Raw genomic sequence first — 230,686 nt, 5'->3', positions numbered from 1 at the left:
GGGTCAGCTGGATCTTGGTTTCTTCCACTTCCATGGCCAGCCAGTGCCCGGCGCGCTGTTCGATCAGCTTGAACAGGCGGTCGATGCCGCCGGTGTCTTCGATGTCGTAGCGCATGCTGCCCAGGGCCAGCTGGGATTTTTGCGAGTACACCGAGTTGATGGTGTGCCAGGTGGCCAGGTTCATGTGGTGGCTGGTGGGCATGTAGGCGCCGCTTTTCATGCGGCTGCCGTAGCCGAACAGCGGCATCATGCCTTGCAGGCTAAGTTGTTTGTCGAAATCGGTGCCGCCGATGTGTACGCCGCCGGTGGCGAGAATGTCGCTCTGGCGGTTGTCGTTGTGACGACGGTCCGGCGACAGGCGCACCAGCGAGAAGTCAGACGTACCACCGCCGATGTCGACGATCAGCACCAGCTCTTCTTTCTCGATGGTGGACTCGTAGTCAAACGCGGCCGCGATCGGCTCGTACTGGAACGAGATGTCCTTGAAACCGATCTTGCGCGCCACATCCACCAGGGTGTTTTCGGCTTCCTGGTCGGCCATCGGGTCGTCATCGACGAAGAACACCGGGCGGCCCAGCACCACTTCTTCGAACTCGCGACCGGCGCTGGCTTCGGCGCGGCTCTTGAGCTGGCCGATAAACAGCGCCAGCAGGTCGGTGAACGGCATGGCCGTGCCCAGCACGCTGGTGTCGTGCTTGATCAGCTTGGAACCCAGCAGGCTCTTGAGCGAGCGCATCAGCCGGCCTTCGTAGTTTTCCAGGTATTCGTGCAGCGCCAGGCGACCGTACACCGGGCGGCGCTCCTCGAAGTTGAAGAACACCACCGACGGCAGGGTGATCTTGTCGTCCTCCAGCGCGATAAGCGTCTCCTCGCCGGGACGGATCCAGCCGACGGTGGAGTTGGACGTGCCGAAGTCGATGCCGCAGGCACGGGCTGGGGATGTGTTGTTCATGTCTTCCAGGTTCCGGTTAAAAAACGGCCGCGCAGTGTATGCCACTCGCGCCCAGATGCGTAGGCCGGTTATCTGTAATCCTCGGCGGCGTTCAGGTTCAAGGCCATACATAGCTACCCTTTAAAACCCATGGGGGTGGTTAGGCTGCGGTTTTACATCACTCATGGATGAACCGTCATGCCTACAGATTCCCCCTCGACCTCCGAGGCCACCTTCAATGTCGACCTTCGCGGCGTGCACTACGACTTCCTTAAGGAACGTGTACCACGTTGGTTCATGGAAGGCTCCACGCAACGCCAGGAAGAACTCGGCAAGCTGGAAATGGAAATGCCCGCCTGGTACCTGGCCGCCGCACCGCAGGCCAAGGCTGACATGGCCGCACGCCACGACCGCTTTCGCGAAACACTGAACACGATCGAGAACCGCCTCGGCAACATCGAGGATGTTTTGACCTTCGCCGAACAGCCGCTCAAAGACGCGATCAAGGCCCGGTTCAACCTCGAACTGGATGTGCGCAACGTGTTCTTTGCGCGCAAATATGCCCCTGCCGGCGGTCGCAGTGATTTCTATGGAGCGCTCGTCCTTGATACCACCAGCGACCTGACGCCGAGCCACCGCTACCGGGGGATTTCCCTGCTCGAAGCGGCGCTGGCCAATTTCGAGGCCGATGAAGAGCAGCCATCAGCCTGCGACACCTGCGAAATCATCACCACCTGGAACACCGATAACCCAGACGTCCTGCCGACATTTTCAGCCGTCAAGGCCCAGGCCGTGGCGATTACGCCCCCGGCGTTCGCCAAACTCTGCCGCAGCCTCGACCTGGGCAAGCGGTATCAGGCACATATCCAATCGGTGGTGACGCCGCAGGGGGATGACGAACGCGTGGCGTTAGCGCAGCAATTACAGGCGTTTCACCAGCAACAATTTGCACTGAGCGTCGAAATCGCCTGGATGCAGGCGCAGGGGCGTATCAGTGCGCAGGTGTACTCGTTGCTCAAACAGTTGGCGCTGGGCCAGGGCGAGAACCTGACCCTGGATGGCAAACCGGTGACCTGCGCGGCGCTGAATATCTTTGGCAGTTTGTTGGTCGGGCCGTTGTTGATCGGCCCTGACCGGCAAAGCTCGGAGCGCATTGAACGCGTGGTGGTTTACATCCCCAACGATCCGCAACAGCCGATCAAGGAATATGCCTCCAGCGCCGACTTTATGGCGGACATCCGGCAGCGCTTGCACAGCGCGTCCTATCGCCGATTTTTCAGTCGTTTTGTGCCGCAGCGTGAACAGGGCCGTTTTTTCAGCCAGTTCAATCAGCTGTTTCGTCCCGCCAACGGCTCGGCCAATGGTGGCGACTATCCCCTGCAACCTGGGCTGGCGCGGCTGCCGATCACCGACGTGGCCATTGCCGGCAACCTGTGGGAACGCCTGGTTCAGGCGCACACCCGCAAGATCCTCAGCGATGCCCGCGCCGTGGCGGTGCCCACCGAGGACGAAGACCGCAAAACCCGGATGGCGCGGCTGGAGAGCTTCTTTGAGGCGGCAGTGAGCGTGTTCAACCTGGCCGCGTTCGTGGTGCCGGGGCTGGGGCCGATCATGCTGGCGGTGGGGGCTTCGCAGATGTGCTACGAGGTTTACGAGGGTATTGAGGCTTACGAGCGCGGCGAGCTTAAACAAATGTGGGGGCACTTCGCCTCGGTGGCCCTGAACGTCGCGTTTATCGCCACCGGCGCCAAGGTCTTGCCGGCGATCAAATGGCAGAGCGCGGTGGATCATTTGAAACCCGTGACCCTGGAGTCGGGCAAGCAGGTGCTGTGGAAACCTGATCTTGGTGCCTATGAGTCGCCAGTCAAACCGGCACCGGCTGCCACGCCTGACGCGTTAGGCCTGTACGCCGAGGATGGCCAGCAGTGGGTGGAGATCGAGGGCAAGCATTACCGCGTCAAACAGGATGACGACACGGGCCAGTACCGCATCCAGCATCCGAGCCGGCCCGATGCCTATGCGCCAGAACTCGAACACAACCACAAGGGTGTCTGGACCCACGAGCTGGAAGAACCGCTGACCTGGGATGAAGCCACATTGCATAAGCGCCTGGGGCTTACCGAGCAAGCCGACCCGGTGCGTATCAGCGGGGTCGGGGCCGACACGCTGCGCCGCGTGGTGGTTGATAACGAGCCTCTGCCGCTGTTGCTGGATGACACGATTACGCGTTTCAAGCTGCATCAACAACTCAGTACGTTTGTTGAGCAATTGCGTAGCAGCGACCCATTGGTGCATATGAAGGCCGACCCGGCGCTGCAACTCGACACGTTGCAGCGGCGCGGCCTGTTGCCCGCGAACGCGCCCTTGAAAGTCATTGGGCCCCAGGGCGCGATACTCTGGGAAACGCCGAATGCGCCGCTCGCGTTGCGGCGGCGAGTGGTGGTCCTGACGGAGAGGGCCATGGCTGGCGGTCATTTTCTTCGCGAAGTGCTGTACACCCTGCAAGGCGTGGACCCACAGCTCAAGGAGTTCCCCGGCAGCGCCGAAGAGTCACTGGAGGTCAGGGCCGGCAAGTTGCGTCAGTACATCGCCGAGGCGGTTGATGGTCTTAAAGGCCCATTGCTCGAGGAGCGCTACCGAGCGCAGGCCCTGACGCCCACGGCGGATGTGCAACGGGTGCTGGACGCTTACCCGGCGTTGCCGACACCGGCTGCGGTGGCGTTGCTGCAAGGTGCCAATGTCGATGAGTTGCAAGCTTTTCGCAGCAGTGGCCGCCTGCCTGAGCGTTTGGCCGCGCAGGCCAAGTGGTGTGAGCAGGAAACCCGTGTGGCGCGGGCTTATGAGGCGCTGCACTTCGACACCCAGGGGCACCTGGACAGCCAGCGCCTGGCCCTGCGCACCCTGGAAACCTTGCCCGGCTGGCACCGTGGCGCGCGGGTGGAGCTGCGCCAGTACTCGGTTCAAGGCGAGCTGCTGGATGCCATCGGCACGCCGGACGCCACGTCCAAACGCAGCCTTGTGGTGATGGAAGGCGGCCAGTTCCAGGGCTCCCAGCCCGGGGATTTCTACACGGCGATCTGGGAGCAACTGGCGCTGGACGAACGCCAGCGCATGGGCCTGAACAGCGCCGCGCAACTGCAACAGGCGATTCAACGCGCCCCGTTGCCCCGTGACGCATTGCGCACAGTGCTGGAGGACAACCCCGTGCGTAAGCCCGCGTATGACCCGATGGTGCGCCTGATGGGCGGTGCCCCAGGGGTTGCCCAAATGCTGAAGAGCGCACGCAACAGGTTGCGCTCGCCCGAGGAGCGGGTTCACAAGTTGTTTACGTCGTTTGACGAGGAGCAGATCAAGGCGTTTATCCAAACCCTGGGCGAGGATGTTCAGCGCGGGCTGGCGGGTTGGGAGCGACAGCGCACGCAACTGAAGAAAGCTTTGAGGAAGTGGCAGCGCGGCAAAGGACGGGTTGGCATGGCGCTGGATGGCCCCTATGTGCGCATCGCCAACAAAATCATGCGGTGCTGGAGCCGTGAAACCGGTGCAACGTTAACGTTGTCGTCCAACGACAACGTGCATTTGGTAGACCTGCCGCCCATACAGGCAGATTTCAGCCATGTGGCCACGCTTGAGTTGTCCGGCATCACTTGGTCAGAGGGTACTGGTGCGGCGTTCCTCGAAAACTTCACCCATGTAAATAGTTTGAGTTTGATCAAAGTCGGGCTGACTGAGCTTCCCCCGGTGATCGGCGAAATGAACAAGCTCACCTCGCTGAACCTGCGCGCCAATACGCTGCGGCTGACCGCGCACAGCGCCGCAAAACTGAGCCAGCTCAGCGCGCTTGAGGCGCTTGACCTGTCGGAGAACCCGCTGGGTGAGGTGCCCGATTTCAGCGGCATGACGCAGCTCAGGGAACTGCGGCTGAATTGGACGCGGATCGAGCGCTGGCCCTCGGGGCTAAGAACGCAAACAGGCCTTAAGCGGGTCGACTTGCGTTACAACCGGCTGCGCCAGGTACCGGCAGAAAATCTGAGCCCGCCGGCTGATCAGTTTGAAACCGTTGCACGGATCAATAACGTCACCTTGCTTGAACACAATCTCTTTCCCGAGGGTTATTGGTCTACGTTCGATCGTTACTGGCAAGACTTGACCCTCACTCACCCCGACCTGTTGCAGCACGCCCTCCCCGAAGCCTTTGACAGTGGTAACCCTCGGGTGGCCGCCGTACGAAGAATGTACCCGCGTTACACCGTGCAAAAAGCCAGGGAGTTTGTGTGGGCGCTGGGCGAAGGCGCCGAGGCGGAACTGACCCGGCGCGAACAGGCGTTTAACGGGCTGCAACGTCAGTTGGACGGGTGGGTATTCTCAGGCGGCGGTGAGCGCCAGCCCTACGTGCTTACGACACAACGCGCCGTTCGCGCCGGATGGCGTGACCGTTTTATCGCCCAGCACCGTATTTTGAGCTGTTGGCGGCGCGAAACCCCGCCAATGCTGGCCGACGATGGCACCGCCATTGGCCTGGAGCTGGACCTCAGCGATCTGAACCTGCCGAGCCTGCCCGACCTGGATGCCGACTTCAGCCATGTCGGCTCACTCAAGTTGCGCAATATGAACCTGGACGCTTCGCCAGAGGGTTTTCTGGTCCGCCATCAAGGCGTGCGCTGGCTGGACCTGTCTCACAACCAATTGCGCGAGTTGCCGCCGGCATTGAGGCAAATGCACCGGTTGACGCGGTTGTCCCTGAACAACAACCGCATCCGCCTGACCGCCGAGTCGGCCGATAGCTTGTCTTCGCGAACGACCCTAAGAGGGCTGGTACTCAATAACAACCCCCTGGGCGTGACGCCAGACTTCAGCCAAATGACCGATCTACGCTCCCTGGGCCTGGAGTTCACCGGTATCGAGACGTGGCCCACCGGGCTGGGCGAACAACCGCACCTGGATTCGGTTTTCCTGCGAGGTAATCGAATTTCGACACTCCCCGATGCGCTTATCGCGCCGTCGGATGAGCAACTGGTGCAGACCCTGCGGGTCACCCGTGTGACCAACCTGGCCGGTAACCCACTGAGCCCCGAGACGCAACAACGCGTCAGGGCTTACGGCGCCCGGTTGCGCGAAGCGCGGCTGGCCAGCGCGGAGCATCCCAACCTATTGGTTTCCAGCGCCTTGGGCGAGGTCATCACGCCGGCGGCCCGCGAGCTTCAAGCCGCCTTCCAGCGCTGGGCCTCGGGGCTTTCAGCCGAGCAGGCGGCGCTCAGGTCAAGCCAGTGGGCCGCGCTGCGTGAGGTGTCGGGCTCGGACGGTTTTTTTGAGATGCTCAGGGACCTGGACCAGGCCGGTGCGGGCCATCAAGACCTGCAGCGCCGCGTCTGGGAGGTGATCGATGGCATCACGGCAAACAGCACCGAGTCGGAGCAGTTGCGCAAGGAGATGTTCGAGTGGGCCGGCCGGGCGGCCTGTTGCGATCGGGCGGCCTTGACCTTCAGTCACCTGGAAGTGCGCTTGCTGGTGTACAAGGCCAAGTCACTGGCGCTGGACGCCACACAGGGCCAGGCCTTGGTAAAACTGTCCAGGGCGCTGTTCCGGCTGGACGAGGTGGAGAAAATCGCGCTGACGGATATTGAGCAGCGCCGCACGGCCATCAATGCCCGCCAAGAGCTGACGGCCGAGCAGAAAGACGCCGCCCTTGAGGCGCTGGAAGAGGTCGAGATACGCCTGGCATACCGCGAAGGCCTCAAGGACCGGCTGGGTTTACCGGGGCAGGTTCAGGCGGCCAAATTCACCTTTCTGGGCAATGTCACCCAGGCGATGCTGGATGATGCGTATCGGCGTGTGATCCTTCTGGACAACTCTGCACAAGAGCTTGAATCGCTGCTGGCCAGGGATTTCTGGAGAGACTTTGTGGCGAATAAATACCGCTCGCGGTTCGAAGCCCAGAACGTGCCCCATCAGGAACGCATGGCGCAGATGCAGCGTGACTTCGAGTCGGGGGCGTTATCGCAAGCGGCCTACGACGCTCAGGTTGCCGATCTGCAAGCGCAGTTCGCGATCGAAGAGGCGCAGTTGATCCAGACCCTGACCCGTGCAGAAGTCGCCGAGGCGCTGATGCCTCGCAGCAGCCATGAAACCCTGGTTTATCCGCATGAGAGCCCGGCCGGGTTGCAACTGTCCCAGGCCAAGGAGGTGACGTTCAGCGGCAAACGCTACTTTGTCGCCAGCATGCCCGATGCGGGGGACGGCGAGCATTACCTGTTGTGGGCGCAGGCTCCGGATAATCCGCTGGTACTGGTGCGCAGCGGGATCATCGCCAAACCCAATATTGCCGGGGTGTGGAAACGCAGAGGCCTGGCCGGCGGGATGAGAACCGAAATCTCTGACGATGAGTTTGAAGATGCCCAGGAGTCCATGCCGGTGGCGCCCTACACGGCTGCCGAACTCAGTTTCATGCGCCGCGTCGCTCATTTCGTGACGCTCAGAAATGTCCCCGGCAGTTATAACCGCGCGAACAATGGCAAGTACCCACTGCGCGATTACCAGGGCCGGCCGATGCTGATTCGCACGATGGACGAGCGCGTCACGCTGGAGTCCGGCGCCCAATACACCTCGGAGCAGGTCAAGCCGTACGTGGAGTTTGAAGGGTATGAGCGAGTGGCTGCGCGTTATGAGCAGAAGCTGCAGTTGCGCAAGTTTACTGTCGATGATGTGAAGGTGCCTGGGGAGCAGGCGCTGGTCGGGCAGTCGATGGTGGTCGCCAATCGGCGTATCGCCAGCGGCGAAATAGTCGGCGTCTACGGTGGGACGGTATTACCCGAAGGCTTCTCCGCGCCCGGTGGGCAAACCTACGCCATGGTCGTGGGCAAGCGGCCTTACTTTGAAGGTGGAAAGCTCAAGGAGGAGGCGGTCCAGATGTCGGGAGACAACATTATCTCCAGGATCAACACCCACTTTGACTATGACGCGAATGGCAAACCGATACGCCAGGCAGCAACGGGGTACAACGTTGAAGCGGTGGCGTTCAACGTCGAAGCGGATATGTGGCTGGGTGTGGGAGAGGGGGCAACCACCAAGCGCAAGCCGTTCATTTTGACCGCGGTGTTTGCGACCGAGGCCATTGCGGCGGGCGTCGAGCTGCGGTTGGACTACCAGTACACCGAAAGCATGATTAAAAAGCAGTTCCCATAAGCCTTGTGGCGTCGCTTGGGCGCCTGTCATCGTAAATCCGGGCGCCCATCTTGAAAGGCCTGACGTATGCCCCAATCTTCCAGGCATACGTCAGGTGGGCGCACGCGAATCAAGGTTGTCGTGTGCGCCGCCGATCTCGATAAAGGATGGTGAAGCCCCGATGGATTTCAAAGACTATTACAAGATTCTTGGTGTCGAGCCTTCGGCCGACGACAAGGAGATCAAAGCCGCTTATCGCAAGCTGGCGCGTAAGTATCACCCGGACGTGAGCAAGGAAAAGGACGCCGAAGCCAAGTTCAAGGACGCCTCGGAAGCCTATGAAGCGCTCAAAAGCGCCGACAAGCGCGCCGAGTACGACGAGCTGCGCAAATACGGCCAGCATGGCCAACCGTTCCAGGGCCCTCCGGGCTGGCAGAGCCGTGGCGGTTTTGGCGGTGGCCAGGACGCGGGCGATTTCTCGGACTTCTTCAGCTCGATCTTCGGCGCGCGCGGCGATGCTTTTGGTGGCGGCCAGCGCCGTCCAACCGGGCGCAAGGGCCAGGACGTGGAGATGCAGCTGTCGGTGTCGCTTGAGGAAACGCTGTCCACCGAATCCAAGCAGATCAGCTTCCAGGTGCCGCAGTACGATGCCTCCGGCCGGCATGTCAGCAACACCGTCAAAAGCCTGAATGTGAAGATTCCGGCCGGTGTGGCCGATGGCGAGCGCATCCGCCTCAAGGGCCAGGGTGCACCGGGCGTCGGCGGCGGTGCCAATGGCGATCTGTACCTGATCATCAAGTTTGCGCCGCACCCCAAATTCGAAGTCGATGGCGAAAACCTGATCATTAACTTGCCGCTGGCGCCATGGGAATTGGCGTTGGGCGCCGAAGTTGCGGTGCCGACCCTCACCGGCAAGATCAACCTCAAAGTGCCTGCCGGCAGCCAGAACGGCCAGCGCATGCGCGCCAAAGGCCATGGCTTGCTGAACAAGGCCGGGCAGCGCGGTTATCTGTTCATCCAGCTCAAGGCCGTCATGCCCAAAGCGGCGGATGACGAGGTCAAGGCATTGTGGGAGGCCCTGGCGCAAAAGGCTGCGTTCAATCCGCGCGAGCAGTTCTGAACGGGTCATTGATTTAGTTAGCGCCAACCGCAAAATCGGCGTGCCTAGGATGACAACCTCTTCCAAGAAAAGGTTGTCATCCCATGCCGGACTTTCAGGTCACCGACCCCGCCACCCCGCTTTCTGGTGAGCAGGGCCAGCATTATGAACTGATCAAACAAGCGATCCCCGCTTGCCTGATCAACAGTTCGCCCTCGCGTCGCAAGGCCCTCAAAGACACGCCGCCAGCTATTCCCCGCTGGTATGACGCCGCTTCCCAGGCGCGCAAAGATCAGCTCAACGTGCTGCTGGACGCCCGTTGCGATTCGCTCAACGAACTGGAGAAAACCTTCAATTACATACGCTCGGAGCAAGCGTTTGCCCAACCCTTGTTGGAAGCCGGGCTAAAGGCTATCGGCCACGAGCTGGACGTCAATCAAACCTGGCTGCGCCTGTATGTACCGGTCGAAGATGCCTTTGGCGTCCAGACCGCAGGCTTCAAGGTCAAGACGTTCTCCCTGCTCCACGCTGCCCTTGGCAACTTTGAGCAACGAGAGACTCGAGAGGGCTATTTCAACAGCGCCTCAGGTTTCATTACCCAACCGGATGTGCGCGAGCATTTCGAGCGTCACACCACGACCCTGAAGATTCATGCGTTCACTCAACTGTGCCGAGACCTGGACCTGGGCAAGCAGTACCAGGCTCACCTGCGGGCGCAGTTGAAACCTGACGATGCCAAGTCCCAGGCCGAACTGCGTGAGCGTTATATCAGGCACCAGAAAGCCGCCTTCAAGGCGGCGGCGTACCTGGCGTTGCTCAAGGGCGACATTGGCGACAGCGACCACGCACTGCTGATGCGGGTGGCGGACGGGGAAAAACACATCCTCAACGACGGTAAGCCCATCGGGTATCGCAGCTTGAGCCTGATGAACCTGCATATGCACGATTGCCTGGTCATCGACACTTGCGCCAAGCCTGGCTACACCTGCCGGGTCATCGTCTATATTCCTGATGACCCCGACCATCCCATCAAACGTTATGAAAGCTTCAATGACTTTCGCGATGATTTGACCGAGCGCCTGAGCGCGAAAACCACCCAGCAAGCTGACCGATCCCAAGGCTGGAAGGCTACCCGGAACCAGCTTTTTTTTGCCCGGTTCGTTGCCGCCAAAGACCGCGCGTACTACTACAAACGACTGACCGAACTGGTGCTGGACGCACCTCCCCAGCCGTTTGGCGCACAGGCCATGCGATCGGAATGGGGGCGCTTGCTCGCTTCGCCGTCTTTTTCCACGCCTTCAACGCTGGGGGAGCCCCAACCTCAGGTGCGCGTCTCTGTCAGCGCCCCTGAGTTCAACATCCGCGCTCACACCCTCGTTGACCTTTGGCAAGTCCCGGACCTGTGGACTTATCGCCTGGGCAGCCTGCGTACCCGCCTGTTCGAGAATGCGCGGCATCGTGCGGTGAGCACCGCCGATGTCGATGAGGCCTCGCGCTCACTGCGCGCCGCGCATTACATGAGCATTGGCCTGTTCGGCCTGAACCTGGTAGCCATGGCGGTGCCGCCGCTGGGCGTGGTGATGGCCGTGGCGATGGCCGGGCAAATGCTTTACGAAGTCATCGACGGTGTTATCGAGCTGAGCGAAGGCGACCGTGAAGAGGGCTGGGCGCACATCACCGACGTGGTGGAAAACCTGGCGACGCTGGCGGTGCAGGCAGCCGTGGTGCACTTCACCGTGTCGCCGTTTATCGAGCAGCTCAGGGCCGTTACCCTGCCCAGTGGCAAGACCCGGCTGTGGAAACCCGACTTGTCGGCCTATGAGCACACCGCGTCCCTGCCTTCAGTGGCGGCGGATGAGCAAGGCCTGCACCGGTACAACGGCCAGACCGTGCTGCCGTTGGAGGGCAAACGCTATGCGGTGCAACAAGACCCGCTGACCGAGCAATACCGCATCCTGCACCCCACACGCGCCGAGGCCTATCAACCGTTATTGAAGAGCAACGGCACGGGCCTCTGGAATCATGAAGTGGAACGCCCGCATACCTGGGAAGGCCCCACGTTGATGCGACGCCTAGGCCCGGTGACGCAGGGGTTCAGCGATGCCGAGCTGGAGCAGGTGCGCGGTGTAGCGGATGTGAGTGAGGCGGTGCTGCGCCGCGTGCACGCGGAGGGCGAACCGGTACCGGCGATTTTGCTCGACACCCTGCGCCAGTTCAGGGCGTATTTCGATGCGGTGAACGTCGCCGAGGGCATTCGCCAGGGCTCGCTCAGCAGCGAACTGTGCAGTTATGCCGCCTCCCTGGCAGTGGAGTTGCCGGGGTGGCCGGCAAGCAAGGCGATCGAGGCGTTTGCCGGCACCGAGTTGAGCGGGCCGTCGATCAAGTACGGCTATAGCCAGGCAACGGCGGCGGACACCGTGCAAATCCACCGTGGCGAATTGATGGGCGGCCAGTTGCCCCGGCGCATTATCGAAGTGTTCAGCGAACCTCAGCGCGATGCTTTGGTGGGCAGTTACACCCCCCGTACACCCGAGGCGCGAGCCAAGGCCCTGCAATTGAAGCTGGAGCAGCGGGCCGTGGAGGTGCGTGAACGCTTGATGAAGAGTATTTACGTCGAGCAGCAACCACCGTCCGACACCGAGATCATGTTGATCCAGCGCGACTTCAGTGGTGTCCCGACGATCCTGGCGCGCGAAGTGCTGGCAGACGCGACACCGACCGAGCGCGACACCCTGAACAGCGCCAAGCGCATCCCGCTGCGCCTCGCTCAGAAGGCGCGCCGGGCGCAGCAGCAAATGCGCCTGACCCTCGCGTATGAGGGCTTGTATCTTGATGCGTTGGCCGGACCGGACACCGAAACCCTGGCCCTCCATACCCTGCCGGCGCTGCCCGGCTGGTCGGACAATCTGCGCCTGGAAGTTCGCGAAGGCCGGTTTGAAGGCACGCTGCGTGCCAGCTTTGGCCCCCAGGAGGCAAGCAGTCGCAAGGTGTTGGCACGCATGGAGGATGGGCGTTACCAAGCCTTCGATGAGCGCGGCCAGCACCTGCATGGGCTCAGTGGTTTCTATGGCGCCTTGCAGCACGCGTTGAGCGATGCCCATCGCAACGCGATTGGCCTGCCCCATGTCGGCCAGGGTGAGCAATTGAAGGGGTTGATCAAGCGGCATGCAATAGACCGAGCATCGTTGCGCAAAACCTTGGGCATGTCGCCGGAAAAACTGGCGTTTTTTCGACCGCCGAGCCAGTTGCCGGGCGAGCGTCGCGGCTATCCATTGAGCGGGCGGGGTGGTAGTGAGTGGGAAAAAATCACGCGCGAGCGGATCCGCAACCTGTACCCGGAAATCACCCGGGAGGAAATGCTCGCCCTGATCAATGAGCGCGGCGCGCTGGACCTGAGCTGGCTGCTTGCGTTGGAGCAAGAGTACAAGGCCCTGCAGTCCACCTTGCACACATGGTTGAGCACACCGCCCCAGGGCATGGAGGCGTTCGGTGACCAGCAACGCCAGGCGCTGAGGGCCAGGCGCAAGATTCATACGGCGCTGGATGACGCCTGGAGAAAGATAGGCCCACGGCACTACGATCGAAATGGGCGCCTTTTAGGGCAGAAAATCGAATGGCTGGAAGAGGACCTGGCGCAGCAGCTCCGAACCTTGCCCGCACTGACTGCAAACTTCGACCATGTCAGCTACTTGGGCATTGTGGGAACTGAAGGCTCGGAGCTGACGGATGCGGATGTGCGACCACTGCTCGCCAACTTTCGCGGTCTGCGTCGATTAGGGATCGAGGCCGCTCAACTGACAAGCGTGCCGTCAGCCATCGAACAGATGCCGCATTTGCAGCGGTTGCATTTGGGCGGCAACGATATTGTCCTGACGCCTGAAGACGTCCTGCGCTTGAAAGATCGGGTGTATCTCAAAGAGTTATTTTTGGACATGAACCCACTTGGCTTGCCACCCGATGTCGGTCGCATGCCGCACTTACAAACCTTGCTGCTCAATGACACAAGCCTGGAGGAGTGGCCTGTCAGTGTGTTCCGTGTGCCCAGGCCGGAAAATTTCATTCTGGATATGCGGCAGAACCCGATAGCACGGATTCCCGAGTTTGCGCCGGGCTCGGATAAGGCACTGATTGTGGCGAAAACGTTCCTCACCCGTGAAGAGCTGACGCCTGAACAGCTTGCTCAATTCAAGCGGTACATCGAGGCCGCCGGCCGGGATCCGGATCGCCAATTGCCGAAAAGGGGCGTGCTCGACAGCGAGCAGTGGAAAGCCGGTTATTCGTCGCAGGAATGGCCCACCAGGCAAGTGTTATGGGACATGCTTGAAGGCTCGTTTGGCTCTGAGGGCTTTTTCAATCTGCTTCGTGCCGTCAGACAATCCGGGGACTCGACAGCCAGGGGCGGCGTATGGTTGCCGGAATTGACCGCCAAGGTCTGGCGCATGCTTGAGGCGATGGGCGAAGACGCTGAATTGCGCGAGCAGTTGTTCCTGATGGCTCGGGATCCTGCGGCCTGCGTGGACGCCGGGGCGCAGTTGTTCAATTCGATGGGCGTTGCGGTGCTGCATTGGTCAGCCTACTTCAGCGAGGATGTCGGCACGGTGCGCAGGGCCGTGTTCAACCTGGCCAGGGGGAAATGGCGCCTCGATGAGCTGGGGCGCATTGCTCATGCTCGCGTCGCCGAGTTGCAGGAGCAGGGCGCCAGATTCCCCGAGTATGACGCCCAGGGCCTGCGCATTGAGCATTACGATGGCGCCGGTAATGTGATCGCCGATATCGACGAAGTCGAAATCTATCTGGCGTATACGGTGCCGCTGGCCACCCGTCTGGACTTGCCCTGGCAATCCAGAAGCATGATGTTCCGCGAGGACTATGTCACGGCGCCGATGGTGGAGGCGGCATTCCAGCGCGTACAGCTGCAGGATCAAGGCGCGCAGGTGCGTGACAACCTGCTGGAGCAGCCGATGTGGACTGACTTCCTGCAGCGTGCGCATCAAACCGATTACGCGCCGATTGCCGAAAAATTCGACGCCCTGATCGACTATCAGGCCGCGCAGGCACAATGGGCCGCGACTGCCAACCTCCCCGAGAGAGCGAGGCAGGCCCTGCGTCAAACCATCAGCCAAGCGGCCCAGCGCCTGGGCCGACCGGCTTCGGAAAGTGAACCGGGGCAACTGATGTCCGAGCAAGACTATGACGACACTTTTGGCCGCATCAATGCCGAACTGATCACCTTGAACCAGACACTGACCGAGCAAGCGATCACCGCCATTCTCTAGAACAGGAAGTACCGCTGGGCCATCGGCAACACCTCGGCCGGTTCGCACCACAGCAATACACCGTCAGCCTTGACCTGATAAGTCTGCGGGTCCACATCGATGTGCGGCAGGTAGTCGTTGTGGATCAGGTCGGTTTTCTGCACATCGCGGCAGCCCTTGACCACTGCAATCTGCTTCTTCAACCCCAAGGCTTCGGGCAAGCCTGCGTCCTGCGCCGCCTGACTGATAAAGGTCAGGCTGGTGGCGTGCAGCGAGCTGCCGAAGCTGGCGAACATGGGGCGGTAGTGCACCGGTTGTGGCGTGGGGATCGAGGCGTTGGCATCACCCATCAGGCTTGAGGCAATGGTGCCGCCCTTGAGGATCAAGGTTGGTTTGATGCCGAAGAACGCCGGGCGCCACAGCACCAGGTCGGCCCACTTGCCCACTTCAATCGAGCCGACGATATGGCTGACGCCGTGAGTGATCGCCGGGTTGATGGTGTACTTGGCGATATAGCGTTTGGCGCGGAAGTTGTCGTTGCCGGGGCCGTCGCCGGGCAAGGCGCCGCGCTGTTTTTTCATCTTGTCGGCGGTCTGCCAGGTGCGCGTGATCACTTCGCCGACACGGCCCATGGCCTGGCTGTCGGAGCTGATCATCGAGAAAGCGCCGAGGTCGTGCAGGATGTCTTCGGCGGCGATGGTCTCGCGGCGGATGCGGCTTTCGGCGAAGGCTACGTCTTCGGCAATGCTCGGGTCCAGGTGATGGCAGACCATCAGCATGTCCAGGTGCTCGTCGATGGTGTTGCGCGTGAACGGCCGCGTCGGGTTGGTCGAGCTGGGCAGCACGTTGGCGAAGCCGCAGGCCTTGATGATGTCCGGCGCATGGCCGCCACCGGCGCCTTCGGTGTGGTAGGTGTGAATGGTGCGGCCTTTGAGCGCGGCCAGGGTGGTTTCGACGAAGCCGGATTCGTTGAGCGTGTCACTGTGGATCGCCACCTGCACGTCGTACTGGTCGGCCACGTTCAGGCAGTTGTCGATGCTGGCGGGGGTGGTGCCCCAGTCTTCATGCAGCTTCAAACCGATGGCGCCGGCCTTGACCTGCTCGATCAGGGGCTCGGGCAAACTGGCGTTGCCCTTGCCGGTGAAACCGATGTTCATCGGGAACGAATCGCTGGCTTGCAGCATGCGCGCCAGATGCCACGGGCCGGAGGTGCAGGTGGTGGCGTTGGTGCCGGTGGCCGGGCCGGTGCCGCCGCCGATCATGGTGGTGACGCCGCTGGTCAGCGCCTCTTCGATCTGCTGCGGGCAAATGAAGTGCACGTGGCTGTCGATGCCGCCGGCGGTGAGGATCATGCCTTCACCGGCAATCACCTCGGTGCTGGCGCCGATGGCCATGGTCACGCCGGGCTGGATATCCGGGTTGCCGGCCTTGCCGATCGCATGAATGCGGCCATTTTTGAGGCCGACGTCGGCCTTGACGATGCCCCAATGGTCGATGATCAGCGCGTTGGTGATCAAGGTGTCGACCACTTCATGGGCGAGCAGTTGGCTTTGGCCCTGGCCGTCGCGGATGACTTTGCCGCCGCCGAACTTGACCTCTTCGCCGTAGACGGTGAAGTCCTGTTCGACTTCGACGAACAGGTCGGTGTCGGCCAGGCGGACCTTGTCACCGACGGTGGGGCCGTACATGTCGGCGTAGGCTTGGCGGCTGATCTTCATGTGTGTATGCCCTGAAAAATAGGTGTTGAATGTGATATCGCTATCGCAGGCAAGCCAGCTCCCACAGGTGGAATGCGTTCCCCTGTGGGAGCTGGCTTGCCGCGATGAGGCCCTAAAGTTCGCCCATGATCCGCCCGGCAAACCCGAACACCCGGCGCCCGCCGCTCAAATCCACCAACTCGATTTCGCGGCTCTGCCCCGGCTCAAAACGCACCGCCGTCCCGGCTGGAATATTCAGGCGCATGCCACGGCTCGCTGCGCGGTCAAAGGTCAGCGCGTCGTTGGTCTCGAAAAAATGGTAATGCGAGCCCACCTGGATCGGTCGGTCGCCGCTGTTGGCCACGCTGAGGGTGAGGGTGCGCCGGCCGACGTTAAGTTCGATGTCGCCAGGCTGGATCTGATATTCACCAGGAATCATGCAGGTTGCCCCAGGGTCTTGAAGTAGATGGCGGTCGGGGTGTAGCGCCCGTCCGGGCTTTGGCAATAGTCGGGCAGCTCCCCGATCTTGGTGTAGCGCAGCGACTGGTAAAAGGCTTCGGCGCCCGAGCCGGCCTCGGTGTCCAGGTACAGCAGGCCGCGCTTGTGCTGGCGTGCGGCGAGTTCCAGGGTGTTCATCAACTGTTGGCCCAGGCCATGGCGGCGGGCGCTGCTGTGTACCAGCAGCTTTTGCACTTCGGCACGGTTCAGGCCGTTGGCTTTCAGGCACAGCGCCAGTTGCACGCTGGCGATCACTTGCTCGTCGCGCACCACCACCCACAGCAGCAGGCTGCCCTCTTCGATACTCGCCTGCACGCCGCTCAAATAGGTGCGGGCCTGGGCTTCATCGACGTCAGCCATAAAACCGACAGAGGCGCCGTGCTTCACCGCGTCCAGCAACAGCTCAATCAAACCCAGGCGGTAGTGGGCAAAACTTTCAGCATTGACTCGACGCAGTTGCGTAGCGCTCATCGATCTCACTCCTTGGGCGGTTCGGCGCCCGGATTCAATGTTAGTTGCATAAAGGTCAGGTCCAGCCAGCGGCCGAACTTGATACCCACTTGGGGCATGTGCCCGGTGCTGATGAAACCCAGGCGCTCGTGCAGGCGAATAGACGCCTGGTTGCCGCTTTCAATGGCCGCGACCATCACGTGCTTGCCGCAGGTTGCGGCGCGTTCGATCAGGGCGTGCATCAGGCGCGGGCCGAGGCCTTTGCCGCGTTGGTCATTGCGCACGTACACCGAGTGCTCAACGCTGTAGCGAAAACCCTCGAAAGGGCGCCAGTCGCCGAATGAGGCGTAGCCGGTGACTTCATCGTTTTCCACCGCCACCAGAATCGGATACTGCTGTGCCTGGCGTGCCGCGAACCAGGCCTGACGGTTGGCCAGGTCCACCGGTTGTTCGTTCCAGATTGCCGTGGTGTTGAGTACCGCATCGTTGTAGATGTCGCGGATCGCCGGCAGGTCTTGCTCGGTAGCATCACGAATCATGGCCGGGCCTCACGCGATTGGCTGGTGGACGGTCACCAGTTTGGTGCCATCGGGGAAGGTAGCTTCCACCTGGATATCCGGGATCATTTCCGGGATGCCTTCCATCACTTGCTCGCGGCTGAGCAAGGTGGTGCCGTAATGCATCAGGTCGGCCACGGTGCGGCCATCGCGGGCGCCTTCCATCAGCGCGGCCGAGATATAGGCGATGGTTTCCGGGTAGTTGAGCTTCACGCCGCGCGCCAAGCGGCGCTCGGCCACCAGGCCGGCGGTGAAGATCAGCAGTTTGTCTTTTTCCCGTGGGGTCAAATCCATGGTTCAAGGTCCTTCAAACAGCATTCATAAAAACACCGCAGATCTCCTGTGAAAACAGGCTGGTGTGGGAGCTGGCTTGCCTGCGATAGCGGTGTATCAGGCACACCGCCATCGCAGGCAAGCCAGCTCCCACATAAACTCAGTTCCACTTGTTGATCTTCATGTGCTCCAGATTCGTGGTGCGACGGCTTCTCGCCCCAGCACTGCCGGGCGCAACAGTCGCCATAAATCAATCAACCAGCCCCGCGCCAGCAGCGCTTCACTGGCCAGGCAGCGGGCGACCAGCAAGCCGGGCAGTTGGGTCAGGTCGCCGCGCACGGCATGGGGCAGGGCGCGGCAGGTTTCCAATAATTGCGGGTCTATATCGCCGGTCAGCAGCAACGTCGCAAACACCGGCTGCCCATCCAGCCCGATGGGCGAGTCGAGCAAACCGTCGGCGCCTACAATGCGCTGGCGCTCATGCCAGAGCAACTGGCCGTCGCGGCGAATATCCAGGTGCGATTGAAAGTGGCCCAGGTCAAAACGTTCGCCACTGGCCGGGCGGCCGAGGGCCACCACGTCCCAGTAAAACAGCCGGGCATCGCCGTGTAGATCAATGCGCGTGCTGAGTTCGGCCTGGGCGGCGCTGAACACGATGGTTTCCTGGGGCAGCCATTCCAGGGTCGCGCCGGCCTCTACGGTCAATTCGAGCTGTTGAAACGCAGGGCCGCTGGCGCGATACCACTTGGCTGCGCCGGGGCTGGTCAGTTGCGCCCAGGCGCCATTGGCCACATGGGCGCGGATGTCCAGGCGGTCGCCACCGGCAATCCCGCCGGGCGGGTGCACGATGATGTGCTGGCACACCTCGGGGCCTTCGGCGTACAGGTGCTTTTGCACCCGCAGCGGGCCAAGGTGGCGGCGCATCACCGGGCGTGTGGTGTCGCCGAAACGCGCGTAGCCGAGTTCCAGCTCGGCATGCCAGCTGGGGGTGAACAGGGCAGGAGTAACGGGCAGGTTCATATTTTCGGGCTTATCGTCAGGACGCTACAGATTAAATCGTAACCAGCCCGCGTACACCCTCGCTTTCCATATTTTCACCTCGGCCCTGCTGCACGATTTCACCGCGTGACATCACCAGGTATTGGTCGGCCAGTTCGGCGGCGAAGTCGTAGAACTGCTCCACCAAAAGAATCGCCATATCACCGCGTGCCGCGAGCTTTTTGATCACCGCACCGATCTCCTTGATGACGGACGGCTGGATGCCCTCGGTAGGCTCGTCGAGAATCAACAGGCGCGGGCGGCTGGCCAGTGCGCGGCCAATTGCCAACTGCTGCTGTTGACCACCGGACAGGTCGCCACCGCGCCGATGTTTCATCTGCAGCAATACCGGGAACAGTTCATAGATAAACCCCGGGACTTCCTTGGCTTCGGAGCCTGGGAAGCGCGAGAGCCCCATCAACAGGTTTTCTTCCACCGTCAGCCGTCCGAAAATCTCCCGGCCTTGAGGCACGTAGGCGATGCCCGCGTGCACGCGCTGGTGCGGTTTGAACCCGGTAATGGGCTTGCCTTCCCAGTTCACCACGCCGTCTTTGGCCGGCAGCAAACCCATCAGGCATTTGAGCAAGGTGGTCTTGCCCACGCCGTTACGGCCGAGCAGGCAGGTGACTTCGCCAATCTTCACGTCGAATGAGAGCCCGCGCAGGATGTGGCTACCGCCGTAATACTGATGCAGCTTGTCGACTTGCAACATTCTCGAATACTCCTCAAATCCCCTGTGGGAGCGGGCTTGCTCGCGAATACGGTGTGTCAGTTAATGCATTTGTGACTGATCCACCGCATTCGCGAGCAAGCCCGCTCCCACATAAAGCAGCCCGTGTCCGGTTCAGCGACCGAGGTAAACCTCGATGACGCGCTCGTTTTCCTGTACCTGTGCAAGCGACCCTTCGGCCAGCACGCTGCCCTGGTGCAACACGGTCACGTGGTCGGCAATCGAACCGACGAAGCCCATGTCGTGCTCCACCACCATCAGCGAATGCTTGCCCGCCAAGCGCTTGAACAGCTCGGCGGTGAACTCGGTTTCGGCGTCTGTCATGCCCGCCACCGGTTCGTCCAGCAGCAACAATTGCGGGTCTTGCATCAGCAACATGCCGATTTCCAGGAACTGCTTCTGCCCGTGGGACAACAACCCCGCCGCGCGTTGTGCCGAGGTGGTCAGGCGGATGGTATCGAGCACTTCCTCAATGCGGTCTTTCTGCTCACCGCTCAGGCGCGCGCGCAGGCTGGCCCACACGGACTTGTCGGTCTTCTGCGCCAGCTCGAGGTTTTCAAACACGCTCAGGGCTTCGAATACCGTGGGCTTCTGGAACTTGCGGCCGATGCCGGCCTGGGCGATCTGCACTTCACTCATGCTGGTCAAGTCCAGGGTTTCACCAAACCAGGCCTTGCCATGGCTGGGGCGGGTTTTGCCGGTGATCACGTCCATCAGTGTGGTCTTGCCCGCGCCGTTGGGGCCGATGATGCAGCGCAATTCGCCGACGCCGATGTACAGGTTCAAGTCATTGAGTGCCTTGAAACCATCGAAGCTGACGCTGATGTCTTCCAGGGTCAGGATGGTGCCGTGGCGTGTGTTCAGCCCCTTGCCGGCGGCCTGACCAATGCCGATGGCATCGCGGCCGCTGCCTGCGTCGAAAATAGGTTCCAGCATGACGTTCCTCATTTCTTCAGCAGGCCGATGATGCCCTTGGGCAGGTACAGGGTGACGATGATGAACAGCGCCCCAAGGAAGAACAGCCAGTATTCCGGGAAGGCCACGGTGAACCAGCTCTTCATGCCATTGACCACGCCGGCGCCGAGCAATGGGCCGATCAAGGTGCCGCGCCCGCCCAGGGCCACCCATACGGCGGCTTCGATGGAGTTGGTCGGCGACATTTCGCTGGGGTTGATGATGCCCACTTGCGGCACATACAACGCGCCTGCCAACCCACACAGCACTGCACTCAACACCCACACAAACAGCTTGAAACCGCGCGGGTCGTAGCCGCAGAACATCAGGCGGTTTTCGGCGTCACGCAATGCGGTGAGCACGCGGCCGAACTTGCTCTGCGCCAGTCGCCAGCCGGTGTACACGCTGGCGACCAGCAGCAGTACGGTGGCCACAAACAGCACCGCCCGGGTGCCCGGCTCGGTGATGCCAAAGCCCAGAATGCTGCGAAAGTTTGTGAAGCCGTTATTGCCGCCAAACCCGGTTTCATTGCGAAAAAACAGCAGCATCCCGGCAAAGGTCAGCGCCTGGGTCATGATCGAAAAGTACACGCCCTTGATCCGCGAACGGAAGGCGAAGAACCCGAACACCAAGGCCAGCAAACCGGGCGCCAACACCACCACGCACATGGCCCACAGGAAGTGCTCGGTGCCGACCCAATACCACGGCAATTCGGTCCACGACAGAAAGGTCATGAACGCCGGCAACTCATCGCCGGAGGCCTGGCGCATCAGGTACATGCCCATCGCATAACCGCCGAGGGCGAAGAATAAACCATGGCCCAAGGACAACATCCCTGCGTAACCCCACACCAAGTCCAGCGCGAGGGCGACGATGGCGTAGCAGAGGATCTTGCCCACCAGCGTGAGGGTGTAGGCCGAGACGTGAAACGGATTTTCCGGCGCCAGCAGCGAGCACAACGGCAGCGCCAGCAGCAGGATCAAAATGACCGCGCCCACCGCTATCGTGACCTTGGGGCCGGCCTTTTGCGCGGCGGTAAGCATCAATGGCTGGTTCATCAGTCGATCACCCGTCCTTTCAGTGCAAAGAGTCCTTGCGGGCGTTTCTGGATAAACAGAATGATCAGCGCGAGGATCAGGATCTTGCCGAGCACGGCGCCGATCGCAGGTTCCAGAATCTTGTTGGCGATGCCCAGCCCGAAGGCGGCCATCACGCTACCGGCCAACTGGCCGACGCCGCCGAGCACCACCACCAGGAACGAGTCGATGATGTAGCTCTGGCCCAGGTCCGGGCCGACGTTGCCCACCTGGCTCAGCGCTACGCCGCCCAACCCGGCGATGCCGGAGCCAAGGCCAAAGGCGAGCATGTCCACACGCCCGGTGGGCACGCCGCAGCACGCGGCCATGTTGCGGTTCTGGGTGACGGCGCGCACGTTGAGGCCCAGGCGCGTCTTGTTCAGCAGCAGCCAGGTCAGCACCACCACGCACAACGCGAAGGCGATGATCACGATGCGGTTGTACGGCAGCACCAGGTTGGGCAGCACTTGAATGCCGCCGGACAGCCATTGCGGGTTGGACACTTCGACGTTCTGCGCACCGAACACCAGGCGCACCAGCTGGATCAGCATCAGGCTGATGCCCCAGGTGGCCAGCAGGGTTTCCAGTGGCCGCCCGTAGAGGTGGCGAATCACCGTGCGCTCCAGCGCCATGCCGATGGCCGCCGTGACAAAAAACGCCACCGGCAGCGCAACCAACGGGTAGAACTCGATGGCCGCCGGCACATAACGCTGCATCATCAGCTGCACGACGTAGGTGGAATAGGCGCCGAGCATCAGCATCTCGCCGTGGGCCATGTTGATCACGCCCAGCAGGCCGAAGGTGATCGCCAGGCCCAGGGCCGCGAGCAGCAGGATCGAACCCAAAGACATGCCACTGAAGGCCTGGCCGAGGATCTCGCCGAACATCAATTTGCGTTTGACCTGAGCCAGGCTGGTCTCGGCGGCCGTGTGCACGGCGGCGTCGGTTTCGACACCGGGCGCCAGCAGCGCCTCAAGGCGTGTGCGCGCCAGCGGGTCGCCGGTGCTGCCCAACAGGCGCACGGCGGCGAGACGAATGACCGGGTCGGGGGTCGACCAGTTGCAGGTTGGCCAGCGCCAGGCTCAACGCAGTGTGCACGGCCTCGTTGGTCTCGGCGGCGACTTGCAGGTCGAGGAATTTGAGCTGCGCAGGTTGTGCGGTTTTTTGCAGGGTTTGCGCAGCAGCCAGGCGCACCTTGGGGTCGGCGGCGAGCAGTTGCTGGCTGGCTTGCACGTTGTCGATCAGGCCGCGCAGACGGTTGTTCAGGCGTACGGTTTTGGTTTCACCGTTGACGTTCAGTTGGCCTTGTTGCAGCGCGTCCACCAGCTCGATGCGCGCCGGGTCGGGCTGGGCGGCCCAGTCCTGGAGCAGCTTGGCTTGTTGCATCGGGTTGGCATTGATGAAGTCTTCGGCGTCGCTGGCGTGTGCGGCGAAGGGCAGCAACAGCAGGGCGGCGAGGATGAAGCGGTAAAGGGCAGTGGGCATAGTCTTGGGCCTTGCTCGAACAAATGTGGGAGCTGGCTTGCCTGCGATGGCGGTGTATCAGATACACCGAGTTGTCTGCATCGCAGGCAAGCCAGCTCCCACAGGGTGTGTGTCAGTCTTAAGGGCCGACACCCCTCGGATCAGTTGCTCTTCACGGCATAGTCCGGCTTCTTGTCGTTACCCGGAATGAACGGGCTCCACGGCTGGGCGCGGATCGGCTTCTCGGTCTGCCACACCACCGAGAACTGCCCGTCGGCCTGGATCTCGCCGATCATCACCGGCTTGTGCAGGTGGTGGTTGGTCTTGTCCATGGTCAGGGTGAAGCCCGACGGCGCGGCGAAGGTCTGGCCGGCCATGGCTTCGCGCACTTTATCGACGTCGGTGGACTTGGCTTTCTCAACCGCTTGCGCCCACATATGGATGCCCACGTAAGTGGCTTCCATCGGGTCGTTGGTCACGGCTTTGTCCGCGCCTGGCAGGTTGTGCGCCTTGGCGTAGGCCTTCCAGTCGGCGACGAATTTCTTGTTCACCGGGTTCTCCACGGACTGGAAGTAGTTCCAGGCCGCGAGGTTGCCCACCAGCGGCTTGGTGTCGATGCCGCGCAGTTCTTCTTCACCCACGGAGAACGCCACTACCGGCACGTCGGTGGCCTTCAAGCCCTGGTTGGCCAGCTCTTTGTAAAACGGCACGTTGGAGTCGCCATTCACAGTGGAGATCACTGCGGTTTTGCCACCGGCCGAGAACTTCTTGATGTTGGCGACGATGGTCTGGTAGTCGCTGTGGCCGAACGGGGTGTAGACCTCTTCGATATCTTTATCGGCTACGCCTTTGGAGTGCAGGAACGCGCGCAGAATCTTGTTGGTGGTGCGTGGGTACACATAGTCGGTGCCGAGCAGGAAGAAGCGCTTGGCGCCGCCACCTTCTTCGCTCATCAGGTATTCCACGGCCGGGATCGCCTGCTGGTTCGGCGCCGCACCGGTATAGAACACGTTCGGCGACATCTCTTCACCTTCGTACTGCACCGGGTAGAACAGCAGGCCGTTGAGTTCTTCGAACACCGGCAATACCGATTTGCGCGACACCGACGTCCAGCAGCCGAACACCACGGCAACCTTGTCCTGGGTCAGCAACTGCCGACCTTTTTCAGCGAACAGCGGCCAGTTCGACGCCGGGTCCACGACCACCGGCTCCAGCATCTTGCCGTTCACACCGCCTTTGGCGTTGATCTCGTCGATGGTCATCAGCGCCATGTCTTTAAGCGAGGTTTCGGAGATCGCCATGGTCCCGGACAGCGAGTGCAGGATGCCGACCTTGATGGTCTCGGCGGCCTGGACGGTCCAGGTCAAACCCATGGCGGCAATGGATGCCGACAAAGTGAAAGCCTTGATCAAGCTACGACGCTTCATGGTGCGATCTCCGAAAACCGATAGTGTTGTGGGGCAGATACACAGGGCTTTGCAAAGGCTGTGCCTATGGCGTGCAGCGTCAATATCAACAAGGGCTGCCCGGCTAAGGTGGCTATGCAGCGCACCAACTTGGCGCTGCATAGCTCATCGAGTGCGCGCAGAGCCCTCAAAAAGGGCGCAGGCATAGATATGCAGCGCAAGCGTCACGCAGAAGCGTTCCAGGATGAGGCCAGCAGGCGCGCCTTTTGTGCCTTGAACTTTCTTGCCATCGAGAACCTTATGGACACGATCCCCGTCACCCCAAACCATTCTGTTGAGTTACCTCCCCTGAGCCCACCTTTTATCAGTGCCAACGACGCCGCTTATTGGGCGCACCGCCGTATTCGCCATACCGTGGAATGGGAGTACGGCGGGGTGATACTGCAGGACAAAGAAGGGCTTTTTTACGCGACCGAACCTCGCCACGGTGAGACGCCTCGGTTCTATTTTGAAACGGTGTTATCAGCAGATAAGTTTGGGCATCCGGTTGCACCCAAGGGGTTCAAGGTGGTTGCGATTTACCACTCACATCAGTCCATACATGAGCAGATGCGCAACACAGGCTTGTCGGAATCGCAGGTGCGATTACTCCTCGGTTCGTTCTCCTCTTCGGAAATGCTGTTTAACATCGCCATGGGGGAGTCGGTGCCGGTCCATTATCTGTCGGGGCCTGATAGGTCCTTGATCAAGTATGTTGCCAGCGGCAATGCCGTCGAACAGATCTTGCACGACCAGTTGGTACAAGAATGGAACGGTCAGGCGCCTCGGGACTACAAGTTTGTGCATTCGTTTATCCTTGAATGCGCCGCCACAGGTGGGCTGTGGGTGGTGGTGGCCAATGATGAGTGGGGCGGCGTACGGGGTAGGGTTCCCTCGACCTGGGAGCCTGGCACTGGCGTGACGTCAAAAGTTGAAGCATTACCTTTGTGTACTCGGGTGTATGCACAAGCCGAAAAGGCGGCCACGGTGGCCTTGGACGATAAGGCTTCAGCCGGGCCTGGGGTCAGTGGCTTTATTCTCAAGTGTACTCAAGGTTATGTCGCTACCTGGCCGGTACAGGCAGCGCAACCGTGGTTTCTTCTGAAGGCGTTGTTTCCAGCCCAGGCCAGTGGCGGGGTCAGCTTGCCTGAGCATTGCTCTGTGCAGGGTGCTTACGCCACTGTGCCGGCCGTTCAGGAGGTTGCGCCCGCCGTGCCGCAACCGTGGCTGTACAAAGTAATGTTTTCGGCGTCGCAGTTGGCGGCGGGGATTGGACAGCTTCGAGCCAATACCGGTGTGCGTAACGACGCTTACCCGACGAGCCTGTATTTTCAAACCAGTGACCATGCTTTGTTGCGGTACACCCTTGGCGGTTCGCAGCAGGAGACGACGTTGTTTGTTGAGGATCCTCAGGGCGTATTTAAAGACGATGGCAGCGAAGAACACATGCGTACCGGCGTATTGTCGGCGCACGACTATGTGTTGCGGGTTGCCGGGATTGGAGTGCTTGAGGTCCTGCGTACCAGTGAGGTCTGGAGTGAAAAGGTGATCTTGACGTCTGGCTGGAAGCCTTACTCCAACAGGCAGCCGCCGCTGAGCCCCGCCTTTGTGACGGCTGACGATGCGGCCAGGTATGCCCATGGGCAACTGGACTACCGTCGTCTGTTCAACTGCGCTGCGCTGATTCTCCAGCGCGATGATCAACGTTTTGTCGTCACTGAACCTGTCAGCACAAACCAGCCGCGTTTTGCACTGGATGCGGTCTACCCGTTGGACGCCCAGGGCGAGCCGATCATGTTGACGGCAGGCTGCCGACTGCACGCCTTGTTCTGCGCCAGAATACAGCCTGATTCTGCTCAGAGCCTGCGTGACAACGAGGCTCGGGTTGCAGCGCAAATGTTCATGGACACTGATATTTATACGCTGCTCTCAAATCACAAGGTGGTTGCGCGCGCCTACCTTTCAGGTTCGGTAAACAGTTTGCTGGCCTATACATCGCAAGCGCTTGAGTCGTATACCGAGCGCGAGTTGCTGGAGCGGGTAACGCCTTCGGCCGGTAGCAGCACCGTGGCGCGAGAGCTATCGCAAGGCACGCTTGTGCCCAGTGCCTTTGTGCGTGAGCAGGCTTACCCGGGACGGTTGCGCGTGGTACTTGCCAACCCACTCTGGGGCCCGGTAGGCGATTTGCCCGAAGACTGGGAGCCGGCGCTGGGCACTGACGCGTCGCACCTCCCTGAAACACCCCTGTTGGGCCCGGTGTTTGCTTCGGCAACGGAGGCGGTGCGGGACGCTCATGAACGCACCCTGGATCGCTATGGGCGCGGCCCTGTTGGCCTGGGTGTGGTGCTGCGGCATCGAACCCTGGCGCAGTACGCGGTAACGCAGAATGTGTCGGTCGAGTTACTTGACCAGTTGCTGCGTACCTGCCGTTTTGCCGAGCCGCTGCAGCAGGCGGGGTTTGAAGTCGACAGCTTTTACGCATCCACCGTGCGTTTACCGGAGGATGTGTCGGCCTCCGGGCGTTGGTTGGCCCGCCATTTCATCGCGCCTGACGATCTGCATGCAGCCCTTTACGATAACGTCGGTGTCCGACGGTTACCGCTGTCGCAGCGGCTGGTGGTGCATATCGCAACGCTGGAAGGGGCTATGCTGGCGTATGAAGCCGGTACCCGTGATGGGGTGTTTGGCACTGATACGAAGCAAGGCTTGTCGACTCTCAAGCGCGGGCTCGACAGCGCTGAGATATCCACCACCGATTTTGTCTCGCGCGTGGCCGGCAGCGGGCAGCTACACGTGATCCTGGGGAGTGAGTGCTGGAGCACACCAGGCAAGGTGGATACGCACTGGGTGCCGTTTTTGCGGGTGTTGCGTCGCCGTCTGAGCCCGGCCTTTTCCTGCGCCGACGATGCGGCACGTTATGCCTCGATGCGCCTGGGCGCGAGACGTGACAAGGTCTATGGCGGCTTGATCCTTAGATCAAGCGCAGGCCTGTTCGTCGCCACCGAGCCCTTGGTGGTACACGTCGAAAACTTCGATGTGCAGTGGGTTCGCTCAAACGAATTGGTGGCTAAGGGGTTGTTCCTGGGAGGCAGTACGGTGGTGGCTTTTTATCATAGCTGCAGTGCATACGAGCCGCAGTTTCCGACCACCGATACGCAATGGAACGTATACCGCAACATGTTCTCCACTGCGTTTGTGACGCAGGTGCTCAGGGAGCGGGCCCGGGATGCAACATCCAGCCCCCGTATCGACTACTTGCTGTGTAACGACGGTGCGCTGCTGCGTTACCGTTTCGATGGTGGAGCGAGGCAACTGGCATTGGCGGCCGAACTCAACCTGGCCTCTGCTCAAGCCCAATGGCATCGGTACAACCCGATTGAGGAACAGATTCGGGACTGCACCCTGCAACCCGAAGAGTGGGTCAATCGGTTGGCTTATGCGGGGGAACTGGCTGTACTGCAAGGCAGTGAACTATGGGGGCCGTCGCGCACCGTTACTGCCTTCAGGGCATACTCCCAGGCGCTGGATATAATCGCTGGTGTGCACGCGCAAGCGGATGCAGGGTTGAGCCCGCTGTTCACCCAGCCATTGGATGTCGCACGCTATCTGCATCGCCTTAGTCCAAAACGCGATCACTTGGCGTTCGGTTTTATTCTCAAGTCTTCGAATCAGGCGCATTTTGCCGGGACGCTGCCGTTGCCCCTGCGCGATGCCGAAGGCTTTAAGCTCAACCATGTATTTGTTGAGGGGAAGTTGCCTCAAGGGTTCACCGTCTATGGTGTCTACCTGCATGCCCGCGTGCTGCCACAGGCCGGAGATTCAAGCCCGGCCGCTCATTTTTTCTGGCCTCTGGACTTGTTACAAGGGTTGGCGGCGGCTGAGTACGGCCGTGTGCCTCTTTATCTTTCATGTGCCGATGGCGCGCTGCTGATGCTTGACACCACCCGGCCGGCTGCCGAGCTGGCCACCGTGGAGGCAGCATCCCGGTACGGCGGTGAACTGCACAGCGGAGCCGTGCCGCTGCTGCACTACATTCGCAAGGTCGCCGCAGGCAACAAGCTACGGGTGTTGCTGGGCAGCCCATTCTGGTTCGAAACCACCTGGGTCACCGCGCAATGGGTGCCGTACAAGGCAATGCCTGTGTCTCCCTACCATGACTATCGTTTAGCCTTGAGCCCGGTTTTCCTGCATTCGGACGATGCCGCGCGTTATACGCAACATCTGGTCGGACCCTACAAAGGGGACGAGTACCTGGGGGCGATTCTTGAAGATGTGCTAAGGCGTGCCTATGTCGCCGTCGAGCCTTTGGTAGACAACGACGCCAACGCCGTTCCCAGTGCCGAGGAGCGCCTTTTCTGGAAGCCCAGCAGAATCTCGACCAGCGACCACAATGTGCCGCTTCCCGAGTACCCGGACGGGCACCGTATTGCCATGACCCATCAGTTTTACAAATCCGACTTTGCCCAGAGCAAGAACGACCCTGCCACGTCACTGGGGGTCAACTTCATTTCCTGGAGTTATATCTGGCGATACAGCCGCGGCCTGAGAGGGTATTTCGACGTTCAGAATTACTACCTGTCGACACGCGACGGCGCATTGCTACGGTACACCCCGGATTTCAGCGTCGACTCGCGGGAGGAGACGATGGTCCATCAGTTCAAACACCTAGGCGCGTATGAGGCCCGCGAGATGCTGGAACTGATGACGCCTTACAGAACGTTGAACGTGGTACGTGCTGGCAGTTTCTGGACACAAAAAGGTTTGATTGAGGGGGCTCCCAGTGCCACGACTCTCCCGGAGCAGGCGACGCAAGACGATGGTTTTCATCGAGAGAAGGATGAGTTTTAACCTCGCGGTTCGGGGCTCGTGTCGGGCTGCCTCCGGCTGAGCCGCGAGGCTAAGGCTGTTTGTCGGCGGTGCTGGCTTCTGTCAATGCGATAACTATGTTGTGCCTACTGGGCCTTGCGAGGGTTGAAGATTTCCGGCTTCTTTCAATCGTTTCAGGGAGTTTCACAATGATGGATGACGCACACCCCTTGGGTCGCCTGCACCGCCGCTTCCACCCCTCAGCCCCGCATTTGTCAGTGCCGATGATGCCGCGTATTGGGCGCATGAGCGAATTGGCGACCGACGTGACAGAGAATATGGAGGGGCGATTCTCAAGCGTGGCAACCGTTACTTCGCGACCACCCCGATACCGCCGCGTTGGTGGCACAACAGCATTGGACCGCAACCTAGAATTTATTCTTGCCGCTTTACCTGTCGTGTGCCGACGGTGCCTTGCTCAAGTACCAGGCGTCGAGGTTGGACAGTGATTGGGGCGGCAGTCAGACCCAACGCAACGCTGCGGCCAACACGTTTCTGGTCACTGAACCGGTGGACGATAGCGGTCCGAGTGTGGCGGTGGGGCTACGTGCGGACACTGCGGCCTATAGCCGTCTGTTCGGCGGGGTCATGAACCAGGCGTCGACGCCAACCTCTCTCAAATACCCAGTGGGTTATCAGGTGATGGGGGTGCAACTGCTATACAAAGTGGATACCACCCGCACGCCACTGGCAAATCGTTATCAGGGGGCGCTGGACAGCAATTTTATTGCGCAGCCGGAGTTCAGGGCCGCGATCAGCATGTTGCATGGCGACAAGGTCACCAGCTCGCGCTACTACTTCACGCCGCGCAATGGTGCGCTGTTGGTCTACCGGCCCGGTTATAACCAAAGCAAACAGCAGATGCTGATCGCCCGCTGGATAGACCCGGACACCGGTGAAAGGGGGGCCACGCCGTCTGAAGTGATTACGACTTTGAGTCAATCCGGCAGGTTGTACATTTTGGAACCCGATACGCTCTGGCAGCCCGCAGTCAAGTTGCCTCGCGGTTGTTACTTGAGTTGCGCAAAACCAATCAGCCCTGAGGCAAGGCTTTTTCCTGTCAAGTCCATGGCTAACTATTCACCACTTGGGTAGTGGGTGACCTGTTGAGAATGACCTCAGAACCCTGTGCCCAAGAGTCCTTGGGCACTGAGGCGGTTCTCACTATTCAGGGACGTTGCCATGACCATCAATTTGTCGCGCGAGGAGCGCGCAGCCAGTTCAAACCGAGGGACTACCCGTTTACCCGCCGTCAGCCCAGGATTCATTAACGAAGCCGATGCCGCTTATTGGGCGCACAAAAAAATAGGTGCGCGCAGAGACAAGGAGTACGGCGGGGTTATTTTGAGGAAATATACGGGCAGGTATCATGCTACCGAGCCTGTGCCCGGCAAGGGGATGCAGTTTGATCTGCGCGAGGTACTGACGGTCAGCGCCGATGGCCAATTTGAGCAACCCAAGGGTTACACCTGTGTGGCCTCCTACCATTCGCATCCTGCGGACCATGCGCTGACTCAGAAGGCCAATCCGAACTTTGACAGTAAGACGGTCAAAGCTTTTTTGAGTTTTTTTTCCGATGGCGACTTTTGGCATGGGGTTAATAACCGCGATTTCTTCCCGGCCGCGTATTTGTCCGGCCCCGACGGCTCGCTGATCCGATACGCTTCGAGTGGCTCCGTTGAAGAGCGCAGCTTTGCGCTCTGGATAAAAGCAGGAAGGCCCCGCAATAACAAAGTTGCCCTGTTTGGTCCGTTCAGCACATTCGTCAAAAAACTCTCGACGCTGGGTACCTTGAGCTTGATTGTGCCCACGGCACTGTGGGGCGGATCGGCAGGCGACGTGCCGGCAGATTGGGTGGTGTTCCAACCCTTCAGCAGCGGTGCGCCAACCCCTCAGCCTTTGTTTACCGGGGTATTCACCGAAGTTCAGGCTGCGATTAACGTTTGTGAACCCGTTGCCGCGCCCGCACGCCAAATCGGCATCGTGATCAAGGCGCAAGGCGAAGGCCGGGCTGAGTATGCGGTGTCCCAGCCGGAGCCTGCGCAGATGCTGGGGTGGCTGGCCGCAGATACGTTGCCGCCACTGCCGCCCGGATGGGCGCTGCACGGCATGTACGTTGATTCAAGTCCTGTACCCGAGCCTTACCCGCTGATACAAGCCTGGCTGTACCAGCGTTTTATTAGCCCGCTGGATTTGGCAACGCACATTGTCGCCTACCGCAGGTTTGCCAAGGCGCTACCTGTTGCCTCTGCCGGCTCGCTGTACATCCGCACAAGTGACGCAGCCGTTTTACGCTATGGCTTTTCTGGCTCCGACGCCGAGTCTCGACTTTTCGCTCAGGCGGCGGACGGTAGCGTGACGGATAACGGCATACAGGCGCTGCTGCAGGCGGGAACACTGCTGCCACAGGCGTTCGTAAAACAGGTGGCCGAGGCGGGCCCATTGAGTGTGGAGCGCACCAGCGATATTTGGGACAAGAAAGGTGCAGTGGACAAAGTCTGGCGGCCTTTTTCCAAGATTCCCGAGCCGCAATTGAGCCCGGCCTTCATCACTGCCGATGACGCTGCCTGTTGGGCACATGAGGTGATCGGTGAACGACGCGACGTCGAATATGGAGGTGTGATTCTCAAGCGGGGTCATCGCTACTATGCCACTCATCCCATACCGGACCGCCGAGCGGTGTTCGAACATGGTCTCCTCTTGGCCAGGGACAGTGATGGCAACTTCATCGCCCCTGATGATTACAGCGCCGAGGCGTTTTATCACTCCCACCCCACGACTAATATCGCGCAAGCCAAAATCAACTACCCCGATAACAGCGATGATCAGTTGCTGCTACGTGCCAACTTCTATTCAAGGCCGGACCTGCGCTTCAGCTTCCGTAACCGAGCTTTCGCCAAGGTTCACTATCTTTCAGGGCCGGATGATGTGCTGCTCAAATATGTCAGCAATGGCTCGGCGCTTGAAAGAGCGTATGACCAAGAGCTGCGGGGCGTGGAGGACAAGACCGCCAGTGGTTTTGAGTCCAAGGTCATCTGGAAACTGGCCGAGGCCGGCGAGCTTTGGGTCGTGATGCCACACCCGGTTTGGGGCGGTGTTCGCGGACGTATCTCTAAAGGCTGGCGCATCAGGACCCCCGCGACGGCGCAGGCGCAGCTACCCTTTTTCACCGGGGCCTACTCAAAACCCGAGCATGCCGTGATGCGTGCGCTTTCACTCGCTGGCCCCGGCGATACTGGCGCAAAATTTGGATTTGTACTCAAGCATACGCGTGAAAATATCTACGCAGCGACGCTGGCGGTACCCAAGAGTGAACCGCTGTTTTCGCCTATTGATCTATTCCCCAAACGCCGTGATGGCGGGTTGCGACTGCCTTCCCAATACCGGTTGGAGGCTATCTACTTCAGCAGTTGGTACGAGACCCACGAAATTGCGGCCCGGGAAACCTGGTTGGCCAGCGCCTTCTTTACTCCATCGCAGGTGGTGGCCGCTGCCCGCCAGGCCCGGGCGACCCTGGCGATCCAGAACCCGGCCCGTGGCTTGACCCTGTACATGCAGGCCTCGGATTCAGCGTTGCTGGCATTAAAAGTGCCAGAGGCCACGGCCACCTCCGAGCTGGTGCAGGAATCCAGTGCCGGAGAGCTGCACGATAACGGTGCGCAAGCCGGCCTGCTCGATGGCACGTTAAGCCCACGCGCTTATGTACGTCGGGTCGTTAGCGCGACCGATCTGTCGGTGGTTCAGGCGGGCGGCTTGTGGCGGCAGGTGGGCCCAGTGGATAATCGCCTGTTGGTGTCGTACTACAAGGCAACGTTGAGCCGTTCGTTTCTCTCGGCGCGCGATGCCGCGGTGTATGCCCATGAGCAAATCGGCAACTGGCGTAGCGGCCATTACGGCGGTTATATACTCAAGGGCGAAGACGGCCGTTTTGTTATCACTGAGCCCGTGTCAAGTGCGGCCAACCCCTTTGCCTTCACGCTGTTTTTTCCACGCGACGGTAAAGGGCCGTTAATCCCGCCGGAACCCTATGTGTTGCATGCGCGCTATGGTTCCCACACGGCTCTGTCGATGGTGAGCCCGGCCTGGGTGGCGCAGCGTGGCTGGACGCATGACGAGGCGCAGATCAACCTGCAAGTGTTCTCCGATGATGAAATGTACTCGATCATTCCGGCCGGTCGCGTGGCGTACCTGTCGGGAGCCAGTGATTGCCTGTTGGAGTACACCCCCAATCATTCGCCGCAGGAACAGGTGTTGCTGGCCAATATCGGCCCGCAGGCTGGCGACAACAGCCTCGGCAAGCGCCTCGACAGCGGGCAGATCCGGCCTGCCGATTGGGTCCGGCGGCTGGCCGAGGCAGGGGACCTCAAGATCATTCAGGGCAACCCGTTATGGGGCCAGCGTTCGGTGGTCTACAACGACTGGACGCCTAACTATTCCTACGCGCCAAGATCGGGCCCACCCGACTACACCACCTACGGTGCCGTATTTGCCAGTGCCGATGAGGCGGCCGGTAACCTGCACGGACGTGTGCATGCGCGTAACTTCGCGCAGGCGGCCTGTTTTGCTTTCATCCTCAAACACAAGGACAAGGAGCAATACATTGCCAGCGAGGTAGTGGGCGTTGTCAGTGAGAACAAACTGTTCAATCTCAACAGCCTGTTTGAGCTCAAGCCCGAGGGAGGTTACCAGCTGCCCGATGGGTTCATATTGCATGGGCTGTTTCGCTCGCAGCAATGGTCACGTACCGGGCAAAATACGTCGAACGCCTGGTTGACGCTGTTTTTTGTCACGCCAACAGTATTGTTCTCTGCCCTGTATGCCGCTACTCGGCGTGGCCAGAGCAACCTGTCGGTTTACTTTTCAACCCTCGATGGCGCGCTGTTGCGGTATGAGCCGCCGCTCCTCGATGTCAAAAGTGGCGGCCCGGCGGATACATTGTTGACGCAGGCGCAGCAGGCATTGGACTCCGGCGAGCAGACACCCCAGAGCTTCCTGGGTGCGTGGGCGTTGAAGGGAATGCTTCATGTGGTACGTACCAGCCAGTTCTGGGACAAAAAAGGCCCGGTCACCCCTGCCTGGACCAGTTACGCAACCCTGATGCCGCGGCGTTTGAGCCCCAACTTCGCGAGTGCCGACGATGCCGCCCGCTACGCAGCCTCCAGGGTGAACAACGGATACCATCGGCGTTTTGCCGGGGTGGTGCTCAGGCTGGGAAATGGTCTGTTTGTCTCGACGGAACCACTGCCGCTACCACCCCAGGGGTTGGCACTACACTGGATATACCCGGATCGGGCTGCTGATTTAGCGCTTTACCCTGCGAACAGTACGATTGTTGCGCGCTATCGGTCTTTGATGGATCAAGAGGCGCCGTTGTTGCTGTCCGTCACTCAAAAAGCGATCTACCAAACCATGATACCGACGGCGGTATTGTCAAACCTGTTGCATCGTGAGGCCCACCTTAACCGTGAGTATGTGTTTGGCCCCAATGGCTCGATCCTCAGTTACCACTTGTCGGGCTCTGTCGAGGAGGAGCGGCTCAAGACGCGTCTGGCGCCACTGAACAAGGTCAAGGGTGATTACGCTGAAAACAGTATTGAACAGCAACTGCGCAGTGGCACGCTCTCGCCGCAGGACTTCATCACCGAGGTGGTGAACGCCGGCCACCTGAGTGTGATAAAAGGCGATCGGGTATGGGGCCCGCCCAGAAAGTTGGCCGGGGATTTTGTGGCGAATATACCGCCAACCCATCCTGGGGATATTCGCGCAGTGTTCATGGACGCGCCCTGCAGCCCGATTTTCACCCGGGCGGCCGATGCCGTTCGTTACGTTCAACGCCTATGGACGCCTCAAACCGAGGTGGCCTTCGGTTACGTACTCAAGTCGACTAACAAACCGTTCTATAAGGCAACCCTGGCGCTAGTCAGAGACGATTTTGCTGATTTCAAACAGGTCTTTATCGACGGCCAATTGCCGCAGGGCTATGTGTTTGATGGTTTGTATCTCTGTGCTTCGACCGAGGCCATCGCCGGTAGCAATGATGAAATGGCGCGCAGTTTTTTCCCGCCCCAATACATCGCCAAGGCACTCAACGTTGTCACCTATGCCCGTAACGGCAGTGTTCCGACGTTGTATCTGTTGTGCAGCGACGGTGCGATGCTCACGTATGCGTTTCCCAAAGCGGCGCCGTTGTACCCATGGACGAGCAAGGCACATATCGAACGCACACAATTGCTCGATGGCTCCCTTACGGTACGTGATTATGTGCGCCGCCTTGCGGGCGCGGGGACGTTGTACATCCGGGTGACCAGTGAGGTCTGGGGTAAGAAAGAGAGGGTCACTGAGCATTGGGTGCCGAATAAAGCACCGTTTGCTTTTGCCGACGATCCGCATTTTCATTCGTTCTGTGGCCCGCTGTTTACTTACTCCGATGATGCGGCCCGCTATGCCCAAGGCCTGGTTGCGCCGTTCAAGGGCAAGCAGTACCTGGGCGCTGTGCTGGTGCCGGGGCAAACGCCGGGGTACGTCGCGCTCGACCCGGTGGAAGATCAGAGTACGGGAAGTACCAGTACCCTGGAATTGTTGTTCTGGGCTGATCATGCCGGGTTTGATGTACCGCCTGAAAATATACTGAGCACCTACAAAATCGCCGCTGTGCAGGCGTTCTATAAAGCCATTGCATCGACATCCAGCTTTGAAACGATAGATAAAGAACTGTTGGGTAACTTCGTTTCCAAGGAAGATCTTTACGGCTACGTGTCGGTCGCCAGGGCGAATGCCCCTGACGCCAAGAGTTGTTATCTGTCCTGCCGCGGTGGTGCGCTGCTCAAGTATGTGCCGGCATTTACGGCATCTGAAGACCGGTTGCTTGCTCCGGGTATGGCACCGGTGCCCCGTGTGTTCGTCGCGCGATTGCGAACCTTGGGCAAATTGTCAGTGCTGGTCACCGATGCCTTCTGGAGAGTGGCTGGGCCATTGGGTGAGGAGTGGAGCGAGGCGGAACCGGAACCGGAACCGGAACCGTTCTGGTATGAACGGCAACGGGACGAACTCTGAGTTCAGCGCTTGCGCATCAACCCGATAAAAAACAGCCCGCCAATCGCCGCCGTGGCCACGCCAATGGGCAAGTCTTCGGGGGCGATCAGGGTGCGCGCCGCGACGTCCACCCACACCAGGAACAGGCTGCCCAGCAGCGCGCACACCGGCAATAAACGCCGGTGTTCGGCGCCCACAAGGCGCCGCGCAATATGCGGCACCATCAGCCCGACAAAGCCGATGGAGCCGCTGATGGACACCAGCACACCGGTCATCAACGACGCCACCAGAAACACCTTCAAGCGCACAGAACGTGCGTTCATGCCCAGGGTCACGGCGGTCTGTTCGCCAGCCATCAATGCGTTCAGCGGCCGCGCCATGCCCACCAGTATCAACAGCCCCAGCAGCACGGTCGCAGTCGGAATCGCCAGCAGTTCCCAGCGCGCCAGGCCCAGGCCGCCGAGCATCCAGAACATCACCGCCGAGGCGGCGCGATGGTCGCCCATGAACAGCAGCAGGTTGGCCACCGCCATCATCACGAATGACACGGCCACGCCGCACAGCAGCAGGCGATCACTCTCTAGGCGACCGTTACGGCTGGCCACGGCCAGCACCACCAGCATGCTCAGCAGCGCACCAATAAAGGCAGCGATCGGCAGGGTCAGCAAGCCGACGACTTCCCCCACGTGCAGCACCACGATCACCGCGCCCAGGGTGGCGCCGGAGGTCACGCCGAGCAGGTGCGGGTCGGCCAGCGGGTTGCGCGTCACCGCCTGCAACACGGCGCCGATCAATGCCAACCCGGCGCCGACCAGCGCACCGAGCAACATGCGCGGTACGCGAATCAGCCACACGATATGTTCATGGCCAGTGCTCCAGTTGACCTCGCCGAGGCCGAAGGCCTTGTTGAGCAAAATCCGCCATACCACGTCTACCGGCACCCGCGCCGAGCCAAACCCCAGCGAGATCACGCAAGAAACCAGCAGTAACGCGCCAAGCGCACTCAACAGCAGGGCATAGCGGCGGCTGATCATTCGCCGTGGAACCCTTTGGCCAGGGTTTCCACCGCCAGCACGTTGTCGATGCCCGGCGTGGCCTGCACATACGGGATCACGATAAAGCGCTGATTCCTGATGGCGTCCACCGACTGCAACGCCGGGTTATCCAACAGGAATTGTTCTTTCTGCGCGGCGGTGATTTCGCTGTAATCGACGATCACGATCACCTGCGGGTTGCGCTCCACCACGGTCTCCCAATTGACGCGGGTCCAGCTGGCGTCGATATCATCGAGGATATTGCGCCCGCCGGCAGCGGTGATCAGTGCTTGCGGCATGCCCAGGCGGCCGGAGGTCATGGCGCGGTCTTCACCGCTGTCATAGAGGAACACCCGAGGCTTGTCGGCGGGCAGGTGCTGTTGCACCTCGGCCACTTGCGCCTGCATCTGCGCGATCAAGGCCGTGGCACGGTCCTGAACGTTGAAGATCTTGCCCAGGTTGCGCAGGTCGTTATAGGTGTCGTCCAGGGTCGCCGCCGGGCGCTTCATTACGAAGGCGCAGGACTCGGTCAACTCGTAGACGTTGATGCCCAGTGGCTGCAAGGTTTGCGGCGTGAGATCACCACCCACGCGCATGCCGTAATCCCAACCGGCGAAGAAAAAATCCACATTGGCGTTGAGCAGGGTTTCCACCGACGGGTACTTGCTCGCCAGTTCCGGCAGGCCGTCGAGCATCCCCGCCATTTGCGGCGTCACCGACTTCCAGCCGGTGACGCCGCTGTAGCCGGCCATGTGATCCTTGAGGCCCAGGGCGAGCATCATCTGGGTCATGTTGATGTCGTGGCTGACTGCGTGTTTCGGCGCTTCCTGGAAGGTCACGTCGCGGTTGCAGCTTTTGACGGTCACCGGGTAATGGGTGGCTTCGGCAAACGCTTGGGCCGTGCCGAACAACAACGCGAGAGACAACAGGGAGCGCAGGATCATGGTTGGGTTATCCAGGTGACTCGGGGGTAGCCGGCCAAAGGGTGAGTGTCGATCAAGGCTTCGACGCCGAAGACATCACGCAACAACTCGGCGGTCAGCACTTCATGGGGCGTGCCGCTGGCGACAATGCGCCCGTGGTTGATCACGTACAAACGATCACAGTAAGCCGCGGCCAGGTTCAGGTCATGAATGCTGGCCAGGGTGCCGATGTTCAAGCGTTTGACCAGCCTGAGTAACTCAAGCTGATAGCGCGGGTCGAGGTGGTTGGTCGGCTCATCGAGGATCAACAATTGCGGCTGCTGCGCCAGGGCGCGGGCGAGGATCACGCGCTGTTTTTCGCCGCCCGAGAGCGTGGCGAACGCGTGGTCTTCAAAGCCGTGCATGCCGACCGATTCCAGCGCCTGCCGGATGAGATGCTGGTCGTGCAGTGTGTCGCCGTCGAACAAACCTTTGTGGGGCGTGCGGCCCATGGCGACCACTTCGTCCACGCGCAGGCCGAAGGTGTCGGGGAACTCCTGCAACACCACGGCGATGCGTTGTGCGCACCATTTGGCACTTTGCTTCCACACGTTCTGGTGTTCGAGCAGCACGTCACCGCGTTCGGGTTTGCTGAAGCGATAAGCGCAGCGCAACAGGCTGGTCTTGCCGCTGCCGTTGGGGCCGATCAGCCCGACAAACTCGCCCGCGCCAACCTGCAGGCCGGCATCCCGCAGCTGGAAGCGGTGGTTGCAGTGGTCGTGACCCGGTGGGGTCCAGCCAAGGTCGGTGAGGGTGAGTGAGGCCATCAATATTCTCAAATTCAACACAGTTAATGGTGGGAGCTGTGTATCGGTTAGAAGGTGTAGTCCGCCGTGACGAAGAACGAACGCGGCTCACCCAGTATCCACTGTTGGCCATTGTTGTACTGGCTGACGGCGTAGGTGCGGTTGAACAGGTTGTTCAGCTCAAGGCCCAGGGTGGTATTGCGCATCGCCTTCCACGATACGGTGGCGTCGGCCACGGTGTAGCTCGGCACTTCGCTGCTGTTGGCGGTGTCGGCATAACGGGCGCTGACGTAACGCACACCGGCACCGGCGCGAATATCATCGGTCACCGCCTTGCTCAACCACAGGTTGGCGGTGCGGTTGGGCACGTCAACCGGGCGATTGCCGTCACGGGAAATCGCCTGGCCGTTGACCACTTCGGAAAAGTCGTCGTACTGCGCCCGCACAATGGCCGCGTTGGCTTGCAACTGCCAGGCGTTGGGCAGTTGCAGGTCGAGGCTGGCTTCCAGGCCGTTGGAGGATTGCTGGCCGACTTGCTCCTTGAGCGTGGTACCGGGAATGCTCACCAACAGTTTCTTTTTGACGATGTGATAAGCCGCCAGGGTCCATTCGCCACGCGCGTCCCAGAACGCCTGCTTGAAGCCGATTTCGGCCTGTTTGGCGGTGGACAAACCAAACTGCTGCTGGCTCGGGCTCAGGCTGATCAGGCTGCCGACACCGTCGGTGCTGGTGGCGTACTGGCCGTAAACCGAGGTGTTCGGGGTGATTGCGTAGACCAGGCCGGCTTTCCAGTTGTTGCCGGTCAGGGTCTTGTCGGAGTCTTGGTTCGCGGCCGTCAGGTCATGGCTATCGATATGCAGGTAGTCGCGGCGCGCGCCAGTGATCAGCGAGAGTTTGTCGGTCAATTGCAGGCGGTTTTCGGCGAAGGCCGCGAGTTGCTTGGTGGTGGTGACCGCTTGGGGGATGAATGGGCTGCTGCTTTCAAACGGCTGCGGCACCGGGTGCTGAATGTCCACGGGTTGGCCGCCGCCCGGCACGTCATCGAACGGCGCGTTACTGGCCAGGCGAAAGCGAATACGGTTGTACTCGACGCCCGTCACCGTCTGGCTGTCGAGGCCCAACAGCGTGTGTTTGAAGGTGAACGTCTGGCGGTCACCGACCTGTTCCTGGTCGTGCTTGATGCCCAGGTAGTCCTGGCGCACCAGGCCGCCATTCACGTAGTTGTAGCTCTCGGCGTTCTGCCAGCGGCGCTGGTTTTTCAGGTACGACAGCTCGTTGGTGGCGCTGACGTTATCGTTGATCTGCCACTCGCTGGTCAGGCGCGTCCACTGGTCGTTGTAGTGCTGTTTGTCGTTGCTGACGTTGTAATTTTTGTCGCGCAGGCCTTTGTGCAGCTGGCCGTTGATCAGCGGCGTGCCGTAATAGTTCTGCGGGCTCTGGTCGCCGTAGTCGTGGGCCAGGGTAAAACTCAGGTTGTCGGCCGGCTGCCAGCGTAGCGCGCCGCTGACGAAATCGCTGGCGGAGTCGCCGCGTGCGATGAAGCCGTTGCTGCGCAGGCGGTTGACGTTCAGGCGGTAGCTCAGGGTGTCAGTCAGCGAGCCGCCGCTGTCCAGGGCTTGCTGCTGGCGGTCATCGGAGCCGTAGCCCAGGCGCACATGGTTTTCGATCTCGCCGCTGAACGGCTTCTTCGCAATGGTATTGATCACCGCACCGGTCGCGCCCTGGCCGTACATCACCGAGGCCGGACCGCGTAGCACATCCACGCGCTCAACCGACCAGGTGTCCACCGGGAAGGTGGACGTGCCTGCGCCATCGAACATGCGCTGCCCGTCGTACAGCTGCAATACCGAACTCTGCCCGGTAAAACCACGGGCCTGCAATGACGTGCCGCCGTCGCCCGGCGAGCCGGTGCGGCTGATGCCGGTGGCGCGGGAGATGGCGTCCTGCACACTGGCGTCGCCGCGTTCGCGGATCTTCTCGCCGGTCTGGCTCTCGACGCTGCCCGGGGTTTGCAAGGCGGTGAGGTTCAGGCGCGAACCGGCAGTGGTCGGCGTGTTCAGGTCGACACGTTCTTCATCCACGGCGGGCGCGGTCACGGGGCTGGCGGGCAGGGTCAACGCCTGGGCATTGTTGTGCAGGGCGAGCAGGCATACGCCGCACGCAAGGTACTTGTTCATCGGTCGATCAATCGCTTCTTGAAAGGGTGTGCTCGCCGCAGGGCGCGGCGAGCAACGATAACGCAGAAAGTGTTATAAGTTAACACTTATTGGCTGCGCGACAAAAGTCGCGCAAGCCTACAGAAAGCCTCTGGCGTGGGCATCTCGCCTGCCTCATGCAGAACCTGAGGCAGATTCACGTTGGTTGAAAAGGCGCGCCAGCACCAGGCGATCCAATGCCCACACCACGATCAACGAAGCGCCCACCAGCGGAAAAATAATCGCCAGTGCGAGCATGATTACCATCGCGGTTTTCCACTTGGGCAGGTCATGGCGCAAGGGCGGAACGCCCAGCCCACCGTGTGGCCGACGTTTCCACCAAATCACCACGCCACTCACCGCACTGAGCAGAATCATCAGGCAGATCACCAGCACGATCAGCTGATTGACCCAGCCGAACATCTTGCCTTCATGCAGCATCACGCCGGTTTCGGTGGCGCGTGCGACGAGGTTGTAGTGTTCCCAACGTACATCGGCCAGCACTTTGCCGGTGTATTGGTCCACATGCAGGGTCGCGTCATTGCGTGGGTCGTTGGCGAACACCGCGACGGTGAACACGCCTTCGGCGGTGGTGGGGAACGTGATGCTGTAGCCGGGTTCGACCTTGCGTGCGTTGGCCAGGTCGACCACTTGTTGCAGGCGCACAGTCGGCGCGGCAGGGCCTGAATGCATGGCGCCATGGTTCATATGTTCGGCATGCCCGCCGGACATCGGCATTGGCGTGTTCTCCATGGCCCACGGCACGGTCTGCTGGCTCGCCGTATTGAGGCTGCGCGCTTGCTGGTCGGACTGCGGCACGTTGTTCCACATTGCCGCCGGAAACTTATTCCACAGCTCGGCATATTGTTTGCCCCAGAAACCGGTCCAGGTCATGCCGCTGAGCAGCATCACCAGCAAAAATGCCGCGCCCCAGAAACCGGCGACCGCGTGCATATCGCGCCAGAACACTCGGCCACGGCTGTTGAGCCGTGGCCACAACACGCCCGCCGAAGACTTGCCGCGTGGCCACCACAGGTACACGCCGGACACCACCAGCATCACGCCCCAACCGGCGGCGAGTTCCACCAGGCGATCACCCACGGTGCCGATCATCAGTTCGCCATGCAGCGCGCGGGCGATGGCTTGCAGGTTGTATTTGGCATCCTGTTCACCAAGGACGGTGCCGCGATACGGGTCCACGAATACCGTCACTTCGCGGCCATCGTTGTGCATCACCAATTGCGCGCTGCTGGTGGCGTCTGCGGGTGGCAGGTATTTGCTGATTTTGCCTTGGGGAAAGGCTGCCTGGGCGCGTTGCAGTTGTTCGTCGGCGCTCAGGGCGTGCTCGGCGCTTTGCACGTTGAGCAGGTGGCCGTACATCAGCGGGTCGAGCTGGGGTTTGAACAGGTAGATGATGCCGGTGAGGGCCAGCAGTACCATGAAAGGGGCGACGAAGAGGCCGGCGTAGAAGTGCCAGCGCCAGGCCAGGTTGTAGAAGGAAATTTTTGGGGTGGTCATCAGGGGCTCCGCAAAGGCTTTAGATATTTTTTGTCTGTCAGGCCGCTATCGCAGGCAAGCCAGCTCCCACAGGGGAATGAATGCAATCCAAGTGTGGGAGGGGCTTGCCCGCGATGCTCTTAGAAGCTCATGTCCACCTTGGTCCAAAGCGTACGCCCTGGCTCCTTGATGGCTTGCGGGTCGTTGGCCGGGTAGCCGAAACCTGCGTTACCGGCCAGGTTCAAATGCTCGGCATAGGCTTTGCCGAACAGGTTGTCGACGCCGGTGCTGACCTTGAAGTTTTTATTGATGCGGTACGCCGCGTTCAGCGAGAACACGCCAAAACCGCTGCTTTTGTCGAAGTCCTTGCCGACCACGTTGCCCTTGTTCTGGTCGATGCGGTTTTGCGCTGCGACCACACGCCACAAGGCGCCGGCGCTCCAGTCGTCCTGGCTGTAGGTGAGGCCCAAACGTGCGTCCAGTGGCGGCATTTGCGGCAGCGCCTTGCCGTCGCTGGTGTTCTTGCCCCAGGCATAGGCGAGGCTGGCATCGGCCTTCCAGTGCTGGGTCAGCTTGTACGCCGCGCCCAATTCACCGCCCATGATGCGCGCGTCGACGTTGCGGGCCTGGGACGTGGTGCCCATCATGCCGGGCTTGTAGTCGAACAGGATAAAGTCCTGCACCCGGCCGATATAACCCGAGGCCCAGGCTTCCAGGTCGGCGGTTTTGTACTGCGCGCCGAAGTCGAGTTGGGTGGTTTTCTCCGGCTTCACGCCGTCAAAGGCATTCACCGAACCGACCGCGCCGGTGTTGGGCGAAAACAGCTCCCAGTAATCCGGGAAACGCTCCGAATGGCCGAGCCCTGCGTAGACAGTGGTGGGCGTGTCGGCCAGGTCATGCTCATAACGTACAAAGCCCGAGGGCAACGTGTCGACGCGGGTGTCGTTGGCGGTGGGGTTGGGGCGCGACATCATTCCTGAGCCCGTGCGCTGGCGCAAATCCTTGGCCGAGGCGCGGTCCAGGCGCGCGCCGGTGATCAACCGATCACGCTCGGCGGCGTACCAGGTCAGTTCGCTGAACACCCCGTAGTTGTGGAAGTTGGCGTCCTTGACCCGTGGCAGATCCTTGTAGGTGTCGATGCCCATGCTGCTGCGCTGGCGATGTTCATTGGTCTGCGCATCCAGGCCGCTGATCAGTTGCACATCGGCCCAGCGCCAGGTCGCCTTGATGCGTGCGCCGAGGGTGCGGCGGTCGACGTTGGAAGCCATCGGCCCGGCCATCATGCCGGTGCCCGACGGCGTACGCAGGCTGTAGTTGTCCATCACATGGTCGGCGTAGTTGTAGTAGACCTGCGCTTCGACCTTATCCAGTACCTCACCGATATTGGATTTTTCAAAGCGCAGCCCCAGGCTTTCGCGCAGAAACTGCGAACCATCCATGCCGCGCCCGGCGTAGCGCGCTTCGCCATCGCCACGGCCGGCGGTGAGCTCAAGCAGGGTGTCGGCGTCGGGCGTAAAACCGACGGCGACATCGCCATTCCACTTGTCGTAGCGCGAAGCGACGGTGTGGTTGTTGCCGTCCTTGTAGTCATCGGCGTGAGCCTGATTGCCGATCACCCGCACATAGCCCAACGGCCCACCGGCGGCGGCATCGATCACCTTGTCGAAGCGCCCGTTGGAGCCGGCCAGCACACTGGCATTGACCCGCGTACCCAGCTCGCCGAATTGCTCGGGCTCACGCTCGAACAGGATGGTGCCGGCGGACGCGCCAGGCCCCCAGAGCACGGTTTGCGGGCCTTTGATCACGGTGAGCTTGTCGTAGGTTTCCGGTGAGATATACGAGGTGGGCGCATCCATCCGCCCCGGGCAGGCGCCGAGCATCATGCCGCCATTGGTGAGGATATTCAGGCGCGAACCGAACATGCCGCGCAGCACTGGGTCGCCATTGGTGCCGCCGTTGCGCACCAGCGCGAAACCGGGGATGGTCTTGAGGTAGTCGCCGCCGTCGCTGGCGGGCACCGGTTGGCGTGGGTCTTTGGGGTTGGTGACAACGGTGAGCGGCGAGCTGGGGGCGATCGCGGTGATTACCGTGGGGCTCAGTTCGTGATCCTCAGCCTGCGCGTGTGATGCCAACAACGCGCCACACAGAACGGCGAGAACGGGGGTACATCCCAAACGGGAGTCAGCAGAAAACCTGGACATGACAAATTCCATCAATCAATCGTAAACAACACGGCCAGCAGCCTGCGGCTGTCTGTCTGAAGTCGGCCGGTGTGAAGTGATGCTGTGAAGTGCTTACGAATCGATGGGCGGGGCGCGGCTGCGGGCGCCGGGGAAGATGCTTTGCCGGGCGTGGCCCAGGCGGGTGGCGGGCGTCAGGGCATTCGCCGGTGGCGGGGTGCCGAGGCTGACATAGGAGACGCTGCCGGGCAGGGCCGGGCAACTGAACAGCAGGTCGCAATACCCGCACTTTGCCCAGAGGGCGTGGTGTTCGCTGGGGGCTTGCTGGTGTTCGCCATGGCTGCTCGACGGCATGTCCATGGACATTTCCATCGACATACCGGCGTGATGATCCATCGGCATCGCTTGGGAAATCAGCGGACCGATAAAGATCATCAGCATGGCGAACAGGCTGATCCAACTGCCGCGCGCCAGGCTCATGGGCCTGCGGCGGTGTGGCGACAACCTGGCGCGAGGGGCGCCCATTTACGTTGGCCTATTGGGCGTGCATGTGCTCGTGTGTCGCCATGGGCGGTGCTTTTTGTACCGAGACTTCGACTTGCACCGGGCCGGCTTTTTCGAAGTTCAGGGTCAGTGGGAAGTGTTGGCCGTCGCGCAATTTGCTGCGGTCTTTGAGGTCCAGCAGCATCACGTGGTACGCCATTGGTGCGAAGGTCAGGTCGCCCTTGGCCGGTATGGCAACGGTGTCCACCTTTTGCATCTTCATCAAGTCACCCTGCATCACATGCTCATGCAGCTGGGCTTCGGCAGCTACGGGCGTATCGACGCTAACCAGGCGATCCGCGCTGTCACCTTGGTTATGAATCACAAAATAGGCAGCGACAGTCGGCGCATTCGGCGGCAATTCCTGGGACCAGGGATCGCTGACCAGCAGGTCGCCGGCCTTGTAGTCATCGGCATTGGCAGCACTGAACACCGGCAGCAACAAGGCGGCCAGCAGCAGGGAAGATTTAAGCATGGCAGTTCTCCAGAACGGTTCTAAACGCAGTTCACTTGCGAAGAAATCAGGCCGTTGGAGAGGCGCGGGGGTTAAGGCTCGGCCATTGCTGGCGCGGCGTCGGGGCTTGCAGTGCCGGCGGCGGCAGGCCCGGCACCGCATCAAAACGCGTGACATACAGCTGCGGCACATGCCCCGGCAACGCCACTAACGGCGGTGAGCCCGAGCAGCACCAGCAATGCTGCATGGCGGAATGATCTTCCTGGGGCGGCGTTGGAATGTCCAACGTGCCCAAGGCAATGGTCTTGAGACTGGCGCCATTGGACGAACAGAAACTGCCCCACAGCAATTGCTGTGCGGGGTCCTGGGACTGTCGCATCGCGCTGGCCATCGGCATGGCAAAGGCGTTGAACAGCACTGCAAAGCAGGCGATCCACACAATTGCAAAGCGTTGACGGGCCATGGCGGACAATCCGTAGGGTTAAGCGATCAGGTGGGTATTTAGCCTGATCGGGGGGCATAAGTAAAAAGCGGTGGTGTGGTTTGGTGTCGCAGTGGTTGCCTTCATGATAGCCGGGAACCGCAGATTGCCAATTTTACCGACGGGGCGCGATCTCCAGCGTGACGCTGAACCCTGTGGGAGCTGGCTTGCCTGCGATGCGGGCAACTCGGTTTTCCAGCAGTACCGAAGTGATGCTATCGCAGGCAAGCCAGCTCCCACCGTTTGGTGTGTGTTTGGCTATGGTTTGGTGTTGAACTTGCGGGTTGCACGAGCAATGTCCTGCTGCGCGCTGCGTATCAAAGAGCCATCGCCAGGGTCCTCTTCAATACAGGCTTGCAGATAAACCTCCATATCCTCTTGTGTATGAAGATGGTCGACGATGTTGAAAGGGCTGAGCGTTGCCGTACGGTCGCAGGGGGGCTGGGTTTTTTTCAGCCTTTGGTTGAGGCGGTCAGCCACTTCAGGCGCGACTGAATCCATGGCGTTGGCTTCCAGGCCTAGTGCGTGCGCCAACTCGGGGTTGGTGCTGATGTGCTCGATAATCGTGAGTTCAACAGGTCGAGTCGAGCGTCGGGCGCGGGGGTTTTTAGCCATGTGATCAGCCTCATGCTTAACGTCGTTGGACGAAATGTTGAGGATCATCGCCAGGGGAGTACGTTTCCCGGTAGTCAGCTGCTTCCGGTGCTTATGTAGGCCGCTTCTTGTTGAGCCTCTGCACAACCTGAATGTGGAGGCCGTTCACGGAAACGTCCGACAGGGATTTAAGGTTGTCCCTAGGAAGGTCGATCTCTAGTCTGCGTACACCGCTGCAAACTCAGCGGTCGGGCGTCGCGGCCCGGATTTCTCCAGACGCAAAAGCGTCATCGTCTCCTTTCAGTTGGCGCTTTTTTATCGTCTACTGTGCGGCGCTATGGTGGCTGTGCGCGGGATGCCTTCGGGTATGCCGGTTGTTCTGGAGAATCGGTCCGCGAACCTGCGTACAGCTGCCACCCCCCATCGCGTCGCGGCGATCAGTGGCAGCTCCTTTTTACTTCTCCGGAGCTTCACAATGATTAAACCCACCCCCAATCCCCCCATTTGCCTATTCACCGTAACCGACGGAATCAGCACCGAAGATCTATTGGTCAACCTCAGCGAAACACTCGCCTCGGCCAATGCGCTGAGTTGCGACCTTGCGTTTGGCCTGGATGGCCCAAAGCCAGAGGAATTGCTGGGCGTTGCGCAGTTGATTGAGCTGGCGCAATTGCTGGCTGATCGCGTGCATAAGGGCATCGGGCAGTCGACTGCAGCAGCCTGATAGTGCATTCCAAATGTGGGAGCGGGCTTGCTCGCGAAAGCGCAGTGTCAGTCAATTCATATGGCGACTGACGCACCGCCTTCGCGAGCAAGCCCGCTCCCACATTGGATAGGTGATGTTTAGAGGGTGCCGACTGCCTGTAGCACCGCTGCCACGTCGGTGAACTCTCTATCCACCTGCGCCAACACCGGCCGCTTCAACACCAACACCGGCACGCCGCGCTCGCGTGCCACTTCCAGCTTCGGCTCGGTCGCCGCACTGCCGCTGTTCTTGCTGATCAACACATCAATCCCACGCCGCTCAAACAACGCGCGCTCGTCCTCAATCAGAAACGGCCCACGCGCGCCGATGACTTCACAGCGCTCATTGCCCGGATACACATCCAGCGCGCGCAGCGTCCAGAACTGGTCGGCGGGGATTTCGTCGAGGTGCTGCAAGGGCTCGCGCCCCAAGGTGAACAACGGACGTTTGAAGGGCTTCAAGGCTTCGATCAGTTCAGCCCAATCCCCCACCTCGCGCCAGTCATCACCCGCCTGCGGCTGCCACGCCGGACGTCGCAACGCCCAGCAGGGAATACCGCACACTGTTGCCGCCGTGGCAGCGTTTTGGCTGATCTGCGCCGCGTACGGGTGGGTGGCATCGAGGATCAGGCTGATCTGCTCATCGCGAACAAATTGCGCCAAGCCTGCATGCCCGCCGTAGCCGCCTACGCGCACTTGGCAGGTGAGGTCGGTCGGCACGCGCCCAACTCCAGCCAGGCTATAGATATGCTCCGGCCCCAGCGTGCGGGCGATGGCCAGCGCTTCGGTGACGCCGCCCAACAACAGGATGCGTTTCATAGCGGCTTGACCACGTCCAGCAAGGTGATCGGCAGCGCCTGGCGCCAGGTGTCGAACCCACCCAACGGCTGGGCCTGGGCCACATGGATGCGCGTCAGCTCGCCGCCGTGTTGAGCGCGCCACGCCATCAAGGTCATTTCGCTTTGCAGGGTCACCGCATTGGCGACCAAACGCCCACCGGGACGCAGGTGTTGCCAGCAAGTGTCGAGTACGCCGTCGCGGGTGACGCCGCCGCCGATAAAGATCGCGTGCGGTGCTTCCAGGCCGAGTAACGCGGCCGGCGCCTTGCCCCGAACCAGTTGCAGGCCGGGCACGCCAAGGGCATCGCGGTTATGTTCGATCAGCCCTTGGCGGCCTGCGTCGGCTTCAATCGCCAGTGCGCGACAACTCGGGTGCGCGCGCATCCACTCGATGCCGATGGAGCCGCTGCCCGCGCCCACGTCCCAGAGCAATTCGCCGGGCATCGGCGCGAGGCGGGCGAGGGTCATGGCGCGCACGTCGCGCTTGGTCAGTTGGCCGTCGTGTTTGAAGGCCGAGTCCGGCAGCCCGGCAAGGCGTGACAGGCGCGGGGTGTTGTCGTCGGCCAGGCAGTCGATGGCGACCAGATTCAAATCCGCAACCGAGGCGTGTGGCCAATCAGCAGCCCGCCCGTCGATGCGCTGTTCGGTTGCGCCGCCCAAGTGTTCAAACACGCTCATCCGGCTGTGCCCGAATCCGGACTCGGCTAACAGCGCGGCAATCGCCGCAGGGCTGCGCCCATCATTGCTCAGCACCAGCAATCGCACGCCACTGGCCAGGTGCGCATTAATCGCCGCCAATGGCCGCGCCACCACGGATAACGTCACCACTTCCTGCAGTGGCCAGCCCAAGCGCGCCGCCGCCAATGACACGGAGGACGGCGCCGGTAAAATCAGCAGTTCTTCCGCCGCCACCTGGCGCGCCAGACTGGCACCTACGCCATAGAACATCGGGTCGCCGCTGGCCAGCACGCACACCGGCTCGCCGCGACTGGCCAGCACCGGCTCCAGGGAAAACGGGCTTGGCCAGAGCTGGCGCTCGCCACCAATACACACAGGCAGCAGGTCCAACTGGCGCTGGCCGCCTATAATCCGGGTGGCGCGCAACAGGGCGTGCCGGGCGTTTCTGCCCAGGCCTTTGAAGCCGTCTTCACCGATGCCTACAACCGTCAGCCAGGGCGACATAAGAATTCCTTGAACGACATCCGACGGGCAGGCTTTTCATGCCGCCGGACAAAGCAGGCATAATACCGCGCCTTTACCCGTCAACCGGTAGCCCCGTGAACCCAACGCCTGCTCTGAATACCTTGCGCCCCTCGGCTTGTCCGGGGTTGCTGCGTATCGTCCAGGCCCTGGATGGGGGGATTTGCCGGATCAAACTGGCCGGCGGTTCTATCACCGCCGCCCAGGCGATTGCCGTGGCCGACGCGGCGCAGGCCTATGCGGGCGGGGTGATCGAAGCCACCAACCGCGCCAACCTGCAGATTCGCGGGATTGGCGCCGAGCAGGATGCATTGATCGCCCTGCTGCTGGTCGCCGGGCTTGGCCCCAGCAATGCCGCCGGCGACGACGTGCGCAACCTGATGCTCAGCTCCAGCGCCGGCATCGACCCGCAGATGCTGTTCGACACCCGGCCGCTGGCGGATCAGCTCCTCACTACCCTGCAAAATCATCCACGGTTCCATGAACTGTCGGCCAAATTCGCCGTGCAGTTGGATGGCGGTGAAGCCTTGGCGATGCTCGAGCATCACCATGACCTGTGGCTGTCGGCGTTTGAGCAGGCGGGCGAGACACTTTTGGCTTTCGGCCTGGCCGGTTGCCCAGGCTTGGATGCACCCTTGGCCGCTGTGCCGCTGGAGCAAGGCCATGCCCTGGTCGTGGCCGTGCTGGAAGCGTTTCTCGACCTGGCAACCCCGACGCAAACCCGCATGCGTCATCTGGCTGTGGATAACTTACTGGCCCATCTGAGCCTGCCGTTACTGCCGGTGGATGGGTTCAAGCGCCCGGCCAGCGGGGCTTTTTCGCACCTGGGCACTTATCCACAGCGGCAAAAAAAACTGTTCTACGTCGCCGCCGTTGCGCCGCTGGGGCGTCTGGATTCGAGCATGCTCAAAGGCGCCGCGCAGTTGGCCAGTGAGTATGGCGACGGCACGTTGCGTTTCACGCCGTGGCAGGGCGTACTGCTGCCCAACCTTGAAAACCACGGCGCCGTGACTGAGGGCCTGGAGCAATTGGGCTTTCTCTGTTCAGTCGACCAACCGCTGGCGCGCATGATCGCCTGCACCGGCTCAAGCGGCTGTGGCAAAGGCCTGGCCGACACCAAGGCCGATGCGCTGCAACTGGCTGCGCTGCAACCCGGCCACGACGTACACCTGTCCGGCTGCCCACGCTCCTGCGCCGCCGCACACACCGCGCCGGTCACCTTGCTGGCGGTAAGCCCCGGCCACTACGACGTCTATTTTCGCGAGGCAGCCCAACCCGGTTTCGGCCGGCTGCACGCACGCACTCTTTCCATTGAAGCGGCGGGCGCCCTGTTACGCGGCCGCACACGGAGCAACACCGATGATTGATTACATCCGCGACGGTCAGGAGATCTATCGCAACTCCTTCGCCATTATTCGCGCGGAAGCCAAGTTGGAGCGCATTCCTGCCGACCTGGAAAAACTCGCGGTGCGGGTGATTCATGCCTGCGGCATGGTCGACGCCATCGACGGCCTGCAGTTCTCCGAAGGCGCAGGCAAGGCCGGGCGCGATGCGCTGGCGGCCGGCGCGCCGATTTTGTGTGATGCGCGCATGGTCTCCGAAGGCGTGACCCGCGCGCGCCTGCCAGCCAATAACCAGGTGATCTGCACCTTGCGCGACGACAGCGTGCCGGAGTTGGCGCGGGAGCTGGGCAACACCCGTTCAGCTGCCGCGCTGGAACTGTGGCGTCCGCACCTGGAAGGCAGCGTGGTGGTGATCGGCAACGCCCCGACGGCGCTGTTTTACCTGCTGGAAATGCTCGACGCCGGCGCGCCGAAACCGGCGTTGATCCTCGGCTTCCCGGTGGGTTTTGTCGGCGCAGCCGAATCCAAGGCAATGCTGGCGGCCGACAGCCGTGGCGTACCGTTTGTGATCATGCAAGGCCGCCTGGGCGGCAGTGCGATGGCCGCCGCAGCGGTCAACGCCTTGGCCACGGAGGTCGAATAATGCCGGCACGCGGACGTTTGATTGGCCTGGGTGTTGGCCCCGGCGACCCCGAGCTGATCACCCTCAAGGCGCTGCGCCTGCTGCGCGAGTCGCCGGTGGTGGCGTATTTCGTGGCCAAAGGCAAAAAGGGCAACGCTTTTGGCATCATCGAAGACCATTTGGTCGCGCAGCAAACGCTGATGCCGCTGGTGTACCCGGTGACCACCGAAGTGCTGCCGGCGCCGATGTCTTACGAGCAGATCATCAGCGACTTCTACGACAACGCCAGCCTCGACGTAGCCGCGCACCTGGACGCTGGCCGTGATGTGGCGGTGATCTGCGAAGGCGATCCGTTCTTCTACGGCTCCTATATGTACCTGCACGACCGTTTGGCCGAGCGCTATGAAGCCCAGGTGATCCCCGGCGTCTGCTCAATGCTCGGCGGCGCTTCGGTGCTTGGCGCGCCGTTGGTGTATCGCAACCAGAGCCTGTCGGTGCTCTCCGGCGTGTTGCCCCACGAAGACCTCAAGCGCCGGCTGGCGGACGCCGATGCCGCTGTGATCATGAAGCTGGGCCGCAACTTCCCCAAGGTGCGCCAGGTGCTGCAAGAACTCGGTCTGGCCGAGCGTGCGCTGTATGTAGAGCGCGCGACCATGGCCAACCAGAAGATCGTGCCGCTGGATCAGGTCGACCCGGCGTCTTCGCCGTACTTCTCGCTGATCATCGTGCCGGGTGAAAGGTGGCAAGGTTGATGCGCCCGGCGATTGTGATTCTCGGCCAGGGCAGCCTGGCGACGGCGCGCAAGATTGCGCAGGTGTATCCCGGCGCGCTGATCCACGGCTTGGCCGGGCGGGTTGAAGGGGCAGACCAGACTTACAGTGAGTTCGGCGCGACCCTGCGTCAGCTTTACCAACAAGGCACGCCCCTGGTTGCCCTGTGTGCTGCCGGTATCGTGGTCCGCACGCTGGCGCCGCTGCTGCTGGAAAAAGGCGAAGAGCCTGCCGTGCTGGCCGTGGCTGAAGATGGCAGCGCCGTGGTGCCGTTGCTCGGCGGCCTGGGCGGTGTGAACCTGATGGCGCGAGAGATTGGCGCGGCACTCGGCGTCGCTGCGGCGATCACCACCAGCGGCGAGCTGCGTTTTGGTACTTGCCTGCTCAACCCGCCTGCGGGTTATGCGTTGGCGGACCTGGAACTGGGCAAGCGGTTTGTCTCGGACCTGCTGGCCGGCGAAAGCGTGCGCATCGAAGGCGTGGCGCCGTGGCTGGACCAGGCGAATTTGCCGCAGGATCAGCATGCACGTCTGGCGATTCACGTGGGCAGTACCGAGCGTGTGCCGGCTGCCAATGAATTGCTGATTTATCCGAGGACGGTGTGTGTCACCTGTAAGCCTGGGGCGGATTTGGCTGAGCGGGTGCGAGCGGCTTTGCATGACGCGGGCATCGCCGTGCAATCCCTGGCCTGCCTGTTGGCCAGCGACACACAGATGGCCGACGCCTCGTTGCAGCAAGCCGCATTGGCGCTGGGTGTGCCTTTGCGTTTTGCACAGGTGGCGCAAGACGCGGACATGGTGATCACCGTGGCCGAGCAACCGCTGGACCTGTCGCACGTCGGCCGTGCCCGTGGCCGCCTGGCCGTGATCGGCCTGGGCCCTGGCGCGGCCGAGTTGATGGTGCCGGCGGTGAAGGCCGAACTGGCGCGTTGCACCGATGTGCTGGGTTACGAAACCTATGTGCGCATGGCCGGGCCGTTCCGCGACGATCAGGTGCAACACTGCACCGACAACCGCGAAGAAATGCAACGCGCTCGCCATGCCTTCGAGTTGGCCGCTCAAGGCCGTTCAGTGGTGGTGGTGTCGTCCGGCGACCCTGGCGTATTTGCCATGGCGGCGGCGGTGCTCGAGGCGTTGCACGAATCCAGCGAGCCGGCCTGGCATCAGGTCGAACTGGAGATCCTGCCGGGCGTCTCAGCCTCGCTGGCCACGGCCGCGCAGGCGGGTGCGCCATTGGGGCATGACTTCTGTGTGATGTCGCTGTCGGACAACCTCAAGCCTTGGTCGATCATCGAAAAACGCCTGGACCTTGCGTCCCAGGCCGACCTGGCGCTGGCGTTCTACAACCCGATTTCGCGTTCGCGGCCGTGGCAGTTGGGGCGCGCCCTGGAAATCGTCGCGATGCACCGCACGCCCGAAACACCGGTGGTGCTGGGGCGCGACATCGGCCGCCCAGGCCAGACCCTGCGTGTCACTACGCTGGGACAATTGACGCCTGAGCAAGTGGATATGCGCACCATGGTGCTGATCGGCTCGTCCACCACCTGCGTATTCCCCCGCGCCGGAGGCGGCGAATGGGTGTACACGCCGCGCTGGTACGGCGAGAAACCAGCGTCCTGAAAACAGCCCGCGACAGGTAAGAAAGCTCCGAGTAACGCTGGGTGAAAACCTGCTGTTGTTCGGGGCTTTTTCTTTTTTTGTTGATGAAAAAAGGAAGGTCTACCGGTATGCCGCGTTATTGCTGGGTGACGTTTTTTCGACGCGTGCGCCAAGCGATGTTTGTGGTCTGGAAAGTGCGCCAGCGGCTGGACTAGTGTGAAGACAAGCCCCATGTGGGGTGCTTGTGGAGAACTGAAAAATGGAGCGACATCACAAAAGGATCATCAGTGCTAAAAGGCGCAAGTTGATTGCTGCCTACAAGCTGCCAGGGGCGCCGGGAGACAAGCGCCCGGCGCCGCTGGACGCGGAAGATGACAGCAATGCCGCCGTGGTGAACAACGGCGTGATCTCGTTTATCGAGGGCATGTCGGCGCTGAACCGTGAATACATCCGTAAAAGCTACCTGCTGGCCAGCAGTTATGTGAGTGATGTGTTGAAGGTTCAGCGCGGCAGTGAGGCGTGGTATGACGAATTTATCAAGGTGATGGTCAGCCTGGGCTGGTTGCCGGTGCGCAGCGCTTTTAAGCGGGTCTCAAGCTCCAGTAAGGGCCTGACGGTGCAAGTGGCGGCGCTGAATATTATCGCCGCGCTGGCGGCGGCCTCACTGGCAGGGCCATTGCTGGCGGCGCTGCCGAAACTGGCGGCGGATGCGTTGCAGGCCTTGAAGCAACAACCTGCGTCGTTTGAGCTGTTCAAGCGCAATAGCACCGTGCACCAGGGCGGCGATTTCGGCCTGGCGTCCTGTGCTGAAACGGAGGGGGAACTGATGATGGTGCTGGCGACTTACAGCACCCACGGTGTGAGCAAACAGATGGGCCTGCCGTTTCTGGAGTGGGACAGCGCTTCGGTCGAGGCTTTCAGCGGCCAGACTTGCCTGGTGCTCAATACCTCGGTGGTCAACGAAAAAACCATCCAGCTGATGCGCGAGAGCGCCGGCGACAAGGTACGGCTGGCGATCGCGAAGTACCGGATTTAAGGCACCAGGTAACCGCGCACACCGGTAAAGATGATCTGCGCGGCCAACGCACACACGAACAACCCCATCAACCGACTGACAATCTGCAAGCCCTGGTCACCCAGTATGCGTTCGATACGGTTGGACAAATACAGCACCACACCGACCGTGAAGCTGGCCAGGGCAATGCTGACGATCGCCATGAACTTGTCATCCCAGTGGGGCTGGCTCACGCCCATCACCAACAGCGCACCGATGGTGCCGGGGCCGACCGTGAGCGGGATGGTCAGCGGTACGATGGTCACGTCCTGCTGCACGTTGTCGGTCTGCACCGCCGACTTGCCCTGGGCCATGCCCAGCGCCGAGATAAACAGCACGCTGCCGGCGCCGATGCGAAAGGCGTCCACGGTGATGCCGAACACACTGAAAATCACCCGGCCGAACAGGTAGAGCAACACGCTCGATACCAGCGTGGCCAACGCGACCTTCCAGGCCAGGCGCCGCCGTTCTTTGCTGGAGTAGCCACGGGTCAGGCTGATAAAGCAGGACAGCACAAAGAACGGGCTGTAGAGCACCAGCATTTTCAGGTAGACGCTGAATAACACGTGGAGCATGGGCGCGGCTCGCGGGTGAGGGAGGTGGGGAGAGTCTATCAGGCGACACAGATCAAATGTGGGAGCTGGCTTGCCTGCGATAGCGGTGGATCAGACAAAGGGTGTGTGATTGACACACCGCCATCGCAGGCAAGCCAGCTCCCACATGAGGCTGCATTTCAAGGTCACGACGGCGCGTGTTCCGGCCGCTGCTGACGCTGCGCCACCCAAAACTCCACCAGCTCACGCAACTGCGACAATTCCACCGGCTTGGCCATATGCCCATCCATGCCGGCCTGGCGTGCGCGTTCTTTATGTTCCGTCAGGATATGCGCCGTGAGCGCCACCACAGGCGTGCGAATGCGCTGGTGGCTGACTTCCCAGGCGCGCAATTGTTGGGTGGCAGAGAAGCCATCGAGGATCGGCATTTCGCAGTCCATCAACACCAGGTCATAACGCTGGGCCTTCATCGCCTCCAACGCTTCTTCGCCGTTGCTGGCGGTGTCCGGGTTGAGGTTGAGCTTGCCGAGCATGCCGCGAATCACTTTGGTGGAGATGCTGTTGTCTTCAGCCACCAGGATCTTGAAATCACTCGGCACGGTCACCGCTGCCGGCGCGCTGAGCATAGGGCGCGGGGCAATTGCGCCTTTGCTGCGCTGGGTCAGTTCGTCGGCCAGGGTGGTCTTGAGTGTATAGCCGGCCACCGGCTTGGCGAGGATGCGTTTGATCCCGCAGTTGCGCGCGATGATCTTGCTCGGCGCATTGCTGATGCCGGTGAGCATGATCAGCAGAATGTCGTGGTTCAGGCTCGGGTCTTCCTTGATCTTCGCCGCCAGTTGCATGCCGGTCATGCCGGGCATGTTCTGGTCCAGCAGCACCACGTCGAAGTAGTCGCGCAGGTGTGCTTTGGTGCGCAGCAGCGCCAGGGCTTCTTTGCCGGACGGCACGGCGCTGACGTTCAAGCCCCAGGCGGTGCATTGCTGCACCAGCACCTTGCGGCAAGTGTCATTGTCATCGACCACCAACACCCGCGCGCCTTTGAGTGGCCCGTCGAGGTCGGAGGTCGGGTGTTCCAGGCGTTCCGGGTCCAGTGGCAGGGTCAGCCACAGGGTGCTGCCCTGGTGGCTGCCGCTCTTGATGCCGAACTCGCCGTTCATCAACAGGATCAACTGGCGGGCGATGACCAGGCCCAGGTGGCCGCTCAGGCGCGTGGCCGAGAGGAAGTTCTTGCTGTGCAGTTCGCTGTGCAGCAGCGCGTCGCGTTCGGCGGCGTCCATCGGCAGGCCGCTGTCTTGTACAGCGATGCGCAGGCGTGGCTTGGTGCTGCGTTCGTCGAGGGCGACCACGATCAGCACTTCGCCTTCATCGGTTTTTTGCAGGGCGTTTTCCAGCAGGCTCAACAGCGCCTGGCGCAGGCGTGTGGGGTCGCCGCTGATCACGCGGGGTACCTGCGGCTGGATAAAGCTGATCAGCTCGACGTTCTGCTGTTCGGCCTTGGCGCGGAAGATACTCAGGCAATCATCAATCAGCGCGTTGAGGTCAAATTGCACATCGTCCAGTTCGATCTGCCCGGACTCGAGCTTGGAGATATCGAGGATCTCGTTGATCAGCGTCAGCAGCTCATTGCCGGCGCTGTGGATGGTCTGCACATAGTCGCGCTGCTTCACCGACAGCGGCGTACCCAGCAACAACTCGGTCATGCCCAGCACGCCGTTCATAGGGGTGCGGATTTCGTGGCTGATCTTGGCCAGGAATTCGGCCTTGGCGGCGATCTCGGCGTTGCTGGCTGCCAGGTCGCGGCTGAGGCTGAAGCGTGCTTCGACAATGGCGCGCTGGCGTTCGCCCAGGGCCAGGCTCATCAGCAAGCCGCTCAGGCAGATAAAGCTCAGCAGGGTCACGATCAGGCCTTGCGGCGCCACCAGCGTCAGGCCCAGCAGGGCGGGCAGGATGATCAGGGTGCCGATGTTGAACACTACCATCGCCACCACAAACAAGCGTGCCGGCCGGTAGCCTTTCTGCCAGTGGTAGGCCGAGACAAACAACATGCTCAAGCCCGCCAGGGCGACCAGCGCATAGGTGATGATGTTCAGCGGCAATGTGTTGACGAACAACAGCAGCAGGCCACACAGCACGATCAGCAGGATGTCGGCCATCAACAGCTTGTTCAGCGGGTGCGGGCCCAAGGGCATGAAGAAGCGGTAGGCAAACATCAGCCCACACGGTGCCGTCAGCAGCAGCGCGAGGTAGGCACCCGGGGTTTGGACCGCGTGCCAGTTCGGCAGCCACGGCCCCACCAGGTTGAGCAACAGCGCCAGGCTCAGCACCAACAGCACTTCGCAGGCCGCCAGCCACAGGCTGCTGCGCGAACGGTGATAGGCGAAGCGTGTAAGGTTGTGCAGGATCAGCATCAACAGGCAGCCGAACAGCAGGCCGTAGATCAGCGTCTGGGTCTGGTCGGCGGCGGCGAGCACGGCCGGTTCCAGGGTGATATAAGGGCGCAGTTCGTGTTCCGAGACCAGGCGCAGATACACCTCAAGGGGCTTCTGGCTCTGGGGCATCGGCAGCATGAAATCGCTGCTGGGCAGTGGGCGTTCTGCCTGGGGCTGGCGCGTACCGGTGCTTTGCTGCTCCACCAGCATGTCGCCGTCCAGCACATACAGGTTCAGGTGCGAGAGGTCCGGGGCGAATACGCGCAGCACTTGTTCGTGCTTGCCGGGTTGCAGCTTGAAACGTACCCACAACGCACCGTCCGGCTCCGCGGCGGTAATGCGGTCGAGTTCGGTGGGGCTGAATTGATTGGTGTAGCGGGCGGAGCGGATGTCGCTCAGTTGCAGGTCGGCCTGTTCATCAAGCAATACTGCCCAGCCACTGCCTTGTGCGGCGGCCTGGGCCGGGAACAAGCAGAGCAGGGTCAGCAAGCTGACTGTAAAACCTATGGCGATCCTGAGCCAGCGCACGGCGAAATCCCTTCGTAGGTTGATGCACGGGTTAACTATGCGCGGGGCGACATGGGTACGGCAAGGGCCAGAGGCCCTTACCTAGCCGAACGGATAGCTACGCAAGCGTAGCTGTTCAGTTGTTCTCGCCGCGTTCACGGGCAATGGCGCGATAGCCGATGTCCGTGCGGTAGAAGCAACCTTTCCAGTCGATTTTTGCCGCCAGTTTGTACGCCTGCTGTTGCGCGGCGTCGACACTGGCACCCATTGCGGTGGCACACAATACACGGCCACCTGCGGTTACAACTTTGCCGTCCTTGAGCGCGGTGCCCGCATGGAACACCTTGCCTTCCAGCGTAGCAGCCGCGTCCAGGCCTTCAATGATATCGCCCTTGGCGTAGTCGGCAGGGTAACCACCGGCCGCCAGTACGATGCCGACGCTTGGACGCGGATCCCACTGTGCTTCAACCTTGTCCAGTGCCTGGGCCAGGGCGGCTTCCACCAGCAGCACCAGGCTCGATTGCAGACGCAGCATCACCGGTTGGGTTTCCGGATCGCCGAAGCGGCAGTTGAACTCGATCACTTTCGGGTTGCCGGCTTTGTCGATCATCAGGCCTGCGTAGAGGAAACCGGTGTACACATTGCCTTCGTCGGCCATGCCGCGCACGGTTGGCCAGATCACCAGGTCCATCACGCGCTTGTGCACGTCGGCGGTGACGACCGGGGCAGGGGAGTAAGCACCCATGCCGCCGGTGTTCGGGCCGCTGTCGCCATCGCCCACTCGTTTGTGGTCCTGGCTGGTGGCCATCGGCAACACGTTCTTGCCATCGACCATCACGATGAAGCTGGCTTCTTCGCCGTCGAGGAATTCCTCGATCACCACACGCGAGCCTGCATCGCCAAACGCGTTACCGGCGAGCATGTCGCGTACGGCGTCTTCGGCTTCCTGCAAGGTCATGGCGACGATCACGCCTTTACCGGCGGCCAGGCCATCGGCCTTGATCACGATCGGTGCGCCTTTTTCACGCAGGTAAGCCAGGGCCGGCTCGATCTCGGTGAAGTTCTGGTAGTCGGCCGTCGGGATCTTGTGGCGAGCCAGGAAGTCCTTGGTGAAGGCTTTCGAACCTTCCAGCTGGGCGGCACCGGCGGTAGGGCCGAAGCAGTCCAGGCCACGGCTGCGGAACAGGTCCACAACGCCGGCAACCAGCGGTACTTCCGGGCCGACGATGGTCAGGGAAACATTCTTTTCAGCGAAGTCGGCCAGCTGCTCAAGCGCCAGCACGTCGATAGCGACGTTTTCGCACTTGGCTTCAATGGCGGTGCCGGCGTTGCCGGGGGCGACGAAAACCTTCTGGACGCGTGGGTCCTGGGCAACTTTCCAGGCCAGGGCGTGTTCACGGCCACCGCTGCCAATGATCAAAACATTCATTTCAAAAACCTCGGATGACGCTCAATTCTTGGGAGCACTGTGGGCTGCTTTTCTGTGGGAGCTGGCTTGCCTGCGATAGCATCACCTCGGTCGCACTGAAACACCGAGTTGTACGCATCGCAGGCAAGCCAGCTCCCACAGAAGCCAGTGCCCACCAGGCAATGTTGAATCAGTGGCGGAAGTGGCGCATGCCGGTGAAGACCATCGCGATGCCCGCTTCATCAGCGGCCGCGATCACTTCAGCATCGCGCATCGAGCCACCCGGTTGGATCACGGCGGTCACACCGGCTTTCGCGGCGTTGTCCAGGCCATCACGGAACGGGAAGAACGCGTCGGAAGCCATCACCGAACCCACAACCTGCAAGCCTGCGTGCTCGGCCTTGATCGCGGCGATACGCGCCGAGTTCACACGGCTCATCTGGCCGGCGCCGACACCGATGGTCTGGCGGTTCTTGGCGTAGACAATGGCGTTGGACTTAACGTACTTGGCCACTTTCCAGGCGAAGATCAGGTCGTTGATCTCTTGCTCGGTCGGGGCGCGTTGGGTCACGACCTTCAGGTCTTCGCTGCCGATCATGCCGATGTCGCGGCTCTGTACCAGCAAGCCGCCATTGACGCGTTTGTAGTCCCAGGCAGCGGCGCGGTCCGCCGACCACTCGCCACAGGCCAGCAGGCGCACGTTGGCTTTGGCGGCGACGATGGCGCGGGCCTCTTCACTGACGGAAGGGGCGATGATCACTTCGACGAACTGGCGCTCGACGATCGCCTTGGCGGTCTCGGCGTCCAGCTCACGGTTGAAGGCAATGATGCCGCCAAACGCGGATTCAGTGTCGGTGGCGTAGGCCAGTTCGTAGGCCTGGCGAATCCCGCCTTCTGCGTCCGGGCTCACGGCCACGCCGCACGGGTTGGCGTGCTTGACGATCACGCAGGCCGGCTTGACGAAGCTCTTCACACATTCCAGCGCAGCGTCGGTGTCGGCCACGTTGTTGTAGGACAGTTCTTTACCTTGCAGCTGGGTCGCGGTGGCGATGCCGACTTCGGCAGGCTTGGCCTCAACGTAGAACGCCGCGCTTTGGTGCGGGTTCTCGCCGTAGCGCATTTCCTGGGCCTTGATGAACTGGCTGTTGAAGGTGCGCGGGAACTGGCTGCGGCCTTCTGTGCTGAGGGTTTCGGCGGCCTGGTTCACGGTGCCCATGTAGTTGGCGATCATGCCGTCGTAGGCAGCAGTGTGTTCGAACGCTTTGAGCATCAGGTCGAAACGCTGGGCGTAGGTCAGGCCGCCGGCTTTCAGGCTTTCCAGTACGTTGGCGTAGTCGCTGGCGTTAACCACGATGGCCACGTCTTTGTGGTTCTTGGCTGCCGAGCGAACCATGGTCGGGCCGCCGATATCGATGTTCTCGATGGCGGTCGGCAGGTCGCAGCCTGGCTTGTTGATGGTGGCTTCGAACGGGTAAAGGTTAACGGCCACCAGGTCGATCGGCTTGATGCCGTGTTCGCTCATGATGGCGTCGTCGATACCGCGACGGCCGAGGATGCCGCCATGGATTTTCGGGTGCAGGGTCTTGACCCGACCGTCCATCATTTCCGCGAAACCGGTGTAGTCCGCGACTTCTACTGCGGCCACGCCGTTGTCCTGCAGCAGTTTGAAGGTCCCGCCTGTGGAGAGGATTTCCACGCCAAGAAGCTGCAAGCTCCGGGCAAATTCGAGGATCCCGGTCTTGTCGGAGACACTGATCAAGGCGCGGCGGATCGGCAGGCGGGTGGTCTGGTCGGTCATTTCAATTTCCATCAAAAGCAAAGGAGTCAGCAAAAAAGGCGACCGTTTTTACGCGGGCGCCTTTCTGGTTTGATTGAATGCTTACAGCAAATCGTACTGCTTGAGCTTTTTGCGCAAGGTGCCACGGTTGAGGCCCAGCAGCTCACTGGCTTTGGTCTGGTTGCCCTTGACGTAATTCATCACGCTTTCGAGCAACGGCGCCTCGACTTCGGAGAGCACCAGGTTGTACACATCCGTGACGGAAGCGCCCTCAAGGTGGGCGAAATAATTGTGCAGCGCCTTCTCGACACTCCCACGAAGGGTCTGACCTTCTTCGCTCGGCGTGTTGAGGTGCTGTTTCAAATTGACGTTGTCGCTCACGGGTGCTGTTCCACTCACTAAAGTCTCGGTCATCATCGTCATGCGGCCACCCCCTCTCCATCCCCTGTTCCCAGGCTCTTGTCACGTTCGGCGAAGAACTCACGAACGGTGGCGACCTGTGCCTGCGTTTCATCCAAACGATTGAACTGAGCGCGGAATTCCTTGGCGCCCGGCAAGGTGGCGAGATACCAGCCGACATGCTTGCGAGCAATGCGTACTCCCATCACGTCTCCATAGAAGGCGTGCAGGGCGGCCAGATGCTCTAGCAGAATACGTTCCACCTCGATCAACTCCGGTGCCGGCAAGACGTCGCCGGTACGCAGAAAATGTTCGATCTCACGAAAAATCCATGGTCGCCCCTGGGCGGCCCGGCCAATCAACAAGCCATCGGCACCGGTGGCGTGCAGCACGCGCCGGGCTTTCTCGGCTGAGTCGATATCGCCATTGGCAAAGACCGGCATCGACACCGCCTGCTTGATCGCGGCAATGGTGTCGTACTCGGCTTCACCGGTGTAAAGGTCGGCGCGGGTGCGGCCATGCACCGCCAGCGCTGTAATCCCGGCCTGTTCAGCGATCTTCGCCACGGTCAGGCCATTTTTGTTGTCCCGGTCCCAGCCGGTACGAATCTTCAGGGTGACCGGCACATCCACTGCGGCGACAACGGCCTGCAGGATCTCGGCTACCAACTGCTCATCTTTCAACAATGCGGAACCGGCGGCCTTGTTGCAGACCTTCTTGGCCGGGCAGCCCATGTTGATGTCGATGATCTGTGCGCCCAACTCCACGTTGGCTCGGGCCGCATCCGCCAGCATTTGCGCATCACCACCGGCGATCTGCACCGAGCGGGGCTCGGGATCACCTTCGTGGATCATGCGCATCCGCGATTTGCGGGTGTTCCACAAGCTCATGTCGCTGGTGACCATTTCAGAGACTACTAGACCCGCGCCCAAACGCTTGCACAGCTGACGAAAGGGCTGGTCGGTGACGCCCGCCATCGGGGCGAGGATCAAGCCGTTTGGCAATGTGTATGGGCCGATGCGTACCGCCGACATAGGACTTCCCTGTTGTGGGGCCGGATCATTAGAGTTCGAAAAAGGGTTGGCATGATACCCGCTCTCGATGACTGGATAAAGGCTGAATTGGATAAAATCTGAACAGTTATTTCTTTATCGCCGCCGGTTTGGTTGCGCAGCGCAAAGTCAATAATTTGCCGTCAAACCTCGGAACCTGCGCCGGCTCACTCGGGCGAGTGAAAACTCAGGCTGTAATTCACGGCTTTATTGCCTGGGTCAAGGATGTCCAGGGAGATATGGATCGGCGTCTGCGATGGCATTTCGCTCACACCGGCCAATTCACCGCTCAGGTATTCGCCGGGCTTGAAGCGGCGACTGGCGATCAGACCGCCGTTCATGTCGGCAAAACGCAGTTCCAGCAACGGGAAGGGTTGGGAGAACGTCGCCCGGTTATAGATGATCGCATCCACCACCAGCGCCCCGGCAAACTCCGGGTTGCTGCGCACCACCAGGTTGCTGCTCTTGATGTGGGCAATATCGACCCGCGATGGCACCGTGCAACCCAGTGACGGGCACAGCTGCTGGAACCATGGGCGGTAGGCATCCTGGCGGGCCAGGTCGTCGAATTGGTACGCGATGTACTGGCCTGCCAGGCCGGCGGCGGCGATCAGCACCAGCAGGATCCAGATCAGGCGACGGCCCCAGCCGGTTGGACGCTTTTGTGCATAAAGGTGCAGCGGGTCGTCTTCCAGGTCCTGGAGCACGTCATCGTGAACACTCACCTCGGGGCGCGGGCGTTTGCGACGCGCTTGCGGGCGATCTTCGGGTTCTGGTTCGTCCAGGGCCCGGGTCAGTGGCGTGAACGGCGGGTCGATATCGTCGTCTTCAACGTGGGGGGGCGAGCGCAGTGGCGGTTCATCGGCGATGTCGTCAAGGCGAAACGACAGGGAGGGTTCGGTGCGCTGACGTGTCGCAGTGGCCGGTTCCGGCGCGTCCTCGGGCGCTGGGGTGCGTTCCTCGGGCGGTTCACTGAACAGGCTGGCGGCCCATTGTTCTTCTTCGGCCTTGGCGGTGCCGCGGGTGGCGCTCAGGGCATCTTCCGGCTGTCGACGGTCGGCGCTGGCCTGGCGACGTTCCAGCTTGGCCAGTTCTTCATCCAGGTCCAGGTTGTCCAGGTCCAGTTCTTCGGCGTTCCACTGCTTCTGGCTGATGGCCCGTGGGGCCTCGGCGCTCGGCTCGGTGGCTTTCTCGGCGGCGGCCGGCTGCTCAGCAGGCGCAGGCACCTGGCCGCGCTGCTCCAGCAACTGGCGAGCGGCGTTGAACACTTGCAGGCACGAGCCACAGCGCACCACGCCACGGGCCACACTCAGTTGTGCGTGGCTGACGCGAAAACGGGCTTGGCAGTGTGGGCACTGGGTGACGAAACTGTCGGTCATGCGGCCATCCGATTCAGGCAAGCGCTCATTCTAGCGCCGACGACCACTGATGCGTACCCAGCCATCACGGTTGGCGATCGGGTCCAGCTCGAAATCCTGGGCGTAGGCAGCGGCCACGTCTTCGCCTTGCTCGGCGAGGATGCCCGACAGCGCCAGGCGGCCGCCCGGCTTGACCAGGCTCGACAGCTGCGGCGCCAACGACACCAGCGGGCCGGCGAGGATATTGGCCACCAGTACATCGGCCTGCACCTGGGGCAAATCTTGTGGCAGGTAGAGTGGGAATTTGCCTTCAGCAATGTTATTGCGCCCGGCGTTATCTCGGGACGCTTCCAGGGCTTGCACGTCGATATCGGTGCCGACGGCTTCCTTGGCGCCCAGCAACAGCGCGGCAATCGCCAGAATCCCCGAGCCGCAGCCAAAGTCCAGTACGTTGCAGTCGCTCAGGTCCTGGCCGTCCAGCCATTCCAGGCACAGCGCGGTGGTAGGGTGAGTACCGGTGCCGAACGCCAGGCCCGGGTCCAGCAGCAGGTTGACGGCATTCGGTTCCGGCGCGGCGTGCCAGCTTGGCACGATCCACAGGCGCTGGCCGAAACGCATCGGCTGGAAGTTGTCCATCCAGCTGCGTTCCCAGTCCTGGTCTTCGATCACTTCGCTGTGATGCTTGGGCAGCGGGCTGCCAGTGAGCAATTGCATATGGGCCAGCACGGCGGCGGCATCGGTGCCGTCTTCGAACAGGGCCAGCAGGTGGGTGTGGGACCAGAGCGGCGTGGTATTGAGTTCCGGTTCGAAGATCGGCTGGTCTTCGGCATCCATGAAGGTCACCGACACGGCGCCGACTTCGAGGAAAGCGTCTTCGTAGGTTTCGGCTTGTTCTGGGCTGATGGCGAGACGGACTTGCAGCCAAGGCATGGCGGGCACCTTTGAAAAAATGAGTGTGCGACGGCAGGGTCGCGAAAGCGCGCAAGTTTACGCGAGCGCAGGCCAGAAGACGACACCACTGACCGCACTCAGTCCAAATGTGGGAGCGGGCTTGCTCGCGAAGGCGTAGGGTCAGTCGCCTTATGTTCCAGCTGACCTACCGCTTTCGCGAGCAAGCCCGCTCCCACAGGGGCAATGTGTCTATTCAGAAAAAAACGGTGTGCCACAAACAACAAAGCCGCCCTGAGGCGGCTTTGTTGGGTGGAGCACTTACTGGTTGGCCAGCTTGTGTTCCAGGTAGTGAATGTTCACACCACCTTCGCAGAAGCCTTCATCGCGGACCAGATCCCGATGCAGCGGGATGTTGGTCTTGATGCCGTCAACCACGATCTCGTCCAGGGCATTGCGCATACGGGCCATGGCCTCGTCGCGGGTGGCGCCCCAGGTGATCAGCTTGCCGATCAGCGAGTCGTAGTTGGACGGAACCTTGTAGCCGCTGTACAGGTGCGAATCCACACGCACGCCGTTGCCGCCCGGCGCGTGGAAATGCTTGACCAAGCCAGGGCTTGGGATAAAGGTTTTCGGGTCTTCGGCGTTGATCCGGCACTCCAGGGAGTGGCCGTGGATCTTCACGTCGTCCTGGGTAAAGGACAGCACGTTGCCGGCGGCGATGCTCAGCATCTCCTTGACGATGTCGATACCGGTGACCATCTCCGAAACCGGATGCTCTACCTGCACACGAGTGTTCATCTCGATGAAGTAGAAGCGGCCGTTCTCGTAGAGGAACTCAAAGGTACCGGCGCCACGGTAGTTGATGTCGATGCACGCCTTGACGCAGCGAGCCAGTACTTCCTGGCGCGCGGTTTCGTCCAGGCCCGGTGCCGGCGCTTCTTCCAATACCTTCTGGTGACGACGTTGCAGCGAGCAATCGCGGTCGCCCAGGTGGATGGCGTGGCCCTGGCCGTCGGACAGTACCTGCACTTCCACGTGACGTGGGTTGGTCAGGTACTTCTCCAGGTAGACCATCGGGTTGCCGAACCAGGCAGCCGCTTCGGAGCGGGTCTGCTTGGCGGCTTCGATCAGGTCTTCTTCCTTGTGCACCACACGCATGCCGCGACCACCACCGCCACCGGCGGCCTTGATGATCACCGGGTAACCGACTTCGCGACCAATGCGCAGGGCGGTTGCCTCGTCTTCCGGCAGTGGGCCGTCGGAGCCTGGAACGGTTGGCACGCCGGCTGCGATCATGGCGTCCTTGGCCGACACCTTGTCGCCCATCAGGCGGATGGTTTCGGCTTTAGGGCCGATGAAGGCAAACCCGGATTTTTCCACCTGTTCGGCGAAATCGGCGTTTTCCGCGAGGAAGCCGTAGCCTGGGTGGATGCCATCAGCGCCGGTCACTTCAGCGGCCGCGATGATGTTCGAGACTTTCAGGTACGAGTTCGTGGCCAGTGGCGGGCCGATGCAAATGCTTTCGTCCGCCAGTTTCACGTGCATCAATTCGGTATCGGCCGTCGAGTAAACAGCGACGGTCTTGATGCCCTCTTCCTTACAGGCGCGCAGGATACGCAGCGCGATCTCGCCGCGGTTGGCGATCAGGACTTTTTGCAGTTTCTTCGCAGGTTTCAACATCGAAGGCGCTCCGCGGTTCAAACGATGGTGAACAGCGGCTGGTCGTACTCAACCGGCTGACCGTTTTCTACCAGGATGGATTCGATGACGCCGGCTTTTTCAGCAGTGATGTGGTTCATCATTTTCATCGCTTCAACGATGCAGATGGTGTCGCCCACTTTCACGGTCGCGCCGACTTCAACGAAGGCTGGCGAGGTCGGTGCCGGGGTGCGGTAGAAGGTACCGACCATTGGCGACTTGACCACGAAGCCGTTCAGCGCAGGCGCGGCTGGGGCGGCCGGTGCAGCGGCAGCAGCGGGGGCGGCGGCAGGTGCGGCAGCCGGAGCAGGTGCTTGCATCTGTGGCGCGTAGAACTGTTGAGCCGGGGTCTTGCTGTGGCGGCTGATCCGTACGGATTCTTCGCCTTCCTTGATTTCCAGCTCGTCGATACCGGATTCTTCCAGCAGTTCGATCAGTTTCTTAACTTTACGGATATCCATGAATCATCAACTCCCAAGGGTCGGTCAGGGGCGCTTGGCCGGTTGTTCAAGTTGTTCCAGGGCGGCCTCCAGGGCCAGTCGGTAACCGCTGGCGCCAAGGCCGCAGATCACACCTACCGCTACGTCGGAGAAGTAGGAGTGATGGCGGAAAGCTTCGCGTTTGTGCACGTTCGACAAATGCACTTCGATAAATGGGATGCTCACCGCCAGCAGCGCGTCACGTAATGCAACACTTGTATGCGTAAAAGCGGCGGGATTGATCAGGATAAAGTCCACGCCTTCGCCACGCGCGGCATGGATGCGATCAATCAATTCGTACTCGGCATTGCTTTGCAGGTACAGCAAATGGTGGCCGGCTTCACGCGCCCGGCGTTCCAGATCAAGGTTGATCTGTTCCAGGGTCACCGCCCCGTAGACGCCCGGTTCGCGGGTGCCAAGCAGGTTCAGGTTGGGTCCGTGAAGAACCAGAAAGGTCGCCATCGGCTGTTCCTTGTTATTGATGTGGGTGCGTCAGAACCCGGCGACTATGCCGCAAAGCCTTTGTGACTGTCCAGTTCTATGCAGTAGGCGGCACGATTAGCGATGATTGCGCAAAATTTGTGACTGTGGCCCGTAATCCGGTCATTGGTAAGACAGCAGTGAGATCACTGGAGATCCACTGTGGGAGCGGGCTTGCTCGCGAATGCGGTCTGCCAGTTGATACATCAGGTGACTGACCTGCCGCATTCGCGAGCAAGCCCGCTCCCACATTTTGATCTTCATAGGGCTGTCAAACGCGAAACGCCTGCACGGCAGTGTTCAGTTGCCCACCCAGTTCCAGCAAATGCTCACCCTGGCTACGTCCTTGGCCAATGCGCAGCAAATTATCCTCGCCCAGCTGGTGAATCCGCTCGCTGTTGTCACGAATCTCACTGACGGCGCCACTCTGCTGCGCGGTCACATCGGCGATGCGCACGGCAGTGTCGGAGATGGTCTGGATCGCCCCGACGATTTCATCCAGCGCGCCGTCGGCCGCCTGGGCCTGTTGGGCGGTGGCCTCGGCGTGTTCGACCTGGGCGCGCATGCCCTGCACCGACTGATGGGCGGCGCTTTGCAGGCCGGTAATCAACCCCTGGATTTCAGCAGTGGCGCCCGCCGTGCGTTGGGCCAGGGTGCGCACTTCGTCAGCCACCACGGCAAACCCACGCCCGGCTTCCCCGGCGCGGGCAGCCTCGATGGCGGCGTTGAGGGCCAGCAGGTTGGTCTGGTCGGCAATCGAGCGAATCACGGTGAGCACACCGCCGATGGTGGCGGATTCTTCCGCGAGTTTTTCGATCATCTGTGCGTTTTGCTGCACTTCACCCACCAGCGCATGCAAGCCGGTGAGGCTCAGGCCGATCACCCGTTGGCCTTGTTCCACGGCCAGGCCCGCACTACGGCTGGCACCCGCAGCCTGGCTGGCGTCGCCGGCCACTTGCTGGATGGTGGCTTCCAGCTCGCCCAAAGAGTCGCGGATCTGTGCGGTATCACCCGCTTGGCGCTGCGCACCATCATGCAAGCCACTGCTCAGCTCGGCCAGGGCGCGACTGCTACCGGCGACTTCTTCGGCATTCCCGCGAATGGTGCCCACCAGGTCCACCAGATACGCGCGCAAGCGGTTCAGCGAGGCTTCAATATCGTGCAGTTCGCGGTTGGTCTTGCCCAACGCAATCGGCTGGCTGAAATCACCTTCGGCCCAGGTCGACAGGGCTGGCGCCAGGTTGGTCAGCACCCGCGCCAGGCGCCGTTGCAGGGTGTCGATCAGCAAGGCAATCAACAGGATCAGGCCGATCATCACGCCTTGCAGCAGGCGAACTTCACCCTGGATTTTGGCGTGTTGGGCACGCACCACCGGCTCCAGGCCGGAGATGGCCTGCTGCACGGCGGCGATTTTCAAATGGGTCGCGGCGGCCAGTGCGGTGCGCTGCTGGATTTGCTCGCGGGTACGCTGGAGTTCGGCGGGGTAGCGGGTCAACAGGCTGTTGAGCTCGCGCTTGAGGTCGACGCCAGTGTCCTGGGCTTCGGTTTTTGTGGTGTTTTCCAGGCCCATCATGGCGGAAAAATCATCGGCGCCGGATTCGCTGCTGGCCTTGACGCCCAGCAATGGCAACGCCGCCAACACGTCGGCCTGGGTACGGATACTGGCGACTTCGCGTTCCACGTCATCGGCCAACTCCGCGCGCCCGCTGCTGACCAGTTTGTCGCGGGCCAGGGACAGTTTGCCCAGGTGCTGGGACGCAGCCAGCAAGGGCGGCAGGTAGCGAGCGGCGTCCGGTGCGTTGGCGCCCGTGGCGTATTGGCTCAGTTGCTCCAGGTTCGCGCCCAGCTCACGTTCGGCTTGCAGCAACAGAGCTTGTGGGTCGCCCGCCAGTTTGCCGGCAGCGAGCAGCTCGGTTTTGCTGAAGGTGTCCAGATCCACCAGGCTGGGGCGCAGGTTCTGCGCAAGTTCTTGCGGCAACTCGTCCAGATGCTGCAACAGGTTTTCCAGGCTTTGACTGGCGCTGCTCAAACGCAGGGCATCGCCGCTGGACAGGTAGTCGTCAATGTTGCGCGCGGCCTGGTTCTGAAAGGTCTGCGACAGGCCCAGGTAGCGTTCCATCAGCAGATAAGGCCGTTCCAGTGCGCGTTGCGACCACCAAAGCGTGGCCCCAAGGGCCAGGCACACGGCCACCAGCAGAAGGGTATTGAGATTGGTCAGCAGCTTCAGGCGCATGCGTGGTTTCAACCGACAGCAAAAGATAAGTGCCTGAAGTTATTGCGTTTCCATTACAAAGTTATGACGGATTCGGTGGATTCCGGTGAAAAGATGGCACTTTGCTTTGATGTGCGAGCGGCTTGTACGCGGTTGCGTCCTGCGTTCTTGGCGCGGTACAGCGCCTCGTCGGCCTGGGCGGCCATCATCAGGCTGTCGGAATCGTCGCACAGCTCCACCAGCCCGGCGCTGAAGGTGCACCACAAATCCTGCGGCTGGGCCGGGTAGTGAATTTCGGCAAAGCGCCCACGGATTTCGTCCAGCACCTTGCAGGCCGATTCCAGGTCGGTGTCGGGCATCACGATGGCGAACTCTTCGCCGCCGTAGCGGCCGATGTAGTCGGTCTTGCGCAGGCGCTGCTTGAGAAACAGCGCCAGGCTCTTGATCACGCGGTCGCCCATGGGGTGGCCGTGGCTGTCATTGACGCGCTTGAAGTGGTCGATGTCGAGCATCGCAAAACTCAGCGGCTTGTTCTCGCGGCGGGCGCGGAAGCTGCAGTCTTCGAGCAATTGCAGGATGTGAGTGTGGTTGTACAACCCGGTCAGGCTGTCGCGCACCATTCGCGCCTTGAGGTTGCGGGCGCGGGCGGCGCGGTTGCGCACGGTGGTGATCAGGTGACGCGGCTTGATTGGCTTGGTGAGGAAGTCGTCGCCGCCTTCGCTCATGGCGTCCAGCTGCTTATCCAGGTCGTCTTCGGCCGACAGGTAGATGATCGGCACACTGACGTAGCGGTCGTTGTGGCGAATCACCTTGGCCAGTTCGGTGCCGGTGCAGGCGGGCATATACATGTCGAGGATGATCAGGTCCGGCTGGAAATCCGCCAGTTCGGCCATGGCCTGGATCGGTTCGATCAAGGTGCGCGTGACGATGCCGGCGCTGTTGAGCAGGCGCTCGGTGTGCAGCGCCTGGGCCCGCGAGTCATCAATGATCAGCACTTTATAGGGTTCGTACTGCGCGACGCAGGTCAGCACTTCGATCTTTTCCAAGAGGCTCGAGGCTTCCAGGGTGCCGGTGAGGAACTCCTGGCCACCGGCGCGCACGGCGGCCAGGCGCGTTGGCGTGTCGGTTTCGTGCAGGCTGAAAAACAGCAGCGGCAGCTTTTGCTCGAGGCCTTCCTGGGCTTCGGCGGCCAGCTTGAGGCCCAGGCCCGCGCCGCAGAAGTCCACATCCATCACAATCGCCGAGGGCAGGCGCTCGGCCAGCGAGGCGCGAAACGCCGCCACACTGTCCAGGGACTGGGCGCTCATGCCAAAGAACTCCAGCTGCTTGGCCAGGCGTTCGGCGCGGTCGTGATCGGCCAGCATCACGTAGATGGGCTTGCGCATCGGCGGCAGGAAGGTTTGTTCCAACTGGTCGCCCTGGCGCAGGCCGGTGCGGGACAGGCGTTGCATCAGGCGGTTGAGTTCGGTGATGACCTGGCTGCTCAAGCGGCCGCGATTGTCGTCCACGGCCTTGAGCGATTCGCCGATGTGCCGCGCCAGTTGGCCGTGTTCCGGCTGTTCGAAACGCTCGGCAAAGCGCAGCAGGCGCAGGTTGGCTTCGCTGAGTTCGGACAAATCGGTGTTCGACCATTCGCTGCGTTGCAGGCGTTGCCAGATCTCAAGAATTTGACGTGCCTGATGAATTACCCGCTGGGCAAAATGGTGCTTGAGACGCTCACGGCTGGGGTCTTCTGGCTCGGTCATATCCTGACTACTAGTGAAGGTGCATGCTGAGGTCGACTGATGGCTCTATGCTAGCACCTCTTTTCTGTTGCATGAGTGTCATACGTCAATTAAGTACACGTCTTGGGTATTCATTTATCGACTCAATGGTCGCGCTGCGTAAAAAGCGTGCATCCTTTATAGTCGAACGCCTCCCACCTGCCACTTTCGGTTAAAAGCCCCGCGCCGATGGGCACGATGGGGTAGGGTTGTGGTCGGAGTGTTTGACCGCAACCGGACAATTGACGTGCATGAACTCAAGTGATTGAAAGGATATCGCCATGCTGGACTGGAAAAACCGTGCAGGCAGTGCCAAAGGCCCCGCCCCTGAGCCAAAGTCGACCCAACGCGGCTACTTTCGCAACCTGCTGATGAGCAAAGCGCTGCTCAGCGTGCTGGCCTTGTACCTGTTGGTCACCGGCGGCCTGGGTTGGTACTGGAGCGAAGAGCCGGCGCTGTTCCCGGTCCAGCAAAACGCCCAGCTTGCCGCCGAGAAGGAAGGCAAGCAGATGGTGATTGGCTACACCACCGTCGAAACCCTCAAGACCGTGGTCGGCACTTTGCTGAACAAGCCCGGTGGCTACATTTCCAACGACCGTTTCCCGCCGGGCCTGTGGATGGACAACATGCCGAGCTGGGAGTACGGCGTGCTGGTGCAAGTGCGCGACCTGACGCGCGCCCTGCGTAAAGACTTTGCCCGTTCGCAGTCGCAGTCGGCTGAAGACGCAGATTTGGCCAAGGCTGAACCGCGCTTCAACTTCGACAACAAGAGCTGGGTGCTGCCGTCCAGCGAGTCGGAATACCAGGAAGGCATCAATTCCCTGAGCCGCTATGAAGCGCGCCTGTCCGACCCGAACCAGAAAGGCGCGCTGTTCTATGCCCGCGCCGACAACCTGAACAACTGGCTGGGCGATGTCGCCACGCGCCTGGGGTCGTTGTCGCAACGTCTGTCGGCCAGCGTAGGCCGGGTAAAATTGAACACCGCGCTGAAAACCGAGGCGCTGGCGCCGGGTGAAGTGCCGCAGGTCGATGAAGAAGTGGTGGAAACCCCATGGATGCAGATCGACAACGTGTTCTACGAAGCCCGTGGCCAGGCGTGGGCCTTGTCGCACTTGCTGCGCGCGATTGAAGTCGACTTCGCCGACGTGCTGGCCAAGAAAAACGCCACCGTCAGCGTGCGTCAGATTATTCGCGAGCTGGAAGCCTCGCAGGAACCGGTTTGGAGTCCTATGATTCTTAACGGCAGTGGCTTTGGCATCCTCGCCAACCACTCGTTGGTCATGGCCAACTATATTTCCCGGGCAAACGCTGCAGTTATAGATTTGCGTCAGCTCCTCAACCAGGGGTGATGATGGACGCTATTCAAAAGGAGGCCGCACACCGTGCGGCCTCTGATGCTGAACTGATCTGCTGGGTCGATGAACAGGACAACCTGCTCGGTCACCTCGTCAGGTCCGACCTGCGCCAGCGCGGGCTGATCGGCCGGTGCACCTTTATTTTCCTGTTCAACTCGGCCGGTGAGCTGTGTGTGCACCGACGCACCCACAGCAAAGCCCTGTACCCAGGCTTTTGGGACACAGCGGCGGGCGGCATGGTGGCGGCGGGCGAGACCTACGCGGTTTCGGCGGCCCGTGAGCTGGAAGAGGAGCTCGGCGTTGGCGGTGTGGAATTGGTCGAGCATGACCACTTCTACTTCGAGGAGGAAGGCAGCCGGCTCTGGTGCAAATCTTACTCGGCAGTGTGGGACGGCCCGTTGCGCTTGCAGCCCGAAGAAGTCATGGAAGCGCGGTTTCTGCCCCTTGAAACGGTCCTGCAGGAAGCCGAACAAAAGCCTTACTGCCCGGATGCTCAAGAGGGCTTGCGGCGCTATCTGGCCTCACGTCGCTAAAGTTGCATAAATTGGCGCTATTTGGCCCTTAGCAAGCCGGCTTTTTGCCGTTACACTGCGCGCCTTTTCACCCGAACCGCCTTGGCGTTTCGGTAGCGCTGCCCCTGCCTGAGTGGGGCTTCGCGGTCGGTAAGCGGCTTCTTGTAACGAGAGCCGAATACCGATCAGTCTTTGTCCTCCCAAGAGGATTGCCGGTGGCCAAAAAAGCCGCATCCTTCGCCGCCCTTGGTGGCCTGGTATTTTCCACCGACGCAGGTCGACACTGCCCGGACTGTCGTCAGCCCGTGGATTCGTGTACCTGCAAACAGACCCTGATTCCTGAAGGCGACGGTATTGCCCGCGTACGACGCGAGAGCAAGGGCCGTGGCGGCAAGACGGTGACCACCATCACCGGCGTGCCCCTGGCCGAAGAGGCCCTGAAGGAACTCGCTACCACGCTGAAAAAGCGCTGTGGCACCGGTGGCGCGTTGAAAGACGGCGTCATCGAGATCCAGGGCGATCACGTCGAGTTGCTGTTGGCCGAGCTGATCAAGCTGGGTTACAAGGCGAAGAAATCCGGCGGCTAGCCGCCTCTGTGAAACCCACCCCGATGACCGCTTTGCTGAACGCGAACGCTCGTCTCCATGGTTTTCACAGAGCCTGTTCCTGACCGGTGTCTAAACTCTGCCCTGCGAGTGGGGTCTACCTTCCTTACAGGCAAATCGTCATTTTCATTCTTTAGACTTCGCCAGCCTTGCAAGAAGGGTGTGGTGATCTTCGACTTTATATAGGGGACTTCGATGTCCGTACGACGCACACGCAAAGACGATGGCAGCCAATGGACAGTTGCGGACAGCCGCAGTGTTTATGGGATTCGCCATTGGGGGGCCGGGTATTTCGCGATCAATGATGCCGGTCGCGTTGAAGTCCGTCCGAACGGCCCGAACAGCACGCCGGTTGATCTGTACGAGCAAGTCGACGAGCTGCGCAAAAGCGGCCTGTCCTTGCCGCTGCTGGTGCGTTTCCCCGACATCCTGCAAGACCGTGTACGCCAACTGACCGGCGCGTTCGATTCCAACATCGAGCGCCTGGAATACCAGAGCAAGTACACCGCGCTGTACCCGATCAAGGTGAACCAGCAGGAAGCGGTGATCGAGAACATCATCGCCACCCAGAACGTGTCGATCGGCCTGGAAGCCGGCTCCAAGCCTGAGCTGCTGGCCGTGCTGGCCCTGGCGCCGAAGGGCGGCACCATCGTCTGCAACGGTTACAAAGACCGTGAGTTCATCCGCCTGGCGCTGATGGGCCAGAAGCTGGGTCACAATGTGTTTATCGTGATCGAGAAAGAATCCGAAGTCGGCCTGGTGATCGAAGAGGCTGCAAGCCTCAAGGTCAAGCCGCAGGTTGGCCTGCGGGTGCGTTTGTCGTCGCTGGCGTCGAGCAAATGGGCGGACACCGGTGGCGAGAAGTCCAAGTTCGGTTTGTCGGCGGCGCAATTGCTGTCGGTGGTCGAGCGCTTCCGCGCAGCCGGCCTGGACCAGGGCATCCGCCTGCTGCACTTTCATATGGGTTCGCAGATCGCCAACCTGGCCGACTACCAGCACGGTTTCAAGGAAGCCATTCGTTACTACGGCGAACTGCGCAACCTCGGCCTGCCGGTCGATCACATCGACGTGGGCGGTGGCCTGGGCGTGGACTACGACGGCACGCACTCGCGTAACGCCAGTTCGATCAACTACGACATGGACGATTACGCCGGTGTGGTGGTGGGCATGCTCAAGGAATTCTGCGACGCGCAGAGCCTGCCGCATCCGCACATCTTCTCCGAAAGCGGCCGTTCCCTGACCGCCCACCACGCCATGCTGGTGGTGCAAGTCACCGACGTTGAAAAACACAACGACGAAATCCCGCAGATCGAGAACAAGGAAAGCCTGCCGGAAACCGTGCAGTGGCTGGTCGACCTGCTGGGCCCGACCGACATCGAAATGGTCACCGAGACTTACTGGCGCGCCACTCACTACATGAGCGATGTGGCCACCCAGTACGCCGACGGCAAGCTGACCCTGGCGGAAAAAGCCCTGGCTGAGCAGTGCTACTTCGCCGTGTGCCGTCGTCTGCACAACTCGCTCAAAGCCCGCCAGCGCTCGCATCGCCAAGTGCTGGATGAGCTCAACGACAAGCTGGCCGACAAGTACATCTGCAACTTCTCGGTGTTCCAGAGCCTGCCGGACACCTGGGCGATCGGCCAAGTGTTGCCGATTCTGCCGCTGCACCGTCTCGACGAAGAGCCGCTGCGCCGCGCCGTGCTGCAAGACCTGACCTGCGACTCCGACGGCAAGATCAAGCAATACGTCGACGAGCAGAGCATCGAGACCAGCCTGCCGGTGCACGGTTTGAACGAAGGCGAAGACTACTTGCTGGGCATCTTCCTGGTCGGCGCGTATCAAGAAATCCTTGGTGACATGCACAACCTGTTCGGTGACACCGACTCGGTGAACATCTACCAGCGTGAAGACGGTTCGGTGTACAGCGCCGGGATCGAAACCCACGACACCATCGAAGACATGCTGCGCTATGTGCACTTGTCGCCGGAGGAATTGATGACGCATTACCGTGACAAGTGCGCCAGCGCGAAGATCAGTGCCAGCGAGCGTACGCAGTTCCTGGACGCGTTGCGTCTGGGGCTGACACGCTCGTCTTACCTGTCTTCGTAAGTACACCGCTCCCAGGCTGGCGAGATCTTTAGATCACAGAGATCCGGTGTGGGAGCGGGCTTGCTCGCAGGTCGAATGTGCCTGCCATTAATCAGCAAGGTATTGGCTACCACTGGGGCATCCCGTGGTGGTGCGCGTTGCGCCGATACTCACTCTTACAGGTTGGCCGCCATTGTGTTTAATGGCGGTGTGCCCATCTCCGTGCGCAAATGATTCACTGTGAACGGCGGCGGGTTTGTCGCGGTGGGCGGCGTGAGGGGGTCGTTATCGAAGTCCAAGAGCGGGCCACCGGTAGGAATGCCGAAGGCTTGGTACTCCAAATTCAGCGCGGTTTTTGGTCGGCCATCGACGAGAACGGGCTTTCCATCCGCCCCGATGATGGGTTGACTGCCCGGCAGCATCGTTCCATGAGCACCGTTAAATGCATGAACCATTTGGTGATAAAGTTTCAGCAGCGGAGGTTCATTTATGTCGAGCCCAAATTGAGCTCCATCAAGTCCTATCTCGGCGTGGGTGGCTACCGAGCCTGCTTGACCATCTGTTATATAACCAAACTCCTGCGATTTGTGTTTCCAGTGCTCACCATCAGGCACCTTGTCGGTGTGTGAGTTTCTGAAGCGGTAGTAGCTCACTGAGTACTCAGATTCTTTTATGACGACGGGGCCGCCGTTTTTAATAGCTAGCCTGTCCAGTTCCTGGAGCATTATTTGCCCGCTAGGTGATCCCCGGAGTTGCTCAAGATAGTCTTCTACGTTTGAGATAAAGTCCGGTTTTCCTTCAATTTTAAAGCCGTGTTTACCGCTGTTGACATATTTAACGTGTTCGATGGGGGCATTGCTGGCGTTGTGAATGGTATCGGTGTCCTGTGCGTAAATTTTATCCTGTGCACTGTAAGAGTTAACGGTGTCTTTGCCGGCACCGGTATAAAAGGTTGTTCGGTGGTGGCCAAATAACGTGTCATCACCTAACCCTCCATTCAAGACATTTATACCTGCGCCAGCATACAGTTGATCATTGCCGCTATCGCCATTGAGAAAAACCTGCCTTTTAGTATCCGCAGCGAGCGTAGCGAACAATTTGTCATCGCCGTTGCCACCCGACATGACTGCATGACCTTTACCTGCGACCATCACGTCGTTGCCATCGCCGCCGTAGGCGAGGCCGGTGCCACTGCCCATTTCAATGTAATCGTTGCCCGCGCCACCGTTTATCCGCGAGTATCCGCCACCTGCGCTGATCCAGTCGTCACCGTCGCCACCACTGATGAGGACGATATTTTGGACGAGGGGGTCAATGTTGATCCTGTCATTCCCCCCACTGGAAGAAATGTACAGCTGCATTTGTTTGTTATCGGCGCTCGTCGGAAGTTCGTGGGGCATGCCATTGATATAGGCGGTAAGTTTGTTATCTGCCCCTACAGTAATGTTGATAGTATCTGATTGGTCTTTGGTTTTGATGGAGATGATACCCTCGTCGACATAGACTTTTTTGAATGGGTCATATGCGTAATCTATTTTTATAGAGGTGTTTTCGTCAGTGAAAAGCACTTTGGATTGTATGCCGGTTATCGCGGCTGGGTCAGATTTAGGCTGAGGTGTTATTGCGGCGCCGGATGGGGTGGGGGCAAGAGGAGTCAGATTGTCCATGAGAGGTCCACGTTAAGTTGAAGACAAGATGTTCAGTTTGTAAGTGGTTCAGGACCGTAAAAGGTTTCGGCGCGACATGTGAGATTTTGTGTGTATTCTCGTAAGTACAATGCTCCCAGGCTGACCAAGATCTCAACGTAGCAAAGATCCAGTGTGGGAGTGGGCTGGCTCGCGAAGGCGGTGTGTCAGTTAATACATGTACCGACTGACCCACCGCCTTCGCGAGCAAGCCCGCTCCCACAGTTGGATTGATGCAAGTCCTGCAGTTTTCATAGGGCCTGAATAATGTCGAGCAAATGGCTGCAAGCGCTCACCCTGGCAGTCGCCGCATGCCAGTCGGCCTGCTCTGCGATCAAAGTGCTCAACGCACTCACCCCTTCCAGCACGTTCACTAAAACCTCATCCATTGCCAAGCCATTGCGCTGGCTGGCGCCGGTGCTGGATCAGGTCACAGCGTTTATCCGCTCCCCTCCAGGCCAGTGAGGCTGGCTTTACCGGACTATCAGGGTGTACTTGGCCGAGCTTTCGGGGGTGTTTTTCTCCATCGCGACAGACTGCAGCGTGTTTTGCGCTGAAGGGCTGACTGTCCAGCCATCGTCATCCTCCATCAGTGTTCGACCCTGTGGGGGTACTGTCGTTGTTATGCCGAGTCTTATCACGACGATGTGAAAGTTCGTTTGATTCACAATCTCCACGCCTGCCGGGATGACGGGCTGCGTGGGCAGTGCTGATGGATTGTTATCCAGTTTGAGCGTCCATTCGCCCGTGTCCGGAGTGACTGGAGGAACCTGAACAGGCGGTTCAGCGATGGTTTCGGCTGGGGGCTTGGCTTTTTTCTTCTTGGACTTACGAAGGACCGCGACAGCTATCAATACGACCACTATCAAGGCGCCGATAATCCAGTAGGTGTTGTTGCTCATATGGGGTCTTCCTTGAGTTGAAAGGTGATCGCAGCCTGAAGCTAAAGACTCTTCAGGCGCGATCTCCATTCAACGCCGGAACGTCAGCGTTGTAACCTGTGAGAACTGACAGGGCGAATTACCCCAACCATTGATTACGTTTGTTCAGCCGCCAGGCGATTGCATACAGCGTGAGGCTGCGCAGGGCCATGAACACCAGGAAACTTATCCACAGCCCGTGGTTGCCGTAGCCCTGTAACAACCACGCGAAGGGCAGCAGTATCACCACGGTCAGCAGCATGCCATTGCGCATCTCCCGGGCACGAGTGGCGCCGATGAACAGGCCGTCCAGCAGGTAGCTCCACACCGCAATCAACGGCAGCACAGCCAGGTAGGGCAGGTAAGTATCGGCGGTTTCACGCACGCTCGGGATGCCGGTTTGCATGGCGATAAACAGGTGCCCGGCGAAAGTGAACAGCAGCGCGAACCCCACACTGGCAATCAGTGACCAGCCACAGGCAACCACCAGCGAGCGGCGTAGCGCCTGGCGATCATGCGCACCGATGGCGTGCCCGCACAGGGCTTCCACTGCGTGGGCCAAACCGTCGAGAGCGTGGGCGGTCAACAGCAGGCCGTTGAGCAACAGCGCATTGGCCGCTACGGTGGCATCGCCCAGACGGGCGCCTTGCACGGTGATCATGAAAAACACTGATTGCAGCGCCAGGCTGCGGATGAAGATATCGCGGTTCACCGCCAGCAGTGGGCGCCAGCTTTGCCACCGCTTTAATGCCGCCCAGGCGATCTGTCCGGGATACGCACGCAAGGCTTTTTGCGTGAGGGCCAGGCCGAGCAGGGCGCCGGTCCATTCGGCGATAACGGAGGCACGTGCGGAGCCGACCACACCCCAATCCAGGCCAAGTACAAACCACAGGTTCAAGGCGATGTTGACCAGGTTGGTGGTCAGCAGGATAGCCAGTGGTGCGCGGGCGTTTTGCGTGCCGAGGAACCAGCCGACCAAGGCGTAGCTGGCCAGCGCGGCGGGCAGGCCGAACAAACGCGTGTGGAAAAAATCGCGAGTCAGCTGGTTCAGCTCGGGCGAGGGCTGCATCCACTCCAGGGCCAGATGGCTCAGCGGAATGCCCACCGTGCCCAGCAGCATCGCCAGCCCCAGCGCCAACAGCAAACCTTGCAGCAGGATTTGCCTGAGCGCCGCGCCATCCCCGCGCCCGGCGGCTTGTGCGGCAAACCCGGTAGAACCCATGCGCAGAAAGCCCATGGCCCAGGCCAGGAACGTATACAGGCTGGCGCCCACGGCCACAGCGCCGAGTTGATGGGCGTGGGGCAGGTGGCCGATGACCATGCTGTCCACCAGGGCCACCAGCGGCACCGAGATGTTCGACAAGATCATCGGCGCCGCCAATGCCCAGACGCGGCGATGGGTACGGCGGTCGCGCCAATCAGTCAGCAGGGTGAGTGTTTTCAAGTATTAATGCACAACCCAACTAAGCAACCACAGCCCCAGCATCAACCAGATAATCCCCATAATGATCGACGCGCGCATAAACGCACGCACCGCCGAGTACAGCAACATCAACCCGATGATCAGGGCGGCGATGCTGATGATCGAGGTGTCCATGCCCAATGTGCGCGACAGGCCTTCAATAAAGTTGCCGCCTGCGTGGGTCAAGGCGCCAAACAACCCGCTGAGCCCGTCGACGATAAAGCGGATGACGGAACCCAGTGCCTGGCCCAACCATTCGAAAAAGCTTTCTACCTGCATGTGTGTGTCCTGATGAAGAGGAGGGCGTCGCTGAGCCTTTGGTCGTTATTACACCAAGCGAGTTCCCTTTTAGCATAGAGGTTGATGCGTTACAGGGATTCACTTGCCTTCGCCCGGCATCCGCCCGAAGCTATACACCTTCAGGAGCCCCCGCATGAACCTCGAACACCTCACCGAACGCTTGCACCGTATTCGCGATACCAACGACTGGAAGCGCTTCCACAGCCCTAAAAACCTGGCCATGGCCGCCAGTGTGGAAATGTCCGAGCTGGTGGAAATCTTCCAGTGGCTGACCGAAGACCAGTCGCGCCAGCTGCCGGCGGACGCACTCGCCCACGCCGGGCAGGAAGTCGGCGATATCGTGCTGTACCTGCTGTTGCTGTGCAGTGAGCTGGGCCTGGACATGAACGAAGTGGTACGCGCCAAACTGGCCGACAGCGAACGGCGGTTCGCCCATGAGTGACCGTCACTTTGACCAGTTGGCCACGCGCTTTGCCGAGAAGATCTACGGCGGCGCCAAAGGTGCGATTCGCCTGGCGGTGTTGCAGGCCGATCTGACTGAAGCCTTGCCCGAGCGCCCGCTGCGCGTGCTGGATATCGGCGCGGGCCTGGGGCATATGTCGCTGTGGCTGGCCGAGCGTGGTCATCACGTGACCCTGGCCGAACCCGCCGAGCCGATGCTTGAAGGCGCCCGTCAACGCTTTGCCGAGGCGGGCCAGACCGCGACCTTTATCCACGCGCCCTGGCAGCAATTGCTCGGCCAGCTCACTGAACCCTACGACCTGGTGCTGTGCCACGCCGTGCTCGAATGGTTGGCCGAACCTCACGCGATCCTGCCGGTGCTGCACCAGCTCACGGTGCCCGGCGGCTGGCTGTCGCTGGCGTTCTACAACCGTGATGCGCTGATTTACCGCAACCTGCTCAAAGGCCATTTCCGCAAAATGCGCAAGAACGACATGGCCGGCGAGAAGCAAAGCCTTACCCCGCAACAACCGCTCGACCCACGGGAACTGGCGGCGCAACTCGAAGGGCTTTGGCAGGTCGAAAGCCAAAGTGGCGTGCGGGTGTTCCACGACTACATGCCGGTGGAATTCCAGGCCCGTGCCGATCTGCAGGATTTGTTGGAGATGGAACTCGCTCACCGTCGTCACCCAAGCTTTGCCGGGCTTGGGCGTTATTTGCACTGGGTCTGCCGTCCGGTTTAAGCGGCCCAGTCTGCGGAGGTCGAAATGCGTCGTCTCTGTTTGATCCTGTTATCGCTGGGCTTGAGCGCTTGCTCCACGCCCAACCCCTACGTCGCCGCCTCGGCCCCGCTGCCGCCGGCTCCGGCCCAGGCGGCGAATACCTTTGATGCCAGTGCCTACCCGGCGCCGGTGCGCGACTATGGTGCCTACCGCAGTTGGGGCTGGCTCAACGGCCAACTGCCGGCGGGCACGGCCTGGGCCGATTCGGCGCAAATCGCCGAAGCGGTCAGCGGCGCCCTCGACCAGCGCGGCTTGCGCCCCCTGCATGACAACCGCGCTCCCGACCTGTTGGTGACCGCCGATGTGCGCCTGGAAAAACGCCTGCGCCAGGTGCAGGACGACTATGGCTACGGCTACGGCGGCTATAACCGCTATGGCAATGGCTACGGCATGTACAACACGGTGCCGGTGGTACGCACGTATGAGGTGACGGTGGCGGTGGCGCGCGTGAGCCTGTTCGATGCCCGCACGCGTCAGCCGGTATGGAGCACCAGCGCCGAAACCACCAGCCAGGGCAGCCTGAGCGAACGCGCTGATGCATTGCGCGAAGCGATGCAGAAGGCAATGAGCGCTTATCCACCCAGTTAGCCGCTATTCTCATCTCAGGCTTATTCCGTCTTTTGGAGAACACTCATGTTTCGTCGCCTTGCTGCTCTTGCTGTGGTGGTCTTGTTGAGTGGCTGCCAGACCAGCCAAGTCAACCACGACTTTGATGCCAGCCGCGATTTTGGCGCCTACCGCAACTGGGCCTGGAAAGACCCGGCGCTGCAATACCGCCCGGATGATCCACGGATCAAGAGCGACCTCACCGAGCAACGCATCCGCCAGGCCGTGGGTGAGCAACTCGACCAACGCGGCCTGCGCCCCGCCGCCGCAGGTGCCAAGGCCGACCTGAATGTGCAGGCCTACCTGATCGTCGAAGACCGCCAGCAACAAGTCACCACCAATTACGGCGGCGCCTGGGGCGGGCCGTGGAATGGCTATTGGGGCGGGCCGATGTACAACGAAACGCGCAACATCACTTACAAAGTGGCGACCATCCAGATCGACCTGCTCGACGGCAAGGACGGCAAACTGGTGTGGCGTGGCAGCGACGAGCAGATGATGGCCAGCACGCCGAACCCGCAGGATCGCAGTGATGCCGTTCGCAGTACCGTGAGCAAGATCCTCTCCAACTACCCACCGCGCTAAAGGCCGGCGCAAAAACCTGTGGGAGCTGGCTTGCCTGCGATAGCGATCTGTCAGTCACCGATGTATTGACTGATCTGTCGCCATCGCGGCATAGGTATTTACACAAATATTGGCGTCTGTGGTGTTGGGCTGTTTTATCTTGGGGGCATATCCGTTATTTAGGTCACGGCGGCTTATGGTTCCGCTCTTACAGCGGGTCACTTTTGGCAAACGCCCCAAAAGTAACCAAAAGGTCTGTGCCCCACCACTCGGCACCTCGCTTAGGCTCGGTGTGCCCTCACTCCGGCTTGAATCCGTGGGCCGCCGCGATGGGCCATCCTTGGCCCAGCGCGGCTAACCCGGCGTCCTGCCGGGTTACCCACGGATTCAAGCCTGCGTTCGGCCAGCGTGGTTGACGGGGCGCCTCAGATCAAAAGCAAGATCAAAAGCAGAGCACGGCGGCCTGAAAGCCGACCTGAGTGGTTGAATCAAAAGCGAAAAGCGCATTTACATACACTGAAGAGCTGCTTTTCTGTGGGAGCTGGCTTGCCTGCGATGCAGACACCTCGGTGTGTCATGTAAACCAAGTTGATGCCATCGCAGGCAAGCCAGCTCCCACAGTTGACCGAGTATTGCTCTGCTGTTGCTGTTGCTGTTGCTGTTGCTGTTGCTGTTGCTGTTGCTGTTGCTGTTGCTGTTGCTGTTGCTGTTGCTGTTGCTCTGGCCCTTACATCCTTTTCGCTGACGAAGTCAGCGGTCTTTTGATCTGCGCTTTTGATCTTGATCTTGATCTGAAATCGCCCCGTCAAACACGATGGCCGGAATTCGACAGTGATTTGGGGGGTAAACCGGCAGGGATGCCGGTTTAGCCGCCCCGCGCCATGGATGGCGCGTGGCGGCGGCCCCCCAAATCACTGGCGGATTGCGGGCATGCCGAGCCACAGCGAGGCACCGAGTGTTGGGGCGAAGACTTTTTGGTTACTTTTGTGTCTTTACAAAAGTGACCCGCTGTAAGAGCGGAACCATAAGCCGCCGTTACCGCAGCAACGGATATGCCCCCCAACCCCCCAACCCCCCAAGCCCGTTAACGTTGTGTAGATATCGATGGCCATCGCGGGCAAACCCGCTCCCACATTTTTGATCTTCACCACCTCCAGCCCTTGTCTACACTCAATTGCATCCCAGGAGAGTAAGCGCTCGGCAACTCGCCGGCACAGGAGTGCTCGATGTCTCCCCGACTTGGTTCCAGGCAACGTGGCGCAATCGGCCTGATGGCCGCCGGCGTGTTGGCGGTGGTGCTGGCCTTTACATTGCTGATGATCGACAGCGGCCGCCTGTACCTGGAGAAGCGCAAGCTGCAAGGCGTGGCGGACACGGCGGCGCTGGAAGCCGTGAGCCGCAGCGGCACGTGCCTGAGCGGTCTGAGCGCGGCGGCGTTTGCCGGGCAGAGTGTGGCGCGCAATCATTTTGTGGTGGGCAGTGGCAATACCCTGGTGACCCAATGTGGCACCGTGACCACCGCCGCGTCGGGCCGGCGTATGTTCAGTGCCAACCCTGCGGTGTCATCGGCGATTCAAGTGGTGGTGAGCAAAACCGTGACCACCAGCGTGGCCGCCGGGGTGTGGGCGTTGTTCTCGGGCAACCCGGTAAGCCTCAATACCGTATTGACCGCGACCGCCGTGGCGGCGGTGCCTACGCCGCCTTCGGCCCAACTGACCCTCAACAGCAACCTGGCCAGCGTCAACTCGGCGAGTGCGAGCCTGTTGAACCCGCTGTTCAGTGGCTTGCTCGGCGGTAACGTCAACCTGACGGTCGCCGGGTGGAATGGTTTGCTCACTACCAATATCAGCCTGCTCAGTTACCTCAACCAACTGGCGGTCAACCTCAACGTGGCCGCCGGTAACTACACCCAGTTGCTCAACACCAACGTCACCGCCGCGCAGTTGATCCAGGCCGCGGTCACCGTGCTGACCGCCAACGGTGCAACGGCGGACGTGATCACCGCCCTGGGCAGCTTGCAAGTCGCCGCGATCAACCAGACGCCGTTGACCGTCGGGCAGATCCTGCAATTGCAGACCGGCACCACTGCTGCAGCGCTGAATGCCAACCTGCAGGTGTTTCAACTGGTCCAGGGCGTGGTGCAACTGTCCAACAGCAAAAGCGCGGCGGCGGCAACATTGCCCGTGAGCCTGCTGGGGCTGGCCAATATCACCACCCAGGTCAAAGTGATCGAACCGCCGCAGTTGTCGGCCATCGGCAACCCGGTGCTGGCAGCGGCCAACCCTACAGGGCCAAATAAAATTTACGTACGCACCGCCCAAGTGCGCACGCAAGTGACCGTGAGCTTGCCGGTATTGAGTGCGTTGTCGGGGCTGAACACGGCGGTCAACGACTTGTTGGGGCCACTGACGCCGGTGCTCGGCAGCCTGCTGAGCCTGAACCTGGTGAGCACCATCAACTCGGCCTTGTGTTTGCTGGGCGCCGGTTGCCAGCAGGCGGATTTGCTGGTGCTGCCCGGCAACCTGCCGATTAACGTCGTGCTGGATGCCGGCGCCGCGAGCAGTTACGTCACCGCCTACAGTTGCCCGACCGGCAACGCCGGCACCAAGAGCCTGACGGCGTACACCACCACCTCGTTGGCGTCGTTGAATGTGGGCAGTATCACCCATGCGTTTTCCACCACCTTACCGATGACGGTAGCGCCGTTGCCGCTGATCGATATTGGCACCAAGACCTGCCATAAGATTCTCGGCATCGGCAGCTGTGATCCGCGCGTGCCGTTTGCCGGTGGGGGTATTGGGATCAAGGTGCAAAGCCCGATTGCGGCAAGTAATCAAACCCTGGTGTTCTCCAGTACTACGCCATTTGCCACACCACCGAATGTGGGGCTTACGCCGACCTACAAGGCCGCGACGCCGGCCACCAATGTGGTGAGCAGCCTTTCAACCACACTCAATGGCGTGGGCATCACGGCGTACCAACCGTCCGGAGCAAGCCCGTTGGGCATTCTGGCGCCTACGGTCACAGCGTTGCTCGGTGGTGTCAGCGCCATCGTCACTCCCGTCGTGGATGGCCTGCTCGGCCCGCTGCTCAACCCGATCCTCAACAACCTGCTGAGCATGCTGGGCATCAGCCTGGTGAATGTGAACGTCGGCGCCAACCTCACCTGTGGCCAGACCGGCGAGGCCTACCTGGTGATTTAAACGTCGGTGGCCCTGGGCAGTTCCACGCAGAACCGTGCGCCGTGTTCGCCGTTGCTGACGCTCAGGCGCCCGCCCATGTTCTCGACGATGCCGTAACTCACCGACAGGCCCAACCCGGTGCCCACGCCAATCGGCTTGGTGGTAAAAAACGGCTCGAAGATGCGCTCCAGCAAGCGTGGGTCGATGCCGCCGCCGTTGTCTTCGACCCAGATGCGCACGTGGCGGCTGTCGTGTTCGGTGTGCAGGGCGATCCAGGGGCGCAGTTCGGGGTTCTTCTCGCGTTGGCTCAATAGCGCATCGCGGGCGTTGACCATCAGGTTGATCAGCACTTGCTCCAGTTGGTCGACGTAGCCTTTGACCTGCACCGGGATATCCACCTGGGTCAGGCGCACTTCAACGCCTTTGCCACGCAGGCCTTCACTGAGCAACGACAAGGTGCCCTCCAACGCCTGCGCCGGGTCGAAAGGTTGCTGCTCGACCTCCGAGCGGCGGCCGAACACGCGCATATGGTCGACCACTCGCGCCGCACGTTGCACCTGGGCGTCGATGCGCTGGAGTTTTTCGGTCAGGTAGTCGATCTGCACATCGCCATTGCTCAGGCGCTTGAGCACATTGACGATGGCCATGCGCATCACGTTCAGCGGCTGGTTGATCTCATGGGCCAGGCCGGTGGCCATTTCGCCGAGGGTGGCCATTTTTGCGCTTTGCGTGAGTTGCTGCTGGGAGCGCCGCACTTCGGTGTTGTCGCGGCCCACGGCCTGCACTTCGACCAGGGCGCCGTGCTCATCGAAAACGCCTCGGTCCGACCACACCCACCAGGCATGTTCGCGGCCGGGCAATTGCAGGCTGATTTCCGCCGTGCTCACCGGGAACTCCGGCGTCAACTGCTGGATGCGCTGCACAAACGCTTCGCGCTGTTCGGTCGACAGCCATTCACCCAGGTTCACCCCGCGCAACTGCGCAGGCTGGCACTCCAGATAATTGGCCAGCGGCGTGTTGCCGAAGGTCAGGGTCAGGTCCGGGCGATAGCGGCAGATCATCGCCGGGGAGTCTTCGACGAGGATACGGTAACGCTCCTCGCTGTCCCTGACCTGCTGGGCGGCCAGGGTCGCGTCGGTCACATCCAGCCACAGGCCGACCGCTTCGACCGGCACACCCAGATCGTCGCGCAGCAGCTTGGCTTCGTCGAGCAGCCAGTGGTAATCACCGTGTGTGTCTTGCACGCGGTAACGGCTGCGCACGCTGCCTTCACGCAGCAGTTGGCGGGTGCGCTGGAAGTACAGGTCGCGGTCGTCCGGGTGTACCCATTGCACCAGGCTGTCATGGGTGCATTCGGCGAGGGTGCGACCGAGCAAGGGCAGCAGGCTGTGACTGAAAAACACCGGCTGCAGCGCGCCATTCATATAGCGCTGCACATAGATCACCGCCGGTGAGCTGGCGATCAGGTTGTCCAGGCGGGCGCGGGCGGCGTCGGCTTGCAGCTGCTGGTTCTGGATGTCGCTGATGTCGAGCATAAAGCCGACCCAGCGCCGCTGATCACCGGCGCCCAGCACCTGGCCCTGCACGCGATACCAGGTTGGCGTGGCGCCGTCGCCACGGTTCAGGCGCACGCTGGCGAGCAAGGGTTTGCCGAGGCTTTGCAGGTCGCGCAGGCGGCTGTGCAGTTCCTGGCGGTCGGCCGGGTGGATGTGGTTCAGCCACGCCTCGAGGGGTTGCCGGGTCGGGCCGTCTTCCGGGTCGAGGTTGCGCATCAATTGGGCGGCAAGCTGGATTTCGTCGCTGGCGGGCAACAACTCAAACCAGCCCGTGCCCAACAGGCCTTGCAACGCTTCCTGGCGTTCGAGTTGTTGATGGTGGCGGTGTTCGCGCAGGCGGCTGAGCAAGGGCGCGGCGAGGGCGGCGGCGAGGTTCAGCCAGTCGCGGTCGTTGCTGTGAGGCTGGCCGCTGTAGGCGCCGCACAGCAGCCAAGCGGCGATACCTTGACCGTCGCGATAGGGCACGAGGAAACCATCGGCATTGCCGAAAATGCTGTGCAAACGCGGGTGCTCGCCGCGCCCATAGGGGGCTTGCAGGCTCAGCGGCGTGGTGCCGTTGAGGCTGTCCAGGCAGGTGCCCAGGCGCTGGCCGGTGTGCCAGAACAGCGGCGCGTCATGGTTGGCGTACTGGCTGTAAATCACCCAGCCCTGGTCTTCTTGATCGAGCAGGGCCAGGGCCACACAGGGAATACGCCAGCGCTGCGACACACTGCACAACTGTTCGTTGAACACCTCGGGCAGGCGGCTGAGGCTGCACACGCGCAGTTGCTCACTGACGCGGCTGGTCAATTGGTGGTTCTGTTCGCGCTGCTCGGCCAATTGCCGGCTGCCGAGCAAGTCGCCAATGTCTACGGCGTGCAGCAGCCAGCCATTGTCGAGGGGTTGAAGCGTGCCGCGGGTGTGCAGGATTTGCCCGGCGATCCCGTGGAAATCCAGGTCGAGGCTGTGGCGCTGCCAATCGGCGGGCACGCCTTCAACCGTCACGGCGCTGTGGGCACTCAGCAGCGCTTGCAAGTGCGGCGAGTTAACCAGTGGCGGCAACTGTGGACGCAACGTGCCGCTGAGGTCGAGCACCCGGCCTTGGCCATCCAGCTGCACATGCAACCCGGCAGACGGCGGCGCGGGCGGGTCGATTTCCAGCGCGCCATTGCGACCGAGCAGGCGCCCGAACAACGTGTCCCCCGAGGTCAAAACTGCAGGCTCGACTGGGCCTGCAATACCGTCGGCAGCTGCGGCACGGTGCCAATGCCCGGCAGGACAATAAAAGGCATCACCGCCTGCAGATTGGCCGAGGGATAGTTGATCTGCACCAACAACAGTCCACCGGTAAAGGTGGTGGTGACGTGTGTGGCTGCGTTGAATTTGTAGGCGGGAGGAATCCACCCCAGGCGGGTAGCCACCGCTGATTTGGCAGTGGCCTGTACGGCGGCGGGGTAGCCTTGCATATTGGGGTCCAGCCCTACGCTCAGGCGCACGGCTTCGGCGGTGGCCTGGTTGAACGACTGCAACAGCAGCAGCGGCAGGCTATAGCTGACCGTGCCGTAGAACACGGCAAAAAAAATCACGAACACGGCAATGAACTCGATGGCTGCCGCGCCTTTTTGCTTCTCGGGGAGGCTTGTTTTCATCACCGCGTCTACCCTGACGGCTACTACTTGATATCAGCATAGAATCAATCGGTGAAAAGGGATGTTTTTTACGTGATCCATAGCGCAGTGGTGCTGTTGTGGTTGGGGCTGTGTGCCGTGCAGGACGTTCGCCAGCGCCTGCTCGCCAATCGCCTGACGCTGGGCGCGGCGTTGCTGGCGCTGATCTACCTCGTGTGGACGGGCCACACCTGGCTGGGCGCTTCCGTCGGGCAGGGGCTGTGGGCGTTTTTTCTGGCGCTGCTGCTGACCTTGCCCGGTTACGCCCTGGGCCGCCTGGGCGCCGGTGATGTAAAGCTGCTCGCGGCCCTGGCGCTGGCCTCCAATGCCGATTACCTGCTGGGTTCATTTGTGGGGGCCGCCGTCGCCAATGTGCTATGGATTTTGGCCGCGCCAAGGCTTTGGCCGCTTATGGGTCAAGGGGTTAAAAACCATCTGGGTTATCTGGCGCCGGATCCGTCAAGAAAACTGCCGTTTGCGCCGTTTTTACTGGTGGGTTTCGCCGCCGCCTGGTTTTGGATCCATTAATCGTCTGAGGGTATTAACGCTATGTACATAGTTGGAAAGTACGTCTACGTTTAATACGTGGTTGTACAGGAAAATTCGTGGTGAAGGATTAGTCAAACTTTTGGCTTGCAATGCATGGAGTAGCGCGTGAACAAGCTTATCTCTGCAGTAAAAGTGCTCGTGGTCGACGATCAACCACTGATCGTGGAAGAGCTCTGTGAATTTCTTGAAAGCAGCGGTTTCCGCTGTGTCCCGTGTGAATCCAGCCAGCAGGCCTTGAAGCGTTTTACCGAAGACGCCGATATTGGCCTGGTACTGTGCGATCTGCATATGCCGGACATGGACGGCATCGAGTTGGTCCAGGCCCTGCAGAAGGTTGCGGGCAAGCAGCGCGCCTTTGAGGCGATCATGTTGACCGGCCGCGCGGACAAGCAGGATGTGATCAAGGCGCTGCGCGCCGGGATCGCGGATTACTACCAGAAGCCGATCAATCTCGATGAACTGCTCGAAGGTTTGCAGCGCCAGGAAGCGGCGTTGGAGGAGCGTAAGAAAGAGCTGCAACTGGGGCACTTGAACCAGAAGCTGCAATTTCTTTCCGAGTCCATCAACGACCTGTACCAGGACCTCGACAAAGCACGGCGCAGCCCGCCAGGGCATGAGGGTGACGAGGTGTCGGCCGAGGAGGCCGGGCCGCTGGAGATTCCGGCGATCTTCAACCAGCTGTCGCCACGTCAGCTGGATGTTGCGCGGCTGGTGGGCAAGGGGCAGACCAACTACCAGATCGCCTGCGAGTTGGGGATTACCGAGAACACCGTGAAGCTGTACGTGTCCCAGGTGTTGCGCCTGACGCACATGCATAACCGCACGCAGTTGGCGCTGGCGTTGTCGCCCAGCAACTCGGCGATGCGCCAGCGAGTCACTGCCCACTGATCACCTGTGGGAGCGGGCTTTCTGTGGTGAGGGAGCCTGCTGTGGTTAGGGAGCTTGCTGTGGCGAGGGAGCTTGCTCCCGTTGACTGCGCAGCAGTCTCCGGCTTTTCTGGGCGCGCTTCGCACGCCAGCGCAAGCAAGCTTGCTCGCCACAGCAAGCCCGCTCCCACAGTTGACCGAGTTCGACTTCAGCGATGTGGTGCTATCAGTTACCGCTCTGTACTGTCCCGCCTGCCTTCTGATCGAAATACTCCGGAATCGGGTGCTTGTAGCTTTCCAGCAAGCGTTGCGCCGCCAGGTCACGTTCGGCGGCGGAGGCTTTTTGCCGGGTGTTTGATGCTTCTTTCCCGCTGGACTGCAAGGTCAGCCAGCTTTCGGTCACCGCCTGCTGCGGCGATGACGGGCCGGGCTCAATGGCCATGACAGCGAGGGGCAATGCCAGCACGGCGAGGCTGGCCAGATACGGTATTTTCATGATCAATTCCTCGGGGTGCTGGCGGCATCACTCACGGTCGCCACTTGGTCTTTGGCCTTGGCGACGGGAAGGCTGGCGCCCTTGAGTTTCTCGGCGCGGGCCTGGGCGTCGGTGACTTGTTCGGGGCTCAGGTTCATTTGGCTGGCCACTTGTGCGGCCTGCTTCCAGTTGTCCTGATAGATCAGCAGGGTGACCAGGTTGATCGCCGCCAGCGGGTCGCTCTGCTTGAGCTCCATGGCGGTCATGAATTCGAAGCGCGCGTCTTCCAGGCGCAGCTGGTTGAGGTAGACCACGCCCAGGTCATTACGGATTTTTTCATCGGTCGGCGCCAGCCGCGCCGCGCGTTGCAGGTGCGCCATGGCTTGGCTGTTGTCGCCCTTGGCCGAAGCCAATTGGCCCAGGCCGTGCTCGCCTTCGGCCGCCATGCAGGTACCGATCAGGCTTTGATAAAGCCCCTGCGCCTCGGCGCGTCCGAGCAGGCGATACGCCTTGGCCTGGCGCAAGCGTACCTGGGGCAAGCTGGCCGGCAGGTTTTGCAGATTGGCCAGGCTGGCGTGCAGCTTGCCGTCGCCGGCCATTTCATCGGCCAGGTTCAGCGCCAGTTCCTGGTCAGACCCAGGCTTGGGGCAACTGCCGCCCGCCGTAAGGGCTGCCCACGGCGTTTGGCCGTTGCTGGCGCAACCCCCGAGCAGCAACAGGCTCAAACCGGCTATCAACGCTTTCATCGGGCGGTCCTCATAAGTGACTCAAGGCCCGGGAGATGCCGATGAACGCCGGCCCCCCGAGCACGATCAGCAGGGCGGGAAACAGAAACACCATCATCACCACCGACATCTTTGCCGACATCTTCGACACGAATTCCTGAATGCGTGTGAGGCGCCGGTCGTCGAGCAATTGCTTGAGCGCCAGCAGCGATTTCATCGCGCCGCCGCCTTGCTGCACCAGTTGCTGGAGGATGGTGCAGGTGTCGGTGAATTCATCCACGGCCAGTATTCGCGCGGTCTTGCCCAGCTCTTCGCTCAGCTCCAGGCCGGAGTCGACGCGCGTCAGGATCAGGCGCAGTTCATAAGTCAGGTCCGGCAGCAGGCGCTGCGCTTCAAGGCTTAGCACGCGCAGCGCTTGTTCCACCGCCATGCCGGACTCGAAGAGGATGCGCAGCAGCGGAATGAAGGTCGATACCTCACGGGAAATGCGCTGCTGACGGGCCTTGGCGGCCCAGGCCAGGATGCGCTTGGGCAACAGGTAGCCGATACCCAAACCGATTGCGGGCGCCAGCCACGGCGAGGCCGTGTGGGGAAACAGCACCTGCTGGCCCACCAGCACCACGCCCAGCGTCAACAACGGCGTGCCGACCTGCAGGGCGGCGAACATGGAGCGTTGGCTGGCCTGGCGCCAACCGACGCGACTGAGCAGCAGCTGGGTTTCGTTGTCCAGGCTGACTGAGCGTTGCGCGATAGGGCTGTTGCCCAATTGGCGCATCAACGTATTGAGCGTGCGTTCACGGCCCATCTGGCCCTGCAAGCGCTGGGCGACCAGGCGCTGGCCGCGCCGGTGTTTGAGCAGGTTGGCCAGCACCAGCGCCAGGGCGGCCAGGAGCATTACGGCGCTGATCAGTAGTGGGATAGCCATCTCATACGCTCCGCAGCATGCGCCACAAGGTGAAGCAGCCCAGCAGTTGCATGCCGAGTGCCACGAACAACAGCATGCGCCCGGTGCCGTCGTTCCACATGGTCATCAGGTAAGCCGGGTTCACCGCCAGGAAGTAGCCGATCATCGAAATCGGCATTGCGCCGAGCACGTAGGCGGTCACGCGGGTTTCGCCGGTCAGGGCGCGTAACTGGCGGGCGGCCTGCTCGCGCTCGCGGATCATCTTGATCAGGTTTTCCAGCAGTTCGCTGGCGTTGCCGCCATAGCGATGGTTGATCTTCAAGCCCAGTGCGAACAGGCGAAACTCATCACGCTCGTAGAATTCGGCAAAGTCGTGGGTCGACTCCGGCAGGCTTACGCCCAGCTGCACGTTGCGCTGGATGCGGCCCATGGCCTGTTTCAGTGGGTCTTCGGTGATCTCGATACCGCCGAGCACCGAGTCGGCCAGGGTGCGCCCGGCCTTGAGGCTGCGCACGGTGTGGTCGAGCAATTGCGGCAGCTGTTCGATCATGCGCTTGATGCGCCGTTGGTAGCGCCAGGCAATGTACAGGCGCAGCAGCAACGGCGGCAGCACCAGCATCACCAGCAGCCCGAGCCAGCCGGCCACCAGCAGTCCCAACGCCACGCCCAAGGCCCAGATCGCCAGCCACAGGCCCAGGCTGTCCGTGGGTTTGCCCAGGCCTGCGCGCAGGAACATCCGTTCCACGCCACTCCACTGGTTGGCTTCTTCGCCGAGCTGCGGCTGGCCCTCGGCGAGCCGGCTCAGTACCCGTTCGGTCTGGGCACGGCGCAGGCCGTTCTGAAAGGAGCGGACCGACAGACCGATCAGGATCAGGCAGATGAGTAGCAGAATGGCCCCTGTCATGGTCATGTCCCTTTCAAGGCTAAGCCGGTTCGCGGCGCAGTTTATCGCCGGCGGGGTTGACCGCTTCGCGCAAGAAGCCGAAGCCGGTGCGCCGGTCATGGCGGAACAGGGTATTGGTCACGTACACGTCTTCGCGGATACCCACCACCTCAACCACTTCGCTGACGCAACGACGCCCGTCCGGCAAACGGGTCAACTGGATCACCACATCGAGCGCCGCGCAGATCATTTGCCGCAGGGTTTTCTCCGCCACCACGCGGCCGGTCAAACCCACCAGGGTTTCCAGACGCAGCAGCGCGTCGGCGGCGTTGTTGGCGTGCACGGTACTCATGGAACCGTCGTGGCCGGTGTTCATGGCGGTGAGTACGTCGAGCACTTCCACGCCACGGATCTCGCCAAGGATGATGCGGTCGGGGCGCATCCGCAGGGCGTTGCGGATCAGGTCGCTGGCCTTGACCTCGCCGTGGCCCTCGGCATTCGGCGGACGGGTTTCCAGGCGCACCACGTGGGGGTGGCCCAGTTGCAGCTCGGCCACGTCTTCGATGGTGACCAGGCGTTCATGGGGGTTGATCAGTTGGCTGAGAATATTCAGCAGCGTGGTTTTACCGGTGCCGGTACCGCCGCTGATCAGGATATTGCAGCGCTTGCCCACGGCTTCCTGGAAGAAGTCGAAAATGTTCTGGTCGATGGTCTGCATTGCCACCAGGTCGCTGCTTTTGAGCATGTCCTTGCGGAACTTACGAATCGACAGGCACGGCCCGTCCAGGGCAATCGGCGGGATGATCGCATTGACCCGGCTGCCATCCGGCAGGCGCGCATCGACCATCGGCGACGACTCATCCAGGCGCCGCCCCAGCGGTGCGAGGATGCGTTGCATCACGCGTTCAACGTGGTGCGAATCGATAAAGCGCAGGTCGCTTTGATGCAGCAAGCCGTCACGTTCGATAAATACCCGGTGCGGGCCGTTGACCAGGATTTCGGTTACGGACGGGTCGCGCAGCAACACTTCCAGCGGGCCAAAACCGGTCAGCTCATCGACGATCTCTTCGGCCAGGCGTTCCATCTCATACCGGGAAATCGCCAGGTGCATGCGGTTGATGTATTCGGCTACTTTGTCGATGACAAACTGCGCCAACAGCGGGCGTGAACCCTCCAGCAAATTTTTCCCCGACTCCTCGATGGCATCGATGATGTAGCGATGCAGCACCAGCTTGAGCCCGTCGTGGTCAGTGTTGCCACCCAGGCCGCGGGCGGGGGCGCCGAAGAGTTTTTCACCGTTCATTTTCCAGCCCTCAGCAGGCGTTCAAACCAGGTGTGCGAGGGTTGCTTCATGCCTTCGGAGCGCTTTGCCAGGCGCTCGCCCAAGGCTTTGAGGTTGTGGGTCAGGGTTTCGCGCGGGGCCAGGGCGAACAGGGTTTGCCCTTGGTTTTTGGCATTCAGGCGCACCTCCGCGCTCAGCGGCAGCACCGCGATCACCTCCAGGCCATAGCTTTTGCTCAGGGCTTCGGCGTCGGGGGCGCAGCCTTTGATGTAGCGGTCGACCAGCAGCTTGGCGTGTTCCAGCTTCATGCCTTTTTCGCGCCACTGGTTCAGCACGCCGAGGTTGCGACGGCAGTCCAGCACGCTCTGATCGGTGCACCACAGCAGCTTGTCGCAATGGCTGACAAAGGTGCGCAGCGCTTCGCTGTCGGGCTGGCCGGCGAGGTTCACCACGATGTGCTGGAAGTGTTGGCGCAAGGCACTGAGCAGCATGTACAGCTCGGCGGCGCTGGTCTGTTCCAGAGGCTCGTCGTTGGGAGCGTAGGCGAGAATGCGCAGGCCGTCTTCAGCGCAGGTAAACGCGCTGTTGATCAAGGTGGTGTCCAGACGCCTGAGATGGCGCAAGGCGTCGCCGAAATTGAACGAGCTTTCCAGCCCCAGCAACGCCAGGCTGTCACCGCGCGGCAGGCCCAGGTCGAGCAACAACGTTTGCTGGCTGCTCTTTTGCACCACCAGCGCCAAGTGGCTGGTCAGCAGCGCGCCGTCGGCGTTGCTTTGGGTGCCGTAGAGCACGGTGAGGCCACCCAGTTGAGTGTTGGTGGTCACCGGCGGCAGGCGTTTGCTCAAGCGGCGTACCAGCCCGGCGACCTCGCTGGAGCGTGAGCCATAGGCGACAAAATCGCGGGCGCCGGCGCGCATGGCGTTGAGCACCAACTGGTTGTCCATGCCATCGCCGAGGGCGACGATGGCGAGCATCGGTTTGGCCTCCAGCGCGCCTTCGATCAGCGCGCTTTGGGCCACCACGTGTTCGCGGTCGAGGCCGATAAACACCAGGTTGGCGAAGGTCACGTCCACCAGCGCGAGCAACTCGTCGAGGGTGCCGCTGCCGGCACTGACCACTTGGCCAAGCGGTGCCAGCGCGCCCTGCAGCCATTCCAGGTCGGTGGTGTTGCGGGTGATTGCCAGAAACGTCTGGCTCAGACTATCGCTCATTGAGACAACCCATTGAGTCGGTCGAAATTGCCGTTTTCCATGAAGTACAGGCGGTACCAGTTCGGGTCATAGGTGCGCAGCTTCTCGCCGGGCAACGATGGCAGTTGGGCATTGGCGGCCAGCGGCTGCACCAGGTGCGGGGTGACGATCATCAGCAGCTCTTTGTCCTGGCGGTTGACCGAGGAATCGCGAAAGAACGCGCCGAGAATCGGGATATCGCCCAAGCCTGGAAACTTGCTGATAGTGGTGGTGTTGGTGCTGCTGATCAGGCCGCTGATCACGAAGCTTTCGCCGTCAGCCAGTGACACGCTGGTGTCGGTGCGACGGATGGTCAGCGCCGGTACCTGGATGCCTTGGATGGTCACGGAGTTGCTGTAGTCCAGTTCGCTGACTTCCGGCGCCACCTTGAGAGAAATACGGTTACGGTCGATCACCGTCGGCGTGAGTGTCAGGCGAATACCGAATTCCTTGTACTCGATCGAGATGTTGTTGCTGGCGCTGCTGGGTACCGGGATCGGCACTTCGCCGCCGGCCAGGAACGTCGCGCTTTGCCCGCTCAACGCCACCAGGCTTGGGCGGGCCAGGGTGTAGGCAAAACCACTGCTTTCCAGAGCGTTGATCATGGCGGAGACACGCCCGCCACCGAAGCCGATATTGAAGTTACTGTCGCTCACCGGCAGTCGAAAGGTGCCGGCAGTCGGGGATACCAGTTTAGGGCTGCCGAGGAAAAAGTTGCTGCCGATGCCGAGGATCTTGGTGCTGGCTTCCTTGAGTTTGGAGCGGCTGACTTCGACGAAGCGGATGTCGGTCTGCACCTGGCTGGGCAGCGTCGGGTCGTCCGACGGCGACAACGACAGGCTGGTCAATGCCGAGGTGGCCTTGCCTTTGACGAACACCATGCTCTGGCGCGGCGTGTTCGAACAGGCCGTCCACACCATCAGGCTGGTGGTGCCGGAGGCGATGCCGGTGAGCAGGAAGCCGCGATCACCGTTCAGATGTACATCGGCGATTTTCGGGTCGCCAATGGCCAGGCGCGTGATAGCGACGGGGGATTGCAGTTCCTGTTGCAGCCCCTCGCCGACGGAGAGCGCGGCGGGTAGCTGGCCCAGGCTGCCACAGTTGCCCGGGGCGGCTGCAACGAGCCCCACAGACAAGGTCGACAGCATCAGGGCACAGACGATTTTCAGCGTGAACACCGGTGCGAAACGTCGGTTCATGCACAGCATCCTTGTTCAGTCGGGCGTTTGTTGGGTGGCTTGATTGCCGCGTATCACCTCGACACCGGTGCGGCGCGCGGGGCCACCCTGGGCGACTTTTTTGGGCGCCTGGACGAAGGCCAGTTGGGTGAATTGGTAGAGGTCGCGGTTGGCGCTTTGCAGCTTGCCCGGTGCATCGCTTTCACCGGCCCAGTAGTGGCTCAGCAAGCGCTCATCGGCGCTGCGCACGGCCAGGCGCAAAGTGCCGGCCTGGGTCGCCAGCATCAGTTGGCTCAGCAGTTGTTCGGGCACCGCCAGCACCACGGTGCGGGAGGGCGCGTGCCGTTGGGCTTTTTCTTCGGCGGTCATTGCCGGCGGTGAAGCGGGAACGCCGTCGTTGGTCAGGCCCATTTGATCGCCGACGCTGAGCAGGCGCATGGCGGGGATCACCACTTGGGCGGATTGTTCGACGTTGGCGACGTCCTGGCGCAGGTACAGCAGCACGTCCACATAGTCGCCAGGGCTCAACTGGCCGGCAGCGCCAATCACTTCATCCACGGCCACCGCCAGCGCGCGTTCGTTTGGGCGAATCATCCGTGCCAGTGGGCCACCGGGGCTGAAGCTTTCGTCGTTGAGCCAGGTGCCGGCCTGCAGGGCGCGCCACGGTGTGCGGCCGATGGCCTGGTCCACGCTGGTCATGCTGCCCGCTGGCGCCGTGCGCAGTTTTTCGATGCTCAGGTCGGCGGCGGTCAGGGCAATAAAGGGCGGGACATCGTGGGCCAGTACCACCACCGATTGGCGGGTCTGGTCCTCGACCACGGCGACGGCTTTTTCGACGGGTGCGGTTGGCGGCGGTGGCGGCGCCGGGGCAGGTTCGCGACTGAGCACCAACCCCCAGTAACCGGCAAACAGCGCACCGACCAAAAGCACACCGGCCAGTACCATGCTCAGACGCGTGTTCATGACGGCTCTCCTTTTCCTGTTGGACTAAAACCCGTCGATCCGAACAGGCTAATTCCGCAACCTGGCTGCTATGAACAGTGACTAACTATTTCGCTATTTGAAGGTAGTTCAGCTAGGACAAAATGCCATTACTGACAGAAAGATTTCTTCGCGGCGAGCCTCGATTGCCTTGAAAACAAGGGATTCAGGCGCCAGCAAAATGACCACTACTTTGTGATTAATCAGTTCTTACAGTTGTGAGGTCGGGGTTTGTTGACAATGCTCAGGTGGCACATGGCAATTACTGTGCAGCACCGAGTTAGGGCGTCTGGTCGCCCAAAGGAGTAGTACGATGATTCTCGAACTGTTGATTAAACTCCATGTTCAACTTCAGCTACTTTTTCATCGCAAAGAAGGCGCGACCGCGATTGAATATCTGATTCTGGTGGCGATTGTAGCGTTGGTGATACTGGCAGCCGGGACCACGCTGGGGCCTCAGATTACGGCCTTCTTTGACAGGATTGAGGCGGCGATTACCGCGACGTGAATTTGAGAAGGCCTGCTGTTGAGTTCAGACGGTTTTGATTGGTGACAGCAGGTAGTGCCCATGAATGCTGCAGCCGCACCTTTGCGTCAACAAATCCTGTTGGTGGACGACGAAGAAGATGCCCTCGTAGAACTGGCGGAGTCGCTGGAGAACGAGGGCTTCGTTTGTTTTACCGCTACCTCGGTCACGTTCGCTTTGCAGGAGCTGACCCTGCACCCTGACATTGCCCTGGTCATCACTGACCTGCGCATGCCAGAGGAAAGTGGCATCTCCCTGATCAAGCGCTTGCGCGAACACACCGATCGCCAACACCTGCCGGTGATCGTGATGTCCGGCCATGCCGAGATGGATGATGTGAGCGACATGCTGCGCTTGCAGGTGCTGGATCTGTTTCGCAAGCCCATTTATCTGGTGCGGTTGATTGATACGCTTAACAGTCTTTTTCCTCAGCAGAAAGCTCGGTTGTAGCGGGGGGTATTGAGTACATATCCGTTGCTGCGGTAACGGCGGCCTATGGTGCCGCTCTTACAGCGGGTCACTTTTGGCAAACGCCCCAAAAGTAACCAAAAGGTCTGTGCCCCACCACTCGGTGCCTCGCCTAGGCTCGGCATGCCCTCACTCCGGCTTGAATCCGTGGGCCGCCGCGATGGGCCATCCTTGGCCCAGCGCGGCTAACCCGGCGTCCTGCCGGGTTACCCACGGATTCAAGCCTGCGTTCGGCCATCGTGGTTGACGGGGCGCCTGAGATCAAAAGCAAGATCAAAAGCAGAGCACGGCGGCCTGAAAGCCGACCTGAGTGGTTGAAGCAAAAGCCAGATCAAGTGCAAAGCAAAAGCCTATGTACCTGATGCAACGCGGTCTAAATGTGGGAGCGGGCTTGCTCGCGAATGCGGTGTGTCAGTTATAGATGAATTGACTGACCCACCGCATTCGCGAGCAAGCCCGCTCCCACAGTTGACCGCATGCAGTTTTGAATATGAGGTCGACTGCAGATTTGCATGCACTGAAGAGCTGCTTTTCTGTGGGAGCTGGCTTGCCTCCTTTTCGCTGGCGAAGTCAGCGGTCTTTTGATCTGCGCTTTTGATCTTGATCTGAAATCGCCCCCCCCAAATCACTGGCGGATTGCGGGCATGCCGAGCCACAGCGAGGCACCGAGGGTTGGGGCGAGGGCCTTTTGCTTACTTTTTGCTGGGCCGGCATTCCGGTCCTTCGAAAAGTGAGTCGCTGTAAGAGCGAAACCATAGGCGGCCGTTACCGCAGCAACGGATATGTACTCCGCAGCCCCTCACAACTGATAACTGAAACTCAAGGTATACCGCGGCCGCCGGTTAAAGCTGTCCAGGGCGATGTCCGACATCGGTTTGGCCGCTTCCAGGGCGATGTTGTAGTACTTGTTATCGCCAAAGCGCAGGCCCACGGCCGCCGAGGACATGTCGTTGCCTTTGACCGGCAGCTCGTTGAACCAGGTCTTGGCGCGATCAAGCACCACATAGGGTTGCAGGATCTTTACCCAGTCGCCCGCGCGGTTGAAGCTGTAGTTGACCTCATACGCCACGCCCCAGCCCTTGTCGCCCGAAGCTTGATCATCGGGGTAGCCGCGGCCGAAGTTCTGCCCGCCGAAGGTGGCGCGCTCGCTGTCGGGCAATGTGGCGTCGCTCCAGTAGAACGCACCTGAAAGCACGCCTTGCCAGTTGTCGAAGAACTTGTCGCTCTGCACCCCGGAGAGGCGCAGGCGGAAGAAGTCCAGATCAGGTTTTGCCGTGCCCAGGTCGCTGTGAGCTCTGGCGCCCAGGCCGTTGATGCCTTGGTACAGGCCGGCGCTGAGGATGCGCAATTGACGGGTGTCGGACTTGCGCCAGTCACCCTCGAACGCAAGGGCGCGCAGGTCGCTTTCGATGTCGAAACGGTTGGGGTAGCCCACCAGTTGATAGCGCGTGGTCTGGTCCACGGCATACAGGCGTGTGGCCAGGGTCAGCGATTCATTGGGTGAGGCAATCAGCGGGTGGCTGAGGCCGATGGTATAGCGGTCGATCGACTGGTGCGGCTTGAGTTCGAAGCCACCGTCCAGTTGGATATTGCTGCTGGGGTCGGCGCGATAACGCTCGGCAGCCAGTATCAATTGGCTGCCCTCGGCATTGATGAACTGGCTGTAGCCCACGCGGTAGTAATGTTCTTTGTCGTCGCCCGGCGGGAACAGGCCGCTGACGTAGAGTTGCTCGCCCATGGACGTCTGGGAATTGCTGGTGGCGGTGAGCAACGCTTGGGTGCCATTACGGTTGTTGTCGACCAGGCTCATGCTGGTGGTAAACGGCTTGCGCGAGGCCTCGATCTTCATGTGCGTGGCGCCATCGGTGGTGCCCGGCGGCGGCACTTGCGCCTGCAGGGTCACGCCGGGGATACGCCCCATCAGCGTGGTATAGCGCTCGAATGTCTTGCGTGTGAGCGGGCGCTCGGCCAGCAGTTTGTCAGCCAGCTTGTCGACGTAGGCCGAGACTGAACCGATGTCGCCGCTTTGCTCGTAATCCTTGATGTAACCCTCCACCAATACCACGCGCACCAGGCCGTTTTCGAAGGTCTGTTGCGGCAGGAACGCGTAGGACAACAGGTAGCCGTCCTGCTGGTAGCGACGCGTGATCGTGCGGGTGGCTTCGATCAGTTGCGCAAGGTTGGTCTCACGGCCAATCAACGGCGCGTAGGCCTTGGCCGTTTCGTCCAGCGGGTAGATCGTACCGCCCTCGATCTGCAGCTTGCGGATGGTGACTTTGGTGTCCATCAGCAACGGCTGTTTCTGGGTGGCGGGCGCTTGCGGCAACTGGGTCTCGGGTGGGGTCGGCCGATAAGCGTCGGCGGGGAGGTTGGGCACCGGCAGGTTGCGGATGGTGTCGTTGCTGTTGAGGAAGCTGGGAAGGGGCTCGGCCTGAACGTAGGCACTGAGGGTGAGCAATAACAACGGCGTCAACACGCGCATAGGACACTCCATGGTCAAACTGCTGCAGCGCTTCGGGCCCGCCGGGTTCTGGGACGCGGTTCGGGAGGGCGAGGTTTTTTTGATCAGACCGGCCCATAAAAAAGACGAGAGCCTTATAAGGGTCTCTCGTCTCAACCAAGCGTAGGCGCTGTAGGGGAGGCCGTCTAATCGGCCAGGTGCAATTTATTTTTTGCCGGTCAGGCCATTCAGCAAACCGCCCAGACCGCCGCTTGTGCCCGTGGTTGTGGTGCCACTGCCCGCTGTGCTGGCGCCGGTGCCGCCGGTGAGGCCGCCGAGCAAACCACCGCCACTGCCACTGGTACCACCGGTGACCAAGCCACCTACCGAGCCTACGGTGTTGCCGACTGTGGTGACGGTGGTGCCTACCGCGTTGGTGACTGGGTTGGCATTGGCGGCGGTCAGGTTGGTGCCGAGACTGCTCACCGCACCGCCGACTTGGGTTAGCACGCCGTTGACTGGGGCGCCGACGCCTGTGGTGGTGCCGACGTTTTGGGTCAGGGTGGCCACACCGGACGTTACCGGATTAAGCGCCGCGCCGACGTTAGTGGCCAAGCCTGCGACCGGCGCCGTGGCGGCGGTGTTGGCGACGCCAGTGCCACCGATAACCGTGCCGAGCGAGGCGACAGTGTTGCCCACTGCGCCACCGGTGACACCGGCAGCACTCACCGTGCCGTTGGTGTTGCCGGCATTCAGGCCGTTACCCACGTTGGCCACCAGGCCGCCGACCAACTCCGGTATACCGGGCGCCGCGGCGCCGCTGGCTGGATCCACATAGCCGCCGGATTTATCGAGGGTGCCGCCTACGCCCGTCAGAGCGCTGCCGACGATGGTGGTAATAGGGTTGCCGGTACCGCCAGCACTGGCGACTTGAGTACCCACGCCGGTGACGGTACTACCGACTTTATCCAGCAGCCCATTCACAGGGTTGCCCAGGCTGGTGGCCTTGCCGAGGTTGCCGGTGGTGTTTTCCACCAGCGACACCACAGGCACCAGTACTTTGCCGCCCACTGTGTTGGTTAACGAACCCAATGGGCCAGTGGTGCTGGCCGTGCTGACGGTATTGCCGAGCATGGTGACGGTCTCGCCGACTTTATCCACAACACCACCTACCGTACCGCCTACGCCACCGGTCAAGCCGCCCACCACGGGCACGCCGCCAAGGGTGGTCGACAGCGATTTCCCAGTGGTCGACAGACCAGTGCCCAGGTCGGCGACGCCATTACCTACACCTGCGACAGTGATGCCCAGGGAGTTGCTGTTAGTGCCCAGCGAACCAAGGCCGCTGGTGACGCCGGTGCCGATGCTGGTGACCGCAGTGCCGGTGGCCGTGACCAGGCCGCCTGCCGTTGTGCCGACAACAGGCACATTGTTCAAGGTCGAACCCAGGTCACCGACTGCTGCGCCTACGTTACCGACAGTGCCGCCCAGGGTGCCGGCAATCTGGCCGGTAACCAGAGGTGTAGTGGTCGAACCTGTGCCACCGCCGGTTCCGCCACCAGTGCCACCGCCGGTTCCGCCACCTGTACCGCCGCCAGTGCCACCACCGGTTCCGCCACCTGTACCGCCGCCAGTACCACCACCGGTTCCACCGCCAGTGCCGCCGCCCAGTACCACCACCGGTTCCGCCACCTGTGCCACCGCCAGTACCACCACCGGTTCCGCCATCTGTACCGCCGCCAGTGCCACCACCGGTTCCGCCATCTGTGCCGCCGCCAGTACCGCCGCCGGTTCCGCCATCTGTGCCGCCACCAGTACCACCGCCGGTTCCACCACCTGCACCTGCACCTGCATCAGGCGAAGAGGCCGCCACACTGCTGTGATGCCCGCCACCACCGCTGCTGCAGCCACCGAGGCTCATCGCCATGACCAGGGCCAGCGCGGTACTTGCTTTCCAAAGCACTACTTGAGTTTGAGTTTTCATGATTGAGTTCCCTTGCACCTGTACAACCTTGGTTGTTTTCAAACGCTCGCTATTTCTTGGGATAGCGATACGGTTGTCCGTGTTGTCATCACAGACCCGGGCACTCTTTCGCGCAACGCTCAACTTGGTATTAACGATTTATATACACCAGGCCGTGGTCGGCTTAATGACTAATACGAAGGGTGTAATCGAGAGATGTATCAAGATGTTTATATCTTATAATTCATGGGGTTGAATAAAAAAACGGACGCCGAGGCGTCCGCTATAACTTAGGGTGTATATATACAATTAATGTGCATTTTTCAGGCGATGGGCCGCCACTTGCCGAGCATATGTTGAATATCGCCGGGGCCTTTCAATTGCAACTCTCCGCTCGAGCCTGCGGCACTGCTGAGCAATACCACTTCACTGGGCAGGCGTACCGGTTTTTTGAACTCGACTTCTATTTCTACATTGGCGGCAGGCAAATGTTCATTCAGCGCGGCCAATGTGCGCGCGGTATTCCACAGCCCATGGGCGATAGCCTGGGGAAAGCCGAACAGCTTGGCCGTCAGCGCGCTCAGGTGGATCGGGTTGTAGTCGCCGGATACCCGCGCATATTGGCGACCGATGTCGGCGGGCGCCTTCCACCGCGCGACTTCGCTGACAGTGCCGCACACGGATAAAGGCGCCTCTTGCGCTTCGCCGTCCAGCGTCACGCCTCGACACAGCATACGGCTGTCGGCTTCCCACAACAGCCCCAGCGCATCCTCCACCGTAGTCACAATGTCAAAGGTCGCCCCCTTGGCGTGGGGCTGCAAATTGTGCGCGTATACGCCAACGATCAGGTTATTCACGCCGCCCAATGGCCGGTGGATGCGGATACGATTGCTCAGGTGAATCAGTCCCAGCAGCGGAAAGGGGAAATGTTTGTCGGTGAGCAACTGCATCTGCAAACCGAACGCCAGGATATGCGGATAAGTGCCCGGCAGCACCGGGCTGTCGGCGAACCCGCAGACCTTGCGATAGGCCGCGACGTGCTCAGGGTTCACGCGTACATGGCAGCGCAGTCCGCCATCAGGCAAGGTGCTGCCGCTGATCTTGCGCTTGAGCGCCGCCCGCCAATACAGCGGCAACAGAAACGGGGTGCTGTCCAATGTCTGCCACTGCATAGTCACGCTCCCAGCAGGCTTTGCCCACACACCCGCAGCGCCTGGCCGCTGACGGCCCCGGAGCCCGGCTGTCCGAGCCAGGCGACGGCTTCAGCCACGTCTTGCGGCAAACCACCCTGGCCCAAAGAACTCATGCGCCGCCCGGCTTCACGCAGGGCGAAGGGAATGTGCGCGGTCATCTGGGTTTCGATAAAACCCGGCGCGACCGCGTTGATGCTGATGCCGCGCTCGCCCAGCAGCGGCGCCCAGGCCTGGGCCAGGCCAATCAGCCCGGCCTTGCTCGCGGCGTAGTTGGTTTGCCCGCGATTACCGGCAATCCCGCTGATCGACGCCAGCAGCACCACGCGGCCGTTGTCGTGCAGGGTGCCGCTGTCGAGCAGAGCCTTGGTCAACACTTGCGGCGCATTGAGATTGACCGCGAGTACGGCGTCCCAATATTCCGGGGTCATGTTGGCCAGGGTTTTATCGCGGGTGATGCCGGCGTTATGCACCACGATATCGATGCCGTCCGGCAGGTGTTCGATCAACTGTGTGGCGGCGTCTTCGGCGCAGATATCCAGCACCACAGTGCGCGCGCCCAGGCGAGCGGCGAGGGCTTCGAGGTCGGCCTTGGCCTGGGGCACATCCAGCACGATCACTTCGGCGCCGTCGCGTGCGAGGGTTTCGGCAATGGACGCGCCGATACCACGCGCAGCACCGGTGACCAACGCCTTGCGCCCAGCCAGCGGGCGCGTCCAGTCTTCAACCGGGGTGACGCAGGCTTGCAGGCGAATAACCTGGCCAGAGATATACGCGCTTTTCGGCGACAGGAAGAAACGCAGCGCGCCTTCCAGCTGGTCCTCGGCGCCGTCGCCCACATACAACAGTTGCAACACGCCGCCGCTGCGCAGTTCCTTGGCCAGTGAGCGGCTGAACCCTTCGAGGGCGCGTTGCGCACTGGCGGCAAACGGATCGCTGAGGCTTTCCGGCGCGCGTCCCAGAATCACCAGGTGCGCGCTGTGATCAAGATTTTTCAACAAAGGCTGAAAGAATTCGCGCAGTTGCTTGAGCTGGTCGGTGTGCTGCAAGTCGCTGGCGTCGAACACCACGGCCTTGAGCTTGGGGCCGTGGCCCGGGATCCAGGTCGACGACTCGGCGCCGTAGGTGTAAATCGCGTCGGTCAATTTGTGCGCAAACACCTGCACTTTGGCGGCCAGCGCGCCGCCGCCCAGCAGCAGTGCACCCTCTACCGGGCGCAGGCGTCCGGCCTGCCAGCGTTCCAGGCGTACCGGTGACGGCAGGCCAATGGCGGCGACCAGGCGATGGCCGAGGCTTGAGTTGGCGAAGTCGATATAACGGTCAGACATGGAACGCTCTCCGAGTGCTGGGGTTCAAACGGTGGACCATCAATAGGTGAAAGTCGTTCGATTGAGCCTAGGCTAGTCTCAAAGACTCGACCCACAACCTTCAGGGAGCTTTCCATGACTCAATTGCGCCGTGTAGCGATCATTGGCGGTAACCGCATCCCCTTCGCCCGTTCCAATGGCCCATATGCCACGGCGAGTAACCAGGCGATGCTCACCGCTGCCCTCGAAGGTTTGATCGAGCGCTACAACCTGCACGGCCTGCGCATCGGCGAGGTGGCGGCCGGGGCGGTGCTCAAGCACTCGCGCGACTTCAACCTCACCCGCGAATGCGTGCTGGGCTCGCGTCTGTCGCCGCAAACCCCGGCCTATGACATTCAGCAGGCGTGCGGCACGGGGCTGGAGGCGGCGTTGCTGGTGGCCAACAAGATTGCTCTGGGCCAGATCGAGTGTGGGATTGCCGGCGGCGTCGACACCACTTCCGATGCGCCGATCGGTGTGAATGAAGGCCTGCGCAAAATTCTGCTGCAAGCCAACCGCAGCAAGTCCATGGCGGATAAATTAAAAGTCCTGTTACAACTTCGTCCCCATCACCTTAAGCCGCAGCTGCCGCGCAATGGCGAACCGCGCACCGGCCTGTCCATGGGCCATCATTGCGAGCTGATGGCGCAGACCTGGCAGATCCCGCGCGGCGAGCAGGATCAATTGGCATTGGAAAGCCATCAGAAAATGGCTGCGTCCTACGCCGAAGGCTGGCACAACGATTTGCTCACGCCGTTCCTGGGCCTCACCCGTGACAACAACCTGCGCCCCGACCTCACCCTGGAAAAACTCGCCAGCCTTAAACCGGCGTTCGAGCGCAGTGAAAAGGGCACGCTCACTGCCGGTAACTCTACGCCGCTCACCGACGGCGCCTCCTTGGTGCTGCTGGGCAGCGAAGCCTGGGCCAAGGAGCGCGGCTTGCCGATTCTTGCTTACTTGCGTGATGGTGAAGCGGCTGCAGTGGATTTCGTCAACGGCGCCGAAGGCCTGCTCATGGCGCCGGTCTACGCGGTGCCACGCTTGCTGGCGAGAAATGGCCTGACACTGCAGGATTTTGACTACTACGAGATTCACGAGGCTTTTGCTGCACAGGTGTTGTGCACACTCAAGGCCTGGGAAGACCCGGAATATTGCAAGACCCGCCTGGGGCTGGATGCGCCGCTGGGCGCCATTGACCACAGCCGGCTCAACGTCAAAGGCAGTTCATTGGCGGCCGGGCACCCGTTTGCCGCCACGGGCGGGCGCATCGTTGCCAACCTGGCCAAACTGTTGGACGCGGCGGGCAAGGGCCGAGGGCTGATTTCGATCTGCGCCGCCGGTGGTCAGGGTGTGACGGCGATCATTGAACGCTGATTGCCGACGAAATTGGCATATTGAGTGCATTCTTCAGTGGTCAGAGGTCGGTAGCCCCTCCCACCGGCGCGCCGATTGCCGTATAACGAGTGCCATACGCGTATTTGGTAATAAAGGACCCACAATAAAAGCTGATGAAGACTCCTAAACGCATTGAACCCCTGATCGAAGACGGTCTGGTCGACGAAGTGCTGCGCCCTCTCATGAGCGGTAAAGAAGCAGCTGTTTATGTGGTGCGCTGCGGCAATGAATTGCGTTGCGCCAAGGTTTACAAGGAGGCGAATAAACGAAGTTTTCGTCAGGCATCCGAATACCAGGAAGGCCGTAAGGTCCGTAACAGCCGTCAGGCCCGGGCCATGGCCAAGGGCTCCAAGTTCGGCAAGAAAGAAACCGAAGACGCTTGGCAGAACGCTGAAGTAGCGGCGTTGTTCCGCCTCGCCGGTGCGGGCGTTCGCGTGCCTCAGCCGTTCGACTTCCTGGAAGGCGTGCTGTTGATGGAGCTGGTGGCCGACGAGTACGGCGATGCAGCGCCGCGTCTTAATGACGTCACGTTGGAGCCGGACCAGGCGCGCGAATACCACGCCTTCCTGATTTCCCAGATTGTGCTGATGCTGTGTACCGGCCTGGTGCACGGTGACCTGTCCGAGTTCAACGTACTGCTCACGCCAACCGGCCCGGTGATCATCGACCTGCCCCAGGCAGTGGATGCGGCGGGCAACAACCACGCGTTCAGCATGCTGGAGCGGGATGTGGGCAACATGGCTTCCTACTTCGGGCGTTTTGCCCCGGAGTTGAAGAAGACCAAGTACGCCAAGGAAATGTGGGCGCTATACGAAGCCGGCACCTTGCACCCGGCCAGCGTGTTGACCGGCGAGTTTGACGAGCCGGAAGAGCTGGCGGACGTGGGCGGTGTGATCCGCGAAATCGAAGCGGCGCGGCTGGATGAAGAGCGCAAGCAAGCGGTTCGGGCGGCGGATGACGCGCCACCGAGCAAGACCGCGGAAGAACCGCCGCCGCCTTGGATGCAGTGATCTCCCGGCAACTGGAGATCTAAAAATTGTAGGAGCTGGCTTGTGTGGGAGCTGGCTTGCCTGCGATGCAGACACCTCGGTATGTCAGTTACACCGCGGTGATGCTATCGCAGGCAAGCCAGCTCCCACATAAGCCAGCCCCCACATGACCCGGCTCCCACATTTGTTTTGTGCAGACCTGATCACGCGCAACAACTGCCCGACGCCAACTCCTTGAGAATCGGGCAATCCGGTCGATGGTCACCCTGGCAGTGTTCCACCAGGTCCTGCAAGGTATCGCGCAATTGCCCCAGCTCCAGAATCTTCTGGTTCAGTTCCTCGATATGCTGGCGCGCCAAGGCCTTTACATCGGCGCTGGCCCGCTGGCGGTCTTGCCACAAGGTCAGCAGCTTGCCGACTTCTTCCAACGAAAACCCCAGATCCCGCGAGCGTTTGATAAACGCCAACGTGTGCAAGTCATCGCTGCCATACACGCGGTAGCCGCTGTCGGTACGATGCGCGGCTTTGAGCAGGCCGATGGATTCGTAGTAGCGAATCATCTTGGCGCTCAGCCCGCTCTGGCGGGCGGCCTGGCCGATGTTCATGGGCGTTGATCCTCCAAATGCTCTGGTTTCCAAGTGCTCGGTTTCCAGGTTTTTAACAGTAACGCATTACTCACCACGCTGACGCTGGACAGGGCCATGGCCGCACCCGCCAATACCGGGTTGAGCAGGCCGAAGGCTGCCAGGGGAATGCCGATCAAGTTATACACAAAGGCCCAGAACAGGTTCTGGCGGATTTTTGCGTAGGTCTTGCGGCTGATCTCCAGCGCGGCCGGCACCAGGCGCGGGTCGCCGCGCATCAACGTGATACCGGCGGCGTGCATGGCCACATCGGTGCCGCCGCCCATGGCGATGCCGATATCGGCGGCGGCCAGGGCCGGAGCGTCGTTGATGCCATCGCCGACCATGGCGACGACGCCGGTCTTTTTCAACTCGGCCACGGTGGCGGCCTTGTCGGCCGGCAGCACTTCGGCGTGTACATCATCGATGCCCAGCGCCTCGGCTACCACGCGGGCACTGCCGCGATTGTCACCGGTGAGCAAATGGCTGCTGATGTGTTGAGCCTTGAGTTGTTCCACGGCTTCCAATGCGCCGGCCTTGAGGGTGTCGCCAAACGCAAACAGCCCCAGCACGCGTGGGTGTGCGCCTTGTTCAATCAACCACGACAAGGTGCGGCCTTCGGCTTCCCAGGCGTTGGCGGATTCAGCCAGGTCGCCCGCACTCAAGCGGTTTTCTACGAGCATGCGGCGGTTGCCCAAGGCCAGTTGCCGGCCGGCCAGCGTACCGGCGATGCCACGACCGGTCAGGGACTGACTGGCACTCACGTCCGCCACAATCAGCCCTTTTTCGCTGCACGCATCCAGCACGGCCTTGGCCAGCGGGTGCTCGCTGCCGCGTTGCAAGGCGCCGGCCTGTTGCAGCAAGAGATCTTCATTGCCGTCCACCGCCGCCAAGTGCGCAATTTTTGGCGAGCCGGAGGTCAGCGTGCCGGTCTTGTCGAACACCACCGCGCTGACGGCATGGGCGCGCTCCAGTGCTTCGGCGTCCTTGATCAGGATGCCGTAGCGTGCGGCGACGCCGGTGCCGGCCATGATTGCGGTCGGCGTGGCCAGCCCCAGAGCGCATGGGCAAGCGATCACCAAGACCGCGACGGCATTGATGATCGCCGTTTCCAGCGCGGCGCCGTACAACCACCAGCCCACCAGCGTAACCAAGGCCAGCACCAACACGGCTGGCACAAAGACCTGGCTGACCTTATCCACCAGCTTCTGAATCGGCGCTTTGGCGGCCTGGGCGTCTTCGACCAGGCGGATGATCCGCGCCAGCACGCTCTCTGCGCCCAGTGCCTGAGTGCGGACCAGCAAACGGCCTTCGCCATTGATGGCGCCGCCGGTGACCTTGTCGCCCGGCTGTTTCGGCACGGGCAGGCTTTCGCCGCTGATCAGGGCCTCGTCGGCATGGCTTTGGCCTTCCACCACTTCACCGTCCACCGGAAAGCGCTCGCCGGGTTTGACCAGCACCAGGTCGTCGAGCTTCAGCGCCGTGATGGCGACGTCTTCTTCACGGCCTTCAAACACGCGAATCGCGCGTTCCGGGCGCAGGGCTTCGAGGGCACGGATGGCGCTGGCGGTCTGGCGCTTGGCGCGGCTTTCGAGGTATTTGCCCAGCAACACCAGGGCGATCACCACGGCTGAGGCTTCGAAATACAGGTGCGGCATAGTGCCCACGGGCGCGGTGAGCCATTCATAAATGCTCAGGCCATAACCGGCGCTGGTGCCGATGGCCACCAGCAGGTCCATATTGCCAGCACCGGCGCGCACGGCTTTCCAGGCCGCTCTATAGAAGCGCGCGCCAAAGATGAATTGCACCGGAGTGGCCAACGCGAATTGCACCCAGGCCGGGAGCATCCAGTGCAAGCCGAACGGCTCCACCAGCATCGGCAGCACCAATGGCAGCGCCAACGCGATGGCCAACAACAACGACCAGCGCTCGTGGTGCAGACGCTGGGCCTGTTTAGCGTCGGTGACGGTCTCGCTTTGCGGCAGGGTGGCGGTGTAGCCGGCCTTGTCGACGGCGGCGATCAGCACGGCGGGGTCCATCTGGCCCCGCACTTCGACGTGGGCACGTTCGTTGGCCAGGTTGACGCTGACGCTTTGCACCCCCGGCACCTTGCCCAGCGCGCGCTCGACACGCCCGGCGCAGCTGGCGCAGGTCATGCCGCTGATGGGCAGGTCAAAGGTGGTGGATCCATTCATGGGGCAGTCCTCCAGAGAAGTTGCCCCTAGCATCAACCTTGACCTGTGGGGAAGGTCAAGCGTGTTCAGTAATCCAGTGCGGCGTTCTTCAAGTACATGCCATCCGGCCCTTGCGCGATGCGTACTTTGCGCACGTCGCCGGCTTTAAGCGTGATGTTCTGTGCAGGCGGTGCGAGCATGCCCGGCAGGCAGCCTGGCGATTGGCCGGGCAGCAGCTTGAGGCGCAGCGATACATTGCCCGCCGGCAGGTTGAACGACGTGGACTGTTCCTGGAACAGACGCCCGGCCAGTTGGTCCTGGATATACAGGCCGATTTCGCAATTGGTCGGCACTTCCAGGCGCTCGCGGGAAATGATCAGCACCGCATAGTCTTGGTCCGCGTACGCCATGGGCGCGGCGGCGGACAAGCTCAACAGGCCGATAAGGCTAAAAAACGACCAGCGCATGGCGAATGCTCCGTGGTTCAAATCCAAGATGCGTGAAGCTTGGCCGAGGCTACGCCGGAATACCAGCCCGGCCGCAATTTTGAGCGCTTGACCTTGCCATCGTGGCAAGGTCGAGACTGGTCCCAACCTCATCAAAGGAGTCATGTCATGCAAATATTCAGCGTTGAAGGAATGACCTGCGGCCATTGTGTTAGAGCGGTCACTCAAGCAGTACAAGGCCAGGACCCGGCGGCGAGCGTCAAGGTCGACCTGGCCGCCAAGGAAGTCGGGGTTGAAAGCCGGATGTCCGCCGAGCAGGTTATCGCGTTGATCACCGAAGAAGGCTACAGCGCCAAGCTCGCTTGAATTTTCCGATAGTTAGCGAGCTATCGTAATGTTCATCACACCCAAGCGCGGCTAGACTGTCGGGCTGCCGACTCACTTGGGTGTCTGATGAACCTCCGCATAATCCTGATTCTGGGCGCCTTGAGCGCCTTCGCGCCGTTGGCGATCGATTTTTACCTGCCGGGCTTTCCGGCGATGGCCACCGCCTTTGCCACCGACGAAAAACACATCCAACTGACCCTCGCCGTGTACTTCGGCGGCCTGGCCATCGGCCAGTTGATCTACGGGCCGCTGGCGGATCGTTTTGGTCGGCGTGTGCCGCTGCTCAGCGGCGTGACCCTGTTTACCCTGGCGTCTTTCGCCTGTGCCTACGCGCCGTCCCTGGATTGGTTGATCGGCGCGCGTTTTGTGCAGGCCCTTGGCGGCTGCGCGGGCATGGTGATTTCGCGGGCGGTGGTCAGCGACAAATGTGATGCCGTGGGTTCGGCCAAGGTCTATTCGCAGTTGATGCTGGTGACCGGCCTGGCGCCGATCCTCGCGCCGTTGGCGGGTGGGGTAATGGTCGGCCTGTGGGGCTGGCAGTCGATTTTCCTCGCGCTGTCGATCTTCAGCGTGATGGCCGCCATCGCTGTTGCGGTCGGGTTGCCGGAAACCTTGCCGGCCGACAAGCCGCGTCAACCGCTGTCCGGCTCGCTGAGCCGCTATGTCAGCCTGTTGTCGGACCGGGTTTATCTGGGTTACGCCCTCACCGGCGGTATCTCGATTGCCGGGATGTTCGCCTACATTGCCGGTTCACCGTTCGTCTTTATCAAACTCTATGGCGTGCCCGCCGAGCATTACGGCTGGGTATTTGGCTCCAACGCCGCCGGCTTCATTTTGGTTGCGCAGCTCAATGCGCGGTTGCTGGCCAAGCGTGGCCCGGCGTTTTTGCTGTCGCGCACCGTGTGGGTCTACGTGGCGGCGGCGTTGACGCTGTTGGGCATTGCCGCCCTGCGCACCGAGGCGTTGTGGCCATTACTGGTGCCGCTGTTTATCTGCATCGCCAGCCTTGGCTGCATTTTGCCCAACACCTCGGCGTGTGCCATGGCCGGGCAGGGCGCACGGGCCGGCAGCGCCTCGGCGTTGCTTGGTTGCATTCAGTTTGGTGTGGCGGCAGGTGCGGCGTCGTTGGTCGGCGTGTTGCACGACGGCACGGCGATGCCGATGGCGATGGTCATCAGCCTGTGCGGTGTATTGGCGGTGACGATTGCAGTGTCGACCCAGCGCCTGCAACGGGCGAGGGCCGTACAGGCGCAGGTCTGAGGTGCGGATCAGCCGGCGGCGGAACGTTGCTGGCTGAGGGGAATGCGGTGGGGCGCCTGGATGCGCGCTTGCAGGGTGTCGGCAAAGGCGCGGGCCTCGGCCTCACTGCGGAAGGTGAAGGCGTCGCCGTCGAGGCTGACCTGCCATTTGTTGCCTGGGGATTTTGCTAACGCTCTTATCAGGATCTTCATTGCTGACTTCCTCACGTAAAAGAATCGTGGCAAAGGCGGCCAATATAAACCCGATTGCGTTCGCAAATATGACAAAGATCAACTCTCTGACTAGCGGTGTCGTCCATTACTCACATGAATAATGGACGACGCTGACAGGCGTTTTTTAGAACCCTTCCAATACGATCTTGCCCTTGGCCTTGCCGCTTTCCAGCAGCGCATGGGCGCGGCGCAGGTTTGCCGCGTTGATCACGCCGAAGTGCTCGCCCACTGTGGTTTTCAAGGTGCCGGCGTCGATCAGCGCGGCCACGCGGTTAAGCAGGTTGTGCTGTTCGATCATGTCCGGCGTCTCGAACATCGAGCGTGTGTACATGAACTCCCAGTGCAACGACAGGCTCTTGCGCTTGAGTTTGCTCACATCCAGCACCTTGGGGTCGTCGATCAACGCCAGCTTGCCTTGTGGCTGCAGGGCTTCGACCAGTTCGTCCAGGTGATGGTCGGTCTGTGTCAGGCTCGCCACGTGGGTCACTTGGGGCTGGCCGGCGTTTTTCAGGGCGACGCTCAGCGGCTGGCTGTGATCGATCACCACATCGGCGCCGAGCGCCTTGGCCCATTCCTGGGTTTCCGGGCGTGAGGCGGTGCCGATAACGTTCAGCGCGGTGAGCTGTTTGGCCAGCTGGGTCAGGATCGAACCCACACCACCGGCAGCGCCGACGATCAGCAGGCTCTGGCCTTCATCTTCTTTACCTTCACGCACTTGCAGGCGCTCGAACAGCAGCTCCCAGGCGGTGATGGCGGTGAGTGGCAGTGCGGCGGCTTCGGCAAAACCCAGGCTCTTGGGCATATGGCCGACGATGCGCTCATCCACGGTGTGCAGTTCGCTGTTGCCGCCTGGGCGCACCAGGGAGCCGGCGTAGAACACCTTGTCGCCGGCCTTGAACAGCGTCACTTCGCTGCCGACCGCCTTGACCACGCCAGCCACGTCCCAGCCCAGCACCTTGGCGGCGCCGTTTTCCGGGGCGACGTTCTGGCGCACTTTGGTGTCCACCGGGTTGACCGAGATGGCTTTGACTTCCACCAGCAGGTCACGCGGGCCGGCGACCGGCTCCGGCAGTTGGATGTCTTGCAGGGATTTTTCGTCGCTGATCGGCAGTGAGGCGTAGTAGGCGATGGCTTTCATAATAGTTCCGGGAAAAAGGTGGTCGAGAGTCAGACTAAATGTGGCGAGGGCGCTTGCTCCCGCTGGGCTGCGAAGCGGCCCCAAAACCTGTCGGGGAGCGCTTCGCACGCCAGCGCAAGCAAGCGTGCTCGCCACAAAAACTTGCTGATGAGTTGATCAGGCAAGAAATTTAAGGCGCTTGAGTTCGAAGTGTTCGAGCACATCCGCAGCCTTGGCGCGGAAGTTTTGGATATGCGCGCTCTGGTCGTGGTCGGCCAGCGCCGCGTCGTCGCTCCAGCGCTCGAGCATGTAGAAGGTCTCCGGGTGTTGCAGGTCCTGGTGCAGGTCGTACTGCTCGCAACCGGCTTCCAGGCGAGTCGGTTCCAACAGGCCGCGCAGCAGGGTTTCCAACTTGGCCTGCTGGCCGGGTTTGGCGATCAGCGTGGCAATGACGTTAAAGGCAGCGGACATATTCAACTCCAGACACGTGATGAACGGGATGGGCAGATGATTAGCTATTTCCAGCGCCGATAAAAGCGGCTAAAACAGCAGTCTGTTTCAATGAAATTTTGATAATAGGCGAGGGTAGATGCTGCGTTTTGATGATTTGCAGTTGTTTGTGCGGGCGGCAGACCTCGGCAGTTTGTCGGCCGCCGCACGCATCATGGACCTCTCGCCTGCCGTGGCCAGCGCGGCGCTCAAGCGTATCGAACAGCAACTGGGCACGCGCTTGCTGGCGCGTTCCACGCGCAGTTTGCGCTTGACCGCAGAAGGCGAGGGTTTTTTGGAATATGCCCGCGCTGCGCTGAGTTCGCTGGACGAAGGGCGGCGCCTGTTGGCCAGCGGCCAGGACCATGTCAGCGGCGTGCTGCAACTGTCGGCGCCGTCGGATTTCGGGCGCAACCAACTGTTGCCGTGGCTCGATGAGTTTCAGCTGGAGTACCCGCAATTGAACATCCGCCTGTTGCTCGGCGACCGCATCGCCGACCTGTTCCGCCAGCCGGTGGATATCGCCCTGCGCTACGGCGAGCCTGAAGATTCCAGCCTGGTCGCGCTGCCCGTCGCCCCGGACAATATTCGCGTGCTGTGCGCCGCGCCCAGTTACCTGGCACGGCATGGCGAGCCCCGGCATCTTGAGCAGTTGGCGCAACACAATTGCCTGCTGTACATGCTGGGCAGCCGCGTCCACGACCACTGGGGCTTTTACGACGGCAAGCGCGAGGTCGGCCTGACGGTCAGCGGTGACCGCTTCAGTGACGACGCCGATGTGGTGCGCCGTTGGGCGGTGGCGGGTGTCGGCATTGCCTACAAGTCGTGGCTGGATGTGAGCACCGACGTGCTCGCGGGGCGCCTGCGCCTGGTGTTGCCGGAGCTGCGCGGTGAGCGCACGCCACTCAACCTGCTGTGCGCCCACCGTGCGCAGTTGAGCAAACCGATCAATCTGCTGCGGGAAATGCTCGTGTCCCGTTGTGCGGCTTTGACCGCGCAAAGGCCGGGGCGATAGAGCGTTAGGCAATAGCCTCCACCAAAGCCGGAAATTTCACTCAGAGCCTGTCCCCATTCGCGCTGTCGGACGCCGCGGAATGGGCGGTTTGCGCCCCTATACTTTGGTTCCAACCGCAGCAGACAAATGATTTACAAGGAGTGAATACATGGAAGAAGCACCTTGCATCAGTCAGATCGCCAGCTTGCTCGCTGAGCCCAAGCGCACCGCCATGCTCTGGTCACTGATGGACGGTTCGGCGAAAACCGCAGACGAACTGGCTATGCTCGCCGGCCTGTCCGCCGCCTCGGCCAATGCGCATCTGGCACGCCTTATCGGCAGCGGTCTGCTGCGCAGCGAGGCCAAGCGTGGCAAGCGCTGGTTTCGCGTGGCCGCCGCTGATGTCAGTGCTGCCGTCGACGCATTGGCCTGCACCACCCTGGCCTGTGCCGCACGCAGTGCGCCGCAGGTTTGCCCGCGTGTATCCCTGGCACCGCCACCGTTGCGGCGCGCGCGTTTATGCCAGGGGCATCTGGGCGGTGAGCTGGCGGCGGGGCTTTATCAGCGCATGCTGGAAGCCGGCTGGATCGACCGCTACGAACAGCGTACCGACGTGACCGTCACCGGCGCGCAACACTTCGCGACCCTGGGCATCTTTACCCAGGCGCTGTCTGCGCCGCTGGCCTGTGACTGTTTTGACTGGAGCCAGCAGCAGCCGCACCTGGGGGGCGCATTGGGCGCCGGGTTGTTGCAGTTGTTTTTGCAGTGCGGCTGGATCAACGCGGTCAACGAATCGCGCGCCTTGCTGGTGACGGACCTGGGGCTTGCGGAAATCAACCGTCTGGCCACGGCGTAGGCGCGCGCGTCGTTCAGAGTTGCAGTCAGGTCGTATCCAGCAATAACCGGGTAAAACGATGCCGCACACTCGCCTTGGGGATTTTTCACACAGGGGTGCGGCATGGGTATGCAAGGCTATAGCGCGGCAGAGCGGCTGGAACGGTTGCCCATCAGCGGTTACCACCGAATCATCTTCATCATCATCGCCCTGGCGTTTTTTTTCGACTCCATGGACCTGGCGATGATGACCTTCCTGTTGGGCTCGATAAAAACCGAGTTCGGCCTGAGCACGGCCCAGGCCGGTTTACTCGCCAGTTCGAGTTTTTTCGGCATGGTGGTCGGTGCGTCGTTGTCCGGCATGCTGGCCGACCGCTTCGGGCGCAAGCCGGTGTTCCAGTGGAGCATCGTGTTGTGGGGCGTCGCCAGTTACCTGTGCTCCACGGCGCAGACGGTGGAAACGCTGACGCTGTTTCGCATCCTGCTGGGAATCGGCATGGGCATGGAATTCCCGATTGCGCAGTCGATGCTCTCGGAGCTGATTCCCGCCAAGGGCCGTGGGCGTTACATCGCCTTGATGGATGGATTCTGGCCGTTGGGGTTTGTGGCGGCGGGTGTGCTGTCCTACTTTTTGCTGCCGGTGATTGGCTGGCGCGACATCTTCCTGGTGTTGGCGGTGCCGGCGGTGTTTGTGCTGGCGATTCGTTTTTTTATCCCGGAGTCGCCACGCTGGCTGGAACAGGCCGGGCGGCATGAGGCGGCGGACAAGGTGTTGCTCGGCATTGAGCAGAAAGTACGCGACTCGTTGGGGCGTACGGACTTGCCGGAGCCGATCGCCTTGCCTCGGGTTGAGAGCGTGGCGGGCACTTTTTTCTCGGCGTTCCAGCAGCTGTGGTCGGCGCAGTATCGCCAGCGCACGATGATGATCTGGAGCGTGTGGTTCTTCGCGCTGCTGGGTTTCTACGGGCTGACGTCCTGGCTGAGTGCCTTGTTGCAACAATCGGGTTTTGCCGTGACGCAGTCGGTGTATTACACGGTGATCATTTCCCTGGGCGGGATACCGGGTTTCTTGATGGCGGCCTGGCTGGTGGAGCGCTGGGGCCGTAAACCGGTGTGTGTAGTGACGCTGCTGGGCGGCGGGGTGATGGCGTTTCTGTATGGGCAAAGCGCGGTGTTTGGCGGCAACGTGGGGCTGCTGATTACCTCGGGGCTGTTGATGCAGTTCTTTCTGTTTGGCATGTGGGCGGTGCTGTACACCTACACGCCGGAGCTGTATCCCACCTCGGCACGGGCCACCGGTTCCGGGTTTGCCTCGGCGATTGGCCGGGTCGGGTCATTGCTGGGGCCGTTGGTGACCGGGCTGGTATTTCCGATAACCGGGCAGGGCGGGGTGTTTGCTTTGGGCGCGCTGTGTTTTGCGGTGGCGGCGCTGGTGGTGTGGGTGTTTGGGATGGAAACCAAGGGCAAGACCCTGGAAGAACTGACCCACTCTCAAGGCTGATGAGGTCAATGTGGGAGCCGGGCTTGCCCGCGATAGCGGTGGCTCAGGCAGCGAATGGCTGGCTGATATACCGCTATCGCAGGCAAGCCAGCTCCCACATTTATTGAACTGCGTTTATGCAGTTATGGCTTCACAAGCCGCGCATCCAGGCTGTTCTGCGCCAGGCGTTTGGCCTGGTCCTGGGTCATGCCCAGGGAGGTGTAGAGCGCGTGGAAGTTCTCGGTGACATAACCGCCGAAGTACGCCGGGTCATCCGAGTTCACCGTCACCTTCACGCCACGCTCAAGCATGTCGAGGATGTTGTGCTGGGCCATGTCGTCGAACACACAGAGCTTGGTGTTGGACAGCGGGCACACAGTCAGCGGGATCTGCTCGTCGATGATGCGCTGCATCAGGCGTTCGTCTTCGATGGCGCGCACGCCATGGTCGATACGCTGGATTTTCAGCAGGTCGATGGCCTCCCAGATGTACTCGGGCGGGCCTTCTTCACCGGCGTGGGCCACGGTAAGGAAGCCTTCATGGCGGGCACGGTCGAACACGCGTTGGAACTTGCTCGGTGGGTGACCCATTTCCGAACTGTCCAAGCCTACGGCTACGAACGCATCGCGGAACGGCAGCGCCTGGTCGAGGGTTTTCTCGGCTTCGGCTTCGCTCAAGTGGCGCAGGAAGCTCAGGATCAAACCGCTGGTGATACCCAGTTGCTGCTCGCCATCTTTAAGCGCAGCGGCGATGCCGTTGAGCACCACTTCGAATGGCACCCCACGGTCGGTGTGGGTCTGCGGGTCGAAGAACGGTTCGGTGTGGATCACGTTCTGTTCTTTGCAGCGCAGCAGGTAGGCCCAGGTCAGGTCGTAGAAGTCCTGGGAAGTGCGCAGCACATCGGCGCCCTTGTAATACAGGTCGAGAAACTCTTGCAGGTTGTTGAAGGCGTAGGCCTTGCGCAGGGTTTCGACGTCATTCCACGGCAGTGCAATCTTGTTGCGTTCGGCCAGGGCGAACAGCAACTCAGGCTCCAGCGAGCCTTCCAGGTGCAGGTGCAATTCAGCCTTGGGCAGGGCGTTGAGCCAATCGTACATGTTCTAAATTCTCATCAGGTGCAATGCCGACATTCTACAGGCCATGGCGGAAATAATCGGCAAAACCTGACCAGCAGGAGAGTATTGGTTTTATTCGCGCAAGAGTCCTCTGAACTAAGATGTAACGAAACGTTAGCGAAGTGGCGCAGTCTGTACCCCATCAATGACTGATTTGCTGCACAAAAAGGCCCGGAATGCTCACATCCCTCAAGCAAGAAAAATTCATGTGGCTGGCGTTGATCGCCGCCATCGCCGCCTACCCGTTGGAGCACTGGATGCTGCACAGCGGGCAGATGATCGCCCTGCTCAGCGGCATGGCGCTCATCGCTTTTATTGTCATGGCGTCGATGCGCGTCGCCCATCACGCCGAGCAACTGGCGGAAAAAGTCGGTGACCCTTACGGCACCATGATCCTCACCCTCGCTGCCGTGCTGGTGGAAGTGGTGATCCTGGCGATCATGATGAGCAACGAGCCGTCGCCGACGTTGGTGCGCGACACGATTTATTCGGCGGTGATGCTCGATATCAACGGCATCCTTGGCCTGGCCGCGCTGATGGGCGGCATCAAGCATGGCGAACAGTCCTACAACGATGATTCCGCACGCAGTTACAGCGTGATGATCCTCACCGCCATGGGCGTGTCGATGGTGGTACCGGAATTTATCCCCGAAGCCGACTGGAAAATTTACTCAGCCTTCACCATCGGCGCGATGGTGTTGCTCTACACCCTGTTCCTGCGCATGCAGGTGGGGCCGCACAGTTATTTCTTCAGCTACAGCTACCCGGAGAAGCGTCGCAAAAAGCAGCCGGAAGAACAGCAGGAGCCGCCGATCAACCTGGCGTTTTCCATCGGGACGTTGGTGTTTGGCGTGATTGTGATTGGCGCATTGGCCGAGGTGATGTCCAAGACCCTCGACCTGGGCCTGGAAGGCACGGGCGCACCGCCGGTGATTACCGCGATTGTGGTGGCGGCGATTTCGGCCGCGCCGGAAATTCTCACAGCGTTGCGTGCCGCCTTGGCTAACCGCATGCAGTCGGTGGTCAACATTGCACTGGGTGCGTCGTTGTCGACGGTGATCCTGACGGTGCCGGTGATGGAAGCCATGGCGCTCTACACCGGCCAGCCGTTCCAGATGGCGATGACACCGGTGCAGACCGTGATGGTGTTGATCACGCTGGTGGTGAGTGCGATCAACCTCAACGATGGCGAAACCAATGCCATTGAAGGGATGACGCACTTTGTGTTGTTTGCGACCTTTATCATGTTGTCGTTGCTTGGGGTGTAACCGGCCCTCAAATACAGCTTGAAACCCATGTGGGAGCCGGGCTTGCCCGCGATGGCATCAACTCGGTATGGCTGTAAGACCGAGGTGCCTGCATCGCAGGCAAGCCAGCTCCCACATGTGTTGTTTGCGACCTTTATCATGTTGTCGTTGCTTGGGGTGTAACCGGCCCTCAAATACAGCTTGAAACCCATGTGGGAGCCGGGCTTGCCCGCGATGGCATCAACTCGGTATGGCTGTAAGACCGAGGTGCCTGCATCGCAGGCAAGCCAGCTCCCACAGTTGGCTTTGTGCAGGGCTCAGGTGCCGGCGATCAGCTGTTTCGCCGCCTGGCTGTGATCGGCAATCAAGCCTTTAAGGTCCAGCCCTTCAACCTGTCCATCGATCACCCGCCATTTGCCGCCGATCATTACCCGATCCGCGCGGTCGGCGCCGCACAGCAGCAGCGCCGATATCGGGTCATGGCTGCCGGAAAAACGCAACTCATCGAGCTTGAACAGCGCCAGGTCAGCCTGTTTGCCCACGGCCAACTCACCGATATCCGTGCGCCCCAGCAACTGCGCCGAACCTTTGGTGGCCCAGCCCAGCACGCCTTCCGGGGTGATCTTTTCCGCGCCGTAACGCAGGCGCTGGATGTACAGGGCCTGGCGCGCTTCGAGGATCATGTTCGAGGCATCGTTGGAGGCCGAACCGTCGACGCCCAGGCCAATCGGCGCGCCGGCGGCGAGCAGGTCCAGGGTCGGGCAGATGCCGGAAGCCAGGCGCATATTCGAGCTTGGGCAATGGCAGATACCGGTGCCGGCAGCGCCCAAGCGGGCGATCTCGTCCGGGTTGAAGTGAATGCCGTGGGCCAGCCAGGTGCGCGGGCCAAGCCAGCCGACGCTGTCGAGGTAGTCCACCGTGCGCAGGCCAAAACGCTGCAGACAGAAGTCTTCTTCGTCGAGGGTTTCGGCCAGGTGCGTGTGCAGGCGCACGTCGAGGCTGTTGGCCAGTTCGGCGCTGGCTTGCATGATTTGCGGGGTGACCGAAAACGGCGAGCAGGGCGCCAGGGCGATCTGGATTTGCGCGCCATCGCCGCGCTGGTGGTACTCGCGGATCAGGCGCTGGCTGTCTTCGAGGATAACCTGGCCTTGTTGCACGGTTTGCTGCGGCGGCAGGCCACCATCGGCTTCGCCCAGGCTCATGGAGCCGCGAGTGAGCATGGCGCGCATGCCCAGCTCACGCACGCTTTGCACCTGCACATCGATGGCGTTTTCCAGGCCGTCAGGGAACAGGTAATGGTGGTCTGCCGCCGTGGTACAGCCAGACAGCAGCAACTCTGCGAGGGCGACTTTGGACGCCAGCGCGAGTTTTTCCGGGGTCAGGCGTGCCCAGACCGGGTACAGGGTTTTCAGCCACGGGAAGAGCGGCTGATTCACAACCGGCGCCCAGGCGCGGGTCAGGGTTTGGTAGAAGTGATGGTGGGTGTTGATCAGGCCGGGAAGCACCACATGCTCGCGTGCATCGAACACTTGTGCACAGGGCACGGCGGGTTCTTTTCCCCAGCCCAGCACTTCGGTGATCACACCGTCTTGCAGCACCAGGCCACCACGGGCGTCGAGGCCATTGGCGGTGAAAATCGCGAGGGGGTTTTTTAACCAGATACGGGTCGCAGGCATTGGCCGGCTCCTCTGAATGATGGGTTCAGGTTTGCCAGCTCAGTGTTGCCCTGTCTGCTGATCCAGGGTCGCCGGTGAGGGCGAGGGGTGTAGATTACGTGTTGTTGGCGGTTGGGTCTACTGAGTCAATGTGGGAGGGGGCTTGCTCCCGAATGCTGTGGTTCAGTCAATACATGGGCTGACTGATACACCGCTTTCGGGAGCAAGCCCCCTCCCACATTTCGACCGTGGTTTACCAGGCGATGGTGTCGCCTTTGTAGTCCACGAAGTGATGGCCGCCTTTGCCGGTGTAGGCATTCACCTGATCCACCAGGCCGCGCACGCTGGTGTCGACATCAATGTGCGCGTTTTCGCCGCCCATGTCGGTCTTCACCCAGCCCGGATGCAGCGACAGCACCGTGAGTTTAGGGTCACTCAGTTGCGTGATAAAGCTGTTGGTCATGGAGTTGAGTGCAGCCTTGCTGGCCTTGTACAGCGCCAGGTCGGAGCCATCGGGAATAGTCACGCTGCCCAGCACCGAACTCATGAACGCCAGCACGCCGGTGTCTTTGCGGATCTGCCCGACAAAGCGCTGGGCCAGGTTGATCGGCGCCACGGCGTTGGTGAAAAACAGTTGGCCGACTTCCGCCAGGGTGGCGTGGCCCGGCTCCTGGTTGGCAGGGCCTTTGACGCCGGCATTGACGAACAGCAGGTCGAAGGTGCGCGCTTTCAGGCGTTGGGCCAAGGCGATCACGGCTTGTTGATCGTCCATGTCCAGCTTCTCGATCTGCACCGGTCCCACGGCTTTGAGCGCATCGGCCTTGTTCGGGTCACGCACGGTGGCGGTCACCTCCCAGCCGTCCTGCAGCAATTGCTTGACCAGGCCAAGGCCCAGCCCGCGCGAGGCGCCGATGATCAGTGCGGTTTTTGGCGTAGACATGAAAGGCTTCCTTTGGAGTGGAGGTTCACGGATTTAATGGACAGCGTTGCCCGAGCCTTTGCTGCAACTCCTGGCGCAGATGGCCGAGTTCAGTGATGCGGGTTTCGATCAGGTTGAGCTTGTCGTGCAGCAATTGTGTGACGGCAGCGTCGGGATCGGGTGCCTGCCATAAGGCGGCGACGCTGGTGCCGATCTCGCCGAGGCTGAAGCCCAGGCGCTGCGCAGTCTTGATATAGAGCACCAGTTGCACCATGTCCGGCGGGTAGTCGCGGTAACCGTTGGCGCTGCGTTGCGCGGCGATCAACCCGCGCTGCTCATAGAAGCGCAAGGTGTCGCGGCTGACCTGGCTGGCCTGGGCTAATTCGCCGATACGCATGAGACGGGCTCGAGAGGGCTTGACCCTGGAGCATACTCCAGGCTTTAGCCTGCTGGCTTCTTGAATTGAAGGAGCTTGCTACTATGTGGACACAAAAACACTACCGAACCCTGGTGCGGGCCAGCGCCTGGTATGACTTGATCATCACCGCGGCGTTTGTCACGCCGTGGAGTTTTGCATTCGTGCACGGCCTGTTGCAGGGCTTGAACCTGCCGGGCGAGCTACCGCCGTTTCTGCCTGCGCATGTGCTGATGGCCAACCTGCTCGGTTCGATTGTGTGCGTGTGGGCAGTGCTGCGTATTCGCGACCCTCAACGCCAATTCGGGCGGTATGACGCGGCCGGCCGTGGGCTGTTTGCGACCTGGCAGCTGTACGCGCTGATGCACGGCGCCACGTCGGTGCTGTGGATAATTCTGCTGCTGGAAGTGCTGTGGGGCGTTGCGCAAATAGTGCCGGTGAATACTGATCAAAAAATGATCGGCGCCCGTAAGCCCTTATGACAGAAGGGTTACAGGCGGGTGTGCTCAGGTTATCCACAGGCAGGTGCACAGTAGATGTGGGCAGTTTCAGCGTTCGAGCAGGATGCGCCCACGGCTGAGGTCGGCGAGCTGGGTTTGCAGCGTGTCGATGTGCGCCTCGCCGAGTGCGAGCTGTAGCTCGACGCCATTGGCGGTGAAGGTTTCTTCCACCACCAGCCCGCCCAGTTCGGCCACGCGCAGTTTCACCAGGTTCAATTCCGAGAAACTGCAGGCACAACTGAGTGGCACGCGGCTGATCAGCTCGATGCGTTCGGCATTCTGCAGGCATTTGTTGGCGCCGCCGCCGTAGGCACGGGCCAGCCCGCCGGTGCCCAGCTGGATACCGCCGTACCAGCGAATCACCAGCACGGCGACCTGATCAAAGCCTTGGGCTTCAATGGCGGCCAGGATCGGCCGCCCGGCCGTGCCGCCGGGCTCGCCATCGTCGTTGCTGCGGTACTGGTCGGCGAGCGTCCAGGCCCAGCAGTTGTGCGTGGCGTTAAGGTCGCTGTGCTGCTCGAAAAACGCCTGGGCGTCTTGCGCGCTGGTGATCGGCGCGGCCAAGGTGATAAAGCGGCTTTTGCGTATTTCTTCACGAAATTCGCAAAGGCCGGTCAGCGTGAAAGGCATAAGTCGCTTCGTTTATAGGGTCGGCTTGATGCCGCAGCCTTTGAGGATGATATGGATCAGGTTGGTGCCGGCGTCTTCCATGTCCTGCTTGGTCAGCTTGGTGCGACCGGTGACGCGACAGATCTGGGTGGCGAAGTCGGCATAATGCTGGGTGCTGCCCCACAGCAGGAAAATCAGGTGAACGGGGTCGATGGGGTCCATCTTGCCGGCTTCGATCCACGCCTGGAACACCGCTGCGCGGCCACTGAACCAGGCGCGGTAGTCCTGGCTGAAATATTCGGTCAGGCATTCGCCGCCGCTGATGATCTCCATGGCGAAGATCCGCGAGGCTTGCGGGTGGCGTCGGGAGAATTCCATCTTGGTGCGGATGTAGCGTGTCAGCGCCACGGCAGGGTCGTCCTCGGCGGTCAGCGCGTTGAAGGTGCTGTCCCACAGTTCGAGGATATTACTCAGTACCGCAATGTACAGGCCGAGTTTGTTGGTGAAGTAATAATGCAGGTTGGCCTTGGGCAGCCCGGCACTCGAGGCAATGGTGTTCATGCTGGTGCCTTTGTAGCCATGGCGCGCGAATTCGTCTTCAGCCGCCTGGAGAATCGCTTGTTCATTCTTTTGCCGAATACGGCTGGCAGGTTTACCGGCGTGGTTGCTGTGGGCAGGAACTTCGAGGCTCATGGAGGTTTCCGTGCTGATCGATAGAGACGACGTGTGCACAGATAACCCACCCTCAAGCCTCAGACAAGTCCCGATGCAATAAAACCGTCAAAGCGGTTCCAGTGTGTCGCTTTCCGGCGCGTGGTTTGCGCCAACCGCAGCCGCTTTGGCCTCGGGCAATAACAGGCACAACAGGATGGCCGTCAGGCCGCCGCTGGTGATGGCCGAGTCGAACAGGTTTTGCACCAGAGGCGGCATCAAGTGCAGCAACTCAGGTTGGGCGGCGATGCCCAGGCCAACGCCAAAGGAGGTGGCGATGATCAGCATGCTGCGTCGGTCCAGCGGCGCCTGGGCCAGAATGCGCACGCCGGCGGCGGCCACGCTGCCGAACATCACCAGGGTTGCGCCGCCCAAAACCGGTTTGGGGATTTGCTGCAGCACCGCGCCGATCAGCGGAAACAAGCCGAGACAGAACAGCAGCCCGCCAATGTATAAGCCGATGTAACGGCTGGCCACGCCGGTGAGTTGGATCACGCCGTTGTTCTGCGCAAACGTGGTATTGGGGAATGCGCTGAAGGTGGCGGCGATCATGCAACTGACGCCATCACCCAACACGCCGCCTTTAAGCCGGCTTATATAAGAAGGGCCGCTGATGGGCTGGCGGGCGATCATGCAGTTGGCGGTGAGGTCGCCAACGGTTTCGATACTGCTGATCAGATAAATCAGCGCGATGGGCAGGAAGGCGCTCCAGTCGAAGTTGAAACCAAAGCGAAATGGCATCGGTACGCTGATCAATGGCAAGTCGGGCAATGCTTGGGGCACCAGCTTGCCGCTGAACCACGCGGCCAGGCTGCCGAGGGCCAGGCCGATGATGATTGCCGAGAGGCGCACCCACGGCGTGTTCGAGCGGTTGAGCAAGATGATCGTCAATACGACGAACAGCCCCAAGGCCAGGTTGGTCGGCGCGCCGAAGTCGGGCGCGTTGAAACCGCCGCCCAGGTCGGTGATCCCGACTTTGATCAGGCTGATGCCGATCAAGGTAATGACGATGCCGGTGACCAGGGGCGTGATCACACGGCGCAATTGCCCGATGAAACGGCTCAACACGATCTGCACCGCCGCGCCGAAAAAGCACACGCCGAAGACCATCGCCATGATGTCTTCCGGGCTGCCGCCGCGTTGCTTCACCAGAAAGCCTGCTGACAACACCGCACCGAGAAACGCAAAGCTGGTGCCTTGCAGGCAGATCATCCCGGCGCCGATACCAAATGGCCTGCGTGCCTGAATGAACGTGCCCACGCCGGACACCATCAACGCCATGCTGATCAGGTAGGGCAGGTGGGCGGTAAGCCCTAAAGTAGAGCCGATGATCAGCGGCGGCGTGATGATGCCGACGAAGGCCGCCAGCACATGTTGCAAGGCTGCCAGTAGCGCGGGCAGTGGCTTCGGGCGGTCGTTCAGGCCGTAGATCAGGTCGTTGGGGCTCAAGGTTTCTGGTGGCATGGCGGGCAAACTCAGGGCGGACGGTTCAAGGTCCTGGCTCCCTTGCAAAAAGCTGTCCAGTTGCTCAGCTTTTAACGAGAGGCCCGAGTTAGCGCGTTGCCGCCAGGCTCTCGAGAAAGCTTTCCAGCACCAAATGAGGGCGGCGGCCCTTGCGCGTGACCGATGCGAGGCTCAAATCGTAAAAACGTGTAGCCGGTTTCAGCGCGCGCAGTCGGCCTTGTTGTACCCACAGGCTGGCGTAGTGGTCGGGCAGGTAGCCGATATAGCGGCCGGTGAGGATCAGGAATGCCATGCCTTCGCGGTCCGAGGCGCTGGCGGTGCAATTGAGTGCCTGGTAATGGGCCTGGATTTCGGCGGGCAAGCGGAAGGTCGGGGCGATGGCGTCCTGGCTGTCGATACGCGGGTCGTCCAGTTGCTTGTCTTCCGCGTAAAACAACGGGTGGCCGACCGCGCAGTAGAGTAACGAGCGTTCGCTGTACAGGGGTTGGTATTCCAGGCCCGACAAGGCACTCGCTTGGGGCACTACGCCGACATGCAGGCGGCCATCGAGTACACCTTGTTCCACTTCATTCGGGGCGATCATGCGGATCTGGATCTGCACGTCCGGGCCGCGCTCCTTCAATTGCGCCAAGGCGTGGGTGATACGCATGTGGGGCAGGGTGACCAGGTTGTCGGTGAGGCCGATGATCAGTTCGCCGCGCAAGTGCTGGTGCAGTCCGTTGACCTCGGTGCGAAAGCTTTCCAGCGCACTTAATAGCTGCAAGGCCGATTGGTAGACCTCGCGGCCTTCTTCAGTCAGCGAGAAACCGGCACGCCCGCGCTGGCACAGGCGCAATCCAAGGCGTTGCTCCAGGTCGCTCATTTGCTGGCTGATGGCCGAGCGGCCAATGCCGAGCACGGTTTCTGCCGCCGAGAAACCACCGCATTCCACCACGCTGCGAAAGATACGCAGAAGGCGGATATCGAAGTCGCTGACTTGGGCCAGGGGATCGGGTCGACGGCTGCTCATAGTTTAGTGAAGGCCTGACTGAAGGTTAGAAGAGTTGGATTTCACCGACTTTATCGCCATGGCAATTTAGCTGCAACAACGCTTTTCAATCCCGACGCTGCCTTTTGCCCTGCGAGGTTTTGCTGATGAACATGCCCGAAAACGCCCCATCGTCCCTGGCCAGCCAATTGAAGTTGGATGCGCACTGGATGCCTTACACGGCCAACCGCAACTTCCAGCGCGACCCGCGCCTGATCGTCGGCGCTGAAGGCAGCTGGTTGATTGATGACAAGGGCCGTCGGGTGTACGACTCGTTGTCGGGCCTGTGGACCTGTGGCGCCGGGCACACCCGTAAGGAGATTCAAGAAGCCGTCTCCAAGCAATTGGGCACCCTGGACTACTCCCCGGGCTTCCAATACGGTCATCCGTTGTCCTTCCAGCTGGCGGAAAAGATCACCGACCTGACCCCTGGCAATCTGAACCACGTGTTCTTCACCGACTCCGGCTCTGAGTGCGCCGATACCGCAGTGAAGATGGTGCGTGCCTACTGGCGCCTGAAAGGCCAGGCCACCAAGACCAAGATGATCGGCCGCGCTCGTGGCTATCACGGTGTGAACATTGCCGGGACCAGCTTGGGTGGTGTGAACGGCAACCGTAAGCTCTTTGGTCAGGGCCTGATGGACGTTGACCATCTGCCGCACACGTTGCTGGCGAGCAATGCGTTCTCCCGTGGCATGCCGGAGCAGGGCGGTATCGCCTTGGCCGATGAGCTGCTCAAGCTGATCGAGTTGCACGACGCGTCGAACATCGCGGCGGTGTTTGTTGAACCGATGGCCGGTTCCGCGGGTGTGCTGGTGCCGCCACAGGGTTATCTCAAGCGTCTGCGTGAGATCTGCGACCAACACAACATTCTGTTGGTGTTCGATGAAGTGATCACCGGTTTCGGCCGTACCGGCTCGATGTTCGGCGCCGACAGCTTTGGTGTGACCCCGGACCTGATGTGCATCGCCAAGCAAGTTACCAACGGCGCGATCCCGATGGGCGCGGTGATTGCCAGCAGCGAGATCTATCAGACTTTCATGAACCAGGCGACGCCGGAATACGCGGTGGAATTCCCCCACGGTTACACCTACTCGGCGCACCCGGTGGCTTGCGCGGCTGGCTTGGCGGCATTGGACCTGTTGCAGAAGGAAAACCTGGTGCAGAGCGTAGCCGAAGTCGCCCCGCACTTTGAGAATGCGCTGCACGGGTTGAAGGGCAGCAAGAATGTGATCGACATCCGTAACTACGGCCTGGCCGGCGCGATCCAGATTGCCCCGCGCGACGGTGACGCTATCGTGCGTCCATTCGAGGCCGGCATGGCCTTGTGGAAAGCCGGTTTCTACGTGCGCTTTGGCGGTGACACCCTGCAGTTCGGGCCTACCTTCAACAGCAAGCCGCAGGACCTGGATCGCCTGTTCGACGCGGTCGGCGAAGTGCTGAACAAGATCGACTGATTTCTCCTTCTATATAGAACAACTTTTCAGGAGCCCTGCATGAGCCTTATCCAGCATTTGATCAACGGTGAGTTGGTCAATGACAGCGGCCGTAGTGCCGACGTGTACAACCCGTCCACCGGCCAGGTGATTCACCAGGTGCCATTGGCCAGCCGTGAAACCATTCAACAGGCGATCGACTCGGCCAAGGCAGCGTTCCCGGCCTGGCGCAATACGCCGCCAGCCAAGCGTGCCCAGGTGATGTTTCGTTTCAAGCAATTGCTGGAGCAGAACGAAGCGCGTATCTCGCAGTTGATCAGCGAGGAGCATGGCAAGACCCTGGAGGACGCCGCGGGTGAATTGAAGCGCGGCATCGAGAACGTTGAATACGCATGCTCCGCGCCGGAGATTCTCAAGGGCGAGTACAGCCGTAACGTGGGGCCCAACATTGATGCGTGGTCGGACTTCCAGCCGCTGGGTGTGGTGGCGGGTATTACTCCGTTCAACTTCCCGGCGATGGTGCCGCTGTGGATGTACCCGCTGGCGATCGTGTGCGGTAACTGTTTCATCCTGAAACCATCGGAGCGTGATCCAAGCTCCACGCTGCTGATTGCGCAGCTGCTACAGGAAGCCGGTCTGCCTAAAGGCGTGCTGAGCGTGGTGCACGGGGACAAGGGCGCAGTGGATGCGCTGATTGAAGCACCGGAAGTCAAAGCCCTGAGTTTTGTGGGGTCGACGCCGATTGCCGAGTACATCTATTCCGAAGCGACCAAGCGCGGCAAACGCGTGCAGGCGCTGGGCGGGGCAAAGAACCATGCGGTGCTGATGCCGGATGCGGACCTGGATAACGCGGTCAGCGCTTTGATGGGCGCGGCGTACGGTTCCTGCGGTGAGCGTTGCATGGCGATTTCGGTGGCCGTGTGCGTCGGTGACCAGGTGGCGGATGCGTTGATCGCCAAGTTGGTGCCGCAGGTCAAGGCACTCAAGATTGGTGCGGGCACCACTTGCGGCCTGGATATGGGGCCGTTGGTGACGGGCCAGGCGCGGGACAAGGTCAGTGGCTATATAGAAGACGGTGTGTCGGCGGGCGCCAAGCTGGTGGTCGACGGTCGTGGTTTAAGTGTTGCCGGGCATGAAGAGGGCTTCTTCCTGGGCGGCAGCCTGTTTGATCGCGTGACGCCTGAGATGCGCATCTATAAGGAAGAGATCTTCGGGCCGGTGCTGTGCGTGGTGCGAGTGGATAGCCTGGAAGCGGCGATGCAACTGATCAACGATCATGAGTATGGCAACGGCACCTGCATCTTTACCCGTGACGGTGAAGCGGCGCGGCTGTTCTGTGATGAGATCGAAGTGGGTATGGTCGGTGTGAACGTGCCACTGCCGGTGCCGGTGGCCTACCACAGCTTTGGCGGCTGGAAGCGTTCGCTGTTTGGCGACTTGCACGCCTATGGGCCGGATGGGGTGCGTTTCTATACCCGTCGCAAGGCGATTACCCAGCGTTGGCCGCAACGGGCCAGCCATGAAGCGTCGCAATTCGCCTTCCCGAGTCTTTAAGGCGCTGCAGGTGAAAGCCGGCCCCATGGGGCCGGCTTTTGTGCTTTCGCGGCCTTTTTGACCGATATGACAGAAATGTGAACGAAAGGGATTGACGGCATTTTATATCTGTCTATAATTCGCCCCACTTCCGGCGCAGTCGAAACGTAAAACTCCTTGGTAAACAAAGAGTTATGAAGTTTTCGGCAGCAAGTTGCTTCAGTTCATCGAAGTCAAAAGGAAGTTGAAAAAGAGGTGTTGACAGCAGCGTGTAACGCTGTAGAATTCGCCTCCCGCTAACGAGAGATCGTAAGCGCAAGTGGTTGAAGTTGTTGAAGAATTCTTCGAAAACTTCTGAAAATAACCACTTGACAGCAAATGAGGCTGCTGTAGAATGCGCGCCTCGGTTGAGACGAAAGATCTTAACCAACCGCTCTTTAACAACTGAATCAAGCAATTCGTGTGGGTGCTTGTGGAGTCAGACTGATAGTCAACAAGATTATCAGCATCACAAGTTACTCCGCGAGAAATCAAAGATGTAACCAACGATTGCTGAGCCAAGTTTAGGGTTTCTTAAAAACCCAAAGATGTTTGAACTGAAGAGTTTGATCATGGCTCAGATTGAACGCTGGCGGCAGGCCTAACACATGCAAGTCGAGCGGTAGAGAGAAGCTTGCTTCTCTTGAGAGCGGCGGACGGGTGAGTAAAGCCTAGGAATCTGCCTGGTAGTGGGGGATAACGTTCGGAAACGGACGCTAATACCGCATACGTCCTACGGGAGAAAGCAGGGGACCTTCGGGCCTTGCGCTATCAGATGAGCCTAGGTCGGATTAGCTAGTTGGTGAGGTAATGGCTCACCAAGGCGACGATCCGTAACTGGTCTGAGAGGATGATCAGTCACACTGGAACTGAGACACGGTCCAGACTCCTACGGGAGGCAGCAGTGGGGAATATTGGACAATGGGCGAAAGCCTGATCCAGCCATGCCGCGTGTGTGAAGAAGGTCTTCGGATTGTAAAGCACTTTAAGTTGGGAGGAAGGGCATTAACCTAATACGTTAGTGTTTTGACGTTACCGACAGAATAAGCACCGGCTAACTCTGTGCCAGCAGCCGCGGTAATACAGAGGGTGCAAGCGTTAATCGGAATTACTGGGCGTAAAGCGCGCGTAGGTGGTTTGTTAAGTTGGATGTGAAATCCCCGGGCTCAACCTGGGAACTGCATTCAAAACTGACTGACTAGAGTATGGTAGAGGGTGGTGGAATTTCCTGTGTAGCGGTGAAATGCGTAGATATAGGAAGGAACACCAGTGGCGAAGGCGACCACCTGGACTAATACTGACACTGAGGTGCGAAAGCGTGGGGAGCAAACAGGATTAGATACCCTGGTAGTCCACGCCGTAAACGATGTCAACTAGCCGTTGGAAGCCTTGAGCTTTTAGTGGCGCAGCTAACGCATTAAGTTGACCGCCTGGGGAGTACGGCCGCAAGGTTAAAACTCAAATGAATTGACGGGGGCCCGCACAAGCGGTGGAGCATGTGGTTTAATTCGAAGCAACGCGAAGAACCTTACCAGGCCTTGACATCCAATGAACTTTCTAGAGATAGATTGGTGCCTTCGGGAACATTGAGACAGGTGCTGCATGGCTGTCGTCAGCTCGTGTCGTGAGATGTTGGGTTAAGTCCCGTAACGAGCGCAACCCTTGTCCTTAGTTACCAGCACGTTATGGTGGGCACTCTAAGGAGACTGCCGGTGACAAACCGGAGGAAGGTGGGGATGACGTCAAGTCATCATGGCCCTTACGGCCTGGGCTACACACGTGCTACAATGGTCGGTACAGAGGGTTGCCAAGCCGCGAGGTGGAGCTAATCCCACAAAACCGATCGTAGTCCGGATCGCAGTCTGCAACTCGACTGCGTGAAGTCGGAATCGCTAGTAATCGCGAATCAGAATGTCGCGGTGAATACGTTCCCGGGCCTTGTACACACCGCCCGTCACACCATGGGAGTGGGTTGCACCAGAAGTAGCTAGTCTAACCTTCGGGAGGACGGTTACCACGGTGTGATTCATGACTGGGGTGAAGTCGTAACAAGGTAGCCGTAGGGGAACCTGCGGCTGGATCACCTCCTTAATCGACGACATCAGCTGCTCCATAAGTTCCCACACGAATTGCTTGATTCATTGAAGAAGACGATAGAAGCAGCTTTAAGCTCCAAGCTGATAGCTCTTAGCTAATCAGTGACGCTCGAAATTGGGTCTGTAGCTCAGTTGGTTAGAGCGCACCCCTGATAAGGGTGAGGTCGGCAGTTCGAATCTGCCCAGACCCACCAATTTTGTGTGGGAAACGCCTGTAGAAATACGGGGCCATAGCTCAGCTGGGAGAGCGCCTGCCTTGCACGCAGGAGGTCAACGGTTCGATCCCGTTTGGCTCCACCACTACTGCTTCTACGTTATGAAAGCTTAGAAATGAGCATTCCATCAGGTTGATGATGAATGTTGATTTCTAGTCTTTGATTAGATCGTTCTTTAAAAATTTGGGTATGTGATAGAAAGATAGACTGAACGTTACTTTCACTGGTAACGGATCAGGCTAAGGTAAAATTTGTGAGTTCTCTTAATTGAGAAATTCGAATTTTCGGCGAATGTTGTCTTCACAGTATAACCAGATTGCTTGGGGTTATATGGTCAAGTGAAGAAGCGCATACGGTGGATGCCTTGGCAGTCAGAGGCGATGAAAGACGTGGTAGCCTGCGAAAAGCTTCGGGGAGTCGGCAAACAGACTTTGATCCGGAGATGTCTGAATGGGGGAACCCAGCCATCATAAGATGGTTATCTTACGCTGAATACATAGGCGTAAGAGGCGAACCAGGGGAACTGAAACATCTAAGTACCCTGAGGAAAAGAAATCAACCGAGATTCCCTTAGTAGTGGCGAGCGAACGGGGACTAGCCCTTAAGTGGCTTTGAGATTAGCGGAACGCTCTGGAAAGTGCGGCCATAGTGGGTGATAGCCCTGTACGCGAAAATCTCTTAGTCATGAAATCGAGTAGGACGGAGCACGAGAAACTTTGTCTGAATATGGGGGGACCATCCTCCAAGGCTAAATACTACTGACTGACCGATAGTGAACTAGTACCGTGAGGGAAAGGCGAAAAGAACCCCGGAGAGGGGAGTGAAATAGATCCTGAAACCGTATGCGTACAAGCAGTGGGAGCCCACTTTGTTGGGTGACTGCGTACCTTTTGTATAATGGGTCAGCGACTTATTTTCAGTGGCGAGCTTAACCGAATAGGGGAGGCGTAGCGAAAGCGAGTCTTAATAGGGCGTCTAGTCGCTGGGAATAGACCCGAAACCGGGCGATCTATCCATGGGCAGGTTGAAGGTTGGGTAACACTAACTGGAGGACCGAACCGACTACCGTTGAAAAGTTAGCGGATGACCTGTGGATCGGAGTGAAAGGCTAATCAAGCTCGGAGATAGCTGGTTCTCCTCGAAAGCTATTTAGGTAGCGCCTCATGTATCACTGTAGGGGGTAGAGCACTGTTTCGGCTAGGGGGTCATCCCGACTTACCAAACCGATGCAAACTCCGAATACCTACAAGTGCCGAGCATGGGAGACACACGGCGGGTGCTAACGTCCGTCGTGAAAAGGGAAACAACCCAGACCGTCAGCTAAGGTCCCAAAGTTATGGTTAAGTGGGAAACGATGTGGGAAGGCTTAGACAGCTAGGAGGTTGGCTTAGAAGCAGCCACCCTTTAAAGAAAGCGTAATAGCTCACTAGTCGAGTCGGCCTGCGCGGAAGATGTAACGGGGCTCAAACCATACACCGAAGCTACGGGTATCACGTAAGTGATGCGGTAGAGGAGCGTTCTGTAAGCCTGTGAAGGTGAGTTGAGAAGCTTGCTGGAGGTATCAGAAGTGCGAATGCTGACATGAGTAACGACAATGGGTGTGAAAAACACCCACGCCGAAAGACCAAGGTTTCCTGCGCAACGTTAATCGACGCAGGGTTAGTCGGTCCCTAAGGCGAGGCTGAAAAGCGTAGTCGATGGAAAACAGGTTAATATTCCTGTACTTCTGGTTATTGCGATGGAGGGACGGAGAAGGCTAGGCCAGCTTGGCGTTGGTTGTCCAAGTTTAAGGTGGTAGGCTGAGATCTTAGGTAAATCCGGGATCTTAAGGCCGAGAGCTGATGACGAGTTAACTTTTAGTTAACGAAGTGGTTGATGCCATGCTTCCAAGAAAAGCTTCTAAGCTTCAGGTAACCAGGAACCGTACCCCAAACCGACACAGGTGGTTGGGTAGAGAATACCAAGGCGCTTGAGAGAACTCGGGTGAAGGAACTAGGCAAAATGGCACCGTAACTTCGGGAGAAGGTGCGCCGGTGAGGGTGAAGGACTTGCTCCGTAAGCTCATGCCGGTCGAAGATACCAGGCCGCTGCGACTGTTTATTAAAAACACAGCACTCTGCAAACACGAAAGTGGACGTATAGGGTGTGACGCCTGCCCGGTGCCGGAAGGTTAATTGATGGGGTTAGCTAACGCGAAGCTCTTGATCGAAGCCCCGGTAAACGGCGGCCGTAACTATAACGGTCCTAAGGTAGCGAAATTCCTTGTCGGGTAAGTTCCGACCTGCACGAATGGCGTAACGATGGCGGCGCTGTCTCCACCCGAGACTCAGTGAAATTGAAATCGCTGTGAAGATGCAGTGTATCCGCGGCTAGACGGAAAGACCCCGTGAACCTTTACTATAGCTTTGCACTGGACTTTGAATTTGCTTGTGTAGGATAGGTGGGAGGCTTTGAAGCGTGGACGCCAGTCTGCGTGGAGCCAACCTTGAAATACCACCCTGGCAACTTTGAGGTTCTAACTCAGGTCCGTTATCCGGATCGAGGACAGTGTATGGTGGGTAGTTTGACTGGGGCGGTCTCCTCCTAAAGAGTAACGGAGGAGTACGAAGGTGCGCTCAGACCGGTCGGAAATCGGTCGTAGAGTATAAAGGCAAAAGCGCGCTTGACTGCGAGACAGACACGTCGAGCAGGTACGAAAGTAGGTCTTAGTGATCCGGTGGTTCTGTATGGAAGGGCCATCGCTCAACGGATAAAAGGTACTCCGGGGATAACAGGCTGATACCGCCCAAGAGTTCATATCGACGGCGGTGTTTGGCACCTCGATGTCGGCTCATCACATCCTGGGGCTGAAGCCGGTCCCAAGGGTATGGCTGTTCGCCATTTAAAGTGGTACGCGAGCTGGGTTTAGAACGTCGTGAGACAGTTCGGTCCCTATCTGCCGTGGACGTTTGAGATTTGAGAGGGGCTGCTCCTAGTACGAGAGGACCGGAGTGGACGAACCTCTGGTGTTCCGGTTGTCACGCCAGTGGCATTGCCGGGTAGCTATGTTCGGAATAGATAACCGCTGAAAGCATCTAAGCGGGAAACTAGCCTCAAGATGAGATCTCACTGGGACCTTGAGTCCCCTGAAGGGCCGTCGAAGACTACGACGTTGATAGGTTGGGTGTGTAAGCGCTGTGAGGCGTTGAGCTAACCAATACTAATTGCCCGTGAGGCTTGACCATATAACACCCAAGCAATTTGAGTCGACTCTCTAATAAAGAGCATCAGATTGCGGTGTGTGAAGACGAGATGAACCGAAAGTTCGACGCTCACAAAACACCGAAAGCTATCACATACCCAATTTGCTGAAGCGAAGCCATCTGGCTACGACTCAGTACCCGAATTTCTTGACGACCATAGAGCATTGGAACCACCTGATCCCATCCCGAACTCAGTAGTGAAACGATGCATCGCCGATGGTAGTGTGGGGTTTCCCCATGTGAGAGTAGGTCATCGTCAAGATTAAATTCCGAAACCCCTGATTGCTAACGCAATCAGGGGTTTTGTTTTGGGCGGTCGAAAACCCAAACCTGCCCAAGGCTGCCGACAAATTTGCACAGTTATTTCTGAACCAGACCATTAGAATAGGCACCTAACCTTTTTTAGAGTTCGAGCCCTATCTATGCCCGATCCGGTTGATACCGTCGAGGTGTCGCAGTTACCACTGGAGGATCTGGTGGCATGCCATGAGTGCGACTTGCTGATGCGCAAACCCGCACTTGCCCTCGGTGAAAAAGCCCAATGTCCACGTTGCGGCTACGAGCTTTACGCTCACCGCCACAACGTGGTTGAGCGAAGCCTCGCTTTGGTGCTGGCGGCACTGTTGCTGTACATCCCCGCGAACTTTTTACCCATCATGCAGCTCAATCTTCTCGGGCAGTCCTCGGAGGACACCGTTTGGAGCGGCGTGGTCGGTCTGTTCGATACCGGCATGCAAGGCGTCGCGGCCGTGGTGTTCCTGTGCAGCATGGGCATTCCCCTGCTCAAACTGCTCTGCCAATTGGCGGTGTTGCTCAGTATCCGTTGGAACACCGGCCGCAGTTATGGCCTGTTGCTCTACCGCATTTACCATCACCTGAAGGATTGGGGGATGTTGGAGGTTTACCTGATGGGCGTGCTGGTCGCGATCGTCAAGCTCGCGGACATGGCCTCCATCACCATTGGCCTGGGGCTTGTCTGCTTCGTCAGCCTATTGGTGGTTCAAGTACTGCTGGAGGTGGTGATGTCGCCCCACCAGATCTGGCAAGCGCTTTCAGGAGAGGATGATCATGCGGGCGATTGATGCAGGCATTCTGATTTGTACCGAATGCCACGAGCTGAACAAGCAAGAGGCTGATACCGATGAGCAGCTGTGCACCCGTTGCGGTGCGCTGATCCATGCGCGTCGCCCCAACAGCCTTGTGCGTACCTGGGCGTTGCTGATCACAGCAGCAATCCTGTATATCCCGGCTAACCTATTGCCAATCATGACCATCAACTCTCTTGGCCAGGGTGATCCCAGTACTATCATGGCGGGCGTGATTCAGCTGGTGCAGCACGGAATGTTCCCCATCGCTGCGGTGGTGTTTATCGCCAGCATTCTGGTGCCGACGTTCAAGCTGGTGGGCATTGGCCTGTTGCTGTTCTCGGTGCAGCGCCATCAACCGCTGTCCGCACAACAACGCATTATCATGTACCGCTTTATCGAATTCATTGGCCGCTGGTCCATGCTGGATATCTTCGTGATCGCCATCCTGGTGGCGGTTGTTAACTTTGGGCGACTTGCCAGCGTCGAGGCCAATCTTGGTGCTGCAGCGTTTGCCAGTGTGGTGATCTTGACGATGCTTGCCGCAGTAACTTTTGATCCCCGACTGATTTGGGATAACACGGAGTCGGACGACGACCATGAGTGATTTGCCTAAAGCTAAAACCCGCCCGGCCTCCAATTGGTCGGCCATTTGGGTACTCCCCCTGATTGCACTGATCATCGGCGGCTGGCTGGGATGGCGTGCCTATTCCCAACAGGGCCTCGAGATCCAGGTGCGCTTTGAAAGCGGCGAGGGCATCCAGGTCAACAAAACCGAAGTGGTCTACAAAGGCATGACGGTGGGCAAGGTCAAAGCCTTGGCCCTGGATGACGAAGGCAGCAATCGCGGGGTGATCGCCACCATCGAGATGAACAAGGACGTCGAGCAATACCTCAAGACCAACACACGCTTCTGGCTGGTAAAACCCAGCGTCAGCCTCGCCGGTATTACCGGCCTGGAAACCCTGGTCTCGGGTAACTACATTGCCGCCAGCCCTGGCGACGGCGAGCCCACGCGCAAATTCAAGGCGCTCTCCGAAGAGCCACCGTTATCTGACGCCAAGCCTGGCCTGCACTTGACCCTTAAAGCCGATCGTCTCGGCTCCTTGAACCGCGGCAGTCCGGTGTTCTACAAACAGATCCAGGTTGGCCAGGTCAAAAGCTACCTGCTGTCCGAGGACCAGAGCACCGTCGAGATCAAGGTCTATATCGAGCCGACGTACGCCAGCCTGGTGCGCAAACACACGCGTTTCTGGAACGCCAGCGGCATCAGCATCGATGCCAACCTGTCCGGCGTAAAAGTGCGTAGCGAGTCGCTGTCCAGCATCGTCGCCGGCGGTATCGCGTTCGCCACCCCTGAAAATCGCAAGGACAGCCCGCCGACGGATCCGAGCCTGCCTTTCCGTCTTTATGAGGATTTCGACGCCGCCGCCGCCGGCATCAAAGTCAAGGTCAAGCTCACCGACTTCGAAGGCCTGCAGGCCGGGCGCACCCCGGTCATGTACAAAGGCATCCAGGTCGGCAGCCTGAAAACCCTGAAGATTGACCCGGACCTGTCCAGCGCCCATGCCGAGCTGACCCTCGATCCGCTCGCCGAAGACTACCTGGTGCAAGACACCCAGTTCTGGGTGGTCAAGCCGTCCATCTCCCTGGCTGGCATCACCGGCCTGGAGGCGTTGGTAAAAGGTAACTACATCGCCATCCGCCCCGGCGACAAAGGCAGCGCCCCGCAACGTGAGTACGTCGCGCGCGCCAAGGCACCACCTCTGGATTTGCGCTCCCCCGGCCTGCATATGGTGCTGTTCACCGATAACCTCGGCTCCCTGGATGTCGGCAGCCCGATCCTCTACAAACAGGTCAAGGTCGGTTCGGTGCAGAGCTACCAGTTTTCGCGCAAGAACAAGCAACTGGTGATCGGCGTCCACATCGAGAAGGAATACGAAAACCTCGTCAACGGTTCAACGCGTTTCTGGAACGCCAGCGGCGTCACCTTGACCGGCGGCCTCACCGGCGGCATTCAAGTGAAGAGTGAATCCCTGGCCAGCCTGATGGCTGGCGGTATCGCCTTCGAAACCCCGGAACAGAATGTGCCGTTGAAAAAACGTATCCCGCGTTTCCGCCTGTTTGCCGATCGCGAAGCGGCCAACCAGCATGGCACCCTGGTGACCATCAAGGTTGATCGCGCCGACGGCCTGCGCCCCGGCACGCCAGTACGCTTTAAAGGCCTCGACGTGGGCAAGATCGAGAACGTCGACCTCAGCGCCGACATGCAGTCGGTGCTGCTCAGTGCAAGGATCACCCAAGTAGCTGATCGGATCGCACGCAGCGGCAGCCAGTTCTGGGTGGTCAAGCCTGAGCTGGGCCTGATGAAAACCGCGAACCTGGAGACTTTGGTCACCGGCCAATACATCGAAGTGCAGCCCGCCGTGAAAAATGCCGGGCCGCAAAAGAGTTTCGTCGCGTTGGACAAACCACCGGAGGCTGTTCACCAGCAAGAAGGTCTGAGCCTGGTCCTCAGCGCCGCACGCCGTGGTTCGCTGAAGGAAGGCGTGCCGGTCACTTACCGTGAAGTCACCGTCGGTAAAGTCACCGGCTACGAACTGGGCCAAACCGCCGACCGTGTGTTGGTCCATATCCTGATCGAGCCTAAATATGCACCGCTGGTGCGCAGTGGCAGCCGCTTCTGGAATACCAGTGGGTTCGGTTTGGACTTCGGCTTGTTCAAAGGTGCGACGGTGCGCACGGAGTCCCTGGAGACGTTGGTGGCCGGTGGTATTGCCTTTGCCACGCCAGAGGGCGAGCGGATGGGCAACGCGGCGCGGCCGCAGCAGACGTTCCCGTTGTTTGACAAGTTTGAGGATGAGTGGCTGACCTGGGCGCCTAAAATCCCGCTCGGCAAGTAGACCGAGGCGCGGCCATCGCGGGCAAGCCCGGCTCCCACAGGGATATGCATTCCAATGTGGGAGCCGGGCTTGCCCGCGATGAGGCCCTCAACATCACTGCAAAACCCCAGCCCATAAAAAAGGCCGCGATCCATACAGATCGCGGCCTTTTGCATTTCAGCGCAGTGGCTTAAACCTCATCCAACTCCGGCTCATCGGCCTGCACATTCACCGTCGCCTTCACCACATCATGACGACGGATATACTTCCAGTCCGCCTCATCAATGTAGATACCATTCGGCCCGCTGCCGCCTTCCAGGTCGATCGCCACCTGGGCGGACACTTGCGGCTTCACACTGGCCAAAATCGGCACAAAGCCCAGTTGCAAACTGGTTTCCAGCAACGCCGCTTGGTTCTTCTCGTCGATGTCCGCCGCCTCATCGAGGTAGTACGGCAAACGCACGCGCCCGGCCTGGTCACGGTCCATCAGGTGCAGCAACAAGTACATGTTGGTCAGCGCCTTGATGGTCATGGTGGTGCCGTTGGACGCCGCGCCATCGATGTCAGTGTGGATCACCGGCTGGCCATGCACCTTGGTGATTTCGAACGCCAGCTCGAACAAGTCCTTGAGGCCCAACTGGTTATGGTTGGCAGCCACAAGACGGGCCAGGTATTCCTTGGCTTCTTCGTTCTTGTTGTCCTGCTCGGCGCTCTGGCTGAGGTCGAACACCGAAAGCGTTTCGCCTTCTTCATACTGGCCGGCACTGTGGATGATCTGGTCGATATGCTTGAGGGCTTCCTTGTTCGGCGCCAGCACGATGCGGAAGCTTTGCAGGTTCGATACCTGACGCTTGTTGATCTCGCGGTTAAACAAGGCCAACTGATGCTCAAGGCTGTCGTAGTCACTGCGGATATTGCGCAAGGTCCGCGCAATATCGGTAACCGCCGCACGGCGCGCCTTGCCGAGGGTCAGGGCTTCATCGGTGCGGTGGGCATAGGCGTTGATCAGCAGTTGCAGACGACGCTCCACGTCATCTTCGCTGTCGAACTTGGCCACGCCCTTGAGGCGCACCTGCGCATACAGCGCTTCGATCTGGCCATCAGCGCGCAATAAACCTTGCCAGCTGTCCTGGTAGTCATTGAGCAACGGCAACAGGTTGTCCATGGAGTCGTCGACCGGGTCCATGAACGGTGTGCCGAACGGCAAGTCGGCCGGCAACAACTGACGACGGCGCAGCGCGTCATCCAGCGTGCGTTGCTTGGCTTCCATATCGCCGATCTGACGGCCGACCAGTTGCAGCTTGGCCGACAACTGCTGGACACGCTCGGTGAAGGCATCACTGGAGCGCTTCAATTCGTCTTGCGCGGCTTCCATCTGCGCCAGGTTTTCCAGCTTCTCGCCTTCTTCCGCGCTCAGGGTTTGTGCGCGACGGAAGTCTTCCAGTGCCTTCTGCGCATCCAGCACTTGCTGGTACAGCGCTTCGGTCTGGGTCTTGCTCGCTGCACGGTCAGAGGCTACGGCCTGCTGGGTCTTGAGCTGCTTGAGTTCTTTTTCCAGGCGCTCTTTCTGATCGCGCAACGCCGCACGATCAGCCAGTGCCTGCAAGGCCGGTGGCTCGATATGGGAGATGTCGATGGACAGCCCCGGCACTTCAAATTTCTCGCCCTTGAAGCCATCGAGGATCTGCTCCAGGGATTTAACCCACTGGCCATCCTCATCCAGGGTGATGCCATGTTCACCCAGCGGCAAACTGAACAACGAACTGTTGAACAGGCGCATCAGACGCTCGACGTCCTGTTGTGAGAATTCTTCACGCAGTTTGGCGTAACTGTTGTTGTCGGCGTGGTCGAGCTGTTGCTTGACCGACTTCAGGCGTTTCTCCAGGTCGCGCAAGCGCTCATCCAGGTCCTCGGCGCTGAACTGACGGGATTGCGCCAGGGCGCCCGCCAATTCATCGTGGGCATCCTTGGCCGCCAGCAGTTGCTGCTCCAGTACCTTGACGTCATCGACCAGCGCAAAGCGATGCTTGAGCACCGACAACTCGCCCAGCCAGCGCTGGATGCCACTGATCTCGCGCTCCAGGCGCATGAGCTCCTGGGTGCCGCCACGCTGATCGTTTTGCAGCGCGTCCTGCTCGTTACGGTAGTGCTCGGCCTGGATGGTCAGCTCTTCCTTGCGCGCACTGGCGTAGTCCGACCAGGTGCCCAGCAATGAATCCAGCAAGGGCGACAGGCGATGCAATTTGCCGCGCAATACATCGCGCAAGCGCACGCCATTGGCGAGTGCCTCAACCAACGGCCCGGCAGCCACCAGCGAGTTGTAGTCCTGCTCCATGCGCCTCACATCACGGAAGGCTTCTTCGCACGCGGCGATGTAGTCCACGCTGCCGGAACGCAGGCTGTGTTCGAACGCATCCAGGAACAATTGCTTGAGCTTGGCCGCGGTGATTTCGCGCATGTGCAGCAGGTTGATAAACAGCGCGCGGAACGTCTTCAGGCTCTGTTCGCTGGTGGAACGCAGCGGAATCAAGGTCAGGTCCAGCGGGATTGACGTGTGCCCGCCCACCAGCAAACGGCGCAGCTCGTCCGGCTTGAGTTCGTAGGCTTTCAGGCCTTCGCGCTCAAGGTTGGTGAACAACTCTTTCTGACGCAGGCAGGTGTCGTTCTTCTGGTAATGCGCCAAGTCCAGCTTGCCGGCATAGGCAAAGAACTGGTGACCGAAACCACCACCCGGGCCGCGCCCGACCACGCCGATCACGTGCGGGCCGTGGGGCAGCGAGACTTCCACGAGGATGTAGCTGGTGTCGGTGGCAAAGTAGAAGCGCCGCGATTGTTCCAGGGTGTACTTGCCGAAACTCATGTCCGACATGCGCGCCAGGATCGGGAACTGCAAGGCGTTGATCGACGCAGATTTACCCAGGTTATTCGCGCCGTACACCGACAACGGTTCTTCCAGCGGGAACAAGCCCAGGCTGTAACCCGCGGTGTTCAATAGGGCGAAGCGGCGGATGCCGTAGCGTTCCTTACTCATGCGTCGGTCTCCTGTTCTTCGGCAATGGCGCGGGCCAGGGCGTCTTCTTCGCTGCCTTCGGCAAAGTCACTCAAGTCCAGCGGGTCATCGGTTTTCAGCAGTTTTTCATCGCTGTCTTCGTCGATGATCACCGGCGCCGGCAGTGGCAACACGCTGTGCACGCTGGCGGCCAGGTCACGGTCCTGCTGCACCGACAGGCACACATCGAGGAAGCGGTGCATCGGCGGCAGGAAGCGATAGATGCCGTTGTCTTCGCTGGCAAACCCCAGTTGGGTCATGCGGCGCATGATTTTTTCTTCGAGCTCTTCCTGGGTCTGCACTTCGGCCTGGATAAACAGGTCGCGGTACTTTTCCAGCAACGATGGCAATTCATCGCGGCCCAGGCTGCCACCGTCGAGCACGGCGATCGGGTCGCGGCCCTGGTCGGCCAGGTGTTCGACGATGATGAAGGTGAACAGCGCCAGGCGTTGCGCGGTCTTGTTGACCTGCGCCGCAGCCACGGCAGTGTCTGGCACAAAGTAATAGAAACCGCGTGTGTCACACACCAACTCAAAACCCAGGGCCTTGAACAACGTGCGGTACTGGTCCTGGAAATTAGACAACTGCGCGTACAGCTCCGGGTCGCGGCGGCTGACGTGGTAACCCTTGAACAGCTCGCGAAAGATCGGTGCCAGCTGGGACAGTTCGGATAGATCAAGATGCATAAGGCGTGCTCGCAGAATTCTCGGTGGCATCGGTGCCAGCCGGGAGCAGGGCGAATGAGCGCAGGCTGACCTGGTGCTCGTGTGTGTGGTAGTCGCGGCGTTCCAGGCGTTCGCGCTTGAAGCGTTTTTCGCGCGAGAGCCGTGAGAACCAGTACAGCAATTCGTCGGTGGCGCCGTCCGGTTCCTGCTCCAGCAGCCAGGTCATCAGGTCCGGCATCGGCAGCGCATCTTCGCAGCGTTCGAGCATTTCCTTGACCGTGCGCGGCGCGCGTTGGGCTTCGCCCTTATGGGATTTGTGCGCCTTGGGAAAACGCGCCGGTTTCGGCTCGAAATTGGCCAAGGCATACACGTACGCTTCGACCTGGCTGGCACTGCCCAGGAAGGTACTTTGCGGGCGGGTAAACATTGGCATCGCCGCTTGCGGCACCGCGTCCAGGCCTTTACGGCGAATGGCCGACAAGGCCAGCGCCGCGCCACGGGTCACGGCGTTGTGGCGGCGCGCTTCCTCGCGCAGCGGCAGCAGCAGTTCGCGGGCATGGCGCAAGGTCAGCTGGGCGCTGGTTTGCATTTCGAGAATGCGCGCGTGGGTGCGCAGCAGCATGTCGTCGTCGACCAGATGGCCGAGGCGCTGCTGCTCGGTGAGCATGCGCAGCAGCACATTCTCGACCTTGCGCACGCCTTGCTCGAAGGCGCCGTCGGCGTTCACCAGTTGGATCATCGGTTCGACGTATTCGTCCCAGGTCGCCAATACCTCCGCGTAACGCTGGCGCAACGGGATCTGCCGGTCGCTGGTCTTGGCACGGTCGGCCACGGCCGCCAGGGCCTGTTCGTCGTTGGCGAGTTTTTTCAGCACGTCCCGCACGCGCATGTCCAGCAAGCGCAGTTGGCGGGCCAGGTCGTGGCCATCACGGATGTCGAAGGCGTCCTGGATATAACCGGCCAGGCGCTCGAGGTGGCGCAGGTAGGCTTCGATTTCCAGGCACAGGCCAAGCCGGTGCTCCTTGCGAAGATAGGCGAGGAAGTCGTGGATCTGTGCGTTGAGCTCGAAACGGTTCGGGCTCTTGGCGACAGGCACCAGGATATCCAGGCGAATCCACACGTCCAACAGGCTGGTGATGTCCTGTGGCGTGCTGTCCAGTTGTTGGGCCGCCAGTTGTGCGCGCAACTCGCCCAGGCTCAAGGTGCCTTGGTCGAAGTGTTCGCACAGTGGCTCAAGCAGGGCCCAGTGTTCGGCGAGGGCGCGCAAGACGCGCTTGGGTTCGATCATCGGAATGGCCGGCTGGTTGGCGAATAAAAGTCGCGATTGTACTGCATCAGGCGCGGGATTTATCCACAGCCGGTCAGTGCGCAGTGGGCGATTGTTACCGAACAGCGGTAGAATCCCCGCTCTTTAGTTATCCACAAGTGGCCGAGCTGTGCTTATCGAGTCCCGACGTCGCGCTTACTTGACCGCCATGCAGGTGGTCAACTGGCTGCCCCGCACCGAACTGCCGTTTGCCGCCCCGTCGCGGCCCGAGCTGTTGCAGGCGCTTGAGCCCTATGAGGCGTTCGAGGTGTCGGGCGAGGAAGCCGCTGCGCCGGTGGCGGTGGTCAAACCCACGCCTGAGGCTCGCCCCGCTGTCGAGCGCGTGAAGGTTGAAGTGCCGCGCCCGGCGCCCGTGGCCAAGCCCGTGGCGGCCGAAGCGCCAGCGCCGGTGGCCAAGGCTGCGGTGGTGCCGCCGCCACGTTTCGCCCTGCAGTTACTGCGGGCCGGGCGCTGCCTGCTGCTGGTGGAACTGCCCACCGGCGAACGTTTTCAGACCCGCGACCCGGCCTACATGCTGCTAAAAGACATGCTGCGCGCCGCCGGCCTGCCCGACAGCCCGCAAATCGTCGGCGACCCCGTGCGCTGGCCGCTGCTGGTGCGCGGCAACATGGACCAGGGCCCGGACGCCGCACGGGATTTCGTCCAGGGTTTTGTCTCGGCGCGCCTGGAAGACGAACCCTGCGTATGCCTGTGGCTGATCGGCCTGCCCGCCGTGCGTTTTGCCGGTGAAGCGAATGCCGAAGCCTGGTATCGCGAGATGCAGGTCGAAGGCCTGGGCTCGGTATGGGCCTTGCCGGGCCTGGAATTATTAATGGAAGAGCCACAGCGTAAGGCTGATGTCTGGCAAGCCATGCGCCGGCTGATGGCGCGCTGGAAAAGTACCGATGAGTGAAGCTTTATCGTTCCGCCCGATGACCGAGGCGGACCTCGATGCCGTACTTAAGATTGAATACGCGGCGTTCAGCCATCCCTGGACCCGTGGGATTTTTCTCGATGGGCTGGGCAAGTACCAGATCTGGCTGATGTTTGAAGGTGAGCAGCAGGTGGGCCACGGTGTGGTGCAGATCATCCTGGATGAGGCGCACTTGTTGAATATCACCGTCAAACCGGAAAACCAGGGCCGTGGCCTGGGGTTGGCGCTGCTGGAGCACCTGATGTCCCGCGCTTACGCCGCCAGTGCGCGTGAGTGCTTCCTGGAAGTGCGCGACAGCAATACCGGCGCGTTTCGCTTGTATGAGCGTTATGGTTTCAACGAAATCGGCCGTCGTCGCGATTACTACCCGGCCGTGGGTGGCCGCGAGGATGCCGTCGTGATGGCCTGTACTTTAGTTGACTGAACGCTGAACCCCTGTGGGAGCGGGCTTGCTCGCGAATGCGGTGGATCAGTTTAAGATATATCGACTGACACACCGCATTCGCGAGCAAGCCCGCTCCCACATTTTGAACTGTATGGTGTCAGCGGTTACCGTCTATCGGGTCAATATCCGCCAGTTCCGCCTCGTCCAGGCCATTGCCACCGCCAATCTCGTCCTCATCCACAATGCTCAGGTCATAATCCGCCGGATTATCCTCACCGGCCTCACGAGCATCCCGGGCGCCATCCTCAGGGATCAGCGTTTCAGGGCTCATGTCATCATCCGTGGGCTCATGATCGTCGGTCGAAGCCCCGGTCATGCCGGCTTCACGTACCCGTTCGTCGGGCATCAGGTGTTCGCGCTCGCGGCGCGGCAGCTCATCACCGATTTGTGCGGTCGGCTCTTGCTCGTCAAAATCCAGCTCGCGCATCTCGCCCATGCGGTCTTCGTTGTCATCAATCGGTTCGGGCTGTGTAGCGCCGTAGGGACGTCGTGATTCAGTCATGGCCAATCCTCATACTGTGGGGCTTATAGTGTGTGGACAGGCACGGCTCCCTAAAGATTCAAGCTAATTGCGCCTGGGCGTGACCCGGACGAGCGGTTGTCTGTCACAAAGCTGCGCATCATTCCTGAGGCTTTCCCTGATGAACGAACTACAAGACCTGCTTGATAACAACGAACGCTGGGCGGATGCGATCAAACAGGAAGATCCCGAATTCTTCGCCAAGCTCGCCCGCCAGCAAACCCCGGAATACCTGTGGATCGGCTGCTCCGACGCCCGCGTTCCGGCCAACGAAATCGTCGGCATGCTGCCCGGCGACCTGTTCGTGCACCGCAACGTGGCCAACGTGGTGCTGCACACCGACCTCAATTGCCTGTCGGTGATCCAGTACGCGGTGGACGTGCTCAAGGTCAAACACATCCTCGTCACCGGCCACTACGGCTGCGGCGGCGTGCGTGCGTCGATGCAGGACCGCCAGTTCGGCCTGATCGACGGCTGGCTGCGTACTATTCGCGACCTTTACTACGAAAACCGCGAGGTGCTGGCCCAGTTGCCCACCGAAGAGGAGCGGGTGGACCGCATGTGCGAGCTCAATGTGATCCAGCAGGTCGCCAACGTCGGCCACACCAGCATTGTGCAAAACGCCTGGCACCGCGGGCAGAGCCTGTCGATTCACGGCTGCATCTACGGCATCAAGGATGGCCGCTGGAAGAGCTTGAACACCACCATCAGTGGCTTTGAGCAACTGCCGCCGCAATATCGCCTGCGCCCACTGGGCGAAGCCTAAGGCCGTTTGCGCATCCGCCACTGGGCCATGAACGCCTCACCTTCGGCGTTCAACTTCTCTTTGGCGCCGGTGATCCAGCCCCGGCAGTTCAGCTCGCCGCATTGGCAGGCGAACTGCCGGAACAGCGCATCCTCGGTGGTGGCGTAATCCATCGTCAGCAAGGTGCCAGGCGCAATAGGCTGTACGGTCCAGACCTCCAGGTACGTGGCATCGAAAAACACGTTCGGATTGCACGAGTGCAACATCAGACGGGTGAACCACGGGTCATACAGGTGAATGCGTGACGAGAGTTGCAAGGTGTGCGCACGTCGCTCGCTCAAGGCATAGCCGGACACTCTGGCAATGCGCACGCGGGTGTCAAAGGCGACGCAGGCCTTGAGTGCGGCCCCCATTCCATTTGCGTCGCGTACGACCTGGAAGTGCCGGGTCGAGGGGTAGCCTTGTTCTGCGAGCACCGTCTTGAAGGGGTAAAGGCAGTCACTCACAGCGGTTTTAGCCTTATCCATGGCTTGAGTTTTCATAACTCTCCTGGGTTAGGCTGCATCGACCTGCGATGGGGTCTGACTTCCAGTCTTGCAGCGGATGGGTGCCGTTCAAGACTCGCCGAAGTTGTAGCCGATTTCTACTGTCAGATCTGACAGTAGAAATCGGTTATATTTTGTACGATTTACAGCGCCGGAGCGGTAACAGCGGGGATCGGGGCGGCGTCTTTCAGCTGTTTCAACTGCGCCTTGATGGGCGGGGTAGCGCATTTGGCGTTGGCTTGTTCCGGAGTCAAATTGCGTACCGATGTGTAGAACAGCTCACAGGTCTGCTCCTTGCGCGTGACTTGCCAGGTATTCATGCACGCCTTGAGCAACACATTCGGGTCACTGGCGGGTTTCTGGCCCATGCCGGCCTGCCAGCAGGCGGCGCTCAAGTCTTGGCCCATCACTTTCAAACCGGCCTCATCGGCTTTTTGTTCATTGCCGTCATAGCTGGCCGGATCCGCCGCATACCAGATGTAACTCGGGTGGTTGGAGCCCAGTACCGACACCGTTTTACCGGCAGTCGGGCTGATCTGCGCCAGGCCCAGCACAGGAACGGTCTGGCCGTACTGTTGCTTGATCCAGTTACGCACCGGTGCGCCGAACGCGACCATCGGCAATGAGCCGTTGGCACGCAGGCTCAGTTCCTTGACCATGCGGGTCTGGTAGTCGGCAAAGTAGCTGTAGACGTTTTCCAGGTCCTTGCCCGCATTGGAAGGTGCGGCGATCGGCGCAATGTCGATGATGGTCTGGTAGGCCGGTGTTTCCGTGGCCGGGATGCCATTGTCCGTGAGCAAGGTGGCCCAGCGGTCGGTGGTGGCCGATTCCAGGTAGTCCTGGGCCTGGGTCAGCGAGTAGTCGGGCGGGAAGTGCAGCAGTTCGATGCTCTTGCGGTTTTCCAGGGCCATGCCCAGTGGCAGGAACAAGTACCAGTTGTAGGCCCATTTGCCGTCGCTGTTAAGTTTGCTGGCGCCCTGATACGCCAGGTCGGCGGTGTTGAGCAGCGTGGTCAGGGGCTGGCCGTAATGCTCCGGCACGCCGCTGAAGGTGGCTGAGACCTGGCCGTCATGGGTTTTCACACTGACCTTGGCACGGCTGTACCCGTCGCGCTGCAGGCTCTGGTTCAAATAGTGCTCGGCGGTCTGCTCCAGCGTCCATGGCCGAAAGCAGATCACGTTGCAATTATTGGGGAATGCGAACAGTTGGGTGACGCGTTGCGTGCTGCCCAGTGGTACTTCGATGTCGGCCTGTACGACCGCACTGGCCAGCAGTGCGGCCAGGGTGAAGGACAGCCTGGTCGGTTTAAACATAGTTGGTTCCTTGTCAGCGAAAGCCCGTCTGCGCGGGGTGAAAGCCCACTTGCACACAGTAGCGGTTGACCAGGAAAACCGCGTGCTAAATCGCCAGGCATGTCGCTATTGGATAAGAAAACCTACCGGTTGAACTGCAAGGCGTTGCTCAAATCGCCCATGGGCTTCTGGCCGCGGGCGATCATCGCGTCATCACGCTGCTTGAGGCCGTCCAGTGTCTCCAGCTGGAACACGCGGGTGATCAAACGCAGGATCGACGCGGTGTCGTAAACCGTATGGTCCACCGTGCCTTTGCGTGCAAACGGCGACACCACCAATGCCGGAACCCGCGTGCCCGGGCCCCAGCGATCGCCTTTGGGCGGTGCCACGTGGTCCCACCAGCCGCCGTTTTCATCGACAGTGACGACCACCACCATGTTTTTCCACTGCGGGCTCTCTTGCAGCACTTTCAAGGCGCGCGCGATATGGCGGTCGCCCGAGGCCACATCGGCGTAGCCGGCGTGCATGTTCAGGTTGCCCTGGGGCTTGTAGAACGTCACGGCGGGCAGCTTGCCGGCCTGGGCATCGGCGAAGAACTTGTTGGTGCCGGAATCATCGCCCAAACCGCCGTCACGCAAGCGCTTGTCACGCTCTGCACGGTTTTGCGGGCCTTGTTGCTTGAAGTAGTTGAACGGCTGGTGGTGGTACTGGAAGTTCGGAATCTTCGGGATGCCGCCCGAGTCCTTGAACTGGTCCAGGGTCGCCTGCCAGGCACCGGCGTACCAGGCCCAGTCGACGTTCTTTTTCGACAGTTTGTCGCCAATGTGTTCGTGGGTTTGCGGCACCAGCACGTTGGGCAGATCGGGTTTGGAGTAGTCCGGGTTTTGCGGGTCGCGGATCCAGGTCGGCCAATACGGCGGCGCCAGGGTATTCACGCCGTAGCCGTCCGGTGTCAAGGCACTGGGGCCGAACTGCGGCGGGCCGCTCATGGCGCTGGCCGGCGACTTGTCCAGCGGCTTGAGACGCGGGTCGGTGGGGTCATCGCTTTGCAGCGTGGCTATTTGCGCTTTGGCCACCGATTGTGCGGCATTCGGATAAAACGGCGCGGTGGCGCTGATCAGGTACTGGTGGTTGAGGAACGAGCCACCGAAAGCGCCCTGGAAGAAGTTGTCGCACAGCACAAACTCTTTGGCCACGTCCCACAGGCGCAGGGAATAACGGGTCTGGGCGTAGTAACCCATCACCAGGCCGCCGGAATCGGCCCAGGCGACAAAGTTGTCGTTCTTGCCGCCATTGATCTGCATCTGATTCTGATAGAACACGTGCCACAAGTCGCGGGTGACCAGGCTCAGCGGCAGGTCCTCGGCATTCGGGCCTTTTAGGGCGAATGGCGCATTGGGCAGGTTTTCCTGGAATTGCACTTCGCTGGGGTAAGTCACCCCGTCCACGCTTTGCGGGCCCACTTGCAACACGCCGCCCCAGGCCGGTGGCAGGCTGGTCAGCAAGCTGCCATCACGGTCACGTTGCTGCACGTCGGCTGCGGAGAGCGACGACAGTGGTTTTTCCAGGCCCGGGAAGTCTGCGAACAGGTTGTTGAAGCTGCGGTTCTCGGCGTAGATCACCACGACTGTCTTCACCTGCTCGTGCAAGGCTTTGTCCAGCTCTTGCGGCGTCAGTGGTCGCACCTCTGGCTTGCCAGGTGCGTCATTGGTGCTGCCGCAGGCACTCAAGGTCGCGCCAACCCCCAGCACCGCCGCGCCCCCGAGGAAACGCCGACGGCTGGTGTCCACGGCCGGCTGGGTTACGGAATCGGGAGAAGGGCGGTCTTCGTGCTCGTCACTCATTGCTGGGCGTTCCTGCTGGCTGATTGTTGCAAGATATTTCGCAGGACGGTAGCAATGCAATGTGACGGAACGAAGACAGCGGTTAGAAAGCTAAAGGGTAGTCACAGCAAGTGCAGCGCCAGTTGGCTGCCCGCGCGCAAGTACTCGACTTGAGCCGTCAACGCATCCTTGACGATGGCCTCGCCTGTGTCGGTCAGCTTGGCTTTTTTGGCATCGATGACCGTGGTTTGCAAAAGCTGCATCGCCACGTCCATCACTTTTTGGAAGGCTGTCACGTTATTGTGCAGGCCAAACTCGTTGACGACGGCAGCCATACGCCGATCGGCATCGTCTCGCAGAGCTTTGTACTCGACGAACGACACGTGGTCGTCCTTGTAAATATCATTGATCAACTCTTCCAGTGATTTGGACAGGGGCGTCATCGGATTTTCCTTGGCGTTTGTGGGTGGTAATCCAAGGCAGGTTAATCAAAGGCGCGGGGGAGAGAAGTCAGAGGCTGTCACTGCAATGAGTGGGAAAGCCTCTACACATTTCATCGGAAAGCGCGCTTTGATGCCCTACGGCATCACCGGCGGCAAATACTTCAACGTCGTCCCCAGCGCCCACAGCAGGAACAACACCAGCGGCGTGTGCACCAGCAACTGCACAAACGAAAACCCGATCAGATCCCGTGCCTTCAGCCCCAGCACGCCCAGCAGCGGCAGCATATAAAACGGGTTGATCAGATTCGGCAGCGCCTCAGCCGCGTTATAGATCTGCACCGCCCAGCCCAGGTGGTATTGCAGGTCATTGGCCACTTGCATCACGTAAGGCGCTTCAATAATCCACTTGCCACCGCCCGACGGGATAAAGAAGCCCAGCACCGCCGAGTACACGCCCATCAACAGCGCGTAAGTGTCGTGGGAGGCGATGGAGGTGAAGAACAACGAGATATGGTGCGCCAGGGTCTGGCCGTCACCACCTTTAACCACGGTCATCAACGCGGCGATCGAGCCGTACAACGGAAACTGGATCAGCACGCCCGTGGTGGTCGGTACGGCACGCGCCACCGCATCCAGGAAGCTGCGCGGGCGCCAGTGCAGCAGCGCGCCGACCATGATGAACAGGAAGTTATAGGTGTTAAGCCCCGAAATCGCGCTGATCGCAGGTTTAGTGGAGAACTCATGGAACAACCAGCCAGCCGCCAGCAAGGCCAGCAGGATGGTCAGCAGCGGGCTGTGTTCCAGCCATTCGCCCGGGCGCGTCGGCGGTTGTGGTTTAGGCATATTAAAGGCCGGGTCAACACCACACGCCTTGGCATCACGGGCACTGTTCGGTCCTGGCGCAGTGGCATAGGCGATGATCAGCGACACCACGATCAGCGCCAGCAACAACACGCCCGATTGCCACAGGAAGATGGTCTCGGTGAACGGGATCATCCCGGTGATCGACAGGATCGACGGCGGCAAACTGGCCGGGTTGGCCTGCAACTGCGCCGCCGATGACGACAGCCCCAGTGCCCACACTGCGCCCAAACCCAAATAAGCCGCAGCCCCGGCAGCGCGGTAATCCATGCGCAAATCCGTGCGACGGGCCAGGGCGCGCACCAGCAGACCGCCGAACACCAGGGACAAGCCCCAGTTGAGCAAAGAGGCGACCATGGAAATCAACGCGACCCACGCCACCGCCGAGCGGCCATTCTTGGGGATACGTGCCAGGCGGTCGATCAGCTTTACGGCAGGAGGCGAACTGGCCACCACATACCCGCCGATCACCACAAAGGCCATCTGCATGGTGAACGGGATCAGGCTCCAGAACCCGTCGCCAAACGCCTTGGCGGCTTCGGTCGGCGCGGCGCCCATGCCCAGGGTCGCCACGGCAACAATGATCACCGCCAGGGCGGCAAACACCCAGGAGTCCGGAAACCAGCGTTCGGCGAAGTTGGAGCAGCGCAGGGCAAATCGGGCATAGCGGCTTTCTTCGATAGCATCGGCCACGAGTCTTTCCTCTTGTATTTATTATGGGTGTTGGCAGTTTTACGGCATGTTCCGCTACGGGCATTGATATGGGAATGCAGTTATCTTCATCGATCCATGAGGAAAACAAATATATCTGCCGCGATTGCCATCACTGGGCGCAGCTCATAACCTGCACGCCATTTTGTTTGCCTGCCGAGCCTCCACATGACTGCCACCTTTTCCCCACGGGCGCAGCGTTTTTCCCCTTCCGACTACAAAACCCTGGGCCTGGCCGCCCTCGGCGGCGCGCTGGAAATCTACGACTTCATTATCTTTGTGTTCTTTGCGCTGACCCTCAGCCAATTGTTCTTCCCGCCGGAAATGCCCGAATGGCTGCGCCTGCTGCAAAGCTTCGGCATCTTCGTCACCGGCTACCTGGCGCGCCCGCTGGGCGGCATCCTGATGGCGCACTTCGCCGATCACTTGGGGCGCAAACGCGTGTTCAGCCTGAGCATCCTGATGATGGCCTTGCCGTGCCTGCTGATTGGGATCATGCCCACCTACGCGCAAATCGGTTATTTCGCCCCGCTGATCCTGTTGGCCCTGCGCGTGCTGCAAGGCGCCGCAGTGGGCGGCGAGGTGCCCAGCGCCTGGACCTTCGTCGCCGAACACGCGCCGCGACACCACCGAGGCTACGCCCTGGGCTTCCTGCAAGCCGGGCTGACCTTTGGCTACCTGCTCGGTGCACTCACCGCCACCTTGCTCGCGCAGATCTTCAGCCCCGCCGAGATCCTCGACTACGCCTGGCGCTTCCCGTTCTTGCTCGGCGGCGTGTTCGGTGTGATCGGCGTATGGCTGCGCCGCTGGCTCAGCGAAACCCCGGTGTTCCTCGAAATGCAGGCCCGCCGCCAGGCTGCCGCTGAAATGCCATTGCGCACCGTGCTGCGCGACCATCGCGCCGTGTTGCTGCCGGCGATGATCCTCACCTGTGTCCTGACCTCGGCAGTCGTGGTGTTGGTGGTCATCACGCCCACCATGATGCAAAAAACCTTCGGCATGAGCCCCAGCCACACCTTCGCCCTGAGTGCGCTGGGTATCGTCTTCCTCAATATCGGCTGCGTACTCGCCGGTTTGCTGGTCGACCGCATCGGCGCCTGGCGCGCAGTGCTGGTCTACAGCCTGTTGCTGCCAATAGGCATTGCGGTGCTGTACGCCAGCCTGATCAGCGGCGGCGTGTGGCTGGGCGCGGCGTATGCCGTGGCGGGCTTGAGTTGCGGCGTGGTAGGCGCGGTGCCGTCGGTGATGGTCGGCCTGTTCCCGGCGCAGGTGCGGGTGTCGGGAATCTCCTTCACCTACAACATTGCTTACGCACTGTGGGCGAGTACGACGCCACTGTTGCTGATCGCGTTGATGCCGACCAGCCCGTGGATTTGCGTGGGGTATTGCGGGGTGATGGGCGCGGTGGGGGTGGCGAGTGTGGCGCTGTTTGGCAAGCGCCACCCAGTAAACGTTGTTACAAATGGCACCTGGGGCCATTAATTGACGGGTAGGGGAGGCGCTCCTATAGTCACGTCCATTCCTGACGAGCACATCTACCCCCATGACTCAGACCGCCTATATCAACCCTGCAATCCTGTTCTGGTCTCGCCAGCGGGCGGGGCTGTCTGAGGCGCAGGTTGCCAAAGGCCTCATGGTCAAATTGGAAAGGCTGAAGGAGTGGGAAGGCGGCCAGAGCCTTCCCTCTTTTCACCAGGCACAAAAATGGGCTGCCATTGTGCACGTCCCTTTCGGCTATCTTTTTCTCCGGGCTCCTCCTCCCGAGCATCTTCCTCTTCCAGACCTGCGGACCCTGGGTGGCGTTTTACCAGACAAGCCCAGCTTGAACCTAATGGACACAGTGAAAGACGTGCTCCGCAAGCAAGACTGGTACTTGGAATACTTGCAGGATCATGAGCGTTCACCTCTGCCCTTCGTGGGAAGCTTCACTAGCCGTTCGGCCATCAAAGATGTGGTTGCAGATATTCGTCGCGTACTTGGCGTCACGGATGCTTTTGCTCGAATGGGTTATGAAGACTATGTCAGAGCTTTGGTGAGTGGTGCAGAAGAGGCCGGGATTCTCGTCATGCGCAGTGGTGTTGCTTTGGGCAATACCCACAGGAAACTTGATGTCAGTGAGTTTCGAGGATTTGCGATCAGCAATCCTATGGCGCCTGTGGTTTTCATCAACAGCGCGGACGCGCCAACGGCACGCCTTTTTACTTTAATGCATGAACTGGCGCACATCTGGATTGGCAGCACGGGCGTGTCTGATGGCAGCAATCAGAGTGCCCGTCAGGAGGAAGCATTTTGCAACGCCGTGGCGGGAGAGTTTCTGGCGCCGGAAAATGTTTTTCGAGCGCATTGGGGTTCGGATGTCCACTGGGAAGAAAACTTGGGGCCATTGGCTGGACGTTTTCGCGTCAGTACATTGGTGATTGCCCGTCGTGCCCGTGACCTTGGCTACATCAGTAATGATCAATACGGCACTTACTACCGTCGGATCTTGCAGGAGTATCGAGATAAAGAGGGTAGTGGAGGGGATTACTACCGCACAGCGGCTATCAGGAACAGTACCCGGTTGAGCAAGGCCGTTCTCGCAGAAGCGCAGAGCGGGCGGATTTTGTTGCGAGACGCAGGAAAACTGTTGGGTGTGCAGCCAGCCAAGTTGAAAACTTATGGGATGAAGCTATCGGCATGAAGCATCTATTGGATTCGAATACGTTGATCGAGGCCAAGAACCGTTATTACGCGATGACCATTTGCCCAGGCTATTGGGCCTGGATACTGCAGCAGCATCAGGCGTTGGAAATTGCCAGTATTGTTCCGGTTCGTGACGAGTTAGCCAAAGGCAATGACGAGTTGACGCAGTGGGTAAAGGGTAATTCCAGCTTGTTTGAAAATTCGAATGATCAACAGACCCAAGCAGCCTTTGGGAATATCGTCTCAAGAATTGCTGAACAGGTATCGGTAATGAAGGCTGGTGCGCTGGAGGAGTTTCTTGAGGGCGCAGATGCCTGGCTGATAGCCAAGGCTATGACGACAGGGGCGGTAGTTGTCACGCATGAAGTCTATAACCCTGACATCAAGCGCAAGTACACCATTCCTAATGTCTGCTCGCTGTTTGGCGTCCCCTATATGAACACCTTTGAATTGCTCGATAAACTCGACGCTCGTTTCGTTTTACATCACTGACAAAGTGAGGGGGAAGATGGCTTCCCCTCGATGTGGCGTCTTCAGGTCAAAAAGTGCCAGAGCAGCAGCGTACCGACCAGCCCTACCACCGAAACAATGGTCTGCAACACCGACCATACCCAAATCGTCTGTTTCAGTTGCAAACCAAAGTACTCACGCACCATCCAGAACCCGGCGTCGTTGACGTGGCAGAAGAACACCGAGCCCGCGCCGATCGCCAGCGCCACCAATGAGCTCTGGGTTGCGGCCAGCCCGGCCATCATCGGTGCGAGGATGCCCGCCGTGGTGGTGGTAGCGACCGTCGCCGAGCCGGTGGCCTGGCGCAGGGCCACGGCAATCAGCCAGGCCAGCAGCAGATACGGCATGTGCGCGCCTTCGGCGATCTTGCTGATGGTCTGGCTGACGCCGGCGTCCAGCAGGGTTTGCTTGAGGCCGCCGCCGGCGCCGATGGTCAGCAGTAACACGGCGATGGGCGCGAGGGCTTTGCGCAGGGTGTTGCCGACTTCGGCACGCGGCATGCCGGCGGCCCAGCCCAGGCAGATGACGGCAGCGATCACGGCCAGGCCGAGGGCGATCAGCGGTTCACCGAGGAACTTCAAGGTCAGGCCGACGGTACTTTCGGCTGGCAACGCGACTTTGGCCAAAGTGCTGCCGAGCATTAAAATCACCGGCAACAAAATGATCAGCAGCGACACACCAAAGCTCGGCTGGCGCGGCGCCTTGGGCGGTGCGCTGAACAGCGCGCCGATGTCGGCCGGCTCATCCACGTGCAGGCGCTTGGACAGCCAGTTGCCATAGAGCGGGCCAGCGAGAATCACTGCCGGCACCGCCAGGCAGAAGCCCAGCAACATGGTCAGGCCCAGGTCGGCGTGCAACGCGCCCACCGCAATCAACGGCCCCGGATGCGGGGGCATGAGGGCGTGCAGGGTGGTCATGCCCGCCAGCGCCGGGATGGCAATTTTCAGCAGTGGCTGGTTCGAACGTTTGGCCATCACGAAGATAATCGGCACCATCATCACCAGGCCGACTTCGAAGAACAGCGGCAATCCAATCACCATGGCCACCAGCGCCATCACCCACGGCAGTGACTTGCCTTTGCCCAACCCGAGCAAAGTGGTGGCGATGCGGTCGGCCGCGCCGGATTCGGCCATCAGCGCGCCGAGCATCGAGCCCAGGGCGATGATAATCCCGGCTTCACCGAGAATCGCCCCGGCGCCTTTGCTGAAGGCTTTAGCGACTTCTTCCGGCGGCAACCCGGCGCCCACGCCGGCGATGAACGTGCCGATCAGAATCGACAGGAACGGCGGCAGCTTGGTGGCGCTGATCAACACAATGATGCTGGCGATGGCCAGCAGAACGCAGAACATGAGGCGGGTGTCGTGAACCATCCACGCGGCAGTCGATAACTCCAAAACGGGACTCCTTATCGAACAGGTTGGCTAATTTGTTTCTTTTTGTTTCCTGCTCGAAAAGCATACCTGATAGAACTGCCGCGGCGCATGCATGGGCGATTTTGGTGCGCTCAATCTAACAATGAGCTGGTGGGCGCGTGACAAGTTTGCAAGGTATGCGCGGTAATTTGGCCTATAGCTCTATGATCAACGGCCTACACACCATGAGGACATGCCATGAGCGCAGGACACAGCCACGCCCAAGTACGCGCCGGCCACGAGCGCAAGTTATGGATGGCCCTGGGGCTGACCGGCAGCTTCATGATTGCCGAGGTTATCGGCGCGTTTGTCACCGGTAGCCTGGCGCTGTTGTCCGACGCCGCGCACATGATGACCGACGCCCTGGCCCTGGCGATTTCCCTGGTGGCCATTCAGGTCGCCAAGCGTGCGGCCGACCGCAAGCGCACTTTTGGTTATGCGCGTTTCGAGATCCTGGCGGCGGCCTTCAATGCGCTGCTGCTGTTCGCCGTGGCGTTTTATATCCTTTACGAGGCCTATCAACGGTTGCAGGCACCGGCTGAAATCCAGTCCACCGGCATGTTGGTGATTGCAGTGCTGGGGCTGATCGTCAACCTGATCTCCATGCGCCTGCTCAGCGCTGCCAGCGGTGAAAGCCTGAATGTGAAGGGCGCTTATCTGGAGGTCTGGAGCGATATGCTCGGTTCCATCGGCGTGATGATTGCGGCGGTGGTGATCATGTTTACCGGCTGGGGCTGGGTGGACTCCGTGGTGGCGGCGGCGATTGGTTTCTGGGTGTTGCCACGCACCTGGACGCTGCTCAAGGAAAGCATGAACGTCCTGCTGCAAGGTGTGCCGGACGGCATCGATATCGATCAGGTTGAGCAGGCCATTCGCGGCGTGCCTGGGGTCAAGGACGTGCACGACCTGCATATCTGGGCGCTGACCAGCGGCAAGAATGTGCTGAGCACGCATTTGGTTGCGGATCAATCGCAAGGCACTGAGCAACAAATCCTCACGCGAGTGACGGAATTGCTGCACGAACAATTCGATATTTCCCACGTCACCTTGCAGGTCGAAGGCGAAGGTTTTCATCACGACGCCCCTGACGAGGTGCACGCCTGAGGCCGTGCCTGTCGGATTTGTAATGTTCGCTCACACCGCTCTGATAAGTCGCGAAAGCTACATTGCCCCCGCTGGGAAACCTCAGCGACTTCATGGGCGTGGAACTCTCGTTATGGCACTTTCTTTTAGAACACTTTTGGCGGCAGCAGCGTTGTGGGTAGCGGCGAACGCCGCCCAGGCTCAAACCCTCACTCTCGATTCAGCCCTGCAAACCGCCTTCGCCAACAACCCCGACCTGGCCGCCGCGCAATGGGAAATCGACATCGCCGAGGGCGGCCGCCAGCAGGCGGGTTTGATCCCCAATCCAGTGGCTTCCTGGGATGCCGAAGACACCCGCCGCAACTCGCGCACCACCACGATAAAACTCAGCCAGACATTAGAGCTGGGTGGTAAGCGTGGGGCGCGTATCGATGTGGCAATGCGCGCTCAGGATGCCGCCGCGTTGACGTTGGAGCAACGTCGCAACGGCCTGCGCGCTGATGTGATCGACAGCTACTACGGCGCCCTGCGAGCCCAGGAACGCCTCGACCTGGCACAACGCTCGATGGCCTTGGCCGAGCGCGGCCTGGTGGTCGCCAATGGCCGCGTCAAGGCTGGCAAGTCGTCGCCAGTGGAGGCCACTCGCGCTCAGGTGCAACTGTCGGAGATCCGCCTTGAACTGAACCGCGCGCAGATCGGCCTCACGGATGCCTACCGCCGTCTCGCCGCCAGCACCGGCAGCGCCAACCCTGACTTTCAGGCGGTCGCCACGCAAAGCCAATCCGCGCCACCGTTGCCGCCCTCCGCACCCTTGCTGGCGCGGCTGGAGCAAACCACCGAGTTGCGCCTGGCCGAACTGCACATCCAGCAAAGCGAGGCCAGCGTGGGCCTGGAAAAAGCCCAGCGGATTCCCGACCTCGATGTATCGATCGGCAGCCAGTACGACGCCAGCGTGCGTGAACGTGTGAACGTGGTGGGCGTGTCGATGCCGATCCCATTGTTCAACCGTAATCAGGGCAATGTGCTGGCCGCCAGCCGTCGCGCCGACCAGGCCCGCGACCTGCGCAACGTCGTCGAACTGCGCCTGCGCACCGAGACCCGCCAGGCTCTGGACCTGTGGCAAACCGCCGATACCGAAGTGCGCGTCTTCAACCAACAGATCCTGCCCGCCGCCCAAAGCGCGGTGGACAGCGCCACCCGTGGCTTCGAGATGGGCAAGTTCAACTTCCTCGACGTACTCGACGCCCAACGCACCTTGATCGCCGCACGCACCCAATACCTCGCGGCGACCGCCCAGGCCACGGATGCCTGGGTGCGTATCGAACGGATTTACGGCGACCTCGCCCGGTTTTGATTTTTTCTGGAGTCCTTTATGAAACATACACATGGCGTGGCGCTGGCCGTCGCTCTGGGCCTGATGCTGTCTGGCTTTGCCGTCGCCGATGAAGAAGAAGGCGCGCTTGAACTCACTGAACAGCAGATCCAGGCCGCCGGTATCCAACTCGCCCAGGCGCAACCGCGCTCGATCAGCACGGTGTTGACGCTGCCGGGGGAAGTGCGTTTCGACGAGGACCGTACCTCGCACATCGTCCCGCGTGCGGCGGGTGTGGTGGAGGCGGTCAAGGTCAACCTTGGCCAGTCGGTGAAGAAAGGCGAGCTGTTGGCGGTCATTTCCAGCCAGCAGATTTCCGACCAGCGCAGCGAGCTGGCAGCCAGTGAACGCCGGGTCGAATTGGCGCGCACTACCTTCCAGCGCGAGCGCCAATTGTGGAAGGACGAAATCTCCGCCGAGCAGGATTACCTGCTGGCGCGGCAGACCCTGCAAGAGGCCGAAATCGCCCTGAACAATGCGCGCCAGAAGATGACCGCCCTCAGCGGCAGTGCGGTCCTGGTCGGTGGCAATCGTTATGAACTGCGAGCGCCGTTTGCCGGCGTGGTGGTGGAAAAACACCTCGGCGTTGGCGAGGTGGTCAGCGAGACCAGCAACGCCTTCACGCTCTCGGACCTGTCCCAGGTGTGGGTCACCTTCGGCGTGTTCCCCAAGGATTTGAATAAGGTGCGGGTCGGCAAACCGGTGAAGGTCATCTCCACGGAAATGGGTACCGAGGTGCAGGGCACCGTGGCCTACGTGGGCAATTTGCTTGGCGAACAGACACGTACCGCCACCGTGCGCGTGACCGTGCCCAACCCCGATGACGCCTGGCGCCCGGGCCTGTTTGTGACGGTGCAATTGGCCACCGATACCTACCAGGCCAAGGTCACCGTGCCGCAAACCGCGATCCAGACCGTCGAGGACAAACCTTCAGTCTTCGTGCGCACTGCGCAGGGCTTTATCACCCGCCACCTCGAACTCGGTGTGAGCGAAAACGGCTACGTCGAAGTGCGCCAGGGCCTTGACGCCGGGGCGCAGGTGGCCACCGTCGGCAGCTTCATCCTCAAGTCTGAACTGGGTAAAGGCTCGGCCGAGCACGCCCATTGACCCTGCGAGTGATTCCCCATGTTTGAGCGCCTTATCCAATTTGCCATCGAGCAGCGCATCATCGTGCTGCTGGCGGTGCTGTTGATGGCCGGTGTCGGCATCGCCAGCTATCAGAAGTTGCCCATCGACGCGGTGCCCGACATCACCAACGTGCAGGTGCAGATCAACTCGGCGGCGGCCGGTTTTTCGCCGCTGGAGACCGAACAGCGCATTACCTTTCCGATTGAAACCGCCATGGCCGGGTTGCCGGGTTTGCAGCAGACGCGGTCGTTGTCGCGTTCGGGGTTGTCCCAGGTGACGGTGATTTTCAAAGACGGCACCGACCTGTTTTTCGCCCGCCAATTGGTCAACGAGCGCCTGCAAGTGGCACGCGGGCAATTGCCGTTGGGTATCGAAACTGCGATGGGGCCGATCTCCACCGGCCTTGGCGAAATTTTCCTGTGGACCGTCGAGGCCGAAGACGGCGCGCGCAAGGACGATGGCACGCCCTACACGCCGACCGACCTGCGCGTGATACAGGACTGGATCATCAAGCCGCAACTGCGCAATGTGCCGGGCGTGGCCGAGATCAACACCATCGGTGGCTTCGCCAAGGAATACCAGATAGCCCCGGACCCCAAGCGCCTGGCGGCCTACAACCTGACGTTGGGTGATCTGGTCACGGCGCTGGAGCGCAATAATGCCAACGTCGGCGCCGGTTACATCGAGCGCAGTGGCGAGCAATTGCTGATCCGTGCGCCGGGTCAGGTGGCGTCGATTGATGATATCGCCAACATTGTCATCACCAGCTCGGATGGCACGCCGATTCGCGTGCGCAATGTGGCGCAAGTCGAAATCGGCCGCGAGTTGCGCACCGGCGCGGCCACCGAAAACGGCCGGGAAGTGGTGTTGGGCACGGTGTTCATGTTGATCGGCGAAAACAGCCGCACCGTGTCCCAGGCCGTGGCGAAAAAACTCGAAGAGATCAACCGCTCACTGCCCGCCGGTGTGGTCGCCGTGACGGTCTACGACCGCACCAACCTGGTGGAAAAAGCCATCGCCACGGTGAAGAAAAACCTCTTCGAAGGCGCGCTGCTGGTGGTCGCGGTGTTGTTTCTGTTCCTGGGCAATATCCGCGCGGCGTTGATCACGGCGATGGTGATTCCGCTGGCAATGTTGTTCACCTTTACCGGCATGTTCACCAACAAGGTCAGCGCCAACCTGATGAGCCTCGGCGCGCTGGACTTCGGCATCATCGTCGACGGCGCGGTGGTGATCGTCGAAAACGCGATCCGCCGCCTGGCCCATGCACAGCAGCGGCATGGGCGGTTGTTAACGCGCAGCGAGCGCCTGCATGAAGTGTTCGCGGCGGCCAAGGAAGCACGGCGGGCGCTGATCTTTGGGCAGTTGATCATCATGGTGGTTTACTTGCCGATCTTCGCCCTCACTGGCGTGGCCGGGAAGATGTTCCATCCCATGGCCTTCACCGTAGTGATTGCGCTGCTGGGGGCGATGATTCTGTCGGTGACGTTCGTGCCCGCCGCGATTGCGCTGTTTGTGACCGGCAAGGTCAAGGAAGAAGAAAACCTGGTGATGCGCACTGCACGTCGGGTCTATGCGCCGGTGCTGGATTGGGTCATGGCGCGCCGTGCTTTGGTATTCGGTTTGGCGGTATTGACCATCGTCGCCTCGGGCGCGGTAGCGAGTCGCATGGGCAGCGAGTTTATCCCCAGCCTCAGCGAAGGCGACTTCGCCCAGCAAGCGTTGCGCGTACCCGGTACCAGCCTGACGCAATCGGTGCAGATGCAGCAGCAGCTGGAAAAAATACTGATCGCCCACGTGCCGGAAATCGAGCGGGTATTTGCGCGCACCGGCACGGCGGAAATCGCCTCTGACCCGATGCCGCCGAACATTTCCGACAGCTACGTGATGCTTAAGCCGAAGGACCAATGGCCGGATCCGAACAAGTCCCGCGAGGCGCTGATTGCCGATATCCAGCGCGCCAGTGCGATTGTGCCGGGCAGTGCGTATGAACTGTCGCAACCGATCCAGTTGCGTTTTAACGAGCTGATTTCCGGGGTACGCAGTGACGTGGCGGTGAAGGTGTTTGGCGATGACATGGCGGTGCTCAACAAGACCGCCGGGGAAATCGCCGAAACCTTGCAAAAGCTTGATGGCGCCTCGGAGGTGAAGGTGGAACAGACCTCCGGCCTGCCGGTACTGACCATCAATATCGACCGTGACAAGGCCGCACGTTTTGGCCTGAATGTGGGCGATGTGCAGGACACCATTGCCGTGGCTGTGGGTGGGCGCCAGGCCGGTACGCTGTACGAAGGCGACCGGCGTTTCGATATGGTTGTGCGGTTATCCGACGCATTGCGCACCGATATCGAGGGCCTGTCGCGGCTGTTGATTCCGGTGCCTGCGTTGGCCGGCAGTGCGGCGGGGCAGTTGGGTTTTATTGCTTTGTCCCAGGTGGCCAGCCTGGACCTGGTGCTCGGTCCGAACCAGATCAGCCGCGAGAATGGCAAGCGTCTGGTGATCGTCAGCGCCAACGTGCGCGGGCGTGATATCGGCTCGTTTGTTGAAGAGGCCGAGACGGCCATCAGCACCCAGGTGAAGGTGCCTGCCGGTTATTGGACCACCTGGGGTGGCCAGTTCGAACAGTTGAAGGAAGCCTCGGAGCGTTTGCGCATCGTGGTGCCGGTGGCGTTGCTGTTGGTGTTCGGGTTGCTGTTCATGATGTTCAACAACCTCAAGGACGGCTTGCTGGTGTTTACCGGAATCCCGTTCGCCTTGACGGGTGGCATCATGGCGCTGTGGCTGCGCGATATTCCGCTGTCGATCTCGGCGGGCGTGGGCTTTATCGCGTTGTCGGGTGTGGCGGTGCTGAACGGCTTGGTGATGATTGCCTTTATCCGCAACCTGCGTGAAGAAGGTCGCCCGTTAGCGTTGGCGGTCAACGAAGGCGCGCTGACGCGCTTGCGCCCGGTGTTGATGACGGCGCTGGTAGCGTCACTAGGGTTTATCCCCATGGCACTCGCCACCGGCACCGGCGCCGAAGTGCAGCGGCCGCTGGCAACGGTGGTGATCGGCGGGATTATTTCCTCTACGTTGCTGACCTTGCTGGTACTGCCGGCGCTGTACCAGTGGGCGCATCGCCAGGAGGAATGATGCGTATGAGCTGAGCGGGCTTGGTAATGAAATCTCCAAAGCGCCCACAGGGGATCGGCTTTATTGCTGAGGTTTCGGTGAGCGGGGCCATCGCGTCGAACGCAGATTCCCCCAGCGACAACGCTCAACTGTGGGAGCTGTCGAGCCCCAGCGAGGCTGCGAAGGCGGCAGCACAGGCGAAACATAAGCTGCCTGACCCACCGCTTTCGCAGCCTCGCTAAAGCTCGACAGCTCCCACAGGGAATCGGCTGTGTTGGTTAGATCTCCGTTCGCAGGGCCATCGCGGCGTGCGCAAATCCCATCAGCGAAACAATTCAAATGTGGGAGCTGTCGAGCCCCAGCGAGGCTGCGAAGGCGGCGGCACTGGCGATACACAAGTTGCCTGACCCACCGCTTTCGCAGCCTCGCTAAAGCTCGACAGCTCCCACAGGGAATCGGCTGTGTTGGTTAGATCTCCGTTCGCAGGGCTATGCGCCATACACAAATCCCCCCAGCAACATAGATCCAATGTGGGAGCTGTCGAGCCCCAGCGAGGCTGCGAAGGCGGCGGCACTGGCGATACATAAGTTGCCTGACCCACCGCTTTCGCAGCCTCGCTAAAGCTCGACAGCTCCCACAGGGAATTGGCTGTGTTGGTTAGATCTCAGTTCGCAGGGCCATCGCGCCATACACAAATCCCCCCAGCAACATAGATCCAATGTGGGAGCTGTCGAGTCCCAGCGAGGCTGCGAAGGCGGCGGCACTGGCGATACATAAGTTGCCTGACCCACCGCTTTCGCAGCCTCGCTAAAGCTCGACAGCTCCCACAGGGAATTGGCTGTGTTGGTTAGATCTCAATTCACAGGGCCATCGCGCCAGACACAACCCCCCCCAGCAACAAAGATCCAATGTGGGAGCTGTCGAGCCCCAGCGAGGCTGCGAATGCGGCGGCACTGGCGATACATAAGCTGCCTGACCCACTGCTTTCGCAGCCTCGCTAAAGCTCGACAGCTCCCACAGGGGATCGGCTGTGTTGGTTAGATCTCAATTCACAGGGCCATCGCGCCAGACACAATCCCGCCAGCAACAAAGATCCAATGTGGGAGCTGTCGAGCCCCGGCGAGGCTGCGAAGGCGGCGGCACAGGCGAAACATAAGCTGCCTGACCCACCGCTTTCGCAGCCTCGCTAAAGCTCGACAGCTCCCACAGGGAATTGGCTGTGTTGGTTAGATCTCAGTCCGCAGGGCCATCGCGGCGGGCGCAAATCCCACCAGCGAAGCTATTCAAATGTGGGAGCTGTCGAGCCCCAGCGAGGCTGCGAAGGCGGCGGCACAGGCGAAATATAAGTTGCCTGCCCCACCGCTTTCGCAGCCTCGCCAATGCTCGACAGCTCCCACATCGTTGAAGTGCCCATTCCCTATTCAGGCAGTACCCGAGGAAACACCAGGCGAAACAAGGTAAAGCCGCCGGGCAGGCTGCGTACGTCAGCCTGCCCCTGGTGCAGGGCCATGATTGATTGCACGATGGCCAGGCCCAACCCGGTGCCGCCTTCGGTGCGGGCGCGGCTGCTGTCGACGCGGTAGAAACGTTCGAACAGGTGCGGCAGGTGCTGCGCCTCGATCCCGGGGCCGGGGTTGCTGACCGACAGCGCAACCTGATTGCCATAGGCCTCCACCAGCAGCGAAATATGCGAGGCCGCCGGGCTGTGGCGAATGGCATTGGACAGCAGGTTGGACAGCGCACGTTGAATCATCAGGCGGTCGCCCTGCACCTGGGCATTGCCGCTGAGGGTCAAGGTCAGTTGTTTGTCTTCGGCACTTAAGGCAAACAAATCCATCACGCGATGGGCTTCGTCCGCCAGCGACACTTGGGTAAATGAGCCCCGCGCGGCCGGATGGCTGACCTGGGCCAGGAACAGCATGTCGGAGACGATGCGCGCCAGGCGTTCGAGCTCTTCGGTGTTGGATTCCAGCACCGCTTTGTATTCCTCCGGTGGCCGCTGGCGGGACAGCGTCACCTGGGCCTTGCCCATCAGGTTGGTCAATGGCGCACGCATTTCGTGGGCAAGGTCATCGGAGAATTGCGACAGCTGTTGCACCCCCGCGTCCAGACGGTCGAGCATCACGTTAAAGCCATGGGCCAATTCGCCCAGCTCATGGGGCAGGTTATCGATGGATAAACGGTGGGTCAGGTCCTGGGTGGTGACCTTGGCCGCCACATGGCTGAACTGCTTCAGCGGCGCGAGCCCGCGTTGCACCAGCCACCAGGCGCCCATGCCGATCAGGATCAGCAGCATCGGCAAGGCAATCAAGGTGGCGCGCAGGTAGGCACTGAGCAACGCCTGATCGTCCATGCGATCCAGCGACAGCAGCACGCGCACCCGTTCGCCATTGGCCAGGCGCATCAGGCTGGAGGCGCTGAGCACTCGGTTGTCATTGCTGTCGGCCCAATTGAGGTAGCCGAGGGTTTCCCTGGGGGCGAAGTCCGTCAGCAAAGGCTCTTGGGGCTTGGCGCCAATGCTCAGCAGTACGCTTTCATCCGGCGCGGTGCCGACGATGGTCAGGTAGAAATTGTCGTGGCCGATCACCAGGTCCATCAATGAGTGCGGGCGGGCGCGGATGCGGTTGGCGTCCAGGCCTTGGGCCAGGCTGTGCTGGATCTGCTCCATCTTGCTTTCCAGGTTCTTGCGCGCCAGCTTTTCCAGCTCGTGGGTCAGCGCCACGTACGCCAGGGTCGCCAGCAACAGCACCAGGCCGGCGCCCATCAGGCTGACGGTCAAGCCGAGGCGCATCGACAAACTGCCGGCTTTCATCCGCGCGCCTCCAGCACATAGCCCACGCCGCGAATGGTGTGGATCAGCTTCACTTCGCTCTGGTCATCGACCTTGGCCCGCAAGCGGCTGATGGAGACTTCCACCACATTGGTGTCGCAGTCGAAATTCATGTCCCACACCAGCGAAATAATCTGCGTGCGGGTCAGTACTTCGCCGGTCTGGCGCATCAGCACCTGCAGCAGCGCAAACTCCTTGGTGGTCAGGTCGATACGCCGAGTGCCGCGATAGGCGCGATGGCGACGCGGGTCCAGCTCCAGGTCCAATACGCGGAACACGTCCGGCTGCGGGATATGCTCACTGCGCCGCAACAGGGTACGCACCCGCGCCAGCAACTCGGGAAACTCGAAGGGTTTGACCAGGTAATCATCAGCGCCCATGTCCAGGCCCTTGATCTTGTCGGCCAGGCGGCCACGGGCAGTCAGCATCATCACCCGTTGCGTGCCATTGCGGCGAAGCTGCTCCAGCACCTCCCAGCCATCCTTGCCCGGCAGGTTGACGTCGAGGATAACCAGCTCATAGGCGTGCTGCCCGGCCAGGTGCAGGCCGTCGATGCCATTGGACGCGCAGTCCACCACATAACCGCTTTCATTGAGGCCCTGTTGCAGGTAGTCGGCGGTTTTTTGCTCGTCCTCAACCACAAGGATACGCATGGGAATTTACCTTTTACTGAGGGAGAAGGGCTCCATTTCCTTATGGAATCAGGTGTTTTGTGAGTAGGAAAAGTCTGAACTGTGAAGTAGCTTCAGGGTCAACTGCGACCATTGGTCGCTGCTAAACCTGCCCGCAAAAAAAAACGCCCCGAGGGGCGTTAAAAATTCATCTCTTTCCAAAGGAGCTACAAAAAAGCTTCTAGAGACGAATGTTGCTCGGTGCAAATAAGTTGATGCGAGTATAGGAACTTCAACTTAACGGGAAGCTGAGCTCAATATTACAGTTTTGATAACCGGCTATTTGTGAACAGATGTTAGTTAACGGCAAGCGAATGTAAGGGCTCACAGTGCAACCAGTGGGTACTCGGCAATCAAGCGAACTTCCTCCAGGTCTGACTCGAACGCACTGGAGCGCACCGTGGCCTGGCGTAAACGCAAGGACAAATCCTTGAGGCTGCCACTTTGCACCACGTATTTGGCCTCGATATCCCGTTCCCATCGGCGTTGATCGGTCAGCGGGTTACCGGCTGCGTCGCGGCGCATGTACACCGCGTTGGCGTTGCTGTAGTCGGCGCCGGTGCCTTTGGCGTAGCGGGTCATGAATGACAGGCCGGGAATACCGAAGGCCTGCATGTCGAGGTCGTAGCGCGCCATCCACGAGCGCTCCTTGGGCGAGTTGAAGTCGCTGTACTGGATCGAGTTGTTGAGGAAGATCGAGTCCGACTGGCGCAGGTAGTCGAAGTCGTCATTGCCATTGTTGCGCTGGTGCGAGAGGGCCAGGCTGTGGGCGCCAACCTTGATCCCGAGCCTGGCGCTCCAGATGTTGTTGTTGAATTCGCCCAGCAGCTTTTTGCCTTCGTCCACGGCCTTGTAATAGTTGACGTCGCCGAACAAGGACACGTCGTCGCTCAGCGGGTAACTGGCGTTGGTGCCGACGTAGTACTGGTCCCAGGCGTCCTTCAGGCGGCTGCTGTACGCACTGACACTGAGGTGTTTGTTCACCGCGTAGTCGCCGCCGAAATAGCCGATCCAGGGTGAGTCGACCTTGCCTGCATAGAAGGTCGCAAAGCCTTTGTTCATGCCGCTTTCGCTGGGCTGGCTCATGCCGCTCAGGCGCCCGCCTTGCAGGCTCAAGCCCTCAAGGCTGGTGTTCTGCGCGGTGACGCCGCGAAAGCTTTCCGGCAACAGGCGCGAATCGCCAGCGGCCACCACCGGCGTCGCGGGGAACACATCGCCAGCCTTTATCACCGTGTCCAGTACCCGCAGTTTCGCCGCGCCGCCGAATTTGCTGTAGCTGCTTTCGGGGTGGTTGTCGCTGTCTACCGGCAACACCCCGAACGAACCCTTGCCGCCGCTGCGACCGGTGCCCGAGTCGAGCTTGAGGCCGTACATGACAAACGCATCCAGGCCGAAGCCTACGGTGCCTTGGGTAAACCCCGATTCGAATTTGCCGATCAAGCCTTGCGCCAGGGCTTCGGAGTAGCCGTTGCCGGTAGGGCTGGACTGGCCCTTGCGGTCGTCGCGGTTGAAGTAAAACGTGCGCGCCAGCACGTTCACGCGGCTGCCTTCGATAAAACCTTCGGGCTTGTCCTCAACGGCTACGGCCGCCAGAGGCAGCGCGGCCAGTAAGGAAAAGGGAAGGATGTAGTAAGGAATGTGCATGTTTCGCTCCTGGGTAGTGGCAGTTTTCAGCTTCTTATAGAGTCGGGCGTTCTTATTGATCTGGCCCGGGCCGATAGTTGCAAACCGCGGATAACGAACTCATGGCGTGAACATTACAATTCTGGAAACTTACGGCCACCTAACAAATAAGTAATGTTTTGGTGAACATTGCGTCAGGGTTGGTTGATTAATCTCGTCACTGAACTTTTCAGACGAGGAACTAATGATGAATGCTTATAAAGTTGCCCTGGGTGTCTTGGTCGCTGCCCTGTCTTTTGGCGCGTTGGCCGAAGGCGGCGGGGACCGCACTTTTGCCCTGATGATGGAGCGCAATGAAAAAGCCATGGCCGCTTACGCCGAAAAGAAGGGCAAACCCGCGCCCGAGGTGCAGACCTATCGCTATGGCATGGAGCTGGACATTGAGAAGGTGGTCAACGTGACGCCGCCGATCCGCGCCTGCGAGGCGGTGCCGTCGCGCATGACCTATGAAGACTCCACCGGTAAGCTCAATACCCTGGAGTATCAAGTGATGGGCGTCTGTCGAAACAACGGCGGTTAATGGATCCAAAAAACAGTTGGGTGCGGCGAAAAAAAGCGCTTCAGAAAACCCCGGCAGCGCCGATGCAGGTCAGATCCACCTCACCCAATGCCCACCGGTGCCCCATGTTCAATACCCGCCTGAAGCAAGAGCTGTCTGCTCTTCGCGAAGAATTGTCGAGCTTGCAGCAGGTCAAGGAGAGCCTGGAAAGTGAAATGCTGTGCCTGACGCTGGACGCCGACGGCCGGGTGGAGTGGGCCAATGCCAACTTCCTGCAAGAACTGGTTTACCAGGCCAGCAACATTGTGGGGCGTCACATTGATGAGCTGGTGCCGCCGCATGTGCGCCAGGACGAATTCCAGCTGCGCTTTAAAAATGCCCTGGTGCGCGGCGAACACTTCGCCGGCGCCGTGCGCCTGATACGTGGCAACGGCAAGGAAGCGTGGCTGCGCTCGATCGTGCAGCCGGTGCGCAACTCGGCGGGGCGCATCAAACATTTTTCGATTTACTCAAGCGACCTCACCCGCACCATCGAGGCGTCGCGCGAGCACGAAAACCTGATCACTGCGCTGGTGCGTTCCACGGCGGTGATCGAATTCGACCTCGACGGGCATGTACTCACCGCCAATGATCGCTTTCTCGGTGGCATGGGCTACAGCCTGGCGCAGATCCAGGGCAAGCATCACCGAATGTTCTGCGAACCGCAGGAGTACAACAGCGCCGAATACCAACAGTTCTGGAAGCGCCTGAACGCCGGTGAGTTTGTTGCCGCACGTTTCAAGCGGATCGATAGCCACGGCCGCACGGTTTGGCTGGAAGCCACGTACAACCCGGTGCTGGACGCCAATGACCGGCTGTACAAAGTGGTCAAGTTCGCCACGGTGATTACCGATCAGGTAAATCGGGAACAAGCCGTGGCCGAAGCTGCCAGCATCGCCTACAGCACCTCGCTGCAAACCGACAACAGCGCCCAGCGCGGCACCACTGTAGTGACCCAGGCGGTGGATGTGATGCGTGATCTGGCCAAGCACATGCAGCAGGCCGGTGACGGCATCGAGGCGTTGAATGCGCAATCCCAAGTGATCGGCACTATCGTCAAGACCATCAGCGGCATCGCCGAACAGACCAACCTGCTGGCGCTCAACGCAGCCATTGAAGCGGCGCGTGCCGGTGAGCAGGGCCGTGGTTTTGCGGTGGTGGCCGATGAGGTGCGTCAGTTGGCCTCGCGTACCAGCAAAGCCACCGAAGAGATTGTCGGCGTGGTGCGCCAGAACCAGGACATGGCCCGCGATGCGGTGACCTTGATGAACGACGGCCGCCTGCAGGCCGAGCAAGGCCTGGCCCTGGCGGCCGAGGCGGGCACGGTGATCGTGGAGATCCAGGACGGCGCGCAAAAAGTCGTCAGCGCGGTGGGGCAGTTCGCCAATCAGCTGTCGAGCTGACCCGTAGGGCTTGTGCTTGAGGTATCGTAGGTTTTTTCTTGCTTGAAGAGCCGACCCTCCATGAGCCCGACCCACCGTCGCCCCGTTCCGCTGTCCAAGGCCTACCGCTTGCTCAACCATGGGCCGACCGTGCTGGTGAGTGCCGCCCACGACGGCAAACGCAATATCATGGCTGCCGCCTGGGCCATGCCGCTGGATTTTGAACCGCCCAAAGTCGCCGTGGTATTGGACAAGTCCACCTGGACCCGGCAACTGCTGGAAGGCGCCGGCACCTTCGTGTTGCAAGTGCCCTGTGTGGCGCAGGCCGATCTGGTGCAGACGGTCGGTAATACCAGCGGCTCCGAGACCGACAAGTTCGCCGCCTACGGCCTGCACACCTTCAGTGGCGAACACACCCAGGCACCGCTGCTGGAAGGCTGCGTAGCCTGGCTGGAATGCCGCTTGTTGCCCGAGCCACATAACCAGCAGACCTACGACCTGTTCCTCGGCGAAGTGGTCGCCGCCTATGCCGACGCGCGCGTGTTCAGCGACGGGCATTGGCACTTCGAAGGGCATGACGAATTGCGCACCTTGCACCATATCGCCGGCGGGAATTTCCTCAGCATCGGCGCGCCGGTTGTCGGGCGCCAGTTGTAAGCCTTGCCAACAGGTCTACGGCTACAGCGTGCTGCAGGCCGGGTGAGTGTTTTTGCCGGCGACCCCGCATTGTGGGAGCTGGCTTGCCTGCGATAGCGTGTGTCAGGCACCCAATATATTGACGGATGCACCGCCATCGCAGGCAAGCCAGCTCCCACAGGTTTAATCGCATTTCCGGTGGGGCAATCAGCGCCCGAGCATCTTCACCCACCGCGACGGCGGCATGCCGTAGGTGCTGCGAAATTGCCGGGTCATATGGCTCTGGTCGGTGAATCCCGCCGTCAGGGCCGCGTCCACCAGCGATTGGCCTTGGGCCAGCAAGCTGCGCACCAAATCCAGCCGCCGCATGGTCAGGTAGCGGTAGGGGCTGGTGCCGAACAACAAACGAAAGTCTCGCGACAGCGCCCAGCGATCGCGACCGCAGTGGTCGGCCATTTCATCCAGGGTAATGCTGCGGCCCAGGGCGCTGTGGATAAACTCACGGGCGCGCTCGGCGGCCACATAATCGAAGGATTTGCGGCTGATGATTGCGCCGGATGCCGCGTTCAGCGCGTGTGCCAGGTCGAACAGGGCGTCCTGTTCCTGCATCGGGTCGATCGGGCAGTCCAGGCTTTGCAGCAACACTTCGCTGGCGCGAAACAGGCGCGGGTCAGTCGACAAACCGTTGTGTATAAACGGCAATGGCCGACCACCGAGAATCTGTTGGATCAGCGCCGGCTCCACATAAATCATGCGGTACTTGAAACCCTCCACACTGCTGGCGCGGCCATCATGGGATTCATCGGGGTGAATCACCATGGTCCGGCCCGGCAGGCTGTGGGTCATGCAACCGCGGTAGTGATAGCTCTGCACGCCAAACAAGGTGCGCCCGATGGCGTAGGTGTCGTGGCGATGCGGGTCGAACGCAAAACCGGCAAAATACGCCTCGATACGGTCCAGGCCGCTGGCGTGCGGGGCGCGGTGCAGCCAGTCGAGGGTGGAAGTGGGTTGGCCCATGATGACTTGTCACATGTAGAGGTGGAAACACGTTAACCGAGTCTGCAGCGGTTGTCTGCCGGGGTCTTGTACGATTGTGCAAGCGTGAGCCGAGGCCTATGATCCAGGTTCGTGTACTGCGCTGACGGAGCTGCCCCATGGATTTTTTCAACCCCGCCTATGTGGCCCCGTTGGTCTCGCTGGCACTGCTGTGGACGGTTGCTGTGGTGACGCCTGGGCCAAACTTTTTCAACACCGCGCAGTTGGCTGCCAGCTGCTCCAGGCGCCATGGCGTTGTGGCCTCGGCGGGCGTGGCCAGCGGCACGATCATTTGGGGCTTGGCGGGCGGCCTGGGCATCAAGTCGCTGTTTACTGCTGCGCCGATGCTCTACCTGGCGTTCAAGATCATCGGCGGTTGTTACCTGATCTACCTCGGGCTCAAATTGTTCAAACGCTCGGCTCCGGCTGCGGGCCAGACGGTTCTGCCCGACGCACCACGCCGCTCATTGTTCTCTGCCTGGCGGTTCGGGTTACTGGGTAACTTGTCCAACCCCAAGGCTGCGCTGTTCGTCGCCACGGCCTTTGCCTCGACCATGCCGCCATCACCTTCGCCAGCACTGCTCACCCTGGCAGTCATCACCATGGCCACCTTGTCGTTCAGTTGGTATTCCAGCGTTGCCCTGGTGTTTTCCAGCGAGCGCATGGCCAACCTTTACGCGCGCTCACGCAAATGGCTCGACCGCTTTGCCGGTGGTTGCTACCTGCTGTTCGGCGCACATCTGGTAGCGAATCGCTGACCGCTCATGGTAAGAAGCCTTACTTTCAATAGTGAGGCCGGGTCATGAGCAAGGTGCGGGTAGGTATTATTTTTGGTGGCCGTTCGGCCGAGCATGAAGTCTCGTTGCAGTCGGCGCGCAATATCGTCGATGCGCTGGACCGTTCGCGCTTTGAACCCATCTTGATCGGCATCGACAAGGCCGGCCACTGGCACCTCAACGACACGTCGAACTTTCTGATCAACCAGGAAAACCCGGCGCTTATCGCTCTAAACCAATCCAACCGTGAGCTGGCAGTCGTACCGGGCAAGGCCAATCAGCAAGTGGTGGAAACCTCCGGGCAAGGCCTGCTGGAACACATCGACGTGATCTTCCCCATCGTCCACGGCACCCTCGGCGAAGACGGCTGCCTGCAAGGCTTGCTGCGTATGGCCGACCTGCCTTTCGTCGGCTCCGACGTGCTGGGTTCGGCGGTCTGCATGGACAAAGACATCAGCAAGCGTCTGCTGCGCGATGCCGGGATTGCCGTCACACCGTTTATCACCCTGACCCGCCGCAATGCGGCGCGTACTTCGTTTGAAGCGGCTATGAACAAGCTCGGTTTGCCGATGTTCGTCAAACCCGCCAACCAGGGTTCTTCGGTGGGCGTGAGTAAGGTTGGCAACGAAGCCGAGTACCACGCCGCAGTAGAACTGGCCTTGGGCTTTGATGAAAAAGTGCTGGTGGAATCTGCCGTCCAAGGCCGTGAAATCGAATGTGCCGTGTTGGGCAACGACAACCCCATCGCCAGTGGCTGTGGCGAGATCGTGGTGAGCAACGGCTTCTATTCCTACGACAGCAAATACATCGACGACCAGGCCGCCCAAGTGGTGGTGCCGGCCGATATCAGCGTCGAAGCCAGCGAGCGCATTCGCCGCCTGGCTATCGAAGCGTTTGAGGTTTTGGGCTGCGCGGGTTTGGCGCGGGTTGATGTGTTCCTCACCGATGACGGCGAAGTGCTGATAAACGAGATCAACTCATTGCCGGGCTTCACACGTATCAGCATGTACCCAAAGCTGTGGCAGGCGGCGGGGATGAGTTACAGCGAACTGGTGAGCCGCTTGATCGAGCTGGCGATGGAGCGGCATGCCGGGCGTAAGGGGCTAAAGATCAGCCGATAATTACCCGATAGCGGGCCAGTAACGCCATCAAGCGTTACTGAGCACCTCGCGAAACACGTCTGGTCTTATGGTTGCAATGTGCAACAGCGAGCGCGCCGCGCCAGAGGGGGAGCGGCGGCCTTGTTCCCACTCTTGAAGCGTTCTTACCGAAACCCCCAAAAGCTCGGCAAATTTGGGTTGCGACAGTCCTGTCTTACTCCTTGCCTCTGCTGCTTGGGTAGTTTCAACTTGTTGTATGGCGCCGTGGTGTCCCGCTTTTACATCCTGAATGGCCGCCAGCAACTCTTCGCCAATATTGCGTTTGGCGTCACGTTCCTTCAGTTGTTTTTCAGTGAGTGGCATGGTTCATTTCCTTCGCGATTTTGTACAGGATGTGCGCTGGAATATTCTCGGTAGCGCCTTTTCCGTAAATCAGTAGAGCTACCAGAGCTCCGCAAGCCAGTTGTGTGGTGTAGATGATTCGCACCGATCCACTTTTTCCACGGCCGTCCTGGCTCCAACGAATCTTTCGGCAGCCACCCGAACTAGGCACAACAGCTCCGACTTCAGGATGGCTGGCTAGAAAAGCCATGAAAACGCCTCTTTCCTCTTCGGTCCAATAGTCGGGCCATAGCTTGCTGAAGATCGGAGATTCTATGATCGTTAACACGCGAAATACTACGTCTTTGACGTAGCCTCTGGCAAGAAGGGGCGGGCCAGAAAATCGCAGGAGAGGGGAGTCTGCTCAAGGGGCTTTTTACCGCAAAAAATGACATGGCACTTTGCGTACTACCCCTTGAGCGGGATATGAGAATAGAGGTTGTAGGTTCTCTTTCACCTGCCTGTGCGAGCAATCCACGAATAGATCAACGTCTTCGCTTCTTCAGGGTGATGCGTGCGCCTGCGATAGCTGGCGAAGCTGGCGCAAGTGCAATACGTACACACTTCACTGACTTCGATCTGCTCACGCTTAAATCCTGCCGCTTGCAGCAACATCACGCCGTAGCCGCTCAAATCGAACCAGGCACTTGCGGTTTGCCTGGCATAGGGCGGGGCAATTTCGGGGGGCAGCAATGGTGCCGGTTGTACGAAGTTCCACGGCGCCTGACCGTCACGCCAAAGGTGGCCTTGGTCCGCCTGAAGCTGCGCAATAAAGTCCTCGCTCACTTCATAGCAGCACGGTTTGATCGACGGTCCGATAGCCACCTGCAACTGCTCCACGGCGATGCCTTCGTCGGCAAATTGCTGCACGGCATTGGCGATGATCCCACCCTGCAACCCCTTCCAACCGCCATGCACCGCGGCGACCCTCGCACCGTCTTCAGCCGCGATGAGAATGGGCAGGCAATCGGCCGTGATCACTGCAATCGGCTGATGCTCGCACGTGAACACGCCATCTGCCGCGACGCTGTTGGCCTGCAGGGCCGCCTGCCATTCAATCACCGTGGCACTGTGCACCTGCTTGCAGATGAACACTGCGTCCGGGCGCGCTGGATCATTGATTGTACAAAAACCATGGTCGACGCCGGGGAGGGCGCCGAGATTATCAGCCTGTTGCACGGCACTCTCTCCGTTCGTAGAACATTCAGTCGCCGACCGCTTCGCCTTCGCGCCGAGGGTCGGCGCCGCCGCTCAGGGTAACCTTGCCTTGAGCATCGCGCGTGCGAACAATGGCCTGGATGCCGCTGGTCATATCGATTTCGCTCAACGAGTGGCCCTTGTCGCGCAGCGCCTGTTTCAACGCCGGGCTGAACAGGCCGGTCTCCAACTCGGTCGCGCCATTGCGGCTGCCGAAGTTGGGCAGGCTGATGGCGGCTTGCGGGTCGAGGTTCCAGTCGAGCATCGCCACCAGGGATTTGCTCACGTACTCGATGATTTGCGAACCGCCCGGAGAGCCCACCGTCGCCAGCAGCTCGCCGCTCTGGCGGTCGAACACCAGGGTCGGGGCCATGGCCGAGCGCGGGCGTTTGCCGGGCTCAACGCGATTGGCCACCGGCTGGCCGTTTTCTTGCGGGATAAACGAAAAGTCGGTCATCTGGTTGTTGAGCAAAAAGCCCTGAACCATCACGTGGGAGCCGAACGCCGCCTCCACCGTGGTGGTCATCGACACCGCGCCGCCCTGGTCATCCACCGCCACCACTTGCGAGGTGGAGATGCGCAGCGGCGAGCGGTCCGGCGCGTAGGCCACCTGGATGCCCGCCGGCGTGCCCGGCTTGGCAATGCCCATGCTGCGTTCGCCGATCAGGGTGGCGCGCTGTGCCAGGTAGTTGGGTGCGACAAGGCCCGCGACCGGTACCGGGGTGAAGTCCGAGTCGGCCACATACAGCGCGCGGTCGGCAAAAGCCAGGCGGCCCGCTTCGGCGATCAGGTGCACGGCTTCGGGCGTAGGCTCAAGGCCCGCAGGCGATGCACTCTTCACCGGTTTCATCGGCGCGATGGCCAGGCGCGGGTCTCGGGCCTCCACCGCCTGCAAGGTGCCGAGGATCTGCGCCACGGCTATCCCGCCCGACGAAGGCGGCGGCATGCCGCACACCCGGTATTGCTTGTAATCGGTGCACAGCGGCGTGCGTTCCTTGGCGGTGTAGCCTCGAAGGTCGGCCTGCGAGAGACTGCCCGCATTGCGATTGCCCTGGACCTTGCGCGCGATTTCATCGGCAATCGGCCCTTGGTACAGCGCGTCTGGCCCTTCCTTGGCGATGCGCTTGAACACAGCAGCCAGCGCCGGGTTTTTCAGCAGCGTACCGGTGGCTTTAGGCGAGCCGTCGGCGTTCAGAAAGTAGGCCGCCATTTCCGGCGACTGGGGAATGTAGCGGTCGGCAGCAATCAGCGCGTGCAAGCGTGGGGAAATCGCAAAGCCTTGCTCCGACAGCCGAATCGCCGGTTCAAACAGCTTGGCCCATTGCAGGTGCCCGGTCTTCTGGTGCGCCATCTGCAGTGCGCGTAAAACCCCCGGCGTGCCGACCGAGCGCCCGCCAATCTGCGCGTCGGGAAACGCCATCGGTGTGCCGTCGGCCTTCAGGAACAACCGCTCAGTCGCGCCGGCCGGTGCTGTTTCACGGCCGTCATAGGCGTGCACGTTTTTGCCATCCCACAGCATGATGAACGCGCCACCGCCGATGCCGGAAGACTGCGGCTCCACCAGGGTCAGCACTGCCTGCATCGCAATCGCCGCATCAATCGCCGAACCGCCCTGGCGCAACATCTCGCGCCCGGCTTCAGCCGCCAGCGGGTTGGCGGCGGCGGCCATATGGCGTTCGGCGTGGCGGGTGGTGAGGTCGGTGCGGTAACCCGAGCCCAATTCCGGTGCCGGAGGCTGTTCGTTGACGGGGGTGTGACAGCCGGCCAGCGCGAGCGCTGCTGCAATCATCGACAGTTGACGGCGGGAAATCGAAAACACGCGCTGAACTCCGTTCATTTTGAGAATGATCTGTTGTCCTTGGGTGGTCCTTTTTACAGGTAAATCGTGCCTTGCAGGTAGAGTGCTGCATGGCCTGAAATGATCACGCGGTCACCATTGAGTTCACACCGCAGTTGCCCACGGCGCTTGCCGCCCTGTTCGGCGCTCAACTGCGACTTACCCAGGCGCTCGGCCCAGAACGGTGCCAGCGAGGTGTGGGCCGAGCCGGTGACCGGGTCTTCATTGACACCCACGTTCGGGCCAAACCAACGGGAAATAAAATCAAAGCGTGTGCTTTTGGCTGTCACCGCTATCCCGCGTTTGGGCAGGCCCTTGAGGCGTGCAAAATCTGGCGCGAGTGCCGCGACCTGGGCTTCGTCATCAACGACAACGATATAGTCATCAGTGGCATACACCTCGGCGTGTTCGAGCCCCAGCGCGCTCAACATACCGGCTGGCGGCTCGCAACGCTCGGGCTGTTTGGCCGGGAAGTCCATCGCCAGTTCGTCGCCATTGCGCGTCACGCGAAGCTCACCGCTGCGGGTGGCAAAGCGCAAGACTTCAGGCGCATTCGGCAGCTTGTGGATCAACACCCAGGCGGCAGCCAACGTCGCATGGCCACACAGGTCCACTTCGACTTCGGGGGTGAGCCAGCGCAACTCATAGACCTCGCCACGGGGCACGAAAAAGGCCGTTTCCGAAAGGTTGTTTTCGGCGGCGATGTGGTGCAGTTGCTCGGTGGGCAACCACTCGGTCAGCGGGCACACGGCCGCGGGGTTACCACCGAACACCTGTTGGCTGAACGCGTCGACTTGATAGATGTCCAGTTTCATCGCAGGCACTCCATATTGGGAGGCAGGACACTAGCAGTGGGTTACGTGGAGCGTCAAAGTACAGATCCTCAGTTTTTTTGTGCGCATGTGTCCTGGTCAGCCCAGGCGCAACACCATCGCGCCGGCGGCAATGATGCAGGCGGCAATCATGCGCACGCGTGTGAGCTGTTCTTTGAGCACCCAGGCCGAGATCACCACGCCAAACAGGATCGAGGTTTCGCGCAGGGCCGAGACGGTGGCGATAGGTGCGTGTGTCATCGCCCATAGCGCCAGGCCGTATGACGCCACAGTGCCTGCGCCCCCGACGGCGCCAAGTCGCCAGTGATGGACGACGTAGTGACAGAACGCTGCACGCCGGGCGGCTAAAGCCCACGCGGCAAGCGGGATGCCCGTCAGCAAGAATATCCACAGCGTGTAAGCCGCGGGTGCGCCGGACTTGCGCACCCCAAGGCCATCGACCAGCGTATAGCCAGCTATCACCAGGGCGTTTATCAGCGCCAGCATCAGCCCTTTGTTATGCCCGGCCGAGGGCGCTGCGGCCATACTCAAGATACCCAGGCAGATCACGCCAATGCCAAGCCAGGCAAACGCCGAGAGTGGCTCGTGCAACACCAGCACACTGACCAGCGCCACCAGCAGCGGCGCGGTGCCACGCATGATCGGATAGGTCTGGCTCATGTCGGCAATGCGGTAGGTCGAGGCCACCAGCACGAAATACAGCACCTGCAAAACCACCGATGCGCCGATGAAGGGCCAGCTTTCTCTGGCCGGCAGCGCCAGAAACGGGACGGCCGCCAGCGCAATCAAAGAAGCGGCGGAGGCGATCATGCAGGTGGTCAGCAGCTTGTCGACGCCGCCTTTGACCACCGCATTCCAGGTGGCGTGAAGGGCGGCGCCCAGCATGATGATGGCGAAAACGCTGAGGCTCATGCGTCACCGTTCACGGGGTTGATCAGCGACGTCAATACATGGTCCGCCCACACCCCATTGATCTTCAGGTAAGCCCGCGCGTGCCCCTCACGCTCAAAGCCCAACCGTTTGAGCAGGCGTGCGCTGCGCTCATTTTGCGGCCGGTAATTGGCCATGATGCGGTGCAGTTTCATCTCGGCAAACACATAGGCAATTGCAGCGTTCAGCGCTTCGTGCATCAACCCTTGGCCTTGGGCCGTTTCATCCAGTGCGTAGCCCAAATGGCAGGCCTGGAACGCGCCGCGCACGATGTTGTTGAAGTTGCAGCTGCCGATTATCCGGTGGTCGCGCAGTATCAGCAGATGCAAGGCTTCACCGTTGGCGGTTTTCTCGGCCATGGCTTCGAGGCGCTGGGTAATGGCGCTGAGTTCGAAGAAGCCATCATCGCGAACCGGCTCCCAGGGTTGAAGGTAGGCGCGGTTTTGCACCAGGTGCGCTTGCAAGGCCTGGGCGTGACGCGGGTGGGCGGCGTGCAGCGTCAGCCGTTCGGTGGTGATGCCATGGATGGGGAAGAGGGGGTTCACGTATCGCCTCCTTGTGGTTGGGGGCGAGTATGCCTGAGGGACTTTTCTGCAGGCATAAAAAAACGGCCTACCTTTCGGTAAGCCGTTTTTAGTACTTGGTGGCTACGCAGGGACTTGAACCCCGGACCCCAGCATTATGAATGCTATGCTCTAACCAACTGAGCTACGTAGCCAAGTGGCGCGCATTATTCGCGTAGAACGCATATGCGTCAAGCGTTTATTTTAAAAATTTACCTACGCTTTCAACTGTTTAAACAGAATAAGGCCAAACGGCGACGAGTGGTGTGGCGAATACGGGTATTTCAGCCACGAAGATCCAAGGCGGGGTTTGCTCGCGAAAGCAGGTTGTCAGTTGATGCATGTGTTGACTGGCGCACCGCTTTCGCGTTCAAGCCCGCTCACATATGGGCTTTGTGGTGTTCTGCCGACTGTATTGAATGCGTGATCGCAAGGGTGTGGCGCTGCAGGCCATTTGACGATGATCTCCAAGGTGCCATTTGGCGAGGCTTGTGACCCTGTTACGGCGCACGGTAAAGCGTAATTCGGTTGGGCAGGTATCCCTGCCGCCCAACGCTTGCCCCCCAGGGCCGGCTTACTGTTGCGACGGGTTGTGCGTGACGCGTTTCAAGTGTTCGCGCGCCCGTGAAAGGCGTGAGCGAACGGTACCGATAGGGATGTCCAGCACGTCGGCGGTGTCTTGGTAACTACCATCGGTTTCCAACGAAGCGTAGAGCGTCTTGCGCATTTCCGCCGGTAAGTGATCGATGGCGCTCAAGGTATTTTCCAGTCGGCGGTTGATCTCGAATTCCCAATCAAGATTCTTGTTTTCCTCTTGGCCATGCCACAGCGATTCATCGAATTCGCAATGCACCGGTTTGGCATACAGGCGCCGGAAATGGTTGCGGACCAGGTTTTGCGCAATGCCGCACATCCAGGTACTGAGGGTGGCCTGGCCACTGAACCGCTCTCGGTTGCGCCAAGCCTCCAGGTAGGTCAATTGCAGGATGTCGTCGGCGTCCTCGGGGTTGAGTACGCGTTTATGAATAAAACGCCGGAGTTTTTTCTGCTGGTCGTCCGTCAGTTGGAGCATGAATTGAGGCGAGTCGCCAACGAGCTGCGCTAAAGCTTCAATAGGGATATTCACGATTTTTTCCTCAGGGTAGACGCTATCGAAATAAGTTCGACGGGAACCCCTTTTGCACTGGCTGTGCCAAGTGAAAAAATCGCTTAACTTGCTGATTTGTATATGTAAATATATTGAAATAGTGTGATTTTGCGCAGGTAATTGCAAAACGGCAGGTGGTTTTGTGCGGGTATTTTCAAAGCAAAGAGTGTTTGTGGTTTTGATGGAACTGTATGGCACGGGGTTGCCACATAGAGACACAAACTCCCTGTCCTGGCCTGCCCATGAAAGTCGAATTCAACCCCGATCTGCACAGAATCCAGCGCTTGGAGCCGTCCGTTTCCGAAAAGGTCGCTCCGGCCCGATCGCCGGATGCTGCGCCAGCTTTGGATGCGCTCGCCGGCATTTTCAGCCAGGAAGTCGCCGCTCACAGCACCGCGTTAACCCCGACGCGCCATTAGCGGGCCTGTCACACCTGTCGAGCAACTCGCGCAGCTCTATGATCGACTCGGCCATCCCGCCCAGAAAAGCCTGGCAAAGATGGTCATCGTGGCCAGGCAGTATCTGGAGCGCCAGCAGAGTCTCGAAAAGTTAGTCGAACTTACGGGTGGGGACCCTGCACGTACCTATGTCGTGCTTCGTCAGCTGACGGCGCAAGCCGAAGCGCTCGTGCGCCAGACCCAGGCAGCGTCGACGCGTGACGCGCAAATCAAAAGCGAGGCAGCGCTGGCACGTGCTGCGCTGGCCAAGCTGGAGATTCAGTACAAGAGGGAGATCCAGGCGGGCCTCAATATTGCCCTGGCCCTGCAGTCAGGCAGTGATGATCCTGCGCAATGCCAGGCAATACGTACGCTCTACTATGCCAATGTGGTAGTGCGTCAATCCCTGGCCAGCATGATGCAGGCGCTTTTGAAAGAGTACGGTGGCGAGCAGTTTGAGGTCGGGCTCAATCTCATGCGCCGGGCGCTGGCGGATGATATTGCGGCGTACGTCTCGTCGATTCCTACCGCCAAATTGCGCACGCTTTTGTTGGGGTTACAGAGTTGTGGTCAATTGGGCGGGGTGCTGTCCAATTGCCAAGACCTGGTTCAGCGTCTGAACGTTGAACACGACGCCGTTGACCTGTTGCAGCGTCTATTGGGTTATGCCGGCAATGGCATTGCCCCCTCCGAGGTTCAACTGCTGGCGGATGACTTGGCTGGGGATGCGGCGGCCCGCCAGTTGGCCTCTCTCAATGCGCTCTATCCCTTGATCAAAGGTTTGCCTGCGGCCTTATGGCGCGACTCGCGTGGGCGCGAGGAGGCTTTGCATAACTTCCTGCTCGTGATGGATGAGTTCACGCGCCTGGAGAAGGGCCAGGCTGAGCCGAGGGCGTTGATGTGACGGTGCTGGCGTTTATCAACCACTGGCTGCTCAAGGTCGCACAACGTGCTGAAGTCCTTGGTGCTGTCGTGGTACTGGCCATTGTCTTTATCTTCATCGTGCCGCTGCCGACCTGGCTGGTGGATATCCTCATCGCGCTCAACATCTGTATTGCCTGCTTGCTGATCGTACTGGCGCTTTACCTGCCCGGGCCTTTGGCGTTTTCGTCGTTCCCCTCGATTCTGTTGCTGACCACTATGTTTCGCCTGGCACTGTCGATTGCGACCACGCGCTTGATCCTGCTGGAGCAGGACGCCGGTGACATCGTCGAGGCGTTCGGCAACTTTGTGGTGGGTGGCAACCTGGCCGTAGGGTTGGTGATCTTCATGATCCTCACCCTGGTCAACTTTCTGGTGATCACCAAGGGTTCCGAGCGGGTTGCTGAAGTGGCCGCACGCTTCAGCCTGGACGCGATGCCTGGCAAGCAAATGTCTATCGACAGCGACTTGCGTGCAGGACTGATCGACGGCAATCAGGCGCGGGACAAGCGCGACCAGTTGTCTCGCGAGAGCCAGCTGTTCGGGGCCATGGACGGCGCCATGAAGTTCGTCAAGGGCGATGCCGTTGCAGGTCTGGTGATCGTGCTGATCAACCTGTTGGGCGGCTTTTCCACAGGCATGTTCCAGCATGGCATGACCGCCGGCGAATCCATTGCGCTGTATTCGGTATTGACCATCGGTGACGGTTTGATTGCGCAAATCCCTGCGCTGCTGATCTCGCTGACGGCCGGCATGATCATCACCCGCGCTGCGCCGGATGGGCGCCGGGGCGTCACTAACATGGGCGCGGAAATTGCCCGTCAGATGACCAGCGAACCCAAGAGCTGGATGATTGCATCGGTGGGCATGCTCGCGTTTGCGGCGTTGCCCGGCATGCCGACCCTGGTATTCATTCTTATCTCACTGATGACGGGCTCCCTGGGCTATTACCTTGCTCGCCAGCGTCAACGGCAAGAGGCTCCAGCGGCCGAGGCCACGCAGGCCGTGCGCCCGGAAGAAAACGGTGAAGAGGATTTGCGCGGGTTTGACCCGTCACGCCCCTATCTCCTGCAGTTTTCTCCCGTCTTGCGTGGAACGCCCGAGGTGGTTGATCTGGTTCATGGCCTTCGTCAAACCCGAAATGCGCTGGTTGCGAATATCGGGTTGACGCTGCCGCCGTTCGAAGTCGAACTCGACGACTCGTTGGCGGACGACGAAATGCGCTTCTGCGTACACGAAGTGCCGATGATCAAGGCTTCGGTTGTTACCCAAGTGGCCGTGGAGCGTACAGCCTTGGCGCAGGTACCGGAGCACGCGATACCGGGCCTGGCCGAACGCGATGAGCAGGATTGGGTGTGGTTGGCGCCAGATGATCCTTTGCTTGATGATCCCGCGATTGAGCGTTTCACTTCGACGAACCTGATCGTCGAGCGCATGAAGCAGGCGATGATGCTCTCCGGCCCCCAGTTCCTGGGGATCCAGGAGAGTAAGTCAATTCTCAGCTGGCTTGAACACAACCAGCCGGAACTGGTGCAGGAACTACAGCGAATCATGCCGCTGTCGCGTTTCTCGGCAGTCCTGCAACGCCTGGCTGGCGAAGGCGTACCGCTGCGTGCCGTGAGGTTGATTGTCGAATCGCTGATTGAATACGGCCAGCATGAACGAGAGCCGGACGCTTTGGCGGACTACGCGCGTATTGCGCTTAAATCGCAGATTTTCCACCAGTACAGTGAGGTCGACGGCCTGCATGCGTGGCTGCTGTCTCCACAGACCGAAAACGTGCTGCGCGAATCGCTGCGCCAGACCCAGACCGGGGTGTTCTTCGCCCTTGATAATGACAGCAGCGCGTCACTGATCAACCTGCTCAACCAAGCCTTTGTGACTCGCCCCAAAACCAAGAGCGTGATGCTGGTTGCGCAGGATTTGCGCAGCCCCTTGCGCACTCTTTTGCTCGAAGAGTTCAACCATGTACCTGTGATGTCATTTGCCGAATTGGGAAGCACCTCAAAGGTGAAAGTGTTGGGGCGTTTTGACCTTGGCCAGACCGAGCTGATGCGTGGTACGGCGGCATGAAGACTGCGCCAGTTTCAGCACAGCGGAGCGTCCAATGATGTTCGAGCTGCGTGTTCTCGATGGCCTGCACCAAGGGGCTGCGCTGCCGCTGTTCGGTGAGCAGTGGAGCATCGGTGCTCATGCAGAGGCTGACTTGGTGCTGAGCGATCCAGGGATCGCCGAGCAGCATGCGGTGTTGCGGCTGGTCGGCTCCACATGGTCGGTGCAGGCCCAGGCGGGGTTGTTGCAGGATGCAAAAGGGCAGGTGGTGGCGCAGATCACGCACCTGGCGCTGGGCGAACAATTTGGTGTGGGCGTCATTCGGCTGTATGTCGCCGTAGCGGATCAGCCTTGGCCCGAAGCACCCGCGCCGGCAACGCCAGCCAAGGTTATGGCCAAAGAAGCGCCCCAGACGTTGAAGTTGTCGGCCCTCGGACCCTCGCAGCAAAAGCGCTTGATCAGCGTGGTGCTGGTGGTCGCAGTCATCCTCATGGTGGTGGGCATTGCCTCCACCGGGGAGCGTGATCCGCAGGCCTCACTGATGCCAACAGGGCCCCAGAAAACCGAACTGGCCTCGCCGTTCGAGGTGCGCCAGCAGTTGCTGAATATGCTCAGTGAGCGTGATTTGAGCCAGCGGGTCAGTTTGCAGGTGATCAATGGCCAGGTTGCGCTCAACGGCGATGTTTCCGAGGAGGACCTGGCGTTGGTGACGCGCATGCTCGACCGATTTGGTGAGCAGTTCGACAGCGTGGTGCCAGTGCTCAGCCGTGTGCGTGCGCACGACAATGAGCTGCCATTCAAGATCGTTCAGATCATTGGCGGGGCGAACGGTCACGTCGTACTGGAGGATGGCACCCGAGTGTTTGTGGGCGACCAAGTGGACGACTTGCGCCTCGTGATGATTGACAACAGCAAGGTGGTTTTCGAGGGTGCGCAGCGCTATGAGGTGCGCTGGTGATTAAGGACTTGCAGGCGCGCCTCGACACATGGCAGCGGCAACAGACCCAGACGCTGGCAGGTTTTGCGCCGGTGACGATGCGCGGGCGCGTGCAGCGTGTGAACGGCATGTTACTGCAATGTCGACTGCCTCAGGCACGCATAGGCGACTTGTGCCAAGTGGAAAAGCAAGGCGAGCACATGCTCGCCGAAATTATCGGGTTCGACCAGCAGGATGCGGTACTCAGTGCGCTGGGTAACCTGGAAGGCGTGCGTGTGGGGGCCAGCGTAGAGCGCTTGGGCATATCCCATCAGGTACAGGTCAGCGAGAAGTTGTTGGGCCAGGTGCTGGATGGATTTGGGCGGCCGATTACCGGTGAAGGCGCCAGCGCTTTTGCGCTGGTCGACTCGCCGGACACCAGCCCCGTTTTGTGCGAAGCGCCTTTGCCCACCGATAGGCCGCGAATCAACCGCGCGTTGGCCACGGGCGTGCGTTCGATCGATGGCCTGTTGACGCTGGGCGAAGGGCAGCGTGTCGGCCTGTTTGCCGGGGCCGGCTGCGGCAAGACCACGTTGCTGGCAGAGATAGCCCGCAACGTTGAGTGTGACGTGATTGTGTTCGGCCTGATCGGCGAGCGAGGCCGGGAGCTGCGCGAGTTTCTTGATCATGAACTCGATGATCAGCTGCGCGCCAAAGCCGTACTGGTGTGTGCCACCTCTGATCGTTCGAGCATGGAGCGGGCACGCGCAGCCTTCACGGCGACGGCCTTGGCCGAAGGCTTCCGACGCAAGGGCAAGCGCGTGTTGCTTTTGATCGATTCCCTCACACGGTTCGCCAGGGCCCAGCGAGAAATTGGCCTCGCCGCCGGCGAGCCCCTGGGCCGTGGTGGCTTGCCACCTTCGGTGTACAGCCTGTTGCCGCGGTTGGTCGAGCGTGCCGGGTTGACGCGCGAAGGTGTGATCACGGCGATCTACACGGTGCTGATCGAGCAGGACTCCATGAGCGATCCGGTGGCCGATGAAGTTCGCTCGCTGCTCGACGGCCATATCGTGCTGTCTCGCAAGCTCGCCGAGCGTGGGCACTATCCGGCAGTGGACGTATTGGCCAGCCTTTCGAGGATCTTGAGCAACGTGGCCGAGCCTGGGGATATCCAGGCCGGCACGGCGCTGCGGCGGCTGTTATCGGCGTACCAGCAGATCGAACTGATGCTCAAGCTGGGCGAGTACCAGCCGGGTAGCGATGCATTGACTGACTTGGCGGTAGACAGTCGCAGCGCAGTGGACAGTTTCCTGCGCCAGGACTTGCGTGAACCCTCGCCGATGGCGGCCACACTGGAGCAACTCAAGGAGCTGGCGGCCTATGTCCCATTCTGACGTGTCGATGGCTGAAATCGAGACCCTGCGGCGCCTGCGCCGCCATCGGGCCGACCGTGCTGAACGGGCCTTGCGTGAGGCCAAGCGAGCGCGGCAAACCCTGCAGACCCATATTCAACAAGCCCAGCAAGCCCTTGAGCAAACCCGCCAGGAGGAAGCTCGGCAAAGTGCGCAGTTGCTCAGCGAGCATCAGGGCCAGGTGCTGACGCTCAAAGCGCTGAACGCCTGGGGGTTACAAGAGCGTTCGTTGTCGGCCAGCACCTTGCGCGGCGAAGGCCAGGTGCAGGCACTGCAAGCGCAGCACAAGGACCAGGACATCCAGGTGGGCAGTGCCCAGAAGCACGCCACGGAGTGTTTGCGCCAGGTGGAAAAACTTCAGGAACTGTCCAATTTGCTCGCTCAGGATTCGCTATGACACAGGTTTCAAATACCGCGCCTGAGCATCGCCGCACGCGTGAGCTACGGGAGGAGCGCGAGCCTGGCGTGGGGGCTTACGTTCCCTTGGAACAAGGGCGACTGTTTGCGCATCTGCTTGCCGGCGGTGCTGCAGAGAAGCGTTTTGGGCATTCGCGCCTGGATATCAAGGCCTCAGTCGAGGCCGCCAGGGCTGATGTATTGGTCGAGCAACTCGTGGCGCCTATTCAGGCCGGTACACAGTGGCCGCTGCAATTCGTGCTGAGCTTGCCGCGCCTGGGGCGGATCAACGCCCTTGTGCATCGTGAGCAGAGCAGTTGGGCCATTGAACTGGACGCAGAGGACGATGCCACCAACCGTTGGCTGCGCGGCGTGCGGCAGCAATGCCAGGAACGGTGCACGCAAGCCTTGGGGCAACCGGTCAGGTTCTATCTGCCAGGTGACCGTTCATGATGAGGGTGCCCTTTTTGGCGCTGCCTGTGGTCAAGCAGGACACGGTGGCTGCGCGCCGCAGGCTGGGGCGCGGGCTGCGTTTGCCGTTTCAGGTTGCAGGGCAAGCGGGTGAGCTGCTGATGGAGCCCGGGCGTGCGCCTGTTGGCGGCGAGGCGTTGTGCTTTGAAACCGCCCTCGGGGTGTTGGCGTTCGCCGAGGCGGGGCCGTTGTTGAGCCTGCTGGGGGCTGCATTGACGATGACACCGGGCCGCTGTGCCTGACCCTGAATTCTATAGAGGACACGAGTGTGGACGAGGACTTTTCAGCAGCCTATTACGCTGAGCCGGAAGATGAACCCGTGGCGGAAGTATTCGGGCACGAACCGTTCGATGACTTGAGCATGGCGTTAAGCGTGCGTTGTGGAATGCTCAACTTGACGCTGGGCGAACTGCGCAACCTGGTCGAGGGGTCGGTATTGGGTATTACCGGTTATGCGCCGGGAATGGCCGGCCTGTACTACGGTGATCGGCCGATCGGCCAGGGGCAGTTGGTGGAAGTGGATGGGCGCTTGGGCCTGCAGGTGACGCGAGTGGTTTTTTCTCGATGAGTATTCAGGGCATAGACCCGTTTGTACTTGCACTGTTCCTCGGGGCATTGTCGTTGATGCCCATGCTGTTGATTGTGTGTACGGCCTTCTTGAAGATTGTCATTGTGCTGATGATCACCCGCAACGCGATAGGCGTGCAGCAAGTACCACCGAGCATGGCCATCAATGGCATCGCGCTGGCGGCGACGCTGTTTATCATGGCGCCGGTGGGTTACGAGATCGCCGAAACCGTCAAGGTATCGCCGCTGGATTTGAGCAGTGTGCAAATGGCCCTGCACACCGGCGGGGAGGCGATCAAACCGTTGCGCGCATTCATGCTGCGCAATATTGATCCGGATGTGTTGACGCACTTGCTGGAGAACACCGGGCGCCTGTGGCCGGCAGCCATGGCGCAGGAAGTTCAGCGAGAAGACTTGATTCTGTTGGTGCCTGCCTTTGTGCTGTCGCAATTGCAGGCGGGGTTCGAGATCGGCTTCCTCATCTACATTCCGTTCATTGTGATCGACCTGATTGTCTCCAATTTGCTCCTGGCATTGGGCATGCAGATGGTCTCGCCGATGACCATTTCCCTGCCGCTCAAACTGTTGTTGTTCGTGATGGTTTCCGGGTGGTCACGGCTGCTCGACAGCCTCTTCTTTTCTTATCTCTGAGTGGCGTATGGAACCGATCGTGCTGTTCAAGCAGGGCATGCTGCTGGTCGTGGTGTTGTCGGCACCGCCGTTGATTGTGGCGGTGGTGGTCGGCGTACTGACCTCTCTTGTACAGGCGCTGATGCAGGTACAGGACCAGACCTTGCCGTTTGGCATAAAGCTGGTGGCAGTGGGGATCACGCTGGTCATGACGGGGCGCTGGATCGGTGTGGAGTTGATTCAACTGATCAATCTGACATTCGACATGATCTCTCGCTCCGCGCTGAACTGAGGTCTTGCCTGTGCTGCAGTATCTTGACTACCTGCCCAGCCTGTTGATCGGCATGGCGCGCATCTACCCTTGTGCCTTTCTGGTCGCGGCGTTTTGTTTTCAACATATCCGTGGCATGCCGCGCCACACCATCGTGGCGGCACTGGCGCTGCTGCCTGCACCGGGCATCTATGCAACCTTCGCCGACGAGGAATTCTCTACGCTGATGCTCAGCGCATTGGTGCTCAAGGAGGCGGCCCTGGGGACCTTGCTGGGCGTATTACTGGCTATGCCGTTCTGGATGTTCGAGGCGGTGGGGGCGCTGCTGGATAACCAGCGCGGAGCCTTGGCCGGAGGCCAGCTCAACCCTTCGCTTGGCCCGGATGCAACACCCATCGGGCATCTGTTCAAGGAACTGACGATTTTTTTGTTGATGGCCACCCTGGGGCTTGGGGCGCTCACGCAAGTGATCTGGGACAGTTACTCGATCTGGCCGCCAACCGTATGGTTTCCACTTCCGCACGCCCAGGGGTTTGGGGTATTTCTCAACCTGCTCGGCGACACGTTCACCCACATGATGCTCTACGCCGCACCGTTTATCGCGGTGCTGCTGTTGTTGGAGTTTGGCATTGCACTGCTGGGGCTTTATAGCCCGCAGTTGCAGGTGAGTACGCTGGCGCCACCGGTCAAATGCCTGGCGGGTATTGGTATTTTACTGTTGTATTTTGAGCTGTTGCAGGACCTGATCGTCGGCCGTTTAAGCCTGCTGGGCGAGCTCAGGCACGCCCTTGGGCTGATGTTCAAAGTGGTGATGCCATGAGCGATTCCGGTGAGAAAAAACACCCGGCCAGTGCCAAGAAACTGCGTGATCAACGCAAGAAAGGCCAGGTTGCCCAAAGCCAGGATGTCGGCAAGCTTTTGGTGCTGACCGCCATCAGCGAGATCGCGCTATGGACCGCTGACCGCAGCCTGCAGCGGTTTCAGGAAATGCTGCTGCTGCCGATATCGCGCCTCAGCCGACCCTTTGTGTCAGCCCTGGAAGAGGTGTTGCTCGACGCCATGGTGGTGTTTTTTTCCTTTGCATTGCTGATGGCCTCAGTGGCGATCGCCGTCAAGCTGCTCAGTAGCTGGATGCAGTTCGGCTTGCTGTTCGCGCCAGAAATCCTGAAGTTGGATTTCAAGCGTCTCAACCCCCTTAATCAACTCAAACAGATGTTCTCCGCGCAATCGCTGATGAACCTGCTGATGGGGGTCGCCAAGGCCGTGCTGTTAGGTGTGGTGTTGTATGCGGTGATCGGTCCCTCCCTTGGGGCCCTGATCAATTTGGCCAACAGCGACCTGCCCTCCTATATCCTGGCGCTGATCGAGCTGTTTCGTTACCTGCTGCATGTGTGTCTGGGCCTGTTGCTGGTGCTGGCACTTATCGACCTGACGCTGCAGAAGCACTTCTTTGCCAAGCGCATGCGCATGACCCAGGTCGAAGTCGTCAAGGAATACAAGGACATGGAGGGCGACCCCCATGTGAAGGGCCAGCGACGTTCGCTGGCGCAGCAATTGGCTCAGGAAGAGCCAAAGGTCAAGTTGCCCAAGCTCGAAGAGTCCGACATGCTGGTGGTCAACCCAACGCACTTCGCCGTCGCATTGTATTACCGCCCCGGCACCACACCGCTGCCATTGCTGGTGGACAAAGGCACGGATGCCGACGCGCGTGACCTGATCAAAAGGGCTAAAGCGGCTGACGTGCCGGTCATTCAGTGTGTATGGCTGGCTCGTACGCTCTATACCAATAAGCTTGGCGCCAGTATCCCGCGTGAAACCCTACAGGCCGTCGCGCTGATCTACCGCACCTTGCGTGAGCTGGATGATGAAGCCAAGCGTGAAACCCTGGAATTGCCAGAGCTGGAACAGCGCTGATCAACGCGTGGCGTAAGCATCCAATGCATCAAGATTGGCCAGTGCCAGCAGGCGGCTGATGGCACTCTCAAGCGCGTCGTGTTGAGCCGGTAGCGAGCGCCAGATGACCAAATTGCCCTGCGCGTCGAGATAGACAAAGCAACCGTCATACCTCACGGCTTGTTCAAAACGTTGCTCCAGCGCCCGTTGAACCTGCCCGGCTTGCAACGCTTCGCGCGCAACCTGCAAAGCCAACCCCTGGTGGGGGCCGGCCTGCAGCGTACACAGGCGGATACCGGGGGCGAGCTGCAGGTGAGCGGCAACGCCGCTGCGCACGTCGGCTAAAAAAACCTGACGATGCAGCGCATCGTCAGGCTGTGTCGTGAGGCTCATCGTTCCAGGGAAATGGTCTGGTAGTCTGCCCGTTCTCCAGAGGGGCCGGAGTCTACGCGCATCTCTGGCGGCCACCAGACCACCATTTTGTCGCTGCTCGATTGCGGACGCGTGCAGGAGTCGCCTTTGCAGGTTGGCGTACAACCCGCTGCGATCATTGCTGCGCCGATCATGATAATGCTCAAGAGTCCGTGTTTCATGGCGTGGTCTTCAAGGGGGCGGTGAGGAGGGAAGGGCGGGGTGTGCCGATGTGTTCATCTTTCACGATGGGCCGCATGGCGATAAACACTTCAGCTTCTTCACCCGGCTTAAGCCAGGCGCGTGGCCAGACACTGACTGCCAGCGTTTGTGAGTTGCTGCATTCTTTTTCATCGATGCGCACGTTGCGTTTGATCTGGTTGCGCACCACCACCACCGCCACATTGAATTGTGGGCCGGTGTACCACTGGCTGCGCTCGCTGTTGAGCGCCAACAGGTCGCGCGTGGCGCACAGGGTGTCCAACTGCAGGGGCATTGGCCCTGCCTTGAAGCCGTCGGGCACTTCGCCGCTGACCAGGTGCGCCAGGGTGCTGGTGATATCGCTGCGGTTTATGGGCGGCTGATGGGCAGCTTGCCGGCGCGCCAGGGGCTTGAGGGCTGCCTGCAACTGAGCCTGATCCTCCTGGGGCAAGTAACGCGAAGGGTCAGCCTGGTCACCGATGACCCGTGGGGTGAGGATGAACAGGCGCTCGCGTCGACTGTTCTGTCGTTCAGTGGAGGAGAACAATGCCTTGCCCAGCAACGGAATATCGCCCAGCAGTGGCACCTTGCTGTGTTTGTCCTTGTTGTCTGTGACATGGAAACCACCGACCACCAATGAGCGTTTTTCCGCCATCACTGCCTGGGTGCTCACCTTGCCACGGCGAACATCGAGGTTATCGGGCTGTAGGTTGAGTTCGTCGAAATTGCCGTCTTCAATATCCACCACCAAATGGATCTGGTGGCCACCACGGCTGGTGATCACCCGTGGCACCACCTGAAAGCTGGTCCCGACGGTCACGGGTAAAATGGTTGCGTAGTTTCTGCCGGCCTTCAGGTACCGCGTGCGGTTGAAATCGATGACCGCCGGTTGGTTTTCCAGGGTGAGCACGGAAGGGTTGGAGACCAGGGTTGCCAGCCCTTGGGCTTCCAGGGCACGTATGTGGGCGTAGAAGCGCCCGGGGTTGCCAATCGACAACTGCGAGGTCGTGCCCGGTGCCACATTGACGCCGCCGCGCCAACGGCTGTTTTGAAAGCCCCATTCAACCCCAAACTCTTGCAGCTTTGTGCGTTCGATGTCGAGGATGATGGCGTCGATCTCCACCAGCTTGCGCGCAACGTCGAGTTGGGTGATCAACTCGCGGTACATCGTTTGGCGCTCAGGCAGGTCGTAGATCAGAATCGCGTTATTGCGCACGTCGGCTTCAACCCGGATGCGGCTGGTAGCGCGTGGGGCGCGAGGGCCGAGCGAGGCGCCCGTCGACAGCCCCTCTGCGTTCCCGGGGTTGGCGAGCATCTGCTCCAGCAGCGGGTTGTTCAGCCGCGGCACGTTAGGTGTAATCAAGCCAGGCGGTGAAGAAGGGCCGGAAGATTGGGTGGCGTTGGCGACTGCGGAGTTGGAGCGCGGCTCCAGCAACCCACGCAGCACGCTGGCCACGCCTGCGATGGTCAGTTTTTCGCCGCGATAATCAATGGTGCGATCGGCCGCGTTGGCGTACTTGAGCGGGTAAGTCAGTACGCTCTGTTTTTCATCCGGGGATCTGCGCTGGCTGCTGAACTGTTTGATTTGCTCGATATAGCGTTTAGGGCCGGAGACGAGTACGACGCCATCGTCCGGTAATTCACCCCAGCCAAATCGGCTGTCGAGCAGGCCGATATCGGTCAGGGCCTTTTTTAGGTCTGCGATCGTTTCCGACGAAACCTCCAGCCGCGCAGACTCTTGTTGATCCAGCGTGCTGATGTACAGGGTGTTGTTGTACAGGTACCACTGGAAGCGGTGTTCGACCCCGAGCCTATCGAGCATGGACTGGGGCGTGTTAGCGCGTATTTTGCCATTGACCACGCCCTCCAGCAGGCCTTCGATTTGCAGTTGGGTGCCGAAGGTCTGGGCGAAGTCCTCGAGCACTTCGCGTACAGGCTTGTACTGGGTTTCATAGGCATATGCCGTGTTTTTCCATTCCGAGGGAATCGCGGCAAGGGCGCTTTGCAGAGGCATCAGCAGGCACGTCAGAACCACTGGAATACGCCAGCCGACGTGTTTCAATCGCGCACAGGGCGAGCTGATAGACAAGCGTAAACGCTTGTAAATGGGGTTATTCATATAGGGTTCTCTAGTTAATAAAACTGCGCACGCAGCGGAGTGGGCCCAAGGTTTTTGGGCGTTCTGGCCAGCCGCTTGACCGTGGAGCGCCAGGTGTCGCGCTGATTGAGAAGGGATTCAAGTTGGGTAAAAAGAGCGGCCGGATTGGCTTCTTGCGAGACGCATTGAAGTAGCCAGAGCTGCCCGGTGGAGGGCTCGACCGAGAGCGCTCCCCGAAAATACGCCAGGCTTGCCCCACCCAGTCGTAGCCATGTTTCCATGGCTATTTGTGTGGGCGGTGGCTGTTGGGTAAGTTGGGCGCTGAGCAAAAAACACTGCGGGTAGCGACGCAGGTTTATGGCGTCGTTGCCCTCGTACAGCGTGATTTCTTGCTCTGTCCCCAACCGCCAATGAGTGAGCCGCTCGCTGAAACTCTCAGGTCCCATTGAAAATGATTTTTCCCATCTCGGCCCGATGGCTGAGAACTGCTCCGGCGGCAGTCGTCTGTAGTATCAAGTCTTGTTTGAGCCTGAAGTGTTCACCCATCAGTGATGAAAACTCTCTCGAAGATATTTCGTCAGGCACGTCCTGGCCGAGCTGTCCGAACTGCCGGTTGTTTTTGATTAAATCCCTGAAGATTTGCCCGCCCTCGCGTGCGTCGAGTTTCATATGCTGATCTCCGTTGAACGTGTATTTTTTATGTGGTTTGCGCTTGGGATCCGTTCCACGATTTTTTAAATATCCGGTAAAAAATTCAGCAGGTCGGTTGAGAGGTTATTCCTCTGAACCAAAGTCTGAGTGAGGCACCAACAGCGCATTGATCGAAGAGGCCCAGTCGATACGAAAGCTGCCTTCCTCCGCCTCCAGGATCAGCACTTGTGGCTCAACAGACTCGTCACACTGCAGGCGCCAGGGCGCCTCGGTGTGTTGATTCAACCAATGCTCTACATCCGCCTGATCCTGTGGGTTGCAGACCAACTTTGCGCGGATCGCCGGAGCCTGGGCTACGAGCATTTGCTTGAGCATGGCCGACACCCGCTGAGTCGTCGTTGTGTCCTCGAGCAAACTGCGAATGGCGCTGTGGGTGACCGATGTGGCGATGCGTTCGATGTTGTCGAGGATCGCCTGCTGTTGCGTGTGCCACAGGTGCAATTGGCGATTGGCGCGTTGCCAGAACTCATGCTGTGCCTGCAGCAGCAATTGGTCGCGTTGCACATGGGTCTGGCGCAGGATTTCATCGGCCTGATCCTGGGCACTGTTTAACAATTCGGTGTCGCGGGCGCAGTCCGCCAACGTTTCCAAAAGAATCAACGAGCCCGTGCGTGGAGGAAGCGGCTTGCTTAGCTCAATCGTGCGTTTGCACAGCATCGTCCTGGGACTCCTCGGCGAAGAAAAACACCGGCTCGTTGTTTGACGCACCGGTGCGCCATATAGCGGCCTTCCAAATTGTTTCGAGCTTGTCGTGGGTTTCACTCAGTCGAGGGGTCTGCTCAAGTGCGAGCACCCGGTGGCGGTCAAAGCTCAACCGCAGCCGCTGCCAAACAGAGGGTTCTACCCAGGCGCGTAAATAGTGCAGGGGATCTTCAGTGCCGATTTTCAGGGTGTTGGGCATCAGTGCCTTGGAAAGGCGTACGCACCAGAGCTGCAGGTCTTGGCTCAACGGCGTGTGAGTCTTGATCTGGTAAACACCGCCGACCAGCGCGAGGATGAGGTCTCTGCGTTGCGCAGGTTCAAGGACCAGCTGCAGCAGGGCTGGCGACGGTTCGACAGGCAGGCATGGGTCAATTCCCAACGCCGTTGCCATTGCCGCGTGCTGGCTCTGGCAGAGTGTTTTCGAATAGGGCAATGAAGGGGTGAAAGGCGGCCAGTCGTGGGGCGAATCGAGCCAGGGGCAGGCCCACCACTTGGCCCAGGTGAGGTTGTCATGCGTCATTCGCGTTCGGCTCGGCTTGTTGGGCGCCGCGCGCCTTCTTCAGCCAGAACCCCGCTGCTGCGCACCCGGCTACCAGGACGACAAAGAACAATGTCAGCATGGTCTGCCAAAAAGCGAGGTCACCCGGCTTAATCAGAAACGGCCCGAAGTAGGCGAGTTGCTGCTTTTGTTTGTAGGCGGTAGCCGGTACGAAGATCACGGTCAGTTTTTGCGGGTTTGAAACGGCCGTTGTCATGCCCGGTATGCTACTGGCGACCATCCGCCGAATGCGCGGCAGCAGGCTGTCAGGTTCCAGCCGTGGATCATGCTTAATGAAGACCGATGCCGACGCCGGTTGTACCGGCTCTCCCGGTGCGACTCGCTCGGGCAGTACCACATGCACCCTGGCGACAAGAACCCCATCGATATTGGACAGGGTCGCTTCCAGCTCCTGAGATAACGCATAGATATAGCGGGCACGTTCCTCAAGCGGTGTAGAAATCACACCTTCCTTGCGAAAGACGTCGCCCAGCGTGGACCGCGCGGTCTTTGGCAACCCGGCGGCGGCAAGCGTGTGGACGGCGGCAGCAATATCGTCTGTACGCACGCGAACCACCACGCCGTCTTTTTCCAGCTGTTTTTGTGCCCGAATCTGCTTGTCTGCCAATTCAGCGATCACCTCATTGGCTTCCTGCTCGGATAACTTTCGGTGCAGTTCGACGCTTTCACCGCATCCGCTGAGCACCGATAAGAGGGTCAGCCATAAGAGAATAGAGCGGCAGCGGCGCATGGTTCACCTATTGCAGGTTAGTGGCTTTCTCAACGAACGAAGCGCAGTGTTTTATGACCTTGACGCCGATGTTGAGGATTTCTTTTGATTCAATAATGGTCTGTGTGGCATCCGCCATTTTCAGCTCGTTGTGGGTCTTGGAATATTCACGCAGCAGCTTGGGGATTTTTTCGTTGTTGGATTTCAACCGTTCTGATTGGTCCATCAGCGACAGGCTGTTGCCTTGAGCGGAAGAAACCTGCGAGTAATTTTTGTTCTGCTCCAGTGCCGCACTGAAAAAATGCGCGTCGTGGGTGCTATCGCTGCTTTTTTCGACAGAAAACCCAGGGGCACCTGAATAGGTTTCCCGCTCTTTATCAAGCGTTATGCGCATATTAATTACCCTCAAGGAACGAGTGAGGCTTTCTCTATTAATTAAACTAGAGAAAGCCTGTGCTACTTATTGTACTTTGTTAAGTATTTGGCCCCACTTGCTGGCAATCGAAGCATCTTTGTCCAGCTTTGCCATCTCGAGAGTCTCTTTGTTTTTTTCCTCAGTCAGGACTTTCATGTCTGCAAAAAGTTCTTTGCTGGTAATGCGGTCACCGTTGCCGATTGGAGAACTCATGCTTTCACCTCTACTTTCATTAATTAATAGATTTTTGCAATAAGCTTTTCGATTAACCGTGCTACATCGTCATTCGATAATCGACGCTCGTACATTGAGTGGTGAAGCCTCTCGAAACAGTTCCATCGGCTCATGGGTACTTGTTTCTAAGTGTTTCACGGTTTATTGCGCTCCCTGAAACGGTGCGCATGCATTAAGTGCAACACCCAGCTGCTTCATTCGATAATAGAGGGTGCGCTTGGCGACACCCAGTTCCAACGCCACACAATCCACGCTGTAAGTGTGACGCTGTAGAGACTCTTCGATGAGTGTTTTTTCAATACGCTGCAAACGGTCTTTCAGGCTCAGTTCCAAAGGTTGGGCAGTCGATGCCGATAAAGGCGGTAGCCCAAGGACAAAACGCTTGGCGGTGGAGCGTAGCTCGCGGACATTGCCCCGCCACGGATGGCACAGCAACTGCTGGAGCAGTTCGCTGGTAGGGTGAGGGGCTGTGCAGTTGAAGTGCTCTGCCTCTTGTTTAATCATCTCCAGAAACAACGGTACGATGCGCTCACGTCTGTCACGCAGCGGTGGCAGCTTGATGTTAATCACGTTCAGGCGAAAATACAGGTCCCGCCTGAAACTGCCTTGCTCGACCATGTCATGCAGCGATTGTTGAGCGGACGCGATGACGCGCATGTCGACCGGGATGAAGCGTGTTGAGCCGAGCCGTTCAACGCCGCGTGATTCGAGCATTCGCAATAGCTTGGCTTGAAGCGAAAGCGGCATGCTGTCGATTTCATCCAAATACAACGTACCCAGGTGAGCCGCTTCGATAAACCCTGCGCGTGACTGCACAGCCCCGGTATAAGCACCACTGTTAACGCCGAACAATTGGCTTTCGGCGAGGCTTTCCGGGATAGCGGCGCAATTGACAGCAACAAAGTTGCCTCGACGGCCCGACAGGCGATGTACGCGTTGTGCCAGGGTATCTTTGCCGGTGCCGGTTTCCCCGAGCAACAAGATGTCAACATTAAGTGTCGCTGTGCTATTGATCGTATTCTCAATATCCGAGCCATCAATGAGTGGCGTATCGGTTTCGCGTTCTTCGTGATCGGCGGCCGACATCGGATGGGGGCTCCACTCTCGTGATTGTTTACGATTAAAAGGCAGTTATTCAAAACGTGCTTGGGCAGTACGTAAAGTATAAGATTTCTCGTCGAGTATGCAGGTAAGAGTAAGCCAGGCATGCGTAGGAAAAGTCATTAACTTGTCGCTTAACATCATTCAAAACGGTTGAGCTGTTGTTTGCGCAATCAATAGGAAATATCTTAAGTTTTTAAATAAACAACAAGATGGCGATTGCCGACAGACAAACAACCGCCCACAAAAAAGCCGATGCAATGCATCGGCTTTTTTTGTGCGGCAACACCGCAGATGGCGCTTATACGTTAAAGCGGAAGTGCATCACGTCGCCGTCCTTGACGATGTACTCTTTGCCTTCCAGACGCCATTTACCGGCTTCCTTGGTACCGGCTTCACCCTTGTACTGGATGAAGTCGTTGTAGGCGATGACTTCGGCGCGGATAAAGCCTTTTTCGAAGTCGGTGTGGATCACGCCGGCGGCCTGTGGCGCGGTGGCGCCGACCTTGACGGTCCAGGCGCGGACTTCTTCGACACCGGCGGTGAAGTAGGTCTGCAGGTTGAGCATTTCGTAACCGGCGCGGATCACGCGGTTCAGGCCAGGCTCTTCCAGGCCCAGGGCCTCGAGGAACATGTCTTTTTCTTCGCCGTCATCCAGTTCGGCGATTTCCGCTTCGATCTTGTTGCACACCGGCACCACGATCGCACCTTCTTCGTCGGCGATGGCCCTGACCACGTCGAGCAGCGGGTTGTTCTCGAAGCCGTCTTCGGCGACGTTGGCGATGTACATCACTGGCTTGGTGGTCAGCAGGTGGAAGCCTTTGATCACGGCTTTCTCGTCGACGCCCATGTTCTTCATCAGGCTGCGTGCCGGCTTGCCTTCGGTGAAGTGCGCGATCAACTGCTCCAGCAGCCCTTTCTGGACCACTGCGTCCTTGTCGCCGCCTTTGGCGTTACGCGCAACTTTCTGCAGTTGCTTCTCGCAACTGTCGAGGTCGGCGAAGATCAGTTCCAGGTCGATGATCTCGATGTCGCGTTTCGGGTCAACGCTGTTGGAGACGTGAATTACGTTCTCGTCTTCAAAGCAGCGGACCACGTGGGCAATGGCATCGGTTTCGCGGATGTTGGCCAAAAACTTGTTACCCAGGCCTTCACCTTTCGACGCACCGGCCACCAGGCCTGCGATGTCGACGAACTCCATGGTAGTCGGCAGGATGCGCTTGGGATTGACGATCGCCGCCAACGCGTCCAGACGCGGATCCGGCATCGGCACGATACCGCTGTTGGGTTCGATGGTGCAGAAGGGGAAGTTCTCCGCCGCAATACCGGACTTGGTCAGGGCGTTGAACAGGGTGGATTTGCCGACGTTGGGCAGGCCGACGATGCCGCAATTGAATCCCATGGTGTTTCCCCTCGGTAAGAGTCAGGCCTTCTGGCTGTGCAGGTTTTTCATCGCGCGGTTCCATTCACCGGCGAAGATATCCGGCAGCACGCCGAGGGCAAAGTCGATGCTGGCATCGAGTTTTTCCTGTTCGGCGCGTGGCGCACGACCCAGGACGAAATTTGAAACCATACTGGCAACGCCTGGGTGGCCAATGCCAAGCCGCAGACGGTAAAAATTATTCTGATTACCCAACTGCGCGATGATGTCGCGCAGGCCGTTGTGCCCGCCATGCCCGCCGCCGAGCTTGAGCTTGGCAACACCGGGTGGCAGGTCCAGTTCGTCATGGGCCACCAGGATTTCTTCGGGTTTGATCCGGAAGAAGCCCGCAAGCGCCGCGACAGCCTGGCCGCTGCGGTTCATGTAGGTGGTGGGAATTAGCAGACGAACATCCTGACCCTGGTGCGAGAAGCGCCCGGTCAGGCCAAAATACTTGCGATCGGCCACAAGGTTTACACCTTGCGCGTGGGCGATACGCTCAACAAAAAGGGCCCCCGCGTTATGCCGGGTCTGTTCGTATTCGGCGCCTGGATTTCCCAGGCCAACGATCAGTTTAATGGCAGTCACGACAGGGGCCCTTCCTTTGGAGTTGTGGGTAACATCGCCGACACCTGCGTGCGGCGAAAGTGGACAACAAAAGATCATTTACTCAAGAGTAAACGCCGCGTTATCGCCCGCTTTCTCGCTACGTTCCGGTCCGCGATGTTTCCTCAAGCTCCGACATTACAGAGTGAATTACTCTGCAGCGTCTTCTTCAGCTTCTGGTGCAACGCGTGGAGCGTGAACGTTTGCAACAGCTTTGTCATCACCGTGAGCCAGTGCAACAAACTCAACGCCTTTAGGGGCTTTGAGGTCGGACAGGTGGATGATGGCGCCGATTTCCAGAGCCGACAGGTCGACTTCGATGAACTCAGGCAGGTCTTTCGGCAGGCAAGTCACTTCGATTTCGTTCAGGACGTGCGAGATTTCGCCGCCTTTCTTGACCGGAGCTTCTTCGCCAACGAAGTGAACTGGAACGATAGCGGTCAGTTTCTGACCGGCAATTACGCGTACAAAGTCAGCGTGCAGCACGTGGCCTTTGGCCGGGTGGCGTTGCAGAGCCTTGATGATCACGTTTTGCTTTTTGCCGCCAACGTTCAGTTCGATAACGTGGCTGTAAGCAGCATCGTTTTCGAGCAGTTTGGCGATTTCTTTGGCCAGCATGCTGATGGATTCAGGGGCTTTGTCGCCACCGTAAACTACAGCTGGAACCAGGCTTGCGAGACGACGCAGGCGGCGGCTCGCACCTTTCCCCAGGTCGGAACGCGCTTCAGCATTCAGAGTAAAATCGTTCATGTTGTATCTCCAAAATAACCACATTCGCCCCAGCGTTTGCGACCAGCGCTAAAGGCGATATGGGCAAAAAAGCCCCGCCCCAACAGAATGCTGGGGCGGGGCGCTTTTCGTCAGTGGGATGTTTCGTAAGGTTTGACCCTTATCGGAACATCGCGCTGATCGATTCTTCGTTGCTGATGCGGCGAACCGCTTCGGCAACTACCGGTGCGATATCCAGTTGACGGATACGCGAACAGGCTTGAGCTGCTGCGGACAACGGGATGGTGTTAGTCACCACCAGTTCGTCCAGCATGGAGTTCTCGATGTTCTCGATCGCTCGGCCCGACAGCACAGGGTGTGTGCAGTAGGCGAAGACTTTTGCTGCACCGTGCTCTTTCAAGGCTTTCGCCGCGTGGCACAGAGTGCCGGCGGTGTCGACCATGTCATCAACCAGAATACAGGTACGCCCTTCGACATCACCGATGATATGCATCACTTCAGAGTGATTGGCTTTCTCACGGCGTTTGTCGATGATCCCGAGGTCCACGCCCAGGGATTTGGCAACAGCCCGTGCACGCACGACGCCACCAATGTCCGGGGACACGATCATCAGGTTTTCAAAGCGCTGGTCTTCAATGTCATCCACCAGTACTGGGGAGCCGTAGATGTTATCTACCGGAATATCGAAGAACCCCTGGATTTGGTCAGCGTGCAGGTCAACCGTGAGAACACGGTCGATGCCTACCACGGTCAGCATGTCAGCCACGACTTTCGCGCTGATAGCCACACGTGCGGAACGCGGACGGCGATCCTGACGGGCATAACCAAAGTAAGGGATTACAGCTGTGATTCGAGTCGCTGAGGAGCGGCGGAAGGCATCAGCCATCACGACGAGTTCCATCAGGTTATCGTTGGTCGGAGCGCAGGTCGGCTGAATAATGAAAACATCTTTACCGCGGACGTTTTCATTGATCTCGGCTGTAATTTCGCCGTCGGAGAATTTACCGACAGAGATGTCACCGAGAGGGATATGCAGCTGACGTACGACACGTCGAGCCAGATCGGGGTTGGCGTTCCCCGTAAAGACCATCATCTTGGACACGCGCAGTACCTAGAGGCTGAGGGTAACCTGGATGAGTATTAGAAAATGGCAGGGGCGGCTGGATTCGAACCAACGCATGGCAGGATCAAAACCTGCTGCCTTACCGCTTGGCGACGCCCCTGTATCTGTTGCAACGAGTACCCAGTACTCGGTTCCTTTTAGAGCAGACTTTGCAGCTTGCGATGCAACATCGAAACGTTGCTTCCCTTTGCTACAAACCCTGTAAGGGTCTCTGTAAGAAGGGCCGAGACTTTATCAGCTTCAGCTTTGCTTGGGAAGCCCCCAAACACACAACTTCCAGTTCCGGTTAATTTTGCTTCGGTAAATTTACCTAGCAAATTCAAAGCGTTACGTACCTCTGGATAACGCCTTGCTACAACCGGTAAGCAGTCATTTCGACTGTTTCCCTTGGGAACGGGGCGCACTTTAATGGGAGGAGAGTTACGTGTCAACAGCGGATCTGAAAAAATTTCTGCTGTACTTACAGATACTTGCGGAACAAGCACGACATACCAAGGCTCTTCGGGGTATTCCGGGGTGAGTTTTTCCCCGACGCCTTCGGCAAAAGCCGCGTGCCCACGCACGAAAACCGGTACGTCGGCGCCCAGTGTCAGGCCCAGCGTGGCCAGGCGATCGTGGTCCCAGCCCAGTTGCCACAAGTGATTCAAACCGAGCAGGGTGGTTGCGGCATTTGAGCTGCCGCCACCGATGCCGCCGCCCATGGGCAAAATTTTATCGATCCAGATGTCGATACCCAGCGAGCAACCAGATTGCGCCTGAAGTTTTTTTGCGGCCCTGACAATCAGATTGCTGTCATGGGGCACGCCTTCAAATTCGGTGTGCAGCTGGATCACGCCGTCGTCGCGTACGGCGAAGGTCAGTTCATCGCCGTAATCGAGAAATTGAAACAGCGTCTGCAGTTCGTGGTAGCCGTCTTCGCGGCGACCAAGAATGTGCAGCATCAGGTTGAGTTTGGCCGGAGAGGGCAGCGTCAAGCGTTCTGAGGTCACGTTATTGCCCCAGCTTGCGCGGTTGCCATTCCTTGATCACCAGCGTGACGTCAAGGTCGGTGCCATGCAGTTTGATGCGCTCAGGCAGCCAGTAGCCACTCTGTTCCACATAGCTCAGGTACTCGACCTGCCAGCCATCCTGCTCAAGCGTGGCCAGGCGGCTGTCGCCGTTAAGGCTCAGCCGGCTTTTGCTGTCCGGCGCGGGCAAGCCCCGTACCCACCACACCAGGTGCGAAACGGGGAGCTTCCAGCCGATCTGCTGTTCCAGCAATTCTTCCGGCGTGGTTGCCTCATAGCGGCCCTGGTTGGCCACTTCCAGGCTCACTTGCCCTGGTCGGCCGGTCAGGCGTGCTGCGCCACGGCCCAGCGGTCCGGACAGGCGAATATCGTAATAGTCCTGGCGTTGCAGCCAGAACAAAGTACCGCTGCCGGAGTCTTTTGGTGCGCGCACCCCGACTTTGCCGTCGATCTGCCAGCCGTCAATGCTGCTGAGCTGACTCTTGTGCTGCTGCCATTGCGCCGGGTTGCCCTGGCCTTCAACGGATTCGCGACTGCCGATGCCCGCGCAACCGGCGAGCAGGGCGATGAAACTGAAAACAATAACGTGGCGCAAGAACATAAGCTTAAAGGGTCTCGGATCCGGTCAGGCGCTTGATGGTGCCGCGCAGGATGGGGCTTTCGGGTTGTTCCTTGAGGAATTTTTCCCAGATTTGTCGCGCTTCGCGCTGTTTGCCGTTGGCCCACAGCACTTCACCCAGGTGAGCGGCCACTTCCTGATCCGGGAAGCGTTCGAGTGCCTGGCGCAGCAGGCGTTCGGCTTCGTCCAGGTTGCCCAGGCGGTAATTCACCCACCCCAGGCTGTCGAGCACGGCAGGGTCTTCCGGGTTGAGCTTGTGGGCTTGTTCGATCAGCACCTTGGCTTCGGCGTAACGCGTGGTGCGGTCCGACAAGGTGTAGCCCAGGGCGTTGAGCGCCATCGCGTTGTCCGGGTCGCGCTTGATGATCAGGCGCAGGTCTTTTTCCATTTGCGCCAGGTCATTGCGTTTTTCCGCCTGCATGGCGCGGGTATACAGCAGGTTCAAATCGTCGGGGTATTGCAGCAAGGCTTGTTGCAGCACTTTCCAGGCGCGTTCGCCCTGCTTGTTGGCCGACAGCGTTTCGGCCTGGATCAGGTACAGCTGGATCGCATAGTCCGGCTCGGCAGCGCGTGCCGCCGCCAAGCGTTTTTCGGCTTCGTCGGTGCGGCCGTTGCTCATCAGGATATCGGCCTGACGCAACTGGGCCGGCAAATAGTCATTGCCGGGGCCGACCTGGGCGTATTCAAGCAGTGCGGCCTGCGGGTCGTTGCGTTCTTCAGCGATGCGGCCGAGGTTCAGGTGCGCCGAATCCACATGGCTTTCGCGCTCGATCAGCTCCTCCAGGTAACCCTTGGCCTCGTCCCAGGCCTTGGCTTCCAGGCACACCAATGCCAGCGAATAACGCAACTCGTCGTCGTCAGGGTATTGCTGGACCAGGTTGGCGAACTGCACTTTGGCGTCTTCCATGCGGTCTTGCTCAACCAGCATGCGCGCATAGGTCAGCAGCAAACGCTTGTCGCCCGGATACTTCTTGATGCTTTTTTCCAGCAGTGGAATCGCTTCCTTGCCGCGATTGAGGTTTTGCAGCAAGCGTGCGCGCAGCAGAATCGGGGCGATCTCGCCGTCTTCCGGCGGGTTCTGCTCCAGCAGCTTGAGGGCAGCGTCGGCTTCGTCATCCTGTTGCAGCAGCAAGGCTTTGCCGAAAATCAGCTGGCTGTTCTTCGGATGTTTTTGCAGCAGGCGGTCAAAACTTTTCATCAAGCCATTGCGCGTGTCCTGGTCGGTGTCGGCCGCCGACAGCGCGAGGAAGTCGAAATGCGTGTCGCCCTTGCCCTGCAAGACTTTCTCCATATAAACCATGGAGTCGTCATAACGCCCGGCGCGGGCCAGTTGCACAGCCGCCGCGCGTTGCGCTTCCAGGTCGTCCGGGGCGTTTTTCGCCCAGATCAGCGAGGTGTCCAGCGCGGCCTGGTCAGCCCCCAGGTATTCGGCGATGCGAAACGCACGCTCCGAAATGCCCGGGTCCTGGGTATTGATGGCCTGGGTCACGTAGTTATCCAGGGCAATATCGAAACGATTGCGCTGGCCGGCGAGTTCGGCGGTCAGCAGGCTATAGATCGTTTCTTCATTGAACGAGGAGTAAACCTTGGGCTTTTCAGGGGCTGGGGTGCTGTCTTCGACCGGCGGCGTACCGTCCGGCGACACGGGTGCCAAGGCCTGGCAGCCGCTGAGGAAGACAAAAGCAAGGAGCAACGCGGAAGATCTATTCATATAGGAAGAGGACGACTAACCTGCGGTCGGATCATCATGACACAAGCCTTCGGCCAAACATAACCGAGTCTCAGTGGGCGCCTTTATAGGCACAAGCTACTAGGACAATAGACGACGGTGGTTGTTCTGGATCTTTCGAAGTAGGACAATTGTCGGCTTCCCGACATCATCAGCGATATTGAATGGCCTTCCTCGCACTCGGTATTAACCACAAGACTGCAACCGTAGACGTGCGCGAGCGCGTGGCGTTTACGCCAGAGCAGTTGGTTGAGGCCTTGCAGCAGCTCTGCCGGCTCACCGACAGCCGCGAAGCTGCGATCCTTTCGACCTGCAATCGCAGCGAGCTTTATATAGAGCAGGAACATCTTTCAGCGGATGTGGTACTGCGCTGGCTGGCCGATTATCACCATTTGGACCTCGACGACCTGCGCGCCAGCGCTTATGTGCATGAAGAGGATGCGGCAGTTCGTCACATGATGCGCGTCGCCGCAGGGCTCGACTCGCTGGTGTTGGGCGAGCCACAGATCCTCGGGCAGATGAAGTCCGCCTACGCCGTGGCCCGCGAGGCCGGCACCATCGGGCCCGTTGCTTGGCCGTTTGTTCCAGGCCACGTTCAATTCGGCCAAGCAGGTGCGTACCGACACGGCCATCGGCGAAAACCCGGTGTCCGTCGCGTTCGCCGCCGTCAGCCTGGCCAAACAGATTTTCAGTGACTTGCAGCGCAGCCAGGCGCTGCTGATCGGCGCCGGTGAAACCATCACCCTGGTCGCCCGCCACCTGCACGACCTGGGCGTCAAGCGTATTGTGGTCGCCAACCGCACCCTGGAGCGCGCAAGCATCCTGGCCGAGCAGTTTGGCGCCCATGCTGTGTTGCTGTCGGACATCCCGGCCGAGCTGGTGCGCAGCGATATCGTCATCAGCTCCACCGCCAGCCAGCTGCCGATCCTGGGCAAAGGCGCGGTCGAGAGTGCATTGAAGCTGCGCAAGCACAAACCGATCTTCATGGTGGATATCGCCGTTCCCCGCGATATCGAGCCTGAAGTCGGCGAGTTGGACGACGTTTACCTCTACAGCGTCGACGATCTGCACGAAGTGGTCGCCGAGAACCTCAAGAGTCGCCAGGGCGCTGCCCAGGCCGCCGAGGAAATGGTCAGCACCGGCGCTGAAGACTTTATGGTGCGCCTGCGTGAATTGGCGGCGGTCGATGTGCTCAAGGCGTATCGTCAGCAGGGCGAGCGCCTGCGTGATGAAGAATTGATCAAGGCCCAGCGTTTGCTGGCCAACGGCAGCAGCGCCGAAGACGTGCTGATGCAACTGGCGCGTGGCTTGACCAACAAGTTGCTCCACGCCCCCAGCGTTCAGTTGAAAAAGCTTACCGCCGAAGGCCGCCTCGATGCGCTGGCCATGGCCCAGGAACTCTTTGCCCTCGGTGAGGGCGCGTCAGATAGCTCTTCGGATAAAAAACCGCAATGAAAGCGTCACTGCTCAATAAACTGGACGTGCTCCAGGACCGTTTCGAAGAACTGACCGCCTTGCTCGGCGATGGCGAGGTCATCTCCGATCAGACCAAGTTCCGCGCCTATTCCAAGGAATACGCCGAAGTTGAGCCGATTGTGGCCACCTATAAAAGCCTGATGAAAGTGCAGGCCGACCTCGAGGGCGCCCAGGCGCTGCTCAAGGACAGCGACCCGGACATGCGTGAAATGGCCGTGGAAGAAGTGCGCGAAGCCAAAGACAAGCTGGTCGAGCTCGAAGGCGACCTGCAACGCATGCTGCTGCCCAAAGACCCGAACGACGGACGCAACGTGTTCCTCGAAATCCGTGCCGGCACCGGTGGCGATGAGGCGGCGATCTTCTCCGGCGACCTGTTCCGTATGTATTCGCGCTACGCCGAGCGACGTGGCTGGCGGGTCGAGATTTTGTCCGAGAACGAAGGCGAACACGGCGGTTATAAAGAAGTCATCGCCCGAGTCGAAGGTGACAACGTTTACGGCAAGCTCAAATTCGAATCCGGCGCGCACCGCGTGCAGCGGGTTCCGGCGACTGAATCCCAGGGCCGTATCCACACCTCGGCGTGCACCGTGGCCGTGTTGCCCGAGCCGGACGAACAGGAAGCCATTGAGATCAACCCGGCAGACTTGCGTGTCGACACCTACCGCTCGTCGGGCGCCGGTGGTCAGCACGTGAACAAGACCGACTCGGCGATCCGTATCACCCACTTGCCGTCGGGCATCGTGGTCGAGTGCCAGGAAGAACGTTCCCAGCACAAAAACCGTGCCCGGGCCATGTCCTGGCTGTCGGCCAAGCTCAACGACCAGCAGACCAGCGCCGCCGCCAACGCGATTGCCAGCGAGCGCAAGTTGCTGGTGGGCTCGGGCGACCGCTCCGAACGCATCCGCACCTACAACTTTGCCCAGGGCCGGGTCACCGACCACCGGGTCAACCTCACCCTGTACTCCCTCGACGAAATTCTCGCCGGCGGCGTAGATGCAGTGATTGAGCCTTTGCTGGCCGAATACCAGGCTGATCAATTGGCGGCGATAGGTGAATAAATGACCATTATTGCCAGTCTCCTGCGCGCTGCTGACCTGCCTGACTCGCCCACCGCGCGTCTGGATGTGGAATTGCTGCTGGCCGCTGCCTTGGGCAAATCGCGCAGCTACCTGCACACCTGGCCGGAAAAAATCGTCAGCAGCGAAAACGCGCTGACCTTCGCCGATTACCTGCAGCGCCGTCGCGCGGGTGAGCCGGTGGCCTACATCCTCGGCCAACAGGGTTTCTGGAAGCTCGACCTGGAGGTCGCGCCGCACACGCTGATCCCGCGCCCGGAAACCGAGCTGCTGGTGGAAGCCGCCCTTGAATTGTTGCCGGCCACGCCTGCCAAGGTTCTTGATCTTGGCACGGGCAGCGGCGCGATCGCCCTGGCCCTGGCCAGCGAACGCCCGGCCTGGCAGGTCACTGCGGTCGATCGTGTGCTCGAAGCCGTGGCCCTGGCCGAACGCAACCGCCAGCGCCTGCACCTGAAGAACGCCACGGTGTTGAACAGCCATTGGTTCAGCGCGTTGCAAGGCCAGCACTTCGACTTGATCATCAGCAACCCACCTTACATTGCCGATAACGATCCCCATCTGGTGGCCGGCGATGTGCGCTTTGAGCCCGCCAGTGCCTTGGTGGCAGGCCATGATGGGCTGGACGATTTGCGGTTGATCATCGCCCAGAGCCCGGCGCACTTGAATGCCGGTGGCTGGTTGCTGCTCGAACACGGTTACGACCAAGCTGCAGCGGTACGTGATTTGTTGTCGGGTGAGGGCTTTGATGAGGTCCACAGCCGCATCGACCTCGGCGGCCACGAACGCATCACGTTGGGGCGCCGCCCGTGCTGAGCGACCAGGAGCTGTTGCGCTATAGCCGACAGATTCTGTTGCAGCACGTCGACATCGACGGCCAATTGCGCCTGAAAAACGCCCGCGCGCTGATCGTCGGCCTCGGTGGGCTCGGCGCGCCGGTCGCGCTGTACCTGGCCGCCGCCGGTGTGGGTGAGTTGCACCTGGCCGACTTCGACACCGTCGACCTGACCAACCTGCAACGCCAGATCATCCACGACACCGACAGCGTCGGGCTGGCCAAGGTCGATTCGGCCATGCGCCGCCTGGCCGCCATCAACCCGGAAATCGCGTTGGTCGCCCATCGCACTGCGCTGGATGCCGACTCACTCGCCGCCGCAGTGGCCGCGGTCGATGTGGTGCTCGATTGCAGCGACAACTTCTCTACCCGTGAGGCCGTGAACGCCGCATGCGTTGCAGCGCGCAAGCCTTTGGTCAGCGGCGCAGCCATTCGCCTGGAAGGCCAATTGTCGGTGTTCGACCCACGGCGCGCCGAAAGCCCGTGCTACCACTGTTTATATGGGCATGGCAGCGACACCGAACTGACCTGCAGCGAAGCCGGCGTGATCGGCCCGTTGGTCGGGCTGGTCGGTAGCCTGCAAGCACTGGAAGCCTTGAAGTTGCTGGCAGGTTTTGGTGAGCCGTTGGTGGGGCGTTTGCTACTGATCGATGCCTTGACCACGCGTTTTCGCGAGCTGCGCGTCAAGCGCGATCCCGGCTGCAGCGTTTGCGGGACGGCTCATGGTTAAGGACGCGCCCATTGGTGTGTTCGATTCCGGCGTCGGCGGCCTGTCGGTGCTGGATGAAATTCAGCAACTGTTGCCCCATGAGTCGTTGTTATACGTGGCTGACGGCGGGCATATCCCCTACGGTGAAAAATCCCCGGCGTTCATTCTTGAACGTAGCCGTTTGGTCGCCGAGTTTTTCCGCGAAAAAGGCGCCAAAGCCTTTGTGATTGCCTGCAACACCGCGACCGTCGCCGCCGTGGCTGATTTGCGCCAGGACTATCCCGACTGGCCCCTGGTGGGCATGGAACCTGCGGTCAAACCGGCGGCGGCCGCCACCCGCAGCGGCGTGGTCGGCGTACTGGCCACCACCGGCACTCTGCAAAGCGCCAAGTTCGCCGCGCTGCTCGATCGCTTCGCCACCGATGTGCGAGTGATTACCCAGCCGTGTCCGGGGTTGGTTGAACTGATCGAAACTGGTGACCTCAACAGTGCCGCACTGCGCCAGCTGTTGCAGGGCTATGTCACCCCACTGCTCAGCGCAGGTTGCGACACCATCATCCTCGGCTGCACCCACTATCCCTTCCTCAAGCCGCTTCTGGCACAGATGCTTCCCCCCAGCATCGTCTTGATCGACACCGGCGCTGCTGTGGCCCGCCAGCTCAAGCGTCTGTTGGGCGAGCGTGACCTGCTGTCGCCTGGCAATTCTGAGCCTGCGCAGTTCTGGACCAGCGGCGACGTCGATCACCTAAGAAATATCCTACCGACACTCTGGAAATCTCCTGGCGTTGTGCGTAATTTTAGCTTGTGAAAAATTCGTGAAACATCGCAGTTAGAAGCTGAACTTCTGGCATCGCGCAAGCTTCTATAGCGTTAGCCTGTACAAACCATACAACTTCGATCTCAAAGGATGTGCTCTTATGAAGCGCTTGTTCTGTTTGGCTGCGATTGCGGCCGCTGTGGTGGGACACTCAGTTTCGGCCCAGGCCGCCGGCCTGGAATTTGGGGTGGGGGGTACCAGCGATTCGACCATGACCTATCGGTTGGGGCTGACGTCGGATTGGGATAAAAGCTGGTGGCAGAGTGATACGGGCCGACTGACCGGCTATTGGAGTGGCGCTTACACTTACTGGGACGGCGACAAACGCGCGAGTGTCAGCAGCCTGTCGTTCTCGCCGGTGTTTGTGTATGAGTTTGCCGGGGAGAAGGTCAAGCCTTACATCGAAGCGGGTATCGGTGTGGCGGTGTTTTCACGCACGCAGGTTGAAGACAACAACATCGGCCAGGCTTTCCAGTTCGAAGACCGCCTGGGCTTTGGTTTGCGCTTTGCCGGCGGGCATGAAGTGGGCATTCGTGCCACGCACTATTCCAATGCGGGCATCAGCAGCAATAACGACGGGGTAGAGAGCTACTCGTTGCACTACACCTTGCCGTTGTAATCCTCAAGCCTTATGCAAAACCAATGTGGGAGCGGGCTTGCTCGCGAATGCGGTGTGTCAGCTGATACATATTTGGCTGATACACCGCATTCGCGAGCAAGCCCGCTCCCACATTTTGATCTTCATCAGTCTTGGGCTCAGCGATACGCCGTCGCAATGCCTTGGCGCTCTTCCAGGCACTCCGGCGCACCCATCTCGAATTCCCGACAGATCAACGGCCGCCGCTCGTAAATCGTGCACATCATCGTGTCCCGATCCAGCGCCGCGCACCAGCCGTCATCCAGGCGCAGCATCACTTCACCGCCCCAATCGTCGGTATCGATATAGCGTTCCGGCACGCCGGTGTCGGTGATCAGCATGACTTCTAGCTGGCAGCAGCAGGCTGCGCACGTCGAGCAGGTGACGGCGGGTTCGGTGATTTGAGTGTGGGGGATGTTGGTCATAGGCGCGCAGTGTAAGGCAAGCGCGTTGCTTGCGTATGAATGCTCTGACGGACGTCAGTGCCCAAGCTGCCGCGCCACCCAGTGCAATACCGGGAACACCAGCGCCCAGAGCAACGCCAGGCCGATCAGCGTCAGCGTTGTGTCGTAGCCGAAACGCACACCGGCCAACTGGCTGCCGGCGTAATAAGACAGTGGCCCACCCACCGCCCCCAACAGGCTGGCGCGCCACCAGGGTTGTGCACTCCAAGCCAGGCAATGGCGCAGCGTGGTGGCGAGCAGTGCCCAGAGCATGATCAGCCAGAAGGGAATCAGCGGCCCTGGAAAACCGAAGTGAAACACGCCAAAGGTGCGCAACACGGTATCAACCACGGTGCCCAACAGGGTCACGGCCAGGATCACTTGGCCTTCTTCAGACCATGAGCTTGTCCACAGCAGGTGGATGCCCAGCACGCCAGCGCCCACCCACAACCAGCGGCTGTCACCGCCCAGCACACAGGCAAACCAGCCGCACTGGAACAGCGCGGCATTGGCCAGCGTTTTAAGCATTGAAACGCCCGAGCAACGGCGGGTTGATCGCCGCAGGCTTGGCCAGCAGCAACTGCGCGGTACCGATCGTTCGCTCCATAAACCCGCCTTCGCAGTAGCACAGGTAGAATTCCCACAGGCGCAGGAAGTACTCATCGTAGCCCAACTCGGCAAGACGGCCGTGGGCGCGACGGAAGTTCTCATGCCACAGGCGCAGGGTGCGCGCGTAGTGCAAGCCGAAGTCTTCCATGTGCAGCAGGTTCATGTCGGTGTCGCGGCTGACGATCTGCAGCATGTTCTGCACAGAGGGCAGGGCGCCGCCGGGGAAAATATAGCGCTGAATAAAGTCGACGCTGTTTTTGGCCTGCTCAAAACGCTGTTCACGAATAGTAATGGCTTGCAGCAGCATCAGCCCGTCGCTTTTGAGAAGGTGCGCGCATTGCTTGAAGTAAGTCGGCAGAAAGCGATGGCCCACCGCTTCGATCATCTCGATGGACACCAGTTTGTCGTATTGGCCCGTCAGGTCGCGATAGTCCTGCAGCAGCAGCGTCACCTGCTCTTTGAGCCCCAGGGCCTCGATGCGTTTTTCGGTGTAGGCGAACTGCTCTTTGGACAGGGTCGTGGTGGTGACCTTGCAGCCATAGTGCTGCGCCGCATACAGCGCCATGCTGCCCCAGCCGGTGCCGATTTCGAGCAAATGGTCGGTGGGTTTGAGCGCGAGCTTCTGGCAGATGCGTTCCAGTTTGTTCAGTTGCGCCTGTTCCAGGCTGTCGTCGGGGGTCAGAAACTGCGCCGCCGAATACATCATGGTCGGGTCGAGGAATTCCTCGAACAAGTCGTTGCCCAGGTCATAGTGGGCGGCGATGTTTTTCTGCGAGCCCTTGCGGGTGTTGCGGTTAAGCCAATGCAGGCCTTGGGTGAACGGCCGCGCCAAGCGCGCCAGGCCGCCTTCCATTGCATCGAGCACATCCAGGTTGCTGACCATCACGCGCACCACGGCGGTGAGGTCCGGGCTGCTCCAGTAACCGTGGATAAACGCTTCGCCGGCGCCGATCGAACCATTGGCCGCCACCAGGCCCCAGACTGCCGAATCGTGGACCTGGATTTCGCCCAACAGACGCGCTTCGCGTGCGCCGAACACCTGGCGTTCACCGTCTTCGATCACCACCAGTTGGCCGTGGCGCAGTTGGCTGAGCTGGCGCAGTACACCTTTGCGCAACAGCGCACTGGTCACGCCATTGACGTTCAGGCGGTTGGTCTTGACCGATAAGCTAGGGGATTTCATGGCGGCGATCCTTGGTATACCCGACTGCGGTGCGAGAGGCGCCATCGGCGGCCTGATGGGAAAAAATCGGTGTGCGTTTGAGCAGCAGGCGCATGGCTTGCCAGTAAATCGCCAGGCAGGTCTTGGCGGTCATCCACGGAAAGCGCCACAGGTAGCGATGCAGGCTGGCGCGGGTCAGCGCTTCTTTTTGCAGGCTCAAGGTGGCGTCGAAGACTTTTTGCGTGCCCTGCCAATCAGCCATGTGCACGCCAAGCCTGTCGGCCGGCGGGCTGAAGCTCATGCGGTATTCCAGGTCACGGGGTAAAAACGGCGACACATGGAACGCCTTGGCCACGGCGAAGTGCTGGTGCTCCTCGGCGCCGAGCGCCTGGGCGGGCAGCACATAGTGGTAGCGCTCGCGCCACGGGGTGTTGGTCACTTCACACAGGATCGCGGCCAGTTGCCCATCGGCCTCGAAGCAGTAGAAGAAACTCACCGGGTTAAAAGCCAGGCCCCAACTGCGGGCCTGGGTCAGTAGGCAGATAACGCCCCGGGGCTCGCGCCCCAGTGCCTTGCCGACTTCCTGGCGCACGGCATCGCTCAAGCTGATGCCGTGACGCGTAAATTCACGCAGGTAGTCCTGCTGGCGAAAGCCGAAGGGCGCCAGGCGGCTGTTGCCGGCCAGGGGCGAGAGCCCGAGCACTTCGTCTTGTTCGCTCAAGTCCAGGTACAGCAGGCCGATGCGGTAGCGAAAGGCGTGGGCCTTGGGCGTGAACCGGCGATGGGCGATCCAGCCGCTGTACAGGGCGCTGTTCATAGGGTTTCGCCAAAGGCCTGGGCCACGCGCAATGCGCTGGTCACGCCGTCTTCATGAAAGCCGTTGGCCCAGTAGGCGCCACAGTAAAAGGTGTGGCGCGCGCCGTGTAATTCTTCCCAGCGGTTTTGTGCCGCCACCGCTGCCAGGCTGTATTGCGGATGCGCATAGGTGTAGCGCGCAAGGATCTTCAGCGGGTTGATCATCGGCGTCTGGTTGAGGCTGACGCAAAAAGTGGTGTCGCTGTGGATGCCTTGCAGGATGTTCATGTCGTAAGTGACGGCCGCCTGTGTTTGCTCGGTGCCGCTCAGGCGATAATTCCAGCTGGCCCAGGCCAGTTTGCGATCGGGCAGCAGGCGCGTGTCGGTGTGCAGCACCACGTCATTGTCGGCGTAGGGCAGGGCACCGAGAATCTCCTGCTCGGCCTGGCTCGGGTCGGCCAGTAACGCCAAGGCCTGGTCGCTGTGGCAGGCGAACACCACGCGGTCAAAGGTCTCGCTGCCGGCGGGGCTGTGGATAACCACGCCATCGGCTGTGCGTTCAACTTTATCCACAGGGCAATTGAGGCGGATCTGCTCGCGAAAACTGCGGGTCAGTGGCTCGATGTAGCTGCTTGAGCCGCCTTCGATCACGCACCATTGCGGCCGATTGTTCACTGACAACAAGCCGTGATTCTTGAAAAACCGCACAAAGAACTGCAACGGGAAACCGAGCATGTCCGCCAGGGACATCGACCAGATCGCCGCGCCCATCGGCACGATGTAATGGCGGATAAAGCGTGGGCCGTATCCACCGGCCTCGAGGTAGTCGCCCAGGGTCATGTCGGCACTGATGCGTTGCTCTTGCAGGTCCAGCGGTGCCTGGCGGTTAAAGCGCAGAATGTCGCGCAGCATGCCCCAGAACCCCGGCGAGAGAATGTTGCGGCGCTGGGCAAACAGGCTGTTGAGGTTATTCCCGTTGTACTCGAAGCCTGCGTTCTGGTCGCACACCGAAAAGCTCATCTCGGTGGGTTTGAACGCCACGCCAATCTGCCCGAGCAGACGGATGAAATTAGGGTAGGTCCAATCGTTGAACACGATAAAACCGGTGTCCACGGCATAGGGCTTACCTTCGACCGTAACGTTGACCGTGTGGGTATGCCCGCCAATGCGCTCGCCTGCCTCAAACAGCGTGATGTCGTGGCGCCGGCTGAGCAGGTAAGCGCTGGTCAGCCCGGCGATACCGCTGCCGATGATGGCGATCTTCACAGGTCGTCCTTCTTCGGTGGCGGGCTGCGCAGCATGCGTTTGCCGATAATCAGTTGCGCGCGGTTGGGCAGCTTCGACAGCGGCCACAGGGTGGCGATAAACATCGCCGGGAAGGCGATTTCCAGCGGGCGGTTTTCCAGCTTGGCGAAGATATGCCTGGCAGCCTTTTCGGCGGACCAGCTCAGCGGCATCGGGAAATCATTGCGTTCGGTCAGCGGGGTGTCGACAAAACCCGGGCTGATCACCGTGACGTCGATGTTCTCCGGCGACAAGCTGATGCGCAGCGATTCGAACAGGTAACGCAGCCCGGCCTTGGACGCGCCATAGGCTTCGGCGCGCGGCATTGGCAGGTAGGTCACGGCGCTGGCGACGCCCACCAGATGTGGGGTGAGCCCTTTGCGCAACAGCGGCAGTGCAGCTTCGATGCAATAGCTGCTGGCAAGCAGGTTGGTGCGTACCACGTGCTCGACGATGGAGGAGTCGAATTGCCGGGCGTCGACATACTCACAGGTGCCGGCGTTGAGGATCACCGTATCCAATGAACCCCAGACCTCGCCGATGTGTTCGCCGATCTCGCGCACGGTCTGGCTGTTGGTCAGGTCGCCGGCTACCACCAGCACTTGGCCTGGATAACGCAGGGCGAATGCCTCGAGCGGGCCTTTGCTGCGCGAGCTGAGCGCCACCTGCGCGCCACTGTTGAGCAGTTCGACGGCCAGCGCGGCACCGATGCCACTGCTGGCACCGGTCAACCAATAACGGCGGGGCGGTACAAGGCTCATCCCATTCTCCTTTTTAGCCAACTGACCACAGAGCCGACTACCGGCAAGTGTTCATAGAGCAACGCGCCCGCATCGAAATAATCGCGATGGCGGTAGACCTTGTCGCGCCACATCAGGTGCGAGCAACCTTCCACTCTGATCACCTTGCCACTGGCCAGGCGCGGGTGGCAAAAACTCATTTTCCAGCGCAGGTAGCCTTCGCCTTCGGCGACCTGGTCGAAGCCGTGGAAGTCAAAACGCAACTGGTTGATGTTGCTGTACATCTGGGCGAAGTAACCGCGCAAAGCGGGCAGCCCGTGCACTTCGTGCAGCGGATCGGTGAAGGCGATGTCCTGGCTGTACAAGCTGTCGAGCAGGTGCAGGTTGTGCTTGTCCAGCGTGGTAAAGGCCTGGGCGAACCGCTGCAGGAAGTCACTCATGTTCGGCGACCTCCTGGCGTGAAGGCAGGTTGCGAAAGGCAGCGAGGGCACGCTCGCGGGATTTTTTCAGGTCGACAATCGAGCGTGGGTAATCGGCCACGCCGAACAGGCCACCGGCGGCTTCGGGGTTGTGCACTTCTTTCTTGTTCAGCGCCGCCAGCTCCGGCAGCCAGTGCTTGATGAACAGCCCTTCGCTGTCGAACTTTTCCGACTGGCTCAACGGGCTGAAAATCCGGAAATACGGCGCCGAGTCGGTGCCGGTGGACGAACTCCACTGCCAGCCGCCGTTATTGGCGGCCAGGTCGCCGTCGATCAAGTGGCGCATAAAGAAGCGCTCACCTTCGCGCCAGTCGATCAGCAGGTTCTTGGTCAAAAACATCGCCACCACCATGCGCAGGCGGTTGTGCATCCAACCGGTTTCCAGCAGTTGACGCATGGCCGCGTCGATAATCGGCAAGCCGGTGCGCCCTTGCTGCCAGGCGGCCAAGTCCTTGGGCGCATCGCGCCAGGCCAGAGCCTCGGTTTCGGGGCGGAACGCACGGTGGCGCGAGACCCGTGGGTAACCGACCAGAATGTGTTTATAGAACTCGCGCCACAGCAACTCGTTGATCCAGGTGATGGCGCCGAGATCGCCGCTTTCGAACTCGCCCTGGTTGGTTTGCAGGGCGGCGTGCAGGCACTGGCGTGGCGAAACCACACCGGCGGCGAGGTAGGCCGAGAGCTGGCTGGTGCCGGGCTTGGCCGGGAAGTCGCGTTCGTCTTTGTAGTAGCTGATCTGTTGGTCGGCGAAGGCGTCAAGGCGACGCCGGGCTTCTTCTTCACCCGCGGGCCAGAGGGCGCGCAAGGTGTCGCTGGGTGTTTCGAAGCCTTCGACCTGATCCGGGATGGCGTCGCTGTGCACATCCAGCGGTGCCTGTTGTTGCGGCGTGGCCACCAGGCGCGGCAAGGCGCTGTGCAGGCGGTTGTAGCAGACCTTGCGGAACTGACTGAATACCTGGAAGTAAGTACCGGTTTTGGTCAGCACGCTGCCAGGTTGAAAAAACAGCTGGTCGAGGTAACTGTGGAACGTCACACCGTCAGCTTCCAGCGCCTTGGCCACGGCCACATCACGACGGCTCTCATGAATGCCGTATTCCTCGTTGACGTGCACCGAGTCCACCGACAGTTCCCGGCATAGTTTGCCCAGCACGGCGGGCGCCTGGTCCCAGGTGGCGGCAGTGCGAATCAACAAGGGAATGTTCAGTTCGCCAAGGGCCCGGCTCAAGTGCTTGAGGTTGCGCAGCCAGAAATCGACTTTGCAAGGCGCATCATCATGGGCCAGCCATTGCTGCGGCGTGATCAGGTACACGGCGACAACCGGGCCGCGCTGGCAGGCGGCGGCGAGGGCGGTGTTGTCGTGCAGGCGCAAGTCGGTGCGCAGCCAGATCAAATGCATTTAGACAATTCCACGCTGGATCAATAACTGGTGGGCCGACAATGGGTCTTCGGCCACGAACAATTCAGAAGTCTCACGGGTTAATACGGCTAACTCGTCCTGGTGGATGCATACCGTTGGTCCGGCAATCAAAATTGGGCAATTGATGCCGCCTAAAAGTTTGCCGAGTGCCGACAGGTGGAGGGCTTTGCTTGAATACAGCAGCACCGCACGCGGTTGCAGGTGTTCTGTCGCCAGGGCCAGTTCGCCGGTTGGCAGAGGCCAATCAAAAACCTCCACGGGGCAGTCGGCACTGCTGGCCAGCCAGGCGCTGAGCCATAGGTGCGGCTCCAGCGGCACGTCGGACTGGTTGACCAGCAACAGCGGCGCGCCCTGGAGCTGGCGGTTGTTGTGGTAAATGCGCGCGCCGAACTTGCTGCGCAGCCAGGACAGAAAAAACACCCGCTCCATTTGTGCGCCGAACTGGCCCTGCCAGCGTTGCTCCAGCGCGGTCAGCAGCGGCAGCATCAATTGCTCACACAAGGTGCGCGGCGGGTACAGCGCCATGGCCTGGTTGAACAGGTCGTCGACCCGGCGTTCGGCCAATTCGCTGATTGCGCTGAGCAGTTTATGACGCAGCACATGCCATTCATTTTCGACGCTGTCGGGGCTGGCCTGGGCGGAATCGATCAAACCTTTGACCTGGCTGACCGGCACGCCACGGTTGAGCCAAGTCAGAATGGTGTGGATACGTTGCACGTGTTCGGCGCTGAACAGCCGATGGCCCTTGGGCGTGCGCTGGGGCACGATCAAGCCATAACGGCGCTCCCAGGCGCGCAGGGTCACAGCGTTGACGCCGGTCTGGCGCGCCACTTCGCGAATCGGCAACCAGCCGTCTTCGATGGCTTGGGCGATGTCTTCGACAAGGTCGTCTTGCAGGGCAGGTGTCATGGTCTAGATCGCATTACGCAGGCTGAGGTTTTCCGGGTGCGGCTGCAGGTAAGCCTGCTGCGCGATGTAGCGGTCCGGGTGTTGGCGAAAGTGATGTTTGAGCAAGGTCAGCGGCACCACCAGCGGCACGATGCCGGTGCGGTATTGGCCGATGACGGTTTGCATTTCCTGCTTGTCATCGGCGCTGATGGCCTGCTTGAGGTAGCCGCTGATGTGTTGCAGCACATTGGTGTGGGTGCCGCGGGTGGCGCATTTTTTCAGGCCGGTCATCAACTCGCTGAAATAGCAGGCGGCCAGTTCATCCAGGTTGATGCCCTTGCCCATGCTGCCCAGCAAGTGGCCAAGGCTTTTGTAATGCACGGGGCTGTGGGCCATCAGCAGGTATTTGTAGCGCGCGTGGAACGCCAGCAGGCGGTGACGGGTGATGCCCTCGGCCAGCAAGTGTTGCCAGCTGGCGTACACAAACACGCGGGTGAGGAAATTCTCGCGCAGCACCGGATCATTCAGCCGGCCGTCTTCTTCCACCGGCAGGTTGGGGTGGCGTGCGCAAAACGCCTGGGCATAAATGCCGCGCCCGCCGCCATCGACGGGCGTGCCGTTGTCGCGGTAGACCTTGACCCGCTCCAGCCCGCACGACGGCGACTTCTGCATGAAGATGTAGCCGCACAGGTCAGTGTGTTCCACCGCCATCTGCTGGCCATAATCGTCCAGTGGCTGCGTCACATTGAGTTCACGCTGCACGGTGCCGACGGCCTGCGGGTGGGCGGGGTCGCCCACCAGGCGAATCGGTTCGCGGGGGATGCCCAGGCCAATCGCCACTTCGGGGCACAACGGCACGAAGTCGAAATAGTCGGCGAGGGTTTGGCTGCACAGCAGGGATTGTTTGTGTCCGCCGTTGAAGCGCACGTTCTCGCCGAGTAGGCAGGCACTGATAGCGATCTTCGGTTTTGCGCTGCTGGACATGCTCAACCCTCTGCGAAATTCCTGTACAGATTTACAATTCTGTACAACTAAATCTCATCATAGGTTTGATACTGTACAAGTCAAATTATTTGCATAAGTTTTTTCGCGCCCGCTATTTCCAGCCCATGCGCCAGTCTTCGGCATTTTGCAGCGTTTGCCACGGGAGGCGTTCGGCGCGGCGGGTCATGACCGCTTGCAGTTCGATTTCGAGCACGGTGCCTTCCTCATCACGAAACAGCTCGGTGACCAGAAAGTGTTTTTCCTTGTTGCGCGGGCGTGCTGCTGTCCACTTCGACAACAGCAATTTCGTCGGGTTGAGACGGTTCATTGCAGGTGTTCGATCAGGCGGCGTGCGGCTTCCTGGCCGCTGAGCCACGCGCCTTCGACCCGCCCCGACAGGCACCAGTCACCACACACGTACAAGCCCAGGTCGGCGTCAGCCAACACACCGAATTCATGCCGTTCCGACGGCCTGGCGTAGAGCCAACGATGGGCCAGGCTGAAGGACGGCGCGGGCATGGCGCTGTGCAGCAGTTCGGCGAAGGCGCCGTGCAGGTGTTCGATCACCGCCTCTTTGGGCAGGTCGAGGTTGGCCTTGCTCCAGGCGCTGGTGGCGTGCAGCACCCAGGTGTCGAGGGTGGCGTCGCGCCCGGGCTTGCTACGGTTGCGCGCCAGCCAGTCGAGCGGGCTGTCTTGCACAAAGCAGCCTTGCATTGGCGTATCCAGTGGCGTGTCGAAGGCGAGGGCGACGGCCCAGGTCGGGTCCATTTTCACCCCGGCAGCGGCGCTTGCAAGCTTGGGCGCGGCAGCCAGCAGGGTGGTGGCCTGGGGCGCCGGCGTGGCAATCACCACGTGGCTGAACGGGCCATGATTGCCACCGTCTGCGTCCAGCAGGTTCCAGTGCTGTTTGCCTTGGAACACCTCGGTGATGCGGCAGCCGAACTCCACCGGCAAGTCATCAAGCAGCGCGCGGGTAATGGCGCTCATGCGCGGCGTGCCGACCCAGCGAATCTGCTCGTCGGGGGAGGGCGTAAGCTGACCGGACTTGAAGTTGTACAGCTGCGGTTTCCACTGTTCGGCCCAGCCGTTGCTTTGCCAGCGCTGCACTTCGTTGACGAAGCGCCGGTCGCGGGCCGTGAAGTATTGCGCGCCCATGTCCAAGGCACCGGCATCACTGCGCTTGCTGGACATGCGGCCGCCACTGCCACGGCTTTTATCGAAGAGTTGTACAACGTGCCCCGCGTCTCGTAACGCTCGGGCGGCGGAGAGACCGGCGATGCCGGTGCCGATGATCGCGATGGGAACAGTCATGGGGGGCCTCGTTTTACCTTTGAGTACAGACTACGCCGACACCCATAGCTGTACAATATTGTTTTTTGGTATAAGTTTTGGCGTACCTGTTCTAACGGCGTGACCTATTGTTAAAGGTGAGGGGTTAAGGGTGAGGCTTGAATTGGCCTCTGAAACCAACGTAACGCCCAATTACAAAAGATCCCTGCTTATAAAATAGACTAGCGATGGGCGGCAAACGTTACATGAGGAGAAACCCATGCATATTTTGCTGACCGGCGGTACGGGCTTGATCGGTCGCCAACTCTGCCTGCACTGGCTGGCCCAGGGGCATCGCCTGACGGTGTGGAGCCGCGAGCCGGATACCGTGGCCAAATGGTGCGGTGCCGAGGTGCTCGGTGTTGGCCGCTTGCAGGACGTGATCGGCACGGTGGATGCGGTGGTCAACCTGGCCGGCGCGCCGATTGCCGATCGCCCGTGGACCAAAAAGCGCAAGGCATTGCTGTGGAGCAGCCGCATCAGCCACACCGAAACCTTGCTGGCTTGGATGCAAGGCCTGGCGCAAAAGCCGGCGGTGTTGATTTCCGGCTCTGCAGTGGGCTGGTACGGCGACGGCGGCGAGCGCGAACTGACCGAAGCCAGCGGCCCGGTGCAAGACGATTTCCCCAGCCAGCTGTGCATCGCCTGGGAAGAAACCGCGTTGCGCGCCGAAGCCTTCGGCACCCGCGTGGTGCTGGTGCGCACGGGCCTGGTGTTGTCGGCCAAGGGCGGCTTTTTGTCGCGGCTGCTGCTGCCATTCAAACTGGGGCTGGGCGGGCCGATCGGCAATGGTCGGCAATGGATGCCGTGGGTCCATATCAAAGATCAAATCGCCCTGATTGATTTTCTTCTGCACAACGGCGATGCCAGCGGTCCTTATAATGCCTGCGCGCCACACCCGGTACGTAATCGCGAGTTCGCCAAAACCCTGGGCCAGGTGCTGCACCGCCCGGCGTTCATGCCGATGCCGGCGTTTGCCTTGAAGGTCGGCCTGGGCGAGTTGTCCGGGTTGCTGCTGGGCGGGCAGAAGGCCGTTCCCGAACGGTTGCTGGCCGCCGGTTTCACTTTTCAGTTCACTGAGTTGCACGCGGCCCTGGAAGATCTATCCAGCCGCCTCTAGCCATAGGATGTTGCATGACGGATCACGCGTTGTTACTGGTCAATCTGGGTTCACCGGCCTCCACCTCGGTGGCCGATGTGCGCAGCTACCTCAATCAGTTCCTGATGGACCCTTACGTGATCGACCTGCCGTGGCCGGTGCGGCGCTTGCTGGTGTCGCTGATCCTGATCAAGCGCCCTGAGCAATCGGCCCATGCCTACGCCTCGATCTGGTGGGAAGAGGGTTCGCCGCTTGTGGTCCTGAGCCGTCGCTTGCAAGCGCAAATGACCCAGCAGTGGACCCACGGCCCGGTGGAGTTGGCGATGCGCTACGGCGAGCCGTCGCTTGAAACCACCCTCACGCGGCTTGCGGCTCAAGGTATTCAAAAAGTCACCCTGGCGCCGTTGTATCCGCAGTTCGCTGACAGCACCGTGACCACGGTGATCGAAGAAGCCAAGCGTGTGGTCCGCGACAAGAAGCTCAACGTGCAGTTTTCTATCTTGCAGCCGTTCTACGATCAGCCGGAATACCTCGACGCCTTGGTCGCCAGCGCCCGGCCGTACGTGGCGCAGGAATTCGATCACTTGTTGCTGAGCTTCCATGGGTTGCCTGAGCGCCATCTGAAAAAACTCGACCCCACAGGCCAGCATTGCTTCAAGGATGCTGACTGCTGCAAGAACGCTTCGCCCGAGGTGCTTGCCACCTGCTACCGCGCCCAGTGCTTTAGCGTGGCGCGCGACTTTGCCGCGCGCATGGGTTTGCCGGAGGGCAAATGGTCGGTGGCGTTCCAGTCACGGCTGGGCCGCGCCAAGTGGATCGAACCCTACACCGAGGCCCGCCTGGAAGCCTTGGCCCAGCAAGGCGTGAAAAAGCTGCTGGTGATGTGCCCGGCGTTTGTCGCCGACTGCATCGAGACCCTGGAGGAGATTGGCGATCGCGGGCTGGAGCAGTTCCGCGAGGCAGGGGGCGAGGAGTTGGTGTTGGTGCCGTGCTTGAACGATGACCCGCAGTGGGCGGTGGCGCTCAATACGCTGTGCGAGCGGGCGCCGTTGTCACTCTAATCAAGCCAAACACAGACTAAATGTGGGAGCGGGCTTGCTCGCGAAGGCGCAGTGTCAGTCACCGGATGGATTGACTGACCCAACGCCTTCGCGAGCAAGCCCGCTCCCACATTGATGGTGCCCACTTCGAGTTTTCGGTGTTTACTCGTGGTGCGGTTCGCCGAGGAAGGTCAGCGAAGTGAACAGCCCTCGGGTGGCCACGTCAGCGTTGTCCTTGAGCGGCACTTCAACCTGCGCAGCAATCACATTCAACCCTTCATTACGCACCAGCACCTGGGCGCGGCCATCCTTGTCGGTCTCGGTGCTCAAGGTGTTCGGCGCATTGCGATAATCACCTACCAGCTTGATACCCGCCGCAGGCTTACCGTCCAGCAGCACCCGCACCGGCAGCGATTTGCCTGGCCCTACGGTCAGCGGGTCGACTTCCGGCAGGATCAGCAGCTTGATCTGGTCCAGCTTGGGCAGCTTCGCCCCCGGCTGGTAAATCGCCAGGCTGTATTTGAAGGTCTGGGTCGATTGAATCGCCCCCGGCACTTGGCTGCGGCCCTGGTTGACCCACTTGTTGTCTGGCGTCTGCGACCACATGCCGTTGTCCAGGGCCACGGCCATCACGGCCGGTGATTTGAGCGGCTTGAGGCGTGCGTGGTCGGGCAGGCGCTCTACGGTCACCGGGATCATCTTGCCGTCCGCGTCATACGACCAGGCACCGCTGATTTTCTGTGCCTTGAACGCGTTGTCCTCGGCACCGTGGCCGTAGATCACTTCGATATTGCCGCGCCGCTGTTCGGTCCAAAGGCCGTGGGCTGAAACTTGGCTGGCAAAGAGCAGGCCGATGACGGCCAGGGATTTGAAGGCTTGCATGTTGACGTCCTGTTACAGGTTGAGGGTCAGGCTGACGGTGAAGTTGCGCGGCTCACCGGGCATCACCCAGTAATTGCTGTAGGAGCGCTCGTAGTATTTTTCGTCAAATAAGTTATTGAGGTTCAGGCCCACGGTGACCTTGTCACTGGCCTTGTAATGGGCCAGCAGATCGACGGTGTGATACGCCGGCAGCTCGAAGCTACCGCCGGCCTCGCCGGAGCGATCGCCGACGTAGGTAAACGCCGCGCCCAGGTCTGAGCCGCGCAGTGCACCGTCCTGAAACTCATACACGCCCAGCAGGCTGCCGCTGCGTTTGGCCACGCCGAGAATCCGGCTGCCGGTGGGGATGGCCTTGTCGCCTTTGGTCACCTGCGCATCGATGTAGGCAAAGGCGCCGATCACGCGTACCGCGTCCGTCAGTTGCCCGGTCAGTTGCAAGTCAAAACCCTGGCTGCGCGCCTTGCCCATGGCGCGGTTGGTGTCGGTGGCCGGGTCCAGCGCCAGCACGTTTTCTTTGTCGATATGGAAGGCGGCCAGGGTGGTGCTCAGGCGGTCGTCGAACAGCTCGCTCTTGATGCCCACTTCATAGCCCACGCCTTCTTCCGGCTTGAAGGATTTGCCGCCGGCGTCCAGGCCATTGTTGGGCTTGAACGAGGTGGAGGCGTTGGCAAACACGCCGATTTGCGGCGTCAGTTGGTAAAGCAAGCCGGCGCGCTGGGTGAGGGCGTCGTGGGTCTGACGGCTCTTGGCGTGGTTGCGGGTGAAGTCGTCGGTGCTTTGCTCGAAATGCTCAAAACGTGCGCCGACCATGCCACGCAGGCGGTCGGTGAAGATGATCTGGTCTTGCAGGTTCAACGCCTGGCTTTTGACCTGCTCATAGAAGTCAGTGCCGGAGCGTGCGCCGCTAGGTTTGGGCTGACCGTAAACGGGCTTGTAGATGTCGATGGGGTAGAGGCTGCCGCCGATGGCGGTGACGCGCTCCTTCTTGCGGTAGTCCTCGTATTCGGTGCCGATCAGCAACTCATGCTGCCAACTGCCGATATCGAACAGACCGCGCAGTTCAAGCTGGGTGATGCTGTCGTGCCAACCCGTGGAGCGTTCGCGGTAACGGCGATTGACGGTGTGGCCGTCGGCATTCAGTGCGCGGCTTTCCGAAGCATCGCCCCACAGGCTGCCTTGTTTATAGTGGCTGGCCAGGCGCAGTTGCCAGGCGTCGTTGAGGTGATGTTCCAGGGCAGCTTGCAGGCGGTTGTTGTGGTTGCGGATGTTGCCATCGTTGGGTTCGCCCAGGAAGGTCGAGCGCGACATGCCGTGCGGCGCGACGATGCCACGGTCGAAGGTGGAGCTGTGGCGCACAAATTCGCTTTCCACCAGCAGGCGGGTGTCCGGGTCCAATTGCCAGCTGAAAGACGGTGCGACGAACACGCGCTGGGCGTCGACGTGATCGCGGAAGCTGTGGTTGTCTTGCACTGCCAGGTTGACCCGCGACAGCACGCGGCCTTCGTCATCCAGCGGGGTGTTCACATCCAGCGCAGTGCGGTAGCGGTCCCAGCTGCCGGCGCTGGTTTGCACGGTGGTAAAGGCTTCGGGCTGCGGCTTCTTGGTGACAATGTTCACGGTGCCGCCTGGATCGCCACGCCCATACAGGCTGGCGGCGGGGCCTTTGAGGACTTCGATGCGTTCGATATTGGCCGCGTCCGGCGTGCTCGGGTAGCCACGGTTGGCGCTGAAACCGTCCTGGTAAAACTCCGACGTGGTGAAGCCGCGCACGCTGTATTCGTAAAGCGTAAGGCCGCCGAAGTTGTTCTGTTTGGACACGCCGCCGGCAAATTCCAGGGCGCGCTCCACGTTGGTACTGCCCAGGTCTTTGAGCACCGAGGCAGGAATTACGCTGATCGATTGTGGGATGTCGCGCAGGGCCGTGTCCGTTTTGGTCGCGCTGGCGGAGCGGGTGGCGCGGTAGCCTGTCACCGGGCCGGTGGCGGATTCATAGGCATCGCTGGTGACGCTGATGGTGTCCAGTTCGACGCTGTTGTTTTCGGCGTAGGCGGGGTCGAGCAACAAGCCCATGGCCAGGCCAGCCAGGGGGGCAAATCTTCGAGACGGCATGATAGAGCGTTCCAATAGCGATATTGAAACAATATAACATGACTAATGAGAATGGATTTCCTTCGAAACATTAGGTTACAGGAGCCCGCGCACGGGCTCCCACAGCCGTTATTCCTCTTCTTTGACCGGCGCCGGCGGTGGCCGCAGGCCGATTTCCGCCACCAGCTTGATCTCTTTGCCGTTGCGCATCACCTGGATGACCACCTTGTCGGTCGGCTTGATCCGCGCCACCTGGTTCATCGATTTGCGGCCATCACCGGCAGGTTCGCCGTCGATGCTCAAAATCACATCGCCCAACTGCAGGCCGGCTTTTTGCGCCGGGCCATCGCGGAAAATCCCGGCGACCACGATCCCTGGGCGACCGGTCAGGCCGAACGACTCGGCCAGTTCCTTGGTCAAGGGCTGTACTTCAATGCCCATCCAGCCGCGAATCACCTGGCCGTGTTCAATGATCGCCTTCATCACCTCCATCGCCAGCTTCACCGGGATCGCAAAGCCGATGCCCTGGGAGCCGCCGGACTTGGAGAAGATCGCGGTGTTGATGCCGGTCAGGTTGCCATTGGCATCCACCAGCGCGCCGCCTGAGTTGCCGGGGTTGATGGCCGCGTCGGTCTGGATAAAGTCTTCGTAGCTGTTAAGCCCCAACTGGTTGCGCCCGGTGGCGCTGATAATGCCCATGGTCACGGTCTGGCCAACCCCGAACGGGTTGCCGATGGCCAGTGCCACGTCGCCCACGCGCAACCCTTCGGAGCGGCCGATAGTGATGGAGGGCAGGCTTTTCAAATCGATTTTCAGTACGGCGAGGTCGGTTTCCGGGTCGCTGCCGACCACGCGGGCCAGGGTTTCACGGCCGTCGCGCAGGGCTACCACAATCTGGTCGGCGCCCGTGGTCACGTGGTTGTTGGTGAGGATGTAGCCTTCCGGGCTCATGATCACACCCGAACCCAGGCTCGATTCCATGCGGCGTTGCTTGGGGCCGTTGTCGCCGAAATAGCGGCGAAATTGCGGGTCTTCAAACAGCGGGTGCGCCGGTTTGTTGATGACTTTGGTGGTGTACAGGTTGACCACGGCGGGCGCGGCGATGACCACGGCGTCTGCGTAGGTGACCGGGCCTTGCACCACGGAGCTGGTTTGCGGGGCCTGTTGCAGGTTCACATCAAGGCTGGGTAAGCCCACCCATTGGGGATAACGCTGAATAATCAGCATCGCGATCAGCACGCCAGCCAACAATGGCCATCCAAAAAAACGCAGTGCCTTGAGCATCAAGTAAGTCCTGACAGGTTGCAGGGGGCGGGAGAGCGCCCATAATGTCGCGCATTATACGAGGCTGTGAGCGCCTCGGAACGGGATATTTAGGAGTCTTTTATGGCTGTCCCCCTTAGCACCCTGGTCGAGGAAGCGGACCGCTACCTTGGCAGCGCAAAAATTGCCGATTATTGCCCCAATGGCCTGCAGGTCGAGGGGCGCCCGCAGGTGATGCGCATCGTCAGCGGCGTCACGGCCAGCCATGCGTTACTGGACGCCGCCGTCGAAGCCCAGGCCGACCTGGTGCTGGTGCACCATGGTTATTTCTGGAAGGGCGAAAACCCCTGCATCACCGGCATGAAGCAGCGGCGCCTGAAAACCCTGCTCAATCACGACATCAGCCTGCTGGCCTACCACCTGCCGCTGGACCTGC

Annotated in this window: 194 protein-coding genes, 4 tRNA genes, 3 rRNA genes and 6 pseudogenes (2 of these 207 running past the window's edge); 81 read left to right on the top strand and 126 right to left on the bottom strand. The window is 60.4% G+C overall.

Features of this window, described 5'->3' with window-relative positions; genetic code table 11:
- A protein-coding gene (locus QF043_RS25830; protein ID WP_307420666.1) for an Hsp70 family protein crosses the window boundary here: on the bottom strand, positions 1-952 show its 5' portion. The gene continues 317 nt to the left of window position 1, outside the view; 952 of the gene's 1,269 nt are visible here — the first part of the coding sequence; the start codon lies at positions 950-952; its stop codon lies off the left edge, out of view.
- Positions 953-1,129: 177 nt separating this feature from the next.
- On the opposite strand from QF043_RS25830, the gene QF043_RS25825 reads away from it, so the two are divergent.
- The 3 genes from QF043_RS25825 (at position 1,130) to QF043_RS25815 (ending at position 14,464) form a co-directional block, all read left to right on the top strand.
- Positions 1,130-8,110 (top strand): dermonecrotic toxin domain-containing protein, encoded by a 6,981-nt coding sequence (locus QF043_RS25825; protein WP_307420665.1) that lies wholly within the window; start codon positions 1,130-1,132, stop codon positions 8,108-8,110.
- 160 nt (positions 8,111-8,270) lie between these two features.
- The gene (locus tag QF043_RS25820; protein WP_307420664.1) at positions 8,271-9,209 is read left to right on the top strand and encodes a DnaJ C-terminal domain-containing protein; all 939 of its coding nucleotides are present in this window, start codon (positions 8,271-8,273) and stop codon (positions 9,207-9,209) included.
- An 83-nt stretch (positions 9,210-9,292) separates the two neighbouring features.
- Positions 9,293-14,464 carry a dermonecrotic toxin domain-containing protein gene (locus QF043_RS25815; protein WP_307420663.1) on the top strand — a complete coding sequence of 1,724 codons (5,172 nt, stop codon included), beginning with the start codon at positions 9,293-9,295 and terminating at the stop codon, positions 14,462-14,464.
- On the opposite strand, the gene ureC is transcribed toward QF043_RS25815, so the two are convergent.
- From ureC to urtA, 11 genes and pseudogenes are all read right to left on the bottom strand, one after another.
- A complete protein-coding gene (gene ureC, locus QF043_RS25810) occupies positions 14,461-16,161 on the bottom strand; it encodes an urease subunit alpha (RefSeq protein WP_307420661.1) in 1,701 nt (566 codons plus the stop codon). The genes QF043_RS25815 and ureC overlap by 4 nt on opposite strands.
- A 112-nt stretch (positions 16,162-16,273) precedes the next feature.
- Complete coding sequence (locus QF043_RS25805) at positions 16,274-16,579, bottom strand: urease subunit beta (RefSeq protein ID WP_305457376.1); 306 nt, start codon at positions 16,577-16,579, stop codon at positions 16,274-16,276.
- On the bottom strand, positions 16,576-17,109 hold the full coding sequence (locus QF043_RS25800; RefSeq protein ID WP_307420659.1) for a GNAT family N-acetyltransferase: 534 nt from the start codon (positions 17,107-17,109) through the stop codon (positions 16,576-16,578). Before QF043_RS25800 ends, QF043_RS25805 begins: the two co-directional genes overlap by 4 nt.
- A gap of 5 nt (positions 17,110-17,114) precedes the next feature.
- A complete protein-coding gene (locus tag QF043_RS25795) occupies positions 17,115-17,627 on the bottom strand; it encodes a GNAT family N-acetyltransferase (protein WP_305457380.1) in 513 nt (170 codons plus the stop codon).
- A gap of 9 nt (positions 17,628-17,636) precedes the next feature.
- Positions 17,637-17,939: an urease subunit gamma gene (ureA, locus tag QF043_RS25790; protein ID WP_003171437.1), complete on the bottom strand. Its 303-nt coding sequence runs from the start codon at positions 17,937-17,939 to the stop codon at positions 17,637-17,639.
- A gap of 159 nt (positions 17,940-18,098) precedes the next feature.
- The gene (locus tag QF043_RS25785; RefSeq protein WP_177023555.1) at positions 18,099-18,938 is read right to left on the bottom strand and encodes an urease accessory protein UreD; all 840 of its coding nucleotides are present in this window, start codon (positions 18,936-18,938) and stop codon (positions 18,099-18,101) included.
- A gap of 31 nt (positions 18,939-18,969) precedes the next feature.
- Complete coding sequence (gene urtE, locus QF043_RS25780) at positions 18,970-19,668, bottom strand: urea ABC transporter ATP-binding subunit UrtE (RefSeq protein WP_307420658.1); 699 nt, start codon at positions 19,666-19,668, stop codon at positions 18,970-18,972.
- 132 nt (positions 19,669-19,800) lie between these two features.
- Complete coding sequence (urtD, locus tag QF043_RS25775) at positions 19,801-20,634, bottom strand: urea ABC transporter ATP-binding protein UrtD (RefSeq protein WP_162238858.1); 834 nt, start codon at positions 20,632-20,634, stop codon at positions 19,801-19,803.
- On the bottom strand, positions 20,631-21,698 hold the full coding sequence (gene urtC / locus QF043_RS25770; RefSeq protein ID WP_307420657.1) for an urea ABC transporter permease subunit UrtC: 1,068 nt from the start codon (positions 21,696-21,698) through the stop codon (positions 20,631-20,633). The genes urtD and urtC overlap by 4 nt, the downstream gene beginning before the upstream one ends.
- Positions 21,698-23,201 (bottom strand): annotated as a pseudogene (urtB, locus tag QF043_RS25765) (urea ABC transporter permease subunit UrtB). The gene urtC and the pseudogene urtB overlap by 1 nt, the downstream one beginning before the upstream one ends.
- A gap of 140 nt (positions 23,202-23,341) precedes the next feature.
- Positions 23,342-24,607, bottom strand: coding sequence for an urea ABC transporter substrate-binding protein (urtA, locus tag QF043_RS25760; RefSeq protein ID WP_307420656.1), 1,266 nt, complete (start codon positions 24,605-24,607; stop codon positions 23,342-23,344).
- Between the two features lie 66 nt (positions 24,608-24,673).
- Here urtA and QF043_RS25755 point away from each other — a divergent pair, with 66 nt between their 5' ends.
- The 3 genes from QF043_RS25755 to QF043_RS25745 all read left to right on the top strand — a co-directional run bounded on the left by QF043_RS25755 (position 24,674) and on the right by QF043_RS25745 (position 36,544).
- The gene (locus QF043_RS25755) at positions 24,674-29,473 is read left to right on the top strand and encodes a DUF4329 domain-containing protein (protein ID WP_307420655.1); all 4,800 of its coding nucleotides are present in this window, start codon (positions 24,674-24,676) and stop codon (positions 29,471-29,473) included.
- Positions 29,474-29,872: 399 nt separating this feature from the next.
- Complete coding sequence (locus QF043_RS25750; RefSeq protein ID WP_307420654.1) at positions 29,873-30,586, top strand: hypothetical protein; 714 nt, start codon at positions 29,873-29,875, stop codon at positions 30,584-30,586.
- An 87-nt stretch (positions 30,587-30,673) separates the two neighbouring features.
- On the top strand, positions 30,674-36,544 hold the full coding sequence (locus QF043_RS25745) for a DUF4329 domain-containing protein (protein ID WP_307420653.1): 5,871 nt from the start codon (positions 30,674-30,676) through the stop codon (positions 36,542-36,544).
- A 2-nt stretch (positions 36,545-36,546) separates the two neighbouring features.
- Here the strand turns inward: QF043_RS25745 and QF043_RS25740 are convergent, their stop codons facing one another.
- From QF043_RS25740 to QF043_RS25695, 10 genes are all read right to left on the bottom strand, one after another.
- A complete protein-coding gene (locus QF043_RS25740) occupies positions 36,547-37,557 on the bottom strand; it encodes an iron ABC transporter permease (protein WP_305457394.1) in 1,011 nt (336 codons plus the stop codon).
- The gene (locus tag QF043_RS25735) at positions 37,554-38,501 is read right to left on the bottom strand and encodes an ABC transporter substrate-binding protein (protein WP_307420652.1); all 948 of its coding nucleotides are present in this window, start codon (positions 38,499-38,501) and stop codon (positions 37,554-37,556) included. Before QF043_RS25735 ends, QF043_RS25740 begins: the two co-directional genes overlap by 4 nt.
- The gene (locus tag QF043_RS25730) at positions 38,498-39,286 is read right to left on the bottom strand and encodes an ABC transporter ATP-binding protein (RefSeq protein ID WP_307420651.1); all 789 of its coding nucleotides are present in this window, start codon (positions 39,284-39,286) and stop codon (positions 38,498-38,500) included. The genes QF043_RS25735 and QF043_RS25730 overlap by 4 nt, the downstream gene beginning before the upstream one ends.
- Before the next feature lie 47 nt (positions 39,287-39,333).
- Complete coding sequence (locus tag QF043_RS25725) at positions 39,334-41,442, bottom strand: TonB-dependent siderophore receptor (protein ID WP_307420650.1); 2,109 nt, start codon at positions 41,440-41,442, stop codon at positions 39,334-39,336.
- 153 nt (positions 41,443-41,595) lie between these two features.
- Positions 41,596-42,978: a PepSY domain-containing protein gene (locus tag QF043_RS25720; protein WP_307420649.1), complete on the bottom strand. Its 1,383-nt coding sequence runs from the start codon at positions 42,976-42,978 to the stop codon at positions 41,596-41,598.
- A gap of 119 nt (positions 42,979-43,097) precedes the next feature.
- Positions 43,098-45,158 (bottom strand): TonB-dependent copper receptor, encoded by a 2,061-nt coding sequence (locus QF043_RS25715; RefSeq protein WP_307420648.1) that lies wholly within the window; start codon positions 45,156-45,158, stop codon positions 43,098-43,100.
- Positions 45,159-45,251: 93 nt separating this feature from the next.
- Positions 45,252-45,662, bottom strand: coding sequence for a DUF2946 domain-containing protein (locus tag QF043_RS25710; RefSeq protein ID WP_307420647.1), 411 nt, complete (start codon positions 45,660-45,662; stop codon positions 45,252-45,254).
- 10 nt (positions 45,663-45,672) lie between these two features.
- Entirely contained in the window at positions 45,673-46,155 is a 483-nt protein-coding gene (locus QF043_RS25705) for a copper chaperone PCu(A)C (protein WP_307420646.1), read from the bottom strand.
- Positions 46,156-46,201: 46 nt separating this feature from the next.
- Positions 46,202-46,597 carry a DUF2946 domain-containing protein gene (locus QF043_RS25700; RefSeq protein ID WP_307420645.1) on the bottom strand — a complete coding sequence of 132 codons (396 nt, stop codon included), beginning with the start codon at positions 46,595-46,597 and terminating at the stop codon, positions 46,202-46,204.
- Between the two features lie 276 nt (positions 46,598-46,873).
- On the bottom strand, positions 46,874-47,230 hold the full coding sequence (locus QF043_RS25695; protein ID WP_307420644.1) for a DNA-binding protein: 357 nt from the start codon (positions 47,228-47,230) through the stop codon (positions 46,874-46,876).
- Between the two features lie 454 nt (positions 47,231-47,684).
- On the opposite strand from QF043_RS25695, the gene QF043_RS25690 reads away from it, so the two are divergent.
- Positions 47,685-47,933 carry a DUF6124 family protein gene (locus tag QF043_RS25690; protein ID WP_307420643.1) on the top strand — a complete coding sequence of 83 codons (249 nt, stop codon included), beginning with the start codon at positions 47,685-47,687 and terminating at the stop codon, positions 47,931-47,933.
- 119 nt (positions 47,934-48,052) lie between these two features.
- Here QF043_RS25690 and QF043_RS25685 read toward each other — a convergent pair whose 3' ends face one another.
- Both QF043_RS25685 and cbiE read right to left on the bottom strand, forming a co-directional pair.
- Positions 48,053-48,772, bottom strand: coding sequence for a cobalt-precorrin-6A reductase (locus QF043_RS25685; RefSeq protein ID WP_307420642.1), 720 nt, complete (start codon positions 48,770-48,772; stop codon positions 48,053-48,055).
- A complete protein-coding gene (cbiE, locus tag QF043_RS25680; RefSeq protein ID WP_307420641.1) occupies positions 48,769-49,974 on the bottom strand; it encodes a precorrin-6y C5,15-methyltransferase (decarboxylating) subunit CbiE in 1,206 nt (401 codons plus the stop codon). The genes QF043_RS25685 and cbiE overlap by 4 nt, the downstream gene beginning before the upstream one ends.
- Positions 49,975-50,012: 38 nt before the next feature.
- On the opposite strand from cbiE, the gene cobG reads away from it, so the two are divergent.
- The 5 genes from cobG (at position 50,013) to QF043_RS25655 (ending at position 55,361) form a co-directional block, all read left to right on the top strand.
- Complete coding sequence (gene cobG / locus QF043_RS25675; RefSeq protein ID WP_307420640.1) at positions 50,013-51,359, top strand: precorrin-3B synthase; 1,347 nt, start codon at positions 50,013-50,015, stop codon at positions 51,357-51,359.
- Positions 51,352-51,978, top strand: coding sequence for a precorrin-8X methylmutase (locus tag QF043_RS25670; RefSeq protein WP_017136756.1), 627 nt, complete (start codon positions 51,352-51,354; stop codon positions 51,976-51,978). The genes cobG and QF043_RS25670 overlap by 8 nt, the downstream gene beginning before the upstream one ends.
- Positions 51,978-52,709, top strand: a complete 732-nt coding sequence (locus QF043_RS25665; protein WP_305457421.1) for a precorrin-2 C(20)-methyltransferase — start codon at positions 51,978-51,980, stop codon at positions 52,707-52,709. Before QF043_RS25670 ends, QF043_RS25665 begins: the two co-directional genes overlap by 1 nt.
- Positions 52,709-54,346 (top strand): precorrin-3B C(17)-methyltransferase, encoded by a 1,638-nt coding sequence (gene cobJ / locus QF043_RS25660; protein WP_307420639.1) that lies wholly within the window; start codon positions 52,709-52,711, stop codon positions 54,344-54,346. Before QF043_RS25665 ends, cobJ begins: the two co-directional genes overlap by 1 nt.
- Before the next feature lie 238 nt (positions 54,347-54,584).
- Positions 54,585-55,361 (top strand): hypothetical protein, encoded by a 777-nt coding sequence (locus tag QF043_RS25655; RefSeq protein WP_307420638.1) that lies wholly within the window; start codon positions 54,585-54,587, stop codon positions 55,359-55,361.
- On the opposite strand, the gene QF043_RS25650 is transcribed toward QF043_RS25655, so the two are convergent.
- From QF043_RS25650 to QF043_RS25590, 13 genes and pseudogenes are all read right to left on the bottom strand, one after another.
- The gene (locus tag QF043_RS25650; RefSeq protein ID WP_017136752.1) at positions 55,358-55,954 is read right to left on the bottom strand and encodes a MarC family protein; all 597 of its coding nucleotides are present in this window, start codon (positions 55,952-55,954) and stop codon (positions 55,358-55,360) included. The genes QF043_RS25655 and QF043_RS25650 overlap by 4 nt on opposite strands.
- A 164-nt stretch (positions 55,955-56,118) precedes the next feature.
- On the bottom strand, positions 56,119-58,890 hold the full coding sequence (locus QF043_RS25645; RefSeq protein WP_307420637.1) for a hybrid sensor histidine kinase/response regulator: 2,772 nt from the start codon (positions 58,888-58,890) through the stop codon (positions 56,119-56,121).
- Between the two features lie 115 nt (positions 58,891-59,005).
- Complete coding sequence (purD, locus tag QF043_RS25640) at positions 59,006-60,298, bottom strand: phosphoribosylamine--glycine ligase (RefSeq protein ID WP_058419482.1); 1,293 nt, start codon at positions 60,296-60,298, stop codon at positions 59,006-59,008.
- A 169-nt stretch (positions 60,299-60,467) separates the two neighbouring features.
- Positions 60,468-62,075, bottom strand: a complete 1,608-nt coding sequence (purH, locus tag QF043_RS25635) for a bifunctional phosphoribosylaminoimidazolecarboxamide formyltransferase/IMP cyclohydrolase (RefSeq protein WP_307420636.1) — start codon at positions 62,073-62,075, stop codon at positions 60,468-60,470.
- An 81-nt stretch (positions 62,076-62,156) separates the two neighbouring features.
- The gene (gene fis / locus QF043_RS25630) at positions 62,157-62,477 is read right to left on the bottom strand and encodes a DNA-binding transcriptional regulator Fis (protein WP_003221275.1); all 321 of its coding nucleotides are present in this window, start codon (positions 62,475-62,477) and stop codon (positions 62,157-62,159) included.
- The gene (gene dusB, locus QF043_RS25625; RefSeq protein WP_056860459.1) at positions 62,474-63,487 is read right to left on the bottom strand and encodes a tRNA dihydrouridine synthase DusB; all 1,014 of its coding nucleotides are present in this window, start codon (positions 63,485-63,487) and stop codon (positions 62,474-62,476) included. Before dusB ends, fis begins: the two co-directional genes overlap by 4 nt.
- A gap of 185 nt (positions 63,488-63,672) precedes the next feature.
- Positions 63,673-64,884 carry a DUF3426 domain-containing protein gene (locus QF043_RS25620; protein ID WP_307420633.1) on the bottom strand — a complete coding sequence of 404 codons (1,212 nt, stop codon included), beginning with the start codon at positions 64,882-64,884 and terminating at the stop codon, positions 63,673-63,675.
- 30 nt (positions 64,885-64,914) lie between these two features.
- Positions 64,915-65,793, bottom strand: coding sequence for a 50S ribosomal protein L11 methyltransferase (gene prmA, locus QF043_RS25615; RefSeq protein ID WP_307420632.1), 879 nt, complete (start codon positions 65,791-65,793; stop codon positions 64,915-64,917).
- Positions 65,794-66,072: 279 nt separating this feature from the next.
- Positions 66,073-67,434 carry an acetyl-CoA carboxylase biotin carboxylase subunit gene (gene accC / locus QF043_RS25610; protein WP_017136745.1) on the bottom strand — a complete coding sequence of 454 codons (1,362 nt, stop codon included), beginning with the start codon at positions 67,432-67,434 and terminating at the stop codon, positions 66,073-66,075.
- A gap of 17 nt (positions 67,435-67,451) precedes the next feature.
- Complete coding sequence (gene accB, locus QF043_RS25605; protein WP_017136744.1) at positions 67,452-67,913, bottom strand: acetyl-CoA carboxylase biotin carboxyl carrier protein; 462 nt, start codon at positions 67,911-67,913, stop codon at positions 67,452-67,454.
- A 24-nt stretch (positions 67,914-67,937) separates the two neighbouring features.
- A complete protein-coding gene (aroQ, locus tag QF043_RS25600) occupies positions 67,938-68,393 on the bottom strand; it encodes a type II 3-dehydroquinate dehydratase (RefSeq protein WP_056860456.1) in 456 nt (151 codons plus the stop codon).
- Between the two features lie 289 nt (positions 68,394-68,682).
- Positions 68,683-69,198 (bottom strand): annotated as a pseudogene (locus tag QF043_RS30915) (methyl-accepting chemotaxis protein); the annotation flags it as partial.
- 1,499 nt (positions 69,199-70,697) lie between these two features.
- The gene (locus tag QF043_RS25590) at positions 70,698-72,368 is read right to left on the bottom strand and encodes a PleD family two-component system response regulator (protein WP_305457440.1); all 1,671 of its coding nucleotides are present in this window, start codon (positions 72,366-72,368) and stop codon (positions 70,698-70,700) included.
- Positions 72,369-72,757: 389 nt separating this feature from the next.
- On the opposite strand from QF043_RS25590, the gene QF043_RS25585 reads away from it, so the two are divergent.
- From QF043_RS25585 to speA, 4 genes are all read left to right on the top strand, one after another.
- Complete coding sequence (locus QF043_RS25585) at positions 72,758-73,735, top strand: DUF2333 family protein (RefSeq protein WP_370589438.1); 978 nt, start codon at positions 72,758-72,760, stop codon at positions 73,733-73,735.
- A gap of 2 nt (positions 73,736-73,737) precedes the next feature.
- The gene (locus QF043_RS25580) at positions 73,738-74,274 is read left to right on the top strand and encodes an NUDIX hydrolase (protein WP_307420630.1); all 537 of its coding nucleotides are present in this window, start codon (positions 73,738-73,740) and stop codon (positions 74,272-74,274) included.
- A gap of 194 nt (positions 74,275-74,468) precedes the next feature.
- The gene (locus QF043_RS25575) at positions 74,469-74,840 is read left to right on the top strand and encodes a translation initiation factor Sui1 (RefSeq protein ID WP_012722004.1); all 372 of its coding nucleotides are present in this window, start codon (positions 74,469-74,471) and stop codon (positions 74,838-74,840) included.
- Between the two features lie 213 nt (positions 74,841-75,053).
- Positions 75,054-76,967 carry an arginine decarboxylase gene (speA, locus tag QF043_RS25570; protein WP_056860452.1) on the top strand — a complete coding sequence of 638 codons (1,914 nt, stop codon included), beginning with the start codon at positions 75,054-75,056 and terminating at the stop codon, positions 76,965-76,967.
- 155 nt (positions 76,968-77,122) lie between these two features.
- On the opposite strand, the gene QF043_RS25565 is transcribed toward speA, so the two are convergent.
- Entirely contained in the window at positions 77,123-78,613 is a 1,491-nt protein-coding gene (locus QF043_RS25565) for a M91 family zinc metallopeptidase (RefSeq protein ID WP_307420629.1), read from the bottom strand.
- A 285-nt stretch (positions 78,614-78,898) separates the two neighbouring features.
- Here QF043_RS25565 and QF043_RS30910 point away from each other — a divergent pair, with 285 nt between their 5' ends.
- Positions 78,899-79,096, top strand: a complete 198-nt coding sequence (locus QF043_RS30910; RefSeq protein ID WP_373460729.1) for a hypothetical protein — start codon at positions 78,899-78,901, stop codon at positions 79,094-79,096.
- Positions 79,097-79,104: 8 nt separating this feature from the next.
- Here the strand turns inward: QF043_RS30910 and QF043_RS25555 are convergent, their stop codons facing one another.
- The 3 genes from QF043_RS25555 to QF043_RS25545 all read right to left on the bottom strand — a co-directional run bounded on the left by QF043_RS25555 (position 79,105) and on the right by QF043_RS25545 (position 81,292).
- Complete coding sequence (locus QF043_RS25555; RefSeq protein ID WP_307420628.1) at positions 79,105-79,533, bottom strand: hypothetical protein; 429 nt, start codon at positions 79,531-79,533, stop codon at positions 79,105-79,107.
- A gap of 118 nt (positions 79,534-79,651) precedes the next feature.
- Positions 79,652-80,995, bottom strand: a complete 1,344-nt coding sequence (locus tag QF043_RS25550; protein WP_307420627.1) for an MATE family efflux transporter — start codon at positions 80,993-80,995, stop codon at positions 79,652-79,654.
- A 3-nt stretch (positions 80,996-80,998) separates the two neighbouring features.
- Entirely contained in the window at positions 80,999-81,292 is a 294-nt protein-coding gene (locus QF043_RS25545; RefSeq protein WP_017136733.1) for a hypothetical protein, read from the bottom strand.
- 154 nt (positions 81,293-81,446) lie between these two features.
- Here QF043_RS25545 and QF043_RS25540 point away from each other — a divergent pair, with 154 nt between their 5' ends.
- The 5 genes from QF043_RS25540 to QF043_RS25520 all read left to right on the top strand — a co-directional run bounded on the left by QF043_RS25540 (position 81,447) and on the right by QF043_RS25520 (position 86,909).
- Positions 81,447-81,755 carry a MazG-like family protein gene (locus QF043_RS25540; protein WP_305457454.1) on the top strand — a complete coding sequence of 103 codons (309 nt, stop codon included), beginning with the start codon at positions 81,447-81,449 and terminating at the stop codon, positions 81,753-81,755.
- Positions 81,748-82,497 carry a methyltransferase gene (locus QF043_RS25535; RefSeq protein ID WP_305457456.1) on the top strand — a complete coding sequence of 250 codons (750 nt, stop codon included), beginning with the start codon at positions 81,748-81,750 and terminating at the stop codon, positions 82,495-82,497. Before QF043_RS25540 ends, QF043_RS25535 begins: the two co-directional genes overlap by 8 nt.
- A gap of 24 nt (positions 82,498-82,521) precedes the next feature.
- Positions 82,522-83,124 (top strand): DUF4136 domain-containing protein, encoded by a 603-nt coding sequence (locus QF043_RS25530; RefSeq protein ID WP_307420626.1) that lies wholly within the window; start codon positions 82,522-82,524, stop codon positions 83,122-83,124.
- A 45-nt stretch (positions 83,125-83,169) separates the two neighbouring features.
- Positions 83,170-83,727 (top strand): DUF4136 domain-containing protein, encoded by a 558-nt coding sequence (locus QF043_RS25525; RefSeq protein ID WP_305457459.1) that lies wholly within the window; start codon positions 83,170-83,172, stop codon positions 83,725-83,727.
- 1,205 nt (positions 83,728-84,932) lie between these two features.
- Complete coding sequence (locus QF043_RS25520) at positions 84,933-86,909, top strand: pilus assembly protein TadG-related protein (protein ID WP_307420625.1); 1,977 nt, start codon at positions 84,933-84,935, stop codon at positions 86,907-86,909.
- Here the strand turns inward: QF043_RS25520 and QF043_RS25515 are convergent.
- Positions 86,906-89,635 carry an ATP-binding protein gene (locus tag QF043_RS25515; protein WP_307420624.1) on the bottom strand — a complete coding sequence of 910 codons (2,730 nt, stop codon included), beginning with the start codon at positions 89,633-89,635 and terminating at the stop codon, positions 86,906-86,908. The two genes, QF043_RS25520 and QF043_RS25515, sit on opposite strands and share 4 nt — an antisense overlap.
- Complete coding sequence (locus tag QF043_RS25510; protein WP_307420623.1) at positions 89,632-90,072, bottom strand: TadE/TadG family type IV pilus assembly protein; 441 nt, start codon at positions 90,070-90,072, stop codon at positions 89,632-89,634. Before QF043_RS25510 ends, QF043_RS25515 begins: the two co-directional genes overlap by 4 nt.
- Before the next feature lie 72 nt (positions 90,073-90,144).
- Between QF043_RS25510 and QF043_RS25505 the strand changes: the two genes are divergently transcribed.
- The gene (locus tag QF043_RS25505; RefSeq protein ID WP_307420622.1) at positions 90,145-90,618 is read left to right on the top strand and encodes a prepilin peptidase; all 474 of its coding nucleotides are present in this window, start codon (positions 90,145-90,147) and stop codon (positions 90,616-90,618) included.
- A gap of 126 nt (positions 90,619-90,744) precedes the next feature.
- A complete protein-coding gene (locus tag QF043_RS25500; protein WP_305457471.1) occupies positions 90,745-91,527 on the top strand; it encodes a response regulator transcription factor in 783 nt (260 codons plus the stop codon).
- 204 nt (positions 91,528-91,731) lie between these two features.
- On the opposite strand, the gene QF043_RS25495 is transcribed toward QF043_RS25500, so the two are convergent.
- The 8 genes from QF043_RS25495 to cpaB are packed head-to-tail and all read right to left on the bottom strand — an operon-like array spanning position 91,732 to position 99,144.
- Positions 91,732-92,001 carry a DUF3613 domain-containing protein gene (locus tag QF043_RS25495; RefSeq protein ID WP_307420620.1) on the bottom strand — a complete coding sequence of 90 codons (270 nt, stop codon included), beginning with the start codon at positions 91,999-92,001 and terminating at the stop codon, positions 91,732-91,734.
- A gap of 2 nt (positions 92,002-92,003) precedes the next feature.
- Positions 92,004-92,726, bottom strand: coding sequence for a tetratricopeptide repeat protein (locus QF043_RS25490; RefSeq protein ID WP_307420619.1), 723 nt, complete (start codon positions 92,724-92,726; stop codon positions 92,004-92,006).
- A gap of 10 nt (positions 92,727-92,736) precedes the next feature.
- Positions 92,737-93,630: a type II secretion system F family protein gene (locus QF043_RS25485; protein WP_307420618.1), complete on the bottom strand. Its 894-nt coding sequence runs from the start codon at positions 93,628-93,630 to the stop codon at positions 92,737-92,739.
- Position 93,631: 1 nt separating this feature from the next.
- Positions 93,632-94,513 (bottom strand): type II secretion system F family protein, encoded by an 882-nt coding sequence (locus QF043_RS25480; RefSeq protein ID WP_307420617.1) that lies wholly within the window; start codon positions 94,511-94,513, stop codon positions 93,632-93,634.
- A 19-nt stretch (positions 94,514-94,532) separates the two neighbouring features.
- Positions 94,533-95,795 (bottom strand): CpaF family protein, encoded by a 1,263-nt coding sequence (locus QF043_RS25475; protein WP_017136720.1) that lies wholly within the window; start codon positions 95,793-95,795, stop codon positions 94,533-94,535.
- Positions 95,792-96,985 (bottom strand): pilus assembly protein, encoded by a 1,194-nt coding sequence (locus QF043_RS25470; RefSeq protein ID WP_307420616.1) that lies wholly within the window; start codon positions 96,983-96,985, stop codon positions 95,792-95,794. Before QF043_RS25470 ends, QF043_RS25475 begins: the two co-directional genes overlap by 4 nt.
- Positions 96,982-98,202, bottom strand: coding sequence for a type II and III secretion system protein family protein (locus tag QF043_RS25465; RefSeq protein WP_307420615.1), 1,221 nt, complete (start codon positions 98,200-98,202; stop codon positions 96,982-96,984). The genes QF043_RS25470 and QF043_RS25465 overlap by 4 nt, the downstream gene beginning before the upstream one ends.
- A gap of 15 nt (positions 98,203-98,217) precedes the next feature.
- Entirely contained in the window at positions 98,218-99,144 is a 927-nt protein-coding gene (gene cpaB, locus QF043_RS25460; RefSeq protein ID WP_099488030.1) for a Flp pilus assembly protein CpaB, read from the bottom strand.
- 331 nt (positions 99,145-99,475) lie between these two features.
- Here cpaB and QF043_RS25455 point away from each other — a divergent pair, with 331 nt between their 5' ends.
- Complete coding sequence (locus QF043_RS25455) at positions 99,476-99,670, top strand: Flp family type IVb pilin (protein ID WP_307420614.1); 195 nt, start codon at positions 99,476-99,478, stop codon at positions 99,668-99,670.
- Positions 99,671-99,730: 60 nt separating this feature from the next.
- On the top strand, positions 99,731-100,138 hold the full coding sequence (locus QF043_RS25450; protein ID WP_307420613.1) for a response regulator: 408 nt from the start codon (positions 99,731-99,733) through the stop codon (positions 100,136-100,138).
- A gap of 817 nt (positions 100,139-100,955) precedes the next feature.
- Here the strand turns inward: QF043_RS25450 and QF043_RS25445 are convergent.
- From QF043_RS25445 to QF043_RS25430, 4 genes are all read right to left on the bottom strand, one after another.
- Complete coding sequence (locus QF043_RS25445) at positions 100,956-102,638, bottom strand: ShlB/FhaC/HecB family hemolysin secretion/activation protein (protein WP_307420612.1); 1,683 nt, start codon at positions 102,636-102,638, stop codon at positions 100,956-100,958.
- Positions 102,639-102,821: 183 nt separating this feature from the next.
- Positions 102,822-104,507, bottom strand: coding sequence for a collagen-like triple helix repeat-containing protein (locus tag QF043_RS25440; protein ID WP_307420611.1), 1,686 nt, complete (start codon positions 104,505-104,507; stop codon positions 102,822-102,824).
- Between the two features lie 375 nt (positions 104,508-104,882).
- On the bottom strand, positions 104,883-105,731 hold the full coding sequence (locus tag QF043_RS25435) for a MaoC/PaaZ C-terminal domain-containing protein (protein WP_307420610.1): 849 nt from the start codon (positions 105,729-105,731) through the stop codon (positions 104,883-104,885).
- A 2-nt stretch (positions 105,732-105,733) separates the two neighbouring features.
- Positions 105,734-107,077 carry a 3-oxoacyl-ACP reductase gene (locus QF043_RS25430; RefSeq protein ID WP_307420609.1) on the bottom strand — a complete coding sequence of 448 codons (1,344 nt, stop codon included), beginning with the start codon at positions 107,075-107,077 and terminating at the stop codon, positions 105,734-105,736.
- A 114-nt stretch (positions 107,078-107,191) separates the two neighbouring features.
- Here QF043_RS25430 and QF043_RS25425 point away from each other — a divergent pair, with 114 nt between their 5' ends.
- Both QF043_RS25425 and QF043_RS25420 read left to right on the top strand, forming a co-directional pair.
- Positions 107,192-108,469 carry an acetyl-CoA C-acetyltransferase gene (locus QF043_RS25425; protein ID WP_307420608.1) on the top strand — a complete coding sequence of 426 codons (1,278 nt, stop codon included), beginning with the start codon at positions 107,192-107,194 and terminating at the stop codon, positions 108,467-108,469.
- 134 nt (positions 108,470-108,603) lie between these two features.
- The gene (locus QF043_RS25420) at positions 108,604-109,500 is read left to right on the top strand and encodes a PA4780 family RIO1-like protein kinase (protein ID WP_017134705.1); all 897 of its coding nucleotides are present in this window, start codon (positions 108,604-108,606) and stop codon (positions 109,498-109,500) included.
- A 182-nt stretch (positions 109,501-109,682) separates the two neighbouring features.
- On the opposite strand, the gene cueR is transcribed toward QF043_RS25420, so the two are convergent.
- From cueR to QF043_RS25405, 3 genes are all read right to left on the bottom strand, one after another.
- Entirely contained in the window at positions 109,683-110,084 is a 402-nt protein-coding gene (gene cueR, locus QF043_RS25415; RefSeq protein WP_017134706.1) for a Cu(I)-responsive transcriptional regulator, read from the bottom strand.
- The gene (locus tag QF043_RS25410) at positions 110,081-112,297 is read right to left on the bottom strand and encodes a cation-translocating P-type ATPase (protein WP_307420606.1); all 2,217 of its coding nucleotides are present in this window, start codon (positions 112,295-112,297) and stop codon (positions 110,081-110,083) included. The genes cueR and QF043_RS25410 overlap by 4 nt, the downstream gene beginning before the upstream one ends.
- A 65-nt stretch (positions 112,298-112,362) precedes the next feature.
- A complete protein-coding gene (locus QF043_RS25405; protein WP_307420605.1) occupies positions 112,363-112,743 on the bottom strand; it encodes a hypothetical protein in 381 nt (126 codons plus the stop codon).
- Positions 112,744-112,890: 147 nt separating this feature from the next.
- Between QF043_RS25405 and QF043_RS25400 the strand changes: the two genes are divergently transcribed.
- Both QF043_RS25400 and QF043_RS25395 read left to right on the top strand, forming a co-directional pair.
- Complete coding sequence (locus tag QF043_RS25400) at positions 112,891-113,088, top strand: heavy-metal-associated domain-containing protein (protein ID WP_307420604.1); 198 nt, start codon at positions 112,891-112,893, stop codon at positions 113,086-113,088.
- 87 nt (positions 113,089-113,175) lie between these two features.
- A complete protein-coding gene (locus QF043_RS25395; RefSeq protein WP_305457504.1) occupies positions 113,176-114,369 on the top strand; it encodes a multidrug effflux MFS transporter in 1,194 nt (397 codons plus the stop codon).
- Between the two features lie 8 nt (positions 114,370-114,377).
- Here the strand turns inward: QF043_RS25395 and QF043_RS25390 are convergent, their stop codons facing one another.
- The 3 genes from QF043_RS25390 to QF043_RS25380 all read right to left on the bottom strand — a co-directional run bounded on the left by QF043_RS25390 (position 114,378) and on the right by QF043_RS25380 (position 116,169).
- Positions 114,378-114,560 carry a hypothetical protein gene (locus tag QF043_RS25390; RefSeq protein ID WP_017134711.1) on the bottom strand — a complete coding sequence of 61 codons (183 nt, stop codon included), beginning with the start codon at positions 114,558-114,560 and terminating at the stop codon, positions 114,378-114,380.
- Positions 114,561-114,705: 145 nt separating this feature from the next.
- Entirely contained in the window at positions 114,706-115,719 is a 1,014-nt protein-coding gene (locus QF043_RS25385; RefSeq protein ID WP_307420603.1) for a zinc-binding alcohol dehydrogenase family protein, read from the bottom strand.
- 156 nt (positions 115,720-115,875) lie between these two features.
- Positions 115,876-116,169 (bottom strand): putative quinol monooxygenase, encoded by a 294-nt coding sequence (locus tag QF043_RS25380; protein WP_069786913.1) that lies wholly within the window; start codon positions 116,167-116,169, stop codon positions 115,876-115,878.
- 118 nt (positions 116,170-116,287) lie between these two features.
- Between QF043_RS25380 and QF043_RS25375 the strand changes: the two genes are divergently transcribed.
- The 3 genes from QF043_RS25375 to QF043_RS25365 all read left to right on the top strand — a co-directional run bounded on the left by QF043_RS25375 (position 116,288) and on the right by QF043_RS25365 (position 119,516).
- Positions 116,288-117,202: a LysR family transcriptional regulator gene (locus QF043_RS25375; RefSeq protein WP_307420602.1), complete on the top strand. Its 915-nt coding sequence runs from the start codon at positions 116,288-116,290 to the stop codon at positions 117,200-117,202.
- Between the two features lie 148 nt (positions 117,203-117,350).
- The gene (locus QF043_RS25370) at positions 117,351-118,037 is read left to right on the top strand and encodes a helix-turn-helix transcriptional regulator (protein WP_065930583.1); all 687 of its coding nucleotides are present in this window, start codon (positions 117,351-117,353) and stop codon (positions 118,035-118,037) included.
- A gap of 102 nt (positions 118,038-118,139) precedes the next feature.
- Entirely contained in the window at positions 118,140-119,516 is a 1,377-nt protein-coding gene (locus QF043_RS25365) for an MFS transporter (RefSeq protein ID WP_307420601.1), read from the top strand.
- Positions 119,517-119,638: 122 nt separating this feature from the next.
- Here the strand turns inward: QF043_RS25365 and QF043_RS25360 are convergent, their stop codons facing one another.
- Complete coding sequence (locus tag QF043_RS25360) at positions 119,639-120,592, bottom strand: adenosine deaminase (protein WP_017134717.1); 954 nt, start codon at positions 120,590-120,592, stop codon at positions 119,639-119,641.
- 194 nt (positions 120,593-120,786) lie between these two features.
- On the opposite strand from QF043_RS25360, the gene QF043_RS25355 reads away from it, so the two are divergent.
- On the top strand, positions 120,787-121,878 hold the full coding sequence (locus QF043_RS25355; RefSeq protein WP_307420600.1) for a calcium:proton antiporter: 1,092 nt from the start codon (positions 120,787-120,789) through the stop codon (positions 121,876-121,878).
- Positions 121,879-122,174: 296 nt separating this feature from the next.
- Here QF043_RS25355 and QF043_RS25350 read toward each other — a convergent pair whose 3' ends face one another.
- From QF043_RS25350 to QF043_RS25340, 3 genes are all read right to left on the bottom strand, one after another.
- Entirely contained in the window at positions 122,175-123,533 is a 1,359-nt protein-coding gene (locus QF043_RS25350; RefSeq protein WP_307420599.1) for an 8-oxoguanine deaminase, read from the bottom strand.
- Between the two features lie 232 nt (positions 123,534-123,765).
- A complete protein-coding gene (locus QF043_RS25345) occupies positions 123,766-124,452 on the bottom strand; it encodes an SDR family oxidoreductase (RefSeq protein ID WP_307420597.1) in 687 nt (228 codons plus the stop codon).
- Between the two features lie 25 nt (positions 124,453-124,477).
- On the bottom strand, positions 124,478-124,828 hold the full coding sequence (locus QF043_RS25340) for a MerR family transcriptional regulator (RefSeq protein WP_056860416.1): 351 nt from the start codon (positions 124,826-124,828) through the stop codon (positions 124,478-124,480).
- Positions 124,829-124,911: 83 nt separating this feature from the next.
- Here QF043_RS25340 and QF043_RS25335 point away from each other — a divergent pair, with 83 nt between their 5' ends.
- Complete coding sequence (locus QF043_RS25335) at positions 124,912-125,328, top strand: hypothetical protein (protein WP_307420596.1); 417 nt, start codon at positions 124,912-124,914, stop codon at positions 125,326-125,328.
- Between the two features lie 66 nt (positions 125,329-125,394).
- Here QF043_RS25335 and QF043_RS25330 read toward each other — a convergent pair whose 3' ends face one another.
- From QF043_RS25330 to QF043_RS25315, 4 genes are all read right to left on the bottom strand, one after another.
- Entirely contained in the window at positions 125,395-125,976 is a 582-nt protein-coding gene (locus QF043_RS25330; protein ID WP_307420595.1) for a YigZ family protein, read from the bottom strand.
- Positions 125,977-125,988: 12 nt separating this feature from the next.
- A complete protein-coding gene (locus QF043_RS25325) occupies positions 125,989-126,648 on the bottom strand; it encodes a TetR/AcrR family transcriptional regulator (protein ID WP_056860413.1) in 660 nt (219 codons plus the stop codon).
- 87 nt (positions 126,649-126,735) lie between these two features.
- Positions 126,736-128,130 carry a uracil-xanthine permease family protein gene (locus QF043_RS25320; RefSeq protein ID WP_307420594.1) on the bottom strand — a complete coding sequence of 465 codons (1,395 nt, stop codon included), beginning with the start codon at positions 128,128-128,130 and terminating at the stop codon, positions 126,736-126,738.
- A gap of 88 nt (positions 128,131-128,218) precedes the next feature.
- Complete coding sequence (locus QF043_RS25315) at positions 128,219-129,139, bottom strand: LysR family transcriptional regulator (protein WP_056860412.1); 921 nt, start codon at positions 129,137-129,139, stop codon at positions 128,219-128,221.
- Between the two features lie 125 nt (positions 129,140-129,264).
- Here QF043_RS25315 and QF043_RS25310 point away from each other — a divergent pair, with 125 nt between their 5' ends.
- The 10 genes from QF043_RS25310 to QF043_RS25265 all read left to right on the top strand — a co-directional run bounded on the left by QF043_RS25310 (position 129,265) and on the right by QF043_RS25265 (position 141,706).
- Positions 129,265-130,614, top strand: a complete 1,350-nt coding sequence (locus QF043_RS25310) for an aspartate aminotransferase family protein (protein WP_058419411.1) — start codon at positions 129,265-129,267, stop codon at positions 130,612-130,614.
- A 39-nt stretch (positions 130,615-130,653) separates the two neighbouring features.
- Positions 130,654-132,147: a CoA-acylating methylmalonate-semialdehyde dehydrogenase gene (locus QF043_RS25305; RefSeq protein WP_058419410.1), complete on the top strand. Its 1,494-nt coding sequence runs from the start codon at positions 130,654-130,656 to the stop codon at positions 132,145-132,147.
- Positions 132,148-132,719: 572 nt separating this feature from the next.
- Positions 132,720-134,256, top strand: a 16S ribosomal RNA gene (locus QF043_RS25300).
- Between the two features lie 122 nt (positions 134,257-134,378).
- Positions 134,379-134,455: transfer RNA gene (locus QF043_RS25295), tRNA-Ile, on the top strand.
- 30 nt (positions 134,456-134,485) lie between these two features.
- Positions 134,486-134,561, top strand: a tRNA-Ala gene (locus QF043_RS25290).
- 247 nt (positions 134,562-134,808) lie between these two features.
- Positions 134,809-137,700 (top strand): 23S ribosomal RNA (locus QF043_RS25285).
- Between the two features lie 164 nt (positions 137,701-137,864).
- Positions 137,865-137,980: ribosomal RNA gene (gene rrf / locus QF043_RS25280) — 5S ribosomal RNA — on the top strand.
- The 16S, 23S and 5S rRNA genes sit together here with 2 tRNA genes alongside, the layout of an rRNA operon.
- 160 nt (positions 137,981-138,140) lie before the next feature.
- A complete protein-coding gene (locus QF043_RS25275; RefSeq protein ID WP_307420593.1) occupies positions 138,141-138,800 on the top strand; it encodes a paraquat-inducible protein A in 660 nt (219 codons plus the stop codon).
- On the top strand, positions 138,787-139,410 hold the full coding sequence (locus QF043_RS25270) for a paraquat-inducible protein A (RefSeq protein ID WP_017134539.1): 624 nt from the start codon (positions 138,787-138,789) through the stop codon (positions 139,408-139,410). Before QF043_RS25275 ends, QF043_RS25270 begins: the two co-directional genes overlap by 14 nt.
- Positions 139,403-141,706, top strand: a complete 2,304-nt coding sequence (locus tag QF043_RS25265) for a PqiB family protein (protein ID WP_065929715.1) — start codon at positions 139,403-139,405, stop codon at positions 141,704-141,706. The genes QF043_RS25270 and QF043_RS25265 overlap by 8 nt, the downstream gene beginning before the upstream one ends.
- Positions 141,707-141,875: 169 nt before the next feature.
- Here the strand turns inward: QF043_RS25265 and mksF are convergent, their stop codons facing one another.
- The 3 genes from mksF to mksB are packed head-to-tail and all read right to left on the bottom strand — an operon-like array spanning position 141,876 to position 146,687.
- A complete protein-coding gene (gene mksF, locus QF043_RS25260) occupies positions 141,876-144,716 on the bottom strand; it encodes an Mks condensin complex protein MksF (protein WP_056859191.1) in 2,841 nt (946 codons plus the stop codon).
- The gene (mksE, locus tag QF043_RS25255) at positions 144,713-145,420 is read right to left on the bottom strand and encodes an Mks condensin complex protein MksE (protein WP_307420590.1); all 708 of its coding nucleotides are present in this window, start codon (positions 145,418-145,420) and stop codon (positions 144,713-144,715) included. The genes mksF and mksE overlap by 4 nt, the downstream gene beginning before the upstream one ends.
- A complete protein-coding gene (gene mksB, locus QF043_RS25250) occupies positions 145,410-146,687 on the bottom strand; it encodes an Mks condensin complex protein MksB (RefSeq protein ID WP_017134535.1) in 1,278 nt (425 codons plus the stop codon). Before mksB ends, mksE begins: the two co-directional genes overlap by 11 nt.
- Before the next feature lie 187 nt (positions 146,688-146,874).
- Between mksB and QF043_RS25245 the strand changes: the two genes are divergently transcribed.
- Positions 146,875-147,618, top strand: a complete 744-nt coding sequence (locus tag QF043_RS25245) for an energy transducer TonB (protein ID WP_307421520.1) — start codon at positions 146,875-146,877, stop codon at positions 147,616-147,618.
- The gene (gene rimI / locus QF043_RS25240) at positions 147,611-148,063 is read left to right on the top strand and encodes a ribosomal protein S18-alanine N-acetyltransferase (protein WP_005784514.1); all 453 of its coding nucleotides are present in this window, start codon (positions 147,611-147,613) and stop codon (positions 148,061-148,063) included. The genes QF043_RS25245 and rimI overlap by 8 nt, the downstream gene beginning before the upstream one ends.
- A 118-nt stretch (positions 148,064-148,181) precedes the next feature.
- On the opposite strand, the gene QF043_RS25235 is transcribed toward rimI, so the two are convergent.
- Positions 148,182-148,586, bottom strand: coding sequence for a serine kinase/phosphatase (locus QF043_RS25235; RefSeq protein WP_307420589.1), 405 nt, complete (start codon positions 148,584-148,586; stop codon positions 148,182-148,184).
- A gap of 139 nt (positions 148,587-148,725) precedes the next feature.
- Here QF043_RS25235 and can point away from each other — a divergent pair, with 139 nt between their 5' ends.
- Positions 148,726-149,370, top strand: a complete 645-nt coding sequence (gene can, locus QF043_RS25230; protein WP_017134532.1) for a carbonate dehydratase — start codon at positions 148,726-148,728, stop codon at positions 149,368-149,370.
- On the opposite strand, the gene QF043_RS25225 is transcribed toward can, so the two are convergent.
- The 5 genes from QF043_RS25225 to QF043_RS25205 all read right to left on the bottom strand — a co-directional run bounded on the left by QF043_RS25225 (position 149,367) and on the right by QF043_RS25205 (position 155,006).
- Positions 149,367-149,891, bottom strand: coding sequence for an SET domain-containing protein-lysine N-methyltransferase (locus QF043_RS25225; RefSeq protein WP_058422275.1), 525 nt, complete (start codon positions 149,889-149,891; stop codon positions 149,367-149,369). The two genes, can and QF043_RS25225, sit on opposite strands and share 4 nt — an antisense overlap.
- A gap of 146 nt (positions 149,892-150,037) precedes the next feature.
- Positions 150,038-151,207: a hypothetical protein gene (locus QF043_RS25220; protein ID WP_307420588.1), complete on the bottom strand. Its 1,170-nt coding sequence runs from the start codon at positions 151,205-151,207 to the stop codon at positions 150,038-150,040.
- Between the two features lie 122 nt (positions 151,208-151,329).
- Positions 151,330-153,030, bottom strand: coding sequence for an acid phosphatase (gene acpA, locus QF043_RS25215; RefSeq protein ID WP_307420587.1), 1,701 nt, complete (start codon positions 153,028-153,030; stop codon positions 151,330-151,332).
- A 101-nt stretch (positions 153,031-153,131) separates the two neighbouring features.
- Entirely contained in the window at positions 153,132-153,452 is a 321-nt protein-coding gene (locus QF043_RS25210) for a hypothetical protein (RefSeq protein WP_307420586.1), read from the bottom strand.
- A 135-nt stretch (positions 153,453-153,587) separates the two neighbouring features.
- Entirely contained in the window at positions 153,588-155,006 is a 1,419-nt protein-coding gene (locus tag QF043_RS25205; protein WP_074854380.1) for a short-chain fatty acid transporter, read from the bottom strand.
- A gap of 186 nt (positions 155,007-155,192) precedes the next feature.
- Between QF043_RS25205 and QF043_RS25200 the strand changes: the two genes are divergently transcribed.
- The 3 genes from QF043_RS25200 to QF043_RS25190 all read left to right on the top strand — a co-directional run bounded on the left by QF043_RS25200 (position 155,193) and on the right by QF043_RS25190 (position 158,198).
- Positions 155,193-156,506 carry an MFS transporter gene (locus QF043_RS25200; protein ID WP_307420585.1) on the top strand — a complete coding sequence of 438 codons (1,314 nt, stop codon included), beginning with the start codon at positions 155,193-155,195 and terminating at the stop codon, positions 156,504-156,506.
- A 61-nt stretch (positions 156,507-156,567) separates the two neighbouring features.
- Positions 156,568-157,704, top strand: a complete 1,137-nt coding sequence (locus QF043_RS25195; RefSeq protein ID WP_307420584.1) for an XRE family transcriptional regulator — start codon at positions 156,568-156,570, stop codon at positions 157,702-157,704.
- Entirely contained in the window at positions 157,701-158,198 is a 498-nt protein-coding gene (locus QF043_RS25190; RefSeq protein ID WP_307420583.1) for a DUF4411 family protein, read from the top strand. Before QF043_RS25195 ends, QF043_RS25190 begins: the two co-directional genes overlap by 4 nt.
- Before the next feature lie 41 nt (positions 158,199-158,239).
- Here QF043_RS25190 and QF043_RS25185 read toward each other — a convergent pair whose 3' ends face one another.
- The gene (locus QF043_RS25185; protein WP_307420582.1) at positions 158,240-159,610 is read right to left on the bottom strand and encodes a gluconate:H+ symporter; all 1,371 of its coding nucleotides are present in this window, start codon (positions 159,608-159,610) and stop codon (positions 158,240-158,242) included.
- Positions 159,611-159,826: 216 nt separating this feature from the next.
- Between QF043_RS25185 and QF043_RS25180 the strand changes: the two genes are divergently transcribed.
- The 4 genes from QF043_RS25180 to QF043_RS25165 all read left to right on the top strand — a co-directional run bounded on the left by QF043_RS25180 (position 159,827) and on the right by QF043_RS25165 (position 166,343).
- Positions 159,827-160,732 carry a cation diffusion facilitator family transporter gene (locus QF043_RS25180; protein WP_307420581.1) on the top strand — a complete coding sequence of 302 codons (906 nt, stop codon included), beginning with the start codon at positions 159,827-159,829 and terminating at the stop codon, positions 160,730-160,732.
- Positions 160,733-160,844: 112 nt separating this feature from the next.
- On the top strand, positions 160,845-162,065 hold the full coding sequence (locus QF043_RS25175; protein ID WP_307420580.1) for a TolC family protein: 1,221 nt from the start codon (positions 160,845-160,847) through the stop codon (positions 162,063-162,065).
- An 18-nt stretch (positions 162,066-162,083) separates the two neighbouring features.
- Positions 162,084-163,190, top strand: a complete 1,107-nt coding sequence (locus QF043_RS25170) for an efflux RND transporter periplasmic adaptor subunit (protein WP_305457551.1) — start codon at positions 162,084-162,086, stop codon at positions 163,188-163,190.
- Positions 163,191-163,208: 18 nt separating this feature from the next.
- A complete protein-coding gene (locus QF043_RS25165) occupies positions 163,209-166,343 on the top strand; it encodes a CusA/CzcA family heavy metal efflux RND transporter (protein WP_307420579.1) in 3,135 nt (1,044 codons plus the stop codon).
- A 1,396-nt stretch (positions 166,344-167,739) separates the two neighbouring features.
- On the opposite strand, the gene QF043_RS25160 is transcribed toward QF043_RS25165, so the two are convergent.
- From QF043_RS25160 to QF043_RS25150, 3 genes are all read right to left on the bottom strand, one after another.
- Positions 167,740-169,134, bottom strand: a complete 1,395-nt coding sequence (locus QF043_RS25160) for a heavy metal sensor histidine kinase (protein ID WP_307420577.1) — start codon at positions 169,132-169,134, stop codon at positions 167,740-167,742.
- Positions 169,131-169,805 (bottom strand): heavy metal response regulator transcription factor, encoded by a 675-nt coding sequence (locus QF043_RS25155; protein WP_017137677.1) that lies wholly within the window; start codon positions 169,803-169,805, stop codon positions 169,131-169,133. The genes QF043_RS25160 and QF043_RS25155 overlap by 4 nt, the downstream gene beginning before the upstream one ends.
- Before the next feature lie 342 nt (positions 169,806-170,147).
- Positions 170,148-171,467 carry an OprD family porin gene (locus tag QF043_RS25150; protein WP_307420575.1) on the bottom strand — a complete coding sequence of 440 codons (1,320 nt, stop codon included), beginning with the start codon at positions 171,465-171,467 and terminating at the stop codon, positions 170,148-170,150.
- Positions 171,468-171,693: 226 nt separating this feature from the next.
- Here QF043_RS25150 and QF043_RS25145 point away from each other — a divergent pair, with 226 nt between their 5' ends.
- From QF043_RS25145 to QF043_RS25135, 4 genes and pseudogenes are all read left to right on the top strand, one after another.
- Positions 171,694-172,026 (top strand): DUF2790 domain-containing protein, encoded by a 333-nt coding sequence (locus QF043_RS25145; protein WP_307420574.1) that lies wholly within the window; start codon positions 171,694-171,696, stop codon positions 172,024-172,026.
- Positions 172,026-172,907: pseudogene (locus QF043_RS30905) on the top strand (PAS domain-containing protein); the annotation flags it as partial. The gene QF043_RS25145 and the pseudogene QF043_RS30905, both read left to right, overlap by 1 nt.
- A gap of 108 nt (positions 172,908-173,015) precedes the next feature.
- Complete coding sequence (locus tag QF043_RS30900; RefSeq protein ID WP_370589429.1) at positions 173,016-173,447, top strand: methyl-accepting chemotaxis protein; 432 nt, start codon at positions 173,016-173,018, stop codon at positions 173,445-173,447.
- A 60-nt stretch (positions 173,448-173,507) separates the two neighbouring features.
- Positions 173,508-174,083, top strand: a complete 576-nt coding sequence (locus QF043_RS25135) for a flavin reductase family protein (protein ID WP_307420570.1) — start codon at positions 173,508-173,510, stop codon at positions 174,081-174,083.
- Positions 174,084-174,269: 186 nt separating this feature from the next.
- On the opposite strand, the gene QF043_RS25130 is transcribed toward QF043_RS25135, so the two are convergent.
- Positions 174,270-175,079, bottom strand: a complete 810-nt coding sequence (locus QF043_RS25130) for an AraC family transcriptional regulator (protein ID WP_065929696.1) — start codon at positions 175,077-175,079, stop codon at positions 174,270-174,272.
- Between the two features lie 137 nt (positions 175,080-175,216).
- Between QF043_RS25130 and QF043_RS25125 the strand changes: the two genes are divergently transcribed.
- On the top strand, positions 175,217-175,855 hold the full coding sequence (locus tag QF043_RS25125) for a LysE family translocator (RefSeq protein ID WP_236369211.1): 639 nt from the start codon (positions 175,217-175,219) through the stop codon (positions 175,853-175,855).
- A gap of 44 nt (positions 175,856-175,899) precedes the next feature.
- The gene (gene ddlA / locus QF043_RS25120; RefSeq protein ID WP_307420569.1) at positions 175,900-176,994 is read left to right on the top strand and encodes a D-alanine--D-alanine ligase; all 1,095 of its coding nucleotides are present in this window, start codon (positions 175,900-175,902) and stop codon (positions 176,992-176,994) included.
- A gap of 27 nt (positions 176,995-177,021) precedes the next feature.
- Here ddlA and QF043_RS25115 read toward each other — a convergent pair whose 3' ends face one another.
- The 9 genes from QF043_RS25115 to QF043_RS25075 all read right to left on the bottom strand — a co-directional run bounded on the left by QF043_RS25115 (position 177,022) and on the right by QF043_RS25075 (position 183,840).
- A complete protein-coding gene (locus QF043_RS25115) occupies positions 177,022-177,336 on the bottom strand; it encodes a DNA-binding transcriptional regulator (RefSeq protein WP_307420568.1) in 315 nt (104 codons plus the stop codon).
- Complete coding sequence (locus tag QF043_RS25110; RefSeq protein ID WP_307420567.1) at positions 177,323-177,565, bottom strand: hypothetical protein; 243 nt, start codon at positions 177,563-177,565, stop codon at positions 177,323-177,325. Before QF043_RS25110 ends, QF043_RS25115 begins: the two co-directional genes overlap by 14 nt.
- A gap of 242 nt (positions 177,566-177,807) precedes the next feature.
- Positions 177,808-178,533, bottom strand: coding sequence for a polyphenol oxidase family protein (locus QF043_RS25105; RefSeq protein WP_307420566.1), 726 nt, complete (start codon positions 178,531-178,533; stop codon positions 177,808-177,810).
- 25 nt (positions 178,534-178,558) lie between these two features.
- Positions 178,559-180,388 (bottom strand): gamma-glutamyltransferase, encoded by a 1,830-nt coding sequence (ggt, locus tag QF043_RS25100; RefSeq protein ID WP_307420565.1) that lies wholly within the window; start codon positions 180,386-180,388, stop codon positions 178,559-178,561.
- Positions 180,389-180,423: 35 nt separating this feature from the next.
- On the bottom strand, positions 180,424-181,203 hold the full coding sequence (locus QF043_RS25095) for a PhzF family phenazine biosynthesis protein (RefSeq protein WP_307420564.1): 780 nt from the start codon (positions 181,201-181,203) through the stop codon (positions 180,424-180,426).
- Positions 181,204-181,299: 96 nt separating this feature from the next.
- The gene (locus QF043_RS25090; protein WP_307420563.1) at positions 181,300-182,133 is read right to left on the bottom strand and encodes an EamA family transporter; all 834 of its coding nucleotides are present in this window, start codon (positions 182,131-182,133) and stop codon (positions 181,300-181,302) included.
- Positions 182,130-182,696, bottom strand: a complete 567-nt coding sequence (rimJ, locus tag QF043_RS25085; protein ID WP_307420562.1) for a ribosomal protein S5-alanine N-acetyltransferase — start codon at positions 182,694-182,696, stop codon at positions 182,130-182,132. The genes QF043_RS25090 and rimJ overlap by 4 nt, the downstream gene beginning before the upstream one ends.
- A gap of 96 nt (positions 182,697-182,792) precedes the next feature.
- Positions 182,793-182,869 (bottom strand) — tRNA-Met (locus QF043_RS25080).
- 419 nt (positions 182,870-183,288) lie between these two features.
- Positions 183,289-183,840, bottom strand: coding sequence for an RNA polymerase sigma factor (locus QF043_RS25075; RefSeq protein ID WP_307420561.1), 552 nt, complete (start codon positions 183,838-183,840; stop codon positions 183,289-183,291).
- A 263-nt stretch (positions 183,841-184,103) separates the two neighbouring features.
- Here QF043_RS25075 and QF043_RS25065 point away from each other — a divergent pair.
- The 11 genes and pseudogenes from QF043_RS25065 to sctU all read left to right on the top strand — a co-directional run bounded on the left by QF043_RS25065 (position 184,104) and on the right by sctU (position 193,848).
- Positions 184,104-185,202 (top strand): annotated as a pseudogene (locus QF043_RS25065) (TyeA family type III secretion system gatekeeper subunit).
- Positions 185,199-187,292 (top strand): type III secretion system export apparatus subunit SctV, encoded by a 2,094-nt coding sequence (sctV, locus tag QF043_RS25060; RefSeq protein ID WP_307420558.1) that lies wholly within the window; start codon positions 185,199-185,201, stop codon positions 187,290-187,292. The pseudogene QF043_RS25065 and the gene sctV overlap by 4 nt, the downstream one beginning before the upstream one ends.
- Positions 187,293-187,329: 37 nt before the next feature.
- Positions 187,330-188,229: an FHA domain-containing protein gene (locus QF043_RS25055; RefSeq protein ID WP_307421518.1), complete on the top strand. Its 900-nt coding sequence runs from the start codon at positions 187,330-187,332 to the stop codon at positions 188,227-188,229.
- Positions 188,226-189,581, top strand: coding sequence for a FliI/YscN family ATPase (locus tag QF043_RS25050; RefSeq protein WP_307420557.1), 1,356 nt, complete (start codon positions 188,226-188,228; stop codon positions 189,579-189,581). The genes QF043_RS25055 and QF043_RS25050 overlap by 4 nt, the downstream gene beginning before the upstream one ends.
- Entirely contained in the window at positions 189,568-189,996 is a 429-nt protein-coding gene (locus QF043_RS25045) for a YscO family type III secretion system apparatus protein (RefSeq protein ID WP_307420556.1), read from the top strand. The genes QF043_RS25050 and QF043_RS25045 overlap by 14 nt, the downstream gene beginning before the upstream one ends.
- A complete protein-coding gene (locus tag QF043_RS25040) occupies positions 189,993-190,448 on the top strand; it encodes a type III secretion system HrpP C-terminal domain-containing protein (RefSeq protein WP_307420555.1) in 456 nt (151 codons plus the stop codon). Before QF043_RS25045 ends, QF043_RS25040 begins: the two co-directional genes overlap by 4 nt.
- A pseudogene (locus tag QF043_RS25035) lies at positions 190,448-191,034 on the top strand (FliM/FliN family flagellar motor switch protein). The gene QF043_RS25040 and the pseudogene QF043_RS25035 overlap by 1 nt, the downstream one beginning before the upstream one ends.
- Positions 191,031-191,684, top strand: coding sequence for a type III secretion system export apparatus subunit SctR (sctR, locus tag QF043_RS25030; RefSeq protein WP_138816951.1), 654 nt, complete (start codon positions 191,031-191,033; stop codon positions 191,682-191,684). Before QF043_RS25035 ends, sctR begins: the two are co-directional and overlap by 4 nt.
- Before the next feature lie 7 nt (positions 191,685-191,691).
- Positions 191,692-191,955 carry a type III secretion system export apparatus subunit SctS gene (gene sctS / locus QF043_RS25025; protein WP_138816950.1) on the top strand — a complete coding sequence of 88 codons (264 nt, stop codon included), beginning with the start codon at positions 191,692-191,694 and terminating at the stop codon, positions 191,953-191,955.
- A 10-nt stretch (positions 191,956-191,965) separates the two neighbouring features.
- Positions 191,966-192,754 carry a type III secretion system export apparatus subunit SctT gene (gene sctT / locus QF043_RS25020; protein WP_307420554.1) on the top strand — a complete coding sequence of 263 codons (789 nt, stop codon included), beginning with the start codon at positions 191,966-191,968 and terminating at the stop codon, positions 192,752-192,754.
- Positions 192,751-193,848, top strand: coding sequence for a type III secretion system export apparatus subunit SctU (gene sctU, locus QF043_RS25015; RefSeq protein WP_307420552.1), 1,098 nt, complete (start codon positions 192,751-192,753; stop codon positions 193,846-193,848). Before sctT ends, sctU begins: the two co-directional genes overlap by 4 nt.
- Here the strand turns inward: sctU and QF043_RS25010 are convergent, their stop codons facing one another.
- The 19 genes from QF043_RS25010 to QF043_RS24920 form a co-directional block, all read right to left on the bottom strand.
- Positions 193,849-194,220, bottom strand: a complete 372-nt coding sequence (locus QF043_RS25010) for a transcriptional regulator (RefSeq protein WP_307420550.1) — start codon at positions 194,218-194,220, stop codon at positions 193,849-193,851. It lies immediately after the preceding gene.
- Complete coding sequence (hrpT, locus tag QF043_RS25005; RefSeq protein WP_305457591.1) at positions 194,217-194,420, bottom strand: HrpT family type III secretion system protein; 204 nt, start codon at positions 194,418-194,420, stop codon at positions 194,217-194,219. The genes QF043_RS25010 and hrpT overlap by 4 nt, the downstream gene beginning before the upstream one ends.
- The gene (sctC, locus tag QF043_RS25000) at positions 194,417-196,558 is read right to left on the bottom strand and encodes a type III secretion system outer membrane ring subunit SctC (protein WP_307420548.1); all 2,142 of its coding nucleotides are present in this window, start codon (positions 196,556-196,558) and stop codon (positions 194,417-194,419) included. Before sctC ends, hrpT begins: the two co-directional genes overlap by 4 nt.
- Positions 196,559-196,572: 14 nt before the next feature.
- On the bottom strand, positions 196,573-196,983 hold the full coding sequence (locus QF043_RS24995; protein ID WP_307420547.1) for a type III secretion protein: 411 nt from the start codon (positions 196,981-196,983) through the stop codon (positions 196,573-196,575).
- Entirely contained in the window at positions 196,973-197,206 is a 234-nt protein-coding gene (locus tag QF043_RS24990; RefSeq protein ID WP_305457595.1) for a hypothetical protein, read from the bottom strand. Before QF043_RS24990 ends, QF043_RS24995 begins: the two co-directional genes overlap by 11 nt.
- A gap of 105 nt (positions 197,207-197,311) precedes the next feature.
- Positions 197,312-197,848, bottom strand: a complete 537-nt coding sequence (gene sctL / locus QF043_RS24985) for a type III secretion system stator protein SctL (protein ID WP_307420546.1) — start codon at positions 197,846-197,848, stop codon at positions 197,312-197,314.
- A gap of 34 nt (positions 197,849-197,882) precedes the next feature.
- The gene (locus tag QF043_RS24980) at positions 197,883-198,470 is read right to left on the bottom strand and encodes a type III secretion protein (RefSeq protein WP_307420545.1); all 588 of its coding nucleotides are present in this window, start codon (positions 198,468-198,470) and stop codon (positions 197,883-197,885) included.
- On the bottom strand, positions 198,460-199,239 hold the full coding sequence (gene sctJ / locus QF043_RS24975; protein WP_307420544.1) for a type III secretion system inner membrane ring lipoprotein SctJ: 780 nt from the start codon (positions 199,237-199,239) through the stop codon (positions 198,460-198,462). The genes QF043_RS24980 and sctJ overlap by 11 nt, the downstream gene beginning before the upstream one ends.
- 7 nt (positions 199,240-199,246) lie before the next feature.
- Positions 199,247-199,627, bottom strand: a complete 381-nt coding sequence (locus tag QF043_RS24970) for a hypothetical protein (protein WP_307420543.1) — start codon at positions 199,625-199,627, stop codon at positions 199,247-199,249.
- 51 nt (positions 199,628-199,678) lie between these two features.
- On the bottom strand, positions 199,679-199,846 hold the full coding sequence (locus tag QF043_RS24965; RefSeq protein ID WP_307420542.1) for a hypothetical protein: 168 nt from the start codon (positions 199,844-199,846) through the stop codon (positions 199,679-199,681).
- Between the two features lie 162 nt (positions 199,847-200,008).
- Positions 200,009-200,953, bottom strand: coding sequence for a sigma 54-interacting transcriptional regulator (locus QF043_RS24960; RefSeq protein ID WP_307420541.1), 945 nt, complete (start codon positions 200,951-200,953; stop codon positions 200,009-200,011).
- A gap of 316 nt (positions 200,954-201,269) precedes the next feature.
- The gene (ychF, locus tag QF043_RS24955) at positions 201,270-202,370 is read right to left on the bottom strand and encodes a redox-regulated ATPase YchF (RefSeq protein WP_307420540.1); all 1,101 of its coding nucleotides are present in this window, start codon (positions 202,368-202,370) and stop codon (positions 201,270-201,272) included.
- A 21-nt stretch (positions 202,371-202,391) separates the two neighbouring features.
- Complete coding sequence (pth, locus tag QF043_RS24950) at positions 202,392-202,976, bottom strand: aminoacyl-tRNA hydrolase (RefSeq protein WP_010213318.1); 585 nt, start codon at positions 202,974-202,976, stop codon at positions 202,392-202,394.
- A 168-nt stretch (positions 202,977-203,144) separates the two neighbouring features.
- Positions 203,145-203,744, bottom strand: coding sequence for a 50S ribosomal protein L25/general stress protein Ctc (locus QF043_RS24945; protein ID WP_307421516.1), 600 nt, complete (start codon positions 203,742-203,744; stop codon positions 203,145-203,147).
- A 139-nt stretch (positions 203,745-203,883) separates the two neighbouring features.
- The gene (locus tag QF043_RS24940) at positions 203,884-204,825 is read right to left on the bottom strand and encodes a ribose-phosphate pyrophosphokinase (RefSeq protein WP_003208392.1); all 942 of its coding nucleotides are present in this window, start codon (positions 204,823-204,825) and stop codon (positions 203,884-203,886) included.
- 46 nt (positions 204,826-204,871) lie between these two features.
- A tRNA-Gln gene (locus QF043_RS24935) sits at positions 204,872-204,946 on the bottom strand.
- 37 nt (positions 204,947-204,983) lie between these two features.
- Positions 204,984-205,787: a 4-(cytidine 5'-diphospho)-2-C-methyl-D-erythritol kinase gene (gene ispE, locus QF043_RS24930; RefSeq protein ID WP_178110933.1), complete on the bottom strand. Its 804-nt coding sequence runs from the start codon at positions 205,785-205,787 to the stop codon at positions 204,984-204,986.
- Positions 205,788-205,836: 49 nt separating this feature from the next.
- A complete protein-coding gene (lolB, locus tag QF043_RS24925) occupies positions 205,837-206,454 on the bottom strand; it encodes a lipoprotein insertase outer membrane protein LolB (protein ID WP_307420538.1) in 618 nt (205 codons plus the stop codon).
- Positions 206,455-206,458: 4 nt separating this feature from the next.
- Positions 206,459-208,183 carry a tetratricopeptide repeat protein gene (locus QF043_RS24920; protein WP_307420537.1) on the bottom strand — a complete coding sequence of 575 codons (1,725 nt, stop codon included), beginning with the start codon at positions 208,181-208,183 and terminating at the stop codon, positions 206,459-206,461.
- 182 nt (positions 208,184-208,365) lie between these two features.
- Between QF043_RS24920 and hemA the strand changes: the two are divergent.
- The 6 genes and pseudogenes from hemA (at position 208,366) to QF043_RS24890 (ending at position 213,730) form a co-directional block, all read left to right on the top strand.
- Positions 208,366-209,656: pseudogene (gene hemA / locus QF043_RS24915) on the top strand (glutamyl-tRNA reductase).
- Positions 209,653-210,735 carry a peptide chain release factor 1 gene (gene prfA, locus QF043_RS24910; protein WP_219266873.1) on the top strand — a complete coding sequence of 361 codons (1,083 nt, stop codon included), beginning with the start codon at positions 209,653-209,655 and terminating at the stop codon, positions 210,733-210,735. The pseudogene hemA and the gene prfA overlap by 4 nt, the downstream one beginning before the upstream one ends.
- Entirely contained in the window at positions 210,736-211,566 is an 831-nt protein-coding gene (gene prmC, locus QF043_RS24905) for a peptide chain release factor N(5)-glutamine methyltransferase (RefSeq protein WP_307420536.1), read from the top strand.
- The gene (locus tag QF043_RS24900; RefSeq protein WP_307420535.1) at positions 211,560-212,315 is read left to right on the top strand and encodes a molybdopterin-synthase adenylyltransferase MoeB; all 756 of its coding nucleotides are present in this window, start codon (positions 211,560-211,562) and stop codon (positions 212,313-212,315) included. Before prmC ends, QF043_RS24900 begins: the two co-directional genes overlap by 7 nt.
- Positions 212,308-213,102, top strand: a complete 795-nt coding sequence (gene murI / locus QF043_RS24895; protein ID WP_307420534.1) for a glutamate racemase — start codon at positions 212,308-212,310, stop codon at positions 213,100-213,102. The genes QF043_RS24900 and murI overlap by 8 nt, the downstream gene beginning before the upstream one ends.
- A gap of 109 nt (positions 213,103-213,211) precedes the next feature.
- Entirely contained in the window at positions 213,212-213,730 is a 519-nt protein-coding gene (locus QF043_RS24890; protein WP_307420533.1) for an acyloxyacyl hydrolase, read from the top strand.
- 137 nt (positions 213,731-213,867) lie between these two features.
- Here QF043_RS24890 and QF043_RS24885 read toward each other — a convergent pair whose 3' ends face one another.
- The 12 genes from QF043_RS24885 to QF043_RS24830 form a co-directional block, all read right to left on the bottom strand.
- On the bottom strand, positions 213,868-214,173 hold the full coding sequence (locus QF043_RS24885) for a YkgJ family cysteine cluster protein (protein ID WP_056859129.1): 306 nt from the start codon (positions 214,171-214,173) through the stop codon (positions 213,868-213,870).
- A gap of 54 nt (positions 214,174-214,227) precedes the next feature.
- Positions 214,228-214,719 carry a DUF2878 domain-containing protein gene (locus tag QF043_RS24880; protein ID WP_307420531.1) on the bottom strand — a complete coding sequence of 164 codons (492 nt, stop codon included), beginning with the start codon at positions 214,717-214,719 and terminating at the stop codon, positions 214,228-214,230.
- Positions 214,712-215,983 carry a cyclopropane-fatty-acyl-phospholipid synthase family protein gene (locus tag QF043_RS24875; protein ID WP_307420530.1) on the bottom strand — a complete coding sequence of 424 codons (1,272 nt, stop codon included), beginning with the start codon at positions 215,981-215,983 and terminating at the stop codon, positions 214,712-214,714. Before QF043_RS24875 ends, QF043_RS24880 begins: the two co-directional genes overlap by 8 nt.
- A complete protein-coding gene (locus QF043_RS24870; protein WP_307420529.1) occupies positions 215,970-216,779 on the bottom strand; it encodes a DUF1365 domain-containing protein in 810 nt (269 codons plus the stop codon). The genes QF043_RS24875 and QF043_RS24870 overlap by 14 nt, the downstream gene beginning before the upstream one ends.
- Positions 216,776-218,023 (bottom strand): NAD(P)/FAD-dependent oxidoreductase, encoded by a 1,248-nt coding sequence (locus QF043_RS24865; protein WP_307420528.1) that lies wholly within the window; start codon positions 218,021-218,023, stop codon positions 216,776-216,778. Before QF043_RS24865 ends, QF043_RS24870 begins: the two co-directional genes overlap by 4 nt.
- A complete protein-coding gene (locus tag QF043_RS24860; RefSeq protein ID WP_307420527.1) occupies positions 218,020-218,802 on the bottom strand; it encodes an SDR family oxidoreductase in 783 nt (260 codons plus the stop codon). The genes QF043_RS24865 and QF043_RS24860 overlap by 4 nt, the downstream gene beginning before the upstream one ends.
- Positions 218,799-219,221, bottom strand: a complete 423-nt coding sequence (locus QF043_RS24855) for a nuclear transport factor 2 family protein (protein ID WP_307420526.1) — start codon at positions 219,219-219,221, stop codon at positions 218,799-218,801. Before QF043_RS24855 ends, QF043_RS24860 begins: the two co-directional genes overlap by 4 nt.
- Entirely contained in the window at positions 219,214-220,656 is a 1,443-nt protein-coding gene (gene phrB, locus QF043_RS24850; RefSeq protein ID WP_307420525.1) for a deoxyribodipyrimidine photo-lyase, read from the bottom strand. Before phrB ends, QF043_RS24855 begins: the two co-directional genes overlap by 8 nt.
- Positions 220,657-221,586 carry a MerR family transcriptional regulator gene (locus QF043_RS24845; protein WP_307420524.1) on the bottom strand — a complete coding sequence of 310 codons (930 nt, stop codon included), beginning with the start codon at positions 221,584-221,586 and terminating at the stop codon, positions 220,657-220,659. It abuts the gene before it with no gap.
- A 3-nt stretch (positions 221,587-221,589) separates the two neighbouring features.
- A complete protein-coding gene (locus tag QF043_RS24840; protein ID WP_307420523.1) occupies positions 221,590-222,549 on the bottom strand; it encodes a DUF523 and DUF1722 domain-containing protein in 960 nt (319 codons plus the stop codon).
- A gap of 112 nt (positions 222,550-222,661) precedes the next feature.
- A complete protein-coding gene (locus tag QF043_RS24835) occupies positions 222,662-222,877 on the bottom strand; it encodes a TIGR02450 family Trp-rich protein (RefSeq protein WP_307420522.1) in 216 nt (71 codons plus the stop codon).
- Complete coding sequence (locus QF043_RS24830) at positions 222,874-223,860, bottom strand: NAD(P)/FAD-dependent oxidoreductase (protein ID WP_305457639.1); 987 nt, start codon at positions 223,858-223,860, stop codon at positions 222,874-222,876. Before QF043_RS24830 ends, QF043_RS24835 begins: the two co-directional genes overlap by 4 nt.
- 238 nt (positions 223,861-224,098) lie before the next feature.
- On the opposite strand from QF043_RS24830, the gene QF043_RS24825 reads away from it, so the two are divergent.
- Both QF043_RS24825 and hemH read left to right on the top strand, forming a co-directional pair.
- Positions 224,099-224,998 carry a TIGR01777 family oxidoreductase gene (locus QF043_RS24825; protein WP_065929639.1) on the top strand — a complete coding sequence of 300 codons (900 nt, stop codon included), beginning with the start codon at positions 224,099-224,101 and terminating at the stop codon, positions 224,996-224,998.
- A gap of 14 nt (positions 224,999-225,012) precedes the next feature.
- Positions 225,013-226,038 carry a ferrochelatase gene (gene hemH, locus QF043_RS24820; protein WP_307420521.1) on the top strand — a complete coding sequence of 342 codons (1,026 nt, stop codon included), beginning with the start codon at positions 225,013-225,015 and terminating at the stop codon, positions 226,036-226,038.
- Positions 226,039-226,179: 141 nt separating this feature from the next.
- Here hemH and QF043_RS24815 read toward each other — a convergent pair whose 3' ends face one another.
- The 3 genes from QF043_RS24815 to algW all read right to left on the bottom strand — a co-directional run bounded on the left by QF043_RS24815 (position 226,180) and on the right by algW (position 230,271).
- The gene (locus QF043_RS24815; RefSeq protein WP_307420520.1) at positions 226,180-226,899 is read right to left on the bottom strand and encodes a DUF4198 domain-containing protein; all 720 of its coding nucleotides are present in this window, start codon (positions 226,897-226,899) and stop codon (positions 226,180-226,182) included.
- A 12-nt stretch (positions 226,900-226,911) separates the two neighbouring features.
- Positions 226,912-229,008, bottom strand: coding sequence for a TonB-dependent siderophore receptor (locus tag QF043_RS24810; protein ID WP_307420518.1), 2,097 nt, complete (start codon positions 229,006-229,008; stop codon positions 226,912-226,914).
- A gap of 108 nt (positions 229,009-229,116) precedes the next feature.
- Positions 229,117-230,271 (bottom strand): Do family serine endopeptidase AlgW, encoded by a 1,155-nt coding sequence (gene algW / locus QF043_RS24805; RefSeq protein WP_307420517.1) that lies wholly within the window; start codon positions 230,269-230,271, stop codon positions 229,117-229,119.
- Between the two features lie 102 nt (positions 230,272-230,373).
- Here algW and QF043_RS24800 point away from each other — a divergent pair, with 102 nt between their 5' ends.
- On the top strand, positions 230,374-230,686 hold the start of the coding sequence (locus tag QF043_RS24800) for a Nif3-like dinuclear metal center hexameric protein (RefSeq protein ID WP_307420515.1). The gene runs 446 nt beyond the window's last position; the window shows 313 of its 759 coding nt (coding positions 1-313); its start codon is at positions 230,374-230,376; its stop codon lies beyond the right edge, outside the window.

The organism is Pseudomonas sp. W3I7 (assembly GCF_030816095.1).
GTDB lineage: Bacteria > Pseudomonadota > Gammaproteobacteria > Pseudomonadales > Pseudomonadaceae > Aquipseudomonas > Aquipseudomonas salomonii.
Note: the sequence above shows the minus strand (reverse complement) of the source record. Positions and strands in the feature narration are given on the sequence as shown.

Coding starts and splice junctions, on each gene's coding strand:
- QF043_RS25825 (WP_307420665.1), top strand. CDS start 1,130: ATGCCTACAGATTCCCCCTCGACCTCCGAGGCCACCTTCAATGTCGAC.
- QF043_RS25820 (WP_307420664.1), top strand. CDS start 8,271: ATGGATTTCAAAGACTATTACAAGATTCTTGGTGTCGAGCCTTCGGCC.
- QF043_RS25815 (WP_307420663.1), top strand. CDS start 9,293: ATGCCGGACTTTCAGGTCACCGACCCCGCCACCCCGCTTTCTGGTGAG.
- ureC (WP_307420661.1), bottom strand. CDS start 16,161: ATGAAGATCAGCCGCCAAGCCTACGCCGACATGTACGGCCCCACCGTC.
- QF043_RS25805 (WP_305457376.1), bottom strand. CDS start 16,579: ATGATTCCTGGTGAATATCAGATCCAGCCTGGCGACATCGAACTTAAC.
- QF043_RS25800 (WP_307420659.1), bottom strand. CDS start 17,109: ATGAGCGCTACGCAACTGCGTCGAGTCAATGCTGAAAGTTTTGCCCAC.
- QF043_RS25795 (WP_305457380.1), bottom strand. CDS start 17,627: ATGATTCGTGATGCTACCGAGCAAGACCTGCCGGCGATCCGCGACATC.
- ureA (WP_003171437.1), bottom strand. CDS start 17,939: ATGGATTTGACCCCACGGGAAAAAGACAAACTGCTGATCTTCACCGCC.
- QF043_RS25785 (WP_177023555.1), bottom strand. CDS start 18,938: ATGAACCTGCCCGTTACTCCTGCCCTGTTCACCCCCAGCTGGCATGCC.
- urtE (WP_307420658.1), bottom strand. CDS start 19,668: ATGTTGCAAGTCGACAAGCTGCATCAGTATTACGGCGGTAGCCACATC.
- urtD (WP_162238858.1), bottom strand. CDS start 20,634: ATGAGGAACGTCATGCTGGAACCTATTTTCGACGCAGGCAGCGGCCGC.
- urtC (WP_307420657.1), bottom strand. CDS start 21,698: ATGAACCAGCCATTGATGCTTACCGCCGCGCAAAAGGCCGGCCCCAAG.
- urtA (WP_307420656.1), bottom strand. CDS start 24,607: ATGAAGCGTCGTAGCTTGATCAAGGCTTTCACTTTGTCGGCATCCATT.
- QF043_RS25755 (WP_307420655.1), top strand. CDS start 24,674: ATGGCGTGCAGCGTCAATATCAACAAGGGCTGCCCGGCTAAGGTGGCT.
- QF043_RS25745 (WP_307420653.1), top strand. CDS start 30,674: ATGACCATCAATTTGTCGCGCGAGGAGCGCGCAGCCAGTTCAAACCGA.
- QF043_RS25740 (WP_305457394.1), bottom strand. CDS start 37,557: ATGATCAGCCGCCGCTATGCCCTGCTGTTGAGTGCGCTTGGCGCGTTA.
- QF043_RS25735 (WP_307420652.1), bottom strand. CDS start 38,501: ATGATCCTGCGCTCCCTGTTGTCTCTCGCGTTGTTGTTCGGCACGGCC.
- QF043_RS25730 (WP_307420651.1), bottom strand. CDS start 39,286: ATGGCCTCACTCACCCTCACCGACCTTGGCTGGACCCCACCGGGTCAC.
- QF043_RS25725 (WP_307420650.1), bottom strand. CDS start 41,442: ATGAACAAGTACCTTGCGTGCGGCGTATGCCTGCTCGCCCTGCACAAC.
- QF043_RS25720 (WP_307420649.1), bottom strand. CDS start 42,978: ATGACCACCCCAAAAATTTCCTTCTACAACCTGGCCTGGCGCTGGCAC.
- QF043_RS25715 (WP_307420648.1), bottom strand. CDS start 45,158: ATGTCCAGGTTTTCTGCTGACTCCCGTTTGGGATGTACCCCCGTTCTC.
- QF043_RS25710 (WP_307420647.1), bottom strand. CDS start 45,662: ATGGGCGCCCCTCGCGCCAGGTTGTCGCCACACCGCCGCAGGCCCATG.
- QF043_RS25705 (WP_307420646.1), bottom strand. CDS start 46,155: ATGCTTAAATCTTCCCTGCTGCTGGCCGCCTTGTTGCTGCCGGTGTTC.
- QF043_RS25700 (WP_307420645.1), bottom strand. CDS start 46,597: ATGGCCCGTCAACGCTTTGCAATTGTGTGGATCGCCTGCTTTGCAGTG.
- QF043_RS25695 (WP_307420644.1), bottom strand. CDS start 47,230: ATGGCTAAAAACCCCCGCGCCCGACGCTCGACTCGACCTGTTGAACTC.
- QF043_RS25690 (WP_307420643.1), top strand. CDS start 47,685: ATGATTAAACCCACCCCCAATCCCCCCATTTGCCTATTCACCGTAACC.
- QF043_RS25685 (WP_307420642.1), bottom strand. CDS start 48,772: ATGAAACGCATCCTGTTGTTGGGCGGCGTCACCGAAGCGCTGGCCATC.
- cbiE (WP_307420641.1), bottom strand. CDS start 49,974: ATGTCGCCCTGGCTGACGGTTGTAGGCATCGGTGAAGACGGCTTCAAA.
- cobG (WP_307420640.1), top strand. CDS start 50,013: ATGCCGCCGGACAAAGCAGGCATAATACCGCGCCTTTACCCGTCAACC.
- QF043_RS25670 (WP_017136756.1), top strand. CDS start 51,352: ATGATTGATTACATCCGCGACGGTCAGGAGATCTATCGCAACTCCTTC.
- QF043_RS25665 (WP_305457421.1), top strand. CDS start 51,978: ATGCCGGCACGCGGACGTTTGATTGGCCTGGGTGTTGGCCCCGGCGAC.
- cobJ (WP_307420639.1), top strand. CDS start 52,709: ATGCGCCCGGCGATTGTGATTCTCGGCCAGGGCAGCCTGGCGACGGCG.
- QF043_RS25655 (WP_307420638.1), top strand. CDS start 54,585: ATGGAGCGACATCACAAAAGGATCATCAGTGCTAAAAGGCGCAAGTTG.
- QF043_RS25650 (WP_017136752.1), bottom strand. CDS start 55,954: ATGCTCCACGTGTTATTCAGCGTCTACCTGAAAATGCTGGTGCTCTAC.
- purD (WP_058419482.1), bottom strand. CDS start 60,298: ATGAATGTTTTGATCATTGGCAGCGGTGGCCGTGAACACGCCCTGGCC.
- purH (WP_307420636.1), bottom strand. CDS start 62,075: ATGACCGACCAGACCACCCGCCTGCCGATCCGCCGCGCCTTGATCAGT.
- fis (WP_003221275.1), bottom strand. CDS start 62,477: ATGACGATGATGACCGAGACTTTAGTGAGTGGAACAGCACCCGTGAGC.
- dusB (WP_056860459.1), bottom strand. CDS start 63,487: ATGTCGGCGGTACGCATCGGCCCATACACATTGCCAAACGGCTTGATC.
- QF043_RS25620 (WP_307420633.1), bottom strand. CDS start 64,884: ATGACCGACAGTTTCGTCACCCAGTGCCCACACTGCCAAGCCCGTTTT.
- prmA (WP_307420632.1), bottom strand. CDS start 65,793: ATGCCTTGGCTGCAAGTCCGTCTCGCCATCAGCCCAGAACAAGCCGAA.
- accC (WP_017136745.1), bottom strand. CDS start 67,434: ATGTTGAAACCTGCGAAGAAACTGCAAAAAGTCCTGATCGCCAACCGC.
- accB (WP_017136744.1), bottom strand. CDS start 67,913: ATGGATATCCGTAAAGTTAAGAAACTGATCGAACTGCTGGAAGAATCC.
- aroQ (WP_056860456.1), bottom strand. CDS start 68,393: ATGGCGACCTTTCTGGTTCTTCACGGACCCAACCTGAACCTGCTTGGC.
- QF043_RS25590 (WP_305457440.1), bottom strand. CDS start 72,368: ATGACCGAGCCAGAAGACCCCAGCCGTGAGCGTCTCAAGCACCATTTT.
- QF043_RS25585 (WP_370589438.1), top strand. CDS start 72,758: ATGAGCAAAGCGCTGCTCAGCGTGCTGGCCTTGTACCTGTTGGTCACC.
- QF043_RS25580 (WP_307420630.1), top strand. CDS start 73,738: ATGGACGCTATTCAAAAGGAGGCCGCACACCGTGCGGCCTCTGATGCT.
- speA (WP_056860452.1), top strand. CDS start 75,054: ATGTCCGTACGACGCACACGCAAAGACGATGGCAGCCAATGGACAGTT.
- QF043_RS25565 (WP_307420629.1), bottom strand. CDS start 78,613: ATGGACAATCTGACTCCTCTTGCCCCCACCCCATCCGGCGCCGCAATA.
- QF043_RS30910 (WP_373460729.1), top strand. CDS start 78,899: ATGTCGAGCAAATGGCTGCAAGCGCTCACCCTGGCAGTCGCCGCATGC.
- QF043_RS25555 (WP_307420628.1), bottom strand. CDS start 79,533: ATGAGCAACAACACCTACTGGATTATCGGCGCCTTGATAGTGGTCGTA.
- QF043_RS25545 (WP_017136733.1), bottom strand. CDS start 81,292: ATGCAGGTAGAAAGCTTTTTCGAATGGTTGGGCCAGGCACTGGGTTCC.
- QF043_RS25540 (WP_305457454.1), top strand. CDS start 81,447: ATGAACCTCGAACACCTCACCGAACGCTTGCACCGTATTCGCGATACC.
- QF043_RS25535 (WP_305457456.1), top strand. CDS start 81,748: ATGAGTGACCGTCACTTTGACCAGTTGGCCACGCGCTTTGCCGAGAAG.
- QF043_RS25530 (WP_307420626.1), top strand. CDS start 82,522: ATGCGTCGTCTCTGTTTGATCCTGTTATCGCTGGGCTTGAGCGCTTGC.
- QF043_RS25525 (WP_305457459.1), top strand. CDS start 83,170: ATGTTTCGTCGCCTTGCTGCTCTTGCTGTGGTGGTCTTGTTGAGTGGC.
- QF043_RS25520 (WP_307420625.1), top strand. CDS start 84,933: ATGTCTCCCCGACTTGGTTCCAGGCAACGTGGCGCAATCGGCCTGATG.
- QF043_RS25510 (WP_307420623.1), bottom strand. CDS start 90,072: ATGAAAACAAGCCTCCCCGAGAAGCAAAAAGGCGCGGCAGCCATCGAG.
- QF043_RS25495 (WP_307420620.1), bottom strand. CDS start 92,001: ATGAAAATACCGTATCTGGCCAGCCTCGCCGTGCTGGCATTGCCCCTC.
- QF043_RS25490 (WP_307420619.1), bottom strand. CDS start 92,726: ATGAAAGCGTTGATAGCCGGTTTGAGCCTGTTGCTGCTCGGGGGTTGC.
- QF043_RS25485 (WP_307420618.1), bottom strand. CDS start 93,630: ATGGCTATCCCACTACTGATCAGCGCCGTAATGCTCCTGGCCGCCCTG.
- QF043_RS25480 (WP_307420617.1), bottom strand. CDS start 94,513: ATGACAGGGGCCATTCTGCTACTCATCTGCCTGATCCTGATCGGTCTG.
- QF043_RS25475 (WP_017136720.1), bottom strand. CDS start 95,795: ATGAACGGTGAAAAACTCTTCGGCGCCCCCGCCCGCGGCCTGGGTGGC.
- QF043_RS25470 (WP_307420616.1), bottom strand. CDS start 96,985: ATGAGCGATAGTCTGAGCCAGACGTTTCTGGCAATCACCCGCAACACC.
- QF043_RS25465 (WP_307420615.1), bottom strand. CDS start 98,202: ATGAACCGACGTTTCGCACCGGTGTTCACGCTGAAAATCGTCTGTGCC.
- cpaB (WP_099488030.1), bottom strand. CDS start 99,144: ATGAACACGCGTCTGAGCATGGTACTGGCCGGTGTGCTTTTGGTCGGT.
- QF043_RS25455 (WP_307420614.1), top strand. CDS start 99,476: ATGATTCTCGAACTGTTGATTAAACTCCATGTTCAACTTCAGCTACTT.
- QF043_RS25450 (WP_307420613.1), top strand. CDS start 99,731: ATGAATGCTGCAGCCGCACCTTTGCGTCAACAAATCCTGTTGGTGGAC.
- QF043_RS25445 (WP_307420612.1), bottom strand. CDS start 102,638: ATGCGCGTGTTGACGCCGTTGTTATTGCTCACCCTCAGTGCCTACGTT.
- QF043_RS25435 (WP_307420610.1), bottom strand. CDS start 105,731: ATGCAGTGGCAGACATTGGACAGCACCCCGTTTCTGTTGCCGCTGTAT.
- QF043_RS25430 (WP_307420609.1), bottom strand. CDS start 107,077: ATGTCTGACCGTTATATCGACTTCGCCAACTCAAGCCTCGGCCATCGC.
- QF043_RS25425 (WP_307420608.1), top strand. CDS start 107,192: ATGACTCAATTGCGCCGTGTAGCGATCATTGGCGGTAACCGCATCCCC.
- QF043_RS25420 (WP_017134705.1), top strand. CDS start 108,604: ATGAAGACTCCTAAACGCATTGAACCCCTGATCGAAGACGGTCTGGTC.
- cueR (WP_017134706.1), bottom strand. CDS start 110,084: ATGAACATCGGCCAGGCCGCCCGCCAGAGCGGGCTGAGCGCCAAGATG.
- QF043_RS25410 (WP_307420606.1), bottom strand. CDS start 112,297: ATGAATGGATCCACCACCTTTGACCTGCCCATCAGCGGCATGACCTGC.
- QF043_RS25405 (WP_307420605.1), bottom strand. CDS start 112,743: ATGCGCTGGTCGTTTTTTAGCCTTATCGGCCTGTTGAGCTTGTCCGCC.
- QF043_RS25400 (WP_307420604.1), top strand. CDS start 112,891: ATGCAAATATTCAGCGTTGAAGGAATGACCTGCGGCCATTGTGTTAGA.
- QF043_RS25395 (WP_305457504.1), top strand. CDS start 113,176: ATGAACCTCCGCATAATCCTGATTCTGGGCGCCTTGAGCGCCTTCGCG.
- QF043_RS25390 (WP_017134711.1), bottom strand. CDS start 114,560: ATGAAGATCCTGATAAGAGCGTTAGCAAAATCCCCAGGCAACAAATGG.
- QF043_RS25385 (WP_307420603.1), bottom strand. CDS start 115,719: ATGAAAGCCATCGCCTACTACGCCTCACTGCCGATCAGCGACGAAAAA.
- QF043_RS25380 (WP_069786913.1), bottom strand. CDS start 116,169: ATGTCCGCTGCCTTTAACGTCATTGCCACGCTGATCGCCAAACCCGGC.
- QF043_RS25375 (WP_307420602.1), top strand. CDS start 116,288: ATGCTGCGTTTTGATGATTTGCAGTTGTTTGTGCGGGCGGCAGACCTC.
- QF043_RS25370 (WP_065930583.1), top strand. CDS start 117,351: ATGGAAGAAGCACCTTGCATCAGTCAGATCGCCAGCTTGCTCGCTGAG.
- QF043_RS25365 (WP_307420601.1), top strand. CDS start 118,140: ATGGGTATGCAAGGCTATAGCGCGGCAGAGCGGCTGGAACGGTTGCCC.
- QF043_RS25360 (WP_017134717.1), bottom strand. CDS start 120,592: ATGTACGATTGGCTCAACGCCCTGCCCAAGGCTGAATTGCACCTGCAC.
- QF043_RS25355 (WP_307420600.1), top strand. CDS start 120,787: ATGCTCACATCCCTCAAGCAAGAAAAATTCATGTGGCTGGCGTTGATC.
- QF043_RS25350 (WP_307420599.1), bottom strand. CDS start 123,533: ATGCCTGCGACCCGTATCTGGTTAAAAAACCCCCTCGCGATTTTCACC.
- QF043_RS25345 (WP_307420597.1), bottom strand. CDS start 124,452: ATGTCTACGCCAAAAACCGCACTGATCATCGGCGCCTCGCGCGGGCTG.
- QF043_RS25340 (WP_056860416.1), bottom strand. CDS start 124,828: ATGCGTATCGGCGAATTAGCCCAGGCCAGCCAGGTCAGCCGCGACACC.
- QF043_RS25335 (WP_307420596.1), top strand. CDS start 124,912: ATGTGGACACAAAAACACTACCGAACCCTGGTGCGGGCCAGCGCCTGG.
- QF043_RS25330 (WP_307420595.1), bottom strand. CDS start 125,976: ATGCCTTTCACGCTGACCGGCCTTTGCGAATTTCGTGAAGAAATACGC.
- QF043_RS25325 (WP_056860413.1), bottom strand. CDS start 126,648: ATGAGCCTCGAAGTTCCTGCCCACAGCAACCACGCCGGTAAACCTGCC.
- QF043_RS25320 (WP_307420594.1), bottom strand. CDS start 128,130: ATGCCACCAGAAACCTTGAGCCCCAACGACCTGATCTACGGCCTGAAC.
- QF043_RS25315 (WP_056860412.1), bottom strand. CDS start 129,139: ATGAGCAGCCGTCGACCCGATCCCCTGGCCCAAGTCAGCGACTTCGAT.
- QF043_RS25310 (WP_058419411.1), top strand. CDS start 129,265: ATGAACATGCCCGAAAACGCCCCATCGTCCCTGGCCAGCCAATTGAAG.
- QF043_RS25305 (WP_058419410.1), top strand. CDS start 130,654: ATGAGCCTTATCCAGCATTTGATCAACGGTGAGTTGGTCAATGACAGC.
- QF043_RS25275 (WP_307420593.1), top strand. CDS start 138,141: ATGCCCGATCCGGTTGATACCGTCGAGGTGTCGCAGTTACCACTGGAG.
- QF043_RS25270 (WP_017134539.1), top strand. CDS start 138,787: ATGCGGGCGATTGATGCAGGCATTCTGATTTGTACCGAATGCCACGAG.
- QF043_RS25265 (WP_065929715.1), top strand. CDS start 139,403: ATGAGTGATTTGCCTAAAGCTAAAACCCGCCCGGCCTCCAATTGGTCG.
- mksF (WP_056859191.1), bottom strand. CDS start 144,716: ATGAGTAAGGAACGCTACGGCATCCGCCGCTTCGCCCTATTGAACACC.
- mksE (WP_307420590.1), bottom strand. CDS start 145,420: ATGCATCTTGATCTATCCGAACTGTCCCAGCTGGCACCGATCTTTCGC.
- mksB (WP_017134535.1), bottom strand. CDS start 146,687: ATGATCGAACCCAAGCGCGTCTTGCGCGCCCTCGCCGAACACTGGGCC.
- QF043_RS25245 (WP_307421520.1), top strand. CDS start 146,875: ATGCAGGTGGTCAACTGGCTGCCCCGCACCGAACTGCCGTTTGCCGCC.
- rimI (WP_005784514.1), top strand. CDS start 147,611: ATGAGTGAAGCTTTATCGTTCCGCCCGATGACCGAGGCGGACCTCGAT.
- QF043_RS25235 (WP_307420589.1), bottom strand. CDS start 148,586: ATGACTGAATCACGACGTCCCTACGGCGCTACACAGCCCGAACCGATT.
- can (WP_017134532.1), top strand. CDS start 148,726: ATGAACGAACTACAAGACCTGCTTGATAACAACGAACGCTGGGCGGAT.
- QF043_RS25225 (WP_058422275.1), bottom strand. CDS start 149,891: ATGAAAACTCAAGCCATGGATAAGGCTAAAACCGCTGTGAGTGACTGC.
- QF043_RS25220 (WP_307420588.1), bottom strand. CDS start 151,207: ATGTTTAAACCGACCAGGCTGTCCTTCACCCTGGCCGCACTGCTGGCC.
- acpA (WP_307420587.1), bottom strand. CDS start 153,030: ATGAGTGACGAGCACGAAGACCGCCCTTCTCCCGATTCCGTAACCCAG.
- QF043_RS25210 (WP_307420586.1), bottom strand. CDS start 153,452: ATGACGCCCCTGTCCAAATCACTGGAAGAGTTGATCAATGATATTTAC.
- QF043_RS25200 (WP_307420585.1), top strand. CDS start 155,193: ATGACTGCCACCTTTTCCCCACGGGCGCAGCGTTTTTCCCCTTCCGAC.
- QF043_RS25195 (WP_307420584.1), top strand. CDS start 156,568: ATGACTCAGACCGCCTATATCAACCCTGCAATCCTGTTCTGGTCTCGC.
- QF043_RS25190 (WP_307420583.1), top strand. CDS start 157,701: ATGAAGCATCTATTGGATTCGAATACGTTGATCGAGGCCAAGAACCGT.
- QF043_RS25180 (WP_307420581.1), top strand. CDS start 159,827: ATGAGCGCAGGACACAGCCACGCCCAAGTACGCGCCGGCCACGAGCGC.
- QF043_RS25175 (WP_307420580.1), top strand. CDS start 160,845: ATGGCACTTTCTTTTAGAACACTTTTGGCGGCAGCAGCGTTGTGGGTA.
- QF043_RS25170 (WP_305457551.1), top strand. CDS start 162,084: ATGAAACATACACATGGCGTGGCGCTGGCCGTCGCTCTGGGCCTGATG.
- QF043_RS25165 (WP_307420579.1), top strand. CDS start 163,209: ATGTTTGAGCGCCTTATCCAATTTGCCATCGAGCAGCGCATCATCGTG.
- QF043_RS25160 (WP_307420577.1), bottom strand. CDS start 169,134: ATGAAAGCCGGCAGTTTGTCGATGCGCCTCGGCTTGACCGTCAGCCTG.
- QF043_RS25155 (WP_017137677.1), bottom strand. CDS start 169,805: ATGCGTATCCTTGTGGTTGAGGACGAGCAAAAAACCGCCGACTACCTG.
- QF043_RS25150 (WP_307420575.1), bottom strand. CDS start 171,467: ATGCACATTCCTTACTACATCCTTCCCTTTTCCTTACTGGCCGCGCTG.
- QF043_RS25145 (WP_307420574.1), top strand. CDS start 171,694: ATGAATGCTTATAAAGTTGCCCTGGGTGTCTTGGTCGCTGCCCTGTCT.
- QF043_RS30900 (WP_370589429.1), top strand. CDS start 173,016: ATGCGTGATCTGGCCAAGCACATGCAGCAGGCCGGTGACGGCATCGAG.
- QF043_RS25135 (WP_307420570.1), top strand. CDS start 173,508: ATGAGCCCGACCCACCGTCGCCCCGTTCCGCTGTCCAAGGCCTACCGC.
- QF043_RS25130 (WP_065929696.1), bottom strand. CDS start 175,079: ATGGGCCAACCCACTTCCACCCTCGACTGGCTGCACCGCGCCCCGCAC.
- QF043_RS25125 (WP_236369211.1), top strand. CDS start 175,217: ATGGATTTTTTCAACCCCGCCTATGTGGCCCCGTTGGTCTCGCTGGCA.
- ddlA (WP_307420569.1), top strand. CDS start 175,900: ATGAGCAAGGTGCGGGTAGGTATTATTTTTGGTGGCCGTTCGGCCGAG.
- QF043_RS25115 (WP_307420568.1), bottom strand. CDS start 177,336: ATGCCACTCACTGAAAAACAACTGAAGGAACGTGACGCCAAACGCAAT.
- QF043_RS25110 (WP_307420567.1), bottom strand. CDS start 177,565: ATGGCTTTTCTAGCCAGCCATCCTGAAGTCGGAGCTGTTGTGCCTAGT.
- ggt (WP_307420565.1), bottom strand. CDS start 180,388: ATGAACGGAGTTCAGCGCGTGTTTTCGATTTCCCGCCGTCAACTGTCG.
- QF043_RS25095 (WP_307420564.1), bottom strand. CDS start 181,203: ATGAAACTGGACATCTATCAAGTCGACGCGTTCAGCCAACAGGTGTTC.
- QF043_RS25090 (WP_307420563.1), bottom strand. CDS start 182,133: ATGAGCCTCAGCGTTTTCGCCATCATCATGCTGGGCGCCGCCCTTCAC.
- QF043_RS25055 (WP_307421518.1), top strand. CDS start 187,330: ATGTTCGAGCTGCGTGTTCTCGATGGCCTGCACCAAGGGGCTGCGCTG.
- QF043_RS25045 (WP_307420556.1), top strand. CDS start 189,568: ATGTCCCATTCTGACGTGTCGATGGCTGAAATCGAGACCCTGCGGCGC.
- QF043_RS25040 (WP_307420555.1), top strand. CDS start 189,993: ATGACACAGGTTTCAAATACCGCGCCTGAGCATCGCCGCACGCGTGAG.
- sctR (WP_138816951.1), top strand. CDS start 191,031: ATGAGTATTCAGGGCATAGACCCGTTTGTACTTGCACTGTTCCTCGGG.
- sctS (WP_138816950.1), top strand. CDS start 191,692: ATGGAACCGATCGTGCTGTTCAAGCAGGGCATGCTGCTGGTCGTGGTG.
- sctU (WP_307420552.1), top strand. CDS start 192,751: ATGAGCGATTCCGGTGAGAAAAAACACCCGGCCAGTGCCAAGAAACTG.
- QF043_RS25010 (WP_307420550.1), bottom strand. CDS start 194,220: ATGAGCCTCACGACACAGCCTGACGATGCGCTGCATCGTCAGGTTTTT.
- hrpT (WP_305457591.1), bottom strand. CDS start 194,420: ATGAAACACGGACTCTTGAGCATTATCATGATCGGCGCAGCAATGATC.
- sctC (WP_307420548.1), bottom strand. CDS start 196,558: ATGAATAACCCCATTTACAAGCGTTTACGCTTGTCTATCAGCTCGCCC.
- QF043_RS24995 (WP_307420547.1), bottom strand. CDS start 196,983: ATGGGACCTGAGAGTTTCAGCGAGCGGCTCACTCATTGGCGGTTGGGG.
- QF043_RS24990 (WP_305457595.1), bottom strand. CDS start 197,206: ATGAAACTCGACGCACGCGAGGGCGGGCAAATCTTCAGGGATTTAATC.
- QF043_RS24980 (WP_307420545.1), bottom strand. CDS start 198,470: ATGACGCATGACAACCTCACCTGGGCCAAGTGGTGGGCCTGCCCCTGG.
- sctJ (WP_307420544.1), bottom strand. CDS start 199,239: ATGCGCCGCTGCCGCTCTATTCTCTTATGGCTGACCCTCTTATCGGTG.
- QF043_RS24965 (WP_307420542.1), bottom strand. CDS start 199,846: ATGAGTTCTCCAATCGGCAACGGTGACCGCATTACCAGCAAAGAACTT.
- QF043_RS24960 (WP_307420541.1), bottom strand. CDS start 200,953: ATGTCGGCCGCCGATCACGAAGAACGCGAAACCGATACGCCACTCATT.
- ychF (WP_307420540.1), bottom strand. CDS start 202,370: ATGGGATTCAATTGCGGCATCGTCGGCCTGCCCAACGTCGGCAAATCC.
- QF043_RS24945 (WP_307421516.1), bottom strand. CDS start 203,744: ATGAACGATTTTACTCTGAATGCTGAAGCGCGTTCCGACCTGGGGAAA.
- ispE (WP_178110933.1), bottom strand. CDS start 205,787: ATGCTGCACATTCTTGGTCGCCGCGAAGACGGCTACCACGAACTGCAG.
- lolB (WP_307420538.1), bottom strand. CDS start 206,454: ATGTTCTTGCGCCACGTTATTGTTTTCAGTTTCATCGCCCTGCTCGCC.
- QF043_RS24920 (WP_307420537.1), bottom strand. CDS start 208,183: ATGAATAGATCTTCCGCGTTGCTCCTTGCTTTTGTCTTCCTCAGCGGC.
- prfA (WP_219266873.1), top strand. CDS start 209,653: ATGAAAGCGTCACTGCTCAATAAACTGGACGTGCTCCAGGACCGTTTC.
- prmC (WP_307420536.1), top strand. CDS start 210,736: ATGACCATTATTGCCAGTCTCCTGCGCGCTGCTGACCTGCCTGACTCG.
- murI (WP_307420534.1), top strand. CDS start 212,308: ATGGTTAAGGACGCGCCCATTGGTGTGTTCGATTCCGGCGTCGGCGGC.
- QF043_RS24890 (WP_307420533.1), top strand. CDS start 213,212: ATGAAGCGCTTGTTCTGTTTGGCTGCGATTGCGGCCGCTGTGGTGGGA.
- QF043_RS24885 (WP_056859129.1), bottom strand. CDS start 214,173: ATGACCAACATCCCCCACACTCAAATCACCGAACCCGCCGTCACCTGC.
- QF043_RS24880 (WP_307420531.1), bottom strand. CDS start 214,719: ATGCTTAAAACGCTGGCCAATGCCGCGCTGTTCCAGTGCGGCTGGTTT.
- QF043_RS24875 (WP_307420530.1), bottom strand. CDS start 215,983: ATGAAATCCCCTAGCTTATCGGTCAAGACCAACCGCCTGAACGTCAAT.
- QF043_RS24870 (WP_307420529.1), bottom strand. CDS start 216,779: ATGAACAGCGCCCTGTACAGCGGCTGGATCGCCCATCGCCGGTTCACG.
- QF043_RS24860 (WP_307420527.1), bottom strand. CDS start 218,802: ATGAGCCTTGTACCGCCCCGCCGTTATTGGTTGACCGGTGCCAGCAGT.
- QF043_RS24855 (WP_307420526.1), bottom strand. CDS start 219,221: ATGAGTGACTTCCTGCAGCGGTTCGCCCAGGCCTTTACCACGCTGGAC.
- phrB (WP_307420525.1), bottom strand. CDS start 220,656: ATGCATTTGATCTGGCTGCGCACCGACTTGCGCCTGCACGACAACACC.
- QF043_RS24845 (WP_307420524.1), bottom strand. CDS start 221,586: ATGACACCTGCCCTGCAAGACGACCTTGTCGAAGACATCGCCCAAGCC.
- QF043_RS24840 (WP_307420523.1), bottom strand. CDS start 222,549: ATGTCCAGCAGCGCAAAACCGAAGATCGCTATCAGTGCCTGCCTACTC.
- QF043_RS24835 (WP_307420522.1), bottom strand. CDS start 222,877: ATGAACCGTCTCAACCCGACGAAATTGCTGTTGTCGAAGTGGACAGCA.
- QF043_RS24830 (WP_305457639.1), bottom strand. CDS start 223,860: ATGACTGTTCCCATCGCGATCATCGGCACCGGCATCGCCGGTCTCTCC.
- QF043_RS24825 (WP_065929639.1), top strand. CDS start 224,099: ATGCATATTTTGCTGACCGGCGGTACGGGCTTGATCGGTCGCCAACTC.
- hemH (WP_307420521.1), top strand. CDS start 225,013: ATGACGGATCACGCGTTGTTACTGGTCAATCTGGGTTCACCGGCCTCC.
- QF043_RS24815 (WP_307420520.1), bottom strand. CDS start 226,899: ATGCAAGCCTTCAAATCCCTGGCCGTCATCGGCCTGCTCTTTGCCAGC.
- QF043_RS24810 (WP_307420518.1), bottom strand. CDS start 229,008: ATGCCGTCTCGAAGATTTGCCCCCCTGGCTGGCCTGGCCATGGGCTTG.
- algW (WP_307420517.1), bottom strand. CDS start 230,271: ATGCTCAAGGCACTGCGTTTTTTTGGATGGCCATTGTTGGCTGGCGTG.